The sequence below is a fragment of the Tsuneonella aeria genome (assembly GCF_009827495.1).
In the GTDB taxonomy this organism is placed as follows: domain Bacteria; phylum Pseudomonadota; class Alphaproteobacteria; order Sphingomonadales; family Sphingomonadaceae; genus Tsuneonella; species Tsuneonella aeria.
The window spans coordinates 1-225,027 of record NZ_WTZA01000001.1 but is presented as its reverse complement, the minus strand read 5'-3'; the positions used below and the strand labels follow the sequence as shown (position 1 = coordinate 225,027).

Below are 225,027 nucleotides of genomic sequence, written 5' to 3'. Positions count from 1 at the left end.
CGCATAGCTCAGTTGGTAGAGCAGCTGACTCTTAATCAGCGGGTCCTAGGTTCGAGCCCTAGTGCGTCCACCACTCCCCCACCTTTTCGGACGCTTGGCTAGCGGGGCTCCTTGATCCCCTATGTATCCCGATTGCCGCGCGACATCGTCGGGGACGAGTTCCGGCACGCGGCGTATGTCGACCTCGCGTTCCTTGGACCGACTGGGTGCCGTCTGCCATGACTTCCGCCATCGCCTCGATGCGGCCATAGGACCAATGATAGAGCATGAGGATCCGGACCATGGCGCGTTCTTCCATATTGAAGCGTCAAATCGGCCGTCCACTGGATGAACCAGCGGGACCGGCGATGTTCCCGCGACCGGCGCGAGAGGCGCTTGTCGGAGGATCGGGCGGAACATGACGGGCCAGGCGGGCTTCACCGTGATCGTGCCGGCGCATGACGAGGCGCGAGTCATCGGACGGACCTTGCAGTCGATGCGGCGCGGGGCAGGCGCACGCGATCACTTTCACGTCATCGTAGTGCCGAACGGATGCACCGACGACACCGCGGACGCCGCCCGCCGCGCAGATCCGGCCGCCGAGGTGATCGAGATCGCTCAAGGATCCAAATCGGCCGCCATCAACGAAGGGTTGCGCAGGACCAAGATGTTTCCCGTCCTTGTCGTCGATGCCGATATCGGGATCGAGTATCCGGCGCTCCTGGGTTTGGCCGAAGCATTGCGGGAACCGGGTGTCATGGTCGCTTCGCCCGCACCGCATGTCGTCACCGAGAATTCCGATCGCTGGACGCGGGCCTATTACCGCGTCTGGTCCCGTCACGGATACCGGGCGGAAGGCGTCGGCGGCAGCGGCGTGTACGGCCTTTCTAAGGAAGGCGCGGCCATGCTGGGTTCGCTGCCGCCGGTCATTGCCGACGACACGTATGTGCGCTGGTCGTTCCCGCTCTCACAGCAGCGGCGCGTGTCCGCGTTCGGCGAAATCCCCGTCAAATCCGTCGTCGAGGCACCCCGGACCGTGACCCAGCTCGTTGCGTGCGAGGCGCGCTGGCACGCGGGAAACGTCCAGCTACGCAAGCTGAAAGCCGGCCCCGGCCCTACGCGCGCCCATCTCGGGGGAGGGGTCTCGCCGATCGACCGGATCATCTATCTCTGCATAAAGCTGCTCGGGCGCGTTCGTTATGCGATCAACGTAATGACCGGGCGTGCGGGGGTCTGGCATCGTGACACGTCGACGCGCTGACTGATCCGCTTCCCCGTTCCAACAAACCAGGCCGATGCCCTGTCCCTCAGCAGTCTGCGCGGGAAGGCGTTGATTCTGTGGCTTTCTCGATGAACGCAATGGCCTTACAGACGTTAACTGCCATTAGGCGGATGGCGGAGTGAGTTGGGGCAGCGTGAACCGGAGTTCGAAAGAAACGAGAGTCGTGCTGGCCATTGCCTCGGGCGGGGGGCATTGGGACGAACTCCTGCAGCTTCGCGGGGCGTTCCAGGACACGACGGTCCATTACGCCACGACACTCCCCGGTCTCGCCGACCGTGCCGGCATTCGCGCGCACGTGATCCCCGATTGCAATCGCAAACAGCCGCTGCGAGCGCTGCGCTGTGCGTTCGCGCTGACAGCCCTGCTCGTGATCGTCCAGCCGACCGTGGTGGTGACAACCGGCGCGCTCCCCGGCCTGCTCGCTATCGCCATCGCGCGCAAGATGGGCGTGCGAACGGTCTGGATCGACAGCGTGGCCAATGCCGATGAGATGTCCCTTGCGGGCCAGAAGGCGCGGCGCCACGCGGATCTGTGGTTGACGCAATGGCCCGCGATCGCCCAACAAACGGGCGCGACCTATTCGGGCGCGGTGCTGTGATCCTGGCAACCGTCGGCACGCAGCTGCCCTTCCCGCGCCTGCTTGAATCGCTCGACCGGATCGCGGGGCGGAGCGGGCTCCATATAGTCGCGCAAATATGCCAGGCGCCCGGCCCCTACCCGCATCTCGAACAGCACGCCTTTATCGAACCTGCGCGCTTTGACGCTTTGCTATCTGAAGCGTCGGTCCTGATCGGCCACGCGGGAATCGGCACGATCTTCGCCGCGGCGCGGAGCCGCATACCCCTGATCCTGTTCCCCCGCCAATTCGCCTTGAACGAGCACCGAAACGATCACCAGATGGCCACGGCCCGGGCGTTCGAAGACCGTCCCGGCATTCACGTCGCCTGGACCGATAACGACCTGGAACGGCTGGTTCTGACCCCCGGCCTCGAGCCGATGGGGGAGGACAGTTGGACGCAGCGGGAACCGCTTCTCGCCACGCTTCGCGCGTTTTTCGCCAGCCTCTGACCCGCGAGGGTCAGGAGCATGCTTCCTGTTCTGGAATGTCGATCGCCGTGTCCGCCACGCGCGGCGCGCGGTAGCTCTCCTGCATAGGGTGCGCCGCATCCTTGTCCTGCTCGATGAGCGGCTCGACAGGTTCAAACAAGCGTTCGTCCAGTTCGAATTCCATCGTCGTCGCTCCTCGACACCAAAGCGCTCCGTATGCGCCGGCGTTCCTGGAATTTGCGACGATCTGCCGCGCTATGCGACGAACGGCGGCGGATCAGATATGCAGCGCCCGGCCGTACGCTGCGAGAACGCTTTCGTGCATCATCTCGCTCAGCGTCGGGTGCGGGAAAACGCTCTGCATCAGCTCGCTTTCGGTTGTCTCCAGCGTCTTGCCTACGACGTAGCCCTGGATGAGCTCGGTCACTTCCGCACCGATCATGTGCGCACCCAGAAGTTCGCCGGTCCGGGCGTCGAAGACGGTCTTGATGAAGCCCTCCGCCTCGCCGAGCGCGATGGCCTTGCCGTTGCCGATAAAGGGGAAGGTCCCCGCCTTCACCTCATGGCCGGCCTCCCTGGCCTTGGCCTCCGTCATGCCCACCGATGCCACTTGGGGGTGGCAATAAGTGCAGCCGGGGATGTTGTTGCGGTCCAGCGGGTGCGGGTTGACGTCCTTGTTGCCCAGTTCCTGAGCGATCGCCTCTGCCGCGGTGACGCCTTCGTGGCTGGCCTTGTGTGCTAGCCATGGGCCCGGCGTGCAGTCGCCGATGGCCCACAGACCCTTCGACTTCGTGCGGCCATAGGGATCGATCTGGATGAACCCGCGGTCCATCTCTGCGAGCTTTTCCAGCCCGATGTTCTCGGTGTTCGGCACGATGCCGACCGCGACGATGACGTGGCTGAACTCGCCTTCAGAGACATTGCCGTCCCTCGCCTTGATCTTCGCTTTCACGCCGTCCGCCCCGACCTCGAGCGACTCCACACCGGCGCCGGTCATGATCGTCATGCCCTGCTTGGTCAGGCTCTTCTCGAGAAAGGCCGAGATGTCGGCATCCTCCACCGGCACGATCCGGTCGAGCATCTCGACCACGGTCACGTGGGCACCCATGTCATTGTAGAAGCTGGCGAATTCGATCCCGATCGCGCCGCTGCCGATGACCAGCAGCTTGGTCGGCATCTCGCCTGGGGTCATCGCATGGCGATAGGTCCACACGCGCTTGCCGTCCGCCTTGGCGAAGGGCAATTCGCGCGCGCGGGCCCCGGTGGCGACGATCACGTGCTTGGCCGTGAGTTTCTCCTCGCCCTTCTCGGCTTTCACGGTCAGCGAGGTCGGGCCGGTCAGAGTGCCTTCGCCCATGTGCACTGTGATCTTGTTCTTCTTCATCAGGTGGGTGACGCCGGCATTGAGCTGCTTGGCGACTCCCCGGCTGCGCTTGACGACTGCGCCCAGGTCAGCCTCGATCGCGCCGGCGACCTTGAGGCCGTAATCAGCGGCGTGGTCCATATAGTGCTTGATCTCGGCCGATCGCAGCAGCGCCTTGGTCGGGATGCAGCCCCAGTTGAGGCAGATGCCGCCGAGCAGCTCCCGCTCGACAATGGCGGTTTTCAGACCGAGCTGCGCGCAGCGGATCGCCGCGACATAGCCGCCCGGCCCGCTGCCGAGCACGATGACGTCGTATTGAGTGTCAGCCATGGGTCTTTCCTAAAAGCCTCTCTCCGCTTGCGGGAGAGGGGTTGGGGAGAGGGGGCCGCGTCACAGCGCCACCTCGCGCGGTCGGTCATTCTCATCGAGCAGCACGAACTTGAACGTGCCTTGCGCCACCTTGACCGTCGCCTCGCCGTTGCGCTCGCGCGCGATGCCCTCGGCGGTGATGGTCAGCGAGGTAGTGCCAGTCGCGGCGATCTCGCAATAAACGCTGAGCTCGTCCCCCACCGCCATCGCGCCGGGAAACGCGAAGTCGGTCGCCGAGACGACCACTGCCTTGCCCTTCCCCACCCTGCTCGCCAGCGATCCGGCGCCGAGCGCCATCTGGCTCATCAGCCACCCGCCGAACACCCCACCATAGGGATTGGTATCCGCCGGCATGGCGGTGACGCGGATGAGGGGGTCGCGGTCAGGCATCCTTCTTCATCGCCTCTTGGGTAAGGCGAAACTCCTGCTGGAGAACAGCTTTCGCTCTACCACCCCCAACGATTTCGGGAGCCTCGGTCATCCGAACGATGACTTCGGAATACTCAGGAAACCGGCGTAACTCGTAGAGTGCTGCAACCCTTGAGAGTAAACTCCCTTCGGATTGGGCTATTTTGTCGGTGACCGAGAAAAAATGCTCGCACCGCCGATGCTTGCGCTGCTCTGATCGGTCAGCCGTGAACTTCCAAGCCGTCCAAGCGAGTACAGCAAGCGGAATGACAATGCCCGCCCAAGCGACCCATTCCTGCCAATTGCTCGGCGCCATCAAGCCACCAATCCCAGCGGCGCCTCCACCAGCGCCTTGAACGCGCTCATCAGTTCAGCCCCGTCGGCGCCGTCGATTGCGCGGTGGTCGAAGCTGCCGGTGGCGCTCATCACGGTGGCGATGGCGAGCGCGTCGTCGACTACATAGGGGCGCTTCTCGCCCGCGCCGATCGCCATGATCATGCCTTGCGGCGGGTTGATCACCGCGTCGAACTGCTTGATCCCATACATGCCCAGGTTGGAGAGGCTGGCCGTGCCGCCCTGATATTCGTGCGGCTGCAGCTTGCCCTCGCGCGCCTTGTCCACCAGCCCCTTCATCTCGGCGGCGATGGCGCTGATGGACTTGCTGCCCGCGTCGATCACGATCGGGGTGATGAGGCCGGACGGCGCGGCGACCGCGACCGAGATGTCGGCGCGGGAATATTTGCGCAGTTCATCACCGGCGAAGCTGACGTTGGCCTTGGGCGTCAGCAGTAGCGCCTTGGCAAGCGCCTTGATCAGCATGTCGTTGACCGAGAGCTTGACACCTTGCGGTTCCAGCGCCGCGTTCAGCTCTGCGCGCAGCTTGAGCAAGGCATCGAGCCGCACGTCCATGGTGAGGTAGAAGTGCGGGACGGTTTGCTTGGCTTCCACCAGGCGGCGCGCGATCGTCTTGCGGACGTTGTTGAGCTTCTCCGCCTCGAACGGAATGCCGAAGTCGGGCGCCGGCGTGGCGGCCGGCGCCGGTGTCGAAGCGGCCGAAGCCTGCGCTGCCGGGGCCGGAGCGGTCAGCGCGCCAGCCGGTTTCGCGCCTTCAACGTCGGCTCTTACGATACGGCCGTTAGGGCCGGTGCCCTGCACACTCGCGAGGTCGACGCCATTCTGCTCGGCGATCCGCCTGGCGAGCGGGGATGCGATGATGCGGGCCTTGCCTTCTCCACCGGAAGGGGGGGAGGCGGGAGCCGGCTTGCCGACGGAAGGAGAGGGGGCCGGCGCGGGCGTGGGAGAGCGTGCCGCGTTCCCCTCGTCCAGCTCCTTCTCCTGAGGGGGAGACGGCTTCGCGGCCTCGGGTGCAGGGGCCGACGCATCCTCGCCTTCGCCCGCAAGCATCGCGATGACGGTGCCGACCTTCACGCCCTCGGTGCCTTCGGGCACCTCGATCTTGGCGATGGTCCCTTCGTCCACCGCTTCGAATTCCATCGTCGCCTTGTCTGTCTCGATTTCGGCCATGACATCGCCCGCGCTGACCGTGTCGCCTTCCTTCACCAGCCAGCGGGCAAGCGTGCCTTCTTCCATCGTCGGCGAAAGGGCGGGCATCTTGATCGGGGTGGGCATGGCTGTCCTTCACTCAGGCGGGATCGATGCCCGCTTTGGCAAAGCCGTAGCGTCCGGGCAAGCCGCTTGCCCTGATAACGATTTGCGCCGATATTCCGCCCGCGCCCGCAAGCGCAGGGGGTTGGGATCGATGCGCGTCTATCTGGTGATCATGGACGAAACGGACGAGGCGCGGCGCGCGCTGCGCTTTGCCAGCCGCCGCGCGATGAAGACCGGGGGGACGGTGCACATCCTTGCCCTGGTCCCACGCGAAAACTTCAATGCGTTCGGCGGCGTCCAGGCCACGATAGAGCAGGAGGCATACGACCGGGCCGAGATGGTCGCCAGCAGCGCGGCCGGATCGATCTTCGCCGAAAGCGGCAAGATGCCCGTGATCGCGGTGCGCACGGGCGACGCGCAGGGCGTGATCCGCGATTACCTGGCCGACCACGCGGAGGTGGCCGCGCTTGTCCTTGGCGCCGCTGCCGATGGCGGGCCAGGTCCGCTGGTCAACCACTTTTCCGCCCATGCCGGGCACTTGCCCTGCCCTCTGTTCGTCGTCCCCGGCGGCTTGAGCGACGAGGACATCGACCGGCTGAGCTGACCGGCCGCGGCGCCTAGCGCTTGCGGCCCTGGTGGCGGATGTTGCCCGGCCTGCCGCGCTTGCCCTGCATGGGGCCGCTGGCGGGTTTCGCCCGCACCTTGGGCGCCGGGCGCGCGCCGCGCGGTTCGATCCGGCCTTCGCCGCCCGGCAGCTCGAACTTCAGCGCCCCGGTGAGGGGATTGGCCTCCGCCAGCCGCAGTTCCAGCCGATCGCCCGGCGCATAGGTCGTGCCGCTGTCGCCGCCGACCAGCCGCTGCGCGCCTTCGTCGTAGGAGAAATACTCCTGCCCCAGCGTCGAGACGGGCACCAACCCGTCGCCGCCCAGGCCGACGATGGTGGCGAAGAAGCCGAAGCTCTGCACCCCGGTGATGCGGGTTTCGAACACTTCGCCCACCCGGCTGGCGAGCCATGCCGCGACGTAGCGGTCGATCGTCTCGCGCTCCGCTTCCATCGCCCGGCGCTCCGCCTTGCTGATGGCGTCCGACACCTTGGACAGATCGGCGCGGTCGCGGTCGGCGAGGCCGCTGCTGTCGGGGAGGCCGCCCGTCGGTGCCGGCTGCTCCAGCTTGTAGGCGTCGACCAGCGCGCGGTGGACCAGCAGGTCGGCATAGCGGCGGATCGGCGAGGTGAAATGCGCGTAAGAGCCGAGCGCGAGACCGAAGTGCCCGGCGTTCTCGGGCCCATAATAGGCCTGTGTCTGGCTGCGAAGCACCGCCTCCATCACCTGAGCCTTCTCGCTTTCGTCAGCGATGTCCTTCAGCATTCGGTTGAACAGGCCCGGCGTCACCACCTGACCCAGCGCGAGGCTGTGGCCGAACGTTTTCATGTATTCGCGCAGTGCGACGAGCTTCTCGCGCCCGGGAACTTCGTGCACGCGATAGACGACCGGCGCGGTCTTGGCCTCCAGCGCCTTGGCCGCGGCCACGTTGGCGGCGATCATGAAATCTTCCACGACGCGGTGCGCATCCAGCCGTTCACGCACGCGGATTTCGGAGATCTTCCCCTCCTCGTCCAGCCGGACCTGGCGCTCCGGTAGCTCCAGCTCCAGCGGATCGCGCGCGGCGCGCGCGGCCGCGAGCAGCGCCCATGCCCCCCACAGGTTCGCCAGGTGTTCCGGCGCATCGCCCGCATCGATGGCGGCCTGCGCGTCTTCATACGCGATATTGTGCGCGATGCGTACCAGCGCCCGGGTAAAGCGCCAACTCGTCACCTTGCCTTCGGGCGAAATGCGCAAGTGGCAGGCCATCGCGGCGCGGTCCACGCCTTCCTTCAGGCTGCAGACGTCGGCGCTCAACACTTCGGGAAGCATCGGCACGACCCGGTCGGGGAAGTAGACCGAATTGCCGCGTTTGCGCGCCTCGCGGTCGAGCTGGCCGCCCGGCCGGACGTAGAAGCTGACGTCGGCGATGGCGACGATCGCGCGGTAGCCGCCGTTGCCGTCAGGCTCCGCCCAGATCGCGTCGTCATGGTCACGCGCGTCGGCAGGATCGATGGCGACGATGGGCACGGCGCGCAGGTCCTCGCGGTGATCGGCCGAAAGGGGCAAGGCGGCCGCCCGTTCCGCTTCCTCTATCGCGGCGTCGGGGAACACGTGCGGGATGCCGTGCTTGGCGATGGCGATCAGGCTGAATGCCTTGGGCGCCAGCGGGTCGCCGATCACCTCCACCACGTTCACCCCGGCGCGGGGCGACTTGCCCGCGGGTTCGGCAATCACGAGTTGCCCTTCTGCGGCCCCGCCCATGTCGGCAATGGGCGAGGACGTGCGCACCCGCTTGTCCACGGGGGCGAGCCAGCCCTTGCCCGCGCCGTCGATCTCCACCACCCCCATCAACCCCTCGGTACGGGCGGCCAGCTTCTTCATCGGATGCGCCCGCCATCCGCGCCCGGTTTCCTCCGTCCGGGCCAGGATGCGGTCGCCAACCTTCAGTGCGGGGAGCCGATTGCCGTTCTTCCCCTTCTTGCCTTCAACCACGCGCAGCCGCGGCGGCGGCGTCGCGTCGTCCGGGCTCCAGGCGTCGGGAATGGCATAGGCTTCCCCATCCTCGATCTCCGCGACACGCAGAACTGTGACCTTCGGCACGCCGCCCATGCGGTGATAAGCGGTCTTGCGGCCATCGATCAGACCTTCTTCCGCCATGTCCTTGAGCAGCGCCTTGAGCGCGATCTTCTCGTGCCCCTTCAGGCCGAAGGCCTTGGCGATCTCCCGCTTGCCGGCAGTCGATTCGCTGGTCTGCAAAAATTCGAGGATCTGCGCCCGGCTGGGCATACCGTTCTGGTGACGTGAATTCATGGGAGGAGATATGGGGCGCGCCCAGGGGCTTGTCACCCTTCGCCTTTGGTGAGCGGCGCGAACGCCGATCCCGGCACGGCTCGCGGGGAAACCTCAGCTACCGTTGACGCGCCCAGCCGTCAGTAAGCGCGCGCGACCAGGACCCTTTCCACGGCGGGGTCGCCTGTGAAGATGCACGTACCGTCCGCCGCCGCGCTGCCTTGCGGGACATTGCGCAGCGTCAGCTTCAGCGCCTTCAGACGTTCGACGATCCCATCGAGCGTGGCTCCGGTTGGCTTCGACCATTGAATCTCGATCCAGCCGGGGTTCTTCACGCCGTCGGCAAATGCCGCTTCGACCTGGGACCAGTCGGCAACACCGCGGGTGATCCGGGCATCGCGCTCCGCCGCGGCATGGGCCAGCAGCGAGGACTGCATCGTTTCGAGCATTCCCGGGATCGACGAGACGACCTCGTCCACGGACGGTGCCTCGAATGCCGGCTTGCCGTTATCGGCCCACAGCGCATCGCGGCGCAGCAGGCTGACCTTGCCGTCCGCCATGTCGCGGGGGCCGACCTCCACGATCAGCGGCGCGCCCTTGCGGACCCAGTCCCACCTTTTGGCAGCCGCTTTCCCCGGCTTGTCGTCCAGCAGGGCGCGGACGGGTTCGCCCAGCGCGCGCGAGGCGACGAGCCGGGCGCGCAGATCATCGCAATACGCCAGCAGCGCGGCGTCGCCGTCGTCTTCGCGCAACATGGGCACGATCACGACCTGCCACGGGGCGATGGCGGGCGGCACTTTCAGCCCGTCGTCATCGCCGTGCACCATGATCACGCCGCCGATCATGCGCGTGGAGACGCCCCAGCTGGTGGTGTGCGCCAGCTGCTGCGTACCCTCGCGATTCTGGAAGCGGATTCCGCTGGCCTTTGCGAAATTGGTGCCCAGGTAGTGGCTGGTGCCGGCCTGAAGCGCCTTGCCATCCTGCATCATCGCCTCGATCGACCAGGTCTCGACAGCGCCGGGGAAGCGTTCGTTCTCGGGCTTCTCGCCAGCGATCACAGGCAGCGCAAGATCGTCTTCCGCGCAGGCGCGATAGACTTCCAGCATGCGGAGCGTGTGCTCTCGCGCCTGTTCGGCAGTTTCGTGCGCCGTGTGCCCTTCCTGCCAGAGGAATTCGCTGGTGCGCAGGAACATCCGCGTGCGCATCTCCCAGCGCACGACGTTGGCCCACTGGTTGAGCTTGAGTGGCAGGTCCCGCCAGGACTGCACCCAGCGCGCCATGGCATCGCCGATGATGGTTTCCGATGTCGGGCGCACGACCAGCGGTTCTTCCAGCCTGGCATCGGGATCCGGCACCAGCCCGCCATTGCCATCCGCGATCAGGCGGTGATGGGTGACGACCGCCATCTCCTTGGCGAAGCCTTCGACATGTTCCGCCTCGCGTTCGAAATTCCGCAAGGGGATGAACAGGGGGAAATAGGCGTTGTCGTGTCCCGCCGCCTTGATCCGGTCGTCAAGCAGGCGCTGGATCCGTTCCCAGATGCCGTAACCCCATGGCTTGATGACCATGCATCCGCGCACGCCCGATTCCTCGGCCATGTCCGCGGCGGAGATCACCTCCTGGTACCATTGGGCGAAGTCGTCGGCGCGTTTGACCGACAAGGCATGGCGAATCTGGGACACTGGAATCGGTCTTTCGGTTGTCGTCTATTTTTGTCGCGGCGCGCGCCCTACCGGCCGGGCCGATCATTTGCCAAGCGCGTCGAGCTTTTTCTGCATGGCGGCCATCTGCGCGCGCAGTTCGGCCAGTTCGTCGCGGCCATCGTCTCCAGCGGGCGCTTCGGGCTCAACCGGTTTCGCGGTGGAGGCTGTTCCCGCTGCATCCCCCCGGCGCGGCACGAGCGCTTCGGTGGCCGCGCGCATCATGGCAAGGTTCGTTTCGGCAATGCGGGCCAGCGGATTGGCCCCGCCCCCCCCTTGGAATGCATCCTGCAACTTCGTCTGGTTGTCGCGGAAGTTTGCCATCATCGCGTCGAGGTAGCCCGGCATCATCGCCTGCATCGAATTGCCGTACATCGAAATGAGCTGGCGCAAAAAGCTGACCGGCAGCATCTGCTCCCCGCTCGCTTCTTCTTCCATGATGATCTGGGTAAGGATGGAATGGGTGATTTCCTCGCCCGTCTTGGCGTCGAGGACCCGGAACTCCACCCCGTCGCGCGTCATCTTCGCAAGATCGTCGAGCGTGATGTAGCTGGAAGACGCCGTGTTATAGAGCCGCCGGTTGGCGTACTTCTTGATGATCGTCACGCCGTCGGAGCTTTCCGTCCGCCTTGCCATTCCATGCTTCCCGCTCTGCTGCCTTCGGCCCGGACTTAGCATTCGCAGTTATTGCAGCGCAATAAATGCTGCGGATTTTTGTGCGCAGCAAAATCAGCGGCGAAACCTGCGGCCGAGGCTGGTGAGCAGTTCGTATTGCGAAAGGCCGCTCGCTGCCTCTGCCTCCGGCAGCGCGTAGGGCACGTCCAGCCAGTCGCCTTCGCGCAGTTCGGGAGCGTTCGACAGGTCCACGATGACCATGTCCATCGACACCTTGCCGAGCAGCGGCAGGCGGCGCTCTTCGTTCGCCAGCGCGCCCCTTGCGCCCCAGCACCGCAGGAAGCCGTCTGCATATCCAAGCGAGACGACGCCAGCGCGGATGGGTGCGTCGGCGACGAACGTGGCGTTATAGCCAACGGCGTCGCCCGGCTCCAGGCGGCGGACCTGCAGGATCGACGTGCGCGGATAGGCCACCTGGCGGATGACGGCCGCCATATCGGCGCGCGGGATTCCGCCGTAGAGCGCGAGGCCGGGCCGCGTGAGGTCGAATGCGTAAGCGGCGCCGAGCGCGATACCCGCGCTGTTAGCCAGGCTGCGGCGCCGCGCCGGGATGCGAGCGCAGGCTTCGCGGAAGCGTTCGAGTTGCCGGGTGTTCTGCGCTGAATCCTCGTCGGCCGATGCGAGGTGGGAGAGCAGCGTGTCGATCGCCAGGCCGTCGAGCGCATCCAGGGCCGCGGCGCCATGCGGCAGGCCCAGGCGGTTGATGCCGGTGTCGATCATCACGTCGCACGCACCGCCGCCGGTGTTTCGCCATCGCGCCACCTGTTCCGCGCTGTTCAGCACGGGACGTACGCCGGTCGACCGGGCAAATGCGCAGTCCGCCTCGCTCGCCGGCCCATGCAACACGGATACCTGCGTGGCGGGGACATGCGCGATGACTGCGGGCACTTCGCTCCAGTGCGCGACGAAGAAATCGCGGGCGCCCGCAGCGGCCAGAACGGGCACCGTACGATCCACCCCCAGGCCATATGCGTCTGCCTTCACGGCAGCGCCCGCCGTGGCCGCGCCGGAAAGCCGATCGAGCGCGCGCCAGTTGCCCGCAAGCGCCGCCGTATCGAGATCGAGCCGCAGGGTCGGCGGCGGCAAGTCGGTCACGGGCGCGCCGGCGATACGGGCGGGGCTTCGGCCGACTGGATGATGAAATCGCGCGGGGGACCGCCGTCAAGGCCCCACCATGCCACCGCCAGGCCGAACGCCACGGCCACCCAAGTGTACCACAACCCGGCGTAGGGATCTCCCGTCGTCGCCACGATGTAGGCAGCGATCAGCGGCAGAAAGCCGCCAAGGTATCCGGCGCCGATATGGTACGGGATGGACATCGAGCTGTAGCGGATCTGCGGCGGAAACATCTCGGCCAGCAGCGCCGCGACCGAACCGTAGGTCAAGGCCGAGAGCAGCCCCATCGCGCTCAGCAGTGCGACAATGCCGACGAGGGCACCCAGGGGCGGCGACTGAGGCGTGAAATCATATCCCGCCTGTTCCAGCCAGCCTTGCAGCGCGGCCTTGCGCGCGTCGTCCTCCATCCCGGAATAGACGTGCAGCCGTTCGCCGACGGTGATCGCATTCGCCGCGCACTCCGCCGTCGGCGCGCACGGCCGTGCATCGACCTCGTAATGTATGCCGAGCGCCGTCAGGTCGGCGAGCATTCGCCCGCACGCGGACGCCTGCCTGCTGGCGAAGGGATCGTACGTGCAGTCCGTCCCGTGCACGACTACCGGTGCCGCCTGGGCGCTCGCCCCCAGGCCCGGATTGGCGAGCGCGCCGATGCCCCAGAAGATCGGGAACATCAGGGCCAGAGTCGCGGCCGCGCCGATGATGATCGGGCGCTTGCGGCCCACCCGGTCTGACCACTTGCCCACCACCAGGTAGAGCCCCATCGAGATCACGCCTGCGGCCAGCATGACCCATTCGACAATGCCCGGTTCGACCCGCATCGGCCCGCGCAGGAAGCTCATCCCCGAAAAGAACGCGGTGTACCAGATCGTCGTGAGCACGCCGGTGATGCCGAAAAGGGCGACGAATATGCGCTTCTTGTTGCCGGGGTAGGTAAAGCTTTCGACGAAGGGATTGCGCGCCATTTCCCCCGATTCCTTCATCGCCTTGAACACCGGGCTTTCCGACAGCTTGAGCCGCATCCACAAGCTGATCGCGAGCAGGATCAGGCTGAGGAGAAAGGGAACGCGCCAGCCCCATGCCTCGAACTCGGCGGCGGGAATGACCGCGCGGCAAACGAGTACGACCAGGATCGACAACACGAAGCCGCCGACCACGCTGGCCTGGATGAAGCTGGTATAGAAACCGCGCTTTTCGGGCGGTGCGTGTTCCGCCACGTAGACCGCTGCCCCGCCGTATTCTCCGCCCAGCGCCAGGCCCTGCATGATCCGGAACAGGATCACGATGGCCGGGGCCGCGAGGCCGATGGTCGCGGCACTGGGCACCAGGCCCACGCCCGCGGTCGCCACGCCCATCAGCGTCACGGTGACGAGGAACGTGTACTTGCGGCCCAGCCGGTCACCGAGGTAGCCGAACAGGATCGCCCCCAAAGGCCGGAAGCCGAAGCCGACGGCGAAGCCGGCCCATACCAGCAATATCTGGAGCGTTTCGTTCCCAGCGGGAAAGAACGCCTGGCCGATCAGCGCGGCGAGCGTGCCGTAGATGAAGAAATCATACCATTCGAAGATCGTGCCGGCGGACGATGCGGCGATGACCAGGCGGATGTCGCTCGCGCTAGGGGCGTGCGGCACATCCCCTTCGATCGTGGTGGCGTTCATGACGGCCCGGCTCCCCTGCCCTTGAGCCGCTTCCACTAGCGATCCACCTGGTCCTTTGGAAGCGCGGCGAGAGCGGCATTCCACGCCAGCATTATCGCACCGTGACGGGCGGGATAGGCGCGCGCCCGGTCCAGCGCGTCGATGCCCGGCCACCGCGGCGCGGGTCCGGTCCCGGCCAGCCATGCGGCCAGTTCATCCCGAGCCCCTGCGATCGCCGCACGGTCCAGGCCCATCGCGCCCTGGACGAACAGCGCCGTCGCCGCCTGGCCGACCGCGCAGGAAGCCGCCTGCACGCCGACGTGCTCTATCCGGCCGTCCCCATCCACTGCACAGCCGACCGTGACCGTGCTGCCGCACGTGGCCGAGCGTGCGTCACCGCGCAGCGGCAGGTCGGTGCGCAGCGGCACCTTTCCCAAGGAGACCGCCAGCGCCAGCAATTCAGGGGTATAGAGCGCTCCGCCGGCGCCGGCCGTCATGGGCCGAAGTCACGGATGGCCGCATCCTGCGATTCGGCCGCCGAATTCCGCTCCTCGATCATCTGCACCAGCGCATCGGCGCTGGCGTTGACGAGCGTGTAGGTCCGCGCCTGGGTGATCCAGTCGGGCCGGCCGCCGATACCCCATGCCGCATCGTATCCCAGCACCAGCAGGGCAAAGCCGCATGTCACCACGACGGCGCCCTTGATCGCGCCGAGGCCGAAGCCCAGCACCCGGTCGATCGGGCCGAGCAGCGATGTCCGTGTCGTTTCCCCCAGGCGCCCCGCGATCAGCTTCATGCCGGCATAGGGGATGAGCAAAAGCAGCGCGAACGCGAGGATCGCCGCGCCGGTTGGATTGCCGATCTGCCCGACCAGCCAGTCGTAGAGCGGCGTGTGCAAGTAATGGATGGCAAGGATCGCCAGGGCCCATGCCGCCAGCGACAGCGCTTCCTGCACGAAGCCGCGCATGAAACCGCCGGCCGCCGCTATCCCGACGACAATGAGTACGATGATGTCGAAGCCCGTCATGCGATCTTGCGTGCAATTATGCCTGAGCCACAACCTGGTCAACGAGATTGGAGAGCCGGCCTAGCCCGCGATAGTTAAGTCCGGATGAACCAGTGTCCACCTCGGCGGGGCCGTAGCCCGAAGCAAATCCAAGCTTCGCCGCTTCGCGCAGGCGCAGCCCCGCGTGCGCGACCTGCCGGATTTCGCCTGCCAGCGACACTTCGCCGAACCATACCGCGTGCGTTTCCAGCGGCTTGTCCGCCAGCGCGGAAACCAGCGCCGCCGCAACGGCGACATCGGCAGCCGGGTCGGAAAGACGGTATCCGCCGGCCACGTTGAGATAAACTTCGGCCGAGGAAAAATTCAGCCCGCAGCGCGATTCCAGCACCGCAAGCAGCATCGCGAGGCGGCCCGAATCCCACCCCACCACCGCGCGGCGCGGCGTGGCGCCCGATTGCAGCCGCACGATCAGCGCCTGGATTTCCACCAGCACGGGACGCGTCCCCTCCAGCGCGGGAAACACCGCGCTGCCCGCCAGAGGCTCGGTCCGGCCTGAAAGGAACAGGAGCGAAGGGTTGCCCACTTCGGCCAGCCCGGCGCCCTCCATGGCGAACACGCCGATCTCGTCCACCGCGCCGAAACGGTTCTTGAGCGCGCGCAATATGCGGTACTGGTGGCTGCGCTCCCCTTCGAAGCTCATCACCACATCGACCATGTGTTCCAGCACGCGGGGGCCGGCGATGGTGCCGTCCTTGGTGACGTGCCCCACCAGCACCAGAGCCACGCCGTTTTCCTTGGCGTAACGGATCAGCTCGAACGCGCATCCGCGCACCTGGCTGACGGTTCCCGGCGCGCCTTCGATGGTGTCGGAATGCATGGTCTGGATGGAATCGATGACCAGCAACGCGGGGGGCTGGCCTTGCGACAGCGTGGTGATGATATCGCGCACCCCGGTGGCAGACGCGAGGCGGATGGGCGCGTCGGAAAGGCCCAGCCGTCCGGCGCGCATCCGCACCTGACCGGCCGCTTCCTCGCCACTGACGTACACAACGCCGAGGCCCCGCTTCGCCACAGCGCCGGCGGACTGGAGCAGGAGCGTGGACTTGCCGATGCCAGGGTCGCCGCCCATCAGCACGGCACTGCCCGGGACCAGGCCCCCGCCCAGCGCGCGGTCGAATTCCGCGAGACCGGTCGGCAGGCGCACCAGTGGCTCCGACGGTGCATCCAGCGCTTCGAACGCGATCGCCCGGCCCCCGCTCGACAAGTCGTGCCTCATCGAAAACACGGTCGCCGGCGCGTCCTCGGCCAGCGTGTTCCATTCGGCGCAATCGGCGCACTGTCCCTGCCAGCGGCTCGAGACCGAACCGCAGGCCTGGCAGACGTAGCGGCGCTTGGTCTTCACCATCGATTTCAATCCTTGTGGGGATGGCCCGCGAATTGGCGCGCGTCGTCGCAGATCGGCAGCCATCCCGGTTTCTCGGCCACGAATTCGTGGAACTTGACCGCCAGATCAAGCGGATCGTCGAAGCAGTTCGCCGGTATGGGGAAACTGTCCCCATCGCCGCTGATTTCGCCAAGCGCGGTCCCGCAGCGGCTGCAGAAGTCCCGCGCGTACTTGTACCCGTCTTCCGGCTGGTACGTCGCAAGCGCAGGCTGCCCCGCGACCAGTTCGAACGCGGCCCGATCGACAAACACGAAGGTGCTGGCGCCCACCTTGCGGCAGCGGGTGCAATGGCACGTCCCCATCATGGTGGGAGACTGGGAAACTTCGAAACGAACCGTGCCGCAGCAGCAACTTCCAGCCAGCATACCCACCTCCATGATCGTGACGGAACATTAGTGGAACAATCGCGCGCGGCAAGCCGCAATTCGGCGGGTGGCAATGGAACGATCAAGCTGCCACACACGCAGCCATGCGTCAGAAGGAACTTCGCATCGCCCTGGTCTGCTACGGCGGCGTGAGCCTGGCGGTGTACATGCACGGGGTGACCAAGGAGGTCTGGCACCTCGCCCGCGCCAGCCGCGACTTTCACAGCACCGGCGCGCGAACTGGCGGCGTGCGCGACGTTTATCACGATGTTCTGGCGCATATTCACGCGCATCATGACCTGCGCCTGCGCGTGCTGCCCGATATCGTCACCGGGGCCAGCGCGGGCGGCATCAATGCGGTGTTCCTGGCCCAGGCAATCCATTCCGGGCACAGCCTGGAGCCGCTCACGGAACTGTGGCTGGCCAACGCCGACGTCGACCGGCTGCTCGATCCCCGCGCGCGCCCATGGTCCCGGGCGGCGAAGCTATGGGCCATGCCGCTGGTGTGGTGGCTGCTGCGCCGGCCAGGCAACGTCGTCAGCGAAAGCGTCGCGCCAGAAACCCGCGCCGAAGTCCGCAGCAAGGTGTCCCACCTCGTGCGCGGGCGCTGGTTCGAACCGCCGTTTTCCGGCGTGGGGTTTGCGCGGCTCCTGCTCGACGCGCTGCAAGCGGTGGGCCGGGGATCGGCGGAGGCGCCGCTGTTGCCGGCGGGCCATCCGCTCGACCTGATGGTGACCGCGACGGACTTTCGCGGTTACCTTTCGCTGCTGCGGCTCAACAGCCCGCCGACCGTGGAGGAGAGCGAGCACCGCCTGCCGATCACCTTCCGCAGCAAGGCCCCGCCCCATGGCGGCGAGAGCCTGGCCGAACCGCTGGAGCTGACGCTGGCCGCACGTGCCACCGCCAGCTTCCCGGGTGCATTCCCGCCCCTGCGCCTCGCCGAGATCGACCAGCTGGCGGCGGAAAGCGGCCGGCCATGGAGCGGCCGCACGACGTTCCTGGAACGGATCATGCCGGTGCACATGCGCCAGGGCGGGGCCGAGCATGTCTCGCTGATCGATGGATCGGTTCTCATCAACGCGCCGTTCGCGGCTGCCCGCGCCGCGCTGCCCGCGCGCCCGGCGCAGCGGGAGGTGGACCGGCGGTTCGTCTATATCGACCCCCGGCCTGACCGGTTCGGCAGCGCGGACCATGCGCGCAGCCAGCCCGTCGGCTTCTTCGAGGCGATTGTCGGCTCTCTGTCGAGCATTCCGCGCGAACAGCCCATTCGCGACAACCTCGACGCGCTGGAGCGCCAGTCCCACGACGCAGTGCGTCTGGCGCGCATCGTCGCGGCGTTGCGGCCGGAGGTCGAGGCGACGGTCGAGAAGCTGTTCGGCCTCACCCTGTTCCTCGACAAGCCGACCCCGCGCCGGCTGGCGAACTGGCGGCGCAAGGCGCAAGAAGCCGCGGCCAGCAGCGCCGGTTATGCCTTTCAACCCTACGCACAGGCGAAGGTCGCAGGCATCGTCGACACGCTCGCGCGGATCGTGGCCGATTCCGCGCCGGGGTTGATGGCGCAGGGGCCGGCCCCTGTTGCCCTGCGGCTCCGGCGGGAACTCGACGATCGCGGACTGTTCTCGCTGGCGGGAAGCAATGGTGGCCTGAGCGATGACGCCGTGGCGTTCCTGCGTGCCCACGACCTTGCCTTTCGCGTGCGCCGCCTTCGGCTGATCGCCCGGCGTCTTTCGCGCGAATGGGAGGCCGATCCCGATATCCCCGATCACGCGCTCGACGATGCGCGCGAGGCGATCTACGCGATCCTCGCGCTCTACTTCGACGAGGAAAGCGGTGCCCGGCTGGGTGATGACTTCGCCGTCATGGCCGGCCGCGTAATGGAAGACCCGGGCGCCGTGCTCGATGCGCTGGCCGAGCGGCGCCTGCTTCCCGAAGTCGATGTGGAGGCAGAACGGATGCTGGCCGAGGCGCTGGAGGCGATGCCGCGCGGGCTCCGCCGGCGGGTGCTGCTCGCCTACCTCGGCTTCCCGTTCTACGACGCGGCGACGCTGCCGCTGGTGCAGAACGAAGGGCTGACGGAGTTCGACGCGGTGAAAGTCGACCGGATCAGCCCGGAAGACGCGCGCTCCATCCGCGCGGGCGGGACCAGCGCGACGCTGCGGGGGACCGAATTCTACAACTTCGGCGCCTTCTTCAGCCGCGCCTATCGCGAGAACGACTATCTGTGGGGCCGGCTGCACGGCGCAGAACGGATGATCGACCTGGTAGCCTCCACCGTCGAAGGATTCGACGAAGGCGCCCTTGCCGCCTTCAAGCGCCGCGCCTTCCTCGCGATCCTCGAGGAAGAGGACGGGCGGCTGACGGCGGATGGTTCGCTGGTCGACGGCATCCGGCAGGAGATTCTGGGAAAGTGACGGCCGCGCCAGCCGACGAAACGTTCCCTAACCGCCGAATGCGCTCTTCAACTTGTTGAAGAATCCGCGGCTCTCCGGGCACTCGTCCCCGGTCTCCGTGTCGCGAAATTGCTGCAGCAGGTCGCGCTGCGCGCGGCTGAGCCTGGTCGGCGTTTCCACGACGATCTCGACCACAAGGTCCCCGCGCCCGCGACCCTGAAGCACGGGCATGCCGCCACCGCGCACGCGGAGCTGCTTGCCCGACTGGATGCCGGCCGGGATCGACACCGAATGACTCTCGCCGCCAAGATCGGGGATCTCGATCGTGTCGCCCAGCGCCGCCATCGTGAAGCTGATCGGGACGCGCGTGGCCAGCGTGGTGCCTTCGCGTTCGAACACCGGGTGCGGACGCACGTGGACGAATATGTACAGGTCGCCCGGGGGCGCGCCGCGCGGGCCCGCTTCCCCTTTGCCGGACAGGCGGATGCGGGTGCCGGTATCGACCCCCGGCGGGATTTCGACGTCCAGCACCTGCGGCCGGTCCACGCGGCCTTCGCCGCTGCATGACCGGCACGGCTCCTCGACGACTTCGCCCCGCCCGTGACAGCTCGGGCACGGCCGCTCGACCACGAAGAACCCCTGCTTGGCCCGCACCTTGCCGTGGCCGCCGCACAAGTTGCAGCGTCGCACGTCGGTTCCCGGCGTGGCGCCGGACCCGTGGCAGGTGTCGCACGATTGGCTGACTTCGATGGAGATCTCGCGGTGTTCCCCATGGAATGCCGCGTCGAGCGTGATCTCCATGTCGTAGCGCAAGTCCGCGCCGCGCCGTGCCGGACCGCGTCCGCCGCCGCCGAACGCGCTGCCGAAGATCGTTTCGAATATGTCGCCGATGTCGCCGAAGTCGGCGCCCGGTTGGCCACCGCCCATGCCCTGCTGGAACGCGGCATGGCCGAACCGGTCGTACGCGGCGCGCTTCTGCGGATCCTTCAGGCATTCGTAGGCCGCGGACACGGCCTTGAACTTGTCCTCGTTCTCCTTGCACCCGGCATTGCGGTCCGGATGGTATTGCATGGCAAGCCGGCGATAGGCGGACTTGATCGTCGCGCCATCGGCATCGCGGCTTACGCCGAGCACCTGGTAGAAATCGATTTCGGTGGTGGACATGACGATCCCGGCCGCATGCTCAGCCGCCACCGATGCGCGGGGCACCGGTGGCGGGCTGGCTGTTCATCAGGCTGATCAGCCCTTGTTGTCTTCGTCGACTTCGGAGAACTCGGCATCGACGACGTCGTCGTCAGCCTTTGCCTCGCCGGCCGGAGCCTCGTCCGCGGACGCTGCCGAAGCCTGTTCCTGGCTGTAGATCGCCTGGCCCATCTTCATCGCGACCTCTGTCAGCGCCTGCGACTTGGTGTTGATGGCATCGACATCGTCGCTTTCGAGCGCTGTCTTGGCCTCGGCAATCGCGGCCTCGACTTCACTCTTCAGCCCGGCGTCGATCTTGTCGCCATGCTCTTCGAGCTGCTTTTCGGTCGCGTGCACTAGGCTGTCGGCCTGGTTGCGCGCTTCGGCCGAGGCGCGGCGCTTCTTGTCTTCATCCGCGAACTTCTCGGCATCCTTGACCATCTGGTCGATGTCGCTGTCGCTGAGACCGCCGGAGGCCTGGATGCGGATCTGCTGTTCCTTGCCCGTGCCCTTGTCCTTGGCGCTGACGTTGACGATGCCGTTGGCGTCGATGTCGAACGTGACCTCGATCTGCGGCACCCCGCGCGGCGCGGGGGGAATCCCGACGAGGTCAAACTGGCCGAGCAGCTTGTTGTCGCCCGCCATTTCGCGTTCGCCCTGGAAGACCCGGATCGTCACCGCGTTCTGGTTGTCCTCCGCGGTCGAATAGGTCTGGCTCTTCTTCGTGGGGATCGTCGTGTTGCGGTCGATCATGCGGGTCATGATGCCGCCCAGCGTTTCGATGCCGAGCGAAAGCGGCGTCACGTCGAGCAGCAGCACGTCCTTGACGTCGCCTTGCAGCACGCCGGCCTGGATCGCGGCACCCATGGCCACGACTTCATCCGGGTTCACGCCGGTGTGCGGTTCCTTGCCGAAGAACTCCTTCACCACTTCGCGCACGCGGGGCATGCGGGTCATGCCGCCGACCAGCACAACGTCGTCGATATCGGAAGCCTTGAGGCCGGCATCGGCCAGGGCCTTCTTCATCGGTTCCTTGGTGCGTTCGATCAGGCCGCCTACCAGCTTTTCCAGCTCCGACCGGCTGATGGTTTCCACCAGGTGCAGCGGGGTGGTGCTGCCACCTTCCATGCGGGCGGTGATGAAGGGCAGGTTGATCTCGGTCGTCTGCGCGCTCGACAGCTCGATCTTCGCCTTCTCGGCCGCTTCCTTCAGCCGCTGGAGGGCGAGCTTGTCGGTCTTCAGGTCCATGTTTTCCTTGGACTTGAACTTGGCCGCCAGGTGCTCGACGATCGCGGCGTCGAAATCCTCGCCGCCCAGGAAGGTGTCGCCGTTGGTGCTCTTCACCTCGAACACGCCGTCGCCGATTTCCAGGATCGAGACGTCGAAGGTGCCGCCGCCAAGGTCATAGACGGCGATGGTCTTGCCGTCTTCCTTGTCGAGCCCGTAGGCGAGCGCCGCCGCGGTCGGTTCGTTGATGATGCGCAGCACTTCGAGGCCGGCGATCTGGCCGGCGTCCTTGGTCGCCTGGCGCTGCGCGTCGTTGAAGTATGCCGGCACTGTGATGACCGCCTGGGTCACGTTCTCGCCGAGATAGCTTTCCGCGGTTTCCTTCATCTTCTGCAGGATGAAGGCACTGATCTGGCTGGGCGAATAGTCTTCGCCGCCGGCGCGCACCCAGGCGTCGCCGTTCTTGCCCTTGACGATGTCATAGGGGACGAGTTCGGTGTCCTTCTTCGTCACCGGATCGTCGAAGCGGCGGCCGATGAGGCGCTTGACCGCGAAAATCGTGTTGTCGCCGTTCGTCACCGCCTGGCGCTTGGCCGGCTGCCCGATCAGCCGCTCGCCATCCTTGGTGAATGCGACGATCGAGGGCGTGGTGCGCGCGCCTTCGGAATTCTCTATGACCTTGGGCTTGCCCCCGTCCATGACGGCAACACAGGAATTGGTGGTGCCGAGGTCGATACCGATAACTTTGGCCATGTCTTCCCTATTCACTTGAGCCCGTTGCAGGCCGATTGTTGGACACCGCCTGCCGGCCTCCCGCATTCTGCGGCAAGGCACTTCGGCGGCTCGGTTTGCGAGTGGCGATATAGGTGTGCTTTGGCTTGGCACAAGATATCTGGCGCGCTACGCCCACAGCAGGACAACCAGGGGAAAAATCGCATGAACCGGTCGCTATTCGCATTCGCCCTCGCCGCTGCCGCCCTGCCGCTTTCGGGCTGCGGCGAAACGCCTGCCGAGGCGCCGGCCGCCCCGGAAAATACCATACCCGGCATGACGATCTCCAACGCGCGGATGGTGCTTGCCCCGGTCAGCGGCAATCCGGCGGCGATCTACTTCGATCTCGCCTATGACGGCGACCGGAGCCTGGCCCTCAACCGGGCAGAAGTGAAAGGCGCGAAGAGCGCGATGTTCCACGATTACGGGGAATACGACTTCAAGGTGCAGATGATGGAAATGCTGCCCGTTCCGCTGCAGAAAGGGACCAGGGTCACCTTCGAACCAGGCGGCAAGCACATGATGGCGATGGAGCCGGATGCGTCGCTGAAGCCGGGCGGAACCACCGAAGCGACGGTCATCGTATCGGGCGGCGCGCGTCATACCTTCCCCGTCGAAATCCGTGCCGCCGGGGACGAACGCTGACGGAACGGATCGATACGCTCGGAATCGAGACGCAGGAGGGACAGCTCGCGCCGGCCTGCCCGGTCGGCGGAGAGCGGCGGCTGACCGAAGGCGAAATCGCCCTTGCGCGCGGCGTCTTCGGAACCGCGATCGATTACGACCAGGTGACCATTCGCCGGCGCAAGTTCTTTCCCTTCCAGCCGCGCGCCGTCACGATGGCGCCGCGCGGCCACCTGCATTTCCATCCCCATGGACAGGGATATTGCGACGACTTCGCCCGAGCCGGCCCGATCGCGCAAGGATTGTTCATCCACGAGATGACGCACGTGTGGCAGACACAGGCGCGCGGCGAATGGTACCTGCTGCTCCACCGCCACCCGTTCTGCCGCTACGATTACAGCCTCAAGCCGGGCTGGAGCCTCGAACGATACGGGATCGAGCAACAGGCCCAGATCGTGAAACACGCTTTCTGGCTGCGGAACGGCGTGCAGGTCGCGGGCGTCGCGGATCCGCGCGCATACGATATGCTGGTGCGGTTTGCGGGGGCCTGAGCACGCGGGCAGGCCCAAGGAATAAGTGCCGCGACCCGCCGGACAGAATGCGTTCAAGAGGGTACGCGTCCCATTGGAGCCCCGGCAGTGTGCTTTAGATTACGGCCGGGATTTCGCGCTACCTAAGTTCAATGAGTGCAACCACTCCTGACGTCGTCCTTGAAATGCACGTGGCGCGAAGTCTTCTTATTGACGCCTACAATGCCGCCGATCTTGCGCTGCGGGGACGAATGCGCGCGATGAGGCTCACACAGAATCAATTGATGAGCCAGAATATTGAAGCGATTGCAAAGGTTCCTGCGAGTCCACAGTATTCGAAGATGGCGAAAAAGCGCGTGGACGAGCAACTTCAGACGCTACGGAAGTTCCAGCGAATCCGGTGCGATGTAATCCATAGTCAGATGGAAATCCTGGACGTAGAGAACAGTCCGAAGGCGATGTTCTCTAACGTCCAGAACCAGGCTCGGCTCGGACGGCAGGGATTATTACTTACGCTCGCGGACCTCAGACAATGCGAAGCTGATCTGAAAGCCGTGGCTAAAGAGTTCAGCCCAACGGTCTTCGATTAACAGCCCGCTTCGCCGCCGAAAAGCGCCATCAAGGCAACGGTCAAGGCTTCTTCGCCACCGCCACCATCGCCGGCCGCAGCAGGCGGTCCTTGATCATCCAGCCGCTCTGCATTTCCTGCACCACGGTGCCGGGCTCGTGGCTGTCCGAGGGAACCTCCAGCATCGCCTGATGCTGATTGGGATCGAGCGGCAGGCCGATCGAGGCGACGCGGGTGATGCCGTGCTGGCCGAAGACTTTCTCCAGCTCGCGCTGGGTCGCCGCGATTCCCGCGACGAGCCCCTTCAGGCGTTCATCGTCCTGCAAATCGGCAGGCACAGCCTCGATCGCGCGGGACAGGTTGTCGCTGACCGACAGCACGTCGCGGGCGAAGCCGGTCGCGGCATAGGCGCGCGCGTCGGCCGCGTCCTTTTCCATCCGGCGGCGCACGTTCTCCGTCTCGGCGCGGGCATAAAGCACTTCCTGCTTCGCCGCGTCGAGTTCCGACTTCATCATGGCCAAAGCCTCGGACAGGTTTTCGCCGGATGCGTCCGCCGCGTCGCCAGCCTCGTCGATCATGTCGGCCGGCACACCGTCGAGTTCCTTCGCCACAGCGTCGTCGGCTGCTCGCTTGTCTTCGTCGATCATTGGTTTTTTGTCGCTCATCCGATGCGTTTGCCCAGGGATCGGGCCGTGAAATCCACCATGGGGACCACCCGCGCATAATTCAACCGCGTCGGTCCGATCACGCCCAGCACGCCCACCACCCGGCCCTGCCGATCGCGATAGGGGGAGGCGATCACCGACGATCCGCTGAGCGCGAACAGGCGGTTCTCGCTGCCGATGAAGATGCGGGTCGCGTCCGCGTCGCGCGCCGAATCGAGCAGTTCGGCGACCGTCTGCTTGTTTTCGAGATCGTCGAGCAGCTGGCGCACACGCTCGATATCGCCCAGCGCGGTTTCGTCCAGCAGGTTCGCCGCCCCCCGGACGATCAGGACCGGGCGGCGCGCGGCGTCTTCGCTCCAGACGGCAAGCCCGCGTTCCACCAGGTCGCGGCTGACATCGTCGAGCTGGGTTTTGCCCGCAGCAAGCTCGGCCCGCATGGCCGCCGCGGCTTCACCCAGGGTCCGCCCGGCGAGCCGCGCGGTGACGTAATTGCTCGCCTGTTCCAGCGCGGATGGGCTGGTGTGATGAGCAAGATCGATGACACGGTTTTCTATACCGCCGTCTTCCCCCACCAGCACCGCGAGCGCGCGCGTTGCGGAGAGTGGGACCAGCGAAAGCTGCACCAGCCGCGGTTCCCGGCGCGGCACCATGACCATGCCGGCAGCGCCCGATATGTCTGACAGCAGCGCGCTCGTCGCCTCCAGCGCCGCTTCTATGGGGCCGGGCGCAGCAAGACGGTGTTCGATCGCCCGGCGTTCCTGCCGGGTCGGTTCGGCGACCTGCATCATGCCGTCCACGAACAGGCGCAGGCCACTGGTCGTCGGCATCCGGCCCGCGCTGGTGTGGGGTGCCGCCAGCAGGCCCAGCGCCTCCAGCTCCGCAAGGACGGACCGGATCGACGCTGGCGACAGGTTCAGCCCGGCGTCGCCCGACAGCGTCTTCGATCCCACCGGCTGTCCGCTTTCGAGATAACCTTCCACGACAAGCCGGAAGATATCGCGCGCGCGGCTGCTGAGCTCGGTGACGGGCGGTGTGGGCATACCCGGCCAATCTAGAGCCTGCTCTTGCCGCCACAAGGGCCAAGCGCGTAGGCGCGGCTTTCGATTCATAAAGGACACCTCATGCGACCATCCGGCCGCGCGCCCGACGAGATGCGCGCCATCGCTATCGAAACCGGTTTCACGAAACATGCCGAGGGCAGCTGCCTCGTCAGCTTCGGCGATACCCGCGTCCTCGTGACCGCCAGCGTGGAAGAACGCATTCCGCCATGGCTGCGCGGCAAGGGCGAAGGCTGGGTCACGGCCGAGTATTCGATGCTGCCGCGCGCCACGCACACGCGCGGCCAGCGCGAGGCGGCCAAGGGCAAGCAGAGCGGGCGGACGCAGGAAATCCAGCGGCTGATCGGCCGTTCGCTGCGCGCTGTGGTGGACCTCAAAAAGCTCGGCGAACGGCAGATCGTGCTCGATTGCGACGTGATTCAGGCCGACGGGGGCACCCGGACGGCGGCGATCAGCGGCGCTTGGGTCGCCTTGCGCCTGGCGGTCGACAAGCTGCTGGCATCGGGCGCGATCACCGCCGATCCGATCGAGGCGAAAGTGGCCGCGATCAGCTGCGGCATCTGCAACGGCACGCCCGTGCTCGACCTCGACTACATCGAGGATTCCGCCGCCGACGCCGACGCGAACTTCGTGCTGATCGAAGGCGGCCGGATCGCCGAAGTGCAGGCCACCGCAGAAGGCGCGACATACGACGAGGAAGGCCTGCTGCGCCTTCTGCGCCTCGCCCAGATCGGGTGCGCACAGGTGTTCCGCGCGCAGGAAAGCGCCACGCGGTGAACGGGGGGGCCGCGCGCCGGATCGGTTCGAGCACCCTGGTGATCGCCACGCACAACGCCGGGAAGCTGAAGGAGCTTGGCGCACTGCTCGATCCCTATGGCGTCAAATGCATCAGCGCAGGCTCGCTCGGCCTGCCGGAACCAAAGGAAACCGGCACGACATTCGTGCAGAACGCCATGCTTAAGGCGCGCGCGGCGGCCGAGGGATCGGGCATGGCCGCGCTGGCGGATGACAGCGGCCTTTCGGTGGCGGCGCTGGACGGCCGGCCGGGTGTCTATACCGCGGACTGGGCCGAACGGCAGTGGTTCGAAGGGGCTCCGGGCCGCGACTGGTTCATGGCCATGGGCAAAGTCGAAGGCATGCTGCAACAGCTCGGCCCGGGCACCCCGCGCGATGCGTGGTTCACCTGCGTGCTCGCGATCGCCTGGCCCGACGGGGAAAGCTGCGTGTACGAAGGGCGGGCGGAGGGCACCCTCACCTGGCCCCCGCGCGGCACTCTGGGTTTCGGATACGATCCGGTGTTCGTACCGGCCGGACGCTCCGAAACCTTTGCCGAGCTCGATCCCGACGAAAAGCACCGCATCAGCCACCGCGCCGATGCATTCGCCCGGTTGGTCGCGGACCAGTTCGGGCGCTAGCCGACCGTCTGGCCGATCATGTTTCCGGCCGGGTAGTACCGGCAGACGAGAAAATCGTGCTGCCCGCCCCGCGCGACCGCGCAGCCGATTTCCTGCGTGCTGGGCCAGATCACTTGCGTGTAGTGGCCGACGTCGGCCCAGTTGCCGGTGCGCGAGACCTGGGGGAAGGCGCCGGGGCGGAAGTGCGCCCGTTCCGCCAGGAACCCGCCGATCATGTCTTCGGCGCTGTAGTAACCGGCGGACCCCATCCAGAGGTTTTCCCCCATGGTGCGCCGCTGGTCTGCACGCGCATGTTCCAGCCGTCCCTTGCGGGCGAGCGACTGCGCCCAGGCATCGGCATCCCGTGCAAGTTCGCGCGACCAGCGCAGGCGCGGCACCTGCGCGCGATCCCGTTCGACATTGTGCGCATTGAGCAGCCGTCCGGCGAAGGACGCCGCGCTGTCGACCGAGCCCGACGCGCCCACGGGCACGCCCGACACGGCGATTGCCGCGCCCGCCACGGCAGAAAAGACGAAACCCCGCATTCCCATCCGATCTACGCTATAGCGAAATCGGTTAAGCGATTCTGAAAAAAGGCACCATGGCGCGCGCGCTCTATATCCACTGGCCCTTCTGCGCGCGCAAATGCCCCTATTGCGACTTCAACAGCCATGTGCGCGAAGGCGTGGACCACACACTATGGCGCGGGGCGCTGATCGCCGACATGCGCCACGAGGCCGCGCGCGCCGGGGGCGAGGCGCTGGACAGCGTGTTCTTCGGCGGCGGCACGCCCAGCCTGATGCCGCCGGCGCTGGTCGCCGACCTGCTGGCGGAGGCCGAACGCCTGTGGGGCTTTGCGCCCGGGATCGAGATCACGCTCGAAGCCAACCCCTCTTCGGTGGAAGCGGACAAGTTCGCCGGCATTGCCGCCGCGGGCGTCAACCGGGTGTCGCTGGGCCTCCAGTCGCTCGACGACGCGGCGCTCCGTTTCCTCGGCCGGCTCCACGGCGCGGAGGAAGGCGTGGCCGCGCTCCGGATCGCGCAGCGCGTGTTTGCCCGGGTCAATGCCGATTTCATCTACGCCCGGCCCGAACAGGGTGCCGCGGCCTGGCGGAACGAGCTGGCGCGCGCGATCGACCTCGGCACCGATCACCTGTCGCTTTACCAGCTGACGATAGAGCCCGGCACGCGGTTCGCGACCGACGTGCGCCAGGGCGCCTTTGCGCCGCTTCACGACGACCCGGCCGCCGATCTGTTCGCGATGACGCGGGAAATGACGGCGGCGGCCGGCCTTCCTGCCTACGAGGTGTCGAACCACGCGCGGCCCGGCCATGAGAGCCGGCACAACCTGGCCTATTGGCGTTACCAGGATTACGTCGGCATCGGACCGGGCGCTCACGGGCGGCGCGGCGAGATGGCGACCGTCCGCCACAAGAAGCCTGAAAACTGGCTCGCAGCCATCGCGGACGCCGGGCACGGCATCGCGGAAGAACGGGCGCTGGGCACGCGTGAACAGGCGGCGGAAGCGTTGCTGATGGGCCTTCGCCTGGCGGAGGGCGTCGATCTGGCCGCAATGGCGCGCCGCTTCGTCCTGCCGCTCAACGAGATGGTCGATTTCGACCGGCTGGCCTTCCACGTCTCGCTCGGGCTCGTTCGCCAGGAAGGCTGGCGGGTCAGCGTGACGGAAGCCGGCATGCCGTTGCTCGACGCGCTGCTGGGCGAACTGGTCGCGCCGGGGCTGGTCACCGCATGAACGCTGCGGACATGCTGGAGGCGTGGGGCGCCCACCTCGCGCTCGGGCGGCGGCGCAGTCCGCACACCGTGCGCGCTTATGTGGCGGCGGCCGCGCGGCTTCTGCGCGAAACCGGGATCGGTGACTGGCATGGCGTGGCCGCGCTCGAAGCGCCTGCCCTGCGACGGCAGCTTGCGGCACGGCGGGCGGATGGCATCGGCAACGCTTCCGCCGCGCGGGAGCTTTCCGCGCTAAAGGGGTTCATTGCCTTTGCGCGCAGCCAGTCCGGCGGGGATGCCGTATCTCCTCGACTGCGGGGGCCGCGGATGAAGAAGGGCCTGCCCCGCCCTGTGACCCCGGACGACGCGGTGAACGTGGCCGAACTGGTGGCAGCCGGCGCGGCGGAGGACTGGATCGGATCGCGTGACCGCGCCGTCCTGTTCCTGATGTACGGCGCGGGCCTGCGCATTGCCGAGGCGCTGTCGCTGACCGCGGGGGACGCGCCGCTCGGGCAAACGCTGGTGGTGACCGGCAAGGGCGGCAAGCAGCGCGTGGTGCCGATCATTCCCGCGGTGCGCGACGCGGTGGAACTGTACGTGGCCCGCTGTCCTTATCCGCTGGCAGACCAAGAACCCCTGTTCCGGGGCGCAAAGGGCGGGCCGCTTGGCCAAGGCATGGTGCAGAAAGCCATGGCCCGCGCCCGCGCCGCGCTGGGGCTACCCACCACGGCCACGCCGCACGCGCTCCGCCACAGCTTCGCCACGCATCTGCTGGGGGCGGGGGCCGACTTGCGCAGCCTGCAGGAACTGCTTGGCCACGCCAGTCTCGGCTCCACGCAGATCTACACCCGGGTGGATGCGGCCACGATGCTGGAAACCTATCGCACGGCCCATCCGCGCGGGCGTTAGTCGCCGGTGCGCGGCTTCCATGTGACGACGCGCCAAATGTAGCCGGCGATCGCGAGGCCGATAAGCGCGAGGATGCCCCAGCCCATCACCGCTTCATACTCGCCGAGGAAACGGGCCAGCACCGTCCCGCCCAGGATCAGCAGGGCATTCCAGATCGCCGACCCGGCCGCCGTGAACACCAGGAACCGCCCGACCGGCATGTGGGCAAGCCCGGCGGGGAGCGAGATCATCGTCCGCATGAACGGGCTGAAGCGGAGGAAGAAGACCACCCACTGCCCGTGCCGGCGGAAGAACCGGCTGGCCGATTCCATGTGTTGCCAGTCGATTGTCAGCCAGCGTCCCCAGCGTTCGATGAATGGACGCGTGCGTTCGTATCCCCAGCGGTTGCCGATCCAGAACCAGGCGTAATTGCCGGCAACCGTGCCCAGCGTGCCGACGGTCAGCAAAGGCCAGAACGCCATGTCGCCGCGCGTCACCAGCACGCCGCCCACGCCCATGATGACTTCGCTGGGGACAGGCGGGAAAACGTTCTCCAGCACCATCAGCAGGAAAATGCCGACATATCCCCCGCGGGCGATCGCCTCGATGATGAACCCGTGCATGGAATCCCCAACGGCGCGGCCGGCGATTGGTTCAGCGCGCCAGGCGGCTTTCGATCGCGTCCCAGATGCGACCCGCCGTATCGGTGCCGTTGAAGCGGTCGATGGCCACGATGCCGGTGGGGCTGGTGACGTTGATTTCGGTCAGCCACTGCCCGCCGATCACGTCGATGCCCACGAAGATCAGGCCCAGCGCCTTCAGCCGGGGGCCCATCGCCGCGCAGATTTCCTGTTCCCGGTCGGTGAGGTCGGTCGCCTCGGCGCTACCGCCGACCGCCAGGTTAGAACGAAACTCCCCCTCGCCCGGCTTGCGGTTGATCGCGCCGGCCACTTCGCCATCGACCAGGACGATGCGCTTGTCGCCGTTCGCCACGTCAGGCAGGAACGGCTGTACCATGTGCGGTTCGGGCCAGGTCTGGTTGAACACCTCGAACAAGGCGCCAAGATTGTCGCCATCGGCCGGCACGCGAAAGATCGCCTTGCCGCCATTGCCGTGGATCGGCTTCACCACCACCGCCCCGTGTTCGCGCTGGAACGCGCGGACTTCGTCTGCCGAGCGGGTGACCAGGGTCGGCGGCATGAAGCGTCGGTAATCCAGCACCATCACCTTTTCCGGCGCGTTGCGCACGCTGACCGGGTTGTTGACCACCAGCGTCTCGCTCTCGATCCGCTCCAGCAGGTGCGTCGCCGTGATGTAGCCCATGTGAAACGGCGGGTCCTGCCGCATCAGCACCACGTCGATATCGCGGCCAAGGTCCATCCGCACGGGATCGCCCGCGGTGAAGTGGCTGCCCTGGACGGGCTGCACGCGCACGGGCCGGGCCTGCGCAGTCAGCCGGTCGGCGGCATCCAGGGTCAGGTCGCCCGCGTCGTAGTGGAACAGGGTGTGCCCGCGCGCCTGCGCGCTCATCATCAGGGCGAAGCTGGAATCGCCGGCGATGTTGATCGATTCCAGCGGGTCCATCTGGACTGCGACGCGCAAGGTCATTCGGTATCCTTCAGGGCTGCCAGGCGTTGACGATGTGATGCGGCATCCGGCCCGGCGCAAGCAGGATCACGTCGATCCGCAGATACTCGCCCTCTTTCGCGTATTCGTGCGCGACCGCCTCGGCGGCAGCAGCCACGCGGCGCAGGCGGTAAAGGTCCACCGCGATGCCCAGATCGTCGGCCCGCGCGCGCCACTTCACTTCCACGAAGGCGACCAGCCTGCCGCGCCGGGCGACAAGGTCGATCTCGCCGACGGGCGTCTTGCGCCGCCGGTCTAGGATCGACCAGCCCTTGGCGCGCAGGAACAGCTCCGCCGCAAGCTCGCCCTTGCGGCCGTGCCGTTCGGCCCGCTGGCGCCGCACACCGCCCGTCACCGGTCGCGCAGTTCGAGCGCGCGGGCGTAGAGCGCCTTGCGGTCGAGCCCCGTCGCCTTCGCCACGAGCCCGGCGGCCTGCGAAGGCTTCATCGTCTCGAGCGCCGCCGCCAGCTGCGCCTCCGCATCACCCGCATCGGGGGCTGCCTCGGCAGGCGGGGCGATGAGCAGCACGATCTCCCCCCTCGGCGGGTGCGCCGCATAATGCGCCAGCAGTGCATCCGGGGCGCCCGTGCGGCATTCCTCGTGAAGCTTGGTCAGCTCGCGCGCCACCGCCACCTCGCGGCCCGGCAGGACCGCGGAAATCGCCGCCAGGGACTTCGCCAGCCGCGGTGCGGTTTCGTAGAAGATCAGCGTGGCCGGTATATCCCCCAGCGCGGCCAGCATGTCGGCGCGGGCCTTCTCCTTTGCCGGCAGGAAACCGGCGAACAGGAAACGGTCGTTCGGCAGGCCCGACAGCGTCAGGCCCGCGACGGCCGCACAGGGGCCCGGCAGGGTCACGACCGGCACCCCCGCCGCGCGCGCCTCGCGCACCAGGCGGAAGCCGGGATCGGACACCAGCGGCGTGCCGGCATCGCTGACCAACGCCACCGCCTGCGTCCGCATCGCGCCGATCAGCCGCGCACGGTCCTGCGCGCTCGCATGGTCGTCATAGCGCCAGAGCGGTTTGGACGCGCCAAGGTGCTTCATCAGCTTGCCCGTCACCCGCGTATCCTCGCACGCCACCGCGTCGCAGGCGCGCAGGGTATCGGCGGCGCGCAGCGTGATGTCACCGAGATTGCCAATCGGCGTCGCGACGATGTAGAGGCCGGGTGCCAGGGATTTTGGCGCGGTCGCAGATGTTTGGTGGGACACAGGCGGCCTCATGAACCAGGTACGCGGGGAGCGGCAAGCATGAACATGGGTGGTCTGAACCGGCGCACGCTGATGGTGGCGGGCCTGGGCCTGTTGCTGGCCGGATGCAAGGTGATCCCCGGCGGCGGCGCGCCCGTGCCGGGCCCGGACCCCCTGCCCACCCCCACCCCCGCCCCGGTGGCGACGCCCGGCCTGCCGGTCGACGAGACACGGCACAGGGTCGCGCTGCTGGTCCCCATGTCGGGCGATAACGGCGCGGTGGGGCGGTCCATCGCGAACGCGACGACGATGGCGCTGCTCGATACCAATGCCGACACGATCCGCATCACCACTTACGATACCGCCACCGGCGCGCGCGGCGCGGCGCAGCGGGCGATCGCCGACGGCAACGCCCTGATCCTCGGCCCCCTGCTTTCGGCCGACGTGAGCCAGGCACTCGCCGCTGCGCGCCCGGCCGACGTGCCAATGATCACCTTCTCCAACGACAGCCAGGTCGCCGCGCCCGACGTCTTCGTCATGGGCCAGGCGCCGGAACAGTCGGTGGAGCGCACGATCGCCTACGCCCGGCGCGCGGGCTCGGCCCGGTTCGCGGCCATCGTGCCCGAAGGCGAATACGGCGACCGTGCCGCCGCCGCTTTCCGCACGGCCGTGGCCGGGAACGGCGGCACGGTCAGCGGGATCGAAAGCTATTCGCGCGGGAACACCTCGATCGTCAGCGCGGCCACCCGCCTGTCGCAGAAAGGGGGGTACGACGCGGTGCTGATCGCCGACGGATCGCGGCTGGCGACACAGGCGGCCGGCATCCTGCGCCCGCGGACCACGGGATCGGTCAGGCTGCTGGGCACCGAACTGTGGAGCGGCGAGAGCGACGTGCCGCGCACGCCCGCGCTGCGCGGGGCATGGTTCTCCGCGATGTCCGACGGCCGTTTCCGGCGCTTTTCCGAAAGCTACCGGACCCGCTTCGGCAGCCAGCCCTATCGCGTATCGACGCTGGGGTACGACGCGGTGCTGCTGGCCCTGCGAATCGCGGGCGACGGCTGGCAGCCGGGCCAGCCCTTCCCCGTCGCCCGGCTGCGCGACGAGGACGGGTTCCTGGGCCTCGACGGCGTGTTCCGTTTCGGCAGGAGCGGCGTCGTCGAACGGGCGATGGAGGTGCGCGAGGTGCGCGACGGGCAGGTCGTCATCGTCTCGCCCGCGCCGGCTTCGTTCGCCGACTGACGATAACTTTCGCCAGCCGTTGATGGCCGGCCCCGCGCCGACCTATATCGCGCCGCGATGCCAGACGATCTCTTCGCCGACACCCCGGCCTCCAGTGGGGACTACGACGCTTCGTCGATCGAGGTGCTGGAGGGGCTGGAGCCTGTCCGGCGCCGGCCCGGCATGTATATCGGCGGGACGGACGACCGTGCGCTGCACCACCTGGCCGCCGAAGTCATCGACAACGCGATGGACGAAGCGGTCGCGGGCCATGCCACGCGGATCGAGGTCAGCCTCGACGAAGGCAACCGCCTGACCGTTGCCGACAACGGCCGCGGCATCCCGGTTGCCGAACATCCGAAATTCCCCGGCAAGTCCACGCTGGAGGTGATCCTTTCCACGCTGCATTCCGGCGGCAAGTTCTCCGGCAAGGCCTATGCCACCAGCGGCGGCCTCCACGGGGTCGGCGTGTCGGTGGTCAACGCGCTGTCCAGCCACACGCGGGTGGAGGTGGCGCGGGATCGCCAGCTCTACGCGCAGGACTTCGCCCGCGGCGTCACGCTGGGGCCGATCCAGACCCTCGGCCCCACGCCCAACCGGCGCGGCACCACGGTGAGCTTCACCCCCGACACCGAAATCTTCGGTGACCGGCAGTTCGCGCCAAAGCGGTTGTTCACGCTCGCCCGGTCGAAGGCATACCTTTACGCCGGCGTCGAAATCCGCTGGAAATGCGCGCCGTCGCTCAGCAGCGAAGACGTGCCGGCCGAAGCGGTGTTCAAGTTTCCCGGCGGCCTGGCGGACCATCTGGCGGAACAGGTCGCCGGGCGGGAGTGCGTGACCAGCCAGCCGTTCACCGGCACGCAGGATTTTCCCGACGAACAGGGGCGCGCGGAATGGGCCATCGCCTGGCCGCTGTGGTCCGACGGATCGTTCAGCTGGTACTGCAACACCGTGCCCACGCCCGATGGCGGCACGCACGAACAGGGGCTCCGTTCGGCGCTGACCAGAGGGCTGCGCGCATTCGGGGAGCTGACCGGGCAGAAGAAGGCGCGGGAATTGACCGCCGACGACGTGATGACCGGCGCGGAGGTCATGCTGAGCGTATTCATCCGCGACCCGCAGTTCCAGAGCCAGACGAAGGACCGGCTCACCAGCCCGGAAGCCGCGCGCCTGGTCGAGAACGCGGTGCGCGACCACTTCGATCACTACCTGACCGACAACATGGAGCGTGGCCGCGCCCTGCTCGGCGCCGTCATGGAGCGGATGGACGAGCGGTTGAAGCGCAAGGCCGACCGCGAGATCAAGCGCAAGACCGCCACCAATGCGCGCAAGGTCCGCCTGCCCGGCAAGCTGACCGATTGCTCCGGCGAAGGGAGCGGAGAGACCGAGCTGTTCATCGTGGAAGGGGACAGCGCCGGCGGCAGCGCCAAGCAGGCGCGTGACCGCAAGACGCAGGCGATCCTCCCGATCCGCGGCAAGATCCTGAACGTGGCTAGCGCCAGCAGCGACAAGATCCGCGCCAACACGGAAATCGCCGACCTGATCCTGGCGCTGGGCTGCGGCAGCCGCAAGGACTGCAACGCCGACGCATTGCGGTATGACCGGATCGTCATCATGACCGACGCCGATGTCGACGGCGCGCATATCGCAACCTTGCTGATGACGTTCTTCTTCCAGGAAATGCCCGACATCGTGCGCCGCGGGCACCTGTTCCTGGCCCAGCCGCCGCTCTATCGCCTGACCGCCGGGAAGGAGAGCGCCTATGCCCGCGACGACGCGCACCGGGCGGAACTGGAAGCCACCCAGTTCAAGGGCCGCAAGGTGGAAGTTTCGCGGTTCAAGGGCCTGGGCGAAATGAATCCCCAGCAGCTTCGCGAAACGACGATGTCGCCGCAATCGCGCAGCCTGGTCCGCATCACCCTGCCCCCCGAGCACGAACAGCGCCACGCGATCAAGGAACTGGTGGACCAGTTGATGGGCCGCAACCCGGAACACCGCTTCAACTTCATCCAGAACAACGCAGCCGAATTCGACCGCGAGAAGATCGATGCCTGACCAGAAGCTACGCACGCCGCTCGGTCTGCTGCGGTTTTCCGGCAGCAGACCGGTGGGCATCCTGCTGGCGCTCAGCGCCGTTCTCCTTGCCATTGCCCTGGTTGCGGCGGTGATTTCCGTCAGGCAGGTCAACGACCGGACGCGCGCGGTCGAACACACGCTGCGCGTCGAAGGAACGATCAGCCGGCTGGCGGCGATCAACGAACAGCTCGAAACCGCCCGGCGCGGCCAGATGGTCGTGCCCAGTTCCGACTTCGTGCGGATTCTCCGGGAGACCGAAACCGGGTTCGCCGCGGAACTGGCCAGTCTCGAAGAACTGGTGCAGGACAACGCGGTCCAGCTGGAACGGGTGGAAAGCGTGCGCGCGCTTCATGCGGAACGCGAAGCCGTGGTGCGCGAAGCCATTCTGTCTCCGGCTGGCGCCACTGCGCAGGTCCGGGAGATGGGCATCGAGCGCGAACGCGGGGTCCAGATCGTCCGCGCAATCCGGCAAATCACCAGCGCGATGATGGATACGGAACAGGAACTGCTGTTTTCCCGCAACGTCGCCCAGCAGAGCGCCTCCAACCTGTTCTATCTCATCGGCGGCCTGACGACCGCGCTCCTGGTGGTCTTCCTCGGCTCCGCCGTTTTCCTGGTTCTTCGCTACAATCGCGATCTTACGCGCACGCAGCTGGCTTTGCAGCGCAGCAACGAAGGGCTGGAAGAAGCGGTCGCCGCACGGACGGCCGAACTGACGCGCGCCAATGCGGAAATCCAGCGCTTTGCCTATATCGTCAGCCACGATTTGCGTTCGCCGCTGGTCAACGTGCTCGGCTTCACGTCGGAACTCGATACCGCGCGCAAGACAATCCGGGCCTTCATGGACACCCTGTTTACGGAACACCCCGATCTGCGCGACGAAGCCGCCTGGCTCGCCGCTGACGAGGACTTGCCCGAAGCGCTGGAATTCATCCGCAAGTCCACGGAGAAGATGGACCGGCTGATCAATTCGATCCTGGAACTGTCGCGCCAGGGGCGGCGCCAGCTCGCTCCGGAGACGCTCGACATGAACGCCCTGGTCGACGGGGTGGTCGCGTCGCTGTACCAGCTGGCGGAAGATGCCGGGGCGGGGGTCACCGTGGAGCCTGTTCCGGACGTCCGCAGCGATCGCATCGCGGTCGAGCAGATCGTGTCCAACCTCGTCGAAAATGCGCTGAAGTACCTCGACCCCAAGCGGCCGGGCGAGGTCACCGTCAGCGGCCGGCGGGATGGCCGCATGGTCGAAGTCATCGTACGCGACAACGGGCGCGGGATCGACCCGAACGATCAGGAGCGGATATTCGAACTGTTCCGGCGGGCCGGAACGCAGGACCAGCCGGGCGAAGGGATCGGACTCGCCAACGTGCGCGCACTCGCCTATCGGCTCGGCGGCAACATCACGGTCAAATCGCAGCTTGACGAAGGCGCAACGTTCATTCTTTCGTTGCCAGAGACATTTATCCCAGTGGAATCCGTGACATGAATGCACATCAGCCTGTCGGCATCGTGATGATCGAGGATGATGAGGGCCACGCGCGTCTCATCGAGAAGAACATTCGCCGGGCCGGGATCTCCAACGAAATCCGCCATTTCACCGACGGGACGAGCGCGCTGGACTACTTGTTCAATGCACCCGAGGGCCCCTTGCATAATGGGCCGGCGATGGTGCTGCTGGACCTTAATCTGCCGGACATGAGCGGGACGAGCATCCTGGAACGGATCAAGGGCGACGCCAAGCTGCATCGCACGCCCGTGGTCGTCCTCACCACCACCGACGACAAGATCGAGATCCAGCGCTGCTACGACCTCGGCTGCAACGTCTACATCACGAAGCCGGTGAACTACGAAAGCTTCGCCGACGCCATTCGTCAGCTTGGCCTGTTTCTTTCGGTGATCCAGGTGCCCGAGGTCGACGACCAATAGCCTCGCCGCGCATTCTTTATGTCGATGACGACGACGGCATGTGCCGTCTGACCGAGCGTGCGCTCGGCAGGCGAGGTTTCGTCGTGTCCACCGCGTCCAACGCTGACGCGGGGCTCGCCCTCATCCGCGCCGAAACCTTCGATCTCGTCGCGATCGACAATCACATGCCGGGCAAGAGCGGGCGCCAGATGCTCGACGAGATCGTCGCGCTCGAAGATCATCCCCCGGTCGTGTTCGTGACCGGGAACGACGATACCGCGGTGGCGGTCGACGCATTGCGCGCCGGCGCGCTCGACTTCGTCGTGAAGACCGTGGGCGACAGCTTCTTCGACGTGCTCGACGGACGCTTCCGCCAGGCCTTGTCGCGCGACAGGCTGGAACGGGACAAGCGCCGCGCCGAGGCGGAGCTCCGGATCGCCAACGACCGGCTGGAGATGCTGGTGCGCGAGGTGCACCACCGCGTTTCGAACAGCCTGCAGATGGTGCTCAGCTTCGTGGCGATGCAGGCAAATCAGTCCAGGCAGGAACCGGTGCGCCAGGTGCTGGAGGACATTCAGAACCGCATCCGGGCCATCGCCAAGGTGCACCAGCGGCTCTACACCCGCGACGATCTCACCACCATCGACCTTGACGCGTACCTCGTCACCCTGGCCGACGAACTGCGCCAGATGATCGCCCAGTCCGGCGGCAAGATCGCGCTGGAGGTTGACGCCGACCATGTCGAAGTCCCCCCCGATGCGGCAGTGGCCGTCGGCGTGATCGTCAACGAACTGGTCGGGAACGCGGCCAAGTATGCCTTCCCGGACGGGACCGGCGGCACGATCCGCATTCGCCTGGAACGGCGCGGAGATGGCGACGTCATCGTGTGCGTATCCGACGATGGTCGCGGGATCACCGAAGGACAGGCGCCGTCGGGAACCGGCCTCGGAATGCGCATTGTCGGCGCCGTTGCCCGCGGCCTCGGAACGGCTGTCGATCGCGTGCCGAGCGATCGCGGCGTCACGTATTGCTTCACCGTCCCGCTCAATCGCTCATCGCTGCGAGAGGCCACGCCCGCCTGAACGATCGGAGAGAAGGTTTTCTCCGTGCCCGCGGCGCAAAAGAGAATTCTCTTTGACATGCCGATTGCGCACTCTGCTTGCCCCGCTGCCCGCTTGCCCCTAACGCAAACGTAAAGTCGCAAGGGAAATACGCATGGCCGACCTGTCGCGTTTCGAAGGCACCAGCAGCTACATCGCCACCGAAGACCTGAAGGTCGCGGTCAACGCCGCCGTCACGCTCCGCCGCCCCCTGCTGGTGAAGGGCGAACCCGGCACCGGCAAGACCGTGCTGGCCTACGAGATCGCCAAGGCGGTGGGCGCGCCGCTGATCGAGTGGAACGTGAAGTCCACCACGAAAGCGCACCAGGGTCTTTATGAATACGACGCGGTCGCTCGCCTGCGCGACGGGCAGCTCGGCGACGAACGGGTCCACGACATCCGCAACTACATCAAGCGCGGCAAGCTGTGGGACGCGTTCACCTCGCCCGAACTTCCCGTCCTGCTGATCGACGAGATCGACAAGGCGGACATCGAGTTTCCCAACGACCTGCTCCAGGAACTCGATCGGATGCGGTTCGACGTGTACGAGACGCAGGAAACCATCGCCGCGCGGGAGCGGCCGATCGTGGTGATCACCTCGAACAACGAAAAGGAACTGCCCGACGCATTCCTGCGCCGCTGCTTCTTCCACTACATCCGCTTCCCCGAACGCGAAACGATGCGCGAGATCATCGAGGTCCACTATCCCGGGATCCAGAAGACCCTGGTGAGCAAGGCGATGGACGTCTTCTACGAAATCCGCGAAGTGCCGGGCCTCAAGAAGAAGCCTTCGACCAGCGAACTGCTCGACTGGCTGAAGCTGCTCCTCAACGAAGACATGCCGCTTGACGTGTTGCAGACACGCGATCCGGGCAGGGCGATCCCCCCGCTCCACGGCGCGCTGTTGAAGAACGAACAGGACGTGATGCTGTTCGAACGGCTGGCGTTCATGTCCCGCCGCCAGGGGGCCTGACGCCCCGACTGGGCCGCCTTACAGCACGTAAGCCAGTTCGAAATCGCCCCAGCGGCGGCCGTTGATGACCAGCGGCACATAGACGTTGCGGACGATCTCGTAAGTTTGGCCGTCGCCCTCCTGGCGATAGACCGCCATCATGTAGGGCGCGGTGCTTTCCTTCGCCTTGCGATCGATCGCCCACAGCAGGATGCGCCCATTGCGGCAGTACTTGGTGTCATGCGCCAGGTCTCCGGTCGGCGGTCGCGAGCGGTCGGTGACATGCGTCGGGAGGAAACCGCGCATGTCGGCCTGGCTGCACATCTTGATCGGCCCGCCTTCGGCGATCACGCGGTCGTTGACAGGGCGCCAGTTGGCGTCCGCCCAGTCCGTCAGCGTCGTGCGAAAGCGCGGCGGGTTGCTGCCGGGGATCTCGACATAGGACTGGTCGAACAGGCTGGCGGCGGTCAGCGTGCCCTGCCCCAGCGCCTCTTCCGCGCGCGCCACGATCTCACGCGCGAAGGACTGCGCCTTGTCCACCATGGCGCTGTCGGCGGGCGAGAGGCCGGCTTTCACCATTTCATCGAACATGGCGCTGGCGGTCAGTTCCAGGTCCTCGATGCGGCTCTGCGCGGCGGTCAGCTTGCCTTCGTTGTCTATCGCCGCGCGGTCGAACGATTCGAGCACTGTCTGCACGGCCTGCACGTGGTGGCTGATCGTCGCGGTGGCGCGGGTGATCTGGTCGTTCTGGCCGTCGACCTCGACGATCAGTTCGTTGGCCGATCGCATCGTGTGCTGGATTTGCCCGACCGATACCTTGGCAGCGCCGCTTTCGCGCGCGCCGTGCTCGATCTTGGCGATCACTTCGTCAGCTTCCTTGCCCAGCGTATCGATCGTGCGGCCGATTTCCTCCGTGGCGCGGCGGGTGTCGCTGGCGAGGCTCTTCACCTCGTTTGCGACCACCGCAAAGGTCCGCCCAGCGTCGCCCGCACGCATCGCCTCGATCGTGGCGTTAAGCGCGAGGATGTTGGTCGTCTCGGCAATCTGGTCGATTTCCTGCGCGCTGCGGCGGACCTGGTTCATCGCGGCGGCGAAGCCGGTGACATGGACGCTGAGGGTCTCCACCAGCTCGAGAAGCCCGGTGATCTGGTCGAGGGAGGACTGGATCATGGCGGCGCCGTCGCTCAACCGCTCGATCGCGCGCTCGGACAGGAGCCGGGCCTCGTCGCTCGCCTCGGCAACTTTCATCTGGTCCCGCTCCAGCCCGGAGACGGTCGATTGCAGCGCCGTGTGCTCGGCCCGCAGCTTTTCGGACGACAGGAGCACGGCGTTGATGATCCCGGCAACATCGGTGCAGCCCACCGTCACGTCGCCGCAGCTTGCCGAGATGCGGTCGATGGCGTGTGCCGACGCCTGGTCGATTACGGTGTGTTCCATGGTGCCCCTGCTACCCGTCCGAGTGACTTGGACTGGCTTTACCGGGCCATGGTTAGCGAAGGTTTAAGGGCGCGCGCGGACATCACCGCTGGCGGTCATGCCGCACAGCCGGTATGATCGGCCCATGTTCTTCAACTTCGTCGACGAGCTGCGCGCGGCGGGTATCCCCGCCAGCTTCAAGGAACACCTGACGCTGCTCGAGGCGCTGGACCGGGACGTGATCGACCAGACGCCGGAGGCGTTCTATTACCTGAGCCGGGCGACTTTCGTGAAGGACGAAGGGCTGATCGACCGGTTCGACCAGGTGTTCCAGAAGGTCTTCCGCGGGGTCCTGACCGATTACGGTCAGGCGAAGGTCGACATCCCGGAAGACTGGCTGAAGGCGGTGGCGGAAAAATTCCTCACGCCCGAAGAGATGGAGGCCATCAAGTCCCTGGGGACCTGGGACGAGATCATGGAAACGCTGAAGAAGCGGCTCGAGGAACAGGAGAAGCGCCACCAGGGCGGCAACAAGTGGCTCGGCACTGGCGGCACCAGCCCGTTCGGAAACGGCGGCTACAATCCCGAAGGCGTGCGGATCGGCGGCGAAAGCAAGCACAAGCGCGCACTCAAGGTGTGGGAAAAGCGCGAGTTCCGCAATCTCGATAACACGCGCGAACTGGGCACGCGCAACATCAAGATGGCGCTGCGCCGCCTGCGCCGTTTCGCGCGCGAGGGGGCGGCGGACCAGCTCGACCTCGAGGCCACGATCGAAGGGACTGCGAAGCAGGGATGGCTCGACATCCACATGCAGGCCGAACGGCGCAATGCGGTAAAGCTGCTGCTGTTCCTGGACGTGGGCGGATCGATGGACCCGTTCATCAAGCTGGTGGAAGAGCTGTTCAGCGCCGCCACGGCCGAATTCAAGAACCTGGAGTTCTTCTATTTCCACAACTGCCTGTATGAAGGGGTGTGGAAGGACAACCGCCGCCGCTGGGCCGAACGCACGAAAACCTGGGACGTGCTTCATAAGTACGGCCACGATTACAAGATCGTGTTCGTCGGCGACGCTGCGATGAGCCCTTACGAGATCACGCATCCCGGCGGCAGCGTTGAACACATGAACGAGGAATCAGGCGTTACCTGGATGAACCGGGTCACCAACACTTACCCCGCCACGGTGTGGCTGAACCCGGTGCCTGAACAGCAGTGGGGTTATTCGCAGTCGACCAAGCTGATCAAGCAGCTTGTCAACGACCGGATGTATCCGCTGACCCTGGACGGGCTGGACGATGCCATGCGGGAATTGAGCCGCAAGCAGGGTTGACGTATCATGGCGAGGAAGGAGCCAGCGTCATCCGGGTGATCATCCTGCCTCTTCTTGTAGCCGCCGGCGCTGCCGCCGCAGCCCTGCCCGCCCCTTCGCCCGCGCGGATGCTACCCGGCTATACCGAGCCGCCTGCTCGCTGGACGAGCGTGGACGAAGTGGCGGACCAGGTGCGCTGCGCCGACCGGATCGAGCGGGTGCGGGACGTCGCCGGCCAGCCCAGGCTGGACCGCACGCCTGCCAGCCCCGAACGCCCGCTCATGATCGCGGCGGTGGACAAGCGGATCGACGATTGCGCGGTCCTGCAGATGCACGGGGACATCAACGACGTAAGGCCGATCCCGCCGGCGAACCCTTCCGCCCCGCTGCTCCAACCTGCGCGATGATCCGCTGACGATTGGCATGGCGGAGGGCCGGAAACGCGCCTAGAGCCCGCGCCCGATGGACACCCAGCTCTTCGTCATCTGCGCGCTGACATTCGGCATTCCTCGGACCTTTTCTCGCCAAGCGGATCGAGCGGCGTCTGCTGGAAGGTGGGGGCGAGGCGTTGCTCGGCGATTTCCGCATCGTGCTCGCCAGCGCGGCGGCGGCCGTGCTCGTCGGCATCGTGCTTGTGCCGACCGGCCAGCGCCTGTTCGCGCGCGCCATCGGCCATTTCCAGCGCCACCGCTCCACCGGCAAGCTGATCCTGCGATCGGCCACCCCGGCGGGCCTGCGTACGGTGCGCGAGGAAGTGTCGCTGCCGGCGCGCGGCCATCTCGCCGCGCTTGCCAAGCCGCGCGGCGTATCGTGGGGTGTGCTGCTGGCGAACGTGCTGGCGCAGGGCCTGCTTACCGTGGGCGTGGTCGCCTCCCTCTACGCCGGATATCTGGCGCCGGAGTTCCGCGTGACTGCCAGCCAGCTGTCCGCGGTGATCAACGGGCTTGCCACCATCCTGCTGTTCGCCCTCATCGACCCGCAGCTTTCCGTGATGACGGACGACGTGGTGGAAGGCCGGATCGAGGAATCGCTATTCCGTCGCACCATCGTGTGGATCTCGTTCAGCCGCCTGGCCGGAACGATCCTGGCACAGGCGGTCCTGCTCCCGGCCGCAATCCTGATCGCCTGGATCGCGGTTCACGTCTGACGGTCAAGCTCCGCGTCGAGGCGCAGGCTGCACCGCCAGAAAAACAGCGCCGGGATCAGCCCCAGGAACGCCGCGAAATAGAGCACCCACTGCACGCTGTCCTCGCCGAACGTCGGCTTGATCGCGTCCGACAGCATCCCGAACGCGAGCGGACCGAGGCCGAGGCCGATGAGGTTCTGGAAGAACAGCAGCACCGCCGCCGCCATCGCCCGCGCCTGCGGGGCGACGAGGCCCTGCACCGCCGAATACGTCGGGCCGTAATAGAGCGAATTCAGCAGGGTCGGCACGAACAGGATGAACAGCGCCGCGCGCCAGTCCGCCGCGTTGTAGCCGACCCAGGCGAGCGGCGCGGCTATCAGCATGCCCAGCGCAGGCGCGGTCAGCACGTGGCGCCGGTTCGTCGCGCCCCAGCGGTCGGCGATCTTGCCCCCGAACCATGTGCCGAGGATGCCGGCAATGCCGTTGACGATACCGAAGTAGAGGCCGACCTCCCCCGGCGAAAGGTCGTGGGTGCGTTGGAAGAAGATCGTCGCCCAGGTGGTCTTGCCGTAACTGAGGAACGCCGCGAACGATGCCGCGGCCAGCAGCAGCATGAGCGCCCTCGACCCGAAGATCGCCTTCAAGGTCGTGCCCATTGCCATCCGGGGCGGCGGCGTGGTCCCGTTCTCCTGCACGCGGTGGCGCGGATCCTTCAGCACCATCAACACGATGATCGCGAGGAACACGCCCGGAAGTCCGACCACGATGAACGCCTGCCGCCACCCGATGGTATCGGCCAGCAGCCCGCCGATGATCATTCCAAGCAGGGAGCCGATCGGGATGCCCAGGGCGTAGAACGCGAGGGCAGAGCTCCGCCGTTCCTTAGGCACCAGGTCGCTTATCAGCGAGTGCGCCGCCGGGGTGCAGCCGGCTTCCCCTACCCCGACGCCGATACGGGCAAGCAGAAGCTGGATGAAGTTCTGCGCCAAGCCGCACAGCGCGGTCATGGCGGACCACACGGCGAGCGCGAGGGCAATCAGGCGCGGCCGGCTGGTCCCCGGGCGATCGGCGTAGCGGGCGATCGGCAGGCCGAGGACCGTGTAGAACAGGGCGAAGGCGAGCCCCGTCATCAAGCCGATCTGTGTGTCGCTCAATTGCAGGTCACGCGCGATCGGTTCGGCCAGGATGTTGACGATCTGGCGATCGAGGAAATTGAAGATGTAGACGATCAGCAGGATCCACAGCGTAGCCGTGACCCCGCGCCGCCCGGCTGCTTCTGCCGGCACGCTTGCCATTCGGATTCCTCTCGATCGCAGCGCTCGAAACGCCATCTTGAAGAAAGGGTCGGGCACGCATGGCCGCGCGTCAAGCGTATTTTGAACAATCGGGGTGGCTGCCCGGCAACGGGGTATGGTGCCCCTTGGCCGTCGAGCCGGCATGCTTATCTATGTGGCATGTCCAGACAGCCTGCCATGTTCGTCGGTCACGGTTCGCCGATGACCATGATTACCGACAACCCGGAACGCCGCACGATGGAAGCGATGGGCGCGCGCCTCGCCCGTCCCCGCGCGATCCTGGCCATCACGGCCCATTGGGAAACCCATGGCGAAACCCGGCTGACCGGCGGCGAGCGGCCGGGCACGATCCACGATTTCCGCGGCTTTCCCGAAGCGCTCTACGCCATGCGCTATCCCGCGCCGGGTTCGCCCGAACTCGCGGCGCGCGTGGCAGGGCTCATCGGGGACCGCGCGGTGATCGATCCTGATCACGGGTTCGACCACGGGGTCTGGGGCACGCTGCTGCCGATCTTTCCCGATGCCGACATTCCTGTCGTCGCGATGAGCGTCGACATGTCGCTCACGTTCGCGGAACACCTTGCAGTCGGCCGCCGGCTCGCGCCCCTGCGCGACGAAGGCGTGCTGGTGCTGGGAAGCGGCAACGTGATCCACAATCTGGCGCTCTGGCGTCAGTCGATCGGCACGCTGCCCGAATGGGCGAGCGAGTTTCGTGCGCGCACCAATGCCGCGATCCTGTCTGGCGATGAGGCTGCTCTGACCGACTTCGCGCCCGGCGACAGCCATGCCGCCATGGCGCTCAGTTCGCGCGAGCACTTCATCCCGCTGCTCTACGCCCTCGGCGCGCGGCAGGCGGACGACGAGGTGGCGCTGTTCAACGATAGCATCGACGGCGCCCTGTCGATGACATCTGCCATCTGGGGCGATGCGCGCGCGCTCGCTGCCGTTCAGTAAAGCAGCAGCGGCGCGATTTCGTCGCTCCAGCGCGCTTCGTCCGCCCCGGCCATGGTGTCGAGGTCGAACGGCTCTGCGCAGCGATCGTCGACCCATTCGCGCAAGGATGGGCCGCCGTTGATGACATCGATCGCCAACCGCTTGAATTCGTATTCGTAAGCGAAGTCGCGCCACAGTTCGTAATCGGGGTACAGCCGGCGGATCGCCTTGAACGCAAGGGCCTGCAGCCGCCACGGGCGGAAAGCCTCGTGATCGTAGAAGCCGTGTTCGGCGTGGATCATCAACCCGTTGCACAGCGTCTTTGCGTGCTTGTGGAACGTGGGCTCGAACCAGCACGGCCGCAGCGCGCAACCATCCAGCCAGCCGCGCCCGATCCGGCGCATCTCGGCAAGGACCGCGCTGGTATCCACGTCGGGCGCGCCGAACAGCACCTCGAGCGGGCGGGTGGTGCCGCGCCCTTCTGACAGCGTCGTCCCCTCCAGCATCACCGTGCCGGCATAGGCGCGCGCCATGTTGAGACTGGCGGCATTCGGGCTGGGGTTGATCCACACGCGGTCTTCCGGCCAGCCGAAACCCGGCCCGGTGTCGGGCTGCCAGCCTTCCATCGCGATCACGCGGTAATCGACGTCTAGGTTGAACCGGCGGATGAACCAGTGCCCCATTTCGCCCATGGTCAGCCCGTGCCGCATGGGCATTTCCGCAGCGCCGACGAAGCTTTCCTGTCCCGGCACCAGCAGCGTGCCTTCCACCGGCCGCCCGGCGGGGTTTGGCCGATCGAGCACCCAGACGGTCTTGCCCTGCTTCGACGCCGCCTGCAGCAGGTAGAGCAGCGTGGTGACGAACGTGTAGATACGGCAGCCGAGGTCCTGCAGGTCGAACAGGAACACATCGGCCGTGCTCATCATCTGGCCGGTGGGCCGGCGCACTTCGCCATAGAGGCTGAACACCGGGATGCCGAGGGCGGGATCGACCTCGTCGCCGGTTTCGACCATGTTGTCCTGCTTGTCGCCTTTCAGCCCGTGCTGCGGGCCGAATGCGCTCGTGACATTGACGCCGGCGGCAATCAGGGCGTCGAGGCTGTGGGTCAGGTCGGCCGTCACCGAAGCCGGATGCGCGACGAGCGCTACGCGCCGGCCGGAAAGTTCTCGCAGGAGCTCTGGCTCCGCAAGGAGCCGGTCGATACCGAAGTTCATGCCCCGCGCGGTGGCGCAACCCTCGCCGTGAAGCAAGCCGGGTCATGGAAATCGGCCCTGGCCGCTGGGTGGGCGAGCGCCCAGTAGGACACGACCGCGCCCTGCTCCTCGATCACCGCCGCGAAGTTCGCGTCTGCGGGAAGCTGCGGCAGGGCGTCCGCGGGAATGGCCGCGTCGAAGATGGCGAACGTGCTGCCCTGGCGCATCGTGCAATCCGGTTCCCTGGAGGCCGGGCGATCCGCCATGCCGTCGCGGTAGGAGGAGAAATCGTAAGCCGCCCATCGTTCGGACGGCGACAGGTTGAACTCGACGTAACGGTCCCCGCCATTGGGCCGCAGGAACAGTTCGAAGCAGGTCGTGCGCCACAGCTCGTCCGCCCGGCCGCGCCCGGCAAACGGGGGAATGACCAGAGCCTGCGCCCCCTCGATCCGCCAGCGCACGCGCAGCCAGTCGGCGTCGAATCCGATTACCCGCGCTTCGATCCCAGTGACCCGCGCGGGCGGGTGCGCGGGGTGCGCCAACAACCGATGCGCTTGCATGAAACCGCCCCCGTGCTAACCGGCCGCCCCATATGAGCGCCTACAAATCCGACCTCCTGCGCCTGCTCGACGAGCGCGGCTATGTCCACCAGATGACCGACGCGGCGGGGCTGGACGCCCTTGCCGCGCGGCAGGTCGTGCCGGGTTACATCGGCTTCGACGCCACCGCGCCTTCGCTCCATATCGGCAGCCTGGTCCAGATCATGATGCTCCGCCGGCTGCAACAGACGGGCCACAAGCCGATCGTGCTGATGGGCGGCGGAACCACGCGCATCGGCGATCCCACCGGCCGCGACGAGAGCCGCCGGATGCTGACAGACGCGGCGATCGCCGAGAATATCGCAGGCATCTTCACCGTGTTCGGCAAGCTGCTGACCTTCGGCGACGATCCGACCGACGCGGTCATGGTCGACAACCACGACTGGCTGGGCAAGCTCGGATACATCGAACTGCTGCAGGAAGTCGGCACGCATTTCACCGTCAACCGTATGCTGACGTTCGATTCCGTGCGCTTGCGGCTGGAACGCGAACAGCCGATGACGTTCCTGGAATTCAATTACATGATCCTGCAGGGCTACGACTTCCGCCATCTCAGCCGCACGCTGGGCGCGCGGCTGCAGATGGGCGGCAGCGACCAGTGGGGCAACATCGTCAACGGGGTGGAACTCGGCCGGCGGATGGACGGGGCGGAACTCTACGGCCTCACGACACCGCTGCTGACCACCGCGGACGGTGCCAAGATGGGCAAGACCGCCGCCGGCGCGGTTTGGCTGAACGAGGCACAGCTACCGAGCTACGACTTCTGGCAGTTCTGGCGCAACGTGGATGACCGCGACGTGGGCCGTTTCCTGAAGCTCTTCACCGACCTTCCGCTGGATGAGATCGCTCGACTCGAAGCGCTCGAGGGCGCGGAGATCAACGCGGCCAAGGTCGTGCTCGCGAACGAGGTGACCGCGCTGGTCCGCGGGAAGGATGCCGCCCGCTCCGCGGAGGCGACCGCCGCGCATACTTTTGCCGACGGCGGCACCGGGGAGGACCTGCCGACCCTGGCGCTGGAGCCGGGAATGACCTTCGCTGCCGCTCTTACCGCGCTGGGCTTCACGGCCTCCAATGGCGAGGCGAAACGCAAGGGCAGCGAAGGCGCGGTGAAGCTCGACGGGGAGACGGTGGCCGATGTGCTCGCCCCTGCCCGGCCCGGCCGCATCAGTCTCGGCAAGAAGCGCCACGGCGTGCTCGTTTAACCCAATGTCAGCGATTGCCCGCTAGTCCGGACCCTCACCTGAACGGGAGGGTCGTGTTACAGTGTCTGTCGGTGCTCAGCTTTCGGTAACGGACTTGCGCCGGGCGGCGCGGCATCCGGTCGATTTTCCCGTCATCGCCGAGCATTACCAGCGCGGCGATATCAAGCTGCATATCGCCAACCTCTCGGCCCACGGTTTCATGGTCGATGATGCGCAGGATCTGGAGCGCGGCGACCGCGTGATCGTGCGCCTGCCGGAAATCGGGCGGATCGAAGCCTATGTGATCTGGATTCGCGACGCGCGCGCCGGGTTCCAGTTCGAACGGATCATCCGGCTCGACGATTTCGGCCGCATTATCGAAGCCTTGCAGCCCAACCCGCGCCTGCGCCGCGCGCGCTGATAGACGTCAAGATTTGCTGAACGGCTGACACGCACGGCTTGCTTGGCAATCCGCGTGGCGGCTGTCATGGCCGGGCCGTGAGCGCCACTCCTCACCCACTGCGGATCGCGAACTTTCGGGCCTACTTCGTGTCGCGCCTGTTCGCCACCATCGCGATCAGCGCGCAAGGCATGATCATCGGCTGGCAGGTGTACAACATCGCCCGGCAGACGATGGACATCAACCAGTCGGCATTCCTGCTCGGCATGATCGGCCTTGCCCAGTTCGTGCCCCTGTTCCTGCTGACGCCGGTCGTGGGGCTTGTCGCAGACACGTTCGACCGGCGCTGGATCGTGCGCGGCACCACGGCGCTGCTGATGGTCAATGCCGCGGTGCTCGGCGTCCTTACCTGGAGCGATCAGCTGACGTTGCCGTGGCTGTTCGTCGCGGCGGTGTTCATCGGCCTTGCGCGGGCATTTTCCGGCCCGGCTTTCTCCGCTCTCGCTCCCAATCTGGTGCCGCGTGAAAGCCTGCCGACCGCCATCGCGGTGAGCGCGACGGCCTGGCAGCTCGGAACCATCGCGGGGCCCAGCCTGGGCGGCGTGCTTTACGCAATCCACCCTGACGTGGCCTACGGATCGGTATCGGGAATGCTGGGCTTGGCGCTTGCCGGCCTTTTCCTGGTCTCCAGGGTCCCCCAACCTGCCGCGCAGAAGGACCGCCGGCCCTTACGGCGGATGATCGACGGATTCGCCTACGTCCGCAACAACCGCCTGGTGCTGGCGGCGATCACGCTGGACCTGTTCGTGGTGCTGCTGGCGGGCGCAAGCGCGCTGCTGCCCGTCTTCGCGCGCGACATCCTGCACGTGGGCGCCGATGGGTTCGGCATCCTTGCCGCCGGAATGGGGATCGGCGCCACGGCGGGATCGCTATGGTTCGGGTTCCGCCCGATGAAGACGAACGTCGGCAACAAGATGCTGGGCGCCGTCATGATCTTCGCAGTAGCGATCATCGTGTTCGGTCTGTCCAAGCTGTTCTGGCTCAGCTTCGCCGCCCTGATGGTGGCGGGCGCCGCCGACATGGTGTCCGTTTACGTTCGCCAGTCGTTGATCCAGCTTCATACACCCGACGAAATGCGCGGACGCGTCGGCGCCGTTTCCGCGCTCACCATTTCGGCCTCGAACGAACTGGGCGAAGCGGAATCCGGCCTGCTCGCGGCGATCCTGGGGCCCGTGGGTGCCGTACTGTTCGGCGGGGTGGCGGCAATCGGCATCACGCTCGCGTGGGCCCGCCTCTATCCGGAACTCAGACTTGCAAAGACCTTCGACGCGCCCCCACATATGGCGCCAACCGAGCAGGAGAGATCGACATGAAAGCCGCCAGCGTCCTCGATACCATCGGTAACACGCCGCATATTCGCCTGTCGCGGCTGTTTCCCGATCACGAAGTGTGGGTGAAGAGCGAGCGGAGCAACCCCGCTGGTTCGGTCAAGGATCGCATCGCGCTCGCCATGATCGAGGATGCGGAACGCTCCGGCGCGCTGAAGCCCGGCGGGACCATCATCGAACCGACCAGCGGCAACACCGGTATCGGCCTCGCCATGGTGGCGGCGGTCAAGGGATACAAGCTGGTCCTGGTCATGCCCGAAAGCATGAGCATCGAACGGCGCCGCCTCATGCTCGCCTATGGTGCCAGCTTCGACCTGACGCCGAAGGAAAAGGGGATGAACGGCGCCCTCGCCCGCGCAGCCGAACTGGTCGCGCAGACCGATGGCGCCTGGATGCCCCAGCAGTTCGAAAACCCGGCCAACGTCGCGATTCACGCGCGCACCACCGCGCAGGAAATTCTCGCCGATTTCGCCGACAGCCCGGTGGACGTGCTGATCACCGGGGTTGGTACCGGCGGCCACCTGACCGGTTGTGCAGAAGTGCTGAAGCAAACGTGGAGCAATTTGAAGGCCTTCGCGGTGGAACCCACCCTCTCGCCCGTGATCAGCGGCGGGCAGCCTGGCCCTCACCCGATCCAGGGTATCGGCGCCGGATTTATCCCGGGCAACCTGCACACCCAGTCGATCGACGGCGCCATCCAGGTGGAGCCGGAGGACGCCAAGGAAATGGCGCGCCGCTCCGCGCGTGAGGAAGGCCTGCTCGTCGGCATTTCGAGCGGTGCGACGCTGGCCGCGATCGCCCAGAAGCTGCCTGAACTTGCGCCGGGGTCCCGCATCCTTGGCTTCAACTACGACACGGGCGAACGTTACCTGTCGGTGCCGGACTTCCTGCCCGAAACCTGAGGCTCGTGGGGTTGCTGGCGGATCGCGCAACGCCCCGTCAGGGCGCGTAGTTCTCCAGCAGCCCGCAGCCGGTGCAACGCCACGAGACGATTTCGCGCTTAGCCTTCTTCTCGACCCGCAGGCCGAGCCAGGTTTTCTGCGGGCTGCCCGGATGCCAGTGGCCGACCAGCGGCATGCTGTAATCGCCGGCATCGATGACGAAGCCTTCTTCCATGCGGCGATTGCACTTCGGACAGGACCTGCTCACCCCGCCTCTTCCCCGGCCAGGCGATATTCCCGGAAGCGTTCGCGCAGGTCTTTCTTGCTGATCTTGCCGGTGCCGGTGTGTGGGATTTCGTCCACGAACTCCACCGCGTCGGGCAGCCACCACTTGGCAACCTTGTCGCCCAGGTGGTCGAGCACTTCGCCGGGGGTCACGCTGTGACCTTCCTTGGCGACGCAGACGAGGATCGGCCGTTCATCCCACTTGGGATGGGCGATGCCGATGGCCGCGGCCTCGGCGATGGCCGGGTGGCCGACGGCGGCGTTTTCAAGCTCGACCGAACTGATCCATTCCCCGCCGGACTTGATCACGTCCTTCGTCCGGTCGGTCAGTTGCAGCGTTCCATCGGGATGGAGCACGCCCACGTCGCCGGTATCGAACCACTGGTCGGCATCGACCGCGTCTTCTTCCGCCTTGAAATAGCGCTTGATGACCCACGGACCCCGCACCTGGAGCGCTCCCGACGTCACTCCGTCGCGCGGCAGCACCTCGTTCGGGTCGTCCAGGCTTACGCAGCGCAGCTCCACGCCGAAGGCGGGGCGCCCCTGTTTCTGGACCAGGGCCACCTGTTCGGCGAAGCTCATCTCGTCCCAGTTCCACGGATAGGCGCCCGTGGTGCCGATCGGCGAGGTTTCGGTCATCCCCCAGGCATGCGCCACCCTTACGCCGTTCTTCATGAGCCGCTCGATCATGAAACGCGGGGCAGCCGAGCCGCCGATCACCGCCGTCTGCAGAGCGCCAAGGTCGCGCACGTCACGCCCTTGCGCATCCAGGCACTGGAACATCGCCAACCACACGGTGGGCACCCCGGCGGAATGCGTGACTTTCTCTCGCTCGAACAAGTCGCACAGCACCGTGGGGTCGTTGACCGCCGAATAGACGAATTTGATGCCGGAGATCGCACCCGACCACGGCAAGCCCCAACTCGCCGCGTGGAACATCGGCACGATCGGCAGCATCACCGCCCGGCTGTCGAGGTCGAAGATATTGGGCTGCACCCCGGCCATGGCGTGAAGCATCGTGGAGCGGTGTTCGTAGAGCACGCCCTTTGGATGGCCCGTGGTGCCGCTGGTGTAGCAGAGCATGCACGGGTCGCGCTCGTCGACCTTTTCCCACGTAGTGTTGCCGTCGAAAGCACCGATCCAGTCTTCGAAGGCCAGCGCCTGGCTGCCGGCTGGCGGGTCGAAGCAGACGTAGGTCGTCACGCTCGGCCAGCGGTCGCGCATGCGGTCCACGATCGGCTGGAACGCCGCGTCGTATAGGAGCACGCGGTCCTCCGCGTGGTTGACGATATATTCCAGCTGCTCGTCGAACAGACGCGGGTTGATCGTGTGGAGCACGCCGCCGACGCCAACCGCGCCATACCAGGTGACGAGATGGCGCGCGTGGTTCATCGCCAGCGTGGCGACGCGGTCGCCCTTGCCCACGCCAGCGGCGCGCAGGGCCTGCGTCATCTTCAGCGCGTCACGGCGGACCCCGGCCCAGGTCGTGCGCGTTTCGCTGCCGTCGGCCCAATGCGTCACGTGTTCGCGTGACCCATACCCGCTGGCCGCGTGGTCGATCAGGTGCGTGACCACCAGGTCCCAGTCCTGCATGACTCCCAGCATTCGTAATGTCTCCCTCTCCCGGCCTGTCCGCCGGAAAAGAGCGGGATCAGGCGACCAGTCGCAGGTTCGGCCCGCGCTGGGTTGTAAGCTGCACATTGGCAAGTCCCTCGAGGCTTGCCAAGCGTTCGGCGAGATCGCCGTCGACCTGGAAACTGCGGCCCAGCAACATCAGCGGTTCGCGTGCACCGCCGGTGCGCAGCCGCACGGTCACTTCGCCCCGCCCTTCAGGCCCTGGCGCCAGCGCATCGCGCAACGCCGCCAGAGCCTCTGGCGCGGTGACATCGAGCGAGAGGCGCATCCGGGCCCCTGCCTTGACCTCGTTCAGCGGGCGGGCCCCGCGCACCGTGATCCGGGGCGGTTCGTCCGGACTGGGGCTGTCGAGCTCCACATTGAGGAGCACGCAAGTGCTCTCGTCGGCCCACTTTGCGAAACTGGCTACCAGCGCTTCCTCGAAGCACGCGGCTGAGAACTGGCCGCTGCTGTCCGAAAAGTCGGCGCGGACGAAGTCCTTGCCCTTGCGGGTGCGGCCTCGGTTCACCTTTTCCACCATGGCCGCCATCACCGCCGGCCCGCGCCCGCCAGACGGCGCGCCGCCGCCCATCAAAGAGGCGAAGCTGCGTGCCCCGTTCGCGGAGGCGATGGCGCGATACTGTTCCACCGGGTGGGCTGAGAAATAGAACCCGAAGTTGTCCCGTTCCCGCGCCATGCGCTCGGCGCGGGGCCAGTCCTCGGCATCCTTCAGCCGCAGCGCGGTATCGACTTGCGCCTCGCCGCCGAAGAGCCCCGCCTGGCCGCTTTCCCGCTCGCGATTGGCAGCCTCCGTCACCGCGAGCAGCAGGTCGGCATTGGCGAACAGCTTCGCCCGGTTCGGTTCCAGCCCGTCAAGCGCGCCCGATGCGATCAGCCCCTCAAGCTGGCGGGAATTCATCGAACCCTTGGGCAAGCGGCCGAACAGGTCCTCCAACGTTTCGAACCAGCCGTTCGCCTCGCGCTCGGCGACGAGGGCTTCCATCGCCTTCTCGCCCACGTTGCGGATGCCCGCGAGGGCGTAGCGCACCGCGTAGCCATCGTCGGTCCGCTCCACGGTGAATTCCGCTTCGGAGCGGTTCACGTCAGGCGGCGCGATCTCGATCCCGGCGCGGCGAGCATCATCTACGAACACCGCCAGCTTTTCGGACTGGTGCATGTCGAAGCACATCGATGCAGCATAGAATTCTTCGGGGTAGTGCGCCTTCAGCCAACCTGTCTGGTAAGCCAGCAAAGCGTAAGCCGCGGCGTGGCTCTTGTTAAAACCATACCCGGCGAACTTGTCGATGAGGTCGAACAGCTCGTTGGCGCGGCGGGCCGGGATTTGTGATACTTCGGCGCAGCCATCCACGAAACGCTCGCGCTGCGCGTCCATCTCGGCCTGCACCTTCTTGCCCATGGCGCGGCGCAGAAGGTCGGCATCGCCCAGCGAATAACCGGCCAGGATCTGCGCGGCCTGCATGACCTGTTCCTGATAGACGAAGATGCCGTAGGTTTCGGAGAGAATGCCTTCCAGCTTTTCGTGCGGGTACTCGATCGCAACCTCGCCCGCCTTGCGCTTCCCGAACAAGGGGATGTTATCCATCGGACCGGGCCGATAGAGCGACACGAGCGCGATGATATCACCGAAATTGGTGGGCTTCACTGCCGTCAGCGTGCGGCGCATCCCTTCGGATTCCAGCTGGAACACGCCCACCGTGTTGCCGCTCTTCATCAGGTCGTAAACGGCCGGATCGTCGAGCGGCAACGCGCTCAGATCGATTGCGATGCCGCGCATGGCGAGCAGTTCGATCGCCTTCTGAAGCACGGACAGCGTCTTGAGCCCGAGGAAATCGAACTTCACGAGGCCCGCGCTTTCGACATGCTTCATGTCGAACTGGGTCACTGGCATGTCCGACCGGGGATCGCGGTAGAGGGGCACCAGCTTGGCGAGGGGACGGTCGCCGATCACGACCCCGGCCGCGTGTGTGCTGCTGTTGCGTGGCAGCCCTTCGAGCTGCATCGCGAGGTCGAGCAGGCGCTTCACCTCGTCCTGCGTCTCATACTCGCGCCGAAACTCGCTCACCCCGTTGAGCGCGCGGGACAGTGTCCACGGATCGGTCGGGTGGTTGGGCACCATCTTGCACAACCGGTCGACGTGGCCGTAGCTCATCTGCAGGATGCGGCCACAATCGCGCAGCACGGCGCGGGCCTTCAGCTTGCCGAAGGTGATGATCTGGGCGACGTGGTCGTGCCCGTATTTGGCCTGGACATACCGGATCACTTCGCCCCGGCGCGTTTCGCAGAAGTCGATGTCGAAGTCCGGCATCGACACGCGCTCGGGGTTGAGAAACCGTTCGAACAGCAGGCCGAGCTTGATCGGATCGAGGTCGGTGATGGTGAGGGACCAGGCCACCAGGCTACCCGCGCCCGAGCCGCGCCCCGGGCCCACGGGGATGCCGTTGTCCTTGGCCCACTTGATGAAGTCGGCAACGATCAGGAAATAGCCCGGAAACCCCATCTGGTTGATGACGTCGATTTCGAACTGCAGCCGGTCGGCATAGACGCGGCGTTCCTCTTCGGGGATCTCGCCGTACTTCTCCAGCCGCGCGGCGAGACCCCGGCGGGAATCCTCGGCCAGCATCCGCGCCTCACCCTCAAGGTCGCCCGCAAGACTGGGCAGGATCGGGGCCCGGGTGGGCGGCGCGTAGGCACAGCGCTGCGCGACCACCAGCGTGTTGGCGATCGCTTCGGGAACGTCGGCAAAAAGCTCCGCCATCATCGGTGCTGACTTCACGAACGCTTCCGGATTGGACCGGGGGCGCTCGGCCGCATCGACGTGCGTCGAATGGGCAATGCACAGCATGGCATCGTGGGCGCCATGGAAATGCGGTTCGGCGAATTGCGCCGGGTTCGTCGCGACGAGCGGCAGGTCGCGCGCATACGCGAGCGTGATCAGCCCTTCTTCAGCCGCATCGCTCACGGCGCTGCTGCTTCGCGCAAGCTCGACGTAGAGGCGGTCCGGAAACAGGCCCTCCAACCGCTCGCACAGTGCCTCCGCCTCGTCCGCTCGGCCTTCGGCGAGGAGGCGGGTCACGCCGCCCTCGCCCGCCCCAGTCAGGGCAATCAGGCCTTCCGTGCGGCCTTCGAGATCGGAGAGATGAACATGCGCCGCCATCTCGAGCGGCCGTTCGAGGTGGGCCCTGCTGACGAGGTGACACAGGTTATCGTACCCCGCCTCGTCCTGCGCGAACAACGGGATGTGATCGATGACCTCGCTGCCCGGCGCGCGGCATACCCCGAGAAGCGCCCCGACGATCGGCTGAACGCCCTTGGCGAAACACGCGGCGGCGAAGGGTATCGCGCCATACAGACCGTTCCGGTCACAGATTGCGACCGCGGGGAAACCGCGTTCCGCCGCCATCTCGGCAATGGCTTTCGGGTCGATCGCCCCTTCGAGCATCGAATAGCTCGACATGACACGCAAAGGGACGAAGGGGGCGTAAGGCATCGGCGGCAAGTTAGGGGTGCGGGCGCGATTGGAAAGAGGCTGTTGTGCCGAGCTGTGCACAACCCGTGGGACGACAGTTCAGAGCAACCGCTCAATGTCCTTTTCGACGCGCGCGGGCGTATCGGTCGGGGCGTAGCGGCGCACCACCTTCCCATCCCGGCCGATCAGGAACTTGGTGAAGTTCCATTTGATCGATTTCGATCCCATCAGGCCGGGCGCCTGGCCCTTCATCCAGTCGTACAAAGGACTGGCATTTTCGCCATTGACGTCGATTTTCTGGAGCACGGGAAAAGTCACGTCGTAAGTCAGCTTGCAGAAGCTGGCGATTTCCGCCGCGTCGCCCGGTTCCTGCGCGCCGAACTGGTTGCACGGGAAGCCGAGCACCTCGAATCCCTGGTCAGCGTACTTGCGCTGCAGCGCTTCGAGCCCTTCGTACTGGGGGGTGAAGCCGCACTTGCTGGCCACGTTGACGACCAGCAGCACCTTGCCGAGCTTATCCTGCAGGTCGAGCGGTGAGCCGTCAGGCTTCCGGACCGTGAAGTCGGCAATAGTGGTCATTCGAGCACTCCTTCGTGCAGGCGGACCACACGGTCCATGCGCGCGGCCAACCGCTCGTTATGCGTGGCCACCAGCGCCGCGCTCCCTTCGCCGCGCACCAGGTCGAGGAATTCGGCGAAGACCTTGTCGGCGGTGTGTTCGTCGAGGTTGCCCGTGGGTTCGTCCGCCAGGACCAGCCGCGGCCGGTTTGCCAGGGCGCGGGCGACGGCCACGCGCTGCTGCTCCCCGCCGGAAAGCTGGCTGGGACGATGAGTCAGTCGGTGGCCGAGGCCGAGCGCTGTCAGGATTTCATGCGCACGCGTCTCCGCCTCGGACCGGTGGCGGCCGGAAACGAGCTGGGGCATGACGACGTTCTCGGTCGCGTTGAAGTCCGGCAGCAAATGGTGGAATTGGTACACGAAGCCCAGGTTCTCGCGGCGGACCCTGGTACGGCCGTCGGTGGGCAGCGCGCTGGCGTCGATGCCCGCGATCTCGATCTTGCCGCCGAAGCCGCCTTCCAGCAGCCCCACGGCCTGCAGCATGGTCGACTTGCCGGAACCGGACGGCCCGAGCAGCGCGACGATTTCACCCGGCCGGATGGCAAGGTTCACCCCGCGCAGTACATCAATGCGCACGCCGCCCTGCTCGAACGAGCGGGTGAGGTTGGTCAGGCGGACAACCGCTTCTTCTTCATTCATAGCGCAGCACCTGCACGGGATCGGTGCTCGCCGCCTTGAACGAGGGGTAGAGCGTGGCGAGGAAACTCAAGGTCAGGGCCAGCGCCGCGATGCCGAAGATTTCGACCGGGTCGGAACGCGCCGGCAGGGTCGACAGGAAGCGGACCGACGGGTCCCAGAGATTCTGCCCTGTGACGATCTGGATCGCGTTGACGATGTTCTGGCGGAAAAACAGCACGATGAAGCCCAGCGCCAAACCCGCCAGCGTTCCGACCGCGCCGATCGTGAAGCCGGTGGTGACGAATATCTTCAGCAGGCTGCGCCGTGTCGCCCCCATCGTGCGCATGATCGCTATATCGCGGGTCTTGGCACGGACCAGCATGACCAGGCTGGACAGGATGTTGAAGGCAGCCACCAGCACGATCATCGACAGCGCGAAGAACATCGCCACCCGTTCGACTTCCAGCGCTTCGAACAAGGATGCATTGATCGTCTTCCAGTCGTTGACGACCGCCCTTCCCTGAAGCTTGCGCGCCAGCGGGGCGAGGTATTCGCCCACCTTGTCGGCATCGTCGGTCTTCACCTCGATCATGCCGATCGTGTCGCCGATCAGCATGAGAGTCTGCGCGTCGGCAATTGGCATGACGACGAACTTCTCGTCGTAGTCGTAGACCCCGATCTCGAAGATCGCGGCAACGCGGTAGCCGACCTGGCGCGGCACCGTGCCGAACGGCGTGGACCGGCCCGCGGGATTGATGACCGTGATCGTCTCGCCCACCTGAATGCCGAGATTTTCCGCAAGCCGTGCGCCAATCGCCACTTGCGCGGCATCGGGCGTCAGTGCGGCGAGATTGCCGGCGACGACGTTGGGCTGCAATCGGCGGATATCCTCCCCGGTATTGCCCCGCACCAGCACCCCTTCGACCCGGCCGTTGTATGTGACCAGGAGCGGCTGTTCGATCAGCGGGCTGGCACGGGTGACGCCCGGCGTCTGGCGCACCTCCTGCAGCACATCCTGCCAGTCATCCAGCCGCCCGCCGTACGCCTGGATGATAGCATGGCCGTTGAGGCCCACGATCTTGTCCAGCAGCTCTGCGCGAAAGCCGTTCATCACGCTCATCACCACGACGAGCAGCGCGACCGACAGCATGACCACGCCCACGCTGATCCCTGCGACGAGGGCGATGAACCCTTCGCCCTTGCCGGGCAGCATGTAGCGCTTGGCGACGGTCCATTCGAATGGAGAAAGCAGCAAGGGGGCGGTTTATCCCGAAAAGATGGCGGATGACATTGCGCGGGCGGTTTAGGGAGCGCAGGGCTGGCGCGCAATGGGGGGCCCGGTAACGGATTGTCTCATGCCCGGCCTGTCCCAAATGGCGGGAACCGCCCCTTGTCATCGCGGCGCAAGATCGCCATTGAGCCCCTGCGCGAGCAGCCGCGAGCAGCAAGGCCGGGCCACCCATGACAATATTCCATCCGTTCGAAACTGCGGACGGCGACAAGCTCCGCGAGGAGTGCGGCGTCTTCGGCGCGATCGGTTCGCCCGATGCAGCGGCGTTGACCGCGCTCGGTCTCCATGCGCTTCAGCACCGCGGGCAGGAAGCGGCCGGCATCACCAGCTTCGACGGAAGAGAATTCTATTCGCTGCGCGGAACGGGTCATGTTGCGGAGAATTTCTCCGCGCAGGACGCGATCGCTTCGCTTCCCGGCATCATGGCGTCCGGTCACGTCCGCTATTCGACGACCGGCGGCTCCGGCCTGCGTAACGTGCAGCCGCTTTATGCCGATCTCGCCGCCGGCGGATTCGCGGTGGCGCACAACGGCAATATCTCCAACGCCGGCACGCTGCGCCAGGAACTGGTCGGCAAGGGCGCCATCTTCCAGTCGACTTCCGATACCGAGGTGATCATCCACCTCGTCGCCACCAGCCGCTATCCCACCACGATCGATCGCCTGGTCGATGCGCTGCGACTGGTGGAGGGCGCCTATTCGCTGATCGTGATGACGCCGGAAGGCATGGTGGCGTGCCGCGATCCGCTGGGCATCCGCCCGCTGGTCATGGGCAAGCTGGGCGACGCCACGGTATTCGCCAGCGAAACCGTGGCCTTCGACGTGGTCGGCGCGGAGTTCGTCCGGCAGGTGGAGCCTGGCGAACTGGTCCAGGTCGATTTCGACGGCAACATCCGCTCGCTCCGCCCCTTCGGCACGCATCATGCGCGCCCGTGCATTTTCGAGCACGTCTATTTCAGCCGGCCCGATTCGATCTTCGACGGTCGTTCGGTTTACGAAGCGCGCAAGGCGATCGGCCGCGAGCTGGCGCTGGAGGCGCCGGTGGACGTGGACCTGGTGGTGGCCGTGCCCGACAGCGGCGTTCCCGCGGCGATCGGCTATGCCCAGCAGTCCGGCGTGCCGTTCGAGCTCGGCATCATCCGCTCCCACTATGTCGGCCGCACGTTCATCCAGCCGGGCGACAGCGCGCGCCACTCCAGCGTGAAGCGCAAGCATAATGCCAACCGCGGCCTAGTGGCGGGCAAGCGGATCGTGTTGATCGACGATTCGATCGTACGCGGCACCACCAGCCTGAAGATCGTGGAGATGATGCGCGAAGCCGGCGCGACGGAGGTTCACTTCCGTGTCGCCAGCCCGCCGACCGCGCATTCGTGCTTCTACGGGGTGGACACGCCGGAACGCTCGAAGCTGCTCGCCGCGCGGATGGATGTCGAACCGATGCGCGAATTCATCAAGGCCGACAGCCTGGCCTTCGTGTCGATCGACGGGCTCTATCGTGCCGTCGGGGAGACAAGTCGCAATCCGGCGCGGCCGCAGTTCTGCGATGCCTGCTTCACCGGCGATTACCCCACCGCGCTGACCGATCTCAACGCACGCGAAACGGCCGATGCGCAGCTCAACCTTCCTGTCAACAAGGTCGCTTAAGTGACGGGAGAAACAGCACTTTCCGGGCAAGTTGCGCTCGTTACCGGCGCCAGCAAGGGCATCGGCGCGGCGACCGCCATCGCGCTCGCCGGGGCCGGCGCGCATGTGATCCTGACCGCGCGCGACGTGAAGGGCCTCGAGGCGGTGGAGGACGCCATCCACGCAGGCGGCGGCAGCTCCACGATCGCCCCTCTCGACCTTGTCGAGCCCGACGGCGTGCCGCGCCTCGCCGCCGCGCTGGCGCAGCGCTGGGACAAGCTCGACGTGCTGGTGATCAACGCCGCGCACATGCCCGCCCTCACGCCGGTCACGCAGATCGAGCCGAAGCAATTCGGTCAGGCACTGACCGTCAACGTGCTGGCGACGCAGGCGCTGCTGGCGGCGTTCGATCCGCTGCTTAAGCGCGCGCCTGCCGCGAAAGTCATCGGCCTCACCAGCTCGGTCGGTTCCGCGCCGAGGGCTTACTGGGCGGCGTACGGGGCCAGCAAGGCGGCGTTCGAAGTCCTCCTCGATTGCTATGCCGCCGAGGTGGAGAAGCTTTCAAAGGTGCGCGTTGCCGTGCTCGATCCCGGCGCCACGCGCACGGCGATGCGGGCCAAGGCCTATCCCGGAGAAGACCCGGCGAGCGTGAAACCGCCCCAAGACGTGGCCCGCCGCATCGTCGAACTGGTGCAAGGCGAATTCCCTACACGCCACCGGGAGCGTATCGGTTAGTATCGATTAACCACTTCCGGTGACGAGCCGTAAACCAGCCTGCTGCACTTCTGCCGAAGCCCCCCGTGCACGCGCGCGGCGGGCAAGGCAGACGCAACGGAAGGGGCCGGGCCCACCATGATCAACACGCACGATCGCTATTCCCAGGCGGCGCAGGAAGATCGCTGCTCGCCCCGCACAAAGCTCAGCATTCCGGCCCAGCTTCGCGCTTCGGGCGGGCGGCCGTTCCGCACCGTCGTCCACGACCTGTCGATCTCGGGCTTCTCCGCCGCCGCGATCAACCGGATGCACATGGGCCAGCTGTGCTGGCTCACCCTGCCCGGCCTCGAATCGCTCCAGGCCGAAGTCATCTGGTGGGACAACTGCATCGCGGGCTGCGCGTTCAACGAACTGCTGAGCCCGATCGTCCACGACAACATCCTGGCCCGCTATTCCAGCGGCGGCGTGTTCCGCCCGATCGCCTGACCCCGCCGGCCTAGCGCCCGCTGGCGGCGACCACCCGGTCGACCAGCGCGCGGCGCGCATCGGACAGCGGCTTGCCAGTCGCCTGAGGCCAGCTGGAGACCACGGCGATCACCAGCCGGCGTTCGGGCACGATCGTGATCGACTGGCCGAAGATCCCTTGCGCGCCGTACATCGCGCCCGGATATGTCCACCACTGGTAGCCGTAGCCGAAGCCGGCGCCCAGATCGACCTGGGCCGCCCCGGCGCGGTCGAACCAGCCCGCCGGCACGGACGGCTGCCCGCCTTCCAGCGCGAACTGGCCCATGCGGGCATAATCCGACAGGCGCAGCGAAAGGCAGCAGCCGCCGATGTTGCCGCCGGTGAGGTCCGTCATCCAGAACATCGGCCCGGCAAAGCCCGCCGGATCGACGATCTTCTTCTTCGCGTAAGTCGCAAGGTTCTGCCCGGTGGCCGCGGCCACCAGATCGCCCAGCAGGTTGGTCTCCAATGTCTTGTAGACCCATTTCTGCCCAGCCGGCGCTTCCCGCGTCAGGCCGCGGGCATAAGTGATCGCCTGCGATTCGCCCGCCACCGGCGGCACCAGCAGCATGCGCGCGACGTCGCTCGCGGGATCGGTGTAATCTTCGTTCCACTTCACGCCCGAGGTCATCGTGGCGAGCTGCTCCACGCTGACGCCGTCGTAGGCGGTGCCGGCGAGGCCCGGCAGGTAGCGCGTGACCGGATCGTCGAGGGTGGCGATGAAGCCGTCGTTCACCGCCGCGCCCAGCAGGGTGGAGGTGAAACTCTTGGCGACGGAGAAGCTGGTCCAGCGCCCTTCGGGTGCGAAGCCCAGCCCGTATTTCTCGTAACGGACCCGGCCATCCTGCAAGACCATGATCCCGGCCGCGTTCGACGTGGCGAGATAGCTGTCCAGCGCAGCGATGGTCGCCGCATCGAAGGGCGTGCCAGCCGGCAGGATGCGGGGCCTGGGGGCAGCCGCGATTTCGTGGCCCGCGAACCGGTCCTCCATCCTGCGGAACCGCTCTGCCCGGGCGGCGTCGTCCCAGAACAGAACCTGGTTCTCCGCCACCGGTACCTGGACGGTGGGCTGCGTCAGGCGGACGCCCCGATCCGCCGGCACCGTGGCGCAGGCGCCCAGCATCAGCCCCAGCGCAAGAATGGCAGCCCGCTTCATCGTAGTTCCCCTCATCCCGCCTTGACCAGTGTCACCTGGTGAACGTCGATCCCGCCGCCGCGAAAGCCGCCTTCGCAGTACATCAGGTAATAACGCCACAGCGCCACGAACCGTTCGTCGAAGCCGGCGGGCAAGCGGCCTTCCGCCACGGCACGATCGAAGTTCGCGCGCCACATGCGCAGCGTTTCCGCGTAATCGAGACCGAAGTCGGTCTGGTCGGTCCATTGCAGGCCGCGCTCTTCGGCCAAGCGGCGAAATTCGGACGTGCGGATCAGCAAGCCGCCCGGAAAGACATAGGCCTGGATGAAGTCCGCGCTCGCGGCATAGGCGTCGAACAGTTCCTCGCGCATCGAGATGTACTGGATCGCCGCACGACCGCTGGGCTTCAGGTTGCGGGCGAGGCAGTCCATGAACGCGGGCCAGTATTCGCGGCCCAGCGCCTCCACCATCTCGACGCTGACGATCGCATCGTATTGACCGGCAACGTCGCGGTAATCCTGCTTCATGAAGCGCGGGGGCGTTCCTTTACCGCCCCCCTTCGAACGGCAGTATGCCAGTTGCTGATCCGAAAGGCTGATCGCGTCTACACGCGCGCCTGCCGATGCCGCCACCCATGCCAGCATCCCCCATCCGCAGCCGATGTCCAGCAGGCTTTCCACCTCGTGCGCCCGGACCCGGTTGATGATCGCGGTGACCTTGGCGAGCTGGCCGTAGTCCAGCTGCGACAGCATCTGCTGCGCCATCGACGGCTCGTTCGAACCGACGAACAGCGCGCTGGAATAGCACATGCTGCCGCCCAGCCAGGCGGCGTAGAAATCATTGCCGAGATCATAGTGCGCGTGGATGTTGCGCTGCGCCCCGGCGGGGGTGTTGCGATTGAGCCAGTGGGTGAAGCGCGCCGCCCACTGGAACGGCCCCTTCGCCCGGCCCGTATTGCCCAGCGTTTCGCCATTGGCGATGAACAGCGCGAACACGGCGACCGGATCGGGGCTGTCCCATTCCCCAGCCGCCCATGCCTGGTACCAGCCGATCGAACCGTTGGTGGCCAGCCGCACCAGCGCGCGCCAGTCCTTGAGATCGACTTCCGCCTCGAACCCCGGCGCGCGTCCGCCCAGCAGTCGCGTCGTTCCATCCGGCAGGCGGCCGGTCAGGGTGCCTTTCGCCACGCCGTTGTCGATCCGGTCGAGCAGCTTGTGGAATCCGGGCGCCAGGATGCGCGCCAGCGCCCCCGGACTGCGTTCGAAACGCGCGCCCGCGGAAAGAAGGGATGTACCCCGGTTCAGCCCCTCTGCCCTCATGCGCCGCGCTATGAACCGCAACGTGGCGCCGGGCAACCGTTCGCGCGCCATGCGACGCGAAGGCATATGCCCTGCCTGCGCATCGCTGTGACGCGGGGCCGCCGGAACACAAAGCCGCGCGCGCTGGTTCCTGCTACCATGAACGCTTCCGACATCGTCCAGCCTGAAAGCCCGCCGATCCCGGCAGAGGAAATCCGCCTGCCCCGGCGCGGCTTTACCATCGACCGGCGCAAGGCGCTGGTGGCGGCAGCCGTGCTGTGGGCGGGGTTCGCGCTCATGGTCTGGCTGGTCCTCAGGGGACAGACAGGCGCGTTCGATGAAACGGGCCTGCTCGCCGCCCGCACGGGGGAGGCGCGCGACTTTGCCGGGTCGCACCTCATGCTGGAGATCGTGCGCGACGTGACCGCGATGGGCGGCGTGTTCCTGCGCAACCTGTTCGCGGTCGCCGCCGTCGTCGCGCTGCTGTTCCTCAGGCTGCGGCGCGAGGCGGTGCTGTTCGCCATGACCGTGGCGGGCGGCTGGATCGCCAACACATTGCTGAAGGTTCTCGTCGGGCGGGAGCGGCCGCAGATCGTACCGCACCTGATGGAGGCCGGCGGCGAGAGCTTCCCGAGCGGCCACAGCTTCAACGCGGCGGTGGTCTATATCGCGATGGCGCTGGCCTTCGCCGCGATGAGTTCGCGGCATTCGGTGCGCTATACCCTGATCGCCAGCGCCATGGTCCTGTCCGCGATGATCGCGTGGAGCCGGGTCATGCTGGGTGTGCATTTCCCGAGCGACGTGACCGCCGGCTGGCTCGGCGGAGCGGCCTGGGCGTTTACCGGCGCCGCCCTGCTCTACAAGCCGGCCAAGGCCGCGGCGGAGAGTGCCGGGGGCGACGCCCCGACGGTTCACTGACCGAAGAACTGGGTGCAGGTGCCGGGCGGCAGCTCCACCTGGAAGCGCGAAACGGCGCGCGGGTCCGCAAAGCGTGCGTCGCGCAGGAACAAACTGCCGTCCCCGTCGCGCGCCACGAACGGCACGCGCGACCAGAACAGGAATGCCGCGACCTGGCTATCACGCCGCGCCGCCTCGGCAAGATCGCAGGACGGCAGCCAGGCATCTCCCATGGGCTGCGTGACCAGCCGGTCTTCGGTCGGGCCGGCGAATCCGGGGATCGCGACATGACGCCCTTCGCGCCCCACCCAGATCAGGTCGCGCTTGCGGGGATCGAGCATGGCCGGGTTCGCGATGGTGTGGGTGATATCCATGTCGAGCGAGGCAAGCCGTGCCGCATCGCGCGTGATGGCCCAGTTCATGCAGATGTAGAGCGTGATCGCCACCATCGCGAGCCATGCCGGGTGCCGCCACGCGCCGCCCCGCTTCTCCCGCCGCAGCGAAGCCCACACCCCCGCGCCCAGCATCAGCAGGAGCCACGGATCGATGATGAACAATATGTCGCCATAGAACCATCGGCTGGAAAACGGCTCCAGCAGCCGGATGCCGTAACTGTTGAACCAGTCGAACAGCGGGTGCGAGAGGGTGCCGATCAGGCTCAGCGCATAGAGCCAGCCGAAGCGCACCGGCAGCCGCCCCGCCGGCCGTTTGCCGCGCCGCGCCTGCCAGCGGTCGAACCACCACAGCCCGCCCGCCAGCAGCAGGGGCAGCAGGACCCAGGCGATGGGCCCGTGCGTGATCCCGCGGCGGAACGCGAGGTGCTGCACCCCCTGGAGCCACAGGAAACACGCCGCGTCGATATCCGGAATGTTCGCGCCGATGATCAGCGCCGGCATCGCGAGGCCGGTCCTGCGCTTGAGCCCCGCCTGCCCCATCAGCGCGCCGACGAGGCTGTGCGTCAGATTGTCCATCGTTCAGCTTTCCCCCGTTGCGGCCGGCATGTGTTACAGGCGTGAAAAACCCGCCACCCCGGCCGGCCCGTTTCGGCGCGGTGGGGTAGCGGGTCGTTCCCATGGCCGACGTGGGATCGCACCGTCGCTGGGCAGGAAATCTTACGTCAGCGGCTCGTCCGCATTGGGCGCGCCCTGGCCGGGCGGGCGGGTGCTGACCGGGTCGGCGGCGTTATCGCCAACGGTCCAGGTCTGCCCCTTCGACAGCAGGCGCGCGAGGTCGGGCTCCTTGCCGGCGCTGGACTGCGCGCGTTCCTGCGCCACCGCCGCTTCGAACGTCGGGCGCGGATCGTCGTAGAGGACGCCCAGCGCCATCGGGAACGGGCCGAACGGCATTTCGACAAGCATGTGCGCGACCGTGCGGTTCGACACGTCGTGCACCAGCACGCCGGCCGCTTCCCAGTCGCCGTTTTCCACCGACACGACCATCGGCCGCAGCAGATGGCGGTCGAGCGCGATGCCTTGCGTGCCGCCAGCGAACAGCATCGGCTGCCCGTTCTCGAGCCACAGTTGCCGGTCCTCCGCCCCCTTGGGCTGGGCGAAATCGTCGAACACGTCCTTGTTGTAGACGACGCAGTTCTGGAAAATCTCCACGAAGGCCGCGCCCTGGTGGGCATGCGCCGCCATCAGGACTTCGGGCAGCTTCTTCGACACGTCGAACCCGCGCGCCACGAACCGCGCGCCCGCGCCCAGCGCGAACGCCGCCGGCCGCGCGGGGTGGTCGTATGAACCGAGCGGCGTGGTCGGGCTCTTCGTCCCTTCGCGACTGGTGGGTGAGTACTGCCCTTTGGTGAGGCCGTAGATCTCGTTGTTGAACAGCATGATCTGCATGTTCACGTTCCTGCGAAGAACGTGCATCAAGTGATTGCCGCCAATGGACAATCCGTCGCCGTCACCCGTCACCAGCCAGATGTCGAGATCGGGATTGGCGAGCTTCACCCCGGTGGCGATCGCCGGCGCGCGGCCGTGGATCGTGTGGAAGCCGTAGCTTTCCATGTAGTACGGGAACCGGCTGGAACAGCCGATGCCGCTGATGAACACCGTGTTCGCGGGGTTGGCGCCCAACTGCGGCAGCGTGCGCTGCACCGCCTTCAGGATCGCGTAGTCGCCGCAGCCGGGGCACCAGCGCACCTCCTGGTCGGTTTCCCAGTCCTTGAGCGTGGTAGCGAAGGGGGTCATGTCGTTCATGCGTCGTACTCGCTCTGCGGCGACTTGAATTGCGGGCGCAGCGAACCATCGTCGTGGCCGCTTTCTGGCGTGGGCAGCTGCTGGAGGTTGGCGTCGACCTCCCCGCCCTCGTTGCCCGCGATGCCGTCGAAATACTTCGCGATCGCCGCCTCCAGCTCCGCGATCTGGAACGGCTGGCCGCTGGTCTTGGTCAGCGGGCGGGCATCGACGAGGTACTGGTCGCGCAGCACGGTCTTGAACTGGCCGGTGTTCATTTCCGGCACCAGCACGTTGTCGAACCCGCGGAGCAGGTCGCCGAGGTTGGCGGGGAGCGGCCAGATGTGGCGGACGTGGACGTGGCTCACGTCCATCCCCCGGGCGCGGGCGCGGCGCACCGCCTGGTGGATCGGGCCGAACGTGCTGCCCCAGCCGACCACGGCGAGCGTGCCGCGGGTTTCGCCGAGACATACGTCCTGATCGGGCACCGCGATGCCGTCGATCTTCGCCTTGCGGGCGTCGGTCATCGCCTGGTGATTGCTGGGCGAATAGTCGATGTGGCCGGTATCGACCGCTTTCTCGATGCCGCCGATGCGGTGCATCAGGCCGGGCGTGCCGGGCCGGATCCACGGCCGCGCGCCCTTGCCATCGCGCTTGTAGGGCAGCAGGTTGTCGCCATCGTTCTTCTGTTCGAGGAACGTGGCGGGGAACGCGGTGTAACTCGCCGGATCGGGCACTTGCCACGGCTCCGCAGCATTGGCGATATAGCCGTCGGTCAGCAGCATGACCGGGGTCATGTATTCCACCGCGATGCGGCACGCCTCTATCGCGCAATCGAACGCGTCGCCGGGGCTGCGCGCGGCGATAACCGGCAGGGGCGCGTCGCCGTTACGGCCATAGACCGCCTGGTAGAGATCGCTCTGTTCCGTCTTGGTCGGCAGGCCGGTCGAAGGGCCGCCGCGCTGCGAGTTGACGATGACCAGCGGAAGTTCGGTCATGATGGCAAGGCCCATGGCCTCGGTCTTCAAGGCGATGCCGGGCCCGCTGGATGACGTGACGCCGAGGCTGCCGGCATAGCTCGCCCCGATGGAGGCGCAGATCGCGGCGATCTCGTCCTCCGCCTGGAAGGTCGTCACGCCGAATTCCTTGAGTCGCGCCAGGTGGTGCAAGATCGAGCTTGCCGGCGTGATCGGATAACCGCCGAAGAACATCGGCAGATGCGCCAGCTGCGCGCCCGCGACGAGGCCGAGGCTCACCGCTTCGGCCCCGGTGATCGTGCGGTAGAGGCCGGGCGCGCTCGCCACCGCATCCACGTGCACCTGCCTGAGCGGCCCGGCGAGTTCCGCCGTCTCGCCATAGGCATGTCCCGCGTCGAGCGCGGCGATGTTGGCGGCGGCCAGTTCCGGCCGGGTCTTGAACTTGGCATTGAGCCAGTCGTGGATGGGCCCGCGCGGACGGTCGAACATCCACAGCGCCAGGCCCAGCGTCCACATGTTCTTGCAGCGGAGCGCGTCCTTGTTGCCCAGGCCGAACGGCTTTACCGCCTCCACCGTCTGGGCGCTGATGTCGAAGGCCAGCACCTGCCACTTGTCGAGGCCGCCATCCTCCAGCGGATTGACCGTGTACTTCGCCTTTTCGAGATTGCGCTTCGTGAATTCGCCGGTGTCGGCGATGATCAGCCCGCCCGGCTTCAGCGCGGCGAGGTTCGTCTTCAGCGCGGCGGGGTTCATCGCCACCAGCACGTCAGGCGCGTCGCCAGCGGTTTCGATCGCGGTGGAGCCGAAGTTGATCTGGAACGCGCTGACGCCGAACAGCGTGCCCTGCGGCGCGCGGATTTCCGCCGGAAAATCGGGGAACGTCGCCAGGTCGTTGCCGGCCAGCGCGGTCGACAGGGTGAACTGCCCGCCGGTCAGCTGCATGCCATCGCCCGAATCGCCGGCGAAGCGGACCACGACGGCCTCGGGGTTGCTGGCCGGGTTGCTCGCCCGGTCGCTGGAACGGGCCGCATCGCGCGGCGTGTCGGCGTCCTCTAGCGTGAGGGGATCGGTCGCCATCGGGTATCCTTGTCGCGCGCCGGGGCGGCGCAGTGTCAAGGGGCAGCTATGGCGCTGCCGCCTGTCCCACAACCAAGTTTTTCTCCCCGGCGGCGAAAATGTCGAGTGGAAAAGCACCCGGCGCGCCACTATTCGTTCGGATACACAACCGAAACGGGAGATCGAGGATGGCCGACACCGAACTGTACGTGCGCGACGACGTGAAGGGCTTCCTCGACATGCTGGCGGCCATGAACGGCCCGCAGATGGACGAAGTGCCGCTGGCCGAAGCGCGCGCCGCGTTCGCCACGATGGGCCAGCTTGCCGAAGCGGACGCGCACGATCTGGCCGTCGTGCGCGATCTCACCTGCCCGGGCCCGGCGGGGGAAATCCCCTTGCGCCTCTACGACCCGCGCACCAGCCGCGAAGCCGGCCCGGCGGTGATGTTCTTCCACGGCGGCGGCTTCGTGATCGGCGACCTGGAAACGCACAACGCGTTCTGCACCGAGCTGGCGCACCAGCTCGACCTGCCGGTTATCGCCGTCCACTATCGCCTGGCGCCCGAAGCGCCGTTCCCGGCCGCGCCCGACGATTGCGAAGCGGCGAGCCGCTGGGTCGCCGAAAGCCCCGCGGCGCTGGGCTTCCAGGTCACCGGCATCATCACCACGGGTGACAGCGCGGGCGGCAACCTCGCCATCGTGACCGCGCAGGCATTGAGCGACGAACCGGCCGCTGTGCCGGTGGTGCTGCAGGCCCCGATATACCCCGTCGCCGGGCCGGTGGAGGAGACGTTCAGCTTCAAGACCTTCAGCGAAGGGTTCCTGCTGACCGCGCGGACGATGGGCTTCTTCAGCAGCAACTATGCCGCTGATCCGGCGGACAAACGCAACTACCCCATCCTGCACGACGATCACGCCGCCGCGCCACCCACGGTGCTGCTGACCGCCGGCCTCGATCCGTTGCGCGATTCCGGGCGCGACTATGCCGCGCACCTCGTCCAAGCGGGGGTCGACGTGATTTACCTGGAGGCGCGCGGAAACATCCACGGCTTCGTGAATATACGCAAGGCGGTGCCCAGCGCGCAGCGGGATGTGACCGCGCTGACCGACGCCATAAAACTGATGCTCGCGCGTCACGGATAGGGAATTTCTCGCTTGAGCGAACTCGCATACCGGCCCTGCGTGGGGCTCATGCTCGTCAATGCCGACGGCAAGGTCTTCGTCGGCCGGCGGATCGACAACCGCGAAGGCGACTGGTGGCAGATGCCCCAGGGCGGCATCGATCCGGGAGAGGACCCGGACGTTGCGGTGCTGCGCGAACTCTACGAGGAAACCGGCATCGCGTCCGACAAGGTGGCGGTGATCGGACGGCTGGACGAAACCGTGCGGTACGACCTGCCGAGCGAACTCGTCGGCAAATTGTGGGAAGGCCGGTATCGCGGACAGGAGCAGACCTGGTTCCTGCTGCGCTTCTCTGGGACCGATGCGGACGTGCGGCTAGACGCGCATGAACCGCCCGAATTCTGCGAATGGCGGTGGGTCGATCCGGACGAGTTGCCGAACCTGATCGTGCCGTTCAAGAAACGGGTTTACAGCGTCGTCGTGGAAGGTTTCCGCGCGCTGGTCTGAACGCGCTTCCGAGACCTCCGCCTCAGTTCTTCTGGGTCACCACGGCATCGGGCATCACGGCCTCCGCAGTAAGGACACGGGGCTGCGGACCGCGCGCGATCGCGGCGGCAAGCGCCTGCGTTTCGGCGCAGTTCGCGCCGCACACCGATTGCAGCCGGGCGAGATTGCGGCGCGCCTTTTCCACCGCGCCCTTTTCCAGCAGGGCCTGCCCTTCGCCGGTCAGCGCGGCGAGATTGCCCGGCTCCCGCTCCAGCGCCGCGCGGTAGTAACGGATCGCCTTGCCTTGCAAGCCATTGGCGCGCGCCGCCTGCCCCAGTTCGACGTAGATCGCGGTCGCCGCCGGATCGACCGTCAGCGCGGCTTCGAATGCGTCGACCGCGCGTTCCACATCGCCGGTCGCCAGCGCCGTGCGCCCTTCGGCCACCAGGGCGGCGGCGCGCGGGTCGGTCACATGGTCGGCGCCCTGCCCCACGCTGGCGGTGATCGCCAGGACGGCGGCAAGTGCAGCGGCAGGGGCGGCGAAGCGCATCAGCAGTTCCTTCCATCGGGGCGTCGGTGCGTGGGCAGGCTTCGCCATGGCCGCACCCGATATCACGCGCGAGATAGACGGGCGATGAAAAACCCGTCCGTGCCGTCATGAAACGGTGAAAGCCGCCAACCTTTCCCGCGCGGCTTCCCGAGCGGGAGGTCGAGCCTGTCCGACGTCCAGCCGGCGTTCTCGGCCAGGAAGCGATCGACTTGCCCCGCCCCTTCGGCATCGAGGACGGAGCAGGTGACGAAGATCAACCGCCCGCCCGGCTTCACCAGCGGCGCGGCGATGCCCAGCAGGCGCGCCTGCGTGTCGGCATAGGCGGCAAGCTGTGCGGGCGTCAGCCGCCAGCGCGCTTCCGGATTGCGGCGCCACGTACCGGTGCCCGAACAGGGCGCGTCGACCAGCACCGCGTCGGCCGCGCCGGCAAAGTCGGTGAGCATCTCGGGCTCCCGGCCCGGGTCGATCAGGCGACTTTCGATAATGCCGGCCCCGGCGCGCGCCGCACGCGGCGGCAGGCGCGACAGGCGGCCCCGGTCGGTATCGCAGGCCAGCAGGACGCCGCGATTCTCCATCGCCGCCGCGAGCGCCAGCGTCTTGCCGCCGGCGCCCGCGCAGAGATCGATGACCGTCTCGCCCGGCCGTGCACCGACGGCGAGGCAGGCCAGCTGGGAACCGGTGTCCTGCACCTCGACCAGACCTTCGCGATAGGCATGCCACTGCTCGACCGCGGTGCCGGGGGGGAGGCGCAGACCCTGCGGCGCGGCGGTCGGCTGCGGTTCGGCGGGCAGCGAGATCGTGGCGCGGTCCGCCTTCAGCGTGTTGACCCTGAGGTCGAGCGGCGCCCGGTCGAGCAGCGCGGTAGCCTCCGCACCTTCGATGTCCGAGCGCGCCAGTTCCGCCACCAGCCATTCCGGCGCGAGGCCCACCGGTGCTGGCCCCTCACCATCTCCGACAGGCGCGGGCCCGTGCACCGACCCGTCGAACAGCCCCCGGACAGCGGGATCGCGCTCCGCCACCGCCAGCATCGCCGCCCGTCCGCTCGGGGGGACCGGGCCGCACAGGCGCACGGCGTCATAGACCAGTTCCCGCACCGCGCGTCGGTCCTTCGAACCGGCGTAGCGGCGCTGGCGGAAGTAGTCGGAAATCAGTCGATCGGCGGGCGCGCCGCGGTCGCGCGCCGCGGCGATCACCGCATCGAGAAGCTCGATAGCCGCCTGGACCCGCGCGGCGGGGGTCATGTCAGCACCCTCCCGTGCGCGTGCGAACGGCGATCATCGGGTGGGGTAATTCGGCGCCTCGCGCGTGATGGCGACGTCGTGAACGTGGCTTTCCGCAAGACCGGCACCGGTGATCCGGACGAAGCGAGCCCGTTCGCGCAAGTCCGCCAGGGTCGCGCTGCCGGTATAGCCCATCGCGGCCTTGATCCCGCCGACGAGCTGGTGGACCACGTCCTTCGCAGGGCCCTTGTAAGGCACCTGGCCTTCGATCCCTTCGGGCACGAGCTTGAGCGCGGAGACATCCTGCTGGAAGTAGCGGTCCGCGCTGCCCCGCGCCATCGCGCCCACACTGCCCATGCCCCGGTACGCCTTGTAGCTGCGGCCCTGGTAGAGGAACGTCTCACCCGGGCTTTCCGCAGTGCCTGCCAGCATGGATCCGATCATCACGGTCGCGGCCCCGGCGGCGAGCGCCTTGGCCGCATCGCCGCTGGTGCGCAGGCCGCCATCGGCGATGATCGGCACGCCCGCCCTCGCCGCTTCCGCCGCGCATTCAAGCACCGCGGTGAGCTGCGGCACGCCGACGCCGGCGACCACGCGGGTGGTGCAGATCGATCCCGGTCCGATGCCGACCTTCACGGCATCCGCGCCCGCATCGACGAGCGCACGGGTCGCCTCCGCCGTCGCGACGTTGCCGGCGATCACCTGCACGGAATTGGACAGCGTCTTCGCCCGTTCGACCGCGCGGGCGACCTCCACGTTGTGGCCGTGGGCGGTATCGATGATGATCACGTCGCACTCGGCCGCGATCAGCGCTTCCGTCCGCGCGAAGCCCTTGTCGCCCACCGTGGTCGCCGCCGCCACGCGCAGGCGGCCGCCTTCGTCCTTGGTGGCGTCGGGATAGCTGACGGACTTTTCGATGTCCTTGACGGTGATGAGGCCGACGCAGCGGTAATCGCCGTCCACCACCAGCAGCTTTTCGATCCGTCGCTGGTGGAGCAGGCGCCGCGCCTCGTCCTGGCCCGTCCCCAGCGGCACGGTCGCCAGGTTCTCGCTGGTCATCAGCTCGCGCACCGGCTGGCCGGGATTTTCGGCGAAGCGCACGTCCCGGTTGGTGAGGATGCCGCACAGCCGCCCACTCGCGTCCGTGACCGGGATGCCGCTGATGCGGTTGTCGGCCATCAGGGCCTGCGCTTCGCCCAGGGTGGCATCCGGGCCGATGGTGATCGGGTTCACCACCATTCCGCTTTCGAACCGCTTCACCGCCCGCACGGCGGCGACCTGCTGCTCGATCTCGAGGTTGCGGTGGAGGACGCCGATGCCGCCCAGCTGCGCCATGACGATCGCCATGTCCGCTTCGGTCACGGTGTCCATCGCGGCGGAGATCACCGGGATGTTGAGCGCGATCGACCGGGTCAACCGGGTGCGCGTGTCCGCCATGCCGGGCAGTATGTCGCTTTCCCCCGGACGCAGCAGCACGTCGTCGAATGTCAGGGCGAGAGGGATATCGAGATGGGCCACAGGTGCGCTTTCACCGGAAGATTCGTGGCGGCCCATCTAACGAGAGTGCGGCCCGGCGGCTAGGGGGCGGGCGGGCTTTTTCCCGCAGACGCCGGCCAGCGCGCCGGATCGGAGAAATGGCGCACCAGCGCAATGTGCAGGACCATGTCCTCCGCCGCGCCGCCCAGCTCGATCCCGGCGGCCTCGTCACTCGCCTGGTGGTAATGTTCGGTCATGTAGCGATCGAGCGGCCCCGCCTGGGCGAAGGCGCTGGAGATGGCCACCGCCGGCACGTCCCGCTGGATGAGGGCCCAGCCGTCCTGCCGCCGCACGTACCCTTGCGCCATGCGTTCATCCCCTTCGCGCCGGCCGGCCTGCTTCAGCACTTGCGCGATGCCGGGATCGAGCGGCGTCAGCCCCTTGCCCACGATGGCCACCGGGCTGCCCGCGGGCGCAACGGCGACGGTATCGAGGTTGAACGCGGCGACGATCGTGTTCAGCGGAACCGGGGGATTTTCCGCAAAGGCCTGCGCCCCCAGCAGGCCCCATTCCTCCGCCGTGGTGGCGAGGAAATAGACATCGCGCTCCAGCCGCGGGCCGGCGGCAATGCGCCGGGCCAGCTCGGTGAGCACGGCAAGCCCGCTCGCATTGTCCACCGCGCCGTTGCAGACGAGGTCGGGCGCGGGTTCCTCGGCGCAGGTTCCGAAATGGTCCCAATGCGCCAGCAGCAGCACTGCCCCTGCCGCCGGGCGCCGGCCGGGCAGGCGCGCGATGAGATTATACGTCCGCACCGTGCTGGCGGAGGCGGTCGCTTCCAGCGATGCGGCAAGATCGAGCCGGGTCACGGCAGGGCTATCCGCTGCCAGCAGTTCGCGCGCACGGTCGCCGCCGATCAGCGCGGCGAACCCGGCGGGCGAGAGATAACCGTCGAGCGCGCCCGGGTTCTCGCTGCCCGCAAGGCGGTAGCCGCCCCGCCGGCGCTGCGCCGTCAATCCGGCGCGCTCCCTATCGCCTTCCACCACCGTGAGCACCGCCGCGGCACCGGCGCGAACCAGCGCTTCGCGTTGTTCGGCCACGCGCGCGTGGTCCATCGGGGTGATGACGACCCGCCCGGCAAGCTCGGCCCGTTCGGGCTGCGTGGCCGCACCGCTCACGAACACCACCGGTGCTCGTTCCACCAGGCCGCGGGAGCTGCTCGTGAACACGGTCGCCGCGCCATCCGGCAATGCGACCGGCCGTCCCCCGCGATAGAAACGGGCTTCGCTGCGGTCGGGCACGGTCAGCGACAGTTCGACCGGCGCGAACCATGGGTTGGCCGGATCGTTGGTGCCCGATTCGAGGCCCGCCGCCTGCCATTCCCGCGCCAGGTAGCGCAGCGTCTTCGCCTCGCCCGCCGTCCCGGGCTGGCGTCCGCCGAATTCGTCGCTGGCGAGAATCTCGATATGGCGCATCAGCGCCGCTTCCACCGCCGCCCGGTCGCGCGGCACGGGCGCGGAGCGGGGACCGGGCGCCGCGCACCCGGCGAGCAGCGCCGTCGCCATCAGGAATGCGCCCCGCATCGAATGCCCCCGGGTGGAATCGTACCGGGGACGTTACTCGGCGGTCCAGCCGCCGTCCACGCTCCAGTTCGCGCCGGTCACATTCTGCGCTTCGTCCCGGCACAGGAACACCGCCACCGCGCCGATCTCCTCCGGCTGGACGAACTTCTTCGTGGCCTGCTTGGCCAGCAGGACATCGTTTATCACCTGGTCGCGCGAAAGGCCGCGCGCCTCCATCGTGTCGGGGATCTGGTTCTCGACCAGCGGTGTCCAGACATACCCCGGGCTCACGCAGTTGGCGGTGATCCCGTACGGCGCCAGTTCCAGGGCCACCGTCTTGGTCAGCCCGTCGAGCCCGTGCTTGGCCGCGTTGTAGGCCGCCTTGAAGGGGGAGGCGACCTTGGAATGGGCGCTGGCGGTGTTGATGATGCGGCCCCAGCCCGCCTGCTTCATGTGCGGCACGGCGAGGCGGATGGTGTGGAACGCGGCCGTGAGGTTGAGCGCCATGATCCCGTCCCACCGATCGACCGGGAACTCCTCGACCGGGGCGACGAATTGCATCCCGGCGTTATTGACCAGGATATCGACCGGTCCGGCCCCGTCCATCAGCGCCTGACAGCCGGCGGCCGTGGTAAGGTCCGCATCGACGTGTTGTGCGCCAAGCTCGTCCTTCAGTGCGGCGATCGCGCCTTCATCGCCGAACCCGTTCAGCACGACTTCGGCCCCTTCCGCCCGCAGCGCCCGCGCGATCGCGAGGCCTATGCCCGAAGTGGAGCCCGTTACGAGTGCGCGCTTGCCGTTCAGGAACATTTCCACTCCTTCGATGATTGGCCGGGTAACAGTCGATCGCCGCCTTTGCGAAGCGGGCCGCGGCTGTCTAGAACATTCGCGGCCGGAGTGCCGGCAATATCGGGGGGAAGTTCGCAATGCGGCTCAACAGGTTCGATCCTTCCAGCATCAATGTCCGCGGCGGGGGCGGCGGCTTCCCCGGCGGGGCCGGCGGCGGCATCGGCTGCGGAAGCCTGGTGATCGCGCTGGTGGCGGCGCTGGTCTTCGGGGTCGATCCGGCGTCGATGCTGGGCGGTATGCAAGGCGGCACCGGGCAGAGCCCCGTCACCCAGGGCGACGGTTCGCAGCAATCGGTGGAACAACTCTGCACCTCCAACGCCTACGCCACCGAATCCTGCAACGCCTTGCAGTCGCTCGATCAGACATGGGCGCCCGCGTTCCGCCAGGCTGGCATCGAGTTTCGCCAGCCCACGCTGGTATTCTACACCGGCGGCGCGAATTCCGGCTGCGGCGGCGCGTCGGCATCGATGGGGCCGTTTTACTGCCCGGCGGACGAGGGGATTTACATCGACACCAGCTTCTACGACCAGATGGCCCGGCAGCTGGGCGCGGGCGGTGACTTTGCCCGCTATTACGTGATGGCGCACGAATACGGGCACCACATCCAGCACCTCACCGGCGTCGCCAACCAGATTCGCAGCATCCAGAGCCAGAATCCCCGTGCAGCCAACCAGTTGCAGGTGCGCATGGAATTGCAGGCCGATTGCTACGCCGGGGTGTGGGCAGGCAAGAACCGCAACCTGATCGAGCCCGGCGACTTCGAGGAAGGCATGACCGCCGCCAGCGCCATCGGGGACGATGCCCTGACGGGGGGCCGGGTGAGCGCGGAAAACTTCACCCACGGCACCAGCGCCCAGCGGGCCGAGGCGCTTCGGGCTGGGATGCAATCAGCAGACGACAGCGTGTGCGATCGGTACATGCAGGGCTGAGAACGCGAAACGGAGGCGGTTGCCCGCCTCCGTCAGCAATAACCGCCGGGTCGGGGACTGGCCCGGGCGGTCAGTCGTGCTTTTCGAGCCGGGCGATCTCGCGGTCGAGCGAGTTCAGGACTTCGGCCCGGGTCGCCTCGCTCATTCCGTGATTCTCGGCGATTTGTGCCCGGGCGCGCCGCAGTCCGGCCAGCGGCGCGGTCGTGGCCGCGCGATTGCAGACCCTGATCACGCGCTTGCCATCGGCCGCCTTGGATTCGTGCCAGCCCTCGCCCGCTGCGCAGGAGAACTCGATACGCGGCGCGATGGCGAGCGCACGGGCTGCGCCGGCGTGCGCCCGGGCTTCCGCCACCCTGGCGTCGGCCATGGCGCGGCGTTCGATCGCGACACCCTGGCGGCCCATTTCCTCGCCGAACTTCTCCATGTCCTTGCCGAACCGGGCCATTTCTTCCTCGAAGGCCTTTTCATCGAACTTCTCGCCGTGACGGAGTTGGACCACGCGCGGAGCGGTTTCGGTGACTTCGGTCCGGGTCTCGCCATCCTTGTCGCGGACCACGACCACGCGGCGGACCTTGCGCACGCCTTCCGCCGGGCTATCGGGCGCGGCTTGCGGGGCGGCAGGCGCGGCCGGGGCGACGGGCGCGGCCGGCGCGGGAATCGCAGCGGGTGATTCCGGCGCGGCAGGCGCGGCGGGCGGCGGCAGGGGCGCTTCGGGGGCGGGAGGCGCCTCGTCCTGGGCGTAAGTGATTGAAGCGGTCAGCGGCAGCAACAGCGCCGCGGCGCCCACCATCATCGCGCCTGCCCGGCGGCGGCGCGTGGAAATGTCTTGCATGGTCAGGTTCCTCAAACGGTGAACGATCGATTTGTCGCCCAGGACCGGGCAGGCCATCGGCGCCGCCAGCGCGCCACGTGGCCCGGCAACGGCATGGGCGATGAGCGCGGCATAGGCTGCCCGGGCCGACCGGTCGCAGCCATCCACCACGCGGGAATCGCAGGCAGCCTCCTGGTCGCGGCGCATCGCCTGCCATCCCAGTTGCGCCAGCGGATTGAACCAGTGCAGCGCGAATAGCGGCAGGGCGATGAAATTCGCCGCAAGGTCGTGCGCCCGGTGGTGCGCCAGCTCGTGCGCCAGCGCCAGATTGCGCGCCTGCCGGTCGGGCAGCGCCATGAATTCCGGCGGCAAGGCCACCACCTTGTCGATGACCCCGAAGGCCAGCGGGGACGCGGTCGCCGGCGTTTCCACGAGGCGAATCCGCCCCGCCCATCCAACGGTGCGAGCCTCCGCCAGCAGCTCGCGGCGCAGGGACGCGTAGGAGTGGAGGCGGCTGACGACATAGATCGCCGCGCCCGCAAGCCACACCGTGATGCCCAGCGCCATCCAGTCGATCGGCGCGGCGGTCTCCATCGCAATGGCGGGCTGGCCTGACGGTATCGGCGCAAGCAACATCGCGCTGTTATCGGGCGCCGCGGCCACCGGCGCCGGCGCGGGGGCAGCCCCTCGAGTCGCGAGCCAGGCAGGCAGCTCGATGGGCGGCATCGCGAGCCGCAGGACAGGCAGCAGCCACAGCCCATACGCGGCGCGCGCGCCGAAATGGCGGGCGACCGGGCGGCGGACCAGCAGGACGAACGCGATCAGCGCCCCCGTCCAGACGAGCGTTTCGAGAAGCCAGGTCATCGGCGCAGCTCCTTCAGCAACGCCTCGATCTCGGCGAGATCCTCGTCACTCAGGGCTTCGCTTTCCGCAAGGTGCGCGATCAGCGGCGCGGCCCGGCCGCCGAACAGCCGGTCCACCAGGCGGCGCGATTCCCTGTCGACGAATTCGGCCCGTTCGATGGTCGGACTATAGAGGAACCGGCGGCCATCGGGCTCCGTCTCCACCGCGCCCTTGCCCACCAGCCGGCCGAGCAAGGTCTTGACGGTGGGCATCGACCAGTCGCGCGCGGCGCTGACGCGGTCGCAGACTTCGGCGGCGGTCAGCGGGCTTTCTTCCCACAACGCCTCCATCACTGCCTGTTCGGCATCGCTGATGCGTTCTGCCTTGCCGTCGGTTTCCTCGGTCATGGTCAACCTCCCCGGGTTGTTTATGCCGGCAGTGATTACAGTTGTAAACCTGAAGCGTGGATGAACATCGCAGCGTTGGCCGCGCACGTTGGTCGGCCGGAATGTGCCGTCGGTCGAACGGCGGGCAGCGCGAGATCGCTCTGGCGAGCGGCACCAAAAGCCGCCATCACGCGGGCGATGCCGCACACCGCCTACGCTTTCGGGCCGTTTCATCTCGATCCCGCCGACCGCCGCCTGCTGAGGGATGGCGCGCCGGTGGAGGTTTCGGCGCGCTATCTCGACGCGCTGATCCTGCTGGCGTCGGAAAACGGCCGGCTGGTCAGCAAGGACCGTTTCCACGCGGAGGTCTGGCGCGGCATCCCCGTGACGGACGAGGCGCTGACCCAGTGCATCCGTTCGCTGCGCAAGGCGCTCGACGATGATGCGGCGAACCCGGCCTACATCGAGACGGTTCCGCGGCATGGCTACCGCTTCATCGCGCCGGTGACGGAGGCCCAGTCCGGTGCGATTCCGGCGGCGAACGGGCCGGTGCCCGTGGTCCAGCTGCCAGCCGCCTGGCCCGGCGCCGCGCGGGAAGTATTGGCGGCGGCGTTCGGCGGGGCGATCGCTGGTATCGTCGGCGCGATAGGATACGTCATGGCGGGCCTGGTCGCCCCGGGGGTCGGCGCGGCATCGACTATGCTGACGCTGGTGACGGTCAACCTCGTCCTCGGCTTCGCGGCGGGCGCGTTCGTCGGCGGCGGAATTGCGGCGGGCGCGGCATGGGGCGGGCGCTCCGTTGCCTGGCTTGCCGCTGGGGGAGCGGCCGGCGGGCTGCTGGTGGGGGCGATTGCGCGGATGATCGGCACCGACCTCCTCACCCTGTTCTTCGGCCAGGCGCCTGTCGCCATGACGGGGGCAGCCGAAGGGGCAATCATCGGCGCCGCATCGGGCATCGCGGCGTGGATTGCGGCCCGGGGCGAAAGCGGCACCGTGTTCGCCCGGATCGCCCCTGCGCCGGTCCTCGGCGCGGCGGCGGGGGCCATCATCGCTCTCGCCGGGGGAAGGCTGATGATCGGCAGCCTGGCCGCGCTCGCTGACCGGTTTGCGCAGTCCCGCTTGCGGATCGATGGCGTCGCGACCCAATGGCTGGCGCTGGTGACGGCGGCCGAATGCGCGCTGTTCGTGACCGGCGTTGTCGCCGCGCTGGTTGTCGCGCGGCGCCTGGGCCCCGCACGCTGACTGGCGATTTCACGGCGATCTCACCGGGCGATCATGACGCTCATGGAACAGGTGGCGCACGTTGGCGGCATCCAGACCATCGAGGAGATACGCCGATGACGACCACTGACATGAGCCCCCGGACAACGCGCCACTTGCGCATGCTCGGCTGGTCGGCGGCCGCGCTGCTGCTGGCCACGCCGGCCATCGCCATGCTGGCCGGCGCCGATGGCGTGAACTGGAGCGCGGGCGATTTCATTTTCGCAGGTGTGATGTTCGGCGTGGTGGGCGGGCTGTTCGAACTTGCCGCCCGGGCAAGCGCGAACCTGGCCTACCGCGCCGCGGTGGTGCTGGCGGTCGCGTGCGCGTTCCTGCAGATCTGGATCAACCTGGCCGTCGGGATCATCGGCAGCGAGGACAACCCGGCGAACGCCACCTACTTCGTCGTCGTGTTGGTGGCGATCGCCGCCGCCTCCGTCGCGGCGGGCAAGGCGCGCGGCATGGCCCGGGCGATGATCGTGGTGCTGGCGGTGCAGCTGCTGTTCACGGCGGCGCACCTTGTGCAGGGGCACTTCACCGCCGTGATAGACCTGTTCTTCGCTTCGCTGTGGTTGCTGTCGTCGCGCCTGTTCGCCCGCGCGGCGGACGAGATCGCCGCCAAGGCGCAGGCCTGACAGCGATGTGAGCGGACGGCGGGCGCGCGGTGCGCCCGCCTGCCGATCAGTACACCCGCTTCTTGGGCTGGATGTACTGCACGTCGTCGGTGAGGGTGTATTCGTGCACCGGGCGATAATCGATGCGCATCGTGCCGCCCTGCCCGCCCCAGCCGTCGAACCATGTCGCGGTATGCTTCATCCAGTTCGCATCGTCGCGCTCGGGGAAATCCTCGTGCGCGTGGGCACCGCGGCTTTCCTTGCGGTTGAAGGCGCTGGTCATCGTGACGCTGGCCTGCGCGATGAGGTTGTCGAGCTCAAGCGTCTCGATCAGATCGCTGTTCCAGATGAGCGATCGGTCGGCGACCGAGATATCGGTCATCGACTGGTACACCGTCGCCAGCTTGTCCACGCCTTCGCGCATCAGCTCGTCGTTGCGGAACACCGCGGCGTGCTGCGTCATCGCCTGCTGCATCGACTTGCGGATGACGGCGGTGGGCGTGCCGCCCTTCGCGTTGCGGAAGTGATCGAGCCGCCCGAGCGCAAGGTCGGCGCTGCCGCTCGGCAATTCCTCGTGCGCGGTGCCCGGCGTGATCAGTTCCTTCAGCCGGTGCCCGGTCGCGCGGCCGAACACCACGAGGTCGATCAGAGAGTTCGAGCCCAGGCGATTGGCGCCGTGGACGGAAACGCACGCGGCCTCGCCCACAGCGAACAGGCCCGGAACCACGGTTTCGGGATTGCCGTCCGCACCGATGGTGACGACTTCGCCGTGGTAGTTACAGGGAATGCCGCCCATGTTGTAATGGACCGTGGGCGAGACCGGCAGCGGCTGGCGCGTCAGGTCCACGTTGGCGAAGATCTTGCCGCTTTCGGTGATGCCCGGCAGCCGTTCGGCCAGCACCTTGGGATCGATGTGATCGAGGTGCAGGTAAATATGGTCCTTGTTCGGGCCGACACCGCGCCCTTCGCGGATTTCCAGCGCCATCGACCGGCTGACGACGTCGCGGCTGGCGAGGTCCTTGGCCGAAGGGGCGTAGCGTTCCATGAACCGCTCGCCTTCGGAATTGGTCAGGTATCCGCCTTCGCCCCGCGCGCCTTCGGTTATCAGCACGCCCGCGCCGTAGATGCCGGTGGGGTGGAACTGGACGAACTCCATGTCCTGCAGCGGCAATCCCGCGCGCAGGACCATGCCGCCGCCGTCACCCGTGCAGGTGTGCGCGCTGGTCGCGGTGAAGTAGCATCGGCCGTACCCGCCGGTCGCCAGCACCACCGCCTTGGCGCGGAACCGGTGGATCGATCCGTCATCGAGGCACATGGCGATCACGCCGCGGCAGGCGCCGTTTTCCATGATGAGGTCGATGGCGAAGTATTCGATGAAGAAGTCCGCGTCGTACTTCAGGCTCTGCTGGTAGAGCGCGTGGAGCATCGCGTGGCCGGTGCGGTCGGCCGCTGCGGCGGTGCGCTGCACCGGCGGGCCTTCGCCCATGTTCTGCATGTGCCCGCCGAACGGGCGCTGGTAGATCGTGCCGTTTTCGTTACGACTGAACGGCACGCCGGCGTGCTCCAGCTCGTAAACCGCGGCCGGTGCCTCGCGCACCATGTATTCGATCGCGTCCTGGTCGCCCAGCCAGTCCGATCCCTTGACGGTGTCGTACATGTGCCAGGTCCAGTGATCCGGGCTGTTGTTGCCCAGGCTCGCCGCGATGCCGCCCTGTGCCGCCACGGTGTGGCTGCGGGTGGGGAACACCTTGGTGATGCACGCTGTGCGCAGGCCCGATTCCGCGGCGCCCATCGTGGCGCGCAGGCCGGAGCCGCCCGCCCCTACGACGACGACATCGTACGTGTGGTCGATAATCTTGTAGGCGTCGGCGGCCATCAGGCGGCTCCCGTGGAAAGGACGAGGCGGACGAGGCAGTAGATCGTAAAGAATGCCGCCGCGTAGGTCACGATGTCGAGCAGCAGCATGATCGCGATCCTGTTCGACGGCACGTGCGCGTAGTCTTCGATGAAGACGCGCAGGCCCAGCCGGTTGTGCCACAGCGTGCCGAGCAGGAACGCGGCCAGGGCGATCGCCGGCAGCGGCCCCGCGATCCATTCGCGCACCGTGGCGTATTGCAGGTCCGGCAGCAGCAGGATCGACACCAGCAGGAACACGGTGGGGATCAGCACGAATGCGCCGCTGATCCGTTCGAGCCACCAGTGATGCGCGCCGCTGTGCGCGGAGCCGAGCCCGCGTACGCGTCCGATTGGAGTTCCGTTACCCATCGCGTTCAATCCTCAACGAAGCAGCAGCGCGGCCCAGAACGCCGCCGTCAGCACCGGCGCACCGATCAGCACCGCGCGCGACCAGAACTTGTTGGTGTCAAGTTCGTACCCCGCGCCGGCATCCAGCACGAAGTGGCGCAGGCCGGACAGGGTGTGTTCGAACAGGGCCCAGGTGGTCACCACCAGCGCGATCCGCGCCAGGATGCTGACGATGCCCTGCAACCCATCGCCCTCGCCGGTCCAGATCCAGCTGGCGAAACTGGCGTAGGCTTCCGGCCCCGCGGCCAGCGCGCCGATCCACCACAGCATCAGCGGCAGGCCCACAAACGCGAGGATCGATCCCGAGGCGCGGTGGAGGATGGAAACCGCCATGTGCGGGCCCCATTTCCAGATTTGCAGGTGCGGAGAGAGGGGGCGATTGGCCATCGAGTGATCCCGGTTGCGATTGCGCCATCCCCTTAACGCCTTGCCGCGCCCGTGCAAGCGGGCCGCTCGACTTGCGCGCGCTTGTGCCCGATAGGGCGTGGATGAAGACGATCCTCCTCACCGGTGCCTCGCGCGGAATCGGCGCCGCGACGCGCACCGCGCTCGAGGCGCGCGGGGTCCGGGTGGTCGGCCAGGCCACGCGCGCCGGGCCCGGCCTCATCGCCGCCGATTTCGCCGATCCCCAGGCGCCGCACGGCCTGTGGGAACAGGCGCTGGACGAAGCGGGCGGCACGATCGACGTGCTGGTCAACAACGCCGGCCTGTTCGCGGCGAACGCGCTCGATGCCTCCGACATCGGCTGGCTCGACGCGTGGGAAGATACGCTGCGGATCAACCTCACCAGCGCGGCCCAGCTCAGCCGGTTCGCCGTGCGGCACTGGCAGGAACGGGGCGTGGGCGGGCGCATCGTCCACGTCGCCAGCCGCGCCGGGCACCGCGGCGATTCGCCTGCGCACTGGCACTACGCGGCGGCCAAGGGCGGCATGCTGGCGCTGCACAAGACGATCGCGCGGCAATACGCGCGCGACGGCGTGCTGAGCTTCGCCATCGCGCCAGGGTTCACCGACACCGACATGGCGGGCGATTACCTCGCCAGCCGCGGCGGTCCGGGCCTGCTCGCCGACATTCCCCTGGGCCGGGTCGCGACCCCGGGCGAGATCGCCGCGATGATCGTGTTCTGCGCGCTCGACGCCCCGCCCAGCATGACCGGCGCGACGCTCGACGCCAACGGAGCAAGCTATGTCCGCTAGGATCCTGTTGGCTGGCCTTGCCGCGGCGGCAACCGCCGCGTGCGCGCCCCTCGTTGGTCTGCCAAATTCAGCAGGCCCGACACCGGACCCGCGAGCGTGGGCGGCGGCCTGCACAGAGATGGACGATTGGGACAAGCCCGGCCCGCCGTTCCGTGTCTACGGGAACACATATTACGTCGGCACATGCGGGATCACCGCGCTGCTCGTCACGGGGCCACAGGGCCACGTCCTGATCGACAGCGGGACCGACAAGGGCGCGGACGTCGTGCTGGCCAACATCCGCGCGCTGGGCTTCGATCCGCGCGACGTGAAGGCCGTGCTGATCAGTCACGAACATTTCGATCACGTCGGCGGCATGGCGCGCATCCAGGCGGCGACCGGCGCGACCGTAGTGGCCACGCCGGACGCCGCGAAAGTCCTGCGCACCGGCAAGACGGCGGCGGCCGACCCGCAGGCGGGATCCGGCCACCCGCCATTCGCTCCCGTGTCAGGCCCCATCTCGGAGGTGCGCGACGAACGTCCGCGGACCTTCGCCGGCATGGCCTTCACCCCGATGATGACGCCCGGCCATACGCTCGGCGCGACGAGCTGGTCGTGGCAATCGTGCGCTGACGGCGTCTGCCAGACGATCGTCTACGTCGACAGCCTCAATCCCATCAGCGATGAAACCTATCGCTTCAGCGATCATCCCGCGCTGGTTTCCGCATTTCGCGCCGGCATCGCCAGCGTCGCCGCCGCGCCGTGCGACGTGGTGCTGGCCCCGCACCCTTCGGCCGCCGCGATGCGCGATCGGCTGCTCGGCGCGAAGCCGCTGGTCGATCCCGCCGGGTGCCGCGCCTACGCCGCGACCGCAGCTGCCCGGCTCGACGCGCGACTGGCGAAGGAAGGTGCCGGTGGCTGATTGCTGGACCGTGCGCGCCGAAGTCCCGCGCGAGATCGCGCGCGCGGCCTTGCTGGCGCACGAGGATGACGCGAGCTGGCCCTTGGACTGGGGGCTGGTCGGCATGGAGATCGCCGACGACCGGCCGGAGGACTGGTTCATCGAGGCGTACCTCCCCCGCCCTCCTTCCAAAGCGGACATGGAGCGTATCGCCGCACTGTTCAGCCGGAAACCGCCGAAATTCGCCGTGACCAAGCTGGAACAGCAGGACTGGCTGACCCTGAGCCAGGCCGGGCTGGAGCCGATCGTCGCCGGGCCGTTCCGCGTCCGCACGCCGGACTTCGCGGCCGAGGCCGGGACGATCGACTTCGCGATCCCGGCAAGCCAGGCGTTCGGCACCGGCCATCACGCCACCACCGCCGGCTGCCTCACCATGCTGGCGGCGATGAAGCGGCGCGGGGTGCATGCCCGCAACCTCGCGGACATTGGCACGGGCACTGGCCTGCTCGCTTTCGCCGCCCTCGCCCTGTGGCCCCGCGCCATCGCGACCGCGAGCGATATCGATCCGATCTGCACCAGCGTGGTGGAAGCGAACGCGGCCGCCAACGGGGTGACGCTGGGCGCCGGGCCGGGCGCGGTGACGATGGTGGTGGCCGACGGCATGGCGGACCCGCTGCTCCGGGCGCGCGGGCCTTACGATCTCCTCATCGCCAACATCCTCGCGGGGCCGCTCGAGGCGCTTTCGCGCGACTTCGCGAAATCTGTGGTGCCGGGCGGACACGTGCTCCTCGCCGGGCTGCTGACGACTCAGGAGGCCGGCGTGCGCGCCGCATACCGCCGTGCCGGCTTCCGCCTCGCCGCGCGCATCGTCAAAGGCGACTGGTCGATCCTGTGGCTGCGGCGGCGAAGCGCGCGCTGATCCTGCTGGGCGGCGGACTGGCGGCCGCCGTGCTGCTGTTCCTGCTCACCGCGTGGATCGGCAGCAGCCTGCCGCGGAACGCCGATTGGACCGAGCCGGCCGGCGGCATCCGGATCATGGTGGAAACGAACGGCATCCACACCGCGATCGTCATGCCGCTGGTGACGCCGCAGAAGGACTGGCGCGGCGACTTTCCGGCAAGCGACCTCGCCGGACCGGATCCCGACTACACCCATGTATCGGTCAGCTGGGGGGAGCGCGCCGTGTTCCTCGACACCCCGACCTGGGCCGACCTTTCTCCGGCCTCCACGCTGCGCGCCGCCACGGGGAGCGAGGGATTGCTGCACGTGGCCCACTACGTCCGCCCCGCCCCCGGCGATGCCACGCGCACGCTGACCCTGCGCCCGGCCGAATATGCCCGGCTGGTCGCGCATATCGAACGCCAGATGGTCCCGCCCGAAGCGCGGCGACACTATCCCGGATACGCGGACTGGGACGTGTTCTACACCGCGCGGGGCCGGTACGACTGGCGCAACACCTGCAACCAGTGGACCGCGGACGCCCTCGCCGCCGCGGGGGTCCGCGTCGGCCGCTGGTCGCCCTTCGCGGGCGGGGTGATGAAATGGGTGCCTAGCCCGCAGTCCTGACGATTTCGGCCCAGGCCGCCTCGTCGATCACTTCGATGCCCAGCTCGGCCGCCTTCTTGAGCTTGCTGCCCGCGCCCGGGCCGGCGACGATGAGGTCCGTCTTCGGGCTCACGGTTCCGGCGGCGCGGGCACCCAGGCGCTCGGCCTGCGCCTTCGCCTCGTCACGGCTCATGGTCTCCAGCTTGCCGGTGAACACCACGGTCTTGCCGCTGACCGCGCTCGCCCGGGTCTCGATCTCGTAACGCGGCGGAGCGACTTCGCCGAGAAGATCGTCCCAGACCGTGCGGTTGTGCGGTTCGTGGAAGAAGTCGCCCAGCGCCTCGACCACGACAGGCCCCACGCCCTCCACCGCGGTGAGTTCCGCCGCGGCTTCGGCGTCGCCGGCGTGCGCCCGTTCCGCGGCGGCGCGCAGGGCGGGCAGTTCGTAAAAGCGCTTCATCAGGTCGCGCGCGGTCACCGCGCCGACGTGACGGATGCCGAGGGCGAACAGCAGCCGCGCGGCATCGGGGTTCCGCTTCGCCTCGATCGCCGCGAGCAAGCTCGCGACCGATTTTTCCTGCCAGCCTTCGCGTCCGACAAGATCGGCCCGATGCCGGTGGAGGCGGAAGATGTCGCCCGGGCCGGCCGCCAGCCAGCCGAGGTCGAGGAATTCCGCGATCGTCTTTTCGCCCAGCCCTTCGATATCCAGCGCCGCGCGGCTGACGAAGTGGCGCAACCGTTCGAACTGCTGCGCGCGGCACACCAGCCCCCCGGTGCAGCGGACGTCGACCTCGCCTTCTTCCGCCACCGCTTCGCTGCCGCACACCGGGCAGTGATCGGGAAAGGGGTAAGCCGGGCGCTCTTCCGCGCGCGTGAGGTTTTCCACCACCTGCGGAATCACGTCCCCGGCGCGCTGGATGACCACGCGGTCGCCGGGCCGCGCGCCCAGCCGCACGATCTCGTCCCGGTTGTGGAGCGTGACGTTGGTAACGGTGACGCCGCCCACCAGCACGGGCGCCAGCCGGCCGACCGGCGTCAGCTTGCCGGTGCGGCCGACCTGGATGTCGATCGCCTCCAGCGTGGTTTCCGCCCGCTCGGCGGGAAACTTGTGCGCCAGCGCCCAGCGCGGTGCCTTGGCGACGAAGCCGAGCCGCTGCTGGAGGGCGAGATCGTTCACTTTATAGACCACGCCGTCGATATCGTACGGCAAGGCCTCGCGCCGTTCCCCGATGCCGCGGTAGTGCGCCAGCATGGCCCCGGGCGTATCGCAGATCGTGAGGTCGGGGCTGACCGGCACGCCCCAGGCGGCGATCCGCTGCATCATGGCCAGCTGGCTCGTCTCCGGCACCGCGCTCGCCGCGCCCCAGCCATGCGCCAGGAAGCGCAACTTGCGCTGCGCGGTGACGCCCGCGTCCTTCTGGCGCAGCGAGCCAGCGGCGGCGTTGCGGGGCGTGGCGAAGATCTTTCCGCCCGCTTCGGCCTGCGCGGCGTTGAGCGCGGCGAAATCCGCCTTGGACATGTACACCTCGCCGCGAATTTCGAACACGTCTGGAAGAATCTCGCCCTCGCTGCCGGTCAGCACCTGCGGGATGTCGGCGATGTGTGCGACGTTGGGCGTGACATCCTCGCCCACCGTCCCGTCGCCGCGCGTCGCCGCGCGCACCAGGCGCCCCTTTTCGTAGCGCAGCGAACAGGACAGCCCGTCGATCTTGTCCTCGGCCGTAAAGGCAAGCGGGGCGTCCGGCGCCAGCGCCAGGAACCGCCGCACGCGGGCTACGAAATCGGCGACTTCCTCGTCCGAAAAGGCATTGTCGAGGCTCATCATGCGGACTTCGTGCGGCACTTTCGACAGCGGCGAGGCGGCGATCTCGTGCCCGACGGCCTGCGACGGCGAATCCGCGCGAACGAGATGGGGGTAAGCCGCCTCCAGCTCCGCATTGCGGCGGACCAGCGCGTCGTATTCGGCGTCGGTGATCTCGGGCGTGTCCTCGGCATGATAGAGCCGGTTGTGGCGGGCGATCGCCCTGGCCAGCCGCATCAGTTCGTTGGCGGCATCCGCTTCGCTGGTTGTGGTCATCGTCCCTGCAGTACCGCAATGATGGCCGCTTCGTTGGCGGCGTAGGCCGGGTCGCCCGGCGTGATGATCGCAAAGTGGCTCACGCCCGGATTCGTCCGCACGACGACGCGCGCGCCGCCGGCGCCCGCTTCGGCCAGCGAAGCAGCGGGCGGCGCGGGGAGCCTGGCCTGGACGAAGAGTATCTCGCGCAGCATCGGGCGCGGCGCGATCGCGTTCCCGCGACCGTCATCGCCGAGGAACGGCCCGACCGAAGAGAATTCGCACAAGGCATCGAACGCCGGCTGTTCACGGCCGACGCTGGCCGGTCCGTCCAGCACGATCGCCGCCCGCGCGGTGAGGGCGTTCCGCCCCGGCAGCGGCCCGCCTTCGCCTTCCGGGCCCGGCAGCCATAGCGCCGGCAGCGCACCGGCCGAATGGCCGACCAGCGTCACCCGTGCACGGTCGATCGGGTGGCGCCTTGCCACCTGGTCGATCAGGCCCGCCGCGTCGCGCCAGTCGGCGAACGAGCCCGGCCATCCGCCCCCGTCCCCCACTTCGCGGTAATCGACGTTGAGCGTGGCGATCCCCTGCTGCTGCCAGCGTGTGGCCAGCGGCGCCATGTAGTTCTGATCCGCGATGCCGGTCTTCCAGCAGCCGCCGTGGAATATCACCGCCATCGGAAAGGGGCCCTCTCCGGCCGGAACGCGCAGTTCGGCGATCCCGCGCGGATGGCTGGCATAGCGCAGCACGGCATCTGGCGGCGAAGGCGCAAGGTTGGCGTCCGTGCCGTACATGCCCAGCGGCGCGGGGCGCGGGGCGTCCGGTCTTTCGTTCATCGCGCAACCCGCCAGGCAAAGCGCCGCGCCCGCCGCCACCATTCCCCTGAGAACCGACCGCACGCCATCACCCATTACACGCCTTCCAGCAGCCGGTCGGCCTGGGCGCGTGCCTCGGGCGTCACTTCCGCGCCGGACAGCATGCGGGCGATCTCCTCCTGCCGGGCCGCCGCGTCGAGCAGGGCCACCGAGGTGCGCGTGACGGTGCCGTCGCTCGACTTGTGAATGACGTAGTGCGCGCGCCCGCGTGCCGCGACCTGGGGGCTGTGGGTTACGACCAGCACCTGCCCGCCCCCGCCCGCTTCATGGCCCGATTCTTGGCCGGCCAGGCGCGCCAGCCGCTCGCCGATCGCGCTTGCCACCGCGCCGCCGACGCCGCGGTCGATCTCGTCGAAGATCATCGTCGCCGCCCCGCCGCTTTCCGCCAGCGCCACCTTCAGCGCCAGGATGAACCGGCTGAGCTCGCCGCCGCTGGCGATCTTGTTGAGCGGCGCGAAATCGGCGCCGGGATTGGTGGCGATCAGGAATTCGACCGAATCGATACCGTGCGGGCCCCAGCGTTCTTCGGAAAGTTCGGTGACCGCGGTGCGGAAACGGGCGGCGTCCAGCTTGAGCGGCGCCAGTTCCCCCTTCACTGCCGCATCAAGGCGCGCCGCGGCCTCAGCGCGCAGGCCATGCAGTGCACGCGCGCGTTCGCGATACCGGTCGCCGGCGGTGCGGGCGGCGGCCTGCAACGAATCGAGCTCAGCCTCGCCGCCCTCGATCGCGTCGAGCTGGCTGCGGAACGCGCGCATCCGGTCGGGCAGTTCGTCCACTTCGCAGCGGTGCTTGCGGGCGATGGCGCGCAGGTCGAACAGTCGTGTCTCCGCGCGTTCCAGCGCCAGCGGATCGTGGACCAGCGCCTCGCCCGCGGCGGCCAGCTTGTCCTCCGCCTCCCCCGCTTCGATCACGGCGCGGTCGAGGGCGGCGAGGGCCTCTGCCAGCAACGGATGTTCCGGCGCGATCCGGTCGAGCCGGCGGGCCGCGACGCGCAGGGCGGCAAGGGGTGAGTCCGAACCTTCCCAGATGTGGCGCAGTTCCGCGAGATCGCCCGACAGGCGTTCCCCCTTCTGCATCCCGGCCCGCGCCTCAGCCAGGCGCGCTTCTTCCCCCGCTTGCGGCTCAAGCGCGGTCAGTTCGGCGAGGTGGGCGATCAGCAGGTCCTGGTCGGCCTGGGCCGCCGCGACGCTCGCCCGCGCCTCCGCGAGCCGATCCTCCGCCGCGCGCCAGGCGGTCCAGGCATCGGCGACCCCGGCGGCATCCCCTCCGGCAAAGCGGTCGAGCAAGGCCCGGTGCCCGCGCGGATTGGCAAGTCCGCGATCGTCATGCTGGCCGTGCAGTTCCACCAGCGCCGGTGCCAACTCGCGCAGCAGGGCCACCCCGACGGGCTGGTCGTTGACGAACGCCTTGCTGCCGCCGTCCGCCTTCAGCGCGCGGCGCAGGATCAGCGGTTCGCCCGTCTCGATCTCGATATCGGCATCCGACAGCGCCTCGGTCACGGCCCGCGGAAGGACGGGGAAATCGAACGTGGCGGAAACGCTCGCCTTTTCCTCGCCCGCCCGGACCAGGCCGGCGTCGGCACGGTTGCCCAGCACGAGACCGAGCGCGTCCAGCAGGATCGACTTGCCCGCGCCCGTCTCCCCCGTGAGCACGCCCAGGCCGTTCGAGAAATCGAGGTCGAGTGCCTCGATCAGCACGATATTGCGGATGGACAGGCGCGCGAGCATGCCCCCGTGCTCTAGCCCACTCGGATGCCGCCGTCACGGGGTGCGCGCATCACCGCGCGAATGCGAGGAAATCGCCCGGGGACAGGGGCCTAGCTGCAAGGAAGCCCTGGAACGCGGTGCAACCTTCGTCCGCCACGGCCCGCCGCTGCGCCTCCGTTTCGATCCCCTCGGCAACCACTTCCAGCCCCAGCGTGGTTGCCAGCGCGACAATGGCGCGCAGCACCGCCCGGTCGCGCTGGTCGACTTCGATCCCGTCGATCATCGACCGGTCGAGCTTGATCCGGTCGAGCGGAAGCAGCTTGAGGTAGCGAAAATTGCAGAAGCCGCCGCCGAAGTCGTCGAGCGCGATCTGCATCCCGGCGCCCTTCAGCGCGCCCAGCGTGGCGCCGACATCCTCCAGGTTGCCGAGCAGCACCTGTTCGGTGATCTCGAGCGTCAGCCGTGCCGGATCGAAGCCGCTACGGCTCACGATCGCGGCGAACTGCGCGGCGAACCCGTTCGCGGCCAGATCGTCCGGCGTGATGTTGAGCGACAGGCGCAAGCCCCCGGGCCAGGCGGCCGCCGCGGACAGCGCGCGTTCGGCGATGTGGCGCGACAGGGCCGCGACATGATCCGCCCGCCGCGCGATGGAAAACAGCGCGCTTGCCCCCATCGTACCAAGGGTGGGATGCCGCCAGCGCGCCAGTGCCTCGGCCCCGATCAGCCCGCCGCCGGGCAGCGCGAACTGGGGCTGGAACACGATCTCGATCTCGTCGCGGTCGATCGCCGCGAGGAGATCCGCGTCGAGCTGCGCGGCGCGCACACCAGGCGGGCACGGGGCGCGATCCGCCCAGGCCAGGCGCGCACCCGCGCGGTCCTGCGCCCGCTCCAACGTCGCGGCGAGGCTGTCGAGCACGTGGCCGGCCCGCTCACCCGGAAGGACCCGCACCAGCGCCACGCGCGGCCACAGCCGCACCGTCCCGGCGCCATCCACCGCCGGGATCGGCGCCGCGACCGCCTCGGCCAGTGCCTCGCCAAGCCAGTGCCACCGCTCCCGGCTCATCGACTGGCGCGCGACAAGCGCAAAGGTGCCACCGCCGATCCGTGCGGCGACCCAGTCGCGCCGCTCCAGCTCGTCGGTGGCGAGATGCAGCAGGCGCCGGGCAACCTCGACCAGCGCGCCATCGCCCGCCGCCTCGCCATAAGCGAGATTGACGCTGTCGAACCGGCTGAGCCCGATCAGCATGGCGTGCACCCCGGACGATCGTTCGCCCGGCGCGACGCTCCATCCATCGAGCGTGTCGGTCAGCGTCGCCCCATCGGCAAGTCCCGTCAGCGCGTCGCGGCGTATCTCGATCGTCTGGGGGAAGCTCGGCATAACCCGCGCGCTAGCCGCGATCCGCGCCCGGCACACCCGGGACGAACGCCCGCGTTGCCAAATGGGACACGCGCCTCTAGCCAGTGCGCGACCGTCGCAATGTGGGAAGGACGCGCGTGAGCGGCATCGATGTCACACGCCTCGCCATGCTCGTCTCGCCGACGGACCGGGCGCAGGAAGCGGCGGCCGACCTGCGCGCCCATTTCGATTTCGTATCGTTCGACCATGCCGAAGCGGCCATCGTCCTGGGCGGCGACGGGTTCATGCTGCAGACGCTGCACCATATGCTCGATGCCGGGCGGGTCATCCCGACATACGGCATGAACTGCGGCACCGTGGGCTTCCTGATGAACCGCCACCGCCCCGCGGCAAAAGTGGCCGAACGGCTGCTCAAGGCCAGGCCGTTCGCCATCGCGCCCCTGCGGATGGAAGCGATCGCGCAGGACGGCACGCGCCACGTGGCCTGCGCCATCAACGAAGTGTCGCTGCTGCGCGAAACCCGCCAGACGGCCAAGATCGAGATCGCCCTCGACGGCAAGGTGCGCCTGAAAGAGCTGGTGTGCGACGGCGTGCTGCTGGCGACACCGGCCGGCTCCACCGCCTACAACCTCTCGGCCAACGGCCCGATCCTGCCGCTCGATTCGCAGCTCCTAGCGCTGACGCCGATCAGCCCCTTCCGCCCGCGCCGCTGGTCGGGCGCGGTTCTGCCCGAACGCAGCCGGGTGACATTCAGGGTGAAGGAGCCTGCAAAGCGCCCCGTTTCAGTCGTCGCCGACCAGCGCGAATTCCGCGACGTGGCCGAAGTCCACATCGAAATCGCCCGCGAAGACCAGCTCATGCTGCTGTTCGATCCCGGTCACGCGCTGGACGACCGGATCGTCGCTGAACAGTTCGCGGTATAGGCTTGCCAAGGCCCATGCGCCCCCATATAGGCGCGCTCCTGCCGATCCGGCTGCTCCCCGATAGCTCAGCGGTAGAGTAGGTGACTGTTAATCACTTGGTCGTTGGTTCGAATCCAACTCGGGGAGCCATTTAAAACCAGCGACTTAGCGCGGGATAGGGACAGGGCGTTGGCCGCTGCCCCCGTTCACTGGCCCCTCAACCCGCTGGTCTGAGTTTCGGCTTGCGCCCCGCCGCGCTGGATGGTGCGGCGGGGAGTAGCGCAGCCCACCCCGTTCCTGTTACCGTGACGCGATTGTCAGGGGGGAACCGATGAACCGAAACAAGTTGCTGGCCGCCGTGGCCGTGGTGGCCATCGTGCTTGCCGGCGTCGCGTGGTATTTCGCCTCGCCCGCCTATGCGATGAGCCAGCTCAAATCCGCCGCGGAAAGCGGGGACGCCGCCGCGCTGGAGGATCGGATCGATTTTCCCAAGGTTCGCGAATCGCTGAAGACGCAGCTCCGCGCAGCGATGGCCACCGAACTCGCCAGGCCCGAGATGAAGGACAACCCCTTCGGTGCATTGGGGGCGATGCTGGCCATGGGCATGGTCTACGGGATGGTGGAAGGCTTCGTAACCCCCGAAGGCATGTCGGCGATGATCGCGGAAGGCCGGATGCAGCGTCCCGGCCAGTCACCGGCACCGGCACCGGCGGATGGCGCGGCGGACCGCCAGCCCGTCGACTGGACGGTCGATCGCGACGGCTTCGATCGCTTTACCGCGACGCCTGTCACACCGGACGGGGGGCCTGCCCCCAGCCTCGTGTTCGAGCGCGATGGTCTCGGCTGGAAGCTGTCCGGCCTTGAACTGCCGGCCGAAGGGCTGGGCCAGTAAACGGCGCGCGCCGCGCTGCCTGACCGTCAGTCGAAGTAACGCCGGCGCGGCGGGTCGGTGCGGCTGGCGAAGCGACCCCTGACCGCGTCGTTCACGAACCGGCCGGCCGATCGCGCCGCGCACAGCGCGTCGTACAATTCCGGGGGGACGTCGGAATAGATATAGCGCCGCCCGCCGGTGAACCAGATGCTCAGCTCCCGCTTCGCCGGGCTGTAGGCCGCGCGGTCGATTGCCGATGAAGAACGTAATTCCTGGACGGGCATGCCCGGTCAAAGCCCGCGGCGAATCGGCCGTTCCACGTTCAGCGGCGAACCGAATCGGTTTCGCGCCAGGGCGAATCCCGCGGGTCCCGGAACCGTCCACAAGCGTTCCGGTTGATTCGGCCATGGTGCCGATCCCGCCCCGCGAGCGCGAAACCGCCAACCGCGCCAGGGTCCTGGAGCCGGCGCCCGGGCAACCAGGACAATTTCACATATGCCCCGTCTGCGGCCAGCGTGTTGACCGGCGCCGGCTGGGCGATGTCATCCATCACGAAGCACCGGTCCACGATCCTTTGCCCGATGCCGATCACCGTGCGACGGACCTTTTGCCGCGCCGCCCCGTTTAACGGGTTCTGATACACAGGGATTATGCGATGTTTCTCAGGCTGGCAGCTCTCGGCGCGCTCGGTTACGCCGGATACAAGTATCTCCAGGGGTCCGGGGCTTTCGACGCGCCGCCGGCCCAGGAGGATGACGATATCGAAGGGCTCGCGGGCGGCCCCCTCAGCGACCGGGCAAAAGTCGTCCATGCGGATGAAGCGCCCTTCGACTGAGCCGGCGCCGGTCAGCTTGCCATCAAGCGGGCCCCGACCCGGATTGTCAGCGCCGATGTGAGCCGACGAATCACGTAGCGGACGGCGGGCAGACCGCCCCGAAACCCCGATTAAGCGCGCACTGCGGTCAAGCCCAGTGCGCCGCGCGGCGGCGTCAGCCTGCCTATCCAAGGCGAAGTGCCTGTAACCACCGGCGCAGCAGGCTATTCGCACCAAAGCGCGCAGCAGCGCGGTCAGCGCGTAAGCGGCGGCAGGAAGCGTCGACGCGCCTGTCTCCGCCGGAGGGAGCGGATCAGCCCGCCGCCGCGGCGTTCGCGCCTGCGCCCACCGCGCCGTGGCAGTGTTTGTACTTGTTGCCCGACCCGCACGGGCACGGCGCATTGCGGCTGATGTCCTGTCCTGCCCACGGATTATCGGCAACGCCGCCCGGCCCGGCGGCCGCCATCGGCGATCCGGCGAGCGACCCGAACATCGCGCCCATCGCGCGCGAACCGTCGCCGTCGTCAGAATTCTCGAACCCTGTCAGCGGATCGATATGGCCGGTCAGGAAATCCGGAAGCTCCGGCAGCGAAAGGGGCGCCTGCGGTGCGTTGAAGCGGAATTCGCTGCGCATGAGGATCGAGGTCACGTCTTCGCGCAGGGTTTCGAGCATCCGCTCGAACAGCATGAACGCCTCGCGCTTGTATTCGTTGATCGGCTGCTTCTGCGCATAGGCGCGCAGGAAGATCACCTGGCGCAGCGCGTCGAGCGTGGCGAGGTGTTCCTTCCAGTGGTGGTCCAGCCGTTCCAGCAGTATCTGCTTTTCCAGCCGTCTCCACATGTCGGGCTCGACCTCGGCGATCTTGCGCTCCATCAGGTCGTCGGTCAGCTTCTGGAGGCGCTCTTCGAAAAGCTCGGGCTCGACGTGATCTTCGTTGACCCATTCATCGAACGGGGCGTCGATGCCCAGCACGTCCTGCACGCGCTGCTTCAGCCCGGCGATGTCCCACTGTTCCGGATAGGACTCGGGCGGGCACGCGTCGCCGATCAGGGTGTTCACGGTGTCCCGGCGCATGTCGAACACCACGTCGTCCACCGTATCGGCATCCATGATGTCGGCGCGCTGTTCGTAGATGACCTTGCGCTGGTCGTTCATCACGTCGTCGTATTCGACCACCTGCTTGCGAACGTCGTAGTTGCGCGCTTCCACCTTCTTCTGGGCGGTCTCGATCGCCTTCGACAGCCACTTGCTGCCGATCGCCTCGCCATCTTCGAGGTTGGAATTCATCATCCGGGCGAACAGCGTGTCCGGCCCGAAGATGCGCAGAAGGTCATCCTCCAGGCACAAGTAGAACCGGCTGAGGCCGGGATCGCCCTGGCGGCCCGAACGGCCGCGAAGCTGGTTGTCGATGCGCCGCGATTCGTGCCGTTCCGTGCCCAGCACGAACAGGCCGCCGGCCGCCAGCACCTGCTCGCGCTCGGCGGCGACTTCCTGCTTGATGCGCGCGACGGCGGCGTCCCGCTCCGGCCCTTCGGGCATGTCGCGCAGCTCGTCCTCCACCCGGAACTCGACGTTGCCGCCCAGCTGGATGTCGGTGCCGCGGCCGGCCATGTTGGTGGCGATCGTGACCGCGCCCAGGCGTCCGGCCTGCGCCACGATGTGCGCTTCCATTTCGTGGAAGCGCGCGTTGAGGACGGAGTGCTTGACGCCCTCCTCCTCCAGGAACTTGCTGAGGAGCTCGCTTTTCTCGATGGAGACGGTGCCGACCAGGGTGGGCTGGCCGATCTTGGATTTCTCGGCGATGGCCTTGGCGATCGCCTTGAACTTGTCCTGCGTGTTCTTGTAGAATTCGTCTTCCTCGTCGATCCGCGCGACCGGCTTGTTGGTCGGGATCTCGACGACGTTCATCTTGTAGATGTCCCAGAACTCGGCCGCCTCGGTCGCGGCGGTGCCGGTCATGCCGGACAGCTTGGGATACATGCGGAAGTAGTTCTGGAAGGTGATCGAGGCCATCGTCTGGTTCTCGGGCTCGATCCGCACGCCTTCCTTCGCCTCGACCGCCTGGTGCAGGCCGTTCGACCAGCGCCGGCCATCCATCATGCGGCCGGTGAATTCATCGATGATGACGATCTTTTCGTCCTTCACGATGTAGTCGATGTCGCGCTTGAACATCACGTTCGCGCGCAGCGCCTGGTCGAGGTGGTGGACGACCTGCGTGTTTTCCACGTCGTAGAGGTTCGGCGTCGCCATCAGGCCGCTGTCGGCCAGCAGCGCTTCGATCTTCTCGGCGCCGTCCTCGGTCCAGGAAATGTTCTTCGACTTCTCGTCGGCTTCGTAGAAGCTGGGATCGATGCCCTTCACGATGGCGTCGATCGCGATGTAGAGATCCTGCTTGTCCTCGGTCGGGCCGGAGATGATCAGCGGGGTGCGCGCCTCGTCGATCAGGATCGAATCCACCTCGTCGACGATGGCGTAGTTGAAGGGGCGCTGCACCATCTGGGCGCGTTCGTGCTTCATGTTGTCGCGCAGGTAGTCGAAGCCGAATTCGTTGTTCGTGCCATACGTGATGTCGCTGGCATAGGCCTCGCGCCGCTCGTGCTCGCTGAGGTTGGGAACGATGACCCCGACCGTGAGGCCGAGGAACTGGTGGATGCGCCCCATCCAGTCCGCGTCGCGCCGGGCGAGGTAGTCGTTCACCGTGACGACGTGGACGCCCTTGCCCTCGATCGCGTTGAGATAGGTCGCCAGCGTGGCGACCAGCGTCTTGCCCTCGCCCGTCCGCATTTCCGCGATCTCGCCCCGGTGAAGGACGATGCCGCCCACCATCTGCACGTCGAAGTGGCGCATGCCCAGCACGCGCACGCCCGCTTCGCGCACGGTGGCGAAAGCTTCGGGCAGGATATCGTCGAGCGTGCTGCCCCCGGCGATCTGGTCGCGGAACTTCTGCGTCTGCCCGGCAAGCTCCGCGTCGCTGAGCGCCTGGATCTGCGGCTCGAGCGCGGCGATCTGGCGGACGACCTTGTCGATCGACCGCACGTAACGGTCGTTGGACGACCCGAAGAGAGCCTTGGCGAAATTCTGGATCATGGGAAAAGCCCTGCGGCTGGAACTGTAAACAGGAAGCCGCGGCGCATGCTGGCGCCCGCGACTGCAATCGGTGGGATGCGAAAAAGGGGCGCGCTATTCCAGCGCGCGGTCGGGCCCGAACTGCACGGTCGGGATGAAGATCACGACCGGCTTGCGCCGCTTGCAGTCGCCGCTCGGCCGGCTCTTGAGCTGGCTGCTCGCCTTCTGCGAGGCGGGAACGCACGACGCCGTCGGCGCGCCTTGTGCCCCGGCCATCGTGTTTTCGACCTGCTGCCCGCTGTCGAGCATCATGCGCGCTTCCGCCGGGGTGCCGAAGGCGGCGAGCCCGGTGATGAGCGCGAGGCAGGTGAGAATACGGCGCAACATTGCCGCCCACAGATAGGGCGCATCGCGCCGCGCGTCTAGCTTTTCGCGCGTTCGCGCGGCACGCTTGCCCACCGAAACGATTGTCGCCGGCGGATCGGCTACCTAAGGCGGCGCGCATGACACCCGCCCCATCGCCACTGGCCGTCCCCTTCCCCCCCATGCCGCCCATCGCGGGCGCGGTGCCGCGGATCGCGCGCGCGGGCTACAAGGACTGGGGGCGCTGCGACCTCACCTATGTCGAGCTTGCGCCGGGCACGGCGGTCGCGGGCGTGTTCACCCGCAACGTCTGCTGTTCGAGCGAAGTGGAACTGGGGCGGGAGCAGGCCCGCCTGGGCCAGGCGCGCGCACTGGTGGTGAACGCGGGCAATTCCAACGCCTTTACCGGATACCGCGGGCGCGAGGCGGTGGAGGCGATCATGGCCCAGGTCGCCCAGCACCTCGGCTGCCCGCCCAGCGAGGTGTTCGTTTCCTCCACCGGCGTGATCGGCGTGCCCCTGCCGCAGGACAAGGCGCGCGCCGGGCTGGAGGCGGTCTTCGCCGCCCAGCCATGCGCGTGGGAGGACGCGGCGGCCACGATCGGCACGACGGACACGTTCGCCAAGGGCGCGGTCGCCTCCGCAGTGGTGGGCGGCACGGCGGTGAGCGTGATCGGGATCGTCAAGGGCAGCGGCATGATCGCGCCCGACATGGCGACCATGCTCGGCTACATCTTCACCGACGCGGCGGTGGAGCCTGCCTTCCTGCAAGCGATCCTGTCGGCCGCCAGCGACACGACGTTCAACTGCATCACGGTGGACAGCGACACCTCCACGAGCGACACGGTGCTGGCATTCGCCACCGGCGCGGCGGGCAATGCCCCGCTGGCGGGGTTCGACGATGCGGGGGCCGACGCATTTGCCGCCGCGCTCCACGACGTCTGCCGGCAACTGGCGCACCTGGTCGTCCGCGACGGGGAAGGCGCGCAGAAATTCATCACTGTGACGGTCACCGGCGCCCAGAGCGACGAAAGCGCGCGCCGCATCGGGATGGCCGTCGCCAATTCTCCGCTGGTGAAGACCGCCGTCGCCGGCGGTGACGCCAACTGGGGGCGCGTGGTCATGGCGGTGGGCAAGGCCGGGGAACCCGCCGACCGCGACCGCCTGTCGATCGGTTTCGGCGGGACCTGGGCCGCGCGGGACGGCCAGCCCCTGCCCGATTACGACGAAACGCCGGTCGCCGCACACCTGCAAGGGCGCGAAGTCGATATCGAGGTGGACCTGGGCATCGGAGATGGCCGCGCCACGGTGTGGACCTGCGATCTCACCAGCGGATACATCGCGATCAACGCCGATTACCGGAGCTGACATGAACGCGCTCGATGCCGAACTGCGCGCGCTGTTCCGCTTCGTTTCCGAACGGACGATCCTGCCCCGCTGGAAACGCCTGGCGGCCAGCGAGATCGAGGAAAAGGCGCAGGACGATCTCGTCACCATCGCCGACCGCGAGACGGAGGCGTTCCTCACGGAAGCCCTGACCAGGCTCGCCCCCGATGTGCCGGTGGTGGGTGAGGAGGCCGCCCATGCCGACCCGGCCGTCCTCGCCGCGCTGTCCGGCGCGTGCTGGATCGTCGACCCGATCGACGGCACGCACAATTATGCCCATGGCCGCGCGCCGTTCGGCATCATGGTCGCGCTGGCCGATGGGGGCGAGGCGGTGGCGGGCTGGATATACGATCCACTGAACAACCGGCTGTGCAGCGCGCGCCGCGGCGAAGGCGCGTTCGTCGATGGGGAACGAATCGCCGCCCGCGCCACCGGCGAAGATCCGCCGGTCGCGGCCATCTCGACCATTTTCCTCGACGCCGCCCGGCGCGAAGCGGTGAACGCGCACGTCGCGCCGCACTTCCGCGTGGTGGAAACGCCCCGATGCGCGGCCGAACAGTATCCGCGCCTGGCGCTGGGCCAGAACGACGTGTCGTTCTTCGAACGCACTCTGGCGTGGGATCATGCCGCGGGCGCGCTGTGGCTCAACGAAGCGGGCGGGCGCGTGGCCCGGCCCGATGGCTCCGCATACCGGGTGGACGAACCCGACCGCACCGGCATGATCGGCGCCGCGAGCCCGGCCCTGTGGGACAGGCTCGCAGGGCTTTACGCCAGGCTCTAGGCGAGTTCGCTTTCCAGCCAGCCCTTCAGCTGGCTCTTGGGCGCGGCGCCCAGCTTCTGCGCCACCGGCTTGCCGTCCTTGAACAGGACCATCAGCGGGATCGATTGCACGCCGATCTGGCCGGGCACGCCGGTATTTTCCATGATGTCCATCTTGGCGATGGTCACCTTGTCGCCCAGTTCGTCCGCGATTTCCTCCAGCGCCGGGCCGATCATCTTGCACGGCCCGCACCATTCGGCCCAGAAATCGACCAGCACAGGCTTGTCGCTGTCGAGCACGTCGGACTGGAAGCTGGCATCGGTCACGGCAATCGTCGGCATTGTCTTGTCTCCTGAAGTGAACGCCAATCTAGGCGCTGGGCACGCTCACTCAACCGGTGAGGGCGGAAAGCTTTCCGACGCGGCCCCCAACGCGCCCTTGCGCGCGGCAAGGACGTGGCCCGGCACGGCAATCAGCCGCGGCGCCTTCGTGTACAGCACCGCCGCGCAGATCTCCCGCCCGGGGTAGATGGCCGAAAGCGCTGCGGCATAGGCGGCCATCTGCGCGATCGTGCTGCCCGGCATGTCCTCCAGCGAAGCGGGCGGACGGCGCGCGGTCTTGAAGTCGACCACGGTGACACGCTCCGGCTCGATCAGCAGGCGGTCGGCCGTGCCTGCGATGACCTGCCCGTCGACCGTCGCGGCCAGCGGCACTTCCGCAAGGGCGCCGGGTGCGAATACGTGCGCGAACGACGGATCGGCCAGCACCGCGATGGCGGAGGCGACGATCTCCGCGCGCTCCGCTTCGGAAAGGTCGCCCGCCTGCCGCGCGATCCAGCGCCGGGCCGCCGCGTCCCGTTCCCCCGCCGCGATATCGGGCAGTCGTTCGAGCAGGCGGTGGATCAGGACCCCGCGCCGCGCCGCGACGCGCGCCACATCGGGCGGCAGGGGCGGATCGGGCGCGCGTTCGGCCCCGGCGGACGAGGGCGCCAGCGGGCGCGGCGGGCGCGGTTCGGGGCCGACCGGGGTGGTGGCCCAATCCGGCAGAACCGGGCGTTCAATCGCGCCAACCCCCTCGGACCGTTCGATGGGCGCGGCCAGCGCGCCCCATTCGTAACGCGCGCCCCACAGGGGATCGTCGAGCGGATCGGCCTCGAACAGCGGCTTCAGCCGGGCGTGCCAGGAATCGGGCGCGGGCTCCTTCTCGCGCTTGGCCAGCGCGCCGCCGATGAACAACGCTTCCTCCGCCCGCGTCATCGCCACGTAGAGCAGCCGCCAGTGCTCCTCCCGCTCTGCCTTCTTCGCCGCGGCTTCGGCAATCGCGATGGGCCCCGCCTTCTCGGCGGTGCGCAGCGGCGGGATCGGCACGACCTTGCCCGGCTCGCCCCCGATGCGGTCCTCCTGCAACGACAGGTCGCGCACTGGGCTGGCGTCGGGATTGCCGGCAGCGTCGGCCAGGATGACGATCGGGGCCTGAAGCCCCTTGGCGCCGTGGACGGTCATCACCCGCACCAGGCCGCCGCCGCCGTCGGCTTCGCGCTTCAGCTCGCCCTCGCCCGCGTCGAACCAGGCGATGAAACCCGCCAGGCTCGGCGTGGCGGTGCCGGCATAGGCGTTGGCGGCGTTCAGCAGTTCGTCGATCGGATCGTTCACCTCCCGCCCCAGCCGCGCGACGAGCGCCTTGCGCCCCTGCCACGGGCCGACCAGCATCCAGTGGAGCAGCGCCTGCGGCGGATCGAAGTCCGCGATCCGAAGCAGATCGCGCAGGCGCGCAACCGTCTCACGCTGCAGCGGGTCCGCGCCATCGCGCAAGTGATGCCACAGCCGGGTGCCGCGCGGGCGGTATCCGCATCGCAGCAGATCGTCCTGGCTCCAGCCGATCAGCGGGCTGACGAGCAGGTTGGCGAGGCTGAGGTCGTCGAGCGGCTGGGCCGCGAACCGCAGGGCGGCCATCAGGTCCTTCACGCCCAGCGGCGCGCCCAGGCGCAGCCGGTCGACCCCCGCAACGGGCACGCCCGCCGCGTGCAGGCGCGCGACGATCAACCCGGCCAGCTCGCGGCGCTTGCGCACCAGCACCATGATATCGCCCGGCCCGGCGTTGCGCGGGGTGCCCTTCACCAGCGGGAAGCCGTCCCGCAGCCAGGCCCTGATCTGGCCGGCGATGCGGCTGGCCATCGCGCGCTCGGGCTCGGAGAGCCACTCCTCCGGCCCCTCGTCGCCCCCGTCGGCGCCCCCGTCGCCCCCCGCATCCTCATCGCGCGCCGCGACCGGTTGCCACAGGGTGACGAGGCCTGGGCGGTTATCGCCGATGTGCGGTTCGGCCGGCTGGTCCAGGCCGAAGCTCGCGGGTGCGATCGCCTCTATCGCCCGGTCCACGAACGCGAGCACGGGCTGCGCGGTGCGATAGCTTCGTCCCAGGCCGAGCCTGAGCAGCCCTTGCGCGCGCCGGTCATCGTCCGCCAGCGCGCCGATGACCTGTTCGTAATAGCGCCGCGCGGCGGCGAAGTTTTCGGGGCTGGTCCCCTGGAAACGGAAGATCGCCTGCTTGTAATCCCCCACCACGAACAGGGTGCGCATCACCTGGTCGCGCTGCCCCGCCCCGGCGAAGAAATCGCCGGTCAGCGCGCGGATGATATCCCACTGCGCGGCGTTCGTATCCTGCGCCTCGTCCACCAGGATATGATCGAAGCGCCGGTCGAGCTTGTAGCGTATCCAGTCGGCAATATCGGACCGCGTCAGCAAGGCGGCGGCGCGGCGGATCTGGTCGTCGAAGTCGATCAGGCCCTCGCGCGCCTTGGCCTCTTCCCACGCGATCGCGAAGCGGCGCCCGATCTCCAGCGCTGGGGTGAGGAAATCCGCCAGCGCCAGCAGCGCCCGGTGTTCGCGCAGCGCCAGAAGCGACGCTGCCACGGCGGCGGCGGCATCGGCATAGCCCGGGTCGCATTTCTCGAGGCTCTTGAGAGAGCGAACCTCGCCTTTCTGGGTGAACAGCGCCGTCTCCAGCGCTTCGGCCGCGCTGACCCGGCCGAGCCCGCTGGCGCCCAGGAAGTCGCCGATCGCGGCGATCGACTTGTCCGCGGTCGCCGTGCCCCATGCCTGGTTTGCGGCGAGCACCTCGCCCAGCGCGGCGCAGTCGAACACGCCATCGGCGCACAGCTGCGCCAGCGACGCCTCGCCTGCATCGGCTTCCAGGCCCAGGAGCGGCAGCACGCGTTCGCGCATCGGCGGCTGCCAGTCGCCGGGGGCCTGCCACACCTCGCGCGCGGCGGCGCAGCGCAGCAGCCACGATCGCGCGCCGTCGGGGCCCATGCGCTCGCTCAGCATGGCCAGCGGACCCAGCACGCCCTGATCCCCGGCCTCTTCCGCGGCGCTCACCATGGAGGCGAGGACACCATGCGCCAGGACCTCGCGGTCGCGGTCCTCCATCGGGCGGGTGCCGGGGACCAGCCCCGCCTCGTCCGGGAACGCGGCGAGCAGCCACTGCGAAAACGCGTGGATCGTGTCGATCCGGAGGCCGCCGCCCGGACAATCGAGCACGGCGGCAAAGCGCGTCCGCGCCCGGGCGAGCGTGTCCGGATCGGGGGAAGCGCCGATCGCGATGAGGTCCTTTGCCAGCGCGGTGTCGGGCATCCGCACCCATCCGGCCAGCACGGCGTTGACCCGCTCCGCCATTTCCGCGGCGCCGGCCTTGGTGAACGTCAGGCACAGGATCTGGGACGGCTTCACCCCCGGCCGCAGCAACAGGCGCAGGACCCGCGCCGAAAGCACCTGGGTCTTGCCGGTGCCGGCCGACGCGCTCAGCCACACGCTGCGATCGGGCGCGACCGCGTCCTCCTGTTGGCCCTGCAAGGGATGGACCTTGCCGCTCATTCCGTCTGCCCCGCCCATTCGTCGAGCCGCATCAGCTGGTCATACGTCGCGTAACCCGGCGCATCGGGGTTCAGCCGCGCGGTGAACGGGGCCTCGCCGAGAATCCACGCATCGAGCGCCGCATCGAGAAACACTTTCGCCTGCGGTAAGAATTCTCTTTGCGCGATTCCGCTACGCTTGTTCCCCTCCTTGATGGGAGTCGTGATGTACCCGAAGCCCGTCACGCTCTTGTCGTTGCGCCCCAGGGACCAGTATTCGAAGCGTGTCGCCCGGGCGTCCGCCAGCTTGTCGAACGCGCCGCCTTCCACCATCAGCCCCAGCGTGCCGAGCTGCAGCGCGTACCCCGCCTCCACCTGCGCGCCCGAGGGCGGCCGCCCGGTCTTGTAGTCGACGACGGCGAAACTGCCATCCGCCAGCCGATCGAGCCGGTCGATCCGCCCGTGCAGGGTCACGCCGCGATAATCCATCCGGCCGCGCTCTTCCCACAGGGCGGGCGTTCGCTGGGGATCGGCGGCAACCTCCATCTCCACCCATTCCAGCGCCTTCATCAGCCGCGGCCGCCACAGCGCGCGGGTCAGCGGATGCGCGTGCATCGCCTCCAGCCGCGCGTCGGCCAGCGCCTGCATCGGCTGGCCCGTGCGGTGCCAGTCTTCGAGGATGAGGTGCGCCAGTTCCCCTTGCCACGCCGGCCCCGGATCGGCGTCGAGCGCGTCCAGCTCCGACAAGGAGAGGATCGAGGAGGCATAGAACTGGTAGGGATCGGCCCGCAGGCGGTCGAGCCCGGTGACGCTCAGCGCGACCTTGCGCTGCGCCGCATCGGGCATGGGCTGCGGGCGCGGATAGGGCGCCGCCGCCGGCGCATCGTCGATCGCCGCGGCGAGTGCCGGCGCCCGATCCTCCCGGTGCGCCGGCCGGAGCTCGCCAAGCAGCGCCTGCACCCGCAGCAGGAAGCGCGACGCGATTGCCGGCCCGCTTTCGTCCCGACGCGCGCGGCTCAGCACGACCTCCGGCGCGCCCATCGCTGCGGCCAGGTCGTGGGCCGACAGTCCGATGCGGAAATCGGCGCCCGGCACGCCCAGCCCGCGCAGCACGGCCGGTGCCAGCAGCGGATCGGTGGCGGAACGCGCGGGCCATGTCCCCTCGTTCAGACCGGCAGCGATTACCAGGTCCGCGCGCGCCATGCGCGATTCGATGAGGCCGTAGATGCTCACCCGCGGATGGCCACCGAACGGCGGCCGGACCGCCTCCGCCTCCATCGCATCCCGCAGCGCGACGTGCAGGTCTTCGGCTGCAATCACGGTCCCGATCTCGCGCGCGTGCAGGCGCAAGTCCTCAACGAGGGAAGCAAGCGCACGGCCGTCCTCGCGCGCCCACAACGCGTCGCCCGCCAGCAATTCACCGGCGGCGGCAAGGCGGTCGAGCCAGTCGGCCAGCAATAGTTCCCCGCCTTCCAGCAACGGTGCAAGGATCGCCGCGGTCGGTGCCCACCATTCGGCAACACCCGCCTGGGCCGCCATCGGCCCGAGCGGTTCGAGTCCTCCTTCGGGGCGTGGCCCCCGTAGCTGGAGCTCAAACTTGCGGAGTGCGGCCAGCCAGTCCCGCCGCGCGTCGCCGAAGCGAACGAGCGGATTGGCGAGCGCGGCGATCAGCGGCACCGGCGCCGCCTGCTCCGCCGCCACTTGCGCCAATTGCAGCATCAGCCGGCCCGCCGCCGTGATCGACAGCGGGCGGCCTGCGGAATCGTCCGCTTCGATGTGCCAGCGGCGCAAGTGCTGCACCACCCGCCGGGCGAGCGCGCGGTCGGGCGTCACCAGCGCCACCCGCTTTTCAGGCGCGGCGACGGCCTGGCGGATCAGCAGGGCGATGGCCTGGGCCTCCGCCTCCGGGTTGTCGCTCTCCATCAGCCGGACGCCCGCAAGCCGGCGCTTGTCGGCGGAAAGGCCCACCCATGCCGTGCTCGCTTCCGGCGGGAGGAAAAGGTTCGAAATGGCGTGGCTGCGCTCCGGCGGAGCGGCTCCGATCCCGCGGCGGTGCCACGGCTGAACCTCTTCCCGGTTTACGCCCATCCGGTTCAGCAGCAGCTTTAGGTGGTACTGTGGATGCGTGACGGCGTCGGATTCCGCGAAGGGCGGGTCGCCGGGGTTCACCCCTTTGCCCGCCGCGCCAAGCTCATCCCACACCGCGGCCGGCATCGCGAGATCGAGGTCCGGCAGGATCACCGCGCCGGCCGGGAGCGTGCTGACGACCCGCAACAGGTTCGCCAACGCCGGGGAAGCGCTCGTGACACCGGCAGCGACCACCGGCGTCACGGGCGGCACCGCGCGCCACCGCCGCGCCGCATGGTCGAACAGCCGATTGCGCCGGGCGGCCGAATCGAGGGCACCGATCGTCCCGAGTTCCGCCAGCCACCGCGCCTGCACGCGGGCGAACAGCCGGACCGAACGCTGCCAATGGACCGCCAGGTCACCAACGATCTCGATGACGTGGTCGCCCTGGAGCTCTTCGGGGCCGATATCCTCGATCAGCAGCCGGTCCATGGTGCGGGCGACATCTTGCGCCAGGCGCAGCAGTGCGGCGCCGCGCGGCGCGTCGGGGCCCATCTCCTCGCGCAGCAACTCCGCGATGCGCAGCCAGCGGCGCGTGGGCGACATCGCCGGCGGAATGTCAGCAGCACCCAGCGGATCGAGCAGCGCACCCAGCGTCTCGTCGAGATCGAGATCGCCCACTGCCGCCATGCGCGGCATCAGGAGGCCGCCTCCGCTCGCCCGGACGAATGCTTCCTGCACGGTGCGCATCGCGCGGCTGGACGGGAGCAGCAAGGTCAGGCGGGCAAGGCCGACGTCCGGCTCGGAATAGCGCGGGATAAGCCCTGCGACGAGCGCATCTGCAAAGCCGCGGTGCGCGGCAATCGAATAGATCTGCGGCCCCCGCCCCTCAGACACTCGCCAGCGCATCCTCGGTCGGGCGAATGGCTTGCGGCGTGCCCACTTCGAACCACTGGCCGGTGAACAGCGCGCCGTACAGCCGCCCTTCCCCGATCGCCCGTTCCCACAAGGTCATCGTGCCGAACGCGCCCTGCGGCGCATCGCGAAGCAGCCGGTGGCTGACGATCTGGATGCCGGTATAGATATAGGGCGCGATCCGCCCAGGCCTGCGACGCGATAGCCGGCCGAGCGGGTCCATATGAAAATCGCCGGGCCCGCGGAAGTTCATCGCGCGTGCGTGCGGGACAACCAGCAGCAGCGCATCCATTGTAGCCGGATTCCAGTGGTGGGAAAGGTCCGTGAACGCATCGCGCGGTCCGTCCAGCCAGATGTTGTCGGCGTTGAGGCAGAAGAAGGGATCGGGCAGCAGGCCTTCCCGGAACGCCTTCACCATTCCCCCGCCAGTCTCGAGCAATCCGTCGCGTTCGTCCGAGATTGTCACGCGGGGCGCCTCGCGTGACCCGAGATGGCTCTCCAGCGCGTCGGGCAGGTAATGGACATTCACGACCGCGCGCGCGACGCCGCATTCCGCCAGCCGGTCAAGCGCGTGATCGATGAGCGGCTTGCCCGCGACGCGCACCATGGGTTTGGGCTGCGTGGCGGTGAGCGGCCGCATCCGCTTGCCGAGCCCGGCCGCCATGACCATCGCCGTATCGCTGGCGAGCTTCGTCATGCGATCGCACCGCCGAATTTGTCGCGCAGACGGCGCGGGATGTTGCGATCGAACCACGCCGCGACCGGGCCCAGCGCAGGGTGCGCCAGATCGCGTTCCATCGCTGCCCAGACACGCGGGATCATCGAAAGATAACGCGGTTTGCCGTCGCGCTTGTGGAGGCGCGCAAAGATCCCGACGATCTTTGCGTTACGGTGCGCGCCGAGGCGGGCGTAGTCCGCCATGAATTTGTCGCCCGCGTCCACCTGCGAGAGGTACCGGTCGAGCATGGACTGCTCCAGCTCGGGCGAAACATCGCGCCGGGCATCCTGCAACAGGCTGACGAGATCGTATGCCGGGTGACCGACCAGCGCGTCCTGGAAATCGATGAGGCCCTGCCCGCCGCCGCCCCGTGCGCCGGGCTCCAGCAGCATGATATTTTCCGCGTGATAATCCCGCAGCACCGTCACGCCCGGAGACTGGCGCGCCAGGAGCGGGGAAAGCACCTGCTCCCATGCCCCGGCATAACCGGGCACATCCACCTCGATCCCCACTGCCGGGCAATACCATTCGACCAGCAACGCCGCTTCCCGCTGGTAGGTCGCCATGTCGTACGCCGGGAAGGGCCCGGGCGGACACGCGTGCAGCGCGACCAGCGCGTCGATTGCCGCGCCATACGCCGCGCCCTCGCCCTGCGGGTGAAGGTCGAGCCAGTCACGCATGCGATCGTCGCCGAAATCTTCCAGCAGCACCCAGCCCTGCTGCGGATCGGCCGCGTGGATCGCGGGCGCGCGCAGCCCGTTGTCGGTTAGCCATGCGGCGACGTCGAGGAACGGCTGTGGGTCCTCGTGCGGCGGAGGCGCATGCATCAGCATCGCGTGGCGCGCGCCGTGGCGAATGCGGAAATACCGGCGGAAGGAGGCATCGCCCGGGATCGGGTCGATCACCGCCCCGGACCAGCCTGCCGAATCAAGGAATCGGCCGAGGCCGTCTGGCAACGCGTTCATGGCATGCGCCCTAGCCAATCAGCACCCGGATCGACAACGGCCACGCGGCCGTTTCCCGCGATTTCGAGCGTGACGGAAAGGCAGCCCGCCTCATGCGCGAAGCCGCCGGCGCGGTCCGGCCATTCCGCCAGCAACGCGGATCCGTGCCGATAATCATCGAGTCCGATCTCTTCCGCTTCGCCGGGTGTCTCCAGGCGATAGAAGTCGGCGTGCACAAGCGGCGGATCGAGCGCGTCGTACGTCTCGATGATCGTGAAAGTCGGGGACGGTACCTCGCCGCGGTGGCCCAGGGCGGCGACGACGGCGCGCGCAAGGGTTGTCTTGCCAGCGCCCAGTCCCCCGGTAAGCGCCACCACGTCGCCCGGCCTCAGCTTGCGGGCAATGCGCGCGCCGAACGCGTCCATGGCGGCAAGGTCGGGCAGATCGACCGTCACGGCAGCGTGATCGTGGCGAAAGTTCCCTCGTGGGGCCGCGAGACGATCTCAAGCGTGCCGCCGTGCGCCTCCACCAGTTGCCGCGCGAGCGGAATGCCGAGGCCCTGCCGGCGCTCAGGCTTGCCATCGGGCCCGGTCCGCAGGCCCTCCAGCGCGCGGCGCAGTTCGGCCGCGGTCATACCCTTGCCGTTGTCGGATACCACGATCCGCAACCCGTCGGCCTTGCGCGAAAGATCGACGAGTATCTTGCCCCCTCTCGGGGTCGCGGCGATCGCGTTGTCGAGCAGCTGGCCGATCGCCCGGCCCAGTTGCCGCTCGTCCGCATCGACCTTCAGCGCCTTGCTGCCGCGCAGGTCGAGCGAAAGGCCGCCGCTCACGATCGCCGTTTCGCGTTCGCGCACGACCCGCGTGACGAATGGCATGACATCGAAGCGCGTGCGCGACAGGGGAAGAAGTCCTGCCTCGCTCTGCGACAGATCGAGCACGTTCTCCACCTGGTCGGTGAGTTTCTGGACGGACTCGAGAATGGCAGCAACGTACTCGCGCGCCTGCTCGCTCAGCTCGCCGGCGACCCCGGCCTTGAGCAGTTCGGCGAACCCGCCGATCGAGGTGAGCGGGACCCGCAGTTCGTAACTCATGTTGGCGAGGAACCGGGTCTTGACCTCGTCGGCCGCCTCCAGCGCCTGGTTGCGTTCGCGCAGCGCGTCTTCCGCAAGCTGCGAGGCCGTGATGTCGAGAACGGTAAGCAGACCATTGCCGTCGGGGAGCGGGACCCCTGCAATCTCGAGCGTTCGTCCATCTGCCAGGGAGACACGCCCGGCGGTCTGCTTGCGATCGAGCGTCGCGCCGCGGACGATCTCGCCGATCCCCTTCGCCTGCTGGGGCCGGTCGAGCAGGGGCGCGATCTGCCGGACAAGCTCGTCCGCACTCGGATGCCCGCCCAGCGCCTCGTCATCGAGGCCCCACGCCCCCGCAAACCGGCGGTTCCACAGCTGCATGTGGCCGTCAGGCGCGAATACGGCCAGAGCTTCGAACAGGCTGTCGAACGTCGCGGTGCGGGTGCGCAGCAGGGTGTCGCGCGTGGCCGACAGGGCCAGGCTCTCTGTCCGGTCCTCAGCGATCAGAACCAGCCCGCCATCGGGCATCGGCTGCGCCACGATCCTGAGGTGCGTCCCATCGCTGAGCGGCCAGTTCTCCTCCACCGGTTCGTCGGCCAGGAACCATTCGAGCCGCTCCGCACGCCATGCCGGGAAGTCGCGCACTTCGGGGGTGCGGCCCGCTTCACGCGCTTCCCGCAGGAAGCGTTCGAACTCCAGCCCCTGGCTCGCACCGGGGCGCATCGCGAACGCGCGCCGGAACGGCTGATTGGCGGAGGACAGCCTGCGGTCCGCGCCGAACTGCGCGACGCCGACCGGCAACTGGTCCAGCATGTCGCGCTGCGCATCGCGCCATGCACGGAACACGCGGGAAAGCTCCTCCATCTCCTCAATGTCGATGGCGTACCCGGCGACCCCGTCGTCCCCCAGTGGCAGGTCGCTGACACGCAAGCTGCGGCGCTGGCCGCCAATCGTGGCGGCGACGATCCGTTCGATCGGCGCCTTCCGCTGCGACGCCTGTGCGGCGATCTGCGCGGCGGACAGACCGTCGACGGCCTCGATCAATTCCGCCTGCGCGGCCACGGCGGCGTCGGCCGATTCCGCGCCGACGGCAGCGACGTAGGCCCGATTGACCAGCTTCAGCCGCGCGTCGGTCCCGCGGAACCACATCGGCATGGGCGCCGCTTCGATGAGGCCGACGAGCGCGGCAAAATCAGCGCGGGCGCGCGAAGCCTCGGCCCGGAGATTGGCAAGCTCGTTCTCGCTTTCGGAGAAATCGAAGATCCACAGCAAGGCCGCCCCGCCAGGTGCCACTTGCGGATCGGCCAGCGTGCCCCGAACGGCAAGGCTGCGCTGCGAGCCCGCGGGGGTGATCGCCATGCGGAACGGCGCCGCGGTCTTCTGCGTGCGCGACACCAGGGCGGCCAGCTGCGCCAATTGTTCGGCGCCGATGCCCCTGCCGCCTTCGCTGCCGGCCAGATCGCCGAGATACTGCGGGAGCCGCGACAGGCCCAGCCAGCCGGCGAGGCGCTCGCTAGCCTCGATCCGCCCGTCAGTCCGCACAAGCAGCGGGATCGCCGGCGCTTCCTCGATCATCCGCGCCATGCGCCGCGACGCCTTGCGCGCGTTCTCTGCCGCCTTCGTTTTAGCACCGGCAGCGATCATCAGCCCGGCTGCGACCGCCACCCAGGCGGCCATCAGCAGGCCGAGCAGGACCAGCGCGGTGGGGGACAATTGCATGGGCGGTCAGCTATGCGCGCCGACCGCCCAAAGCAACTCCGTAAGGGGCGCGATCAGTAACGGTAGTGATCGGGCTTGAACGGGCCCTCCACCGGCACGCCGATGTAATCGGCCTGCCGCTGCGTCAGGCGGGTCAGCTGAACGCCCAGCTTTTCGAGGTGCAGTGCGGCGACCTTCTCGTCGAGGTGCTTGGGAAGCACATAAACCTCGTTCTCGTACTCGTCCGACTTCGTGAACAGTTCGATCTGCGCCAGCGTCTGGTTGGTGAACGAGCAGCTCATGACGAAGCTCGGGTGACCCGTGGCGCAGCCCAGGTTCACCAGGCGCCCCTTGGCGAGGACGATGATCTGCTTGCCATCGGGGAAGGTGACGAGATCGGTGCCGGGCTTGATCTCCTTCCATTCGTAATTGTCGAGCGCGCTTATCTGGATCTCGCTGTCGAAGTGGCCGATGTTGCAGACGATCGCCATCGGCTTCATCGCCTTCATGTGTTCGGCGGTGATTACGTCTTCATTGCCCGTGGTGGTGACGAAGATGTCGCAGCGCTTGGTCGCTTCTTCCATGGTCACGACCTCGAACCCTTCCATCGCCGCCTGAAGGGCGCAGATGGGGTCGATTTCGGTCACCATGACGCGCGCGCCGCCGTTGCGCAGCGAATCCGCGCTGCCCTTGCCCACGTCGCCGAAGCCGGCCACGCAGGCGACCTTGCCTGCCAGCATCACGTCGGTCGCGCGGCGGATCGCGTCCACCAGCGATTCCTTGCAGCCATAGAGGTTGTCGAACTTCGACTTGGTCACGCTGTCGTTCACGTTGATCGCGGGGAACGGCAGCTTGCCCTGCTTGGCAATGTGATAAAGCCGGTGAACGCCGGTGGTGGTTTCTTCCGACACGCCCTTGATCGCCTTGACCGTGGCGGTGAGATAGCCCGGCTTCGCCTTCAGGAATGCCTTCAGCGCGCGCTGCATCTCGACCTCTTCCGCGTTCGTCGGCTCGGGCATCGTCTCGCCCGCTTCGATCCGCGCGCCCCAGAGTGCGAACATCGTCGCGTCCCCGCCATCGTCGAGGATCATGTTGCAGGTCGTGTCGTCGCCGTCCTTCGACCAGTCGAAGATGCGGCCGACATAATCCCAGTAATCGGCCAGGCTCTCGCCCTTGACCGCGAAGACCGGCACGCCGCTGGCGGCGATGGCGGCGGCGGCGTGGTCCTGCGTGGAATAGATGTTGCAGGTCGCCCAGCGCACTTCGGCGCCAAGGGCTGTCAGCGTTTCGATCAGCACCGCCGTCTGGATCGTCATGTGCAGCGAACCGGTGATCCGCGCGCCTTTCAGCGGCTGTGAGGCGCCGTATTCCTCCCGCAAGGCCATGAGACCCGGCATCTCGGTTTCCGCGATCGCGATCTCGTCGCGCCCATATGCGGCGAGGTTGATATCCTGGATGACATAGTCGCGTACGGCGGTCGGGGCGGAAGTGGCCACTTAGAAATCTCCAATTCGCAGAATCGGCGCGCCCTAGCGGGGCGCGCGTTTCATGGCAAATATAAAGCTTCCTTTATATGTCGAATCCACCGCCCCGGCTTGCGCGCGGGTTGGGCATCGCTATTTCGGTGTGCCGACGGACATGGACACTGCAAAAAGGAAAATAGCGATGACGATCAAGGTGGGTGACAAGCTGCCCGACGTGAAGCTGGTCAGGGCGACCGACAATGGCCCCGAAGCGGTTCAGAGCGCCGACTATTTCGCCGGTCGCAAGGTTGCGCTGTTCTCCGTTCCGGGTGCCTTCACCCCGACCTGTTCCGCCCGTCACCTTCCCGGTTACGTGGAAAAGGCCGCGGAACTGAAGGCCAAAGGCATCGACGAGATCGCCGCGACAGCCGTGAACGATGCCTTCGTCATGGGCGCCTGGAACAAGTCTGCCGGCAGCGAGGACATCACGATGCTGGCGGACGGCAACGGCGAATTCGCCGAGGCGCTGGGCTTGACGATGGACGGCTCGGGCTTCGGACTGGGCAAGCGCGGCCAGCGTTTCTCGATGATCGTGGACGACGGAACCGTGACCCAGCTCAACGTCGAACAGCCCGGCGATTTTTCGGTTTCCAGTGCGGAGCATATGCTCGGCCAGCTCTGACAACGCGAAATAAACCATTCGCATTCTAGGGCGGGGGCGTGAACGCGCTTCCCGCCCTTCCCCTGTCCGCGAACGAGGCCGCCGATGGTGCTGCCGGCCTTCGCCTGTTCCCCGCGCCAGCGCGATTCCGGCCCGTCGTCCTTTTACTGTCGGTTGTCCTGGGAATTGCGGCGCTGGCCGCCGGTGCGGTTGTCGCCTCCGCCGGGATGACGGTCCAGGCAGGGCCGTTCGTCCGTTTCCTTTTCCTGGCGGCGGCAATGTTTGCCCTGTCGGCCTGGTGTCGCGTGCGCCATCTCGACCCGCGCCTCGGCGATGCCGCCGCGATCGTCGGAGTGGGCATCCTCGCGCTGATGGCCTGCGGGGTGGTCTCGAACGCCGGCCTGCGCCTGGGCGCGTCGCCCGTCGATGGCCTGCTGGCAGGGATCGACGGCCTGGTGGGCATCGACGTCGCGCAAGTCGTCCGTGCCTTTGCGGCGCAGCCAGCGACGATCGATGCGCTGGCAGTGATCTACAACGCGTCCGGCGCCATCGCGGTCGCTCTCATCGGGTTGCGGCTCCTCGCCAATCGGCGCGCGGAAGCCTGGGAACTTGTCATGACGATCGTCCTGGCCATGCAGGTCGTGGCGCTGGTCTCGATCGTCGCGCCGGCGGTTGGGGCGATGGCGCACCTCGCGATGCTCGACCTTCAAGGGGCAGGCCTGCCCGCCGGGGCCGGCATCTATCACCTGGAAGCGTTCCATCATTTCCGCGCGGGCACCGACACGGTGCTGCGGCTGGACGACATGAGCGGGCTGGTCACGTTCCCTTCGTTCCACACCGTCCTCGCCCTCGTCGCGCTACAGGCGGTCGCCAGGACGCGCCTGCGGTGGCTGGGGGTCGCATGGGCCGCCGCGGTCATCGTCTCGACGATTCCGATTGGCGGTCATTATGTCATCGACCTTGTCGCGGGATTCGCGATCTGGGCTGGGGCCGTAACGGTCGCCCGGCGCGTCAGTACCCCATCAGCCTGAGCACTTCCTCGCGGCTGCGCGGGTCGTCGAGGAAGGTCCCCATCATGCGGCTGGTGATCATGCCGACGCCGGGTGTCCGCACGCCGCGCGCGGTCATGCAGCTGTGCGCAGCTTCGATCACCACGGCGACGCCCTGCGGCCTGAGATGGCTCCAGATGCAATCGGCGACTTCCGCCGTCAGCCGTTCCTGCACCTGCAGGCGCCGCGCGAAGCCGTGGAGCACACGGGCGAGCTTGCTGATCCCGACCACGCGGTCGGTCGGTAAATAGGCGATCGCCGCCTTGCCGATGATCGGGGCCATGTGGTGTTCGCAGTGGCTCTGGAACGGAATGTCCTTGAGCAGGACGATCTCGTTGTATCCGCCCACTTCCTCGAACACACGCGACAGGTGCACGGACGGGTCTTCGCCATAGCCGAGGCAGTATTCCTTCCACGCCCGGGCGACGCGGCTCGGCGTATCGAGAAGTCCTTCGCGCGCCGGATCGTCTCCCGCCCAGCGGATCAGCGTTCGGATTGCATCCTGCACGTCATCGGGCACTAGCGGCTTGCCGCGCGGATCGTCTTCATCGGGCCCTACCAGGCTGCTCATTTCCCGAATCCTCGTTTTGCGCGGTCGTAGGCGCGCCGGACCAGGCTGCCCTGCTTCATCAGTCCTCCCTTGGCAAACGGTTCCAGCATCAGGTCGGGGTGTTCGGGATCAAGGATCTGCGATTCGGCCAGCGCCCCTTCGATCTCGCCGACCGGCGGAGGCTCGAACCGGCGGAGTTGGCGGGAATTGAGCTGCCCATGCGTGTTGATGAGGTTCAGCATCGATGGATCGGCCTCGAGCAGTCGGGCGACATCCGCCTCCTCCAGTCCGCAATGCTCCGCCAGCAAGGAGCAACGCAGAGCGGTGATCGCGTCGCAGGCGTGATCGTTACCGGGACGGTCGCAATCGATGAACACATCGCATTCGCTATCGAGGCCCATGGACCGGTTGTTCCAGTTGGCCGAGCCGATCCGGAGGATGCGGTCGTCGATGATCGTCAGCTTGGCGTGGACGTAGATCTTCGTCTCGCCCGTGTAAGGCACGAACATGGCGAAGCGGCCCTTGCTGTCGACTTCGTGGATGGCATGGAGCAGGCAGTTGCGCGCGTGGTCCATGGCCTGCTGCTCCAGCCACCCATCGGCGGCATCGGGCTGCACCATGACGATCTCGGGCGGGTTTTCCTCCTTCAGCCGCGCGGTGATCGCTTCGGCGACCCGGGGGGAGGTGAAATACTGGTTCTCCGAATAGATGAATCGTTTCGCCTGCCCGATCTGGGCGACCAGCAGATCCTCGATCTCGCGGATTTCGGGGCACCCATCGTATTCGGCGCGTGTGCGTGCGATGCCGATTTCGACGTTCTCGAACTGGACAGGCAGTTTCTCGGGCCACAGGCTTTCGCCGCTTGCTTCCGCCGCTTCCAATTGGGACCCGCCTGCCGTTGCCCACCGTTCGCGGCTCAACACACCAAGCTGATGGGCGATATCGCCTTCCATCATCATCGTCGCATCGTGCCACGGCCCATACCTGCGGCCGTGCGGCCGGCGGCGCCGACGATCCTTTTCGCGATGATCCCGGGTGTCCCAGCGATCCTGGGTCATGTCGATTCCGCCGCAGACCGCCAGTTGATCATCGATCACGACGATCTTCTGATGATGTGAACATCCCACCGGGTGATGGCTGTCGAAGTTGAACGTGATGCCGTCGACGCGCGCCATCCGAAGCACATCCACGATCATGTATCCGCGGGTGAGGAACTGGAAAACACCCAGCCCCCACTTGAGAATGCAAATCTCCAGCCCGCGATGATGCCGCGCCAGCCAGACGAGAAAGCTACCCAGGCGGCGGGGGTATTCACGGCGGAACGGGCGGCTGAACCAGCGGCGGCCTACAGCGAGGTGAATCCGCGTATCGAAGTCCCAGCCGACCAGCATGATCCTGCGGCGGGCCTGGAGCATCGCGGTCTGCATGAAGCCGAAATAGTTTTCGGCATCGACGATCACGCTCGCCCGCGCGGCCTTCGCATAGCGCCATACGCCCGGTTCGGCGGATTTGTCGTTGAACGTACACTCTGCGGCGGGTTGTCCAGTTTCGTCCAAAACCTGCTTGCCCCCTTCTGTCAGGCGATGACGCGGGGAGTGGCTAGCGCGTGGAGCGCCCGGGTGGAAGGGCCCGGGTGGACGGGGCTGCCCTTGGGGCGCGCCGGCCCGCGGGCGGGCGAGCAAAACAATTCAGGCCGCCTCCCCAATCGGGAAGACGGCCTGGAATGAATGGCGCGCCCGGAACGATTCGAACGTCCGACCCTCAGATTCGTAGTCTGATGCTCTATCCAGCTGAGCTACGGGCGCGCATTGGAGGGCGCCACATAGGCAGGCTGCCCAGGGTTGGCAATCCCTTATCCGGCGCCTTTTCCCGTTCAACCGGGCAAGTGGGTTCGCAGCACGACATCGAGCGGCGGCATCGGTAGTTCCACCATTGCCGCAGGTCCGAACCAGGCGATTTCCGCCCCGTCATGCGCCGTGGGGACGCCTCCCCAGCGGGCGACGGTGTAAAGCGTGATGACAACCGCGGGATGATCGCCGTCCGCGGCTGCCTCCGCGACGGCCAGATGGGAAATTGCCGCAGAATCGACCCGGATTCCCAGCTCCTCCGCGAGCTCCCGTATCAGGGCGTGTTCCGGCGATTCCCCCGCTTCGACCTTCCCGCCGGGAAATTCCCACAGGCCCGCGTGATGCTTGCCCGCGGGCCGCTTCCCCAGGAGCCAGCGGCCGTCCGGTCGCCTGAGCGCGCCCGCAACCACCGCCATGCGTGTCGGAGAATTTTCCAGTTCGGACACGCAAGGAAACCCTTTCTTAACTCGCCAGCGCGCAGAAGCGACGGCGATCAGGCCGCAGGCCATGGAGCAGAAGAACGCCGATGCGCATACTTCTAAGACAGATTGCCAGCGATACGTCGGGGGCAACAGCCGTCGAATATGGCCTGATCCTCGCTTTGATTTTCATTGCCATGCTGACCGCAGTTCAGAACTTCGGGACCGCCACGATCACGATGTGGAACAGTGTCAGCAGCAAGATGGCCGAAGCGAGCAAGTAAACAGGGTGGATCGGTTAGTAATTTATCAACTTCAAATCCGTATCTTCCCGAAATGTCCAGGCCGTTAATTGGGTGCGGCATGGGCCGGGTAGCGAAGACTGAACCAGGAGACGTCAAATGCAGTTCATCAAGAATCTCGTTCGCGACGAAGAAGGCGCGACCGCAATCGAATACGGCCTCATTGCTGCTCTGATCGCCATCGCCGCGATCGTCGCGATGCAGGGCCTGGGCAACCAGCTCAGCACGACCTTCAAGAAGGTCAGCACCGAGATGGCGAAGGGCAACTAAGCCTTTCCTCCGACCGGAGATACGAGGTGCGGCGGGAGCGATCCCGCCGCACTTTTCGTTTGTGTCGGATAGCTGGCAGGGACCCTAGCGCCCCCGCACCACCAGCTTCACCTTCTGCCCTGGGACGACGGTCGCACTGGATGAAAGACCGTTCAGCACCCGGAAGCGCTGCTCCTGCGCACTGGTATAGGCCATCCGGCCAGCGAGCGTTTGCACGGTGTCGCGGGGCCCCACGGTTACAACATCGATGACCCGGGGCACCACCCCCGCCGCCTCGTTCGCGTTGATACGCCGCATTGAATTGAACATCGGCGTGAACACGCCCGATCGCCCAGCCTGCGTGATCCCTACGAAATGGTACGCCTGGTTGGGCGCGAATTCATAGGCGAACACGGTAACATCCACCTGTCCGTTGCCGGAATTGACCCGGGTCAGGCCATACATGGCCGGCAGCCCGTTAACGGTCGTGCGCTGCAAGGTCTGCGGCGCAATCTGCTGGTTCTGGCTCAGGCCGGCAAAGGCCTGCCGGACGTATGTTTCCAGATTGCCGTTGTAGGCGGCGGTGGTGAGCTGCGCCTGGCCGCTCTGCCCGTTGATCGAAACCGCCCGAGTCCCGTTCACCATGTAGAACCCGTTCGGCGCGGCGAAGGCGAAGCGAAGCTGGGGATGGATGAACTGATTGCCTTCGATCACGCCCTGGGCCGGATCGTCGCCGTAAGTCAGCCCGTCGATACGGGCCAGGAAAGTGTCGCGATTGGTAATGCCCGTCGCATTACCGGCAAGTTGCAGCGCGGAACGCACGCGGCTTGCCGGATCCGGGTGAGTCGAGGCCCATTGGGGGATAGTCGCGTCTCGGCGCCCCTGGAGCGAGGCATCCAGCGCGTTCTGTGCAGCCAGGCTCTGCAACACGGTGCCCATCGCGCGCGGATCGTAACCGGCGGCGCGGAGGTACTGGATACCGAGCCGGTCCGCCTCAATTTCCTGGTTGCGGGAGAAGCTCAGCGTGAGCATTTGCGTACCCTGCTGGATTCCCTGCGTCAGCAGCTGGCCGGCCTGGCTATTACCCAGCACCGCACCGGCGAGGACCGACCCGAGCACGCCAAGGATCGAGTTGCGCGTCGACGTCTGCTGGCGGCGCTGCGAATGCCGTGCGGCCACGTGGCCGACTTCGTGCCCGAGGACGCCGGCAAGCTCCGCCTCGTTGTTCATAAGCGCGACAAGCTGGCGCGTCGTGTAGATGTAGCCACCCGGGATGGCGAACGCGTTGTTCACCGAGCTGTTCAGGAGGGAAACCGTGAACGCGTCGCGCGCGTTCGAAAGGCTGGATCGCACCGCGATGTTCTTCCCGACCTGCTCGACATACTGGGCCTGGGGCCCGGTCATCGCGCCGCCGAATTCCTGCAGGAGCTGCGGATGCGCCTGTGCGCCTTGGCGTGCCTCTGCCTGAGTGATCGTCGTTGCCCCGCCGCTCTGCGCTTCAGCCGTGGTGGCGCAACCACTCAATGCGAGACCCGCGACACTCACGTATAGGGCCGCGTGCCGCCACGGCAGTCGGGAATGGAACATCGGTAATCTCCAAGGTGTGCGGCGATCCACCCCCGCCGCGGTTTGCGATACGCACCTTGGAACACGCACGGCCGGGGCTTGGTTCCCCTGCTCGCCGGCGGTCAGTTACTGCCGATGGCTAGAAAACGATCTTCCCGTTTGCGGCGCAGGGTCGCCGGGTCGAGCGCGGAAAGCGCGTCGAGCTCTTCCCCGATGGCGGCGCCCAGGGCCTGTGCCGCGCCCGCCGGATCGCGCTGCGCACCGCCGAAAGGCTCGGGGACGATACGATCGATCACGCCCAGCTTTTCCAGGTGCTGCGCCGTCACCTTCATGGCCTCGGCCGCATCGGGCGCCTTTTCAGCCGTGCGCCACAGGATCGAAGCGCAGCCTTCCGGGCTGATCACCGAATAGACCGCGTGTTCCATCATCAATACGCGTTCGGCACTCGCCAGGGCCACCGCGCCGCCCGATCCGCCTTCGCCCACGATGGCGGCGACCATCGGCACTGGCAGCGCCAGGCACGCCTCGGTCGAGCGTGCGATCGCTTCGGCCTGGCCGCGCTCCTCCGCCTCGATCCCCGGGAACGCGCCGGACGTGTCGACCAGGGTAACCACGGGCAGCCCGAAGCGGCCCGCCAGTTCCATCAGCCGGATCGCCTTGCGATATCCTTCCGGCTTGCCCATCCCGAAGTTGTGCCGGATGCGGCTTTCGGTGTCGTTGCCCTTTTCATGGCCGATCAGCACCACCTTGCGCCCACCCAGCGAGGCCAGCCCGCCCATGATCGCTTGGTCGTCACCGTAGAGCCGGTCCCCGCCGAGCGGAATGAATTCGTCGAAAGCGTGGGCCACGTAATCGCGAAAGTGCGGGCGCTGCGGATGGCGCGCTACCTGCGTCTTCTGCCACGGCGTCAGCGCGCCATACGTGGTTCCGAGCAATTCGCGGCTCTTCGCCTCGAGCCGCGCGAGCTCCGCCGAGATGTCGACATCATCGCCCGCGGCAGCCGCCCGCAGTTCGGCGATGCGCTTGTCGAGCTCGGCGACAGGCTTCTCGAATTCGAGATAGGATTGCATCGTGCGCAGCTAGTCGCCCCGGCCCGCCCGCGCAAGCGGGTGGCGTTCGTTGACCAGCGCAACCAATCGCGCCGAGTCGACGTGGGTATAGATTTGCGTCGTGGCTATGTCCGCGTGGCCGAGCAGGGTCTGCAAGACGCGCAAGTCCGCCCCGCCTTCCAGCAGGTGCGTCGCGAAGGCATGACGCAGCACATGGGGGCTGACCTTTTCCGGTGCGATTCCCGCACGCGTTGCCAGGCCTTTCAACAACTGGAACAGGCGTATGCGGGTGAGGTGCCCCCCGCGCGAGGGAAACAGGAACTTGCCCTGGGGCCGCACCGCCAGCCAGCGGGACAATGCCGCCTTCGCTCGCCCACCCACGGGCACCATCCGCGCCTGGCCCCCCTTCCCCATGACGGTCAGGAAGGGGGCGTCCCTGGGCACGGACGCCAGCGGCAGCGAAACCAGCTCGGTCGCGCGCAATCCCGAACCATAAAGCATCTCCACCAGCGTCAGCATGCGAACGGGTGCGGGCTGTTCCGCTTCCGCCTCGCGTTCGGCCTGCACGAAAAGCAGTTCGATTTCACGGTGATCCAGGATTCGCGGCAGCGGACGCCGGGTCGCCGGACGAGGCAAGGCTACGCTCGGATCGTCAGGTCGGCGGCCTTCGTCCACCATGAAACCGAAGAACTGCCGCAAGGCCGATGCCTTGCGTGCGACCGATGCCGGGGCGAGCGCGGACCAGTGCCGGGCGAGCGATTCGATCCCGGCCTTGTCCGCCGCCGCGAGCTCGCCGATCACCGCTTCGCTCGCGACCAGATCCCGGCGATATGCAGCGATCGTGTTGGCCGCAGCGCCGCGTTCGGCCGCGAGCATCGCCAGGAAATCGTCGATCGCCGCGCTCACCCGCGGGCCACGGCCTCCGCCGCGATCATCCGGGCTTCCGCTTCGAGACCGACTCGGTTGAGCGCGGCCACGATGTGATAGAGATGCCGGGCCGTCATCCGGTCCCACCCGGAACCCTGCATGCCCAGGCCCGCCAGCAAGACCACGAGTGCCTGGTTGTCCACCGCCGCTGCCGCGTCGATCGCACGGGTCCAGCGTGTCGCGCTGCCGAGGTTCATTTTGAGGTCGCTCGAATAGCCGCCCACATCGTCGGCGTCCATCCGGCCGAGGCCGGCGAGTCCAGCAACCAGGAACTGGGATTTGCGTTGGTCCTGGCTGTCGTCATCGTCGATGAAATCGTCGATCGCGCCGGACGACACCGGATCGCGTCGCCCGGGTGCCGCGAACGTGAGTTGCGCCCACGCTGCGCTGCCGTCGGGGACGAGCGCCGCCCACCGCAGCGCGTCACGCTCGAAACCGGCTGAGAGCATGGCCGCGATCAGGTTGCCGGCATCGTCCAGGAATTCCTCGTCAGGCTCGACCCGCGCGGCGGCGTTGGCGGTAAGGATCAGCCGCGCATAGTCGATCGTGCCGGGCGCGGCGGCGTCTTCCCCGTCCGATCGGGGACCGGCCCAGATCTCGCGTATCGCCGCCAGACGCGCCGCCGCATCCGCGCCGACGTAGGCCTGACGCAGGCGCGCGGCGAGAGTCGCGATCGGGCCGTCGAGGTCTTCCTCGACGAATGCCTGCGCGTACAGATCGACCAGGGCGGTAGACGAAAGAATCCCTTCGCGCGCGGCGAGATTGGCGGCGTCTATCCGTTGGGACAGCGTCAGCATGGGCGCCGTCGCGGCGGCCCGGCTGTAATAGGGGCCCGCATCGTCCAGCAGGTTATCGGGCACCGGCTCGCCCACCGCATTGGCCAGCGCGAAACGCATCGGGGTGAGTTCATCCACCCCGTTCCATTCGATGGTCACCGCGCCCCGGCCCTGCCCCGCCGCGCCGGCGAAGCGCTGGGCCAGCAGCGCGTCGATCGCCGCCGCCTGGCCCCGGCTGCGTACGCGGTTGAGGTCGGCCTTCGCGCGAGCGCCCTCCCCGGCGAACGCGTTGCAGATGCCCTGGAACAGGCGCCAGTTGGCGTCTTCGCGCACATTGCCCTGGAGCCGCACCACCGGGCAGGCGCCCACGAGGTCCGCTGTGCCGATATAAGCGTCGAGTGCGGCGGCCGTCAGCGCGGGGTTCCAGTTGGCCGTGTCCACGTCCTGAGCCACGGCGCGGGCGGCGGCGAATTCGCCCATCGCGTTGAGAGTACGGGTGCGCAACGCGGCAAATTCGATCGGATCCATGCCCGAAGGCGCCGCAAGCCGGCTCGCAAGGCCGCGCCGCAGCAGGATATGGCCCCAGCGCGAGACGACCGGGCCATCGGACGCGCTGAGCGCGGCGCGCACCAGGGACGCGGGCTGGTTGGCAAGCGACAGCACCGGAAGCCCGCCTTCCGACGGCGCGAGCACCCCCACCCGCGTGGTCGCCCTGCGTGCGGCGGGCGGAATGTCCACTTTGGGCTTCAGGCCGAGCAGCTCGTCGAGCTCGTCCGTCGACATACGCTCCAGCTCCGCCAGAGACGGCAGGGTGCCGGCGAAATCGGGCAGGGGCGCGGGCGCGGGCGCGCTGCTGCTACCGCTGTTTGCTCCCTTTGGAATCGGCTGGATGACTGGGACAGACGTCGTCGTCGCCGCCGGCGCATCGGTCTGGGCGGGAGCAGGCGGCCGCGCGGTGGGGCTCGGCGTTGGCGCCGGATCCCGGAAATCGGGCGGCAGGATCGATTGCGGCGCGCCTTGCGCCATCGCCAGCCCGGACCCGAGAACGAGTGCCGACGCGCCCAGCGCCAACAGGATACCCCGCTTCATCGCGCCTTTTCCGGCACTGCGATCGGTTCGACAATCGGCCGGATCGGCTCTTCCCCGCCGTCGATCCAGGCATAGGTCAGCAGCGCCAGGCACAGCGCCGCAGCGATCCAACCGACCCGCTTGTCCATCATCGGCAAAAGGCGAACCCCAAAAAAGCAAACCCGAAAAGAGCGGGCTCATGTGTCCCGGCGTGCATGGTTGCACGCGCCCTAGCGCATCTATAGTCGCAGCGGCAATGCGCGTTACAACCCGGAACCTTTCCGCCGCCGAAATTGGCGTGATCGGCCGTCGGCTCGATCGTCCGATCGTGCTGGTGGGCTTGATGGGGGTGGGCAAATCCACGGTCGGCCGCAAGCTTGCCGAACTTCTCGATACCAGTTTCGTCGATGCGGACGAGGAGATCGAACGGGCCGCTGCGATGAGCGTTTCCGAAATCTTCGAACGGTTCGGCGAGGATCACTTTCGCGACGGGGAACGCCGCGTCATCGGCCGGTTGATGCACGAAGGCTACGGCGTGATCGCCACCGGCGGGGGCGCTTACGTCAATCCCGAAACCCGCGCGCTGGTGAACGCGGCCGGCATCGCGGTGTGGATCGACTGCGCCATCGACACGCTGGTGGCGCGGACCGGACGGCGCGACAGCCGGCCCCTGCTGCGCGGCGGCGATCCTGCCGAAATTCTCGCACGCCTGCACCGCGAGCGGGCGCCGGTCTATGCCGAAGCGCCGGTTCATGTGACCAGCGACCAGATGCCCCACCGCGACACGGCAGTTGCCATAATCGAGGCGATCGACCGATGGCTGTGATCCCCGTCGCCCTTGCCGGGCGCAGCTACGACGTGATCGTCGATGCCAACTTGCTGGAGCAGGCAGACACGATTGTGGGGCCGTTTCTGCGTCAAAGAGAATTCTCTTTGGTCGCCGATCGCAACGCATGGGCGCTGCATGGCGCGCGTCTGGAGGCCGGTCTCGCGGCAAGCGGCCGCAGCGCGGCGGTTTACCTGGTGGAGCCGGGTGAATCGTCGAAAAGCTGGGACAGCCTCGCCCGCCTCACCGACTGGTTACTCGCCCAGGGGGTCGAGCGCGGCGACCATGTCGTGGCATTCGGCGGCGGCGTGGTCGGCGATCTCACCGGGTTCGCCTGCGCGATCCTCAAGCGGGGCTGCGGTTTCGTGCAGGTGCCAACCACGCTGCTCGCGCAAGTCGACAGCTCGGTCGGCGGCAAGACCGCGATCAACACTGCCGCGGGCAAGAATCTTGTCGGCGCGTTCCACCAGCCTTCGCTCGTTCTGGCGGACCTCGACACCTTGCGCACGCTGCCGCCCCGGGAACTGCGCGCCGGCTATGCCGAGGTGCTGAAGTACGGCGTGCTGGGGGATGCCGCGTTCTTCGAGTGGCTGGCGGATAACGGCGGGGCGGTGACGGGCGGCGATCCGTCCGCGACCGCCCATGCCGTCGCCACCAGCGTTGCCGCCAAGGCCTGGATCGTCGCGCAGGACGAACGCGAAACCACCGGCGCACGGGCCCTGCTGAACCTCGGACACACGTTCGGCCACGCGCTGGAGGCGGAGGCCGGGTTCTCCGATCGCCTGCTGCACGGAGAGGCGGTCGCACTCGGCATGGTGCTGGCGGCGCGCTACTCGGCGCGGCTCGGCTTGATGGGCGACGATGAAGCGGAGGCGGTGACGGCCGCGGTCGATGCGGCCGGTCTCCCGGCGGAAATCGCGGCGCTTGGCCTCAGCGCAGACGGCCAGCGCCTGGTCGATCACATGCGCCACGACAAGAAGATGGAGGGCGGCACGCTCCCGTTCGTCCTGCTGCGGGGGATAGGACAGGCGTTCCTCGCCCGCGACGTCGCGCTGGCCGATGTCGCCGCGTTCCTCGACGAGGAGTTACGCGCGCACTAGTTCCGGCTCGAGATCGACCCGATCGAACCCCGCGAACAATGCATCGTAGAGCAGGCTGCGGTGGCATTCGGCAGAGTCACGTTCGTAGCGCGTTTTTCCTCCGCCAGGGCGTGAAGCTCCGCCATCTGGGCGAGCGCCTCGGGCAAGGTCAACTGCCCGGCATAGACGCGTTCCAGTTCCGCATGATCGCCGCGCCGCGCCGCCGCGCGTCCTTCCGGCGGAGTGCCGAGCTGGCGGAAATGCCGGTAGGCAATGCCCGCTTCCTCGACCCCGGCCTTGAGACCGTTCTTCGAGAAACCCGGGCGCCGCGACAGCGGCAGATAGCGGATATCGGCCAGGAGTTCGACCCCGGCCGCCGTCAGCGCCGCAACCACCGCCGCCTGCGTCGCCTGTTCATATCCGATCGTCCAGATCGTGGGCATCAGAACAGGCGCGAACCGTTGGGCACCGGTGTGTCGGGCGCGAACAGCACGACATTCCCGAGCTTGCCGGCGAAACCAAGCGTCAGCGAACGGGACACGACCCTGCCGATCTGGCGCGGGGGAACGTTGACCGCGCCGGCGACCTGGCGCATGGAAATGCGCCGTTTATGCATTGCGAACAAGGGGATCGCTTCCATGTTCAGATTGCAATGCTGGTGGTGATGCTCATAATTGTCGGGCATCTGACGGCGACGCCCGCGGACAAGGAATGGGCTCGCACCAGAGTCACGCCTACCGCTAATCTGGTAAGTACGATTGGACTTTTCATCATCATGCTCTGGTTCGCAGGATCGATGTTAGCCTAGCCTGGCGATCGCTTTTCTCTAACATGTGCGCCCCTTTCTTGCCTGGCGTCGGCGGAACGCTGTAGGCGGAAACCTTCGCCGCAACGATCGTGCCGATCGCACATGCGCGCTCGGGTGCCAGCGGGGCCGAGGGATCGCGATCGAGGTGCATCACTCGAGCTCGAGGATGATCTCGTCCACGGCAAGGCTGTCGCCTTGCTTTGCGTTGATCCTGGCCACCGTCGCCGCCTTCTCCGCCCGGAGGATGTTCTCCATCTTCATCGCTTCGACCGTCGCAAGCGGCTGGCCGGGCTGCACCGCGTCGCCTTCAGCCACGTGCAGCGACACGAGCAGTCCCGGCATCGGGCAGATGAGGAACTTCGAAAGATCCGGCGGTATCTTCTCGATCATGTGGGCCGCCAGCGGCGCGATATGCGCCGGGAGGACCCGCACATCGTGCTTCGCGCCGCGCGTGGTCATGCGGAAGCCCATCCGGGCCGGCTCCACCAGGACGCCGTAGGAGGCGACGGGTTCGGCCTCGTCATCGTCGGCGTCCTCGCCGTAGAGGTCGACCGCCACCAGGCGGTCCCCGGGCGTGTATTCCAGCGCAATCGCGACCGGCTGGCCATCGACCGTGATCGCGTCCTCCTCCAGGCTGACATCGTAGTCGGTGCCCCCGATGCGGACCTGCCAGTCGCCGGTCGCGGGTTCCGCCTCGGCGAGCTGGCCATCGATCCGGCGCGCGCGGTCGGCATCGGCCGTGGCGAGCGCCGCCGCGAGCGCGGCCAGCGTGCGCTTCAGACCTTCGTCAGCCTCCGCGCCATGGAAGCCGTCGGGATATTCCCCGGCGATGAACCCGGTGGTCAGCTCGCCCGAGCGGAAGCGCGGGTGCTGCATGATCGCGGACAGGAAATCGACGTTGTGGCCGAGCCCTTCGATCTGGAAGGAATCGAGCGCCTGCACCTGCAGGTCCGCCGCCTCGTCGCGAGTCGGCGCCCAGGTGATCAGCTTGGCGATCATCGGGTCGTAGAACATTGACACTTCGCCGCCTTCGTAGACGCCGTCGTCCACCCGCACGCCGTCCACACCGCGGCGGCCGTTGGCATCGCCGTCGTCAGTCCAGCCCTTGACCGGCGGCGCATAGCGCACGAGCCGCCCGGTGCTGGGCAGGAACCCGCGATATGGGTCTTCGGCATAGACGCGGTTCTCGATCGACCAGCCATCGATGCCGATATCGCTTTGCTGGAACGGCAGCGCCTCGCCCGCCGCCACGCGGATCATCTGCTCGACAAGGTCGATCCCGGTGATCGCCTCGGTCACCGGGTGTTCAACCTGGAGGCGGGTGTTCATTTCGAGGAAGTAGAAGCTCTCGCCACTGGGGTCCGCGCCGCTGACGATCAGTTCGACCGTCCCCGCGCTGTAATAGCCCACTGCCTTCGCCAGCGCGACGCACTGTTCGCCCATCGCCTGCCGCATCTTCGGCGTGACGAACGGCGACGGCGCTTCCTCGACCACCTTCTGATGCCGGCGCTGGATGGAGCACTCGCGCTCGTTCAGGTAAACCACGTTGCCGTGTTTGTCGCCGAGCACCTGGATCTCGATGTGGCGCGGGTTGAGGATGAACTTCTCGATGAACACGCGGTCGTCGCCGAAGGAGTTGAGCCCTTCGCGCTTCACGCTCTCGAAGCCTTCGCGCACGTCGGTTTCGTTGTAGGCAAGGCGCATTCCCTTGCCCCCGCCGCCGGCGCTGGCCTTCATCATCACCGGATAGCCGATCTCGCCCGCGATCCGCACCGCGTGCTCGGTATCCTCGATCTCACCGACGAAACCGGGAACCACGTTGACCCCCGCTTCCTTCGCGAGCTTCTTCGATTCGATCTTGTCGCCCATCGCCGCGATCGCATTGACCGGCGGGCCGACGAATTCGATCCCTTCCGCCGCGAGCGCTTCGGCGAAGCTGGTTCGCTCCGACAGGAAGCCGTAACCGGGATGCACGGCGTCCGCCCCGGTCTGCTTGCAGGCGGCGATGATCTTGTTAGCGATCAGGTAGGACTCAGCGGCAGGCGAAGGCCCGATATGCACCGCCTCGTCCGCCATCCGCACGAACGGCGCGCGTGCGTCGGCGTCCGAGTAAACCGCGACCGTCGCGATACCCATGCGCCGCGCTGTCTTGATGACGCGGCAGGCGATTTCGCCGCGATTGGCAATCAGGATTTTCTTGAACATGGAACCTCGAAACCGAATTGCGGGTCCGGCGCTTGGGCCGGAGGAAACAGGAACTGGATCGCGACCGGCGCCATCGTGTGGTAGATCGTGGCGTGGGTCACGTTTGCCGGCTTCGCGTAGCACCAGCCGGCAGCCTTGCCCAATGCCGCGACGAAGCGATTGATCGGGGCTTGGTACTGCGCCCCTTCATCCTCCGACGCCAGATAGAGGCGCTTGCCCTGCTGGGCCGGGCCGACGAGTGTTGCAGCGGCGTTGGAAAGTGCGCCGTTGTCCCACCACAGGCTCGGGCTGATGGCGGCGTAGGTGTCGAACAGCGAAGGTTCGCGCAGCCACGTTTCGGCGATGAACAATCCCGCCAGAGACTCGCCGATCACCCCGCTGTAACCGTCAGTGCGGAAATGAGCGGCGACGAACGGCTTCACCTGATCGCGCACGAACTCCCGGAACTTCGCCGAGTCCCCGGCGGTGGGATAGCGGGCGACCAGCTTGGGATCGGCAGTCCGGCCTACCAGCTCGCGCCGCCGGTCCTTCGATGCGATGCCGACCACGATCGGTTCCGCATTACGCCCCCAGATCGCGCCAAGTTTCACGGTGCCGACGATGTGCACGAAGTCCTGATCGACCCCGCCGTCGATCAGGTAGAGCACCGGATAGCGGCGCTCGGGATGCTGGTCGTAACCGGCCGGCAGGGCGACATTGATCGTGCGCTGGTCGCCGAGCGATGGCGCGGGCAACGTATAGCTCCGTCCGAGGACGATGGACATCGAAGATGGATCGCTGGTGGCGGTCGGTCCGGCCGCGGCGGGCGCCGCTGCTCCGAATGCAAGGGCCAGGGCAAGCGATGCGGCGCGCACCCTCACACCTTTTCCAACGCCTGTTCGATATCGGCGATGATATCGTCGATATGTTCGATGCCCACGGCCACGCGGACCACGTCGGGGCCGGCGCCGGCTTCCACCTGGGCGGCTTCGTCAAGCTGGCGGTGCGTCGTGGAGCTGGGGTGAATGATCAGCGAGCGCGTGTCGCCGAGGTTGGCGAGATGGCTGAACAGCTCGACAGACTGGACCAGCCGGACGCCGGCCTCGTATCCGCCCGACAGGCCGAAGGTGAACACCGCCCCGCCCTTGCCGTCGAGGTACTTGCCGGCCAGCGCGTGATACGGGCTGTCGGGCAGGCCGGCGTAGCTGACCCACGTGACCTTCGGATGTTTCTGCAGCCACTTGGCGAGCGCCAGCGCGTTCGCGCAGTGCCGCTCCATCCGCAGCGCCAGCGTCTCCATGCCGGTCAGCGTGTAGAACGCGTTCTGCGGCGATAGCGCCATGCCGAGATCGCGCAGGCCCAGCGCGCGGCAGGCGAGGATGAAGGCGACGTTGCCGAACGCCTCGGTGAAGACCTTGCCGTGGTAGCTCGCATTCGGCTGCGACAGGTACGGGTACTTGCCGCCGGCAGCCCAGTCGAACGTTCCGGAATCGACGATCACGCCGGCGAGCGAATTGCCGTGGCCGTTGAGGAACTTGGTCGCCGAGTGAATGACGATGTCCGCGCCGTGCTCGATCGGGCGGCACAGCATCGGCGTCGCCATCGTGTTATCGACGATCAGCGGCACGCCCGCCTTGTGCGCCACGTCCGCGATCGCCGCGATATTCTGGACCACGCCGCCAGGGTTGGCGAGGCTTTCGATGAACACGGCCCGGGTCCGGTCGGTGATCGCCGCGGCGACATTTGCCGGGTCGTCGGCATCGACGAAGCGCGACTGCCAGTCCATCTTGCGGAACGAATGGCCGATCTGGTTGAGCGACCCGCCGTAGAGCTTGTTCGCGGCGACTATCTCGCACCCCGGTTCCATCAGCGTGTGGAACGCCAGGAACTGCGCCGCGTGGCCCGACGACACCGCCAGCGCCGCCGCGCCACCCTCCAGCGCGGCCACCTTGCCTTCCAGCGCGCCGGTCGTGGGGTTCATCAGGCGAGTGTAGATGTTGCCGAACTGTTCGAGGTTGAACAGCGCCGCGGCGTGCTCGACATCGTCGAAGACATAGGACGACGTCTGGTAGATCGGGGTGATCCGCGCCTTCGTGGTCGGATCGGGCTGGGTCCCGGCGTGAATGGTCAGGGTTTCGCGGCGTTGGCTCATGTCCGGTTCCTCATTCCGCGGGCTCGGGCTGGCGGCAAGCGGCGGCGTGCAACGGCTCCTCGCCTTGCAGCGCGGTGAGGCCCAGCTTGGCGAACAACGCGGCGTCGCTGTCGTCGCCGGCATTCGGCGCGGTGAGCAGCTTGTCGCCGGTGAAGATCGAATTCGCGCCGGCGAGGAAGCACAGCGCCTGGGTCGCCTCGCTCATCGACTCGCGGCCGGCGGAGAGGCGCACCATGCTCATCGGCATCGTGATCCGCGCCGCCGCCACCGTGCGGACGAACTCGATATCGTCGATCTTGGCGAGCGGGGTGTCGGCCAGCATGTCGCCCAGCACCGTGCCCTTGACCGGCACCAGCGCGTTGACCGGCACGCTTTCCGGATGCTGCGGCAGGGTGGCGAGCGTGTGGATGAAGCCAACCCGGTCGGCGCGCGTCTCGCCCATGCCGACGATCCCGCCGCTGCACACGTTGATGCCCGCCGCGCGGACGTTTGCCAGCGTGTCGAGCCGCTCGCCCATCGTGCGGGTGGTGATGACCCGCTCATAGTATTCCGGGCTGCTGTCGATGTTGTGGTTGTAGTAGTCGAGCCCCGCTTCCGCGAGCATCCCGGCCTGCCCCGGCGTCAGCATGCCCAGCGTCATGCAGGTTTCCAGCCCCATCGCCCGCACGCCTTTCACGATCTCGACGATCGCGGGCATGTCGCGGTCCTTGGGATTGCGCCACGCGGCGCCCATGCAGAACCGCTGGCTGCCGTGGTCCTTCGCCTGCGCGGCGGACTGGAGCACCGCCTGCACGTCCATCAGCTTGCTGGCCGGAACGCCGCTATCGGCCTTCACCGACTGCGAGCAATAGCCGCAATCCTCCGGGCAGCCGCCCGTCTTGATGGAGAGCAGCGTGCAAAGCTGAACCTCCGCAGGCGGGTGGTTCTCGCGGTGCACGCTCGCCGCCTGGAACAGCAGTTCGGTGAACGGCAGGTCGAACAGCGCGGCGATTTCCTCGCGCGTCCAGTCGGTGCGAACGGTCAAGCGGGTCTCCTTGCGAGGTAGAGGCCAAGGGCCATCACCGCGATGCCCACCAGGCGCCTTGGCGTAAGCGCGCTCTGGATCGCGCCAAGCCAGCCGAAGTGGTCTATGGCGGCGGCTGCCACGATCTGGCCCAGCAGCACGAAGAAGATCGCGTTGCCCAGCCCGATGCGGGGCGCGGCGTAGGCGACCGATGTGGCATAGAACAGCATGAAGACCGCGCCGATCCACAGCCATGGCCGCTCGAAGGTGAAGGCCGCGCGGTCCGGCACGCCGGTCAACGCCAGCACCGCCAGCGCGATGGCCAACCCCACCCCGAATGTGACCGCCGTGGCCGCCACCGGCCCGCCCAGCTGCTGGCCGAGCCCCGCGTTGAGCGAGGCGAAGATGGGAATGCCCAGCCCCGCGGCGAACATCATCGCGGCGATGGGCAGGAAGGCGGCCTGGGAGGAATTCATCCGCGGGCGTCCATCATCCGGGCGAGAACGAGGGTCATTCGGCCGCCTCCAGCGTCTCGCCCAGCGGCGGCATGTTGTGGCCGAGCAGGCGCAGCATATCGGCCGCGCATTCGACCACGTTCGATCCGGGGCCGTAGATGCCCTGCACCCCGGCTTCGCGCAGGAAGTCATAATCCTGCGGCGGGATCACCCCGCCCGCGACGACCTTGATGTCTGCCCGCCCTGCCTCGCGCAGGAGCTGGATCAGTTCGGGGATCAGCGTCTTGTGCCCGGCGGCAAGGCTGGATGCCCCGATCGCATCGACATCGCGCTCCAGCGCCATGTCGCGCGTCTCCGCAGGGGTCTGGAACAGCGGCCCGCTGGTCACGTCGAAGCCCATGTCGGCGAACGCCGATGCGATCACGTTGGCGCCGCGGTCGTGCCCGTCCTGCCCCATCTTTGCGACCATGACCCTGGGCGCGCGTCCCAACCGCCGAGCTACGGCCTGCACCCCTTCCACGACCTGCGCGTAGCGACTGTCGCCTTCGTAGGCGGCGGAGTAGATACCCGTAACAGGCGCCGGGCTGGTGCCGTAGCGACCGAACGCCTGTTCCATCGCGGCAGAGATTTCACCCAGCGTCGCATCGTGGCGCGCCGCTTCAACTGCCAGCGCCAGGAGATTGCCGCCAGCCGAGCATCCCGCGGTCAGCGCCTCGAGCGCGGCCTGGCACGCCGCTTCGTCCCGCCCGGTCCGCACGGCCTTCAGCCGCGCGATCTGGCCTTCGCGCACCACGTGATTGTCCACCTCGAGCGTTTCGAGATGATCCTCCTGCGCCTTGCGATACTTGTTAACGCCGACGATCACGGTATCGCCCTTGTCGATGCCCGCCTGCTTGGCGGCAGCCGCTTCCTCGATCGCGGCCTTGGGGCGGCCGGTCGCGACATAGGCGGTCATGCCGCCCGCCGCATCGGCTTCAGCGATCAATTTTTCGGCTTCTTCCACCAACTTGGCGGTCAATGCTTCGATGTAATATGAACCACCCAGCGGATCGACCACCTGGGTGATCCCGCTTTCTTCCTGCAGCACGAGCTGCGTGTTGCGGGCGATGCGGGCGGAGAAATCAGTCGGCAGCGCGATTGCTTCGTCGAGCGCGTTGGTGTGCAGCGACTGCGTACCGCCGAGCACCGCCGCCATTGCCTCCACCGTGGTGCGGATGACGTTGTTGTAGGGATCCTGCTCCTGCAGCGAGACGCCGCTGGTCTGGCAATGGGTGCGCAGCATCTTGCTGCGTTCGCTCTTCGCGCCGAGCCCGTCCATCGTGCGCCACCACAGCGTGCGGGCGGCGCGCAGCTTGGCGATCTCCATGAAGAAGTTCATGCCGATGCCGAAGAAGAAGCTCAATCGTCCGGCGAAGGCATCGATATCCAGCCCGCTGGCGACGGCGCGTCGGACATATTCCTTGCCGTCAGCGATGGTGAACGCCAGTTCCTGCACCGCCGTCGCCCCGGCTTCGTGCATGTGATAGCCGGAAATCGAAATGCTGTTGAATTTCGGCATGTTGGCGGACGTATATGCGATGATGTCCGAAACGATCCGCATGCTCGGTTCGGGCGGATAGATATAGGTATTGCGGACCATGAACTCCTTCAGGATGTCGTTCTGGATGGTCCCGTCGAGCTTGTCCTGGCTCACCCCCTGCCGCTCCGCCGCGACGATGAAGAACGCCAGCACCGGGATCACCGCGCCGTTCATCGTCATGGAAACGCTCATCTGGTCGAGCGGGATGCCCTCGAACAGGATCTCCATGTCGCGCACGGTGTCGATCGCCACGCCCGCCTTGCCGACATCGCCGACCACGCGAGGATGGTCGCTGTCGTAGCCGCGGTGGGTGGCAAGATCGAACGCGACCGATAGACCCTTCTGCCCCATCGCCAGGTTGCGGCGGTAGAACGCGTTCGATTCCTCGGCGGTCGAAAAGCCGGCATACTGGCGGATCGTCCACGGGCGACCGGCGTACATGCTCGCCTTCACGCCGCGCGTGAACGGCGCGAAGCCGGGCAGGCCCTCGTCGCCGGACGCATCCTCGGCGGTGTAGAGCGGCTGGATCGCGAAACCTTCGGGCGTGTGCCAGGCGAGATCGCGCCCCTTCACTTCCTTGTCGGCGAGGGCCTGCCAGTCCGTCCTGCTCTTACCCGTCATTCTCAAATCCCTAACCGTTCGCGGCGAGCGATGTGCAAGACACGCCCGCGCAGGCCCCCCCCGCGCCCGTGATGAAGGCCGGGCGCGCGCGATGCCGATTTTTGCGCTTCCGCACTGACGATTTCGCGCGGCGGGGTCAACGAAAGCAAATCTTGCCCCCGTGCCATCCGCGCGCGGCTGCGCGGCGGGTTAGCGCCCCTGGAAGCGGGGCTTGCGCTTTTCCAGGAAGGCCATGGCGCCTTCCATGGCATCGGCGCTGGCGCCGGCGGTGCGCTGGCCTTCCGCCTCTGCCAGGAAAACCTGCGGCAGCGTGCCGTCGAGCGCGGTCAGGATGTTCGCCTTCATCGTGGAGTAGGACAGGGTCGGGCCATCGGCCAGGCGCGCGGCCAGCCCCGCGGCCTCGTCCATCAGCGCGGCATCGTCTACGGCCCTGTAGATCAGGCCCCATTCCTCGGCCTGGTCCGCGCCTATCTTCTCGCCCAGCATCATCATGCGGGTGGCGCGCGCGCGGCCGATCGCGCGGGCCAGCAGCCAGGTCGAGCCGCCGTCGGGGACAAGCCCGATGTTGACGAACGCCTGGAGAAAATAGGCGCTACGCCCGGCGAGCACAAAGTCTCCGGCAAGCGCGATCGAGCAGCCTACGCCGGCCGCCGCGCCGTTCACCGCGGTCACCACCGGAACAGGGCAGCGCATGATCTGGGTGATGAGCGGGTTGTAGTGGTTCTGCAGCGCACGGTGGCTGCCGCCCGTGCCGGTGATTGCGCTCGACTCGCCCCGCGCCGCCAGATCGGCGCCCGAGCAGAAGCCCTTTCCCGCGCCGGTGATCAGCACGCTGCGCGCATCGCCCAGATCGTAAAGGGCAGCGGTGAATTCGTCGGCCAGTTCGATCGATGCGGCGTTGAGGCGGTCCGGCCGGTTGAGCGTGATCTTGAGCACGCCGCCCGTGCGCTCGGTCAGGATCGTTTCGTATTCGGCCACGTCGGCGCCCTCCCCCAAATGCCTTCCAATGCGGTTCGTTTCGCAATCGGTGTGGCGCGGGATTTCGCGCTGCACAACCCACCATCGTCGGCCCGCACTTGATCCGGGCCAAGGCTTTTCCTTTTCCACCCGATCGCCGGAAGAACAGCCTCGATAGAGGTCACGGAGAGGGAGGCTGATGCCGTCCGTCGCGGTTCAGTTCGACCAATGCTGGTCGCTCTTGGGCGTCTCCATGATCTCGGTCAGCTGACCCATCATGTCCTTGGGGTGGAGGAAGAAGATCGGCGTCCCGTGCGCGCCGATGCGGGTGGGGCCGAGCACGCGCTTGCCCAGCCCTTCAAACCACGCGCGGGCCTCTTCGATATCGGGTACCTCGTAGCAAAGGTGATGCTGCCCCCCGAGCGGGTTCTTTTCCAGGAACCCACGGATGGCCGAGCCCTCGCCCAGCGGCTCGATCAGCTCGATCTGCGTGCCGTTCAGGCCGGTATCCGTCGGCGTGTCGACGAAGCAGACCTTCACCCCCTGCTGGGGCATATCGAACGGTTCGGTGATCCGCGTCGCACCCATCACCTCGCGGTAATAGACCACGCTATCCGCGATCGAGGGCGTCGCGACGCCGATGTGATTGAGACGGCCGAGTTTCATGGTTTCATCCCCAAATCGAGTGCCCATACAATTGCACCTGCAACGGCAACAGCACCGAGGAACGCTGTCAGGCCAACTTGGAAGGCGAACATGTGGGGCTCTTCCGAACGCACTGTTCGGTGTCGAAAATCATGAATACCGGTTTTCATCGCGCGGTAGAATACCCAGAACGCATAAACACCGCAGAGTGCGACGCACGCAATTCCTGCGAAGTGCGGAATTGAGAACTCAAGGCCGAAAAACGTGCCGTCGATCGGTTCGCGAGCGCTACTCACAACGGAATATTATCATGCTTTTTCCAGGGGTTCTCGAGCACCTTCCCGCGTAGCTTGCGCAAGCCCAGCGCGATCCGTCGCCTCGTCGAGTGCGGGTAGATCACCTCGTCGATGTACCCCCTTTGCGCCGCGACGAACGGGTTGGCGAAGCGTTCCTCGTACTCGCGAGTCTTCTCCGCCTGTTGCTCCGCCGGCAGGCCGCGGAAGATGATTTCGACCGCGCCCTTGGCGCCCATCACGGCGATCTCGGCGGTGGGCCAGGCGTAGTTGAGGTCGCCGCGCAGGTGTTTCGACGCCATGACGTCGTAGGCGCCGCCGTAGGCCTTGCGGGTGATCACGGTGATCTTGGGCACGGTCGCCTCGGCATAGGCGAACAGCAGCTTGGCGCCGTGCTTGATGATGCCGTTGTGCTCCTGCGCGGTGCCGGGGAGGAAGCCGGGCACGTCGACGAAAGTCAGGATCGGGATCTCGAACGCGTCGCAGAAGCGCACGAAGCGCGCGGCCTTCTTGCTCGAGTTGATGTCGAGCACGCCGGCGAGCACCATCGGCTGGTTGGCGACCACGCCTACGGTGCGCCCTTCCACCCGGCCGAAGCCGGTGAGCACATTGCCCGCGTGCGCCGGCTGCACCTCAAAGAAGTCGCCTTCGTCGAGCACTTTGCGGACCACTTCGTGCATGTCGTAAGGTTGGCTGGCGTTTGCCGGGATCAGCGTGTCGAGGCTGTCCTCGACGCGGTCCCACGCATCGGCGGTCGGCCGCTCGGGCACGCTTTCGCGGTTCGACAACGGGAGGAAGTCGAATAACCGGCGGGTCTGCAGCAGCGTCTCGATATCGTTCTCGAACGCGAGATCGGCGACGCTGGTCTTGGTGGTGTGGGTGATCGCGCCGCCGAGTTCCTCCTGCGTGACGACCTCGTTGGTGACGGTCTTCACCACGTCAGGACCAGTGACGAACATGTAACTCGAATCCTTCACCATGAAGATGAAGTCGGTCATCGCCGGGCTGTAAACCGCCCCGCCCGCGCACGGGCCCATGATGAGGCTGATCTGCGGCACCACCCCGCTGGCCAGCACGTTGCGCTGGAACACCTCGGCATATCCGCCGAGGCTGGCGACGCCTTCCTGGATGCGCGCGCCGCCGCTGTCGTTGAGGCCGATGACCGGCGCGCCGACCTTCAGCGCCATGTCCATCACCTTGCAGATCTTCTCCGCGTGGCGCTTGCTCAATGAGCCGCCGAACACGGTGAAGTCCTGGCTGAACACGAACACCAGCCGGCCATTGATCGTGCCGCTGCCGGTGACGACGCCGTCGCCCGGAATGCGCTGGTTTTCCATGCCGAAGTCGCTGCAATCATGCTCGACGTACATGTCGAGCTCTTCGAAGCTGCCTTCGTCGAGCAGCACGTCGAGCCGCTCGCGCGCGGTCAGCTTGCCCTTGGCGTGCTGCGCGGCGATGCGTTTCTCGCCTCCGCCCCTGCGCGCGGCGGCGCGGCGACGTTCGAGTTCGGCGATATTGGCGGACATCCCGGCCCCTTCCTGCATTTACGCCGTCGCCTTGCCGCGCCGGGGCGGAGGCGTCAACGCAGCAGGACGAGTTCCTCCGCCATCGTCGGGTGGATCGCGGTAGTCGCGTCGAACTGCGCCTTGGTGAGGCCCGCCTTCACCGCGACCGCTGCCGCCTGCATGATTTCAGGCGCATCCGGCCCGATCATGTGGATGCCCAGTATGCGGTCCGTCCCCTCGTCGCAGACCATCTTGTAGAGACAGCGTTCGTTGCGCCCGGCCAATACATTCTTCATCGGGCGGAAATCGCTTTCGTACACCTTGACCGCGCCATGCGTGTTGCGCGCCTGCCCTTCGGTCAGACCCACAGCCGCGATCGGCGGGTGGCTGAATACGGCGCTGGGAATGCATTCGTGATCGATCGCGCGCGGGTTGTTGCCGAACACGGTGTCCGCAAAGGCGTGCCCTTCGCGGATGGCCACCGGCGTCAACTGCACGCGGCCCGTCACGTCGCCCACGGCGTAGATGTGATCGACGTTCGTCTTGCTAAAACGGTCGACCACGATCTCGCCATGGTCGCCCAGCACCACGCCTGCGGCCTCCAGGCCGAGGCCCTCCGTGTTCGGCAGGCGTCCGGTCGCGAACATGACGCAATCGACGATGATATCGTCGTGACCGGTCATCGAGACCTTCAGCGCATCGCCGTCCTTCTCGATACCGCGGAACTTCGCGTTGAAGCGGAAATCGATGCCCTTCATGACGCTGATCTGCAGCAGCCGGTCGCGCAACGACTCGTCATAGCCGCGCAGCAGCTGGTCCGATCGGTTCATGATCGTGACCTTGCTGCCGAACTGGTGGAAGATGCCCGCAAATTCGTTGGCGATGTAGCCGCCGCCCGCGATCAGGATGCGCCCCGGAATCGCATCGAGGTGGAATGCCTCGTTGCTGGTGATGCCAAGCTCGCTGCCGGGACAATCGGGCACGTGCGGCCGGGCGCCGGTGGCGATGAGGATATATTTCGCGGTGACGACCCTGCCGCTGGCGAGCGCGATTTCATGATTCCCCACCAGGGTCGCGCGTTCGGCAAGGATGGTGACGTTGTTGTTGTCGAGCGTCTGGGTATAGAGCCCTTCGAGCCGCGTGACATCGTTCAGAACGTTATCGCGCAGGACGGTCCAGTCGAACTTCGGCGCCTCGATCGACCAGCCGAACGCCTTCGCGTCTTCCAGGTCCTCGGCAAAGTGCGCGCCGTAAACGAGCATCTTCTTGGGCACGCACCCGCGGATCACGCAGGTGCCGCCGACGCGGTGTTCCTCCGCCACGGCCACTTTCGCGCCGTAGCCCGCCGCGATCCGGCTGGCGCGCACGCCGCCGGACCCTGCGCCGATCACGAAAAGGTCGTAGTCGTAACTCTGCTCGGCCATGCGCGTCTCCTGTCAGGGGCGCGCATATGCCGGGCGGAGCATGGGGTTGCAACGAAACCCTCCCCCCGCCCAACAAGAGTGGGCGACGGGAGGGCTTCGAAATCACCCGCGCGAGCGGCGCTGAACGGTGCCCCCGCCGCCACCGCCCGGTCCCTTGCCGAACCGGCGGCGGCGCTGCTGGCCCTGGGCGGGCTTGCCGCCGCGTTCCTGCTGACGCTCGCCCTGCTGCCGTTCGCCCTGGCGGCTTTCCTGCCAGGGCCCGCCATCGCCCCGCCGTTCGCCGCCGACGGGCTTGGCCTGCACCTTTTTCGCGCGCGGCTGCTGCACCTGGCCCGGGTTGCCCTTGGGCCGGACGATCGGCGCGTCTTCGATGAAGGCGCGGAAATTGTCAGGCAGCGGCAGGCGGGTGCAGGTCACGCCCGTCAGCTTCTGGATATCGCGCAGGTAGGCGCGTTCATCCTCGGCACACAGGGTCAGCGCGATGCCGTCCGCCCCGGCGCGCGCGGTGCGGCCGATGCGGTGGACATATTGCTCGGCCACATTGGGCAGCTCGAAGTTGATGACGTGGCTCACGCCCGACACGTCGATCCCGCGCGCCGCGATATCGGTCGCCACCAGGATCGGCACGCGGCCGGACTTGAAGTTCGCCAAGGCGCGTTCGCGCTGCGGCTGGCTCTTGTTGCCGTGGATCGCGTCCGCGGTGATGCCGGCCTGTGCCAGCTTCTTCACCACGCGGTCCGCGCCATGCTTGGTGCGCGTGAAGATGAGCACGCGGTCCATGCCCTGCGTCTGCGGATACTGCCGCCGGAGGATCAGTTCCAGGAGCGCTTGCTTCTCGCTCTGGCTGACCAGGGTGACGAACTGTTCGACACGTTCCGCCGTCGTGGCCGCCGGGGCGACCGAGACATGGGCCGGATTGGTCAGGTACTGCTTGCTCAGTTCCTTGATCGAACCCGGCATCGTGGCGCTGAACAGCAGCGTCTGGCGCTTGGCCGGCATCAGCGCGACCAGCTTGCGCAGCGCGTGGATGAAGCCGAGGTCGAGCATCTGGTCCGCTTCGTCGAGCACGAGGATTTCGACGCCGTCGAGGCGGAAAGCCTTCTGGTCCACCAGATCGAGCAGGCGGCCAGGGGTGGCCACCAGCACATCGGTGCCGCGATGCAGCTTGTTGCGGTCCTTGCCGACGGACGTGCCGCCGACGACGACCGAGACCTTGAGGCCGGTGAAACCGCCGTAATCCTCGGCGCTCTTGGCGATCTGGCCGGCGAGTTCACGCGTGGGCGCGAGGACAAGCATGCGGGCGGACTTGAACGGCGTCTGCCGGCCAGCCTCGCGCAGCCGGTCGATGCTCGGCAGCATGAATGCCGCGGTCTTGCCGGTGCCGGTCTGGGCGATGCCCAACAGGTCGCGCCCTTCCAGCACGAGCGGGATCGCCTGCTGCTGGATCGGGGTGGCGACGGTATAGTTCTTCTGCTCCAGAGCCTGGAGCACGGGCTGCGACAGCCCGAGGTTTTCGAAAGACATGGATAAACTCATAGCCTGTGCGGCAGCGCGCGGGCCCATGGCGGGCGCGCGGATGCAGCGGGTTATGGGGCCTGCCGTGAAGCCCCGTTAACGACCCGCGTGAATTGGGAAGTCTGGGAATGGAACCGAGATGCGGCCGGGGCGGTTGCCCGCCTGTTCACGCTGCCGAGGCGTCTCGATGCCCGCGCATATGGGCGCTTCGCCCAATCAAGTCAATCGATCGCTGCAATGCAGCAATCAGTCAAAGCCTGCGACTTCCAGCAAGGCCTGGGTGCTGGCATCGAACGTCGCGCCGCCGGCATCGATCTTGTTGGCGATGGACTTGCCCAGCTCCACGCCGAACTGGTCGAACGGATTGATGCCCATCAGCACCGCGTTGGCGAACGTGCGATGTTCGTGGAACGCGATGAGCGCCCCCAGGGTGGCGGGATCGATGTCGTCGCACAGGATCGTCGCGCTCGGCCGGTCGCCGGGGTATTCCCGCGCAGGGTCCTTGCCGTCGGCGCCGGCCATCAGCGCGGCACCCTGGGCAAAGCAGTTCATCAGCAGGATGCGGTGATGCGCGGGGTCGAGCATGTCGCCGGGCAGCACGCTGGCGATGAAATCGACGGGAACCTCCACGGTGCCCTGGTGCAGCAACTGGAACACCGCGTGCTGCGCGTCCGTCCCCACCCCGCCCCATGTCACCGGCGCTGTCGGCCCCGATACGGGTGCGCCGACGGCATCCACGCGCTTGCCATTCGATTCCATCTCCAGTTGCTGGAGGTAGTCGGGAAACAGCGCGAGGCGTTCGTCATAGGCGAAAACCCCGCGGGTCTGGCAGCCGCGGACGCGCGTGTAATACTGGTCGGCGAAGGCGGCGCGCAGCGGCAGGTTCGCCCGGCCCTCCGTATCGCGAAAGTGTTCGTCCAACATGCGCGCGCCCGCGAGCATGGCATCGAAGTCCGCCCAGCCCAGCGCCAGCGCGATGGGGAAGCCGATGCTGGACCAAAGGGAATAGCGGCCCCCGACGCTTTCCGAAAACGGCAGCACGCGGGTTTCGTCAACACCCCATTCCACGGCCTTTTCAGGCGCGGCGGTCAGCGCGATGACCCGGCCATAAGGATCGGCGACGCCGTTCTCGCGCAGCCAGGCGAGTGCGCTCACCGCGTTGGTCATCGTCTCGGCGGTCGTGAAGGTCTTGCTAGCGACGGCGATCAGCGTCGTGGCCGGATCGCACCGCGCGAACGCCGCTTCCAGCGCCAGCCCGTCGATATTGGAGACGACGTGGACCTGAACCTCCGCGCCGTCGCGGGCCAGCGCGTCGATCGCCAGCCGGGGGCCCAGCGCCGAACCGCCGATGCCGATATGGATCAGGTGGCGCATGTCGCCGAACGCGCCGCCGTGGATCGCCTCCACCAGCATGTTCATGCGCTGGTGCAGGGCCTCGGCCTCCTCCACTGCCGCCTCGGAGCCGATGCCGCGCTGGGCGGTGTGTTCGGCCGCACGGTCTTCGCTGGTGTTCACCCGCTCCCCGGAGAGCAGCGCGGCGCGCCGACCGGTAAAGTCGCGCGCCTTCGCCAGCGCCTCGAACGCGCAAAGCAGGTCGTCGTCCAGGTGAGTCTTCGACCAGTCGAACAGGATGCCGCCGGTATCGTCACCCTCGCCCCACCCGATCCGCCCGGACAGCTTGGCAACCCGCTCCGCATCGCCGGCGAACAGCTGGTCCAGCGTGCGTCGCTCGCACCGTTCGATCGCCTGCCATGCGGCCTCGACTGCCTGGGTCACGCGAAAATCCTTTCCTAGAGCGCGGCTGTCCGCCTAGGGGAAGCGGCAATGTTTGCAAGCGTTCCCACAGCACCGGCCGGCAGCCTTGGCGGACATACTGTCCATGACTGAATCGATCGACCGAACGACATCCACTGGCAAGGACGAGGAAACGCTCGGAAGCTTCGCCTGGTTTGTGGTGAAACTGGCGCTGGCGGTGTTCATATTCCGCAGCTTCTTCTTCTCGTTCTATTCGATCCCGAGTGAATCGATGATGCCGCGCCTGTGGAACGGCGATTACTTCGTCGCGGCGAAGTGGCCATATGGCTATTCCCGCTGGTCGCTGCCGTTCAACCTGCCGCTGATCCCCGGACAGATCTTCAGCGATGCGCCCGAACGGGGCGATGTCGCGGTGTTCAAGCACCCGGTGGACAAGGTCGACTACATCAAGCGGGTGATCGGCCTGCCGGGCGACAGCGTGGCGATGCGCGCCGGGCAGGTGATCCTCAACGGCACGCCCGTTCCACGCCGGCAGGCCGCCGATTTCGTGGTCCCCATATCGCCCAATACGAGCTGCGCGTGGGGCGGCCGCGCGGGCGCGGGAACGTGCAGCTACACCCGGTTCCGCGAAACGCTGCCCAACGGCGTCAGCTACGATACCCTCGATTTCGGGCGGACGCCGCAGGACGATTTCGGCCCCGTGATCGTGCCCGAAGGCGCGGTGTTCGCGATGGGCGACAACCGCGACAATTCGCAGGACAGCCGCTTTCCCGCCACCCCCGGCGGCGGTGTCGGCATGGTGCCGCAGGAACTGCTAGTCGCCCGCGCCAGCGGCATGGTCTGGTCGACCGACGGATCGGCCGAGTGGACGAAACCGTGGACATGGTTCGGCGCCACGCGCGGCGACCGGATGGGCCAGGGGATATGACCGCGCTGCCGGACAAAACCCGCGCCTGGCTGGAAGGGGTCGGTTTCACCGTGGGCGATGCCGAACGCTATCGCGCCGCACTCACCCACGGCAGCACGGGCGACGAAGACAATTACGAACGGCTCGAATGGCTGGGCGACCGTGTCCTCGGCCTCTCGATCTCGCAATGGCTCTACGCCGATTCCGACGCAGCGGAGGGGGAACTGGCGCAGCGCCTCAACGCGCTGGTCAGCCGCGACACATGCGCCTGCATCGCGCGCGAGATCGGGGTGCCCGATCACGTCCGCCTGGGCAAGCAGGCGCGCGATGACGGGGCGCACGACAGCGACAACGTTCTGGGCGACGTGATGGAAGCACTGATCGGCGCGAACTTCCTCCAGGCCGGGTTCGATGCCACGCGCGACCTGGTGCAGCAGTTGTGGAAGGGCGCGATCGAAGGGCGGCGCGGCCGGTCCAAGCATCCCAAGTCTGCGTTGCAGGAATGGGCCGCGGGCAATCGCCGCAAGCCGCCCGAATACACCCTTGTCGAACGCAGCGGGCCCGACCACCAGGCGCGCTTCACGGTGCGGGTGAAAGTGCACAACGTGGGCGAGGTCGAGGCCACCGCCGGCAGCAAGCAGCAGGCCGAAACCGCCGCCGCGGCTGCATTCATGGAGAGATTCGGATGACGATCCAGCCCAACGCCCGATGCGGTTTCGTGGCGGTGATCGGGGCGCCCAACGCCGGCAAGTCCACCCTGGTCAATGCGCTCGTCGGCCAGAAGGTCGCCATCGTTTCGGCCAAGGCGCAGACCACGCGGGCGCGGCTGCTCGGCATTGCACTGGAAGAAGAAACGCAGATGGTGCTGGTCGACACGCCCGGCATCTTCGCGCCGCGGCGACGGCTCGACCGCGCGATGGTCAGCGCCGCGTGGGAAGGCACGCAGGCGGCCGATGCGATCCTGCTGGTGGTCGATCCGGTCAAGCAGCGCCGTCACGAACTGGACCCGCTGATCGAGGCCCTGCGCCTGCGCCCGGAACGCAAGATCCTGGTGCTCAACAAAGTCGATATCGCGAAGAAGGAACCCCTGCTGGTCCTTGCACAGGAATTCGCTGCGAAGGCCGATTTCGCCGAGATATTTTTCGTCTCGGCCCAGACCGGTGACGGGGTGCCCGAACTCAAGGCCGCGCTGGCCGGGATGATGCCCCAGGGCGAATGGATCTATCCCGAAGATCAGGTGTCGGACGCCAGCGAACGCCTGATGGCGGCCGAGATCACGCGCGAGCAGCTCTACAAGCAGCTCCACGAGGAACTTCCTTACGACAGCGCCGTGCGGCCCGAACAGTATATCGAGCGCAAGGATGGCAGCGTTGAGATCCACCAGCAGATCATCGTCGGCCGCGACACCCAGCGCGCGATCGTGCTGGGCAAGGGCGGAGCGCGCATCAAGGCCATCGGCGAGGCGGCGCGCAAGGAGCTGAGCGAGCTGCTGGGCGTGAAGGTCCACCTGTTCCTGCACGTGAAAGTGGAAGAGAACTGGGACGAAAGCCGCGAGATCTTCGAAGAGATCGGCCTCGACTGGGTGCGCTGACGGCTGCGGGAAGGATGGGGCGCGCACTGATCGAGAGCGGCAGTCACGTACACGGCGTCGACCCGGCGCTGTTCGGCCTGCCGCCGGGAACGTCCATGCGTTTCGAACTCCCCGCCGGCGCCCTGGCGCCGTGTGTCAGCGACTATCACGTGTTCGATTCCGACCAGGCGGCGTGCACTTTTTCGACGGAAACCATTCTGCCGAGAGTGCCGGCGATCCGGTTCATCATCGCACCGCACGCGATGAACCTGACCATCGGTGACGGGACGGCGCAAACCATTCCGCCGGCGGCGCTCTACGGCAGCACCAGCCATGCGGCGGAGATGGCCGTGGGGCGCGGCGGGGTCACGATCGGCGTGACGATGACCGCGGTCGGCATGGCGCGCCTCACCGCGATCCCGGCGGACAGCCTGCGCGACCGGGTGGTCCCGCTCTCCGCAGTGCTGCCGGCCGAACCGGTCCGCGACCTGGTGGACGAGCTGCGCGCCAGCGATCAGGGACCGTCGGTCAAGGCGATACTCGACCGCGCGCTCCCGCCGCTGCTGGCCCAGCCTCACCCGATGGAGGCCGATATCCAGCGCATCGCGAACCTGCTCGCCGCGCCCGGCCGCCATACCGTGCAGGACGCGTGCGACCATCTGGGCATGAACCAGCGGCGGCTGGAACGGCTGGCGAAGCGCTTCTTCGGGTTTACGCCCAAACTGCTGCTGCGCAGGACGCGCCTGTTACGATCGATCGTGGCGCTGAAGCTCGCCGGGCCGCCCTTCGACCTCTCGTTGATCGATTCCAACTACCACGATCATTCCCACTTCACGAAAGATGCCAAGCGCTTCCTGGGCAAGGCGCCCATGCGTTTCCTGCGCAAGCCGACGCCCTATCTCGACGCCGCGCTGCGCGCGCGCGCCATCGTGCAGGGCACGGCCTGGGCCGCATTGCAGCACCAGTGAAATTGAGGAAGCGCGCGGTCAGCGCTTCTTCACAATCTCTATGCCGTTCTTCTTGGCGAAGTCTTTCGTGGATTCCTCGCTGCGATTGATCGCCTTGGCGATCTCTTTCAGCCCCTTGCCCTTGCCGGCCAGCATGCGGAGCTGGCCGGCCTCGTCGGCCTTCCACGGCTGCTTGTGGCGCTCGAAATGCTCCTTCGCCATCAGCCTGCCTCTGCCTTCTTCGCGGCTTTGGGGGCGGAGTTCTTGTTCGGCCCGGCCTTCTTCGCTGCTGGCTTCTTGGCAGCCGTTTTTTTCGCAGGCGCCTTTTTGGCGGGCGCCTTGCGGCCCTTCTTCTTCGGGGGGCCCTTGGCGGCGCGGGCATCGATGAGTTCGATGGCCTGCGCTTCGGTCAGGTCTTCGGGTTTGGCATCGCGGGGGAGGGTCGCGTTGGTGGCGCCATCCGTGACGTAGGGACCATACCGCCCTGCCATCACCTTCATCTCCCCGCCGCTGGTCGGGTGCGCGCCGAACGTCTTGAGCGGCGCCGCCGCCACGCGTCCGCCGCCACGCTGGCCGGCCTGTGCCAGGATATCGACCGCCCGGTTCATGCCGACCTCGAACACCTCGCGCGTGTTGGCCAGCTTTCCATACTTGCCGTCATGGCGGAGATACGGGCCATAACGTCCGATATTCGCTTCGATCTCGTTTCCGGTTTCCGGATGGGTGCCGACGATGCGCGGCAGGGCCAGCAGTTTCAGCGCCCATTCCAGGTCGAAATCGGGCAAGTCCTTGGGGATCGAGGCGCGCCTGGCATCCTTGCCTTCGCCCAATTCCACGTAAGGCCCGAAGCGCCCCGTCTTGCGCATGACCTCAAGGCCGGTTTCCGGATCCTTGCCCATTGCTCCATCGGCACCGTCGCCCTCGCCCTCCCCGCCGGGTTGGGCGAAGCGGCGCGTGTACTTGCATTCGGGATAGTTGGAACAGGCAACGAATGCGCCGAACTTCCCGCCGCGCAGCGCGAGCCGGCCGCCTTCGCGCCCTTCCGCGATGCAGACCTGGCACTGCCGCGGATCGCCGCCGTCGGCGCGCGGGGGGAACAGGAAGTCGGACAGGTAACCGTCGAGCTCCTCCGTCACTTCGGACGGTTTCTTGTCCATGACCTCGTCGGTCTTGGGCTTGAAATCGACCCAGAAGGCGCGGAGCAGCGCCTTCCATTCTTCCTTGCCGGCGGACACCTCGTCGAGTTCGTCCTCCATGCCGGCGGTAAAATCGTAGCCGACATAGCGTTCGAAGAACCGTTCCAGGAACGCCGTCAGCAGCCGCCCGCTTTCTTCGGCGAAGAAACGGTTCTTTTCCATCCGCACGTAGGCGCGGTCGCGGATCGTCTGGATGGTGGAGGCGTAGGTCGATGGCCGCCCGATGCCGAGCTCCTCCAGCCGCTTCACCAGGCTGGCCTCCGAAAACCGCGGTGGCGGCTGGGTGAAATGCTGCGCGGCATCGACCCCCTGCTTGTGCGGGCTGTCGCCCTTGCGCATCAGCGGCAGCAGACCTTCCTCGTCATCCTCGCCGCGCTGGTCCAGGCCTTCCTCGTACACGGCAAGAAAGCCGGGGAACTTCACCACCTGGCCCGTGGCGCGCAGTTCGTGGCGGCCCGTGGGATCGCGCAGGGTGACGGTCGTCCGCTCCAGGCTGGCGGCCGCCATCTGGCTGGCCATCGCCCGCTTGAAGATGAGGTCGTAAAGCCGCGCCTCGTCGCCCTGCCCGGCCTTGTCGCGCGCGAAATCGGTCGGCCGGATCGCTTCGTGGGCTTCTTGCGCGTTCTTGGCCTTGGTCTGGTAGATGCGCGGCTTTTCGGGGAGATAGTGCCCGCTGAACCGGTCGCTGATCGCCTTCCGCGCCGCGCTGATCGCGCTGGAGTCCATCTGCACGCCGTCGGTGCGCATGTAGGTGATCGCGCCGGCTTCGTAGAGGTTCTGCGCCAGCCGCATGGTGTGGCTCGCCGAAAAGCCGAGCTTGCGCGCGGCCTCCTGCTGCAGGGTGGAGGTGGTGAACGGCGGCGCCGGATTGCGCTTCAGGGGCCGGGTCTCGACCTCCTCGACCGTGAAGGGCGCATCCTCGACCGCCTTCCTGGCGGCAAGCGCGGTCCCTTCCTCGCCGATCGACAGGCGCTCCAGCTTCTGCCCGTCGTAGGTGACCAGGCGCGCATCGAAGGCCGTGCCGTCGTGTTGCAGGTGGGCGACGACCGACCAGTATTCCTGCGCGACGAACGCCTCGATCTCGCGTTCGCGCTCGACGATAAGGCGCAGGGCGACCGACTGCACCCGGCCCGCGCTCTTGGCACCCGGCAGGCGGCGCCACAGCACCGGCGACAGGGTGAAACCATAGAGGTAATCGAGCGCGCGGCGCGCCAGGTAAGCGTCGATCAGGTCCTGGTCGAGCGCGCGCGGGCGGGCCATCGCCTCGGTCACGGCGTTCCTGGTGATGGCGTTGAAGGTGACCCGCTCCACCTCCGCCGGCAGCGCCTTCTTCTTCGCCAGAAGATCGCGCACGTGCCAGGAAATCGCCTCCCCCTCGCGGTCGGGGTCGGTCGCCAGGATCAGGCGATCGGCTTTCTTGGCCAGGTCCGCGATGTCCTTCACCCGGCCGGTCTTGTCGCGGTAGACCTCCCAATCCATCGCGAAATCGTCATCCGGGCGTACGCTTCCATCCTTGGGCGGCAGGTCGCGCACATGACCGTAGGAGGCCAGGACCTTGTAGTCCTTGCCGAGATATTTCTCAATGGTCTTCGCCTTGGCGGGCGATTCTACGATGACGAGTTGCATGAGAGTGTGTCGGTGTCCCTACGCGTATACGTACGCGCGAGGGTGCAGCGACCGGCGGAGCGAGGTCAAGCGGGCAATCGCGAACGCTGTCCGGTGAGATCAGGCGCCGAGGCTCACCCGCCCGCCTGCGTGGCGGACGAGGCGGCCGGCGATCTCCAGCTCCAGCAGGGAGAGCTGGACGGCCGCGGCCGGTTCCCCCGACTGGCGGATCAGTTCGTCCACCGCCACGGGCGCGGTGGTGAGCAGCGCGGCAACGTCGGCGGGCTCGGCATCGGCCAGTTCGTCGTCGGCATAGACATACGCCGGCGCGGCCTCGCGAAAGGTGGAGCGCGCATGCCCGTCGAAGCCGTTCATCAGTTCGATGACATCCTCCGGCGTCTGGACGAGGACGGCGCCGTCGCGGATGAGCTGGTTGCACCCCGTTGCCCGCGCATCCAGCGGGCTGCCGGGGATCGCCATGACCTCGCGCCCCGCCTCCGCCGCCAGCCGCGCGGTGATCAGGCTGCCGGACTTGGGCGCCGCCTCCACCACCAGCGTACCCATGGCGAGTCCCGCGATGATCCGGTTTCGGCTGGGAAAGTGGCTGCCCCGCGGTTCCGTGCCGGGCGGCTGTTCGGCGATCAGCAGGCCTTCGTCGGCAATCTGTTCCTGCAACGCGGCGTGCTGGGGCGGATAGGGCACGTCGATGCCGCTGGCGATCACGCCGATGGTCGCGGGCAGCGCCCCTTCGTGCGCCGCGCCGTCAATCCCGCGCGCCAGGCCGGAGACCACGGTGAACCCTGCGTCCGCAAGCGCCGCCGCGAATTCGCGCGCGATCTTCACCGCCGCGGCCGACGCGTTGCGGGCGCCCACCATCGCCAGGCACGACCGCGCCGCCAGCGACTGATCCCCGCGCACGACCAGGATCGGCGGGGCGGCCGCGATCTCTTTCAAGAGGGGCGGATAGCCGGGCTGATCGTGGAACAGATAGCGCGCCCTGGCCCGGCGGACTTGCGAGATTTCCTCTGCAATCGTCTCCGGCGCCGCGGCACGGTAGGCACGCCCGCCGCGCTGGGCCAGGTCCGGCAGCGCGGCGATCGCCGCCTCCGCCGTGGCGAAGCGCGCCAGCAACTGGCGGTAGCTGACCGGGCCGATATTGGGCGAGCGCAGGAGGCGGATGCGCGCGAAAGCCTCTTCCTGCGAAAGCATCACCTGGCGCGGCCGACCCGGGGTTCCTCGCCGCGCCGGATGCGGCCGATGTTTTCGCGGTGCAGCCAGATGACGATCACGGCAATCACCGCGAGCGGGACGGCATATTCGCCATATCCCAGAACCGCAGCGACAATGGCCGCGGCGACGACCGCGGTCATGCCCGCCAGCGAGCTGACCCGCAGCACCGCCAGCATGCCGATCCACACCAGCGCATAGGCCAGGCCGATCGGCCAGGCGAGGCCGAAGCAGACGCCCGCGTTCGTGGCCACTCCCTTGCCGCCCTTGAAGCCGAGCCAGACGGGGAAGCAGTGACCGAGGACCGCCGCCACCGCCGCCACGCCTTCCGTGCCGGGCCACAGCGCCTTTGCCAGCAAGACCGCGCCAAGGCCCTTGGCGAGGTCGAGGAGCAAGGTGGCGGCGGCCACCCCCTTGTTGCCGGTGCGCAGCACGTTGGTGGCGCCGATGTTGCCGCTGCCGATCTTGCGCACGTCGCCAAGGCCAGCCGCGCGCGCGAGCAGCAGCCCGAACGGGATCGAACCGAGCAGGTATCCGGCGATCGCGGCGAATACGTAAGCGGTTTCCATGGTTCCCGTTCGGCCTGATCTTGTCGGGGGGCCGTTGTTGCCCCTAAGCGACGCTAGAAGAAAAGGCGGGCGTTCGACAAGCGCTCCGGCCACCCTTTTCGCACGGGTCTGGAGTTATCGCGTGAATCCCGCCGCCCCCATCCTGTTGTTTGATTCGGGCGTGGGCGGGCTCACCGTGCTCGCTGAAGTGCGCAAGCTGCTGCCGCAGGCGCCGGTGATCTACGCCGCCGATACGGCCGGCCTCCCCTATGGCACGAAAACGGAAGCGGAGATCGCGGCGCGCGTCGCCGGGTTGCTCGGCGTGCTGAGCGAACGCTATCGCCCACGCCTAGCGACGATCGCGTGCAACACGGCCAGCACGATCGCGCTCGGCATGGTGCGCGACGTGCTGCGGATCCCGATCGTCGGCACCGTGCCCGCGATCAAGCCGGCCGCCGCCCTCACCCGCACGGGCACGATCGGGCTCCTGGGCACCGAGGCGACGATCCGCCAGGGTTATGTCGACCGGCTGGAGGCGGAACACGCCGGCGGCACGCGCCTGATCCGGCACGCCGCGCCGGCCCTTGTGGCCGCGGCCGAGGCGCGCCTTCGCGGTGCGCCCGCCGATCCGGCCGTTTTCGCCGAAGCGGCGCGCGGACTTCGCGCCCAGCCCGGCGGCGCGGATATCGACACCGTCGTGCTCGCCTGCACGCATTTCCCGCTGGTCGCGGATGACCTCGCCGCCGCGATGGGGCCCGGCGTGCGGTTCGTGGACGGGGCAGCGGGGATCGCCCGCCGGATCGCCAGCCTTACCGCGGGACAGGACTTCGCGCGCGGGGGGCCGGACTTGGCGCTGACCACGGGGGACTTGGCCGAATTCGCCCTCCTCCAGCCCGTGCTCGGCGCCCATGGCCTTGACCGGATCGAGGCGATCTGACGCGGGGCTTGCCGGGCGGGGCCATGCCGTTTTTGATATGGCTCAACGGGCCCCGGGGCCGCCGCCCAATCGCGAACGATTCGCAAAGATCGCGGTGGCAAAGTTGCGTGCCGAGGCGTATGCGCGGCCCGTCTGGCCGGCGCATTTCCGGCGGAGGCGATGGACAGTGGCAGTGGACGGATCAGGCCAGTGAACTACGACCATATCTTCGACCAGGCGATCGACCGCCTGCACGCCGAAGGTCGCTACCGCGTGTTCATCGACATCCTCCGCAACAAGGGCGCTTTCCCCAACGCGCGCTGCTTCCACGGCCACAATGGCCCCAAGCCGATTACCGTGTGGTGCTCCAACGATTATCTCGCGATGGGCCAGCACCCCAAGGTGATCGCCGCGATGGAAGAGGCGCTGCACGATGTGGGCGCAGGCAGCGGCGGCACGCGCAACATCGGCGGCAACACGCACTATCACATTCAGCTGGAAGAGGAATTGGCGGACCTCCACGGCAAGGAAGCGGCGCTGATCTTCACCAGCGGCTATGTCTCCAACGATGCGACGCTGTCGACGCTTGCCAAGCTGCTTCCGGGATGCGTGATCTTCTCCGACGAGCTCAATCACGCAAGCATGATCGCCGGCATCCGAAATTCCGGCGCCGAAAAGCGCGTATTCCGCCACAACGACGTGGCGCACCTGGAAGAACTGCTCGCGGCCGAAGACCCTGACGCGCCCAAGCTGATCGCGTTCGAGAGCGTCTATTCGATGGACGGCGACATCGCCCCGATCCACGCGATCTGCGACCTTGCCGAACGCTATAACGCGCTGACCTATATCGACGAGGTGCACGCAGTCGGCATGTACGGCAAGCACGGCGGCGGCATTTCCGAACGTGACGAAGCGGCGCACCGGATCGACATCATCGAGGGGACGCTGGGCAAGGCGTTCGGCGTGATGGGTGGCTACATCGCCGCGGACCGCAAGGTGGTGGACTGCATCCGCTCCTACGCGCCGGGCTTCATCTTCACGACCTCGCTTTCGCCCGTGCTTGTCGCCGGGGTCCTCGCATCCGTCCGCCATCTCAAGGCTTCCAGCGAGGAACGTGACGGCCAGCAGGCGGCCGCCGCGCGCCTCAAGGGCATGATGCGCGACGCGGGCCTGCCGGTGATGGACAGCACCACGCACATCGTGCCGCTGATGGTCGGCGATCCGGTGCGCGCCAAGAAGATCAGCGACATCCTGCTCGCCGAATACGGCATGTATGTGCAACCGATCAATTTCCCCACCGTCCCTCGGGGGACGGAGCGGCTGCGCTTCACCCCGGGACCGTCGCACAGCGAAGCAATGATGATGGAACTCACCGCCGCGCTGGTCGAGGTGTGGGACCGGCTGGAACTGGATCTCGCCAGGGCTGCCTGACAGCCGCCACCCAAGAGTCTTAGGGCAGTGGTAACCATTGCCCCGCTACACATTCCGCAAGCAACCGGCGCGTCCGGCAATCGGGATTTGATGGGGCCATGGCAGTCAGCAATCTCTGGAGAGGGTTTTCCGGCGCCCCCGCTCAGGTCGATCTGACCAGCGATGGATTGCGCCACGCCGTGCTCGAGGATTTCGAACAGACCGGCCTTGCGTGGATCTGGTCGTCCGATGCCGAAGGTATCCTGAACTACCTCTCCCCGGCGGCTGCCGATGCGCTCGGGATCCCGCTTCATGCCCTGCTGGGCCACCCGCTGACGGGCCTGTTCGAAACCGATCCCGACGATCCGGACAACCGGTCGGGCCGCCCGCTCGGCTTCCAGATCAAGGCCCGCAACCGCATTTCCGACGTGACCGTCCGCTGCGCCCTGCCCGAAGCGCGCACCGGCAAACCGGTATGGCTGCTGCTGTCGGGCCAGCCCAAGATCGATTCCACGGGACGGTTCCACGGCTATCGCGGCTGGGCCAAGGACATATCGGTCGAATACCAGCGCAAGATCGAAGATTCGCGCCTGGCGGAATTCGATTCCCTGACCGGGCTCTACAACCGCCATCGCATGAACCGCCGGCTCGACGGGCTGCTGGCGGCCTATCGCGCGGCCAAGCGCACCTGCGCGCTGATGATGCTGGACCTCGACCGGTTCAAGCAGGTCAACGACACCATGGGCCACCCGGCGGGCGACAACCTGCTTCAGCAGGTGGCGGAACGACTGCGCAACATCATCGGCGACCGCGGCGAAATCGGACGCCTGGGCGGCGACGAGTTCCAGGTCATCATCCCCGACGTCGACGATCGCGGCAAGCTGGGCGACCTGGCGGAAAAGGTCATCCAGATCATCTCGCAGCCTTATCCCATCGATGACAAGCGGGCCATCATCGGCACGTCGGTGGGGATCGCCATCGCCCCCTACGACGGGCTGGAAACCGAAGAGCTGATCCGGGCATCCGACCTGGCGCTCTATGCCGCGAAGAACGGCGGGCGCGGCCAGTTCCGCTTCTATTCGGCCGACCTCAAGGACGAGGAGGAGGAGCGCCAGCTCCTGCTCGACGATCTGCGCCAGGCCCTGGAGAGCGACCAGCTCGAACTGCATTACCAGCCGGTGGTGCGGGTGGCGGACAACCGCGTGGTCGGGATGGAAGCGCTCATGCGCTGGGAGCACGAGGAACGCGGCTGGGTCAGCCCCGGCCTGTTCATCCCAGTGGCGGAGGATTCCAGCCTCATCGCCCCGCTCGGCGACTGGGCGCTCCATCGGGCCTGCCAGGACGCCGCGCAGTGGCCGGCGACGGTGCGGGTGGCCGTGAACGTGTCCGCCCGCCAGTTCACCGCGGCAGGCTTTGTCGATGTCGTGGCGGATGCGCTGCAGGCGAGCGGCCTTGCGCCCGACCGGCTGGAGCTCGAGCTGACCGAAAGCGTCTTCATGGGCGACAGCGACGCCACCGACGCCACGTTCCACGCGCTCAAGCAACTCGGCGTCCGGCTCGCGCTCGACGATTTCGGGACCGGCTATTCGTCGCTCAGCTACTTGCGCTCCGCGCCGTTCGACAAGCTGAAGGTGGACAAGAGCTTCGTCGATACCTGCACCCAGAAAGACCAGAACAGCGCCAAGATCATCACCGCGATCATCGGCCTGTCGAAGGCGCTGGGGATGGAAACCACCGTCGAGGGCGTGGAGGCCTTCGACCAGCTCGAGGTCGTGAAGGCGCGCGGGGGCGAACTCGTCCAGGGATGGATCTTCGCAAAGGCCATGCCCCAGGCGATGGTCCTCCAGAACATCCACGACGGCGCGTTCCTGATCGAGCCGAGCGGACCCGACAAGCACCGGCCCGATCGCCGGTCGATGTTCCGGCGCGTGGGCGTAATCCACGGCGACCACCGCTATGACGCGGTGATCCGCGATCTCAGCAAGACCGGCGCCTTCATCGAAGGCCTGGTGGGCGTGCCGCTGAATACCGTGTTCGTGCTCGATCTCGGCAACGGACAACTGGTCGTGAGCCAGGTCATGCGGTCCGAAGGGGCGCAGCTCGGCGTGGAATTCGAAACACCGCTGGTGAGCGACGGCGCCGGCGGCCTGTGCACCCGGCACCGCGTCAGTCCATATGCCCTCGCCGCGGCAGGGATGCCGTTGTCCAGCCTGCAGCAGGGCCAGTCGCAACTCGGCCACGCGCCGGGCCCGGGCAGCGCGCCGCAGTTCCTCCAGGTCCAGGTCGGCAGCGGCGGATAGGGCGACAGGACCGGGGGTGCGCGAACACGCGCGAATCCCTGGCGAAAGTGTTCGTCTCCAACCGAATGCCGCTGGCCGGAAGACCCGCTTCGTCGGTTTTCCGGACTGACTGGACCGTCAACGGTTGCGCCCGTGCGACCGCCTGAAGGGCCGTTCATCCGGGCGAAAGACGGCCGGCCCGAACCGCTTCGTCCCCAGCGCGGAACAGGCCCGGACAGGCCACCGCGCGGCATTGGAGACGAGATATGAAAGCAGCCTTCATCGGCGCCGGCGCGGCGCTCCTGACGATCGCCGGCACGGCGTCCGCCCAGGAACTCCCCACCGCCCCCGTAACTGAAACCCCCGTAACCCAAACCACGGTGACGACCGCCACGCCCACGGCCAACGGGAACGGCGCGGCGGTCACGAACACGGAAACCACCAGCACGACGACGATGCCGAACGCGGACGGCACGAACAGCACCGTGACCGCGACCGCCCATCAGCACGCCGTTACCACACCCAGCGGCAACACGACAACCGTGACACGCGAGATCGACGCCATGGGCGCCAGGACCACGACGGTGGACCGCACGAAGGCGACCACCGGCGACAAGAAGAAGCCACGCTAAGCTGTACTCGCCTGCCTCGCCCCGCCCGGTCCCCCTTATCACAGCGAGCGCGCCGGGGCAGTCGAGACGCCGGGTGCGTGCCCGGCCGGCCCCCGCAGCGAAACGGACGCTGCGGGGGCCGATCACGTCAGGTCAGCGGAGGCTCACCACGTTGTCGGTGGCGCGCGGGTCCACCCGGTCGCCGCGATAGAGGCTGGCCATCGGCTCGTCCTCCACGACGATCTGTTCCGCATTGCCGAAGCCGTTGAAGCCGGTCTTCATCGCCGCGCCGTATGCGCCCAGCATGCCGATCTCGATATAGTCGCCCGCCTGGATATCAGCCGGCAACAGGAACGGACCCTTCATGTAATCGGCATCGTCGCAGGTCGGACCGTAGAACGCGAATTCCGCGAGCGGCTGGGTAAGATCGTCCTCCAGCGCCTTGACCGGAAAACGCCAGGCCACGTGCGCGGCATCGAACAGCGCGCCGTATGCACCGTCGTTGATGTAGAGTTCATCCCCGCGGCGCTTTTCCACCCGCACGATCAGGCTCGAATATTCGGCGCACAGCGCGCGGCCGGGTTCGCACCACAGTTCGGCGTTGTAGGCGATCGGCAAGGCTTCGAAGTGGCGGTGGATGATCGCGAAGTAATCTTCCAGCGGCGGCGGCTCCATCCCCGGGTAGTCGCTGGGGAAGCCCCCGCCCACATCGACCACGTCGATCACCACCGACGCTTCGGCCACCGCGGCGCGCACGCGCTCCAGCGCCTGGACATAGGCGAACGGCGTCATCGCCTGGCTGCCGACGTGGAAGCACACGCCCAGCCAGTCGCAGTGCTGGCGGGTCGTCCGCAGCAGGTCCGCCGCATCGGCAAGATCGACCCCGAACTTGGCGGCGAGGCTGAGCTCCGAATATTCCGAGCTGACGCGCATCCGCACCAGCAGGCGCAGATCGGACGCGGCGGTGCCATCTTCGGCCGACGTGTTCTCCACGATCTTCTCCAGCTCCTCGATCGTGTCGAGGCTGAAGGTTTTCACGCCGTGTTCGAAATAGGCCTCGCGGATCGCGCGCGCCGTCTTCACCGGGTGCATGAAGCACAGCTCGGCTTCCGGCAACGTCTCGCGCACCAGGCGGACTTCCGCGATCGAGGCGACATCGTAATGGGTGATGCCGCTGTCCCACAGAATCTGCAGGAGGGCTGGCGAGGGATTGGCCTTTACGGCGTAGAGCGACTTGCCCGGAAACTTCTCGGTAAAGAATCGGGCAGCGCGCGCAGCAGCGTGCGGGCGATTGAGAATAACCGGTTCGTCAGGCGCGAGGGCGCGAACTACAGACCGGGCGTCAGGATGGATGTGCAACTCAAGGGACCCCCAAACGGTTCGTTTGAACGAGGCAGCCTTGCGGTTAAGGAAGTCCCCTTGGGGCTGCGGGGTGCGCGTATATCGCGCGTTCGGTGAACCGCAAGTGAAAATCGAGCCCCGCCGCCGCAACCCCCGGCGCGGCGTGCCGTGCCCTGCCCCGGCCTAGCTGAGCCGATCGCGGAAATCGGTGTAATCGAACGATTTTATCTGATCGAGCGCATCGGTATCGCTGTCCCACAGCCAGATCGACGGGAGCTGGACGCCGTTGAAGGTGTTCGTCTTCACCATCGAATAATGCGCCTGGTCGAGGAAGGCGAATCGCTGCCCCGGCTCGTTCGGCACGGGAAGGTGATAGTCGCCGATCACATCCCCTGCGAGACACGACGGGCCGCCCAGCCGGATCGGCTCGTCCCCGCCTTCGCCTCCGTTTACCTCGTGCAGCATCGCCGGGCGATAGGGCGCCTCGATCACGTCGGGCATATGGCAGGTCGCGGAAATGTCGGTGATCGCCACGGGCTGACCGTTCCAGTGGGAATCGAGGATCGTGCCGACGAGGATACCGGCGTCGAGTGCCACGGCCTCCCCCGGCTCCAGGTAGATCTCCGCGCCGGTATCGTCCTTCGCATCGCGCAAGAATTCGACCAGTTCCTCGCGCTGGTAATCCGCGCGGGTGATATGGTGACCGCCGCCCATGTTGATCCACTTGAGCTGGCCGAACCACGGCTCGATCGTGTCGAACACCGTGTCCCAGGTCCGCCGCAGCGGTTCGAAATCCTGTTCGCACAAGTTGTGGAAGTGGATGCCGTCCACCTGCTCCATGATTTCCGGCGTCAGCTGGTCGATCGGGAAGCCGAGCCGGCTGCCGGGGCTGGATGGATCGTAGCGCGGCACTTCGCCGCATGGGCACAGGGGATTGATCCGGAGGCCCACGTCGAAATCCTGCCCTGCCGCCCGCGCGGCGTCGAGGATGGGGCGATAGCGTTCGAGCTGGCCGGGGGAGTTGAAGATCACGTGGTCGGACAGGCGGCACACCTCGGCCAGCTCATCCGGCTTGTAGGCGGCGCAGTACGTCGCGATCTCGCCGTCATAGAACTCGCTCGCCAGCCGTGCTTCCCACAGGCCACTGGTGCAAACCCCGTCGAGATACTCACCGATGATCGGCGCGACCGACCACATGCTGAACGCCTTGAGCGCGGCGAGCACCTTGACGTCCGCCGCATCGCGAATGTCGGCGAGCACTTGCAGGTTCGCCCGCAATTTCGCCGCATCGACGACGAACGCCGGGGAATCGACACGCCCCAGGTCGAAGCGGGCAAAGGCGCCGGGATCGCCAGCTCTGGTTTCCATGACTTTGTCGAGCCTCTGATTTTGTCACACGAAGACACTAAGACATGAAGGGGTCAGCTGGTGGGGATCACTCCGTAGTAATCGTTGGCCACTCGCTTGAGGCCCTCCTTGAACGTCGCTTGGCCGAAATTCATGAGAAACCCAAGCGGGAGCCCCATTAACCTCAGGTAGGTCAGGACCTGCTTCGCGTGTACAGCAGCGACGCGCTCGGTCGATTTCAATTCGATCAGCAGGACATCTTCAACGAGGATGTCCACCTTGAATGCATTGTCTATGACAATGCCGTCCCAGCTGATCGGAACAGGCACCTGACGTCGCACCGGGACCCCGCGCTGCCGCGGCGACTCAAAAAGGATTAACTCGTACGCGCTTTCGAGCAGGCCAGGACCCAAGTTTCGATGAAGTCGGTAGCCGCAGTCGATCACGATGCGCCCGAGCTCCTCGATCCGGTCCAGGTTCCGCATCCTTTAACTTTGTGTCTTCGTGCCTTCGTGTGAGCCCGGTTTGCCTCAGAACTGCACCGGTCCCGGCAATTCCTCGACCGTCCATGGCAGGCCGTCGGAATTGAGCATGTCCATGAACGGGTCGGGGTCCATCTGTTCCATGTTGAACACGCCCTCCCCGCGCCATTTGCCGGTCAGCATCATCGCGCTGCCGATCATGGCCGGCACGCCGGTGGTATAGCTCACGGCCTGGTTGCCGGTTTCCTCGTAGGCCGCCTCGTGGCTGCAGATGTTCTTGATGTAGAACGTCTTTTCGCCGCTGCCGTCGAGCGCCTCGCCGGTAGCGATGACGCCGATGTTGGTGTTGCCCTTGGTCTTTTCCCCCAGCGTTTCCGGCTTGGGCAGGACGGCGGCGAGGAACTGCAGGGGGATGATTTCCTTGCCCTGGTACCGGATGGGCTCGATGCTCGTCATGCCGACATTCTGCAGCACGGTGAGGTGGTTGATGTAGGCATCGCCGAACGTCATCCAGAACCGCGCCCGCTCCATTTCGGGCACGAAACGCGCCAGGCTTTCCAGCTCTTCGTGATACATCAGGTACATGTTCTTCGGGCCCACCGCCTCGAAGTCGAAGTTGACCCTGTTCGACATCGCCGGCGTTTCAACCCATTCGCCGTTTTCCCAATGGCGCGCCGGCGCGGTGACTTCGCGAATGTTGATCTCCGGATTGAAGTTCGTCGCAAAGTGCTGGCCGTGATCGCCCCCGTTGCAGTCGAGAATGTCCAGCTGGCGGATCGTCTTCAGCTTGTGTTTCTTGAGCCACATCGTGAACACGCTGGTCACGCCCGGATCGAAGCCCGAGCCGAGCAGCGCCATCAGCCCGGCTTCCTTGAAGCGGTCGTGATAGGCCCACTGCCACTTGTATTCGAACTTCGCCTCGTCCTTCGGTTCGTAGTTGGCGGTGTCGAGGTAATCGACGCCGGCTTCCAGGCAGGCGTCCATGATCGGCAGATCCTGGTACGGCAGCGCCAGGTTCACCACGAGGCTGGGCTTCACCTGGCGGATCAGGTTGACCATCGCCGGCACTTCTTCCGCGTCGATGGAATAGGTCGCCACGTCCTGCCCGGTGCGCGCCTTCACCGATGCGGCGATCGCATCGCATTTCGACTTCGTGCGGCTGGCGAGGTGGATGTCGGAAAAGATATCCGCGTTCATCGCCATCTTGTGGACGCAGACCGAGCTGACCCCGCCCGCACCGATAACCAGGACTGTCGACATGATAACTCCGAAAAAGATGCTGATCGCCGATTGGCGCTTAACGGCGAACGCACTAGTCCGGCAGGATGTTTCGCGAAAGCCCCCGCACACCCACCCGCCAGGGCGTCCTTGCAGCCGCCGGGAAGATCGCCGCGATCCTTCCGCCCACCCCGCTGCTGCCGGTAGAGATCGGCGGCGTGCGGGTGCACGTGAAGTGCGACAGCCTGCAGCCGATCGGCGCGTTCAAGATACGCGGCGCGTGGCACCGGCTGACGGACCTTACGGATGCGGAACGGGCCGCGGGGGTGATCGCCGTATCGAGCGGCAACCATGCGCAGGGCGTCGCCTGGGCGGCACGCGCGCTGGGGATCGAGGCGGCCATCGTCATGCCGGTGGACGCACCCCGAGTGAAGATCGCGGCGACCCGCGCCCTTGGGGCCGAAGTGATCCTCTATGACCGGCCCGGCGGCGAGGATCGCGACGCCATCGCCAATGCCTTGTGCGACGAACGGGGCCGCGTCCTCGTCCATGCCTATGCCGATCCCTGGGTGATCGAGGGACAGGGCAGCATGGGCATTGAGATCGCCGCGCAGCTAGGCCGCGCGCCGAGCCGTATCGTGGTCTGCTGCGGTGGCGGCGGGCTGGCGGCGGGGCTCGCGCTCGCCTGCCCGGACAGCGCCGTCCACCCGGTGGAGCCCGCCGGCTGGGACGATCTGGCCCGGAGCCTGGAACTGGGACGCATCGTCCGCGTCGGCCCCGATGCTCCGCCCACCATCTGCGATGCGATCCAGACGCCTTCAACGGCGCCCGTCAACTTCGCGGTCCTTCACGGCCGGGCCGAGCCGGGCATTGCCGTGACCGACGATGAAGTGCGCGCGGCGCAGCGTTTCGCCTTTGCGCAGTTGCGGCTGGTGGCGGAACCCGGCGGGGCGGCTGCGCTGGCCGCGGCCCTGGCCGGCAAGGTGCCGCTCGACGAAGGAACGGTGATCACCCTGACGGGCGGCAACACCGATCCCGAAGCGTTCGCCGCCACGCTCAGCGCCGGCGAATAGCGCTATTGCCCCGCGTGCGGGTCTTGCGCCACGACAGTGTCACGGCCTTGCACGCGGGCAGATTTGAAGGGGGAGATTGGAAATGCAGGCTCAGATGCTCGCGCCGGCGGCCGTGCTGGTCGCATGGACGCTGGTGATGCTGGTGTGGTTGGGCGCCGTCCGGCTGCCCGCCCTGAGCAAGGTGACCGGCGGCCTCAAGAACGCGAAGCCCGGCGGCCGGGGGCAGAACCTGGAAGGGGTGCTGGACGACCGCATCAACTGGAAGGCGCATAACTACGCCCACCTCGTCGAGCAGCCGACCCTGTTCTACGCGGTCTCGGTGATCGTGGCCCTGCTTGGCGCGGGGCCCACCGACGTGCTGCTCGCCTGGGTCTACGTCGCGATCCGCATCGTGCATTCGATCTGGCAGGCGACGGTCAACGTGGTTTCCGTGCGGTTCACGCTGTTCCTGCTGTCGACCATCGCTCTGGTGGTGCTGGCCATCCGCGCCCTCGCGCTCACGCTGTTCGCCAACCCGGGCGTGGTGTCATGATCGGCATGGGCATCCTGCAGCCGGTCGTCGCCCTGCTCGCGTGGACAATGGTCATGTGGGTGTGGATGTATGCGACCCGTATCCCGGCCATGCGGCGATCCGCCGACGTGGACCCGATGACGAAAGTGGGCGGCACCGGCCGGCAGCTCGACGATATCCTGCCCGAACGGGTCCAGTGGGTCGCGCACAACTACAACCACCTGCACGAAGCGCCGACGGTGTTCTACGCGGCTGCGCTGGTGCTGGCGATCACCGGCCAGGGCGACGGGATGAATGCGGCGCTGGCGTGGATTTACGTCGCGCTGCGCGTGGCCCATTCGCTGTGGCAGGCGACGGTGAACCGGGTGCTGGTGCGGTTCGCCCTGTTCGCGCTGTCAGCGATCGTGCTGGTCATGCTGGTTGTGCACGCCGCGATCGCGGTGTTCTGACGGGGCTCGCCGAGAGGGGTCGGCGCTACTCCGCCGCAACCGCCTCCGCGTGGCCATCGAGGGCGATCGACAGGCCCGAGACGAACCGTTCGGCATCGAGCGCGGCCATGCACCCGGTGCCGGCCGCGGTTACCGCCTGGCGATAGGTGTGGTCCATCACGTCGCCGCAGGCGAACACGCCGGGAATCGCCGTCTTGGGCGTGCCGGGCTCCACGATCAGGTAGCCGCCGTCGTCAGTCGGCAGCTTGCCCTTGAACAGCTCGGTCGCTGGGGCATGGCCGATGGCGACGAAAGCCCCGTCGCAGTTGAGGTCGCTCGCTTCACCCGTCACGGTGTCGCGCAGTTCCAGATGGGTCAGCCCGCCCGCCAGCGGATCGCCGGCGAAGCGTTCGACCGCCTTGTTCCAGAGAACAGTGATCTTCGGATGCGCGAACAGCCGGTCCTGCAGGATTCGTTCCGCCCGCAAGCTGTCGCGGCGATGGATCAGGGTCACGTCATCGGAATGGTTGGTGAGGTAGAGCGCCTCCTCCACCGCGGTGTTGCCGCCGCCGATCACCGCCACTTTCTTGCCGCGGTAGAAGAACCCGTCGCACGTCGCGCAGGCCGAAACGCCCTTGCCGCCAAGCTCCATTTCACCGGGGACGCCGAGCCACTTGGCCTGCGCACCGGTCGCGATCACCAGCGTGTCGCCTTCGTACACATCCCCGCTGTCGCCGATGGCGCGGAACGGAGGGCCCGAAAGGTCGACCTCGACGATCGTGTCCCACATCATCCGCGTGCCGACGTGCTCGGCCTGGGCCTGCATCTCCTGCATCAGCCACGGGCCCTGGATCACGTCCTTGAAGCCGGGATAGTTCTCGACATCGGTGGTGATGGTAAGCTGCCCGCCGGGCTGCAATCCCTGCACCACGATCGGCTTCATCATCGCCCGCGCGCCATAGATCGCGGCGCTGAGGCCGGCGGGGCCGGAACCGATGATGAGCATGCGGGTGGTGTGAGTGGCCATGCGTGTTTCTCCGTCTGGCGCGCGAGATAGGGCCGCGGGGCGCATAAATCGAGTCGCCGGGCCGAGGCTATCCCCGTCAGTCGACCAGTTGCCTGCGCAGCCGATCCCGCAGGTCGTCGGTCACGCCGACGGACCGGTCGAGCCATCCATCGATCGAACCTTCCAGCGATTCGGCAGTCTCCAGGAAGCGCGCCAGGTAGTCTTCGTGCACTTCCAGCAGTGCGCGGATCGCATCCTCGTCAAGCGTCCGGCCCAGCCGCGCCTCGATCCCGGGAACGGACTGCGCGCGCAGCACGCCCAGCGTCGGCGCCTTGTTCGTCAGCAGGAATTCGGCAAACTGGTCCTCACGCGACACACCCAGGATGTGGAGCAGCAGCATGGCGGCGACGCCGGTGCGGTCCTTGCCTGCGAAGCAATGCACCAGGCTGGCGCCCGGGCGATCCGCCAGCGCGTTGAGATAGCGCCCGAACATCGCCTGCATCGCGGGATTTTGCGGCATCCGGGTATAGACGGCCAGCATCCGGTCCCTGGCATAGCGCGCCGTGGTGACATCCGGCCCGATATCCATGTGCGGCGGGCTGGAGCTTGTTTCCCCGGCGTGTGCGATAACCTCGCCCGCCCACCCTTCGTGCCGGCGGCAGGGGTTGATTTCCCGCTCCCTGATACCGCGCAGGTCGATGACCGTCCGAATTCCAAGACGGGCCAGGCCCGCAAGATCCGCGTCGGTTGCCGCGACGTGTTGGCCCGATCGGTACAATAGCCCGCGCCGCACATGGCCGCCTTCGGCACGATAGCCGCCGTAATCGCGGAAATTGTGGATGCCTTCGAAGGTAGGTGGGCCTGTTTCGATCATCGCGCGGCCCTGCCAGCGGCGGGTGGCCGCGGCAAGTTATCGCGCGCCGCCCTCGCCCGCACCGGACGGGCGCGGAGAGAGGACCAGCGTGTTGTCTTCCACCCGCCAGCCGCCGAGGCGGGAGAGCAGGTTCATCCCGATCACGTTGGTGCGCCCGATATTCGGCGCGATCACCGCGTCGAGCCCGGTCGCCGAGATGTTGCCGAAGGCGAGCGTGTCGATCGTCGTGAGCTCCGCCGAAACCGTGCCGTTCGCGGTCGAGATTCGCACCGGCACCCCGCCCTGCCGGGGTTCGAGGCCCGCCTCCGCCGCAAGGGGCGCCGACACCGCGGTCAACGTGGCGCCGGTATCGACAAGAAACGCCGCGCGGTGACCGTTCACGGTGGCGTCGATCCAGAAGTGGCCGTCCGCGGCCAAGGGCACGCGCGTCTCGCCCCCTTCGACCGTCTGGCGCGGCAGGCCCAGTTCGGGAACGGCGATATCGAGGCGCGGGTCGAAGCGTGAAACCTGCAACATGACCACCACGAGGATCGCCGCCAGTGCGATCGTGCTGGTGGTGGCGATGAAGCGGCCGATGCCATGCCGCCGGGCAATCGCGCTGCCGATAACGCTGCCAAGGACAGCCGCGACCGTCGCGATCAGCAGTCCGGATCGCGGCACGTCCCGGATAATGTCGGTTGCGGTTTGCCAGATCGACTGCAAGTCCATCGGGCTACCTTAAACCATTCCAGCTTGCGCCGCCATGACCGGCTAGGGCGCGCTGCGGGGGCGGGTTGCGTCGGCGAGGACGAGCGAGAACCGGCCCTCGGAATCGTGCCACCAGTGGCGCGTGCTCCAGCCACCCGCGAACAGCAGCAGGTGCGCGCTGCGGCGGGAAAACTTGTGGCTGTTTTCGGTGTGGATCGTTTCGCCCGCGCGCATCGTGAACGCCTGGCCGGATACCGTAAACTCTATCGGCCGCGTCGCCTCCAGGTGCATTTCGATGCGCGCGTGGTCGTCATTCCAGCAGGCGACGTGACGCAGGGCGTCCACGGGAATCGTGCCGTCCAGTTCGCGGTTGATGCGTTCCGCCAGGTTGCGGTTGAACGCGGCCGTGACGCCGGCGGAATCATCGTAGGCGGCCGTCATCGTGGCGACGTCCTTGATCATGTCCATCCCGATCAGCAGCTGGCTCCCCTCCCCCAAGGTGGAGCGCATGGATCGCAGCAGGTCCACCGCGGTCGGAGCGATCATGTTGCCGATGGTGGAGCCGGGAAAGAAGCCGAGCTTGGGCAGGTCAGTCACAGCTTCGGGCAGCTCGACCGCCCGCATGAAATCCGCTTCCACCGGATAGACCGGCAGGCCGGGAAACCGCGCGGCAAGGTCGTCCGCCGCAGCCCGCAGGAAGTCCCCGGAAATGTCCAGCGGGACATAGGCCGCCGGCGCTATGCTTTCGAGCAGGAGCGGCGTCTTCGTCGAGCTGCCGGAGCCGAACTCCACCACGGCACGGCCGGCACCGATGAGATCGCGGAACTCCGCCTGCCGCCCGCGCAGGATTTCGGTTTCGGCCCGCGTGGGATAATATTCGGGCAGGCCGGTGATGTCCTCGAACAGCTCCGAACCGCGATCGTCGTAGAGCCAGCGGGCCGGAACGGCTTTCTGCGCCTCGCCCAGCCCGCGCAGCACATCACGGCGGAACTGCACGTCGACACCTTCGGCGTCGAGGTTGACGAGGGTGATCCCTTCCCTTGCGACCATCAGATGTCCTTCGCCAGGCGGAGGCCGGTGAATTGCCAGCGCTGGTGCGGGTAGAAGAAATTGCGATAGCTTGCCCTGACATGGCCCCGCGGGGTCGCGCAGCTACCCCCACGCAGGACCACCTGCCCGCTCATGAACTTGCCGTTGTATTCGCCCACCGCACCCGGCGCCGCGCGGAAGCGGGGATAGGGAAGATAAGCGGACCGCGTGAATTGCCAGCAATCGCCGAACAGGTCCGTCCCACCCTTCGGCAATGGCGGCGCCGCGGCATCGAGCTGATTGCCGGCCAGGGCGTCGTGCCCTTGCGCAATCGCTTCCCATTCGAACTCTGTCGGCAGCCGGGCGCCGGCCCAGGTGGCGAAAGCGTCGGCTTCGAAGCTCGATATATGCGTGACCGGCGCGTGTGGATCGCGGTCCCGCCAGCCGGAGTGGGTGAAATGCTTTTCGTCCCGCCAGTAAAGCGGCGCGCTCACGCCTTCGGCATTGACCCAGGCCCAGCCGTCCGAAAGCCACAGCGCAGCGGTTCGGTATCCGCCGTCGTCGATGAAGTCCTGCCATTCGCCATTCGTCACCAGGCGGTCGGCAAGGGCGAACGGTTCGAGGAGGACACGGTGGCGCGGGCCTTCGTTGTCGAACGCGAACCCGGCGCCATCCTCCGCCCCGATCAGCGCAATGCCGCCCGGGTGCCTATGCCAGGCGACCGCGCCCGGACGCGTCGCGGCGGGCGTCTGCAAGTCCCACATCGGTGGGCCTGCCGGGTTCTGGAACAGCGCGTGCTTGATATCGGTGAGCAGCAGTTCCTGGTGCTGCTGTTCGTGCGCGCAGCCGAGCGTGATCAGCGGCGCGAGGTCGCCGCGTGCGAGCAAGGGCGAGATCGCCTCGTCCACCACCGCGCGCCACGCCAGGATTTCGCCAACCGAAGGGCGCGACAGCATCCCGCGTCGTCCACGCGCCAGGCGGGCGCCTTCCGCCTCGTAATAGGAATTGAAAAGATAGGGCCAGTCCTCGCGGTACAGCCGATAACCCGGCAGGTGATCGCGCAGGAGGAACGTCTCCCAAAACCAGGTCGTATGCGCCAGATGCCACTTTGCCGGGCTTGCATCGTCCATCGACTGGATCGTCGCGTCGGCATCGGAAAGCGGCGCCGCGAGGGCTTCCGTCAGCGCGCGCGTGCGCTGATACTCGGCGGCGATGGCCGGCGACGGCGTGACGGCAAGTCCACTGGCGCCGGACACGGCAACCCCTCCCGTTCGAGTAGCCCCTGCCCCGGCGGCAGGGGTCCACTAATGTGGAAAGTTTGCTTGCCCGTTCGGTTCCATCGCCGCGGGCGTTCCCCGTCAGGCGGCGTCCGCCGTCCGCTCGTTCTTTTCCAGGTTCAGCATCTCGGCGAGCAGGAAGGCAAGCTCCAGCGACTGGGCGGCGTTGAGCCGCGGATCGCAGTGCGTGTGGTAACGGTCGCCCAGCGCCTCGTCCCGAATGGCCACGGCGCCGCCGACACATTCGGTCACGTCCTGCCCGGTCATCTCGATATGGATGCCGCCGGCGTGGCTGCCTTCGGCACGGTGCACGGCGAAGAAGCCCTTCACTTCGCGCAGGATGCGGTCGAAGGGCCGGGTCTTGAACCCGCTTTCCGCCTTGATGACGTTGCCGTGCATGGGATCGCAGCTCCACACGACGGGGTGGCCTTCGCGCGCGACGGCGCGGACCAGCGGCGGCAGGCCGGCTTCCACCTTGTCGTCGCCGAAGCGGCTGATGAGCGTGATCCGGCCGGGCTCGCGCGCCGGGTTCAGCGTGTCGAGCAGGCGGCTGAGGTCGTCCGGCGCCAGGCTCGGCCCGCACTTGATGCCAATGGGGTTGCCGATGCCGCGGCAGAATTCCACGTGCGCGCTGCCGGGGAAACGGGTGCGATCGCCGATCCAGACCATGTGCGCCGAACAATCGTACCATTCGCCCGTCAGCGAATCCTGCCGGGTCAGCGCCTGTTCGTACGGCAGCAGCAGGGCTTCGTGGCTGGTGTAGAAGCTGGTCCGCTGGAGCTGCGGCATGGTTTCGGCATCGATGCCGCAGGCCTGCATGAAATCGAGCGATTCCCCGATCCGGTCGGCGATGTCGCGGAACTTGTCGGCCCACGGGCTGCGGCCCATGAAGTCAAGCGTCCAGCGGTGCACCTGGCGCAAGTTGGCATATCCGCCGCCGGCGAAAGCGCGCAACAGGTTGAGCGTGGCGGCCGCCTGCGAATAGGCGCGCACCATGCGCTGCGGATCGTTGGCGCGGGTGGCGGCGTCGAACTCGATGCCGTTGACGTTGTCGCCAAGGTAGCTGGGCAGCGTGACCGCGCCCTGCGTTTCGGTGGGGGAACTGCGCGGCTTGGCGAACTGGCCCGCCATGCGCCCCACCTTCACCACAGGCTGCTTGCTGGCGAACGTGAGCACGACCGCCATCTGCAACAGCACGCGGAACGTGTCGCGGATGGTGTTGGGGTGAAACTCGGCGAAACTTTCGGCGCAGTCGCCGCCCTGCAACAGGAACCCGCGCCCGCTTGCCACTTCGGCCAGATCGGCCTTCAGCGCGCGTGCCTCCCCCGCGAAGACGAGCGGGGGGTAGTTCGACAGGGTCGCTTCCGCCTCCGCCAGGGCGGCACTGTCGCCATAGACCGGCAGGTGCCGCGCCTCGTGCGACTGCCAGCTTGCGGGATTCCAGTTGTTCGCCACTTTGAAACGCTCGTCCGTTGCTTGCCGGGCGCAATCTACGCCCGTGTCATCCGAAGCGCAAAGCGCCGGCCCGGCCAAGGGGGATAATCTTGGCGGCGGCCAAGCCGGCGTTAGCGGGAAGCCGCAGACCCGGCCGCGGATCGCTGCGCCAGAGCCTGGCCCTGCGGAATGACCGCGAGCCGCATCGGCGCATTTCCGGCAAGGTATTTCGCCGCCAGGGCCTGCATCGCCTGGGGCGTCGTCTCGCTGTAATCGGCCAGCAAGGTGCGCAGGTGGCGGATGCGCTGCGGGTCGGTAGTGGCCCCTTCGAGCTGCCAGAGCCAGAACGCGTTGCCGGTGGATGCCCGGCTGATCGACTGCTTCAGGGGCTCGGTCACCCGCGCAAGCTCGTCCACGGAAGGCGGGCTGGCGACAAGATCGCGCGCGATCTCGTCCGCCGCGGCGAAGAACGCCGGCACGTCGGCGGGGCGCATCATCGCCATCGCCGATATCGCGCCGCCCGTGGGCACATCGACGGGCCATTCGTTGCCCACTTGCGGGGCATAACTCGCCCCCGTCCGTTCGCGCATTTCCTCCAGCAGGCGATTGTTGAACAGTTCGCTCAGGATCTGGAGCTGGCGCGATTCCGGCAGGGCGGCAGCGCCCCCACCCGTGGCCCAGGTCACCACGGCGGCGGCCTGGTTGGCGTCGCCCCGGTGGAACAGCACGCGCGGTTCGCCCCCGCTGGCCACCGTCACGCGGCGATTGGCGGCATCAGCGGGAATGGGGACGCGGGCCGGCAAGGCGCCGAACGTGCGGCCGAGCGCGTCGATCGCTTGCTGCCGGTCGAAATCACCGAAGATGAGCACTTCGATCGGGCCCTGCTTCAACAGGGGTTCCCACACCGCGCGGAAACCCGCAGGGGTCGCCGCTTCCAGCGCGGCGCGGTCAGGCGTGGCGAAGCGCGGGTCGCGCGAATACTTCTCGTAACGCAAGTCGCGCTCAAGCACGCCCGCCGGGCTCGTCGCGAAACTTTCGTAGGCGAGGCGCGATGCCGCCTTGGCGCGCAGGACCGGGTTCTCGTCCCAGCGCGGCATGCCCAGCTTTGCGGCGAACAGGTAAAGCTGGTCGGCAAGGTCGGCCGAACGCGTCTGGCCGGTGAAGGTGAACACCCCTTCCTCGATCTTGAAATCGAAGCCCATGCGCCGCCCGGTGGTGATCCGGTCCAGTTCCTCCTGGCCGAGTTCGCCCAGGCCCGATCCGACCAGGGCGCTTTCGCCCAGCTTGGCATAGACCGCGTCTTCAGGCCGGAACGCGCGCCAGCCCGACCCGAAGCGGACCTTGACCGTCACCCGGCCCGGCTCCGCGTCGTTGGACCACAGCAGCGCGTTGGTGCCGTTGGGAAACTGCACGCGTCCGATGTCGAGCACCCCGATGGGCGCCACCACGCTCGGCACGCTGGACATGCCGATGGCGGGCAGGTCGGCGAACGACAGCGTGCTCGCCGACAATCGAGAGCTGCCGTCCGGCTCCACCGGGGCGAGCAGCGCGGCGCGCAGCGATGCGGCATCCGCCTCCTTCGCGTCGGGCGTGACATAGACCGAACGGATCACATCACCCGTGAACAGCGACCGGGTGTGCGCCTGGACGTTCGCAGGCGTGAACTTGTCCTTCATGCCGCGGAACACGGTCAGGACCGTTTCAGGGGCGGCGACCGTTTCGCGAATATCGACCGCCTGGACGACATCGTCCGCGAGCTTCGAACCGGCAAGCACCGCCCGCTGTTCGACGGAGCTTGCGAAGGCGACGTCGAATTCCGCCAGCTCTCGGTCGATCTCCTCCTGGCTGGGCGGGCTGGCGAGCGCGTCGGCGATGACGGCGCGAACATCGTCGAGCGCCGAACGCCAGTCTTCCGTCAGCGGCGCAAACGTGACGAATGTGGCATCCGCCGTGCGGCTTACGTCCTCCTGGTTGACCTGGGCGTAGAGATAGGACCCGCCCGCCCGCGCGCGCGCTTCCAGCCGGCGGTTGATGATCGACTGTGCCAGGGTGTCGAGCAGCAACCCTTCGTTATAGACAATCGTATCGTTCACCGGGCGCCATGGCCGCATCACGGCGTAGGTCAGGCTGCGGGGCAGGTCCGGTTCCACCAGGACGGCCGTTTCCCCCACGGGGTTTGCCTTGTCCGCTCCGGGGGGCGCCTTGGGATCGCCGAAATCGGGGGCAGGCGTGTGCTTGCCGATGCCTTTCCAGTCGGCGAAATAATTTTCGACCAGAACAGCCAGTGCACGCGGATCGGCATCACCGGCGACCACGATCACCGCGTTTTCCGGCCGGTACCACCGCTGGTGGAAGGCGCGCACGCTGGCCGGCGTGGCCGCACGAAGCGCGGCATCGGTGCCGATGGGAAGCCGGTTGGCGAGGCGCTGCCCGGCGAACAGCGTGCGGCGGCTTTCTTCCGCCACGCGCTGCGCGGCTGCGGCGCGTTCGCGCTTTTCCGCCAAGACGATGGGCAGGTCTCCCGCCAGGCCCTTGGCCGAAAGCGCCGGTTCGCGGATCATGCCGGAAAGCAGCTTGAAAACTTCGTCCAGTTTGGCCGGGTCCGCTTCCGGCACGTCCAGCTTGTACACCGTGTGCGTGGGGGAGGTTTCGGCATTCGTGTCGCTGCCGAATGTCGCGCCGAGCCGCTGGAACGTAGCGATGGCCGCGCCGTCCGCCAGGTGCTTGCTTTCCCGGAACGTCATGTGTTCGAGCAGGTGCGCGAAACCCTGTTCGTTGTCGTTTTCGTGAATCGATCCGGCATCGATGCGGACGCGGATCGAAACCTGATCGGGCGGCACACCGTTCCTGCGCACCGCATAACGCAGCCCGTTGGGCATTTCTCCGAACAGCCATTCGGTATCGCGCGGCACGTCGCTCCCGCGGTAGATCCACGGTGTCGTGTTGCCGGTTTGCAGATACTTCGGCGCAGGCGCTGGAAGCGGCGCGGCGGCCGGTGCCTGGGGGCGCACCTGGGCCGGCAGGGGCGATGCCAGCATGGCCAGGGGAAGCAGGGGTGCAAGATGCCGCAGGGCACGCCGGGAAAGGATCATCACCCGGCTATAAGCGCGCGTCGCGTGAAGGGATAGTGAATGGCGGCAATGAATTACCGGTAGGGGCCCGCGGTGCGCTTGCGACCCCAGCGCCGACATCCTACATCGCCGGCATGTTCATCGAAACCGAAACGACGCCCAACCCGGCGAGCATGAAGTTCCTGCCGGGACGCCAGGTGATGCCCGCCGGAACGCGCGAATTCGCCGACCCCGAAGCTGCGGAGGCAAGCCCCTTGGCGCAGGCCCTGTTCGACACGGGGGAAGTGACCGGCGTGTTCTTCGGGGGTGATTTCATCTCGGTGACGGCGGGGCCCGGGGCGGACTGGACGATGCTGAAACCGCAGGTCGTCTCGGTCCTTCTCGATCACTTCATCTCGGGCGCTCCGCTGTTCGCGGGCGGCGGGGCCAGCGGCATCGCTGTCCCGCCCGAAAGCGAACTTGTCGTCGAAAGCGATCCGGAAGACGCGGACATCGTCGACCAGATCAACGAACTGCTCGAAACCCGCATCCGCCCGGCGGTGGCCAATGACGGCGGCGACATCGTCTATCGCGGATATCGGGACGGGATCGTGCACTTGCAGATGCAGGGCGCATGCGCCGGCTGCCCGAGCTCCACCGCCACGCTGAAGCATGGCATCGAAGGGCTGCTGAAGCACTACATTCCCGAAATCACCGAGGTGCGCGCTGCATGACCGGCCGGCAGGACAACATGGCGCTCCCCGACGCTTCGCTCGACCAGATTTTCCGCAAGGCGCGCAGCTACAACGGATGGCTCGACCGGCCGGTCAGCGACGATCAGCTGCGCGCGATCTGGGACCTTGTCAGGATGGGCCCGACATCGGCCAACATGCTGCCGGCCCGCATCGTGTGGGTGAAGTCCGAGCAGGCGAAGGAACGACTCGCCAGCCTGTCCTCGGGCACGAACGGTGACAAGATACGCCAGGCGCCGGTGACCGCGATCATCGGCTACGACATCGACTTTCACGAACAGCTTCCCTGGCTCTTCCCCCATACCGACGCCCGAAGCTGGTTCGAAGGGGACGAGGAAGGCCGCAAGGTCGCCGCGATGCGCAATTCGTCGCTCCAGGGTGGGTATTTCATCCTGGCGGCCCGTGCGCTCGGTCTCGACACGGGGCCGATGTCGGGGTTCGACAATGCCGCGGTGGACGCGGCGTTCTTTGCCGATCAGCCGCGGGTGCGGTCCAACTTCATCTGCTCCGTCGGATACGGCGATCCCTCGACGATCTTCGAACGCAGCCCCCGCCCCGACTTCGAAACCTTCAACGCGATCGTCTGAACGTCTGACGGCCGCGGCTTGCCAGCCACTGCGCGGGCATGGCATCGGCCACGAGATGGAACACGATGACTGATATGCGCACGCTGGCGATCGACTGCGCCACCGAGGCATGTTCCGTCGCCCTGTTCGAAGGCGGCGCGGTCATCGCCTCCGACCACCGGGTGCTGGGCCGCGGTCATGCCGAAATGCTGGTTCCGATGATCGCCGCACTGCCCGATCGTGGCAAGGCGGCGCAAATACGTGTCTCGGTCGGCCCCGGCAGCTTCACCGGCGTGCGCATCGGCCTCGCCACCGCCCGCGCGCTCGGCATCGCGTGGCAGGCGCAAGTGGTGGGATACCCCGCCCTCGCGCTGGTCGCCGCGATGGCCCGGGAGGACAACCAGTGGGGCGCCGTCCGGGTTTGCATGAGTGGCGGGCATGGGGAATGGTTCGTCCAGGAATTCGACCTTTCGGGTCAGCCGTCCGCACCCCCATTGTCTCTCGCTCCCGATCAAGCCGCGTCGTTGCCGGCGGACCGCCCGGTCGCCGGGTCGCAGGCAACGGCGCTGAAAGGGCTGTCGCGCTCGCCATTCGATGCAGTCGACATGTTACCAGACGCTTCTCGCGCCCAATTGCTCGAAAAGAGAATTCTCTTTGACACCCCCCGGGCGGTCTATGGCCGCAAGCCCGACGCAAAAATCCCGGCATGATGGACGATATCGACCGGATCATGGAGGTCATGGACGCGGCGTTCGACCCCCGCTGGGGCGAAGCGTGGACCCACCGCCAGGTCAGCGATTCGCTCGCCTTTCCCCACACGCATTACCGGCTGATCGGCCCCGATGGAGAGCCGGCGACGGGCCGCGCCGCCGGGTTCACGCTGGTGCGCGCCATGGCGGATGAGGAAGAATTGTTGCTCGTCGCCGTTGCCCCCGCCCACCGTGGTGCCGGCCTGGGACGGCGCCTGCTTGGCCGGGTGCTTGCGGATGCCCGGGGCCGCGAGGCATCGCGCGTGTTCCTGGAAATGAGGGCCAACAATCCAGCCGAACGATTCTATCGCCTGTCCGGTTTTGAACCAATCGGGCGGCGCCCGGCCTATTATCACACCCCGGGCGGCGAAACTATCGATGCAATTACATTTGCTTGCGATCTGAAACAGGCACTTCCAGCGGCCACCGGCATTTCGCGGTGAAGTGCAAGCGCTCCGGCTTGAATTCGCCCTGCGTCAGGATTACTGTTCCAGGACAGGAAGTGAATTAATGGGCCATTCGCCCAAGTATCGATTCTGCGAGGCATTTCATGGACACAATCGAAAACGATATGTCGGAGACGTTGATCACGTTGACATCCGACATCGTGGCAGCGCACGTCAGCAACAATACGCTGTCGATAGAAGACGTGCCGACCCTGATCGGCGCAGTTTACAGCGCGCTGTCAAATCTAGGGCAGCCGACCGAGGTCGCCGAAACTCGGCCTGAACCCGCCGTCTCCGTGCGCAGTTCGGTGAAGAGGGATCATCTCGTTTGCCTTGAAGACGGCAAGAAGATGAAGATGCTGAAGCGTCACCTGATGACCGAACACGGCATGACGCCTGACGAATACCGCCAGCGCTGGGGCCTTGGCGCGGACTATCCGATGGTTGCGCCCGAATACGCGGAGACACGGCGCGACCTGGCGCACAAGATCGGCCTCGGTCGCAAGCCGGGCCAGACGCGCGGACGCCGCAAGAAAACGGCCTGACCCTTGAGAATGGTGCCCCGGGGCGGTAGGCTTCGGGGAGACCGTCAACCGATTGAGCGACAGGCAAGGGTTTGCACCAGACGATCGACATCGAGCAGCTCTGCGCCGAACGCGGGCTGCGCATCACGGACCAGCGCCGCGTGATAGCGCGCGTCCTGTCCGAAAGTGACGATCACCCGGATGTCGAACAGGTGCACAAGCGCGCATCGGCAATCGATCCCCGCATCTCGATCGCCACGGTCTATCGGACGGTGCGCTTGTTCGAAGAAGCCGGCATCCTCGACCGGCACGATTTCGGCGATGGCCGCGCCCGCTACGAAGCGGCGCCGGAGGCCCACCACGACCACCTGATCGACGTGGAAACGGGCAAGGTGGTCGAATTCGTCGATCCGGAGCTCGAAGCCCTGCAGCGACAGATCGCCGCCAAATTGGGCTACCGACTGGTCGATCACCGCATGGAATTATTCGGGGTCCGGCAAGACCGCGAGGGCTGATGCCGCAGACCCTGTCAGTACAGCGCATCCATCCACTTGGCTGGGCGCTTGTCGGCATTCGGCTGTTCCTGATGCTGCTTTCGCTTGTCATTTGCGCGCCCCTCCACATCCTGTGGCGGCTTGTCGGCGCCGGGCGCTGGTGGCCGCGGGTTTTTCTCTCGTCGATCGGTGCGATTGCTGGCTTGCGCGTGCATGTCGAAGGGCGACCCGCACGAGGCGCGCTGCTGCTCGCCAATCACGTCAGCTGGCTCGACATTCCGGCCCTGGCGAACGCGACCGGAACCGCGTTCGTGGCGCACGACGGACTTGCCCAGTTCCCGTTCCTGAAATGGCTTTGCGAAATGAACGACACGGTCTTCATCGCGCGTCATGATCGCGCCAGCATCGCCGCGCAGGTGGAACAGGTGCGGCAAGCCATGGCCGCACGTGGCAGCCTGACACTCTTTCCCGAAGGGACGACAAGCGACGGCTCCGGCCTGCTGCCGTTCAAGTCCTCGCTGCTGTCCGCCACCGAGCCCCTGCCCGCGGGGGCGAGTGTACAGCCCGTCCTGCTCCATTACAGCGAATCCGCGCGCATCGCGTGGGTCGGCGACGAACCCGGGATGGACAATTTCCTGCGCATTCTTGCACGCACGCGGCCGATACACCTGTCGCTACGCTTCCTGCCGACGCTGGAGGGAGCCGACCTTGCCGGGCGGAAGGCCATCTCCGCTGCGGCGCAGTCGGCATTGCTTCGGGCGTTCGTCACCTAGGTCGCTGGGTGGCACTCGCCGCCCGGATCGGCTAGGGCGCCGCCGCCATGACCGTGATCGCGCGCCCATCTACCTTCCGCATCAAGAGCTTCGGCTGCCAGATGAACGTCTATGACGGCGAGCGCATGGCCGACTTGCTGAGGGAACAGGGCATCACGCGCGCGGCGGACGGTGAAGAGGCCGATCTGGTCGTCCTCAACACCTGCCATATTCGCGAAAAGGCCGCGGAAAAGGTCTATTCGGACATTGGCCGGCTCTCCAAGGCCGGGCGGAAGTCCGGCCGCACCCCGCTCATCGCCGTCGCAGGGTGCGTCGCGCAGGCGGAGGGCGAGGAGATCATGGCACGCGCGCCCGCGGTCAGCATGGTCGTCGGCCCGCAGGCCTATCACCGGCTGCCGGCGATGCTCGACAGCGCGCTGCAGGGAGAGCGATCCACCGATACCGATATGCCGCCGATTGCGAAGTTCGATGCCCTGCCCGCGCGTCGTCGCTCCGCACCCGGCGCGTTCCTGACCGTGCAGGAGGGTTGCGACAAGTTCTGCACGTACTGCGTGGTGCCCTACACGCGCGGTGCGGAGATTTCGCGGCCGTACCGCGATCTTGTCACCGAAGCACAGGCGCTCGTTGAGGCTGGCGCCCGCGAAATCACGCTTCTCGGCCAGAACGTGAACGCCTGGTCGGGAACCGATGACGGCGGACGCCCGGTCGGTCTCGACGGCCTGATCCGCGTGATCGCCCGCCTGCCCGACTTGAAGCGGATCCGCTACACGACCAGCCACCCTGCCGATGTGACGGACGGCCTGATCGCCGCGCATGGTGAGATCGACAAGCTGATGCCGTTCCTGCACCTTCCGGTTCAGGCTGGATCGGACCGCATCCTACGCGCCATGAATCGCAGCCATACCGCGGACGGGTATTTGCGCCTGCTCGAGCGATTTCGCGAAGCGCGCCCCGATATCGCGCTTTCGGGCGATTTCATTGTCGGCTTCCCGAGCGAGACCGAAGCGGACTTCGCCGAGACACTGAATTTGGTGGACGCGGTTGGTTATGCGCAGTGCTTCAGCTTCAAGTACTCCCCCCGGCCCGGCACTCCGGCGGCATCGATGGATGGGCAGGTTCCGGCCGAAGTGATGGACGATCGCCTGCAGAGGCTCCAGTCCGCGCTCAATCGGCACCAACGCGCATTCAATCGGGCGAGTGTCGGGAAAACCTGCGACGTCATGGTCGAGCGGCGCGGCAAACGGCCAGGCCAGTGGCTGGGCAAGTCGCCCTGGCTGCAATCGGTCCATTTCGATGGCGATTACGCGGTTGGCGACTTCGTGGAAGTCGAACTGGTCGAGGCTGGCGACAACTCGCTCGCAGGCCGTGTTCTTCGAACCGTCGGGCGCTGACAGGCCGGCGGCGAGTGCCGCCTGATCCCATTTATCCACCATCGCGCCTTTACGCCTGGCTTGTCTAAGGCCCGCGTGCGCTTACCTTTCCGACTCGAACACGAAAGGAGCGCATGGCCCGCAAACCTGTCCGCGCCGACACGGCGCTATCGTCCCAGAACGCGCCCGCTCACGCCCCGCGGCGTGCGCGCAGCGAGATCGCCTTTGCGGAACAGCGCCTGCTCGGCCCCCTGTTCGGGCAATTCGACGCGAACCTGGTGCAGGTGGAAAATCGGCTCGGCGTGTTCATCTCTGCCCGTGGAGACCGGGTGCAGATCGAAGGAGCGGAGGACGCGGTCGCCCGCGCACGCGATACCCTGAAGGCCATGTACGAACGCCTGGCCATGGGCCAGGAACTCGATTCCGGTGCAATCGAAGCGCTGATCGCAATGTCGGTCGAGCCCACGCTCGAAGGCATCGTGCGCGGCGGTGACGATGCGCCGCCGATCATGATTCGCACCCGCCGCAAGACCATCGTGCCGCGCAGCGCGGGACAAATCCCGTACATGCAGCAACTGGCATGCCAGGATATCGTCTTCGCGCTCGGTCCGGCCGGCACCGGGAAGACGTACCTGGCGGTTGCCCAGGCGGTCAGCCAACTCATAACCGGCAGCGTGCAGCGGCTGATCCTCAGCCGCCCTGCGGTCGAAGCCGGCGAAAAGCTCGGCTTCCTCCCCGGGGACATGAAGGAGAAGGTCGATCCCTACCTTCGCCCGCTGTACGACGCCCTGTATGACTGCCTCCCGCCGGAACAGGTGGAACGGCACATCGCGAGCGGCGTGATCGAGGTCGCTCCGATCGCCTTCATGCGCGGCCGTACGCTGGCTGATGCGTTCGTCATCCTGGACGAAGCGCAGAACACCACCCGCGAACAGATGAAGATGTTCCTCACCCGGTTCGGTCAGAACAGCCGCATGGTCGTGTGCGGGGATCCGCGGCAGATCGACATTCCGGGCGGTGAACGCATGAGCGGCCTCGCCGACGCGGTGGAGAAGCTGGAAGGTGTCGAGGGGATCGCCGTCAGCCGCTTTACCGCGGCCGATGTCGTGCGCCATCCCATCGTGGGACGGATCGTCGAAGCATACGAGGGTCCGTCAGCGTAGTCCCATGATCCTCGATATCGATATCGATGGCTGGCCCGACGGGGTCGATTGGGCCGACCTTGCAGAACGGGCGCTGGACGCGGCGACGGCGATCGCAGCCGAGCTCGCAAACCCGCGTCTCTCCGCCAGCGTCCTTTTTACCGTTGATGCCGAGGTCCGCGCCCTCAACCGGGAATGGCGTGCGAAGGACGTGCCCACCAACGTCCTGTCCTTTCCGATGATCGGGCGCACGCAGCTTCTCGCTCTCCCCACGGAAGGTGGCCCGGAGATGCTGGGGGATATCGCGCTGGCATGGGGTGTCTGCGCGCGCGAGGCCGAGGAAAAAGGCATCACCGTGCCCGATCACACCGCTCATCTGCTGATCCACGGACTGTTGCACCTGGCCGGCCACGACCACGGGGAGGATGCGGACGCCGAAAGGATGGAAGGTCTGGAGCGAAGGGCTCTTGCGCTCATGGGCATCGCCGACCCATACGGGACCGGTTGATCCATAACGGGGAATGCATTGGGCGATGCCCGACAACGATTCGCAGTCCGGAGAGCCGGACAGTAACCGCAGCCTGTGGCATGCGATCCGCAGGTTCTTCGACACCGACGACGGCTCACGCTCGCTCCGCGCACAGCTCGAAGACGCGATCGACGAACATACCGCCGCACATGACGCCCCGGACGGGCCGACCGGCGTCACCGGGGATTTGTCCCCGGTTGAGCGTCAGATGCTCAAGAACCTGCTCCATTTCAGCGAGCACGATGCCGACGACGTCGCAATCCCGCGCGGGCAGATCATCGCGCTGAAGGCGGACGCGCCGTGGGACGAAGTTGTCAGGGCCTTTGCCGAAAACGGCCATTCGCGCCTGCCCGTATATCGCGAGACCCTCGACGAGGTTATCGGGATGATCCACATCAAGGATGTGTTCCCGATCATCGCGACCGGGGCGGCTCCGCCGAGCGACTGGACCAGCCTGATGCGCCAGCCCCTCTACGTGCCCCAGGCCAGAAACGCCCTCGACGTACTGGCGGACATGCGCCAGCATCGCACCCATCTCGCCGTGGTGCTCGACGAATACTCAGGCACCGACGGCATCATCACGATCGAGGATCTCGTCGAGGAAATCGTTGGTAATATCGAGGATGAGCACGACGAAGAGGCCGAGGAGATGATCGTCCCCCTCGGCGCGAACATGTGGGATTGCGACGCGCGCGCGGAGCTCGACGACGTAGCGGAGCGGATCGACCCCCGCCTTGCCGAAGTGGAGGAAGCCATCGATACGCTCGGCGGACTGGCCTTCATCCTCGCGGAATCCGTGCCCGAGGTGGGCGCGGTCGTGACCCATCCCAGCGGTTGGCAGATGGAAGTGACCGACGCGGATGACACCCATGTGAAGCGGCTTCGCCTCCACCCGCCGCGGCCGAAGGTGGAACCGGAAGAATAATCGCTGCGCCCGCGGCGCGCCCGCGAATATTGCCTCTCGACAACCCCGCCCGGCCCCATCATTCCCTCGCTCGCATGAGCCGCCGTCTCCCGCCTCTTCGCGCCCTTGAAGCGTTCCTGCGCGTGGTTCGGCTGGGTTCCGCGCGCGCGGCCGCGGCCGAACTCGGGCTCAGCCCGTCGGCGCTTTCGAGGCGCATCGGCACACTGGAAGAATTCGTCGGGCGCAAGCTGTTCACTCGCGCGCACCAGACCATGCAGATGACCGACGAGGGCCGGTCCTTCTACGACGCGGTCGCCCCACTGATCGAAGCGCTGGCCGCCGCAGTCGAGTCCCAATCGGACAATGTCGGGGTCATGCGCCTGCATCTCGGGGTGCTGCCCTTGTTCGGGAGCCAGCGCCTGTTCCCGCGGCTCGGCGAACTGCGCCGCCTGCACCCGCGCCTCCACATCGACATCGACACCGGCCCCCACCTGCTCGATCGGGTGGGCGATACCCTGGATGCCGCGATCGTCCTGGCGCAGCAGCCCGATGCGAACCTGCATTCCGTGCGCCTCGATCACAACCAGGTATACGCGATCGCCTCGCGCGAGCTTGCCGCCGAACTTGGCGATATGCCGGATCCCAAACTGCTGTCGAAGCAGACGTTCCTGGTCCATAATGAACTGCCGGACAGCTTCATTGCCTGGCGCGAAGCGATGGGTCTGTTGCGGTTCGAGCCGGCGGCCATCGATCACTACGATTCGGGGCAATTGCTCCTCGAAGCGGCGGCGCAGGGCCTCGGCATCGCGATCATGCATGACGAGCACTTCAATCGCGCCGGGGACAAGCGGCTGGCGCGGCTGTTCAACATCGACGTGCCCAGCCCCTATTCCTACTGGTTCGTGTGCCGCCCGCGCGACCTCGAACAGCGGCAGGTGCGGCTGTTCCACGACTGGCTCGTCGCCGCCGGGCTCTGACGGAACGTTTGCCTGCCTTCGCGTGTTCGCGGTTGGCAATCAGGGAGCAAGAACACAGTGGACATTCGCAAGGAACAGGACGCGTACCGCAATGCCAAGCCGTCGCGGCTTGGTCGAGGCATCGAGCGGCTGACGAACCCGTTCGGCAAGGCTTTGGCGAGCGTGGTGCCCAACGCCATCGTCGAACAGGCCGTGAAGGCGATCGACAGCGCTGCCGGTGCCCGGTCGCTGGGCCCAATTCGTCACGATCCTGCTGACCTGGAGGCGAGCCGCGCGGCGGCTCTGAAGATCGAGCGGCTGGCAAAGAACGTCAACGGCGCCACGGGCGCCGCGGCGGGCTTCGGCGGCGCGATATCGGCCGGTATGGATATCCCGGCCACAATCGCCATCGCGATGCGCAATATTCGCGATACCGGCCGGGCCTATGGCTACGACGGCGCGGGTGAAGCGGAGAAGCTCTTCCGCCTGCAGATCCTCGAGTTGGCGTCACTCAATGAGCCGGAGGAGCGGCGCCAGCGGATCGAGGGGATCGAACGCGCCATTGGCGATGGCGGCGTGCTGAAGCCTGTCGAGGGCGACGCGTCCACGCCGATGGTGGATGCCGCGGTGGAACGGATTTCGCGCGCCCTCGCCCTCGCCTCATTCCGGCGGAGGATGGGCATGCTGGTGCCCGTCGCCGGGTCTGCCGTGGGTCTGATGGTCAACCGGTCCTTCCAGGAAGACGTCTCGAAGGCCGCACGGTTCGCATTCCAGGCCCGGCGACTGAAGGCAGCCGCCGGGTAGGAAGGCCATCGTCAGGCGACGGTTGCCTTGACGATCTTGCCGGGGGCGCGCGGCGGCTCGCCCTTCGGCAGGGCGTCGACATGCTCCATGCCGCTCTCCACCTGGCCCCACACGGTGTACTGCTTGTCGAGGAACCGGGCGTCGTCGAAGCAGATGAAGAACTGGCTGTTGGCGCTGTTGGGATCGTTCGTGCGCGCCATCGAGCAGGTGCCTCGCACGTGCGGTTCTGCGCTGAATTCCTGCGCGAGGTTGGGCTTGCTGCTGCCGCTCATGCCGGTACCGGTCGGATCGCCGCCCTGGGCCATGAAGCCGGGAATGACCCGGTGGAACACCACCCCGTCATAGAAGCCTTCCTGGGCGAGTTCGGTGATCCGTTCGACGTGGCCAGGCGCCAGGTCGGAGCGAAGACGGATGACGACGTCGCCGCCCTCCCCGTTCCCGGTGTCGAGGGTGAAAGTCAGCGTTTCGGCGGCCATCTTCAAGTCTCCTGCTTGGCTGTCGCGCGCCGATATAGGGCCGGAGCGGCCAAAGTCACCCGTCGCTTGCGTTTCCCTCTCGCCTCCCTAATGCCGCGACCATGGCGGACGATGAGGCCCTGATCGACGATCCGCGCGACGGCCCGCGCGCCGACGACGACGCCGGGCGGCCCGACGACCGCGTGGATGACGAACGCCACGATGCCGACAACCGCCTGAAGCCCGCCTACGTCCGCGCGGTCGTGGAGGCGATCGAGGGCGGCGAAAGGGCCCGGGCCTACGCGCTGGTCGAACCGCTGCACCCGGCGGACGTCGCCGACCTGTTCGAACTGCTCGACGCCGAGCAGCGCCCTCTGCTTGCTGCCGCCATCACCGACCTCATGAGCGGCGATGTGATCGCCGAATTGAACGATCACGTTCGCGATGACATGATCGAGGCGCTCGCGCCCGAGGCCGTGGCCGAGATCGTTGAACAGCTCGAAACCGACGACGCGGTCCAGCTGATCGAGGACCTCGAACCCGCTGAACAGGCGGCCATCCTGGCCGAGATGGAGCCCGAGGACCGGGCCGCTATCGAAAGCGCGCTCGCCTATCCTGAAGAGACCGCCGGCCGCCTGATGAGCCGCGAATTCGTTGCTGTCCCCGAACACCTGACCGTCGGGGACCTCATCGATTACCTGCGCGATGCGAACGCCGTCCACCTTCCGACCGAGTTCTGGGAGGTGTTCGTGGTCGACCCGGCCCACCATCCGGTCGGCACTTGTCAGCTCAGCTGGATCCTTCGCACCCCGCGCAACATCGCGCTGTCGGACGTGATGAAGCGCGATCAGACCCTGATCCCTGTGACGATGGACCAGGAAGAGGTCGGCAACATGTTCCAGAAATATGCGCTGATCTCCGCCGCGGTCGTCGACGAGAGCGGCCGGCTGGTCGGCCAGATGACGGTGGACGACGTGGTCCACATCATCTCCGAAGAAGCCGGGGAGGACGTGCTGTTGCTTTCGGGCGCAGGCGACGGCGACATCAACGAACCGATCCGCGACGCCTATACCGCGCGCGTGCGCTGGCTGATCGCCAACCTTGGCACCGCGGTCGTGGCCAGCGCGATCATCGCGATGTTTGGCGCGGCGATCGAGGAACTGGTGGCGCTGGCCGTGCTGATGCCGATCGTGGCGAGCATCGGCGGAAACGCCGGCACCCAGACGATGGCGGTGACCGTGCGCGCCATTGCGATGAACCAGCTGACCCGTGCCAACACCCGGCGGATGTTGTGGCGCGAGATGCGGGTGGCGCTGCTGAACGGGGCCACGGTGGCCGTGCTGATCGGGCTCGCGGTCGCGGTGCTGTTTACGACACAGCTCGGCGGGGTGATCGCGGCGGCGATGATGATCAACATCGTCGTTGCCGGACTTGCGGGTGTGGTGGTGCCGGTGCTCTTCGAACGGCTCGACCAGGATCCAGCCGTGGCGTCGAGCGTGTTCGTGACCATGATCACGGATTCGATGGGATTTCTTGCCTTTCTGGGGCTGGCGGTGGCGGCCGGCCTGGGAGGTTGAAGACAGGGGTTGAGCCTCTGAGGCGCGTTCCACGGCCACCACGGCGCGGCAGGTTTCTTCCGGAGAACCGCGCATGAATCGATCGAGCTAGCCCGGCGCCCGCCTTGCAGGAGAGCCCGGCCGCGCGGGGCAGGAAGGGGCGCGGGTAGGATGCGCCGCGGCGAGCCCCTATGTTACGGCGATGCCGCTCAGCATGACCAAGATCGCCTATACCTCTCGAACCATCGAGGACCTGCGCCAGTGGGTAGAAGCGGACGAAGAGGCGCATATGCGCACCCGGTACCGACCCACGCGCCACGCCGAGATGATTGGCGGATCGCTGTACTGGATCATGGATCATGCACTCGTCGCCCGGTGCGAGATACTCGGCTTTGACGAGCGGCCGGACGGACATTGGACCATTCGCTTGGCCGGCCGCCTGGTCCTGGTCGATCCGATCCCCCGGCGCGCGCACCAAGGCTGGCGGTACCTGGAAGAAACGAAGGCTCCGCGCGACCTTGCCCCCGGCGAAGTGGCCGGCGACGCGATCCCCGTGCGGCTGGCCGGGCGTCTGGCGAAGCTGGGCCTCATCTAGCCGCGCGCCGCGGAACATTCGCGCGGCGGGGCCCGTTTCCTTCGCACAGGAGAGAGATCATGACCAAACGCGACCCCCACCCCGATAACGACCTGATCGACGCGCTTCAGGAAGAGGCGACCGGCGGGTCGACCGCCCAGGGCTCCGCCGGCGGCGGCAACCTTGCCCGCGATGTCGGAAGCCGCGCCGAGCAGATGTCGGTCGAAGGCACGCTGGAAGGCGACGAGGTCGACCGTGCAACCGGCTCCGACAACCCGACTCAAAACGAGTTAAAGGGTGACAAGACGATCGACGCGATGCCGACCTCGCCCGATTGATCTTAAGTCCGGCGCGCAACCACCTTGCGCAGCACGTTCACGTAGGTGTTCGGCTCCTGCGCGCCGGGGACCAGGAACTGACTGTCGATCTCGACCGCCGGCACTGCGGTGATGCCCTGCTCGAATGCGCGCTGCTGTTCCGCGCGCACTTTGTCGCCGAGCGAAGAAACGTTCAGCGCAGCCTTTGCTGCGCCGGGATCGAATCCCACGGACCGCGCGATCTCCACCAAAATGCGGTGATCGGATACGTTCTGGCGCCGCTGGAAATGCGCCGCAAACAACGCAAGTTGGAGCCGCGTCTGCGCCTCGGCCCCATATTTCTCCAGCGCCCAGTACATCAGTTTGTGCGCCCCGAAAGTGTTCCACATCATCAACGGCGGCGGATCGCCTTCGTCGGTGTAATCGAACGGGAAGCCGGCCGCGCGCGCCCGGTCCGCCAGCATCGTCCGGCTGGCCTCTGCCTGTTCGGGCGTGCGGCCGTACTTGCGGGCAATATGGGCGCGGCTCTCCTCACCTTCGGCCGGCATGTCCGGATTCAGCTCGAAGGGCAGCCAGCACACCTCGGCCACGATTTCACCGTCCGGCATGGCGAGCGCACGCTCGAGGTTTTTGTAGCCGACCACGCACCATGGACACATCACGTCCGACCAGATGGCGATATCGACCCGCGCGATCATCGGTCCAACCACCATGTGACGAGATGGTGCGCGATGGCGAAGGAACGCGGGAAGATGAGATCGCCCGTTCCCTCCGGTCCGGCCGCTCGCGCCTCCAGCAACTCGGCGCGGGTGAACCAGCGCGCTTCTTCCAGTTCGGTGGTATCGATTGTCAGCGCATCGTCTTGCGCGATGGCGTGGCAACCGATCATCAACTGGCTGGGAAAGGGCCATGGTTGACTGGATAGGTATCTGACCCTGCGCACCCGTACGCCGGCCTCCTCCAGCACCTCGCGCGCGACGGCCTCCTCGATCGTCTCCCCCGGTTCCACGAAGCCCGCGAGCGCGGAGAACATGCGCGGCGGAAAACGCGGCTGGCGGCCGAGCAGCAGCCGGTCTGCGTGCTCCACCAGCATGATCGTGACGGGATCGGTCCGCGGGAAATGCTGCGCCCCGCATCCGTCGCAGTCCCGCTGCCAGCCCCCTTTGACAAGCGACGTGCCCCCGCCACAACGCGCGCAGAAACGGTGGCGCGCGTGCCAGTCAACCAGGCTCCGCGCGCCGCCATAGATCGCAAGATCGGCCGGGGAGAGCGTCTGCATCGCCTGCCACACCTGCGGCTGGGCATAAGCCGGACCGTCCGCCCCGTGCATGGGCACCGGCGCGAAGCAGGGGCGGCCATCGAGAAGGCCCAGGAACACGAGTTCCGCCTCCGGAGGGCAGTCGGCCAGCGTTCCCCACAGCAGGCCGCCGTGTTCGTCCAGGGCCGGCATCAGTCCGTCCAGCCGCAGCAGCCGGGCGCGCCAGTCCATGAGGCCGGCGAGCGCCGCCGGATCGCAGCGGAGGTTGTCCGCCCGGTCGATCGGCGAACCGCTGAAGGCGATCACGCCGCGGCCTGCTGCCCCGCCATCGCGGCGACATCGGCCAGCACGGCGCGCGAGAACTCCTGCGTCAGCGGATAGACTTCGGCCGGCATGTACTGGGTCATCAGGGTGGCGCGCAGGCCGCGCTTCATGTCCACAAAGCCGACCGTCCCGGCCGCGCCGGCCCAGCCATAAATGCCGGCCTGCTCGCCCCGGCCCACGCGGCCCCCCGCGCCGAAGCCCGAACCGTCGGCGAACGTGCCCCTGGTGTCCGCGCCGGCGGGCAGCAGGTCGGACGTTCCGAGCCGCACCGCCGCCTCACTCATGACACGCTTGCCGTCGATCGCGCCGTATCCCGCCAGCATGCGCAGGAACCGGTCGTAATCGCGCGCGCTCGAGACCAGGCCCGCGCCCCCGAAGGGAAACGCCGGCGGATCGGCATAAACCGACTGGCGCGCAGGATCGATCGGCAGGAGCGTTCCGCCCAGAACGCCATAGTTCGTCGTCAGCCGCGCCAGGTCGCTGGCGGGGACCTGGAAGAACGTGCTGCCCATCCCCGCCGGATCGAATATGCGTTCCTTCAGGAACGTGTCGAACGGCAGCCCGGATACGACCTCGATCACGCGGCCAAGAAGATCGAGCGACACCGAATAGACCCAGCGCGTGCCCGGCTGCGCGACCAGCGGCATCTTCGCCAGCCCGTCCGCGAACGCCTCCAGGCTGCGGACCGAAGTGCCTCGGCCGAAAGCGGCGGGGAGCGGCAGCTTCGAAACCTGGCCAGGAACGAGGCCCGCCGCGATATATGCCGCGGCGATCGGCCCCTTCTGGACAACCGAATAGCCGAGGCCGGCCGTGTGCGTCAGCAAGTGGCGGATCGTGATCGGGCGTGCAGACGGCTCCAGATCGGTGATCGAACCGTCGTAAGTCTTCTGAACCTTCATGTCGGCGAACTTAGGGAGCACTTCGGCGAGCGGCTGGTCCAGCCCGAGCTTGCCTTCGTCGATCAGCATCATCGTCGCCATGCCGGTGATCGGCTTGGTCATGGAATAGATGCGGAACAGGCTGTCGATCGTGGCGGGCGCATCCTGCCCCAGCGTGAGGCTGCCGAAGGCGACGGTATCGGGTGCCATTTGCCACCAGCCGAGTGTAGCGACAACGCTGGCGAGCTTGCGCGCATCGACATACTGCCGGGCGAGCCGGGCGACGTGCGCCCACCTGGCGGGATCCTGGGCGAACGCGGCTCGCGTGAACGATGCACCGCCCAGTGCCGCGCCCGCACCCAGCAGCGCGCCCGAACGCAGCAGCCCGCGCCGCGACATTTGCGGCGAGCCGGAATCCCTGAATGCCATCGTCGTCTCCGAATTCGGTTTCATTTCAGGATGTGCGGCATGGCGGCGGCGCGGTCAATCGGCCTTGCAATGGCGGGGTGTGCTAGCCATGTAGGACACATGCTGAACGTGCTTTCGATCGTTATCGGCCTGGTGGCGCTGCTGCTGGCGATCCCATCGGCCATACCCTTCCTCGGATGGGGCAACTGGGTGGTGCTGCCCATCGCGATCATCGGCGCGGGCGTCGGTGCACTGTCGCGGTCCAACCACGGCCGCAATTTCTGCCTGGTGGTGCTGGTCATCGCCGCGCTGCGACTGATGTTGGGCGGCGGAATCATCTAGGTAAGCGCCCGGCGCGCCGCCTTTGCAAAGACGGTAGGCAGGCCTGCCTCGCCCAGCCGGTCGATCGGCCACCACTCGCCCGCGCCCTCAGGCGTAGCGTCCTCCGGCGCGACGAGGACGGTCAGCTCCAGATCAAAATGTGTGAACCCATGGCGCACCGTGCCGCCATCTCTCCAGTCACCTGGCGGTGTGCCCTCTCCGTCCGCCTGTGCCGACCAGCCGTCCCCCGGCAGGGCGCGCATGCCGCCAAGCAGCGTTTCGCCATCGCGGCGGACGAGCCAGACGGCACCGTTTCGCGCAATCCACAACGCCCTTCCGCGCCGCAACGGTTTCGTCTTCTTCGCGGCCTTTACCGGATATCGCGCCGGATCCCCCTCGGCCCGCGCCGCGCAATCGGGGGCAAGCGGACACAGCAGGCAGCGCGGGGCACGCGGCGTGCAGATCGTCGCGCCCAAATCCATCATCGCCTGGGCGAAATCGCCGGAACTCTCGGCCGGCGTTATGCTGTCGGTCGCCGTTCGGATCGCCTTGCGCGCAGCGGGAAGCGGTTCGGCAATCGCGAACAGGCGGCTGACGACCCGCTCCACGTTGGCGTCGACCACGACAGCGCGGCGCCCGAACGCGATGGCCGCCACCGCCGCGGCGATGTAGGCGCCCACTCCCGGCAATTCGCGCAGGCCTGCCTCGCTGTTCGGGAAACCGCCCCGCCGGGCTACGAACCGCGCCGCCGCCACCAGGTTGCGCGCCCGCGAGTAATAGCCCAGCCCCGCCCAGGCAGCCATCACGTCGGCCTCGTCCGCCGCGGCCAGCTCCCCTATCGTCGGCCAGCGGTCGATGAAGCGGGCGAAATAGGGCGCGACCGCTGCGGTGGTCGTCTGCTGCAGCATCACTTCGGACAGCCAGACGCGGTAGGGCTCCGGCGGCGGCGTGCCCGGCGGGCTGCGCCACGGTAGCCTGCGCGCGTTGAGATCGTACCATGCCAGCAAGCGGCGTGCCTCCCTCTCTTCAGGGTGGCATGGGCTGTCCACGAGAAGGTCGGCGGGGGAGGCGCGCGGGCTGGCGGTCACCGGCGCCCTATGGCATGGCGTCGCCGACGATGGAACGGGACACACCTTCCAAGCGCAAGACCATGGAGCCGCGCCGTTACGAACGGCCGCGGGGCGGTCCAGCACGCGCTATCGCGGACCTCACGCCGCAGGTCGGACGCACTGCCTTCCGCCGCTTCGGTTTCGTCCAGTCGAGCGTCGTCACGCGCTGGCCCGAGATCGTCGGCGCGCATCACGCGAAAGTCTGCACGCCGGAAGCGATCCGCTTCGCGCCCGGGGAAAAGGCGGACGGCATCCTGCAACTGGTGGTGCTGCCGGCCCACGCGCCGCTGATCCAGCACGTGATTCCCGAGATCATCGAGCGGGTGAACCGTTTCTTCGGTTACAAGGCTGTGGCCCGGGTCAAGCTCCGGCAAGGCACGGTTAACCCGCTGCCGGCCAGGGAACGCGGCGCCGGGCCCCCATCGCTGAAGCCGGTGCCGTTCGATCTGGGGGAAGGCCTTCGCGATGTGGGCGATCCCGAATTGCGGGCGGTGCTGGAATCGCTCGCCCGCACGCTCGGCGAACAGGAGGACAAGACGTGAAATCCGCAACGATCGCGGTGGCATTCGCCGCGGCTCTTGCCGCCACCTCGGCCGTCTCCGCCAATACCAACTGGGTGACGACGGTCGAGACCGCAGGCGGCGGACACAACATCGGCAACCCTGCCGCCAAGGTAAAGCTGACCGAATTCGTCAGCTATACGTGCCCCCACTGCGGCACTTTCGCCCGCGAATCCTCCAATCCTATGGAGGTCTATGTCGCCACTGGAAAAGTGCGGGTCGATATTCGCCACGTGGTGCGGGATCCGGTGGACCTGACCGCAGCCATGCTCGCCAACTGCGGGCCGGCCATCAAGTTCTACCGCAACCACACCGCCCTGATGAACAGCCAGCCGCGCTGGCTCGCGGCCGCCCGCAGCGCCACGTCGGCCCAAAAATCGCGTTGGTCGAACGGGCCCGGCTCTGCCCGCCGACGTGCGATTGCCTCGGACTTGAAACTGTATGACGTGATGGCCACCCGCGGATATGAGCGGATTGCGATCGACCGCTGCCTGTCGGACGAAGCGCTCGCCCGGCGCCTGGCTGAGCAGACCGCGAGCGACGATGCGAAGTGGAACATTACGTCCACCCCCAGCTTCGCGCTCGACGGCTTGCTTCTCGCTGGAACGAGCGACTGGCAGACCCTTCGCGCACAGATCGATGCGCGGATGTGAACAATCGCGGCCGCCCGCTTCACCGACCGGTCATGGTGGGCTAGCATACCGCCACAATTCGAAAGGCCCTTCATGATCGAGCTTCGCACCGCGACCCTTGCACTCACCGCTTCGCTGGCGCTCGCCGCCTGCAATTCGGAAGAGGCCGCGCCCGACGGTACCGTGGCCGAAAGCGCCGCCGTCGCGGTCGTTCCGCCGCCCGCCGGGCAAAGCTGGTCGGAAGTCGCGTCCGTCACTCCCGAAGGCGGCGTGGTCGAAGGCAACCCCAACGCGCCCATCAAGCTGATCGAGTACGCCAGTCATACCTGCAACCCCTGCGCCGAATTCTCGAAGGCCGCGGCGGAGCCCTTGCGGTCGAAATATATCGAATCCGGCCGCGTCAGCTTTGAGCTTCGCAACCAGATCCACGATCCGATCGACCTGACCTTCGCCGTGTTGGCGCGGTGTGCGGGCCCGCAGGCATTCCACGCGTTCGCCGAACAGGGATGGGCCAACATGGAGGGCATGTTCGCGCAGATTCAGACGAACCAGGCGGCGCTGGAAGCTGCCACCCAGGCGCAGGGCGCCGCGCGTTTCGATGGCGTGGCCAATGCCGCTGGCCTTTACGACTTCTTCGCCCAGCGGGGCGTTTCGCGCGATCAGGCGCGCGCCTGCCTGGCCAAAGAGGAAACCGCCACGCAAATTGCCAAGAATTCGGAAACCCAGTCCACCGAACTCAACGTGACGGGCACGCCCACCTTCTTCATCAACGGCACCAATGTCGGCACGCAGACCTGGGCCACGCTGGAGCCAATGCTGCAACGCGCCGGCGCCCGGTAAGGCCCGGGCGGGGGGCGACAGGCGGTAAGCGGATGCTGCTGCGGCGTCTCAAGCTCAGCGGGTTCAAGAGCTTCGTCGAACCCAGCGAACTGCGTATCGAACCTGGGCTGACGGGGATCGTCGGGCCGAACGGCTGCGGCAAGTCCAACCTCCTGGAAGCGATCCGCTGGGTGATGGGCGAAAATTCGCCCAAGTCCATGCGGTCGGGTGGGATGGACGATGTCATCTTCGCCGGGACCGCCAGCCGCCCGCCGCGCAACTTCGCCGAAGTGGTGCTGGCCGGTCTCGACAGCGAGGGCCGCGAACTTGAGGTTGTTCGCCGAATCGAGCGGGGATCGGGCAGCGCCTATCGCGTGAACGGGCGGGACGTGCGCGCGAAGGATGTGGCACTGACCTTTGCCGATGCGGCGACCGGCGCCCACTCGCCCGCGCTCGTCAGCCAGGGCAAGATCGCGCAGGTCATCGCGGCCAAGCCGGCCGAACGCCGCATGATGCTTGAAGAAGCGGCCGGCATTGCGGGCCTTCACGTTCGCCGCCGCGATGCGGAAGGCAAGCTCCGCCAGACCGAAGCCAACCTGGCGCGGCTCGAAGACCTCATGGCAGGCCTCGACAGCCAGATTGCCACGCTGCGGCGGCAGGCGCGCCAGGCCGAACGATACACCGCGCTGTCGGACCAGATTCGCAACGCGGAAGGGCGCGTGGTCTTTGCACGGTGGCGGGATGCTGCTGCCGCCGCCGATGCGGCGCAGGAAGACGCGCGTCAGGCAGCCGACCGCGTGACCGCCGCGACCGAGGCTGCCAGCGCGGCGCAGAAAGCCCAGGCGCTCGCCGCACAAGCGCTGGCGACGGCGCGCGAGGAACGCGCCGACCGGCGCGACGACGCGACCGCACACGGCCACCGAATGGCAGCGCTTACCACGCAACTGGAGGCGGCCGAGCAGCGCCTTGCCGATCTTGACCGTCAGCGCACCCGGCTCGAAGAGGATCGCGGCGAGGCTGATCGGCTTACCCGCGATGCCGCCGAAGCGCTCGTCCGGCTGGAGAAGGACCTCGCCGCAGGGTCCGCCGCACTGCAAGCCGACGAAACACGCCGGCCCGCACTCGCCGCACGGCTCGAGGATGCGGACCGCGCATCGCGCACGGCGGAACTGGGTCTCGCCAAGGCCACTGCCGACCAGGCGGGGGTGGAGGCTGAATGGCGGGTCGCCGAGGCGGAAGTCACTCAGGCCGAAGCGCGCTTGGCGCGTATAGCGGTCGAGATAAAGCGCCAGGCCGACGCGAAAGCGGCTCTCATGCAGTCGGACGATCCGAAGATCGCTGTGAAGGCGGCGAAGGACCGCGCAGCGTCAGCCTCAGCCCGGCTAGTCGACGCGCAGGCGCAGCTGGAATCGATGCGCAGCCGCAAGGAGTCGCTGCAGTCGGCGCGCGACGAGGCTGCCACAGCGCTCGCCGCCACCCGCGCCGATCTTGCGGGGTTGGAACGCGAGCATTCCGCTCTCGACCGAGACCGGCAGGCCCGCGCCCGGCAGGCGGCTGGGCGGAAGGGGATGCCGGCGGCGCTCGATGCGGTCCGCGTGGCACCTGGTTACGAACGCGCGCTCGCTGCGGTGCTGGGACGCGACGCGAAAGCACCGCTGGGCGCGCCGACGGATGGTGGTGAAGGACGCTTCTGGACAGGCTCCGATGCCCCCGTCGCCGTGCCGGACGCGCTCGCACGCCATGTTACCAGGTGCCCGCCGCAGCTCGCGGCGCGCCTGGCGCTCGTCCATGTCGCGGATCGCGACGATGGCCGCAAGCTGGGCCCGGGCGAATGGCTGGTCACGACCGCCGGCGCGCTGCGCAGGTGGGACGGTTTCGTCGCACGCGGCGAAGGCGCGGCCGAGGCGGCCCGCTTGGAGGCGGAAAATCGCCTGGTCGAACTGGAATCCCTGATTGCGCCCCGCCGCGCCGCACTGGCGGAGGCTGAGTCAGCGGCGGCGGCAACGCAGGGTGAACTCGCCACGCTCCAGCGCGCGCTGGTTGCAGCCGAGCGCGCAGTGCAGGCTGCGTCCGAAGACGAGCGCGATGCCTTGCGGGCCCTCGACCAGGCGGAGGGGGCTATGGAGCGCCATGCCGCCCGTCTTGCCGAGCTCGCGACGGCCGCTGACGAGCTCGAAAAGCAGCGCGCCGCGGCCGACAGGGACCTGGACGCCGCGACCGGGCTGCGCGGGAAGCTCCCCTCGCCTGACAGCGGCCGCGCCGCGCTCGCTGCGGCACAGACGCGCCACGAAACAGCGCGCACGGCGATGCAGGCGGCCACCGCAGCGCTTGCGGCCCACGATCAGGCGCTCGCCGTCGCGCGCGAGCGCACTGCGTCGCAGCGGGCCGACATTGCCGGATGGCAGGCGCGCTCGGGCGAGGCGGCGCGCCGGCTCGCAAGCATGGGCGCGCGGTTCGACGAGATCGAGGAGGAGCGGGCGATCGTGGCCGCCAAGCCCGCCGGCCTGATGCGCGAAATCGAACGAGGCGATACCGTCCGCACCCGGATCGGCGAAGAGCTCGCGCAGGCGGAAGCGGCGGTCACGGAGAGCCAATCGAATGCCGACGCTGCCGACCGTGCGCTTGCCAAGGCGACCGAGGACCTAGCGCAGGCCCGCGAAGCACGCGCGGGCCTTGCGGCGCGGGCAGAGAGCGAGGCGCAGCGGCGCGAGGAGACGGCGCGCGTATCGGGCGAGCGGTTCCAGTGCCCGCCCCCGCTCCTGCCCGGGCGGCTGGGCTTTGCAGCCGAAGCGGTGGGCGCCGCCGATGCGGAAAGCGAGGAGATGGACCGCCTGGTCGCCAACCGCGAACGGATCGGACCGGTCAACCTCGTCGCCTCGGAGGAACTGTCACGGATTGAGGCCGAACACGGGAGCAATGCAGCCGAGCAGGCGGAGCTTTCCGAGGCGGTCAACCGACTGCGCGGCTCGATCGGCAATCTCAATCGCGAGGGGCGGGAACGGCTCCGCGCGGCGTTCGAGCAGGTGGACACGCACTTCCGCCGCCTGTTCACGCGGCTGTTCGAAGGCGGACAGGCACACCTGGCGCTTGTCGACAGCGACGATCCGCTAGAGGCCGGACTGGAGATTTTCGTCCAGCCGCCGGGAAAGCGCCTGCAATCGCTGACCTTGCTGTCCGGGGGCGAGCAGGCTCTCACCGCCATCGCCCTTATCTTCGCGCTGTTCCTCACAAATCCTGCGCCGATTTGCGTGCTGGACGAAGTCGATGCGCCGCTCGACGATGCCAATATCGACCGTTTCTGCGACCTGCTCGATTCGATGGTCGCCGAAACCGACACCCGTTACCTCATCGTAACGCACAATGCGGTAACGATGAGCCGGATGCACCGATTGTTCGGGGTGACGATGGTGGAACGCGGGGTCAGCCGATTGGTCAGTGTGGACCTTGGCGAAGCGGCCCTCATGGCCGCGGAATAGCGCGCGTCGAGATCGATCGCGCGCGGCGGCTACTGTGCCATCGCGTCGGACAATTTCTGGCGAATGGCGCGCAGCCTGGTCTCGATATCGCTTGGCACCCCGGATGGGGGCGATGGCGCACGCGGCGTATCGAACAGGGAGGCGTGTTCCAAGGGTTCGGCAGACGTGGCCCCGCTCGGGGCCGCCCCGGCCCGGAAGTCCTTCAAAGCCGTCCGCGCGCCCCGCAGCGTGTAGCCTTCACGGTTCACGAGCCGGTCGATTTCCTGCACCAGGGCAACGTCCGCGGCCCGGTAGTAACGGCGGGCACCGCTACGCTTCAGCGGCTTGAGCATGGGGAACTGGTCTTCCCAATAGCGCAGCACGTGCGGCTTGATGCCGAGCGCAGCGCTCAGTTCCCCGATCGTGCGGAGCGCGCCGCTGTCCTTGCCGTCGTCGAATGCCGCCACAGCCCCGTTCCTACCCGTTGGCCACCCGCTCTTTCAGCAGTTGGCTGGCGCGGAAGGTCATCACCCGCCGCGGCGTGATCGGCACTTCCACCCCGGTCTTGGGATTGCGTCCGACCCGTTCCTTCTTGTCGCGCAGCACGAAGGTGCCGAACCCGGAAATCTTCACGTTCTCGCCGTTCGCCATTGCCTGGCACATGTGGCGCAGGATGGCTTCGACCAGATCGAGCGCCTCTGCGCGCGAATATCCCAACTTGCGGTTGATCGTGTCCGCAAGGTCAGCGCGTGTCAGCGTACCCACCGAACGCATCATGGCGCCTTACTCCTGTGTTCTGGCGCGACCCGAATGCGTATCGCACACTATGCATTTTGCGCGTAGCCGCAACGCTTTATCGGCGCAACTTGTCGCAAAGTCACATGCGGACGAGGCTTGCCCCCCAGGTGAAGCCGCCGCCCATAGCCTCGAACACCACGAGGTCGCCCGGCTTGATCCGGCCGTCGCGCACGGCGACGTCGAACGCCAGAGGCACCGACGCGGCCGAAGTGTTCGCGTGCCGGTCAACCGTGACCACGACCTTCTCCGGCGGGAGCCCAAGCTTGCGCGCCGTGGCATCGAGTATGCGGGCGTTGGCCTGATGGGGCACAACCCAGTCCACGTCGGTCGGCGTGAAGGCGGTTTCGCGCAGCACGGCTTCGAGCACTGTGGCAAGGTTCACGACCGCGTGGCGGAACACCTCGCGCCCTTTCATGCGCAGCTTGCCCACCGTGCCCGTGGTCGAGGGGCCGCCGTCGACGTAAAGCAGTTCGTTGTGCGCACCATCGGCGTGAAGCTGGGTGAAGAGGATGCCGGGGCCGTCTTCGGGTACGTCCCGTGCCTCCAGCACGATCGCCCCCGCGCCGTCGCCGAACAACACGCAGGTCGTCCGGTCTTCCCAGTCGAGAATCCGGCTGAACGTTTCGGACCCGATCACCAGCGCCCGCTTCGCCATGCCGGCGCGCAGCATCGAATCAGCGGTGGCGAGCGCGTAGAGGAAGCCGGAGCAAACCGCCGCCACATCGAACGCAATGCCGCCGTGGCAGCCCAGGAGATCCTGCACCTTGGTGGCGGTGGCGGGAAATGTCTGGTCCGGGGTCGCGGTGGCGAGGACGATCAGGCCGATATCGCCAGGTTCGAGGCCCGCTGCCTCCAGCGCGCGGCGGCTGGCATCCGCGGCGAGTGAGGCGGTCGTTTCCCCCTCCCCCGCGATATGGCGATTGCGGATTCCCGTTCGTTCCACGATCCATTCGTCGGTCGTGTCGACCTGCTCCGCAAGCTCGGCGTTGCTCACCGCACGGTGTGGCAGGGCAGAGCCCGATCCCAGCACGACGGATCGGATCACGCCGACTCGCCTTCCGCCCGCGCGCGAGCCCGGCCGCGCACGCGGATTTCGCCAAGTTCCGACAAGTCGGCGGCGATCCGCTTGGTCAGGTCATCTTCCAGCAGTCGGGCGGCCACGTCCACCGCATTGGCCACCCCGGCGGCGTTCGCGCTGCCGTGGCTTTTCACGATCACGCCGTTGAGGCCGAGAAAGACGGCGCCATTGTGGTTGTTGGGGTCGAGATGATGCTTGAGCAGTTCAGTGGCCGGGCGCGAAACCAGGAACCCCACTTTCGACCGGAGTGAACTGGTGAACGCCGTGCGCAGAAGATCCGTGACAAAGCGGGCCGCGCCTTCGATCGCCTTCAGCGCGATGTTGCCGGAAAAGCCATCGGTCACCACGACGTCGCACGTTCCGCGGTTGATCTTGTCCGCTTCGATGTACCCGTCAAAACTCATCGCCAGCCCGGTCGCTGCGCGCAGCCGCTGGGCAGCTTGCTGAAGCTCGTCAGTGCCCTTGGTTTCCTCGGTCCCGATGTTCAGCAGGCGCACCCGCGGCGCGTCGCGCCCGGTGACGATGCGGGAATATGCCGCGCCCATGATCGCGAACTGAATAAGGTTGCGCGCGTCGCATTCGGTGTTCGCGCCCAGGTCGAGCATGATGACATCGTTGTCGCCCAGGCTCGGCAGCAAGGCGGCGAGCGCCGGCCGATCGATTCCGGGCATCGTGCGAAGCGCCAGCTTGCTCATCGCCATGAGCGCGCCGGTGTTTCCGGCGCTGACCGCGGCACCCGCCTGGCCGCGCTTTACGGCGTCGACCGCCAGCCCCATGCTGGTCTTGCGAGCGCGGCGAAGGGCGGCGGTCGGCTTCTCGTCCCCTGACACCACATCTTCGGCGTGGAGAATCTCGGACGCGCCGCGCAGGTTCGGGTGGGCATCGAGCGCGGCCTTGATCCGCGTCTCGTCACCAACCAGAAGGAACTTGAACTTGTCGTGCCGCCGGCGGGCAAGTGCCGCACCGGAGATCATCGTCTGCACGCCTTCGTCGCCGCCCATCGCATCGACGGCGATACGCGGCAAACTCATGGCGATACGACCCGTAATCCGGCCGTCAGCGGCCGACGGCGATGATTTCGCGGCCGTTATAGTGCCCGCACGGAATGCACAGGTTATGCGGGCGCTTCAGTTCGCCGCAGTTCGAGCATTCGACGAACGCCTCGACCTTGAGCGCGTCGTGCGAGCGGCGCATGCCCCGGCGGGAGGGCGAAGTCTTTCTTTTTGGGACAGCCATGTCGGCACCTGTTCCGTATCAAAAACGTCATGTTGCGGGTTCGCCCTAGGGGAAGGCCCCGTTGCGCACAACCCGTTGGAACCGGTTGCGCGGCAGCGTGGAACCCAGCCTTGGCGGGAAGGCGCCGCCTATAGCGGAATTCTCTCCCGTTGCAAGCCGGGCCGGGCGTGCTAGCGCTGGCGCCCGTGTACGGCCGGTCGGCCGGATGGCAAGTGGGGAGTGGGGCACATGATTCTGACCGTTACGCTCACGTCGGCCGCGGCCGCCGCGATCATCAACATCTGGCTGTCGATTCGTATCGGCCAGCTTCGCATGGCGCACAAGATATCGATCGGCGACGATGCTGGCGGCCCGCTGACGGCGCGGATGCGTGCGCAGCTCAATTTCGTGGAAAATACCGCGTTCGTCCTGGTCCTGATCGCGGCAATCGAACTGTCCGGTCGGGCCGGCCCGTGGCTCGCCTGGGTTGCGGCTATCTACATGCTCGGTAGGCTGGCGCATGGCCTGGGGATGGATGGCGGCGCGCTGGGCAAGGGACGGATGATCGGAACGCTCATCACGATGGTGACGCTGCTCGGCCTGGCGATCGCCGCCGTGCTGATCGTGCTGGGCGTGATCTGATCCAGCACACGGCGGAGCGCAAGCGGCGCGGGGGCGTTTAGCGGGCAGAACCCAATCTTCCCGGGAGTGTGCCGTGACCGCCGACAGCGAACCCAATCGCATCCTCGAAAATCTTGACGAGTGGCTGCGCATGCCGATGCTGGCGCTCAGCATCGCCTGGCTGGCAATCGTGCTGATCGAGCTGGCCAGCGGCGGGAGCGCGCTGCTCGAAACGATCGGCGTTGCGATCTGGATCGTATTCCTGATCGAGTTTGCGGTGCGCTTCGCCCTCGCCGACGGGAAACTCGCGTTTCTTCGAAGCAACTGGCTCACGGTGCTCGCGCTGATCGTGCCTGCGCTACGGATGGTGCGCGCGCTCGCGGTGCTACGGGCTGCGCGGGCTCTTCGCGGACTTCGGCTCGTGCGGATCGTCGGCACCGCCAATCGCAGCATGAACGCCCTGCGCGTGTCGCTGCGGCGTCGCCGGGTGGGCTATGTGCTTGCGCTGACGATGACCGTGGCGCTGCTGGGCGCCGGCGGGATGCTGAGCTTCGAACCGGCGGGCGAAGTGTCCGGCGGTTTCGAATCCTATCCGCATGCGCTTTGGTGGACCGGCATGCTGCTTGCGAGCATCGGGAGCGATTATTGGCCTGTCACGCTGGAAGGCAGAATCCTCACCATGCTGCTGTCGCTCTACGGATTGGCGGTGTTCGGCTACGTGACCGCGATCTTCGCCAGTTTCTTCGTCGGCCGCGATGCCCAGGCGCCCGCCGGGCCGATCGTGGGAAGCATGGACCTTTCCGCGCTGCGCACCGAGATCGAGGCGCTGCGACGCGATCTTGCCGATCGTCGCGGGCCTCAGCCCAGTGCGTAATCGCTGACGAAGGCGTTCGTCTGGCGCTCACGGCCGAAAGTGCTGGTCGGGCCGTGGCCGGGGATGAAGGTCACGTCGTTGCCCAGCGGCCATAGCTTCTGGGTGATCGCGTCGATCAGGTCCTGGTGATTGCCCATCGGGAAATCGGTCCGCCCGATGGAGCCCTGGAACAGGACATCGCCGACTATCGCGAACCGGGACGGCGGGTGGAAGAAGACCACGTGGCCGGGGGTATGGCCGGGACAGTGGATGACCTCGAGGGTGAGATCGCCAATCGTCACGGTGTCGCCGCCCTCCAGCCAGCGGTCCGGTTCGAAGACTTCGGCCTGCATGCCGTAGCGGCCGCCATCTTCGTCCAGGCGGCTGATCCAGAAGCGGTCGGCTTCGTGCGGGCCTTCGATCGGCAGGCCGAGCTCCCGCGCGAGTATGCCGGCCTGGCCGCAGTGATCGAGGTGGCCGTGCGTGATGAGCAGTTTCTCCAGCGTGACGCCGGCCTTGGCGACGCCGGCTTTGAGCCGGTCGAGGTCGCCGCCCGGATCGACCAGCGCGCCGCGCATCGTGCGGGTGCACCAGATCAGCGAGCAGTTCTGCTGCAGCGGCGTCACCGGGATGATCGCGGCGCGCATGGGGGACGATGTTCCGGTCATGGCGCGGAAAATGGAGGAGGCGCGGGCCGATTACAATCGCCCGCTCTTCCACACCACGCGGCCGATGATGTCGAGTTCGCCCAGCGCGACGGCGATGGGAGGGTAGGCGGCGTTTTCGCTCAGCAGAGTCGCCTGCCCGCGGCCCGAGGCGGCGAGGCGCTTGACCATCAGGGCGTCGCCGATCCGCACGACGTGGATGCCGTCGCGCAAGGTGCGCTGGGCGCGGTCGACGAGGATTTCGTCGCCATCGTGGAGCAGCGGCACCATCGAATCCCCCTGCACCCGGATCGCCGAAAGCTGCGCGTTGACGAGGCCCTGTTCGCGGAGCCAGGCCTGGGAGAACCGGAAAGAATCGACCGGCCGTTCGTCCCCCACCATCGCACCGGCGCCTGCCGCCGCGCCGATCGCCAGCCGCGGCACCTCGATCCATTTCCCGCGCGAAGGCTGCGAAAGAGAATTCTCTTTCGCCCCGCCAAGCTCTCTCTCGCTTATCGCAAAGAACTGCGCGAGCTTGCGCCTGTCTCCCTCCTCCAGTTTGCGCGGGCTTCCCTTGCGGATAAACTGTTGGAGATAGCTGGCATTCCGCCCGATCATCTCCGACAGCCCGGCGAGGCTGACGCCCCGCTCTTGCGCCAGTTCCAGCAAGCGAGCGCGGGCGTCCGCCGGCTGAGGCGAGTTGGACGAAGACGTCATTTTTCCTTCCTACACGTAGGAATTTTCCTAGACAAGTAGGATTTCGCGTGGTGGCTAGGGGTCATTGAACACCCGCCGAGTCGCTCAAGGTCCATCCATGCTCATTCGCTCCATCGAGAAATTCCTGCGGACGCACAAAATGGCGCCCACCCGCTTCGGCCGCCTTGCCGCGCGCGATCCCCGCTTCGTGCTCGACCTGCGGATGGGCCGCGAACCCCGGCCGACGGTAACGCGGCGTGTGGAACATTTCATGAACACCTACCAGGGGAACATCGATGCTGGCTGAACTGGCCCCCGCCCGAATCCGCCGGAGGTGCGCCGGCCCGACCACGCACCTGCGCCATGCACTGGTCGCGCTGGCGGACGGGCTGGGAGAGGTGACGCGGCACGGCGAAACCCCCTGGGCCAGCATCACGTTCGAAGGCGCGCGGCACACCGTCGCGATGCGGTTCGCAGGCGCGGCCGCGGTCGAGGCCGGCGAGCGGCTGATCGCCGCCCTGCCCGATCACGAATTCGCCATACCCGGCCATATCGTGGCCGAAGCGACCGTGTCGGCAGCCGATCACCGCCTTATCCCCGAACCCGTGCTGGATGCGACCTGCGAGCTGCTGCTGCTGAAAGACGCCTGAGGTCAGTACCCGCGCGCCGGGTCGAACACCGGCGCCAGCGGTTCCCCCGCCACGAACCGCCGGCAGTTCTCCAGGAACCGCTCCGCCGAACGCACGAACATCTTCGTCTGCGCCCGGCCGGACAAGTGCATGGTGACGTGCGCGTTGTCGAGCGACCACAGGGGGTCTTCGGCCGGCAGCGGTTCAGGCGTCGTGACATCGAGCAGCGCGCCGCCGATCGTGCGCTGCTGCAATGCGCTGACGAGTGCCGGCTGATCCACCACCGCGCCCCGCGCAATGTTCACCAGCACGGCGCTGTCCTTCATCGCGGCAAGTTCCGCCGCGCCGATCATCCCGTCCGTCTCGGCAGTGGCGGGCACGGCCAGGATCACCCAGTCGAACTGTCCCAGGCGGCCCCGCCACTCTTCCGGCCCCAGCGCGCCGCCGCCGCCCGAACGGCGCACCGGCACCACCTCCACCTCGAACGCCTCCAGCCGGGTCTTCACCAGGCTGCCGATCGCGCCGACGCCCAGCAGCAGCGCGCGGCTGCCCGCCAGTTCCTGCTTTCCCGGGGAATCCATCAGCCATTCCCGCCGATCCTGCGCGCGGACCACCTCGCGATAGCCCTTGGCGTGAACCAGCATGAGCATGACGACATATTCGGCGATCGTCAGCGCGTTGATGCCGGCGCCGTTGGTGATAGTGACGCGGCGCTGCGCCAGCAGGTCGAGAGGCAGGAAGTCGAGCCCGGCGTAGATCGAATTGAGCCACTGCATCCGCTCCGCACGCCGCACCGCCTCGATCATCGGTTCCTTCCTGTCGAGATCGAACCACCCGATGTCCGCCTCGGCCGCAAGCGCGTGCAGTTCGTCCACCGAAGCGAAGAAACGCGGTTCGATCTCCGTTGGCAGGCGGCCTTCCACCAGCGGGCGGATCAGCGAGGACAGGACGGCGACAGGCATGGACGATCCCTTTTTCAGTCGGCCCGTCCACGCAAGCCGACACGGGCCGGCCCGTCAACCGCGCCCGGCGCCAGCCAACGCCTTTGCGGGCTCGATTGCATGGTCAGGCGGTTCCGCCGCCGGCCCGGCGCCCCCGCCGCGCGGTCGCCGCGCCATCACCCGTGGGAAAGCAGGGCGATTTCGCGCCGGTAGTGCGGCAGGGCCGTCACCAGCATCACCACGATCAGCGGCAGCGTGACCGCGCCGGTTATCGCGATCGAATACCGCAGCGCGCCCTGATCCCCGAACCCGAAATCGGTGATCGCCGCGATCACGGCCGCGCCCAGCCCCATCCCCAGCAGGTTCACCGCCAGCAACGCGATCGCCGTCACCTGGCCGCGCAGCTGATTGGGCGTCACGTCCTGGATGGCGGCGAGCATGACGCCCTGCGACGCCTGCCCGATCAGGGTGCCGATCGCCATCATCGTCAACGCCAGGGTCGCCGTGGGCATCAGCGGAGCGATGATGAGCGGCACGCCCTTGAGCACCGTGGAGACCAGCACGATACGCATGTTCGCGTCGCTCCGCCCGGTGCGCATCAGGCGTCCCGAAAGCCATCCGCCGAACAGCGTGCCGACGGTTCCGCAGATGAGCATGACCATGCCGTAATACAGCCCGACTTCACCCGGAGTCATGCCGTACGTGCGCATCAGGAAAGTCGGGAACCACAATGTGGTCCCGATCGCGAGCAGCGCGATGAGGCCCAGCGATCCGATGAGCGAGCCGAACACGACCTTGCGTTCCATCACGTACGCGAACGCTTCGCGCAGGGAGCTGCGCTGCGCGATGGTGGTCGCCACCTCGCGCCGCGGCGGCTCCTTGATCAGCATCATCAGACCCGCGACCAGAATTCCCGGCGCGGCCACGCACAGGAATACCGCTTGCCACGGCGCAAAATCGCCCAGCACCGGCAAGGTCAGCCCACCTTCCCGCGTGAAATGGGTGAGCAGCCATCCGCCGATGAGCAACGCCAGCCCTCCGCCGATCGGATAGCCGATCGCATAGAAGCTGATGGCGAGTGCCCGGCGCCGTCGTTCGAAATAGTCGCTGATCAGCGAATATGCGGTCGGGCTCAGGGTCGCCTCGCCCACGCCAACGCCCACGCGGGCGAGAAACAGCCCGATGAATGTCGCGGAAAACCCGCAGGCGGCCGTCATCAGGGACCAGAACAGCACACCCCACACAATCAGCGTGGATCGCCGGCGGGTGCGATCGACGAAGCGGCCGATCGGCAGCGCGGCGATCGAATAGAGGATCGAGAAGGCAAAGCCCTGCAGCAGCCCCATCTGGAAATCGCTGAGGTCGAGGTCGGCCTGGATCGGCGCGACCATCAGCGTCAGGACGCGGGCATCGATCGCGCTGAAGCAGTAGCCGACGAACAGGATCGCGACGACGAACCACGGGTAGGCGCCGCGGGATGCGCGCGTGTCGCCCTGGTCGATGGGCGCCGTGGCGCCTGCGGCCCCGGCTACCATGCGGATGGCGGATCCTGGCGGGCGAGAATCTGGTCGGTGCGGGCAGCGATCAGCCGGTCGTTGTCCTCGCTTGGCGGGATAAGCCAGAATCGTCCCGAACGGACCCCGTCGAGAGCGAAATCGGCGACTTCCTCTGGCTCGGTAAGTTTCATCTTGAGCCCGGTGGTCTTCAGCAGATCTTCCATCGAGCGGTAGGCCACCTTTTTCTGGTCTTCGTGCTCCACATACTGGGCCGGCCGCACTTCGCCAGAGGCAAGGATGCCGGTGTTGACGGTATGCGGGCCCGGAAACAGCACCGCCGCGCGCAGCTTGCCGCCTTCGCGCTGCAACTGCTGGTGCAGCACTTCCGAAATGCTGGTCACCGCCGCCTTCGTGGCTGCGTAGATGGGCGTGTTGGGAAGCGAACGAAGGCCGCCGTTGGTGGACGAAGTGTTGATGACGACGCCTTCCTCGCCGCTCGCCAGCATGCGCGGCACGAATGCCGCGATGCCGTGCACGACACCCAGGACATTGACGTCGAGTCCCCAGCGCCAGTCGCTCAGGGGAATGTCCCACATTTTCTTCGCCGCTTCGCCCAGGCCGACACCCGCGTTGTTGAACAACAGGTGGACCGCGGGGAACCGCGCGAAGACCGCGTCCGCCAGGCGCCGGACGTCGGCCTCCTGCGTGACATCGCACGCGATGCCGACGATCTCGCCCGCTGCTGACGGTGCGATCGCCGCGCACGTGGCATCGATGCGAGACTGGTCGATATCGACGACCACGACGTGGGCGCCCTGCTCTGCAAGGCGGGTGCACAGGCACCGCCCCACCCCGCTCGCGCCGCCGGTCACGACGGCGACGCGCCCTTCGAAGACCTGCATCAGGCGGCGATGCGCTGCTTGAGGTCCACGCCCACGTTGCGCGGATCGTCCATCCGGCCGACCCAATGCGCGGCGATCCATTCGCCGGGCACGGTGCGCAGGATCTGTCCGCCGGTGGCCGTGCCGCCTTCGACATATTCCATGCCGGTCAGCCGGCGCACGGGGATGTCGGCGAGCGGATCCCATGCCGATTCGCGTAGCGTGATCTGTCCGGTCATGTCGCGCCGATCGGTGTATTTGCGCTGCCAGTTGAGCCGGGTGAGAAACACGTCGCCGTCGAATTCGCCGGGCGTTTCGATGGACGGCATCCCCTTGTAGCAGAAAAGGTGCTCTTCGAATTCGAGCGGGCGGTCGTTCTTCTCGCCGACAGTGCCCTCGATCTCGAAATAGGCGATGCCGTGGCGGGTGCAGGTCGCCCGGATGGTATCGCCTTCGCGCTCGAAACGGGTCTCGGCGATCTTCTTGGGCTCGCCGTACCGTTCGCGACCCGAGGTCACGACGCTTTCGCCCTCCATCGCCATGTGGAAGCAATATGCGCCCGGCGCGCCTTCGTGCGTGCACGGAACGGTCACTGTCAGTGCGCCGATCTCGATCGTTTCATCTTCCGACCGGTGCATCGCGACATGGACCATCTGCAGCCAGATTTCAGGCCGCTCGATCGCCTCGAGCGGGCGCGGGAGAAGCGCGTCGATCACCTCGCGATCGGTCTCATAGGTCGCGCGCACGCCATAGACGGTATTGCGCAGCATGCCGGGGGCACGGGTTTCCGGCCCTTCGAGGTAACGAAGCCTGGACATAGCAATTCTCCCTTGTCTTCGACCGGGCCCCGCGCCCGGCGCTGGCGATCTTTCGCCGATATTCTGTCGGGCGGCTTATTCGGCGGCGATGGAGATCCGGCCGCCTTCCGGCCCTTCGGCATAGAACTGTTCGAAATAGCGCCGGAAGCGCAGGATCGGGCCGTCGCCGTCGCACAGGAACGGGCGGGTGCGATGGATCTTGTTCTCCCAGATCGGGATGTCGCCTTCGACGCCCTTTTGGCCGCAGGTGCTGGCGATCGCTTCCTGGATCGCCTTTTCCTCGGGCGATCCCGGCGCCACCCGCGGGTGTGTGAAGCAGAACCGCAGCTCCACATCGTCCGCCTCGACCGGCGTCGCGATGACCAGCAGGCTCAGCTCGACCAGGCCCTTGAGGCGGGTGAATTTCTGCCCCGCCCCGTTCTGCACGGTATCGACGGAATAGGGCATCTGCCTGGTCTCGCCCGAAGGCAGCGCGATCGTGCGGTGCCCGCGCGCGGCCGACCGGCGGATAACGCCTTCGTAGCTGGTTTCCCCTTCAGGCACCGCGTCCATCGAGTGGACATAGGCGAAATGCGCGACATCGACGCCGTTCTCCGCGATTTCCTGCGGGTTGCTGGCAAAGCGCCATTCGCGCTTCACCGGCTCGGCCCATTGCGGATCGGTGAACTCGGGGTAATCGATCACGTCGAACTGGGGCGCGATCCCGTCCGGGTGGTACCAGGCCCAGATCACGCCCGCCTTTTCCGTCAGCGGATAGGGGCGCGCCAGCGGCTCGCGCCTGGCGCGCGGCGGAAACGCCTTGGCGTAAGGGATGCTGGAACAGAACCCGTCGGGGCGGAAGGCCCAGGCATGGAACGGGCAGCGAATGGAATCCCCTTCCACCGTTCCGCCGATGCCCAGGTGCGCGCCGAGATGCGGGCAATACGCGTCGAGCAGCCCGGCCTCGCCCTGTTCGTTGCGGAACAGCACCAGATCGCGGCCGAAGTAATGCAGCGGGCGCACGTCGCCGGGCGCCAGATCGGTGGAGTAGCCGATCCCGAACCAGCCGAACGGGATAGGCATGGGAAAGCGCGCGATCTCGGGCACGGGTCGGGTTCCTCTCTCCATTGCGACGACAATGCGCGAATTCCATTCCGCACGTGTCGCAGCACGCACGATAGACGCTCGGTCGGGCGCGGAAAGGCCTCTCCCGCGCATAGTTCGTGCACGGTGGCGAACAATCGACCGCTCAGTAGCGGCTGGCGAGAACCTTCGCGCGCGCAGGCCGGACTTTCTCGCGGTTCACATAGCGTACGAGGAAATCGATGAACGCCCGGGTCGAGGCCGCCATGATCCCGGGTGAATAGACCACCCAGCACTCCCGGTCGTAGAACGACCATTCCTCCTCGAGCGCGATGACAGAGCCGTCGGCCAACCCGTGCCGGACGACGGTGAGCGGGAGGCTGGCGATGCCGAGGCCCTGGCGCACGGCCCCGCGCAGCGAAGTTCCGCTGTTGCTGCGCCAGCGGGGAGAGACCTTGACCTCCGCGCCGCCGTTGAAGCGGATGATACCGGACAAGTCGGTCAGGCAGTCGTGTTCGCGCAAATCGTCCGGCCCGGCGGGCCATCCCTTGCGCGCGACGTAATCGGGCGAGGCGCACAGGCCGTGCGACAGATAGCCGAACAACCGCGCCCGCAGGCTGGAACTCGGAAGCTCGCCGTAACGGATCACGACGTCGTATCGCTCCTGCGCGATTTCCCCTTCGTCGAGATATGCGACGACCTCGATCACCACGGCCGGATTCTCGCGGCTGAACTCGGCGAGCATCATCGACATGAAGTCGGACCCGAAAATGTCGCTGAGGCCCACCTTGAGCCGCCCGATCGGTTCCGAACTGTATCGCCCGATGCTGCGTTCGAGCTGGGCCAGCTGCTCCTGGATTTCGGAGCACTGGGCATGAAAGCACTTTCCCGCGCCGGTCAGCGAAAGCCGGCGTGTCGTGCGCACGAGAAGCTGCACACCGAGCCTGTGCTCCAGTTCCTGGACGGTCTTGCTGACGAACGACTTCGACACACCGAGCTTCTCGCCCGCTGCAGTGAAGCTGCCGTGCCGCACGACAGCCAGAAACTCTTCTATTCCCCGCCAGCTGGGCATTCGTCCTCCCGAGCGGCCGGGATAGTCACCGCAGCCCGGTAAGACAATCCGCACCCTTCCGCACCGATCCGTCGCCGGCAGGGGCGGCCGGGTTACTCCGCCGCCTGTTTCACAAGGCTTTCACGCTTGGGTCCGATGCGGGCAGCGATGTCCCACAGGGCTTTCTCGTCCAGGTCGTAAACCTCGAGCGCGTTGGTGCCGAGCATCCGCTGGATATCGTCTTCCGGCAGGCCGCCGAGGCTGTCGAACATCTTTTCGGCAGTGTTCGGCCAGGTCCCCTCGGGATGCGGATAGTCCGTGCCCCAGAGGATGCGGTCGATGCCGATATCGTAATAGGACTGCGTGGTTTCCTCGTCCGGCAGGGCCGAACAGCCGATCCACACGTTGCGCGCGAAGTACTCGCTCGGCTTCATGCTCATGTTGGCATAATAGTCGCCCAGCTTGCCGCTGGTGTGCTTGGCCGAAGCGCGGATATCCATCAGCTGCTTGATCCACGGGAACCAGAATTCCCCACCCGCTTCGGTGAAGCACACCTTGAGCCTCGGAAATTCCTCGAACACGCCGCCGAACGTCAGGCCCCACAGCGGCCGTGTCATCCAGAAGGCGAATTCGCACAAATAGGTGCCGATCCAGCCCGGCTGCGTCGTGTCGTAGGCGGGCGCCGCGCCCGAATGGAAATGCAGCGGCAGGTTCGCTTCCTGCAGCATGGCCCACACCTTGTGATACTTGGTGTGGTTATACATGTCATAACCGTCGGTAAGCGCGGGAAAGAAGACGCCTTTCAGCCCGTTGTCCGCCGCCCAGCGGATTTCCTTCATCGTCTCGTCGAGATCGTACAGCGCCGGGATCACGGCCAGGCCGATGCGGCGGTGCGGATCGTCGCGGCAGAATTCGGCAAGCCACCGGTTGTGTGCCCGTGCGCCCGCCCACTGGAGCTCGGCGCGCTCGGCATTGGGGCGCAGTCCGATGTCGGCGCCGAAGGGCGGCGCGTTGCGTTCGGTAATCCCGTCGGGAAACAGGACTTCGGCCGCCACCCCGTCACCGTCCATCACGCGGTTGCGGATCGTGCCGTCCCACGCGCCTTCCAGGCCGTCGCCGACCCTGGCGCGCCACTTGGTGTTGAAGTCGTCGATCAGGAAGCGCTTCTCGTGTTCCTCGCGCGCCTTGATCTCCTTCTGCACCGTCTCGTCGAACAGCGCGTGGTGGCGCGCCTCGAGATAGTCGCGGTACCGCTCGGGCGGCAGGCCGGCGTGGCCGTCCGACGAAATGACAAGGTAGCGGTCCATCTGCATGTCTCCAGGGTTCGCACATGCGGCGCGTGCCGGCTGGTGCTGACGATCGTGGATTACCCGTGTTCGATACGGGCGAAAAAGCGCCCGCGCGCAAACGCATTATCGCTTGCCAAAGACAATGGCGCGGCAGCCCCGGGCCCGGCCGGATCGATCGGCCGGGCCCGGGAACAGATCAGAACTTGATCCGCGCTTCCGCCCCGAAGGTGCGCGGGTCGCCGTACTGGCCGACCGTCAGCACCGCCAGGTTGATCGCGCTCACCATATATTCCTTGTCGGTCAGGTTCTTGCCCCACAACGCCAGTTCGAGGTTCGACCCGTTGCCAAGCGCGATATCGGTCAGCGCCAGGCGCGCGCTGAGAAGGCCATACGAAGGCAATTGGGCAAGCGGATCGGCCACGATGTTGGTGTATTGGGACGACCGCCAGCTATAGTTCGCGCTCGTCTCCAATGTGGCGAACCCGATGTCTGCCCGGTGCACCGCACCCAGCTGCCAGTTCCATTCCGGTACGCGGGAAAGAACATAGGTGTCGGTCACGTCGGTGCCGTCGGGCAGGACGAAGTCGGTATAGTGGGCGTCGATATAGCCGCCGCCGAAGTTGATCGTCAGCGCGTCGGTGGGGCGGACCGATCCGTCCACTTCGACGCCTGTGAACTTCGCCTCGCCCGCGTTGATGATGTTCGTCGTCACCAGTGCCGGCACGAAGACCCCGGCCTGGAAATCCTTGTAGATCGAATGGAACACGGCGCCGTTCAGGGACACCCTGTTGTTGAAGCCCGCATATTTCATGCCCACTTCGAACGAGGTGAGCTTTTCAGGATCGTAAGGCGTCAGGAATGCCGAATTCGTGGCCGCAGTGTCGTTGATGCCGCCACTCTTGAAGCCCGTGGCATAGCGCGCGTAAACCGAAAAGTCCGGCTGAATCTTGTACAAGATGTTGAATTCGGGCGTGAAACGCTTCCACACGCCGCTGTTGGTAAGGGGTATGAGGTCGGTATAGCCGATGCCGCCGGCACCCGGCCTCGCACCTGCCGCGGGGCCGCCGCTCCGGGTGATCGGTGCGCCCGTCGCATCGCGCTGGAAGACACCGGAAGTCGGGCTCGACGGATTGAGGCGATAGTTGGTGTTCGCCAGCAGCAGCTCGTACGCGGATTTGCGTTCGTGGCTGTAGCGCGCGCCGACGGATACGGTCAGGCGATCCTGGAGCGATGCCGGCGTCCAAGCGATCTGGCCGTAGCCCGCCCATGAACGCGACTCGCCGCCACGCTGGGACACGTCGAACACGGCATTGTTGCCGAACTGGAAGTTCCAGCGCGGGTTCCACACATCGTACTTGTCGTCGAGGAAGAACCCGCCGACGGTGTAACGGAAATCCCCGGCCGATCCGATCGCCTGCAGTTCCTGCGTGAACTGTTCGTAATCGTTATCCAGCGTGAAGCGCAGGATATCGAGCGGCGATCCGTCGAAATCGCTCATGGAACGGGTCCGCGCGGTGCGCCGTGCGGTGATGGACTTGAGCACGAGGTCGCCCAGCCCCGGCTCCCATTCCAGGGTCAGTGCGTGGCCCGTCGTCCGGAAATCGCTGCGCAGCGCGGCTTGCGATCCCGTGGTGCGCGTGCGGCCGGAAATGACATAGGGGGCCAGCATCGGGTTGAGGAACGCCGTCGCGCCCGATCCCGTCACCGCGAGCAGCGCAAGCTGGCTGGGCGTGCCAACGCTGTCGGTGATATCGTAACTGTACAGCGCGGAGAAGCTGGGCGCGGCCTGCCACTTCAGGTCGACGCGGCCCGCCCACAAGTCCTGCTCCCCGAAATTCCTGCCGGTCGCCGAATTGCGGAAATATCCGCCGTTCTGTTTGGTGACCCCGCTCAGCTTGAGGCTGAACCCGGCTATTTCGGGCAGGTCCACCACGGCCTTGCCGACGAACTGATCGTAGCTGCCGTATCCGACCAGCACCTGCCCTCCGAATTCGCCGCTGGGTTTGCGCGTGATCAGATTGACCGCGCCGCCGATCGTGTTCTTGCCGTACAGCGTCCCTTGCGGGCCCCGCAGCACTTCGACCCGCTCCAGGTCGACCGTGTCGAACGCGGCGCCGGTGGATTTCCCGATGGGAACGCCATCCAGGTAGAGGCCAACCGGCTGGTCCCGCGCAAGGCTCGTATCCGCCGACGGCGAAAGGCCGCGGATGGTGATCAGCGGGCCATAGGTGTTCCCGACGGTTTCGTTGATCTGGATGTTGGGGACCACGACGTTGATGTCGGCGACCGTGCGCACCTGCGCGCGCTCAAGCGTCGCCTCGCTCACCGCGGAGACGGAGATCGGCACGTCCACCAGCCGCTCCTCGCGCCGCTGCGCCGTCACCACGATGGCGCCGTCCGACGGGTACTCGTCCGCGGCGGCGGTTGTCGGGGCGGTGTCCTGCCCGAATGCGGCAGCAGGAATAAGCGCCAGCAATGAAGCGCTGCCGACAAGTATCGTCCTCAGGTGAACGGTCATGCATTTCCCTCCCGGTATCTCCCTCGTCGAGCGAGGTTTCGGGCTGCACGATACCGTCGCTGACGATGCCGATAAGCAACAGTGCGTGGCTACACTGTCCATGTCGGTGGCGAATTGTTCGATTTTAGTGACGGACGAAGGGATTGCGCCGCGTGGCGACGAAGCGAGCGGCCGCCGGTGAGGCACGCAACATTACGCGCGCGCCATGACCCGCCGGCGCAGCGTCCGCGACGGGGTCCCTGGCGGGGTTACAGGCCGCCGGCCGGATCGGCGAAGTGTGTCGGCAGGTGCGCGTTGACGATGCCGCCGTCTACGGTCAGCGTCTCGCCGACGGTATAGTCCCCGGCGCGGCTGGCGAGATAGACGGCCGAACCGCCCATGTCCCACTTGTCGCCAACGCGCTTGCTGGGAATGCCCTGTGCGCTCCGCTCGGCCTGGTCGCGCGCCACCTTGTTCATGTTCGACGGGAACGCGCCCGGCGCAAGGCTGGTCATGTAGATGTGATCCTTAACCAGGCGCGCGGCCATGCGGCGGGTCAGGTGGATCAGCGCGGCCTTGCTGGCCTGGTAGCTGTAGGTTTCCCAGGGGTTGATCCGCTGCCCGTCCACCGATGTGATGTTGATCACCTTGGCGGGACGGTCCGCACTGGCCGCGGCCTTGAGCAGGCCGTGGAGCTTCTGCGTGAGGAAGAACGGCGTCTTGACGTTGAGGTCCATGACCTTGTTCCAACCGTCTTCCGGAAACTCCGCGAATTCCGCGCCCCATGCGGCGCCTGCATTGTTCACCAGGATGTCCAGCTTGCCCTCGCGCGCGGCGATTTCGCCGGCCAGTTCCTCGATCCCCGCCATGGTGGAGATATCGCCCTGGATCGGCACGACCTTATCCCCCAGCTGCGCGGCGGCATCGGACAGTTCGCCGCCCTTGCGCGCGGTGATGTAGACGCGCTCGATTCCCGCGCCCAGGAAGCCTTCCACGATCATCCGGCCGATGCCCCGGCTGCCCCCGGTGACCAGCGCGACACGGCCCTTGAGACCGAACATTTCCTCCAGCGTCATGCGTGTTTCTCCCGGGTCAGTAGCCGCTCAACCGCGCAACGCGATCGGCATGGTAGAAGGCATCGCCCATGAATTCGGCGAGCGCGCGGTCGCGCTTCATGTAGAGGCCGATGTCGTATTCGTCCGTCATGCCGATGCCGCCGTGCATCTGCACGCCTTCGCGCACGGCGAGGCCGGCGGTGCGGCTGGCCTTGGCCTTGGCCACGGACGCCATCAGCGACGCGCTCGGCGCATCGGCATCGAGCAGCTGCTGCGCCTTGGTGGTGGCCGCGCGGGCGATCTCGATTTCGGAATAGAGGTGCGCGGCCCGGTGCTGCAGCGCCTGGAATTCGCCGATGAGCCTGCCGAACTGCTTGCGCTGCTTGAGGTAGTCGACGGTCAGGTCCATCGCGCCGCGCGCGACGCCGACCCCCTCCGCCGCCGCGCCGACGCGCCCGGCATCGAGCACGCGGTTCAGCACGTCGCGTCCGCCGTCGACCTCGCCGATCACGGCGTCGCCATCGAGCTCCACCCCGTCGAGCGTCAGGTGGCTGGCCATCGAACTGTCCACCAGCCGCACCGAATTGTGGCCGAGACCGGCGGCATCCTTCGGCACGGCGAAGAGGGTCACCCCATCCGCATCGTCGTCTGCCCCGGAGGTGCGCGCGGCGACGACGATCATGTCGGCGCTGGCACCATAGACGACGAAGTCCTTCGTGCCCGACAGCCTGAAGCCGTTGCCGGAACGCTCCGCCCGGGTCGCGATCGTTTCGGGCCGGTGCTTGGGTCCTTCGTCGATCGCGACGGCAAACACGCTCTCGCCCGCGACGAGCCCGGGCAACCAGCGCCCGCGCGCCTCGTCACTGGCGACAGCAAGCGCGGTCGCCGCCATCACCGAGCTGGTCAGGAACGGCGACGGGGTGAGGTTGCGGCCGATCTCCTCAAGCACGATGCCGGCTTCGACATGGCCCATGCCCAGGCCGCCGTCGGTTTCAGGCACCAGCAGGCCGGTGAAGCCCATTTCGGCCATCTGCTTCCACAGGCCGTGGCCGAAACCATCCTTGCAATCGCGGTCGCGCCAGTGGCGCAGCTGCTTCGCGATCGCGCCTTCCTCGGCCATGAACTGCTGGGCGGTCTCGGCGAGCATCGCCTGGTCGTCGGTGTGATAGAGCGGCATGTCTTCGTTTCCCGTCATCCCAGAGAACGCTGGGATCTCGTTGATCCAGATCGGGCTTCGCGCCCGGCGGTCCCGGCGTCGCGGTCCGCACGCCTGCGGCTCCGCCGGGAAAGGATGGGGATCACGCCCCCGGCAGCTCCAGGATACGCTTGGCGATCACGCCCAGCATGACTTCGCTGGTGCCGCCTTCGATGGAGTTGGCCTTCGTCCGCAACCAGTTGCGCGGCGCGGCGCCGCCGCGGGTTTCCGCGCTGTCCCATTCGAGCGCGGTCGAACCACCGGCCGCCATCATCAATTCGTGGCGGCGCTTGTTGAGCTCTGTCCCGGCGTATTTCATCATGTTGGGCTGCGCGGGGTGTGCCTTGCCCACCTTGACCTCGTCGAGGAACTTCTCGCCCATCGCGCTGAAGGCGAGCGCATCGACATCGAACATGGCAAGTTCCGCGCGCAGCACCGGGTCCACCCCGCCTGCCTGCCGGCTCAGCGTCGCGCCGATGCCGGCGCCGCGTTCCGAACTGTCCGCGCCCGAGATCATCTCGCGCTCGTGCCCCAGCAGGTACTTCGCGACATCCCACCCACGATTGATCTCGCCGACATAGGCGGGGATGTCCTCGCCATAGGACTTCGGCACCTTCACGTCGTCGAAGAAGGTTTCGCAGAACGGGCTGTTTCCGCTGATGAGCTTGATGGGCTTCGTGGAGACACCGGCGGTGTCCATGTCATAGAGCATGAAGGTGATGCCCTGGTACTTGTTCGCCTTGTCCGTGCGGACCAGGCAGAAGATCCAGTCCGCCTTGTCGGCATAGCTGGTCCAGATCTTCTGGCCGTTCACGATCCAGTGATCGCCCTTGTCTTCGCCGAATGTCTGAAGCGACACGAGATCGCTGCCGGAGCCCGGTTCCGAATAACCCTGGCACCAGCGGATTTCGCCGCGGGCGATCTGGTTGAGGAAATGCCTCTTCTGCCCCTCGGTGCCAAAATGCAGCAGCGCCGGGCCGAGCATCCAGATGCCGAAGCTGGAGAGTGGGGGGCGAGCGCCGATGCGGGCCATTTCCTCGCGCAGGACTTTCGCTTCCGCAGGCGACAGGCCCGCGCCGCCGTATTCCCTGGGCCAAGCGGGGACGGTGTAGCCCTTGTCGCGGCACGCCTCGAACCAGGCGCGCTGCGCATCGTTCTTGAAGGTGGCATTGCGCCCGCCCCAGTAGACATCGTCTTCGCCTTCCGCCGGCTTGCGCATCTCGGGCGGGCAGTTCGCCTCCAGCCAGGCGCGCGTTTCGCTGCGGAATTGGTCCAGATCGGCCATCACGGATCTCCTCTCGTTGACGGCAACGTAGGGCCCAATCGGCGCGCACCGCAAGGTCCGTGTGAATGGGGCCCGCATGCCGTAGCGTCACGTCCCCGGCGTTGACGGACCGGCGCAGTCCATTACCATACCGCCGATACGATAAGGTGCGGGCAGAGGAATGCGAATCAGCAATACCCACATTCCTAAACGGGCCGGGGCGTGACGCCCGTCACGGGCCGCGTTCCCGCGCGGCTGGCGATCGGCAACGGGCTTGGCAGCGCCGCTTACGGAATCAAGGACAACGGCTTTTCCACCTTCCTGCTGCTGTTCTACAACCAGGTGCTGGGCATGGATGCGCGGCTGGTCAGCCTGGCGCTGCTGATCGCCCTGGTGTTCGACGGGCTGATCGACCCGGTGGTGGGCCACATCAGCGACCGGACTTCGACGCGCTGGGGACGGCGACTGCCCTATCTTTACTTCGCGCCCATCCCGCTCGGCATGGCGTGGATCCTGTTATGGTCGCCGGTCGGCGCGGCCAGCTTTCCGGTGCTGCTGCTGTCCGCCATGGCGGTGCGCGCCGCAGTGGCGTTCTGCGAAGTCCCGTCTGCCGCCCTGGTGGCGGAGATCACGCGCGATTACGACGAACGCACCCGCCTCACCCGCCTGCGTTACCTGTTCGCCTGGGGTGGCGGTCTGCTCATGCTCCTGCTCGCGTACGGGGTGTTCCTGCCCAACGCCATGCTGGCGCGCGAAGGGTACCGCACGTACGGATATGTCGGGGCGGGCCTGATGGTGGCGGCGGTGCTGGCGTCAGCCTTCCTGCAACACCGCTGGATCGCCCACCCTTCCGTTGTGCGCGCTCCTGCAGAACGGGCCGGAATCGGCGGCGCCTTCCGGGAAATCCGCGAATGCCTGGGGCACCCGGCGTTCGTCGTGCTGATGATGGGCATCGCCGCTGCGATCGTAAGCCAGGGGATCACGTTCTCCATCTCCAACTACCTCTATCTGTTCGTCTGGCGCTTCACGCCGCTGGCGCTCCAGCTCTATCCCCTCCTGTTGTTCGCAAGCGTGATCGGCAGCTTCGTCCTGGTCGCCCCGCTCCAGCGCCGGTTCGGCAAGCGCGAGACGGCGATCTACGCCGCGCTGCTGGGGATGGTGTTCTGGGTTATTCCCCTGACGCTGCGCCATTTCGGGCTGTGGTGGCCTGACGGGTCCACCCCGTCTCTGGCGGGCATGTTCGTCTCCACGTTCCTTTCCAACATGTTCAGCGTGATCACCGGAATCTCGCTGTCTTCGATGGTGGCCGACGTGGTCGAGGCGTCGGAAGTGGAGACCGGCCGCCGGTCGGAAGGGACTTTCGCGGCGGGCGCATTCTTCGCGTCGAAGTGCTCCACCGGGGTCGGCATCTTCATCACGGGCCTGCTGCTCAGCTTTGCCGGCGTGCCGGCCAACGCCCGCCCCGGCCAGGTTGCGCCCGACGTGATAGACACCCTGGCGATGACGTATGTCGGTTGCGTCGCTCTGCTGGCCATCGCGCTGGCGGTGATCGTGCGCCGTTTCCCGATCAGCCGGGCAGACCACGAAGCGCGGGTCGAACTGCTCTCCGCCGCCGCGCGCGGCGACCCCCAGGCGCGAACCGTACACCCCTGAACCCGGCAGGGCTTGGCGGCGGACGCCGGCTCTGCCACCAATCGAACGATTGCATGAGAGGACTGGACTGATGGATTTCGAACCGACCGAACGGCAAAGGCATTGGCGCGACCGGGTTCGCCATTTCATCGACAACCATGTCCGCCCGCGCGCCGACGAGTTCCGCGAAGCGCACCAGAAGGATCGTTGGGGCGTGAACCCGGTGATCGAGGAAGAAAAGGCGCGCGCCAAGGCGCAGGGTATCTGGAACCTGTTCATGCCGCCGCAGAGCGGGCGGGCGCACGTCGACGATACGTTCGAATTCGACGGCCCCGGCCTCACGAACCTCGAATACGCGCTCTGCGCCGAGGAAATGGGCCGTGTCGGCTGGGCGAGCGAGGTGTTCAACTGCTCCGCGCCGGACACCGGAAACATGGAGGTGTTCCATCGCTACGGAACGCGCGAACAGAAGGAAGAATGGCTGAAGCCGTTGATGGACGGCGAAATCCGCAGCGCCTTCCTGATGACGGAGCCGCAGGTCGCGTCGTCTGATGCCACCAACATCGAAACCCGCATCGTGCGCGACGGCGATCACTACGTCATCAACGGCACTAAGTGGTGGTCGAGCGGCGCGGGCGATCCGCGGTGCAAGATCGCCATCTGCATGGGCAAGACCGATTTCGAAGCGAAGCGCCACCAGCAGCAGTCGCAGGTCCTTGTGCCGCTCGATGCCGAAGGCGTGCATATCAAGCGCTTTCTCCCGGTGTTCGGCTATGACGATTCCCCGCACGGCCACATGGAGATCGTGCTGAAGGACGTGCGCGTGCCGGCCACCAACATGATCCTGGGCGAAGGGCGCGGGTTCGAAATCGCGCAGGGACGCCTGGGGCCCGGCCGTATCCATCACTGCATGCGGACAATCGGCGTGGCGGAAGAAGCGCTGGCGAAGATGTGCCGCCGGCTCCAGGTGCGCGAAGCGTTCGGCAAGCCGATCTACAAGCATTCGGTGTGGGAAGAACGGGTCGCCCGCGCGCGCATCGATATCGAGATGACCCGCCTCCTCTGCCTGAAGGCGGCGGACATGATGGACAAGGTCGGCAACAAGGCCGCGGCCCAGGAGATCGCGATGATCAAGGTGCAGGCCCCCACCATGGCCCTGCGGATCATCGACGATGCCATCCAGGCACACGGTGCGGCCGGCGTCAGCGACGATTTCGGGCTCGCCAATGCCTATGCCCACCAGCGCACGCTGCGGCTGGCGGACGGCCCGGACGAAGTGCACCAGCGCGCCATCGCCCGGATCGAATTCGCGCGCCACGCGCCCAACGCGGGCACCGACGATCCGGGGTTCAGTTCCGGCGACGTGGGGGTCGCCCGCTGACAACGCCAGCCAGGAATAACCCTTTGTCAGGCGTGACGGCAGAGCAGGTGCCTGCCGCTGCGCACGAATCGAACGGGACGTGGAGGATAATACCGTGAAAGCAGCCGTACTCGTCCAGCCGAACCAACCGCTCGAGATCGAGGAACTGTCGATCGCCAAGCCCGGACCGCACGAAGTGCTGATCCGCACCGCGGCCTGCGGGCTGTGCCATTCGGACCTGCACTTCATCGAAGGCAGCTATCCCCACGCACTGCCCGCCGTGCCGGGGCACGAGGCGGCGGGCGTGGTCGAGGCGGTCGGCAGCGAAGTCCGCACGGTCAAGCCGGGCGATCACGTCGTGTCGTGCCTCAGCGCCTTTTGCGGTCACTGCGAATTCTGCGTGACCGGCCGCATGTCGCTGTGCCTGGGCGCCGATACCCGCCGCGGTGCGGGCGAAGCGCCGCGCATCACCCGGCCCGACGGCAGCATGGTCAACCAGATGCTCAACCTGTCGGCCTTCGCCGAACAGATGTTGATCCACGAACACGCCTGCGTGGCCATCGACCGCGACATGCCGCTCGACCGGGCAGCCGTCATCGGGTGCGCGGTGACGACCGGTGCAGGCGCTGTGTTCAACGCCGCCAAGCTGGTGCCGGGCGAAACGGTGGCGGTGATCGGATGCGGCGGGGTCGGCCTTGCCGCGGTCAACGCCGCCAGGATCGCCGGCGCGGGGCGCGTCATCGCCTGCGACCCCGTGCCCGCCAAGCGCGAACTCGCCAGGGTCCTCGGCGCGACCGATGTCGTCGATGCTCTGGCCGAAGACGCGGCCGAGCAGGTCATCGCCCTGACCAGGGGCGGTGTCGATCACGCGATCGAGGCGGTCGGCCGCCCGGCTTCGGCAGAGCTTGCCTGCAAGGTGCTGCGCCGCGGCGGAACGGCGACGATTCTCGGCATGATGCCGCTGGACTGCAAGGTCGGCCTCAGCGCGATGGACCTGCTCTCCGGCAAGAAATTGCAAGGATCGATCATGGGCGGCAACCGGTTCCCCGTGGACCTGCCGCGCCTCGTGGATTTCTACATGCGCGGGCTGCTCGATCTCGACACGATCATCGCCGAACGCATCCCGCTCGCCGCGGTGAACCAGGGGTTCGAGAAGATGAAGGGAGCAGACAGCGCCCGCAGCGTGATCGTGTTCGATCAATGAGCCTGGCCGTCCCCGGCATCGACGCGCAGACGGCCTTCACCGGCACGGTGACGCCCGACGCGGCCGATCGTCTCGACGAAACCCGCCTGGCCGCCTGGATGGAAGCGCACATCGAAGGCTTTCGCGGGCCGCTGACGCAGGGCAAGTTCAAGGGCGGGCAATCGAACCCAACGTACAAGCTGACATCCCCCAGCGGCACCTACGTGCTCCGCCGCAAGCCCTTCGGCAAGCTGCTGCCGAGCGCGCACGCGGTGGACCGTGAATTCAAGGTGCAGTCCGGCCTGCATTCCGTGGGTTTCCCGGTGGCGCGCCAGTACGGCCTGTGCACCGACGACAGCGTGATCGGCGCCTGGTTCTACGTGATGGACCTGGTGGACGGGCGCACGATCTGGGACGGCGCGATCCCCGGTGCCGCGCCCGCGGAACGCCGCGCGGTCTATCTCGAGATGGTCGACACCCTGGCCGCGCTCCATTCGGTCGATCTCGCCGCGGCGGGGCTGGCGGATTACGGCCGGCCCGGCAACTACTTCGGCCGGCAGGTCGATCGCTGGACCAAGCAATATCGCCTGTCCGAAACCGAGCGCCTGTCCTCGATGGAAAAGCTCATCGCATTCCTCCCGGCAAGTCTCCCCGAACAGACCCGCACCAGCGTGGTCCATGGCGATTACCGGATCGACAACATGATCTTCGCCCACGACCGGGCAGACGTGCGCGCCGTGCTCGACTGGGAACTGTCGACGCTGGGCGATCCGCTGGCGGACTTTACCTATTTCTGCATGGCATACGTGACGGAAAACGGCGGCCGGTCGGGCGTGATGGATAGCGACCGGGCGGCACTGGGCATTCCGGAACTGGAGGAACTGGTCGAACGCTATTGCGCGGCAACCGGCCGGGCGGACGTTCCCGACATGAACTGGTTCTTCGCCTACAACTTTTTCCGCCTGGCCGGCATTCTCCAGGGCATCAAGAAACGGGTGATCGACGGGACGGCCAGCTCCGCCCACGCCAAGGCACAGTCGGACCGGGTCGCCCCGCTCGCCGACAAGGCCTGGGAGTTCGCGCTGAAGGCCGGGGCGCGCTAGCTCAGAAGCGCCGCGACCACTTGACCGCCACGCCCCTGTCGTCAGGCAGGCCGCCGATGTGCCCGGGATCGGCGCGATAAAACAGGCTCGCCGCCGCGTCTCCGCCCAGCAACGGCCCACGCCAGGCAAGCTCGCCGTCGATCTCGCGCCCGCTGGGGGTCAGCGCCATTGTCCGCGTCGCATAAAGCGGGCGCAGGGTCGCGTAATCGTATCCGACCGGCAGCGTCAGGTTCAACCCGCCGCCCGCCACGCGCAGCGGCTGCGAAACGCGCAGGCCGAGCGAATCGGATGGGCCGAACACCCCGTGCCGGGCAAGGTCGGCCGACCAGGCGCGGCTGACGAAGCGGGATCCCGCGCCGATGGCACCGGCCTGGTCCGCCCGGGTCCAGCCTTGCCGAAGGCCAGCCCCCAGCCGCCAGCCCGGCACCGGCGACCATCCCGCGTTCGCATCGAGGAACAGGGTTCGCGCGCCCGCCGCCCCCAAGGCGTCAGCGAAGTGGGCGCCCAGCACCGTCTCGCGTTCGTGCATCCAGGTGACGCCCAGCGCCGTGTCGAGCGCGCCGAACGTGCGGTCCGCGGCTATCGAGAACGAATGCAGGCCGCGGCGTTCCCGGACCCGTTCGTGGCGACCGTCCTCGATCCGCAGGTTTCCGAGCCATGCCTTGCCCTGCTCCGCACTCGCGGTGATCCCCCAGCGCCCGAACTGCTGGCGATAGGTCAGCGACACGTCCGACGTGCGGGCAAAGCCGCCATCGCCGCGCGCATCGGTCGCGATCAGGAAGGCCGGGCGCGCCTGGCCCTGTAGCTGCGCGACGAGCCCGTCCGCGCCCTCCCGGAAACCGAACGCGGCCTTGCGCTGCGGGTCGATGGCCAGCGCGACACGCGCCGCCAGCACCCGCGCGCCCTCCGCCTCCTCCCGGCTCAGCCGAAGCGGGGCGATCCATTCGCTGTGGCCGGCGGGGCGCTGGTTCAGGGTGAATGCCATCGCCACGCCGCCGGTATCGCCGCCAACCTGGTGCGATCCACTGGCGAGCGCGCCGTGCAGGCGCGGCCGCACGCTCGCCGCGCGCATCCCCTGGCCGATATCGTATCCGTAGGCGCGGCCGTAACTGTCGAGCACGACCGCGTTGAGCCCGCCCTGCATCCCGTCGCCCATGGCCGACGACCCGACCGCGACGTCGTCACCAAGTTTGACGACGGCGGTGGACCCGGCCAGCGTCGTCGCACCCTGCGGCGCGAACGCGGCCGCGATGTCCAGGATTCCGCGCCCGTACGTCGCGTCCGTTCCCGCAGCACCGGCATCGCGCGCGCTAGACAGCAGGATATCGACCATCTGGGCGCCGGTCAGGTTCGGGAACGCCTGCTTCAACAGCGCCACCGCACCGGAAACCTGCGGCGCGGAAAAGCTCGTTCCCGAAATCAGCGTGACGAAAGTGCCGCTGGCGTCGGTCGTCGTCTTCAGCACGCCGTTTTCGTAAACGCAGCAGATCCGCTCACCCAGCGCCGACAGGAAGTATTGCGCCTGGCCGCCCGCGCGGTTGCTGAAGGCGGAGAACTGATTCTGCTCGTTGACCGACCCCACGATGATCACGTTGGCGCCGCCCGCGCTGCGCACCCCGGCGGCGAACGGGTTGGGCTGGTTCGGATCGATGGCCGGATCGCTGCCGTCGCCTTCGTTGCCGGCAGACACCACGATCACCGTCCCCGCGGCCGACGCGCGGCGCACGGCATCGAGCAGAACCGTGGAGGCAGAGTCGCCGCCCAGGCTGAGATTGACGACCGTGGCGCCCGCCGCCACCGCCCGGTCGATACCCGCGGCAATGTCGCGGTCCGAAAATGCGCAGTCGTCTTCGGACGCACAGCTGCCCGGACGATCCGCGCGCAAGGCGACGATCGTGGCGCTGTAGGCGATGCCGACGATCCCGGCATTGTTGCGTGCCGCCGCCGCGATCATGGCGACGTTCGTGCCGTGGTCGTCGACCGCCTCCACGCTGCCGTTGCCGGCGACATCGGCGCTGGCGCTGTCGATCCGGCCGGCGAATTCCGGGCTGTCGGTATCGATCCCGGTATCGACGATGCCGATCTTGACCCCGGCCCCGCTCGCTCCCTGCGCCCAGGCAGTGGGCGCATTGTGGTACGAGGGCCCGTCCGAGCGGCGAAGCTCCGCCGTGTCGAAGGTGGATACCGGCGTTGCGATAGGCGTGGGCGTCGGGCTTGGCGACGGCGTGGGGCTTGGCGCCGGTGCAGGGGGCGGCCCGCTGATCGGGCCGCCACCCCCGCCTCCGCCGCAAGCCGACAGCAGCGCCATCGCCGCCACCGCGCAACCCGATCGATACCGCGACAGACGGCGCAACCCCATCATCATGTCCATGTGCGTCCCCGAAACAGCCGCCCGGCATAAGGCCAAAAGAATAACGGCTCGCTGAACGCGCACATGGCCGGGTCGCCGCGGCCTTGCCGCTAGGCCATGGCACAGCTAGCGCCGTCGCGCACGCCTACAGGGAGCCTACCATGTCCGCAGACCTTGCCGCCGCCATCGACCAGGCCTGGGAGGACCGCGCGTCGGTCACGCCGGGCAGCCACGACGTCGGCCGCAGCGTAGCGGCCGCGCTGGAGCTGCTGGATTCCGGCGCGGCGCGCGTGGCGGAGCCCGACGGAAACGGCGGCTGGCGGGTGAACCAGTGGCTCAAGAAAGCCGTGCTTCTCAGCTTCCGGCTCAACGATAACGCGGTGATGGACGGCGGCAGCGCCGGGGCCCCCGCGTTTGACAAGGTGCCCAGCAAGTTCGCCGGTTGGGGCGAAAACCGCTTCCGTGACGCCGGTTTCCGGGTGGTGCCCGGCGCGGTGGTCCGCCGCGGCGCGCATATCGGCAAGGGCGCGGTGCTCATGCCCAGCTTCGTCAACATCGGCGCCTACGTCGGCGAAGGCACGATGATCGACACCTGGGCCACCGTCGGAAGCTGCGCGCAGATCGGCGCCAATGTGCATATCTCGGGCGGCGCGGGCATCGGCGGGGTGCTGGAACCTATCCAGGCCGATCCGGTCATCATCGGCGACGGTGCGTTCATCGGCGCGCGCAGCGAAGTGGCCGAAGGGGTGCGGGTTGGCGAAGGGGCGGTGCTGTCGATGGGCGTTTACCTTGGCGCCTCCACCAGGATCGTCGACCGGGCGACGGGCGAAATCCACATGGGCGCCGTCCCGCCTTACGCCGTGGTCGTTCCGGGCGCGCTGCCAGGCAAGGCCTTACCCGACGGCAGCCCGGGGCCCAGCCTCTATTGCGCGGTTATCGTGAAGACGGTCGACGCGCAGACCCGGTCGAAGACGGGGATCAACGAGTTGCTGCGCGATTAGGAACCGCCTGCACAGCCATTCGTAGTTCGGGCACGACAACGGGCCGCAAATTGAGGGAGGCTATCGAGATGGAACGCCGGGGCGACGAAGTTCACAGGAGCGAGACCGAGGCGAGCGCCGGTTCGAAGGAAGGCGTCGTCCGCTGGGTTCTGATCATCGGGCTACTGCTGGCGGTGATCGCTCTGACCGTGATCTGGACGACCGGCGCACTGGTCCAGGACGATGGCGCCGACAGCGAAACCAGCGTCAGCACCCGCACCCAGGTCGAACAGGCCGACATGGAAGCGCGCGGCGAACCCATTGCGCCGAGTTTTGATGAGGCGGCAGGGGCACCGACGACCGCGGCTTCCACTTCGACGTCGACTGCCGCGACTGATGCCAGCCCGCCTGCCGCCGCCGCGACGCCCGGCGATGCACCTGCGGGCGATCCGCGAAACGACGCGATGTGACAGGGCAAGCTCCGCGATGTGTGGGAAATCTTCCGGCTGGTCGGGACGGATGATGACCTCGATCGCGCAGTCCTTCAGC

At 67.2% G+C, this 225,027-nt stretch carries 215 protein-coding genes, 3 tRNA genes and 3 pseudogenes (1 of these 221 only partly in view); 95 read left to right on the top strand and 126 right to left on the bottom strand.

All coding sequences use genetic code 11. The annotated features are described in order from the left end of the window. The 4 genes from GRI40_RS01095 to GRI40_RS01080 all read left to right on the top strand — a co-directional run. Positions 1 to 73 (top strand) — tRNA-Lys (locus GRI40_RS01095); it begins 3 nt to the left of the window's first position. A 324-nt stretch (positions 74 to 397) separates the two neighbouring features. Further along, positions 398 to 1,240, top strand: coding sequence for a glycosyltransferase (locus GRI40_RS01090; RefSeq protein WP_160609635.1), 843 nt, complete (start codon positions 398 to 400; stop codon positions 1,238 to 1,240). 184 nt (positions 1,241 to 1,424) lie between these two features. Beyond that, positions 1,425 to 1,859 (top strand): glycosyltransferase family protein, encoded by a 435-nt coding sequence (locus GRI40_RS01085; protein WP_202390110.1) that lies wholly within the window; start codon positions 1,425 to 1,427, stop codon positions 1,857 to 1,859. Further along, positions 1,856 to 2,329: a glycosyltransferase gene (locus GRI40_RS01080; protein WP_160609634.1), complete on the top strand. Its 474-nt coding sequence runs from the start codon at positions 1,856 to 1,858 to the stop codon at positions 2,327 to 2,329. The genes GRI40_RS01085 and GRI40_RS01080 overlap by 4 nt, the downstream gene beginning before the upstream one ends. 10 nt (positions 2,330 to 2,339) lie before the next feature. Here GRI40_RS01080 and GRI40_RS01075 read toward each other — a convergent pair whose 3' ends face one another. From GRI40_RS01075 to GRI40_RS01055, 5 genes are all read right to left on the bottom strand, one after another. After that, positions 2,340 to 2,492: a hypothetical protein gene (locus GRI40_RS01075; RefSeq protein ID WP_160609633.1), complete on the bottom strand. Its 153-nt coding sequence runs from the start codon at positions 2,490 to 2,492 to the stop codon at positions 2,340 to 2,342. A 93-nt stretch (positions 2,493 to 2,585) separates the two neighbouring features. Beyond that, positions 2,586 to 4,001, bottom strand: a complete 1,416-nt coding sequence (gene lpdA, locus GRI40_RS01070) for a dihydrolipoyl dehydrogenase (protein WP_160609632.1) — start codon at positions 3,999 to 4,001, stop codon at positions 2,586 to 2,588. Positions 4,002 to 4,061: 60 nt separating this feature from the next. Next, positions 4,062 to 4,430 (bottom strand): acyl-CoA thioesterase, encoded by a 369-nt coding sequence (locus GRI40_RS01065; RefSeq protein ID WP_160609631.1) that lies wholly within the window; start codon positions 4,428 to 4,430, stop codon positions 4,062 to 4,064. After that, a complete protein-coding gene (locus GRI40_RS01060) occupies positions 4,423 to 4,767 on the bottom strand; it encodes a hypothetical protein (protein ID WP_160609630.1) in 345 nt (114 codons plus the stop codon). The genes GRI40_RS01065 and GRI40_RS01060 overlap by 8 nt, the downstream gene beginning before the upstream one ends. Then, positions 4,764 to 6,077 carry a pyruvate dehydrogenase complex dihydrolipoamide acetyltransferase gene (locus GRI40_RS01055; RefSeq protein WP_160609629.1) on the bottom strand — a complete coding sequence of 438 codons (1,314 nt, stop codon included), beginning with the start codon at positions 6,075 to 6,077 and terminating at the stop codon, positions 4,764 to 4,766. The genes GRI40_RS01060 and GRI40_RS01055 overlap by 4 nt, the downstream gene beginning before the upstream one ends. 130 nt (positions 6,078 to 6,207) lie before the next feature. Between GRI40_RS01055 and GRI40_RS01050 the strand changes: the two genes are divergently transcribed. Continuing rightward, positions 6,208 to 6,660, top strand: coding sequence for a universal stress protein (locus GRI40_RS01050; protein WP_160609628.1), 453 nt, complete (start codon positions 6,208 to 6,210; stop codon positions 6,658 to 6,660). Between the two features lie 13 nt (positions 6,661 to 6,673). Here GRI40_RS01050 and GRI40_RS01045 read toward each other — a convergent pair whose 3' ends face one another. From GRI40_RS01045 to GRI40_RS01005, 9 genes are all read right to left on the bottom strand, one after another. Continuing rightward, positions 6,674 to 8,950 carry a ribonuclease R family protein gene (locus GRI40_RS01045; RefSeq protein WP_237488968.1) on the bottom strand — a complete coding sequence of 759 codons (2,277 nt, stop codon included), beginning with the start codon at positions 8,948 to 8,950 and terminating at the stop codon, positions 6,674 to 6,676. A gap of 119 nt (positions 8,951 to 9,069) precedes the next feature. Further along, positions 9,070 to 10,611, bottom strand: coding sequence for a proline--tRNA ligase (gene proS / locus GRI40_RS01040; RefSeq protein ID WP_160609627.1), 1,542 nt, complete (start codon positions 10,609 to 10,611; stop codon positions 9,070 to 9,072). A gap of 63 nt (positions 10,612 to 10,674) precedes the next feature. Further along, positions 10,675 to 11,265 carry a polyhydroxyalkanoate synthesis repressor PhaR gene (phaR, locus tag GRI40_RS01035; RefSeq protein ID WP_160609626.1) on the bottom strand — a complete coding sequence of 197 codons (591 nt, stop codon included), beginning with the start codon at positions 11,263 to 11,265 and terminating at the stop codon, positions 10,675 to 10,677. 93 nt (positions 11,266 to 11,358) lie between these two features. Then, the gene (gene alr / locus GRI40_RS01030) at positions 11,359 to 12,399 is read right to left on the bottom strand and encodes an alanine racemase (RefSeq protein ID WP_160609625.1); all 1,041 of its coding nucleotides are present in this window, start codon (positions 12,397 to 12,399) and stop codon (positions 11,359 to 11,361) included. Further along, the gene (locus GRI40_RS01025) at positions 12,396 to 14,075 is read right to left on the bottom strand and encodes an MFS transporter (protein ID WP_160609624.1); all 1,680 of its coding nucleotides are present in this window, start codon (positions 14,073 to 14,075) and stop codon (positions 12,396 to 12,398) included. The genes alr and GRI40_RS01025 overlap by 4 nt, the downstream gene beginning before the upstream one ends. Positions 14,076 to 14,110: 35 nt before the next feature. Next, complete coding sequence (locus GRI40_RS01020; protein WP_202390109.1) at positions 14,111 to 14,551, bottom strand: iron-sulfur cluster assembly scaffold protein; 441 nt, start codon at positions 14,549 to 14,551, stop codon at positions 14,111 to 14,113. After that, on the bottom strand, positions 14,548 to 15,081 hold the full coding sequence (locus GRI40_RS01015) for a CvpA family protein (RefSeq protein ID WP_160609623.1): 534 nt from the start codon (positions 15,079 to 15,081) through the stop codon (positions 14,548 to 14,550). Before GRI40_RS01015 ends, GRI40_RS01020 begins: the two co-directional genes overlap by 4 nt. A gap of 16 nt (positions 15,082 to 15,097) precedes the next feature. Next, on the bottom strand, positions 15,098 to 16,465 hold the full coding sequence (gene radA, locus GRI40_RS01010) for a DNA repair protein RadA (RefSeq protein WP_160609622.1): 1,368 nt from the start codon (positions 16,463 to 16,465) through the stop codon (positions 15,098 to 15,100). 5 nt (positions 16,466 to 16,470) lie between these two features. After that, positions 16,471 to 16,869: a GFA family protein gene (locus GRI40_RS01005; protein ID WP_160609621.1), complete on the bottom strand. Its 399-nt coding sequence runs from the start codon at positions 16,867 to 16,869 to the stop codon at positions 16,471 to 16,473. Between the two features lie 104 nt (positions 16,870 to 16,973). Here GRI40_RS01005 and GRI40_RS01000 point away from each other — a divergent pair, with 104 nt between their 5' ends. Beyond that, positions 16,974 to 19,280 (top strand): patatin-like protein, encoded by a 2,307-nt coding sequence (locus tag GRI40_RS01000; protein ID WP_160609620.1) that lies wholly within the window; start codon positions 16,974 to 16,976, stop codon positions 19,278 to 19,280. Between the two features lie 27 nt (positions 19,281 to 19,307). On the opposite strand, the gene dnaJ is transcribed toward GRI40_RS01000, so the two are convergent. Together dnaJ and dnaK are read right to left on the bottom strand one after the other, a co-directional pair. Further along, entirely contained in the window at positions 19,308 to 20,423 is a 1,116-nt protein-coding gene (dnaJ, locus tag GRI40_RS00995; RefSeq protein ID WP_160609619.1) for a molecular chaperone DnaJ, read from the bottom strand. A 75-nt stretch (positions 20,424 to 20,498) separates the two neighbouring features. Continuing rightward, entirely contained in the window at positions 20,499 to 22,421 is a 1,923-nt protein-coding gene (dnaK, locus tag GRI40_RS00990; protein ID WP_160609618.1) for a molecular chaperone DnaK, read from the bottom strand. Between the two features lie 183 nt (positions 22,422 to 22,604). Here dnaK and GRI40_RS00985 point away from each other — a divergent pair, with 183 nt between their 5' ends. The 3 genes from GRI40_RS00985 to GRI40_RS00975 all read left to right on the top strand — a co-directional run bounded on the left by GRI40_RS00985 (position 22,605) and on the right by GRI40_RS00975 (position 24,183). Then, a complete protein-coding gene (locus GRI40_RS00985; protein ID WP_160609617.1) occupies positions 22,605 to 23,084 on the top strand; it encodes a copper chaperone PCu(A)C in 480 nt (159 codons plus the stop codon). Positions 23,085 to 23,107: 23 nt separating this feature from the next. Further along, positions 23,108 to 23,614, top strand: coding sequence for a vgr related protein (locus tag GRI40_RS00980; RefSeq protein ID WP_160611296.1), 507 nt, complete (start codon positions 23,108 to 23,110; stop codon positions 23,612 to 23,614). A 131-nt stretch (positions 23,615 to 23,745) separates the two neighbouring features. After that, positions 23,746 to 24,183 carry a hypothetical protein gene (locus GRI40_RS00975; RefSeq protein ID WP_160609616.1) on the top strand — a complete coding sequence of 146 codons (438 nt, stop codon included), beginning with the start codon at positions 23,746 to 23,748 and terminating at the stop codon, positions 24,181 to 24,183. Positions 24,184 to 24,223: 40 nt separating this feature from the next. On the opposite strand, the gene GRI40_RS00970 is transcribed toward GRI40_RS00975, so the two are convergent. Further along, positions 24,224 to 24,826 carry a nucleotide exchange factor GrpE gene (locus GRI40_RS00970; protein ID WP_160609615.1) on the bottom strand — a complete coding sequence of 201 codons (603 nt, stop codon included), beginning with the start codon at positions 24,824 to 24,826 and terminating at the stop codon, positions 24,224 to 24,226. Further along, entirely contained in the window at positions 24,823 to 25,866 is a 1,044-nt protein-coding gene (gene hrcA / locus GRI40_RS00965; RefSeq protein WP_160609614.1) for a heat-inducible transcriptional repressor HrcA, read from the bottom strand. Before hrcA ends, GRI40_RS00970 begins: the two co-directional genes overlap by 4 nt. Before the next feature lie 81 nt (positions 25,867 to 25,947). Here hrcA and rph point away from each other — a divergent pair, with 81 nt between their 5' ends. Together rph and rdgB are read left to right on the top strand one after the other, a co-directional pair. Continuing rightward, complete coding sequence (gene rph / locus GRI40_RS00960) at positions 25,948 to 26,661, top strand: ribonuclease PH (protein ID WP_160609613.1); 714 nt, start codon at positions 25,948 to 25,950, stop codon at positions 26,659 to 26,661. Continuing rightward, positions 26,658 to 27,299 (top strand): RdgB/HAM1 family non-canonical purine NTP pyrophosphatase, encoded by a 642-nt coding sequence (rdgB, locus tag GRI40_RS00955; RefSeq protein WP_160609612.1) that lies wholly within the window; start codon positions 26,658 to 26,660, stop codon positions 27,297 to 27,299. Before rph ends, rdgB begins: the two co-directional genes overlap by 4 nt. Here the strand turns inward: rdgB and GRI40_RS00950 are convergent. Continuing rightward, on the bottom strand, positions 27,296 to 27,823 hold the full coding sequence (locus tag GRI40_RS00950) for a CAP domain-containing protein (RefSeq protein WP_160609611.1): 528 nt from the start codon (positions 27,821 to 27,823) through the stop codon (positions 27,296 to 27,298). The two genes, rdgB and GRI40_RS00950, sit on opposite strands and share 4 nt — an antisense overlap. 56 nt (positions 27,824 to 27,879) lie before the next feature. On the opposite strand from GRI40_RS00950, the gene hemW reads away from it, so the two are divergent. Together hemW and GRI40_RS00940 are read left to right on the top strand one after the other, a co-directional pair. Beyond that, positions 27,880 to 29,031 carry a radical SAM family heme chaperone HemW gene (hemW, locus tag GRI40_RS00945; protein WP_160609610.1) on the top strand — a complete coding sequence of 384 codons (1,152 nt, stop codon included), beginning with the start codon at positions 27,880 to 27,882 and terminating at the stop codon, positions 29,029 to 29,031. Continuing rightward, positions 29,028 to 29,918, top strand: a complete 891-nt coding sequence (locus GRI40_RS00940) for a tyrosine recombinase XerC (protein ID WP_160609609.1) — start codon at positions 29,028 to 29,030, stop codon at positions 29,916 to 29,918. Before hemW ends, GRI40_RS00940 begins: the two co-directional genes overlap by 4 nt. Here the strand turns inward: GRI40_RS00940 and GRI40_RS00935 are convergent. Genes GRI40_RS00935 through rsmI form a run of 4 tightly spaced genes read right to left on the bottom strand, consistent with a single transcriptional unit; the run spans position 29,915 to position 32,732 of the window. Then, positions 29,915 to 30,520: a DedA family protein gene (locus GRI40_RS00935; RefSeq protein WP_160609608.1), complete on the bottom strand. Its 606-nt coding sequence runs from the start codon at positions 30,518 to 30,520 to the stop codon at positions 29,915 to 29,917. The genes GRI40_RS00940 and GRI40_RS00935 overlap by 4 nt on opposite strands. 31 nt (positions 30,521 to 30,551) lie before the next feature. After that, positions 30,552 to 31,505 (bottom strand): glutathione synthase, encoded by a 954-nt coding sequence (gshB, locus tag GRI40_RS00930; RefSeq protein ID WP_160609607.1) that lies wholly within the window; start codon positions 31,503 to 31,505, stop codon positions 30,552 to 30,554. Between the two features lie 10 nt (positions 31,506 to 31,515). Next, complete coding sequence (locus tag GRI40_RS00925; protein ID WP_160611295.1) at positions 31,516 to 31,866, bottom strand: YraN family protein; 351 nt, start codon at positions 31,864 to 31,866, stop codon at positions 31,516 to 31,518. 8 nt (positions 31,867 to 31,874) lie between these two features. Further along, positions 31,875 to 32,732 (bottom strand): 16S rRNA (cytidine(1402)-2'-O)-methyltransferase, encoded by an 858-nt coding sequence (gene rsmI / locus GRI40_RS00920; protein ID WP_337190461.1) that lies wholly within the window; start codon positions 32,730 to 32,732, stop codon positions 31,875 to 31,877. Positions 32,733 to 32,771: 39 nt separating this feature from the next. Here rsmI and GRI40_RS00915 point away from each other — a divergent pair, with 39 nt between their 5' ends. From GRI40_RS00915 to GRI40_RS00890, 6 genes are all read left to right on the top strand, one after another. Further along, complete coding sequence (locus GRI40_RS00915) at positions 32,772 to 33,950, top strand: penicillin-binding protein activator (RefSeq protein ID WP_202390108.1); 1,179 nt, start codon at positions 32,772 to 32,774, stop codon at positions 33,948 to 33,950. 57 nt (positions 33,951 to 34,007) lie between these two features. Continuing rightward, entirely contained in the window at positions 34,008 to 35,984 is a 1,977-nt protein-coding gene (gene parE / locus GRI40_RS00910; protein ID WP_160609605.1) for a DNA topoisomerase IV subunit B, read from the top strand. Further along, the gene (locus GRI40_RS00905) at positions 35,977 to 37,488 is read left to right on the top strand and encodes a sensor histidine kinase (protein ID WP_160609604.1); all 1,512 of its coding nucleotides are present in this window, start codon (positions 35,977 to 35,979) and stop codon (positions 37,486 to 37,488) included. Before parE ends, GRI40_RS00905 begins: the two co-directional genes overlap by 8 nt. Next, positions 37,485 to 37,928 (top strand): response regulator, encoded by a 444-nt coding sequence (locus tag GRI40_RS00900; RefSeq protein ID WP_160609603.1) that lies wholly within the window; start codon positions 37,485 to 37,487, stop codon positions 37,926 to 37,928. Before GRI40_RS00905 ends, GRI40_RS00900 begins: the two co-directional genes overlap by 4 nt. Continuing rightward, entirely contained in the window at positions 37,817 to 38,989 is a 1,173-nt protein-coding gene (locus GRI40_RS00895) for a sensor histidine kinase (RefSeq protein WP_272916557.1), read from the top strand. The genes GRI40_RS00900 and GRI40_RS00895 overlap by 112 nt, the downstream gene beginning before the upstream one ends. 133 nt (positions 38,990 to 39,122) lie before the next feature. Then, a complete protein-coding gene (locus GRI40_RS00890) occupies positions 39,123 to 39,980 on the top strand; it encodes an AAA family ATPase (RefSeq protein WP_160609601.1) in 858 nt (285 codons plus the stop codon). 18 nt (positions 39,981 to 39,998) lie between these two features. Here GRI40_RS00890 and GRI40_RS00885 read toward each other — a convergent pair whose 3' ends face one another. Continuing rightward, positions 39,999 to 41,396 carry a methyl-accepting chemotaxis protein gene (locus GRI40_RS00885; protein WP_160609600.1) on the bottom strand — a complete coding sequence of 466 codons (1,398 nt, stop codon included), beginning with the start codon at positions 41,394 to 41,396 and terminating at the stop codon, positions 39,999 to 40,001. A gap of 124 nt (positions 41,397 to 41,520) precedes the next feature. On the opposite strand from GRI40_RS00885, the gene GRI40_RS00880 reads away from it, so the two are divergent. The 3 genes and pseudogenes from GRI40_RS00880 to GRI40_RS00870 form a co-directional block, all read left to right on the top strand. Beyond that, a complete protein-coding gene (locus GRI40_RS00880) occupies positions 41,521 to 42,702 on the top strand; it encodes a vWA domain-containing protein (RefSeq protein ID WP_160609599.1) in 1,182 nt (393 codons plus the stop codon). 35 nt (positions 42,703 to 42,737) lie between these two features. Then, positions 42,738 to 43,088, top strand: coding sequence for a hypothetical protein (locus GRI40_RS00875; protein ID WP_160609598.1), 351 nt, complete (start codon positions 42,738 to 42,740; stop codon positions 43,086 to 43,088). Between the two features lie 110 nt (positions 43,089 to 43,198). After that, a pseudogene (locus GRI40_RS00870) lies at positions 43,199 to 43,828 on the top strand (lipid II flippase family protein); the annotation flags it as partial. On the opposite strand, the gene GRI40_RS00865 reads toward GRI40_RS00870, so the two are convergent. Continuing rightward, the gene (locus tag GRI40_RS00865) at positions 43,819 to 45,102 is read right to left on the bottom strand and encodes a spinster family MFS transporter (protein WP_160609597.1); all 1,284 of its coding nucleotides are present in this window, start codon (positions 45,100 to 45,102) and stop codon (positions 43,819 to 43,821) included. The pseudogene GRI40_RS00870 and the gene GRI40_RS00865 sit on opposite strands and share 10 nt — an antisense overlap. 159 nt (positions 45,103 to 45,261) lie before the next feature. Here GRI40_RS00865 and ygiD point away from each other — a divergent pair, with 159 nt between their 5' ends. Beyond that, entirely contained in the window at positions 45,262 to 46,056 is a 795-nt protein-coding gene (gene ygiD / locus GRI40_RS00860) for a 4,5-DOPA-extradiol-dioxygenase (RefSeq protein ID WP_160609596.1), read from the top strand. Here ygiD and GRI40_RS00855 read toward each other — a convergent pair. Further along, positions 46,050 to 47,249, bottom strand: a complete 1,200-nt coding sequence (locus GRI40_RS00855) for an exo-beta-N-acetylmuramidase NamZ family protein (protein WP_160609595.1) — start codon at positions 47,247 to 47,249, stop codon at positions 46,050 to 46,052. The two genes, ygiD and GRI40_RS00855, sit on opposite strands and share 7 nt — an antisense overlap. Next, a complete protein-coding gene (locus GRI40_RS00850; protein WP_337190460.1) occupies positions 47,246 to 47,770 on the bottom strand; it encodes a DOMON-like domain-containing protein in 525 nt (174 codons plus the stop codon). Before GRI40_RS00850 ends, GRI40_RS00855 begins: the two co-directional genes overlap by 4 nt. 50 nt (positions 47,771 to 47,820) lie before the next feature. Between GRI40_RS00850 and tyrS the strand changes: the two genes are divergently transcribed. The 4 genes from tyrS to cysK all read left to right on the top strand — a co-directional run bounded on the left by tyrS (position 47,821) and on the right by cysK (position 51,698). Further along, positions 47,821 to 49,029, top strand: coding sequence for a tyrosine--tRNA ligase (tyrS, locus tag GRI40_RS00845; protein ID WP_160609593.1), 1,209 nt, complete (start codon positions 47,821 to 47,823; stop codon positions 49,027 to 49,029). Positions 49,030 to 49,090: 61 nt separating this feature from the next. Beyond that, positions 49,091 to 49,429: a PilZ domain-containing protein gene (locus GRI40_RS00840; RefSeq protein ID WP_160609592.1), complete on the top strand. Its 339-nt coding sequence runs from the start codon at positions 49,091 to 49,093 to the stop codon at positions 49,427 to 49,429. A gap of 77 nt (positions 49,430 to 49,506) precedes the next feature. After that, complete coding sequence (locus GRI40_RS00835; protein ID WP_160609591.1) at positions 49,507 to 50,781, top strand: MFS transporter; 1,275 nt, start codon at positions 49,507 to 49,509, stop codon at positions 50,779 to 50,781. After that, complete coding sequence (cysK, locus tag GRI40_RS00830) at positions 50,778 to 51,698, top strand: cysteine synthase A (RefSeq protein WP_160609590.1); 921 nt, start codon at positions 50,778 to 50,780, stop codon at positions 51,696 to 51,698. Before GRI40_RS00835 ends, cysK begins: the two co-directional genes overlap by 4 nt. 37 nt (positions 51,699 to 51,735) lie before the next feature. On the opposite strand, the gene GRI40_RS00825 is transcribed toward cysK, so the two are convergent. The 6 genes from GRI40_RS00825 to GRI40_RS00800 form a co-directional block, all read right to left on the bottom strand. Next, the gene (locus GRI40_RS00825; protein ID WP_160609589.1) at positions 51,736 to 51,912 is read right to left on the bottom strand and encodes a hypothetical protein; all 177 of its coding nucleotides are present in this window, start codon (positions 51,910 to 51,912) and stop codon (positions 51,736 to 51,738) included. Between the two features lie 29 nt (positions 51,913 to 51,941). Beyond that, positions 51,942 to 53,567, bottom strand: coding sequence for a long-chain fatty acid--CoA ligase (locus GRI40_RS00820; protein ID WP_160609588.1), 1,626 nt, complete (start codon positions 53,565 to 53,567; stop codon positions 51,942 to 51,944). Between the two features lie 46 nt (positions 53,568 to 53,613). Beyond that, the gene (dnaE, locus tag GRI40_RS00815; protein ID WP_160609587.1) at positions 53,614 to 57,084 is read right to left on the bottom strand and encodes a DNA polymerase III subunit alpha; all 3,471 of its coding nucleotides are present in this window, start codon (positions 57,082 to 57,084) and stop codon (positions 53,614 to 53,616) included. Between the two features lie 78 nt (positions 57,085 to 57,162). Next, entirely contained in the window at positions 57,163 to 57,642 is a 480-nt protein-coding gene (locus GRI40_RS00810) for a glutathione peroxidase (protein WP_160609586.1), read from the bottom strand. After that, on the bottom strand, positions 57,639 to 58,319 hold the full coding sequence (locus GRI40_RS00805) for an ABC transporter ATP-binding protein (protein WP_160609585.1): 681 nt from the start codon (positions 58,317 to 58,319) through the stop codon (positions 57,639 to 57,641). The genes GRI40_RS00810 and GRI40_RS00805 overlap by 4 nt, the downstream gene beginning before the upstream one ends. Beyond that, positions 58,312 to 59,553, bottom strand: a complete 1,242-nt coding sequence (locus tag GRI40_RS00800; RefSeq protein WP_160609584.1) for a lipoprotein-releasing ABC transporter permease subunit — start codon at positions 59,551 to 59,553, stop codon at positions 58,312 to 58,314. Before GRI40_RS00800 ends, GRI40_RS00805 begins: the two co-directional genes overlap by 8 nt. A gap of 206 nt (positions 59,554 to 59,759) precedes the next feature. Between GRI40_RS00800 and purF the strand changes: the two genes are divergently transcribed. The 3 genes from purF (at position 59,760) to GRI40_RS00785 (ending at position 62,411) form a co-directional block, all read left to right on the top strand. Further along, positions 59,760 to 61,232, top strand: coding sequence for an amidophosphoribosyltransferase (gene purF, locus GRI40_RS00795; protein ID WP_160609583.1), 1,473 nt, complete (start codon positions 59,760 to 59,762; stop codon positions 61,230 to 61,232). Next, the gene (locus GRI40_RS00790) at positions 61,233 to 61,946 is read left to right on the top strand and encodes an SDR family NAD(P)-dependent oxidoreductase (protein ID WP_160609582.1); all 714 of its coding nucleotides are present in this window, start codon (positions 61,233 to 61,235) and stop codon (positions 61,944 to 61,946) included. A 117-nt stretch (positions 61,947 to 62,063) separates the two neighbouring features. After that, a complete protein-coding gene (locus GRI40_RS00785) occupies positions 62,064 to 62,411 on the top strand; it encodes a PilZ domain-containing protein (RefSeq protein ID WP_160609581.1) in 348 nt (115 codons plus the stop codon). Between the two features lie 10 nt (positions 62,412 to 62,421). Here the strand turns inward: GRI40_RS00785 and GRI40_RS00780 are convergent, their stop codons facing one another. Both GRI40_RS00780 and GRI40_RS00775 read right to left on the bottom strand, forming a co-directional pair. After that, positions 62,422 to 63,585, bottom strand: a complete 1,164-nt coding sequence (locus tag GRI40_RS00780; RefSeq protein ID WP_160609580.1) for a serine hydrolase domain-containing protein — start codon at positions 63,583 to 63,585, stop codon at positions 62,422 to 62,424. Positions 63,586 to 63,596: 11 nt separating this feature from the next. Continuing rightward, positions 63,597 to 64,883, bottom strand: a complete 1,287-nt coding sequence (locus GRI40_RS00775) for an SAM-dependent methyltransferase (RefSeq protein WP_160611292.1) — start codon at positions 64,881 to 64,883, stop codon at positions 63,597 to 63,599. Positions 64,884 to 65,021: 138 nt separating this feature from the next. Here GRI40_RS00775 and GRI40_RS00770 point away from each other — a divergent pair, with 138 nt between their 5' ends. Further along, a complete protein-coding gene (locus tag GRI40_RS00770) occupies positions 65,022 to 65,780 on the top strand; it encodes a phosphatase PAP2 family protein (RefSeq protein WP_160609579.1) in 759 nt (252 codons plus the stop codon). On the opposite strand, the gene GRI40_RS00765 is transcribed toward GRI40_RS00770, so the two are convergent. From GRI40_RS00765 to GRI40_RS00755, 3 genes are all read right to left on the bottom strand, one after another. Further along, complete coding sequence (locus GRI40_RS00765; RefSeq protein WP_160609578.1) at positions 65,774 to 66,730, bottom strand: metal-dependent hydrolase; 957 nt, start codon at positions 66,728 to 66,730, stop codon at positions 65,774 to 65,776. The two genes, GRI40_RS00770 and GRI40_RS00765, sit on opposite strands and share 7 nt — an antisense overlap. A gap of 141 nt (positions 66,731 to 66,871) precedes the next feature. Then, positions 66,872 to 67,957, bottom strand: coding sequence for a 2-oxoacid:ferredoxin oxidoreductase subunit beta (locus GRI40_RS00760; RefSeq protein ID WP_160609577.1), 1,086 nt, complete (start codon positions 67,955 to 67,957; stop codon positions 66,872 to 66,874). Beyond that, positions 67,954 to 69,987 (bottom strand): 2-oxoacid:acceptor oxidoreductase subunit alpha, encoded by a 2,034-nt coding sequence (locus GRI40_RS00755; protein WP_160609576.1) that lies wholly within the window; start codon positions 69,985 to 69,987, stop codon positions 67,954 to 67,956. The genes GRI40_RS00760 and GRI40_RS00755 overlap by 4 nt, the downstream gene beginning before the upstream one ends. A 167-nt stretch (positions 69,988 to 70,154) precedes the next feature. On the opposite strand from GRI40_RS00755, the gene GRI40_RS00750 reads away from it, so the two are divergent. Both GRI40_RS00750 and GRI40_RS00745 read left to right on the top strand, forming a co-directional pair. Further along, the gene (locus GRI40_RS00750; protein WP_160609575.1) at positions 70,155 to 71,108 is read left to right on the top strand and encodes an alpha/beta hydrolase; all 954 of its coding nucleotides are present in this window, start codon (positions 70,155 to 70,157) and stop codon (positions 71,106 to 71,108) included. Positions 71,109 to 71,111: 3 nt separating this feature from the next. After that, positions 71,112 to 71,594, top strand: coding sequence for an RNA pyrophosphohydrolase (locus GRI40_RS00745; RefSeq protein WP_160611291.1), 483 nt, complete (start codon positions 71,112 to 71,114; stop codon positions 71,592 to 71,594). Between the two features lie 22 nt (positions 71,595 to 71,616). Here the strand turns inward: GRI40_RS00745 and GRI40_RS00740 are convergent, their stop codons facing one another. Genes GRI40_RS00740 through GRI40_RS00720 form a run of 5 tightly spaced genes read right to left on the bottom strand, consistent with a single transcriptional unit; the run spans position 71,617 to position 77,188 of the window. Then, the gene (locus tag GRI40_RS00740; RefSeq protein WP_237488967.1) at positions 71,617 to 72,171 is read right to left on the bottom strand and encodes a tetratricopeptide repeat protein; all 555 of its coding nucleotides are present in this window, start codon (positions 72,169 to 72,171) and stop codon (positions 71,617 to 71,619) included. Between the two features lie 14 nt (positions 72,172 to 72,185). After that, positions 72,186 to 73,364 (bottom strand): RsmB/NOP family class I SAM-dependent RNA methyltransferase, encoded by a 1,179-nt coding sequence (locus GRI40_RS00735; protein ID WP_160609574.1) that lies wholly within the window; start codon positions 73,362 to 73,364, stop codon positions 72,186 to 72,188. A 33-nt stretch (positions 73,365 to 73,397) separates the two neighbouring features. Continuing rightward, a complete protein-coding gene (gene guaB / locus GRI40_RS00730; protein WP_160609573.1) occupies positions 73,398 to 74,897 on the bottom strand; it encodes an IMP dehydrogenase in 1,500 nt (499 codons plus the stop codon). A gap of 23 nt (positions 74,898 to 74,920) precedes the next feature. Then, positions 74,921 to 76,399, bottom strand: coding sequence for a M28 family metallopeptidase (locus GRI40_RS00725; protein ID WP_160609572.1), 1,479 nt, complete (start codon positions 76,397 to 76,399; stop codon positions 74,921 to 74,923). A gap of 33 nt (positions 76,400 to 76,432) precedes the next feature. After that, positions 76,433 to 77,188: a 3-hydroxybutyrate dehydrogenase gene (locus tag GRI40_RS00720; protein ID WP_160609571.1), complete on the bottom strand. Its 756-nt coding sequence runs from the start codon at positions 77,186 to 77,188 to the stop codon at positions 76,433 to 76,435. A gap of 116 nt (positions 77,189 to 77,304) precedes the next feature. Here GRI40_RS00720 and ypfJ point away from each other — a divergent pair, with 116 nt between their 5' ends. Further along, on the top strand, positions 77,305 to 78,156 hold the full coding sequence (gene ypfJ, locus GRI40_RS00715; protein WP_160609570.1) for a KPN_02809 family neutral zinc metallopeptidase: 852 nt from the start codon (positions 77,305 to 77,307) through the stop codon (positions 78,154 to 78,156). Positions 78,157 to 78,226: 70 nt separating this feature from the next. Here ypfJ and GRI40_RS00710 read toward each other — a convergent pair whose 3' ends face one another. Next, positions 78,227 to 79,831, bottom strand: coding sequence for a M56 family metallopeptidase (locus GRI40_RS00710; RefSeq protein WP_160609569.1), 1,605 nt, complete (start codon positions 79,829 to 79,831; stop codon positions 78,227 to 78,229). Continuing rightward, a complete protein-coding gene (locus tag GRI40_RS00705) occupies positions 79,828 to 80,217 on the bottom strand; it encodes a BlaI/MecI/CopY family transcriptional regulator (RefSeq protein WP_160609568.1) in 390 nt (129 codons plus the stop codon). Before GRI40_RS00705 ends, GRI40_RS00710 begins: the two co-directional genes overlap by 4 nt. A 177-nt stretch (positions 80,218 to 80,394) precedes the next feature. Between GRI40_RS00705 and GRI40_RS00700 the strand changes: the two genes are divergently transcribed. Then, complete coding sequence (locus GRI40_RS00700; RefSeq protein WP_160609567.1) at positions 80,395 to 81,438, top strand: winged helix-turn-helix domain-containing protein; 1,044 nt, start codon at positions 80,395 to 80,397, stop codon at positions 81,436 to 81,438. 95 nt (positions 81,439 to 81,533) lie between these two features. Then, a complete protein-coding gene (locus GRI40_RS00695; RefSeq protein WP_160609566.1) occupies positions 81,534 to 82,091 on the top strand; it encodes a hypothetical protein in 558 nt (185 codons plus the stop codon). A 46-nt stretch (positions 82,092 to 82,137) separates the two neighbouring features. Here GRI40_RS00695 and sdhA read toward each other — a convergent pair whose 3' ends face one another. Genes sdhA through sdhC form a run of 3 tightly spaced genes read right to left on the bottom strand, consistent with a single transcriptional unit; the run spans position 82,138 to position 84,761 of the window. After that, a complete protein-coding gene (gene sdhA, locus GRI40_RS00690; protein WP_160609565.1) occupies positions 82,138 to 83,946 on the bottom strand; it encodes a succinate dehydrogenase flavoprotein subunit in 1,809 nt (602 codons plus the stop codon). Beyond that, positions 83,946 to 84,335 (bottom strand): succinate dehydrogenase, hydrophobic membrane anchor protein, encoded by a 390-nt coding sequence (sdhD, locus tag GRI40_RS00685; protein ID WP_160609564.1) that lies wholly within the window; start codon positions 84,333 to 84,335, stop codon positions 83,946 to 83,948. Before sdhD ends, sdhA begins: the two co-directional genes overlap by 1 nt. Before the next feature lie 12 nt (positions 84,336 to 84,347). Further along, entirely contained in the window at positions 84,348 to 84,761 is a 414-nt protein-coding gene (gene sdhC, locus GRI40_RS00680) for a succinate dehydrogenase, cytochrome b556 subunit (protein WP_160609563.1), read from the bottom strand. Between the two features lie 101 nt (positions 84,762 to 84,862). Here sdhC and GRI40_RS00675 point away from each other — a divergent pair, with 101 nt between their 5' ends. From GRI40_RS00675 to GRI40_RS00660, 4 genes are all read left to right on the top strand, one after another. Then, positions 84,863 to 85,570: an SDR family NAD(P)-dependent oxidoreductase gene (locus GRI40_RS00675; RefSeq protein WP_160611289.1), complete on the top strand. Its 708-nt coding sequence runs from the start codon at positions 84,863 to 84,865 to the stop codon at positions 85,568 to 85,570. Between the two features lie 118 nt (positions 85,571 to 85,688). Then, positions 85,689 to 86,471 (top strand): subclass B3 metallo-beta-lactamase, encoded by a 783-nt coding sequence (gene bla, locus GRI40_RS00670; protein WP_237488966.1) that lies wholly within the window; start codon positions 85,689 to 85,691, stop codon positions 86,469 to 86,471. Further along, positions 86,464 to 87,369 carry a 50S ribosomal protein L11 methyltransferase gene (locus GRI40_RS00665; RefSeq protein WP_337190459.1) on the top strand — a complete coding sequence of 302 codons (906 nt, stop codon included), beginning with the start codon at positions 86,464 to 86,466 and terminating at the stop codon, positions 87,367 to 87,369. Before bla ends, GRI40_RS00665 begins: the two co-directional genes overlap by 8 nt. Further along, positions 87,342 to 88,016, top strand: coding sequence for a TIGR02117 family protein (locus GRI40_RS00660; RefSeq protein ID WP_337190458.1), 675 nt, complete (start codon positions 87,342 to 87,344; stop codon positions 88,014 to 88,016). The genes GRI40_RS00665 and GRI40_RS00660 overlap by 28 nt, the downstream gene beginning before the upstream one ends. Here the strand turns inward: GRI40_RS00660 and ligA are convergent. From ligA to GRI40_RS00640, 4 genes are all read right to left on the bottom strand, one after another. Beyond that, positions 88,000 to 90,072, bottom strand: a complete 2,073-nt coding sequence (gene ligA / locus GRI40_RS00655; protein ID WP_160609561.1) for an NAD-dependent DNA ligase LigA — start codon at positions 90,070 to 90,072, stop codon at positions 88,000 to 88,002. The genes GRI40_RS00660 and ligA overlap by 17 nt on opposite strands. Then, positions 90,069 to 90,887 carry an alpha/beta hydrolase family protein gene (locus GRI40_RS00650; protein ID WP_160609560.1) on the bottom strand — a complete coding sequence of 273 codons (819 nt, stop codon included), beginning with the start codon at positions 90,885 to 90,887 and terminating at the stop codon, positions 90,069 to 90,071. Before GRI40_RS00650 ends, ligA begins: the two co-directional genes overlap by 4 nt. 74 nt (positions 90,888 to 90,961) lie before the next feature. Continuing rightward, positions 90,962 to 92,653, bottom strand: a complete 1,692-nt coding sequence (recN, locus tag GRI40_RS00645) for a DNA repair protein RecN (protein WP_160609559.1) — start codon at positions 92,651 to 92,653, stop codon at positions 90,962 to 90,964. 49 nt (positions 92,654 to 92,702) lie between these two features. Then, entirely contained in the window at positions 92,703 to 94,010 is a 1,308-nt protein-coding gene (locus GRI40_RS00640) for a bifunctional diguanylate cyclase/phosphodiesterase (protein ID WP_160609558.1), read from the bottom strand. Between the two features lie 116 nt (positions 94,011 to 94,126). Between GRI40_RS00640 and GRI40_RS00635 the strand changes: the two genes are divergently transcribed. From GRI40_RS00635 to GRI40_RS00625, 3 genes are all read left to right on the top strand, one after another. Beyond that, positions 94,127 to 94,912, top strand: coding sequence for an NAD kinase (locus GRI40_RS00635; RefSeq protein WP_337190457.1), 786 nt, complete (start codon positions 94,127 to 94,129; stop codon positions 94,910 to 94,912). A 54-nt stretch (positions 94,913 to 94,966) separates the two neighbouring features. Then, positions 94,967 to 95,041: transfer RNA gene (locus GRI40_RS00630), tRNA-Asn, on the top strand. A gap of 181 nt (positions 95,042 to 95,222) precedes the next feature. Then, positions 95,223 to 95,783 (top strand): DUF2939 domain-containing protein, encoded by a 561-nt coding sequence (locus GRI40_RS00625; RefSeq protein ID WP_160609557.1) that lies wholly within the window; start codon positions 95,223 to 95,225, stop codon positions 95,781 to 95,783. A 26-nt stretch (positions 95,784 to 95,809) separates the two neighbouring features. Here the strand turns inward: GRI40_RS00625 and GRI40_RS00620 are convergent, their stop codons facing one another. Continuing rightward, positions 95,810 to 96,046: a KTSC domain-containing protein gene (locus GRI40_RS00620; RefSeq protein ID WP_160609556.1), complete on the bottom strand. Its 237-nt coding sequence runs from the start codon at positions 96,044 to 96,046 to the stop codon at positions 95,810 to 95,812. Between the two features lie 371 nt (positions 96,047 to 96,417). Between GRI40_RS00620 and GRI40_RS00615 the strand changes: the two genes are divergently transcribed. After that, positions 96,418 to 96,597 (top strand): hypothetical protein, encoded by a 180-nt coding sequence (locus GRI40_RS00615; RefSeq protein WP_160609555.1) that lies wholly within the window; start codon positions 96,418 to 96,420, stop codon positions 96,595 to 96,597. Positions 96,598 to 96,889: 292 nt separating this feature from the next. Here the strand turns inward: GRI40_RS00615 and secA are convergent, their stop codons facing one another. Both secA and GRI40_RS00605 read right to left on the bottom strand, forming a co-directional pair. Next, the gene (secA, locus tag GRI40_RS00610; protein ID WP_160609554.1) at positions 96,890 to 99,664 is read right to left on the bottom strand and encodes a preprotein translocase subunit SecA; all 2,775 of its coding nucleotides are present in this window, start codon (positions 99,662 to 99,664) and stop codon (positions 96,890 to 96,892) included. A 93-nt stretch (positions 99,665 to 99,757) separates the two neighbouring features. Then, positions 99,758 to 100,102 (bottom strand): hypothetical protein, encoded by a 345-nt coding sequence (locus GRI40_RS00605; RefSeq protein WP_160609553.1) that lies wholly within the window; start codon positions 100,100 to 100,102, stop codon positions 99,758 to 99,760. Between the two features lie 44 nt (positions 100,103 to 100,146). Here GRI40_RS00605 and argJ point away from each other — a divergent pair, with 44 nt between their 5' ends. Together argJ and GRI40_RS00595 are read left to right on the top strand one after the other, a co-directional pair. After that, complete coding sequence (argJ, locus tag GRI40_RS00600; RefSeq protein WP_160609552.1) at positions 100,147 to 101,373, top strand: bifunctional glutamate N-acetyltransferase/amino-acid acetyltransferase ArgJ; 1,227 nt, start codon at positions 100,147 to 100,149, stop codon at positions 101,371 to 101,373. A gap of 1 nt (position 101,374) precedes the next feature. Further along, positions 101,375 to 102,172 carry an inositol monophosphatase family protein gene (locus GRI40_RS00595; RefSeq protein WP_160609551.1) on the top strand — a complete coding sequence of 266 codons (798 nt, stop codon included), beginning with the start codon at positions 101,375 to 101,377 and terminating at the stop codon, positions 102,170 to 102,172. Here GRI40_RS00595 and trxA read toward each other — a convergent pair. The 8 genes from trxA to ahcY are packed head-to-tail and all read right to left on the bottom strand — an operon-like array spanning position 102,169 to position 114,908. Next, a complete protein-coding gene (trxA, locus tag GRI40_RS00590) occupies positions 102,169 to 102,492 on the bottom strand; it encodes a thioredoxin (protein ID WP_160609550.1) in 324 nt (107 codons plus the stop codon). The genes GRI40_RS00595 and trxA overlap by 4 nt on opposite strands. 45 nt (positions 102,493 to 102,537) lie before the next feature. Beyond that, complete coding sequence (gene addA, locus GRI40_RS00585; protein WP_160609549.1) at positions 102,538 to 106,020, bottom strand: double-strand break repair helicase AddA; 3,483 nt, start codon at positions 106,018 to 106,020, stop codon at positions 102,538 to 102,540. Beyond that, positions 106,017 to 108,962 carry a PD-(D/E)XK nuclease family protein gene (locus GRI40_RS00580; protein WP_337190456.1) on the bottom strand — a complete coding sequence of 982 codons (2,946 nt, stop codon included), beginning with the start codon at positions 108,960 to 108,962 and terminating at the stop codon, positions 106,017 to 106,019. The genes addA and GRI40_RS00580 overlap by 4 nt, the downstream gene beginning before the upstream one ends. Next, positions 108,955 to 109,677: a nucleotidyltransferase family protein gene (locus tag GRI40_RS00575; RefSeq protein WP_160609547.1), complete on the bottom strand. Its 723-nt coding sequence runs from the start codon at positions 109,675 to 109,677 to the stop codon at positions 108,955 to 108,957. The genes GRI40_RS00580 and GRI40_RS00575 overlap by 8 nt, the downstream gene beginning before the upstream one ends. After that, positions 109,674 to 110,663 (bottom strand): aminoglycoside phosphotransferase family protein, encoded by a 990-nt coding sequence (locus GRI40_RS00570; protein ID WP_160609546.1) that lies wholly within the window; start codon positions 110,661 to 110,663, stop codon positions 109,674 to 109,676. Before GRI40_RS00570 ends, GRI40_RS00575 begins: the two co-directional genes overlap by 4 nt. Further along, positions 110,660 to 111,097 (bottom strand): tRNA (adenosine(37)-N6)-threonylcarbamoyltransferase complex ATPase subunit type 1 TsaE, encoded by a 438-nt coding sequence (tsaE, locus tag GRI40_RS00565; protein ID WP_160609545.1) that lies wholly within the window; start codon positions 111,095 to 111,097, stop codon positions 110,660 to 110,662. Before tsaE ends, GRI40_RS00570 begins: the two co-directional genes overlap by 4 nt. After that, a complete protein-coding gene (locus GRI40_RS00560) occupies positions 111,094 to 113,433 on the bottom strand; it encodes a sensor histidine kinase (RefSeq protein WP_160609544.1) in 2,340 nt (779 codons plus the stop codon). Before GRI40_RS00560 ends, tsaE begins: the two co-directional genes overlap by 4 nt. A 53-nt stretch (positions 113,434 to 113,486) precedes the next feature. After that, complete coding sequence (gene ahcY / locus GRI40_RS00555; RefSeq protein WP_160609543.1) at positions 113,487 to 114,908, bottom strand: adenosylhomocysteinase; 1,422 nt, start codon at positions 114,906 to 114,908, stop codon at positions 113,487 to 113,489. A 169-nt stretch (positions 114,909 to 115,077) separates the two neighbouring features. On the opposite strand from ahcY, the gene GRI40_RS00550 reads away from it, so the two are divergent. Both GRI40_RS00550 and GRI40_RS00545 read left to right on the top strand, forming a co-directional pair. Next, the gene (locus tag GRI40_RS00550) at positions 115,078 to 115,557 is read left to right on the top strand and encodes a peroxiredoxin (protein WP_160609542.1); all 480 of its coding nucleotides are present in this window, start codon (positions 115,078 to 115,080) and stop codon (positions 115,555 to 115,557) included. Between the two features lie 38 nt (positions 115,558 to 115,595). Next, positions 115,596 to 116,567 (top strand): phosphatase PAP2 family protein, encoded by a 972-nt coding sequence (locus tag GRI40_RS00545; RefSeq protein ID WP_160609541.1) that lies wholly within the window; start codon positions 115,596 to 115,598, stop codon positions 116,565 to 116,567. Here the strand turns inward: GRI40_RS00545 and folE are convergent. The 4 genes from folE to GRI40_RS00525 form a co-directional block, all read right to left on the bottom strand. Further along, positions 116,548 to 117,156 carry a GTP cyclohydrolase I FolE gene (folE, locus tag GRI40_RS00540; protein WP_160609540.1) on the bottom strand — a complete coding sequence of 203 codons (609 nt, stop codon included), beginning with the start codon at positions 117,154 to 117,156 and terminating at the stop codon, positions 116,548 to 116,550. The two genes, GRI40_RS00545 and folE, sit on opposite strands and share 20 nt — an antisense overlap. Next, positions 117,153 to 118,691 (bottom strand): phospholipase D-like domain-containing protein, encoded by a 1,539-nt coding sequence (locus GRI40_RS00535; RefSeq protein WP_337190455.1) that lies wholly within the window; start codon positions 118,689 to 118,691, stop codon positions 117,153 to 117,155. Before GRI40_RS00535 ends, folE begins: the two co-directional genes overlap by 4 nt. 172 nt (positions 118,692 to 118,863) lie before the next feature. Next, a tRNA-Arg gene (locus GRI40_RS00530) sits at positions 118,864 to 118,940 on the bottom strand. A gap of 68 nt (positions 118,941 to 119,008) precedes the next feature. Further along, positions 119,009 to 119,428, bottom strand: coding sequence for a (deoxy)nucleoside triphosphate pyrophosphohydrolase (locus GRI40_RS00525; protein WP_337190454.1), 420 nt, complete (start codon positions 119,426 to 119,428; stop codon positions 119,009 to 119,011). 80 nt (positions 119,429 to 119,508) lie between these two features. Between GRI40_RS00525 and GRI40_RS00520 the strand changes: the two genes are divergently transcribed. Next, positions 119,509 to 119,685, top strand: a complete 177-nt coding sequence (locus tag GRI40_RS00520) for a Flp family type IVb pilin (RefSeq protein WP_160609539.1) — start codon at positions 119,509 to 119,511, stop codon at positions 119,683 to 119,685. Positions 119,686 to 119,802: 117 nt separating this feature from the next. Continuing rightward, positions 119,803 to 119,973, top strand: coding sequence for a Flp family type IVb pilin (locus GRI40_RS00515; protein WP_160609538.1), 171 nt, complete (start codon positions 119,803 to 119,805; stop codon positions 119,971 to 119,973). Positions 119,974 to 120,057: 84 nt separating this feature from the next. Here the strand turns inward: GRI40_RS00515 and GRI40_RS00510 are convergent, their stop codons facing one another. From GRI40_RS00510 to GRI40_RS13975, 5 genes are all read right to left on the bottom strand, one after another. Then, positions 120,058 to 121,539: a M48 family metalloprotease gene (locus tag GRI40_RS00510; protein ID WP_160609537.1), complete on the bottom strand. Its 1,482-nt coding sequence runs from the start codon at positions 121,537 to 121,539 to the stop codon at positions 120,058 to 120,060. A gap of 101 nt (positions 121,540 to 121,640) precedes the next feature. Next, positions 121,641 to 122,588, bottom strand: coding sequence for an acetyl-CoA carboxylase carboxyltransferase subunit alpha (locus GRI40_RS00505; RefSeq protein ID WP_160609536.1), 948 nt, complete (start codon positions 122,586 to 122,588; stop codon positions 121,641 to 121,643). 9 nt (positions 122,589 to 122,597) lie between these two features. Next, positions 122,598 to 123,443, bottom strand: a complete 846-nt coding sequence (locus tag GRI40_RS00500) for a tyrosine recombinase (protein ID WP_202390190.1) — start codon at positions 123,441 to 123,443, stop codon at positions 122,598 to 122,600. 26 nt (positions 123,444 to 123,469) lie between these two features. Then, a complete protein-coding gene (locus GRI40_RS00495; RefSeq protein ID WP_160609534.1) occupies positions 123,470 to 125,359 on the bottom strand; it encodes a hypothetical protein in 1,890 nt (629 codons plus the stop codon). Beyond that, positions 125,356 to 125,490: a hypothetical protein gene (locus GRI40_RS13975; RefSeq protein ID WP_272916539.1), complete on the bottom strand. Its 135-nt coding sequence runs from the start codon at positions 125,488 to 125,490 to the stop codon at positions 125,356 to 125,358. The genes GRI40_RS00495 and GRI40_RS13975 overlap by 4 nt, the downstream gene beginning before the upstream one ends. 104 nt (positions 125,491 to 125,594) lie before the next feature. Between GRI40_RS13975 and GRI40_RS00490 the strand changes: the two genes are divergently transcribed. Next, positions 125,595 to 126,164, top strand: a complete 570-nt coding sequence (locus GRI40_RS00490) for a shikimate kinase (RefSeq protein WP_160609533.1) — start codon at positions 125,595 to 125,597, stop codon at positions 126,162 to 126,164. Continuing rightward, a complete protein-coding gene (gene aroB / locus GRI40_RS00485) occupies positions 126,155 to 127,264 on the top strand; it encodes a 3-dehydroquinate synthase (RefSeq protein WP_160609532.1) in 1,110 nt (369 codons plus the stop codon). Before GRI40_RS00490 ends, aroB begins: the two co-directional genes overlap by 10 nt. On the opposite strand, the pseudogene GRI40_RS00480 reads toward aroB, so the two are convergent. The 15 genes and pseudogenes from GRI40_RS00480 to pgi form a co-directional block, all read right to left on the bottom strand. Next, positions 127,250 to 127,686 (bottom strand): annotated as a pseudogene (locus tag GRI40_RS00480) (DUF488 domain-containing protein). The gene aroB and the pseudogene GRI40_RS00480 overlap by 15 nt on opposite strands. Beyond that, positions 127,686 to 127,835 (bottom strand): annotated as a pseudogene (locus tag GRI40_RS00475) (tRNA-binding protein); the annotation flags it as partial. The pseudogenes GRI40_RS00480 and GRI40_RS00475, both read right to left, overlap by 1 nt. Positions 127,836 to 128,201: 366 nt before the next feature. Beyond that, positions 128,202 to 130,256 (bottom strand): acetyl-CoA carboxylase biotin carboxylase subunit, encoded by a 2,055-nt coding sequence (locus GRI40_RS00470; RefSeq protein WP_160609531.1) that lies wholly within the window; start codon positions 130,254 to 130,256, stop codon positions 128,202 to 128,204. Beyond that, entirely contained in the window at positions 130,238 to 131,110 is an 873-nt protein-coding gene (locus GRI40_RS00465) for an alpha/beta hydrolase (RefSeq protein WP_337190453.1), read from the bottom strand. The genes GRI40_RS00470 and GRI40_RS00465 overlap by 19 nt, the downstream gene beginning before the upstream one ends. A gap of 2 nt (positions 131,111 to 131,112) precedes the next feature. Next, positions 131,113 to 132,387 (bottom strand): O-acetylhomoserine aminocarboxypropyltransferase, encoded by a 1,275-nt coding sequence (locus GRI40_RS00460; protein ID WP_160609530.1) that lies wholly within the window; start codon positions 132,385 to 132,387, stop codon positions 131,113 to 131,115. A 10-nt stretch (positions 132,388 to 132,397) separates the two neighbouring features. Continuing rightward, positions 132,398 to 133,411: a biotin synthase BioB gene (bioB, locus tag GRI40_RS00455; RefSeq protein ID WP_202390106.1), complete on the bottom strand. Its 1,014-nt coding sequence runs from the start codon at positions 133,409 to 133,411 to the stop codon at positions 132,398 to 132,400. Next, positions 133,408 to 133,866, bottom strand: coding sequence for a DMT family transporter (locus GRI40_RS00450; RefSeq protein ID WP_237488965.1), 459 nt, complete (start codon positions 133,864 to 133,866; stop codon positions 133,408 to 133,410). Before GRI40_RS00450 ends, bioB begins: the two co-directional genes overlap by 4 nt. Before the next feature lie 34 nt (positions 133,867 to 133,900). Next, positions 133,901 to 136,045 (bottom strand): methylmalonyl-CoA mutase, encoded by a 2,145-nt coding sequence (scpA, locus tag GRI40_RS00445; RefSeq protein ID WP_160609529.1) that lies wholly within the window; start codon positions 136,043 to 136,045, stop codon positions 133,901 to 133,903. A gap of 189 nt (positions 136,046 to 136,234) precedes the next feature. Continuing rightward, positions 136,235 to 137,023 carry an enoyl-CoA hydratase-related protein gene (locus tag GRI40_RS00440; protein WP_160609528.1) on the bottom strand — a complete coding sequence of 263 codons (789 nt, stop codon included), beginning with the start codon at positions 137,021 to 137,023 and terminating at the stop codon, positions 136,235 to 136,237. Positions 137,024 to 137,218: 195 nt separating this feature from the next. Beyond that, positions 137,219 to 137,668, bottom strand: a complete 450-nt coding sequence (mce, locus tag GRI40_RS00435; protein ID WP_160609527.1) for a methylmalonyl-CoA epimerase — start codon at positions 137,666 to 137,668, stop codon at positions 137,219 to 137,221. Continuing rightward, positions 137,665 to 137,943 carry a hypothetical protein gene (locus tag GRI40_RS13765; RefSeq protein ID WP_237488964.1) on the bottom strand — a complete coding sequence of 93 codons (279 nt, stop codon included), beginning with the start codon at positions 137,941 to 137,943 and terminating at the stop codon, positions 137,665 to 137,667. The genes mce and GRI40_RS13765 overlap by 4 nt, the downstream gene beginning before the upstream one ends. Then, the gene (locus GRI40_RS00430; protein WP_160609526.1) at positions 137,940 to 139,466 is read right to left on the bottom strand and encodes an acyl-CoA carboxylase subunit beta; all 1,527 of its coding nucleotides are present in this window, start codon (positions 139,464 to 139,466) and stop codon (positions 137,940 to 137,942) included. Before GRI40_RS00430 ends, GRI40_RS13765 begins: the two co-directional genes overlap by 4 nt. 53 nt (positions 139,467 to 139,519) lie before the next feature. Further along, a complete protein-coding gene (gene gor / locus GRI40_RS00425) occupies positions 139,520 to 140,869 on the bottom strand; it encodes a glutathione-disulfide reductase (RefSeq protein WP_160609525.1) in 1,350 nt (449 codons plus the stop codon). 102 nt (positions 140,870 to 140,971) lie between these two features. Then, on the bottom strand, positions 140,972 to 142,393 hold the full coding sequence (locus tag GRI40_RS00420) for a DEAD/DEAH box helicase (protein ID WP_160609524.1): 1,422 nt from the start codon (positions 142,391 to 142,393) through the stop codon (positions 140,972 to 140,974). Between the two features lie 237 nt (positions 142,394 to 142,630). After that, a complete protein-coding gene (gene pgi, locus GRI40_RS00415) occupies positions 142,631 to 144,160 on the bottom strand; it encodes a glucose-6-phosphate isomerase (protein ID WP_160609523.1) in 1,530 nt (509 codons plus the stop codon). 103 nt (positions 144,161 to 144,263) lie between these two features. On the opposite strand from pgi, the gene lepB reads away from it, so the two are divergent. From lepB to GRI40_RS00390, 4 genes are read left to right on the top strand one after another with little or no spacing between them, the layout of a single operon-like run. Next, a complete protein-coding gene (gene lepB / locus GRI40_RS00405; protein ID WP_160609521.1) occupies positions 144,264 to 145,067 on the top strand; it encodes a signal peptidase I in 804 nt (267 codons plus the stop codon). Next, complete coding sequence (rnc, locus tag GRI40_RS00400; RefSeq protein WP_160609520.1) at positions 145,064 to 145,735, top strand: ribonuclease III; 672 nt, start codon at positions 145,064 to 145,066, stop codon at positions 145,733 to 145,735. The genes lepB and rnc overlap by 4 nt, the downstream gene beginning before the upstream one ends. Continuing rightward, on the top strand, positions 145,732 to 146,637 hold the full coding sequence (gene era, locus GRI40_RS00395; RefSeq protein WP_160609519.1) for a GTPase Era: 906 nt from the start codon (positions 145,732 to 145,734) through the stop codon (positions 146,635 to 146,637). Before rnc ends, era begins: the two co-directional genes overlap by 4 nt. Before the next feature lie 14 nt (positions 146,638 to 146,651). Then, positions 146,652 to 147,584: a helix-turn-helix domain-containing protein gene (locus GRI40_RS00390; RefSeq protein WP_160609518.1), complete on the top strand. Its 933-nt coding sequence runs from the start codon at positions 146,652 to 146,654 to the stop codon at positions 147,582 to 147,584. A gap of 18 nt (positions 147,585 to 147,602) precedes the next feature. Here the strand turns inward: GRI40_RS00390 and GRI40_RS00385 are convergent, their stop codons facing one another. The 4 genes from GRI40_RS00385 to plsY all read right to left on the bottom strand — a co-directional run bounded on the left by GRI40_RS00385 (position 147,603) and on the right by plsY (position 152,160). After that, positions 147,603 to 147,785, bottom strand: a complete 183-nt coding sequence (locus tag GRI40_RS00385; RefSeq protein ID WP_160609517.1) for a hypothetical protein — start codon at positions 147,783 to 147,785, stop codon at positions 147,603 to 147,605. Then, complete coding sequence (gene topA, locus GRI40_RS00380) at positions 147,785 to 150,385, bottom strand: type I DNA topoisomerase (RefSeq protein WP_160609516.1); 2,601 nt, start codon at positions 150,383 to 150,385, stop codon at positions 147,785 to 147,787. Before topA ends, GRI40_RS00385 begins: the two co-directional genes overlap by 1 nt. A 99-nt stretch (positions 150,386 to 150,484) precedes the next feature. Further along, positions 150,485 to 151,573: a DNA-processing protein DprA gene (dprA, locus tag GRI40_RS00375; protein WP_160611280.1), complete on the bottom strand. Its 1,089-nt coding sequence runs from the start codon at positions 151,571 to 151,573 to the stop codon at positions 150,485 to 150,487. After that, positions 151,573 to 152,160: a glycerol-3-phosphate 1-O-acyltransferase PlsY gene (gene plsY, locus GRI40_RS00370; protein ID WP_160609515.1), complete on the bottom strand. Its 588-nt coding sequence runs from the start codon at positions 152,158 to 152,160 to the stop codon at positions 151,573 to 151,575. The genes dprA and plsY overlap by 1 nt, the downstream gene beginning before the upstream one ends. Positions 152,161 to 152,281: 121 nt before the next feature. On the opposite strand from plsY, the gene murI reads away from it, so the two are divergent. The 4 genes from murI (at position 152,282) to GRI40_RS00350 (ending at position 157,376) form a co-directional block, all read left to right on the top strand. Continuing rightward, complete coding sequence (gene murI / locus GRI40_RS00365) at positions 152,282 to 153,076, top strand: glutamate racemase (protein WP_337190452.1); 795 nt, start codon at positions 152,282 to 152,284, stop codon at positions 153,074 to 153,076. A 189-nt stretch (positions 153,077 to 153,265) separates the two neighbouring features. Beyond that, entirely contained in the window at positions 153,266 to 154,486 is a 1,221-nt protein-coding gene (gene hemA / locus GRI40_RS00360) for a 5-aminolevulinate synthase (protein ID WP_160609513.1), read from the top strand. A gap of 98 nt (positions 154,487 to 154,584) precedes the next feature. Continuing rightward, positions 154,585 to 156,765: an EAL domain-containing protein gene (locus tag GRI40_RS00355; RefSeq protein WP_160609512.1), complete on the top strand. Its 2,181-nt coding sequence runs from the start codon at positions 154,585 to 154,587 to the stop codon at positions 156,763 to 156,765. Positions 156,766 to 157,010: 245 nt separating this feature from the next. Then, positions 157,011 to 157,376, top strand: coding sequence for a hypothetical protein (locus GRI40_RS00350; RefSeq protein WP_160609511.1), 366 nt, complete (start codon positions 157,011 to 157,013; stop codon positions 157,374 to 157,376). Between the two features lie 132 nt (positions 157,377 to 157,508). Here the strand turns inward: GRI40_RS00350 and GRI40_RS00345 are convergent, their stop codons facing one another. The 4 genes from GRI40_RS00345 to GRI40_RS00330 all read right to left on the bottom strand — a co-directional run bounded on the left by GRI40_RS00345 (position 157,509) and on the right by GRI40_RS00330 (position 161,785). Next, a complete protein-coding gene (locus GRI40_RS00345; protein ID WP_160609510.1) occupies positions 157,509 to 158,714 on the bottom strand; it encodes a type III PLP-dependent enzyme domain-containing protein in 1,206 nt (401 codons plus the stop codon). Positions 158,715 to 158,879: 165 nt separating this feature from the next. After that, positions 158,880 to 160,064, bottom strand: a complete 1,185-nt coding sequence (locus GRI40_RS00340; protein ID WP_160609509.1) for a carboxynorspermidine decarboxylase — start codon at positions 160,062 to 160,064, stop codon at positions 158,880 to 158,882. A 53-nt stretch (positions 160,065 to 160,117) separates the two neighbouring features. Further along, positions 160,118 to 160,528, bottom strand: a complete 411-nt coding sequence (locus GRI40_RS00335; RefSeq protein ID WP_160609508.1) for a GxxExxY protein — start codon at positions 160,526 to 160,528, stop codon at positions 160,118 to 160,120. Between the two features lie 45 nt (positions 160,529 to 160,573). After that, positions 160,574 to 161,785: a saccharopine dehydrogenase family protein gene (locus tag GRI40_RS00330; RefSeq protein ID WP_160609507.1), complete on the bottom strand. Its 1,212-nt coding sequence runs from the start codon at positions 161,783 to 161,785 to the stop codon at positions 160,574 to 160,576. Positions 161,786 to 161,850: 65 nt separating this feature from the next. Between GRI40_RS00330 and GRI40_RS00325 the strand changes: the two genes are divergently transcribed. The 3 genes from GRI40_RS00325 to GRI40_RS00315 all read left to right on the top strand — a co-directional run bounded on the left by GRI40_RS00325 (position 161,851) and on the right by GRI40_RS00315 (position 163,776). Continuing rightward, a complete protein-coding gene (locus tag GRI40_RS00325; protein ID WP_160609506.1) occupies positions 161,851 to 162,816 on the top strand; it encodes a threonine ammonia-lyase in 966 nt (321 codons plus the stop codon). Between the two features lie 82 nt (positions 162,817 to 162,898). Further along, entirely contained in the window at positions 162,899 to 163,348 is a 450-nt protein-coding gene (locus GRI40_RS00320) for an MAPEG family protein (protein WP_160609505.1), read from the top strand. Next, the gene (locus GRI40_RS00315; RefSeq protein WP_160609504.1) at positions 163,345 to 163,776 is read left to right on the top strand and encodes an MAPEG family protein; all 432 of its coding nucleotides are present in this window, start codon (positions 163,345 to 163,347) and stop codon (positions 163,774 to 163,776) included. Before GRI40_RS00320 ends, GRI40_RS00315 begins: the two co-directional genes overlap by 4 nt. A 25-nt stretch (positions 163,777 to 163,801) precedes the next feature. Here the strand turns inward: GRI40_RS00315 and trxB are convergent, their stop codons facing one another. The 7 genes from trxB to GRI40_RS00280 form a co-directional block, all read right to left on the bottom strand. Then, positions 163,802 to 164,782, bottom strand: a complete 981-nt coding sequence (trxB, locus tag GRI40_RS00310) for a thioredoxin-disulfide reductase (protein ID WP_160609503.1) — start codon at positions 164,780 to 164,782, stop codon at positions 163,802 to 163,804. Positions 164,783 to 164,858: 76 nt separating this feature from the next. Further along, positions 164,859 to 165,635 (bottom strand): tyrosine-protein phosphatase, encoded by a 777-nt coding sequence (locus tag GRI40_RS00305; protein WP_160609502.1) that lies wholly within the window; start codon positions 165,633 to 165,635, stop codon positions 164,859 to 164,861. 36 nt (positions 165,636 to 165,671) lie between these two features. Continuing rightward, positions 165,672 to 166,343 carry a retropepsin-like aspartic protease family protein gene (locus tag GRI40_RS00300; RefSeq protein WP_160609501.1) on the bottom strand — a complete coding sequence of 224 codons (672 nt, stop codon included), beginning with the start codon at positions 166,341 to 166,343 and terminating at the stop codon, positions 165,672 to 165,674. Between the two features lie 42 nt (positions 166,344 to 166,385). Continuing rightward, the gene (gene egtD, locus GRI40_RS00295) at positions 166,386 to 167,372 is read right to left on the bottom strand and encodes an L-histidine N(alpha)-methyltransferase (RefSeq protein WP_160609500.1); all 987 of its coding nucleotides are present in this window, start codon (positions 167,370 to 167,372) and stop codon (positions 166,386 to 166,388) included. Beyond that, on the bottom strand, positions 167,372 to 168,565 hold the full coding sequence (egtB, locus tag GRI40_RS00290; protein WP_337190539.1) for an ergothioneine biosynthesis protein EgtB: 1,194 nt from the start codon (positions 168,563 to 168,565) through the stop codon (positions 167,372 to 167,374). Before egtB ends, egtD begins: the two co-directional genes overlap by 1 nt. Before the next feature lie 144 nt (positions 168,566 to 168,709). Next, a complete protein-coding gene (locus GRI40_RS00285; RefSeq protein ID WP_160609498.1) occupies positions 168,710 to 170,083 on the bottom strand; it encodes a class II 3-deoxy-7-phosphoheptulonate synthase in 1,374 nt (457 codons plus the stop codon). 110 nt (positions 170,084 to 170,193) lie between these two features. Next, complete coding sequence (locus GRI40_RS00280; RefSeq protein WP_160609497.1) at positions 170,194 to 173,154, bottom strand: M16 family metallopeptidase; 2,961 nt, start codon at positions 173,152 to 173,154, stop codon at positions 170,194 to 170,196. 113 nt (positions 173,155 to 173,267) lie between these two features. Between GRI40_RS00280 and GRI40_RS00275 the strand changes: the two genes are divergently transcribed. The 13 genes from GRI40_RS00275 to GRI40_RS00215 all read left to right on the top strand — a co-directional run bounded on the left by GRI40_RS00275 (position 173,268) and on the right by GRI40_RS00215 (position 183,121). Further along, the gene (locus GRI40_RS00275) at positions 173,268 to 173,846 is read left to right on the top strand and encodes a NifU family protein (protein WP_160609496.1); all 579 of its coding nucleotides are present in this window, start codon (positions 173,268 to 173,270) and stop codon (positions 173,844 to 173,846) included. After that, positions 173,843 to 174,451 (top strand): malonic semialdehyde reductase, encoded by a 609-nt coding sequence (locus GRI40_RS00270; protein WP_237488963.1) that lies wholly within the window; start codon positions 173,843 to 173,845, stop codon positions 174,449 to 174,451. Before GRI40_RS00275 ends, GRI40_RS00270 begins: the two co-directional genes overlap by 4 nt. A 65-nt stretch (positions 174,452 to 174,516) precedes the next feature. Next, positions 174,517 to 175,140 carry a tRNA (adenosine(37)-N6)-threonylcarbamoyltransferase complex dimerization subunit type 1 TsaB gene (tsaB, locus tag GRI40_RS00265; protein ID WP_337190451.1) on the top strand — a complete coding sequence of 208 codons (624 nt, stop codon included), beginning with the start codon at positions 174,517 to 174,519 and terminating at the stop codon, positions 175,138 to 175,140. Next, positions 175,137 to 175,622, top strand: a complete 486-nt coding sequence (locus tag GRI40_RS00260; protein ID WP_160609495.1) for a GNAT family N-acetyltransferase — start codon at positions 175,137 to 175,139, stop codon at positions 175,620 to 175,622. Before tsaB ends, GRI40_RS00260 begins: the two co-directional genes overlap by 4 nt. A 107-nt stretch (positions 175,623 to 175,729) precedes the next feature. Next, a complete protein-coding gene (locus tag GRI40_RS00255) occupies positions 175,730 to 176,170 on the top strand; it encodes a Ros/MucR family transcriptional regulator (RefSeq protein WP_160609494.1) in 441 nt (146 codons plus the stop codon). 71 nt (positions 176,171 to 176,241) lie between these two features. Then, entirely contained in the window at positions 176,242 to 176,664 is a 423-nt protein-coding gene (locus GRI40_RS00250) for a Fur family transcriptional regulator (protein WP_160609493.1), read from the top strand. Continuing rightward, positions 176,664 to 177,416 carry a lysophospholipid acyltransferase family protein gene (locus GRI40_RS00245; protein WP_160609492.1) on the top strand — a complete coding sequence of 251 codons (753 nt, stop codon included), beginning with the start codon at positions 176,664 to 176,666 and terminating at the stop codon, positions 177,414 to 177,416. Before GRI40_RS00250 ends, GRI40_RS00245 begins: the two co-directional genes overlap by 1 nt. Positions 177,417 to 177,463: 47 nt before the next feature. Beyond that, positions 177,464 to 178,807 (top strand): tRNA (N6-isopentenyl adenosine(37)-C2)-methylthiotransferase MiaB, encoded by a 1,344-nt coding sequence (miaB, locus tag GRI40_RS00240; RefSeq protein WP_160609491.1) that lies wholly within the window; start codon positions 177,464 to 177,466, stop codon positions 178,805 to 178,807. Positions 178,808 to 178,920: 113 nt separating this feature from the next. Beyond that, a complete protein-coding gene (locus GRI40_RS00235) occupies positions 178,921 to 179,949 on the top strand; it encodes a PhoH family protein (RefSeq protein ID WP_160609490.1) in 1,029 nt (342 codons plus the stop codon). A 4-nt stretch (positions 179,950 to 179,953) separates the two neighbouring features. Further along, positions 179,954 to 180,436, top strand: coding sequence for an rRNA maturation RNase YbeY (gene ybeY, locus GRI40_RS00230; protein WP_160609489.1), 483 nt, complete (start codon positions 179,954 to 179,956; stop codon positions 180,434 to 180,436). A gap of 25 nt (positions 180,437 to 180,461) precedes the next feature. Beyond that, a complete protein-coding gene (locus tag GRI40_RS00225; RefSeq protein WP_160609488.1) occupies positions 180,462 to 181,382 on the top strand; it encodes a hemolysin family protein in 921 nt (306 codons plus the stop codon). Between the two features lie 74 nt (positions 181,383 to 181,456). Then, on the top strand, positions 181,457 to 182,338 hold the full coding sequence (locus GRI40_RS00220; RefSeq protein ID WP_160609487.1) for a LysR substrate-binding domain-containing protein: 882 nt from the start codon (positions 181,457 to 181,459) through the stop codon (positions 182,336 to 182,338). Positions 182,339 to 182,395: 57 nt separating this feature from the next. Beyond that, a complete protein-coding gene (locus GRI40_RS00215; protein ID WP_160609486.1) occupies positions 182,396 to 183,121 on the top strand; it encodes an EcsC family protein in 726 nt (241 codons plus the stop codon). Between the two features lie 11 nt (positions 183,122 to 183,132). Here the strand turns inward: GRI40_RS00215 and GRI40_RS00210 are convergent, their stop codons facing one another. Further along, the gene (locus tag GRI40_RS00210) at positions 183,133 to 183,597 is read right to left on the bottom strand and encodes a peptidylprolyl isomerase (RefSeq protein ID WP_160609485.1); all 465 of its coding nucleotides are present in this window, start codon (positions 183,595 to 183,597) and stop codon (positions 183,133 to 183,135) included. A 101-nt stretch (positions 183,598 to 183,698) separates the two neighbouring features. Here GRI40_RS00210 and mgtE point away from each other — a divergent pair, with 101 nt between their 5' ends. From mgtE to GRI40_RS00195, 3 genes are all read left to right on the top strand, one after another. After that, positions 183,699 to 185,153 (top strand): magnesium transporter, encoded by a 1,455-nt coding sequence (gene mgtE / locus GRI40_RS00205; protein WP_160609484.1) that lies wholly within the window; start codon positions 183,699 to 183,701, stop codon positions 185,151 to 185,153. Between the two features lie 181 nt (positions 185,154 to 185,334). Then, on the top strand, positions 185,335 to 185,727 hold the full coding sequence (locus GRI40_RS00200; protein ID WP_160609483.1) for a DUF1489 family protein: 393 nt from the start codon (positions 185,335 to 185,337) through the stop codon (positions 185,725 to 185,727). 59 nt (positions 185,728 to 185,786) lie between these two features. Next, positions 185,787 to 186,044: a hypothetical protein gene (locus GRI40_RS00195; protein WP_160609482.1), complete on the top strand. Its 258-nt coding sequence runs from the start codon at positions 185,787 to 185,789 to the stop codon at positions 186,042 to 186,044. Positions 186,045 to 186,046: 2 nt separating this feature from the next. Here the strand turns inward: GRI40_RS00195 and GRI40_RS00190 are convergent, their stop codons facing one another. The 3 genes from GRI40_RS00190 to GRI40_RS00180 are packed head-to-tail and all read right to left on the bottom strand — an operon-like array spanning position 186,047 to position 188,936. Further along, entirely contained in the window at positions 186,047 to 186,721 is a 675-nt protein-coding gene (locus GRI40_RS00190) for a DsbA family oxidoreductase (RefSeq protein ID WP_160609481.1), read from the bottom strand. Then, complete coding sequence (gene nudC, locus GRI40_RS00185) at positions 186,718 to 187,587, bottom strand: NAD(+) diphosphatase (protein ID WP_337190450.1); 870 nt, start codon at positions 187,585 to 187,587, stop codon at positions 186,718 to 186,720. Before nudC ends, GRI40_RS00190 begins: the two co-directional genes overlap by 4 nt. After that, positions 187,584 to 188,936: a serine hydrolase domain-containing protein gene (locus GRI40_RS00180; RefSeq protein WP_237488962.1), complete on the bottom strand. Its 1,353-nt coding sequence runs from the start codon at positions 188,934 to 188,936 to the stop codon at positions 187,584 to 187,586. The genes nudC and GRI40_RS00180 overlap by 4 nt, the downstream gene beginning before the upstream one ends. A 75-nt stretch (positions 188,937 to 189,011) precedes the next feature. Here GRI40_RS00180 and GRI40_RS00175 point away from each other — a divergent pair, with 75 nt between their 5' ends. Beyond that, positions 189,012 to 189,233, top strand: a complete 222-nt coding sequence (locus GRI40_RS00175; RefSeq protein WP_160609480.1) for a hypothetical protein — start codon at positions 189,012 to 189,014, stop codon at positions 189,231 to 189,233. Here the strand turns inward: GRI40_RS00175 and GRI40_RS00170 are convergent. After that, complete coding sequence (locus GRI40_RS00170; protein WP_160611275.1) at positions 189,230 to 190,261, bottom strand: NUDIX domain-containing protein; 1,032 nt, start codon at positions 190,259 to 190,261, stop codon at positions 189,230 to 189,232. The two genes, GRI40_RS00175 and GRI40_RS00170, sit on opposite strands and share 4 nt — an antisense overlap. 68 nt (positions 190,262 to 190,329) lie before the next feature. On the opposite strand from GRI40_RS00170, the gene GRI40_RS00165 reads away from it, so the two are divergent. The 4 genes from GRI40_RS00165 to GRI40_RS00150 all read left to right on the top strand — a co-directional run bounded on the left by GRI40_RS00165 (position 190,330) and on the right by GRI40_RS00150 (position 195,808). Beyond that, positions 190,330 to 190,863, top strand: coding sequence for a DUF721 domain-containing protein (locus tag GRI40_RS00165; RefSeq protein WP_237488961.1), 534 nt, complete (start codon positions 190,330 to 190,332; stop codon positions 190,861 to 190,863). Beyond that, complete coding sequence (locus GRI40_RS00160) at positions 190,860 to 191,534, top strand: thioredoxin domain-containing protein (protein WP_160609478.1); 675 nt, start codon at positions 190,860 to 190,862, stop codon at positions 191,532 to 191,534. The genes GRI40_RS00165 and GRI40_RS00160 overlap by 4 nt, the downstream gene beginning before the upstream one ends. 72 nt (positions 191,535 to 191,606) lie before the next feature. Next, positions 191,607 to 192,353, top strand: coding sequence for a thioredoxin domain-containing protein (locus tag GRI40_RS00155; protein ID WP_160609477.1), 747 nt, complete (start codon positions 191,607 to 191,609; stop codon positions 192,351 to 192,353). A gap of 32 nt (positions 192,354 to 192,385) precedes the next feature. After that, on the top strand, positions 192,386 to 195,808 hold the full coding sequence (locus tag GRI40_RS00150) for a chromosome segregation SMC family protein (RefSeq protein ID WP_160609476.1): 3,423 nt from the start codon (positions 192,386 to 192,388) through the stop codon (positions 195,806 to 195,808). A gap of 29 nt (positions 195,809 to 195,837) precedes the next feature. Here GRI40_RS00150 and GRI40_RS00145 read toward each other — a convergent pair whose 3' ends face one another. The 5 genes from GRI40_RS00145 to rpmF form a co-directional block, all read right to left on the bottom strand. Continuing rightward, positions 195,838 to 196,254 (bottom strand): MerR family transcriptional regulator, encoded by a 417-nt coding sequence (locus GRI40_RS00145; protein WP_160609475.1) that lies wholly within the window; start codon positions 196,252 to 196,254, stop codon positions 195,838 to 195,840. Between the two features lie 10 nt (positions 196,255 to 196,264). Next, positions 196,265 to 196,564, bottom strand: a complete 300-nt coding sequence (locus GRI40_RS00140) for an integration host factor subunit alpha (RefSeq protein WP_202390102.1) — start codon at positions 196,562 to 196,564, stop codon at positions 196,265 to 196,267. Positions 196,565 to 196,664: 100 nt separating this feature from the next. After that, complete coding sequence (locus GRI40_RS00135) at positions 196,665 to 197,630, bottom strand: beta-ketoacyl-ACP synthase 3 (protein ID WP_160609474.1); 966 nt, start codon at positions 197,628 to 197,630, stop codon at positions 196,665 to 196,667. Continuing rightward, positions 197,627 to 198,694 carry a phosphate acyltransferase PlsX gene (plsX, locus tag GRI40_RS00130; RefSeq protein WP_160609473.1) on the bottom strand — a complete coding sequence of 356 codons (1,068 nt, stop codon included), beginning with the start codon at positions 198,692 to 198,694 and terminating at the stop codon, positions 197,627 to 197,629. Before plsX ends, GRI40_RS00135 begins: the two co-directional genes overlap by 4 nt. 25 nt (positions 198,695 to 198,719) lie before the next feature. Then, entirely contained in the window at positions 198,720 to 198,899 is a 180-nt protein-coding gene (gene rpmF, locus GRI40_RS00125) for a 50S ribosomal protein L32 (RefSeq protein ID WP_160609472.1), read from the bottom strand. Between the two features lie 228 nt (positions 198,900 to 199,127). On the opposite strand from rpmF, the gene GRI40_RS00120 reads away from it, so the two are divergent. Beyond that, complete coding sequence (locus GRI40_RS00120; protein WP_160609471.1) at positions 199,128 to 199,520, top strand: MAPEG family protein; 393 nt, start codon at positions 199,128 to 199,130, stop codon at positions 199,518 to 199,520. Between the two features lie 73 nt (positions 199,521 to 199,593). Continuing rightward, entirely contained in the window at positions 199,594 to 200,373 is a 780-nt protein-coding gene (locus GRI40_RS00115; protein WP_202390101.1) for an ion transporter, read from the top strand. On the opposite strand, the gene GRI40_RS00110 is transcribed toward GRI40_RS00115, so the two are convergent. After that, entirely contained in the window at positions 200,358 to 201,020 is a 663-nt protein-coding gene (locus tag GRI40_RS00110; RefSeq protein ID WP_420006856.1) for an MBL fold metallo-hydrolase, read from the bottom strand. The two genes, GRI40_RS00115 and GRI40_RS00110, sit on opposite strands and share 16 nt — an antisense overlap. 30 nt (positions 201,021 to 201,050) lie before the next feature. Then, complete coding sequence (locus GRI40_RS00105; protein ID WP_160609470.1) at positions 201,051 to 201,713, bottom strand: S24 family peptidase; 663 nt, start codon at positions 201,711 to 201,713, stop codon at positions 201,051 to 201,053. 97 nt (positions 201,714 to 201,810) lie between these two features. On the opposite strand from GRI40_RS00105, the gene GRI40_RS00100 reads away from it, so the two are divergent. Further along, a complete protein-coding gene (locus tag GRI40_RS00100; protein WP_160609469.1) occupies positions 201,811 to 201,999 on the top strand; it encodes a hypothetical protein in 189 nt (62 codons plus the stop codon). Then, complete coding sequence (locus tag GRI40_RS00095; protein ID WP_160609468.1) at positions 201,989 to 202,342, top strand: hypothetical protein; 354 nt, start codon at positions 201,989 to 201,991, stop codon at positions 202,340 to 202,342. The genes GRI40_RS00100 and GRI40_RS00095 overlap by 11 nt, the downstream gene beginning before the upstream one ends. 2 nt (positions 202,343 to 202,344) lie before the next feature. Here the strand turns inward: GRI40_RS00095 and GRI40_RS00090 are convergent, their stop codons facing one another. The 8 genes from GRI40_RS00090 to GRI40_RS00055 all read right to left on the bottom strand — a co-directional run bounded on the left by GRI40_RS00090 (position 202,345) and on the right by GRI40_RS00055 (position 212,377). Continuing rightward, entirely contained in the window at positions 202,345 to 203,283 is a 939-nt protein-coding gene (locus GRI40_RS00090; protein ID WP_160609467.1) for a D-2-hydroxyacid dehydrogenase, read from the bottom strand. 155 nt (positions 203,284 to 203,438) lie between these two features. Next, positions 203,439 to 204,797, bottom strand: coding sequence for an MFS transporter (locus GRI40_RS00085; protein WP_160609466.1), 1,359 nt, complete (start codon positions 204,795 to 204,797; stop codon positions 203,439 to 203,441). Next, entirely contained in the window at positions 204,791 to 205,660 is an 870-nt protein-coding gene (locus GRI40_RS00080) for an SDR family NAD(P)-dependent oxidoreductase (protein ID WP_160609465.1), read from the bottom strand. The genes GRI40_RS00085 and GRI40_RS00080 overlap by 7 nt, the downstream gene beginning before the upstream one ends. Continuing rightward, positions 205,660 to 206,457, bottom strand: a complete 798-nt coding sequence (locus tag GRI40_RS00075; RefSeq protein WP_160609464.1) for an acetoacetate decarboxylase family protein — start codon at positions 206,455 to 206,457, stop codon at positions 205,660 to 205,662. The genes GRI40_RS00080 and GRI40_RS00075 overlap by 1 nt, the downstream gene beginning before the upstream one ends. A gap of 75 nt (positions 206,458 to 206,532) precedes the next feature. After that, a complete protein-coding gene (locus GRI40_RS00070; RefSeq protein WP_337190449.1) occupies positions 206,533 to 207,543 on the bottom strand; it encodes a Rieske 2Fe-2S domain-containing protein in 1,011 nt (336 codons plus the stop codon). A gap of 142 nt (positions 207,544 to 207,685) precedes the next feature. Beyond that, on the bottom strand, positions 207,686 to 208,591 hold the full coding sequence (locus tag GRI40_RS00065) for a LysR family transcriptional regulator (protein WP_160609463.1): 906 nt from the start codon (positions 208,589 to 208,591) through the stop codon (positions 207,686 to 207,688). A gap of 92 nt (positions 208,592 to 208,683) precedes the next feature. Then, entirely contained in the window at positions 208,684 to 209,877 is a 1,194-nt protein-coding gene (locus tag GRI40_RS00060) for an amidohydrolase family protein (protein ID WP_160609462.1), read from the bottom strand. Between the two features lie 178 nt (positions 209,878 to 210,055). Next, positions 210,056 to 212,377, bottom strand: a complete 2,322-nt coding sequence (locus GRI40_RS00055) for a TonB-dependent receptor (protein WP_160609461.1) — start codon at positions 212,375 to 212,377, stop codon at positions 210,056 to 210,058. Here GRI40_RS00055 and GRI40_RS00050 point away from each other — a divergent pair. Continuing rightward, on the top strand, positions 212,376 to 212,558 hold the full coding sequence (locus GRI40_RS00050) for a hypothetical protein (RefSeq protein WP_160609460.1): 183 nt from the start codon (positions 212,376 to 212,378) through the stop codon (positions 212,556 to 212,558). The genes GRI40_RS00055 and GRI40_RS00050 overlap by 2 nt on opposite strands. A 67-nt stretch (positions 212,559 to 212,625) precedes the next feature. On the opposite strand, the gene GRI40_RS00045 is transcribed toward GRI40_RS00050, so the two are convergent. The 3 genes from GRI40_RS00045 to GRI40_RS00035 all read right to left on the bottom strand — a co-directional run bounded on the left by GRI40_RS00045 (position 212,626) and on the right by GRI40_RS00035 (position 215,891). Further along, positions 212,626 to 213,432 carry an SDR family NAD(P)-dependent oxidoreductase gene (locus tag GRI40_RS00045; protein WP_160609459.1) on the bottom strand — a complete coding sequence of 269 codons (807 nt, stop codon included), beginning with the start codon at positions 213,430 to 213,432 and terminating at the stop codon, positions 212,626 to 212,628. Positions 213,433 to 213,448: 16 nt separating this feature from the next. After that, positions 213,449 to 214,588 carry an acyl-CoA dehydrogenase family protein gene (locus GRI40_RS00040; protein WP_160609458.1) on the bottom strand — a complete coding sequence of 380 codons (1,140 nt, stop codon included), beginning with the start codon at positions 214,586 to 214,588 and terminating at the stop codon, positions 213,449 to 213,451. A gap of 121 nt (positions 214,589 to 214,709) precedes the next feature. Beyond that, entirely contained in the window at positions 214,710 to 215,891 is a 1,182-nt protein-coding gene (locus GRI40_RS00035) for an acyl-CoA dehydrogenase family protein (RefSeq protein ID WP_160609457.1), read from the bottom strand. Between the two features lie 201 nt (positions 215,892 to 216,092). Here GRI40_RS00035 and GRI40_RS00030 point away from each other — a divergent pair, with 201 nt between their 5' ends. The 4 genes from GRI40_RS00030 (at position 216,093) to GRI40_RS00015 (ending at position 221,148) form a co-directional block, all read left to right on the top strand. Further along, positions 216,093 to 217,523 carry an MFS transporter gene (locus GRI40_RS00030; RefSeq protein WP_160609456.1) on the top strand — a complete coding sequence of 477 codons (1,431 nt, stop codon included), beginning with the start codon at positions 216,093 to 216,095 and terminating at the stop codon, positions 217,521 to 217,523. A 70-nt stretch (positions 217,524 to 217,593) separates the two neighbouring features. Next, on the top strand, positions 217,594 to 218,883 hold the full coding sequence (locus GRI40_RS00025) for an acyl-CoA dehydrogenase family protein (RefSeq protein WP_160609455.1): 1,290 nt from the start codon (positions 217,594 to 217,596) through the stop codon (positions 218,881 to 218,883). Between the two features lie 94 nt (positions 218,884 to 218,977). After that, complete coding sequence (locus tag GRI40_RS00020; protein ID WP_160609454.1) at positions 218,978 to 220,066, top strand: zinc-binding dehydrogenase; 1,089 nt, start codon at positions 218,978 to 218,980, stop codon at positions 220,064 to 220,066. Then, positions 220,063 to 221,148: a phosphotransferase family protein gene (locus GRI40_RS00015; protein WP_160609453.1), complete on the top strand. Its 1,086-nt coding sequence runs from the start codon at positions 220,063 to 220,065 to the stop codon at positions 221,146 to 221,148. The genes GRI40_RS00020 and GRI40_RS00015 overlap by 4 nt, the downstream gene beginning before the upstream one ends. A 1-nt stretch (position 221,149) precedes the next feature. Here GRI40_RS00015 and GRI40_RS00010 read toward each other — a convergent pair whose 3' ends face one another. Next, positions 221,150 to 223,519, bottom strand: coding sequence for a S8 family peptidase (locus tag GRI40_RS00010; protein ID WP_237488960.1), 2,370 nt, complete (start codon positions 223,517 to 223,519; stop codon positions 221,150 to 221,152). A gap of 140 nt (positions 223,520 to 223,659) precedes the next feature. On the opposite strand from GRI40_RS00010, the gene dapD reads away from it, so the two are divergent. Both dapD and GRI40_RS13615 read left to right on the top strand, forming a co-directional pair. Further along, entirely contained in the window at positions 223,660 to 224,499 is an 840-nt protein-coding gene (gene dapD, locus GRI40_RS00005) for a 2,3,4,5-tetrahydropyridine-2,6-dicarboxylate N-succinyltransferase (protein ID WP_160609452.1), read from the top strand. 68 nt (positions 224,500 to 224,567) lie between these two features. Next, positions 224,568 to 224,948: a hypothetical protein gene (locus tag GRI40_RS13615; protein WP_202390099.1), complete on the top strand. Its 381-nt coding sequence runs from the start codon at positions 224,568 to 224,570 to the stop codon at positions 224,946 to 224,948. Positions 224,949 to 225,027 lie beyond the last annotated feature (79 nt).

Coding starts and splice junctions, on each gene's coding strand:
- GRI40_RS01090 (WP_160609635.1), top strand. CDS start 398: ATGACGGGCCAGGCGGGCTTCACCGTGATCGTGCCGGCGCATGACGAG.
- GRI40_RS01075 (WP_160609633.1), bottom strand. CDS start 2,492: ATGGAATTCGAACTGGACGAACGCTTGTTTGAACCTGTCGAGCCGCTC.
- lpdA (WP_160609632.1), bottom strand. CDS start 4,001: ATGGCTGACACTCAATACGACGTCATCGTGCTCGGCAGCGGGCCGGGC.
- GRI40_RS01065 (WP_160609631.1), bottom strand. CDS start 4,430: ATGCCTGACCGCGACCCCCTCATCCGCGTCACCGCCATGCCGGCGGAT.
- GRI40_RS01055 (WP_160609629.1), bottom strand. CDS start 6,077: ATGCCCACCCCGATCAAGATGCCCGCCCTTTCGCCGACGATGGAAGAA.
- GRI40_RS01050 (WP_160609628.1), top strand. CDS start 6,208: ATGCGCGTCTATCTGGTGATCATGGACGAAACGGACGAGGCGCGGCGC.
- GRI40_RS01045 (WP_237488968.1), bottom strand. CDS start 8,950: ATGAATTCACGTCACCAGAACGGTATGCCCAGCCGGGCGCAGATCCTC.
- phaR (WP_160609626.1), bottom strand. CDS start 11,265: ATGGCAAGGCGGACGGAAAGCTCCGACGGCGTGACGATCATCAAGAAG.
- GRI40_RS01025 (WP_160609624.1), bottom strand. CDS start 14,075: ATGAACGCCACCACGATCGAAGGGGATGTGCCGCACGCCCCTAGCGCG.
- GRI40_RS01020 (WP_202390109.1), bottom strand. CDS start 14,551: ATGACGGCCGGCGCCGGCGGAGCGCTCTATACCCCTGAATTGCTGGCG.
- GRI40_RS01015 (WP_160609623.1), bottom strand. CDS start 15,081: ATGACGGGCTTCGACATCATCGTACTCATTGTCGTCGGGATAGCGGCG.
- radA (WP_160609622.1), bottom strand. CDS start 16,465: ATGGTGAAGACCAAGCGCCGCTACGTCTGCCAGGCCTGCGGTTCGGTC.
- GRI40_RS01005 (WP_160609621.1), bottom strand. CDS start 16,869: ATGCTGGCTGGAAGTTGCTGCTGCGGCACGGTTCGTTTCGAAGTTTCC.
- GRI40_RS01000 (WP_160609620.1), top strand. CDS start 16,974: ATGCGTCAGAAGGAACTTCGCATCGCCCTGGTCTGCTACGGCGGCGTG.
- dnaJ (WP_160609619.1), bottom strand. CDS start 20,423: ATGTCCACCACCGAAATCGATTTCTACCAGGTGCTCGGCGTAAGCCGC.
- dnaK (WP_160609618.1), bottom strand. CDS start 22,421: ATGGCCAAAGTTATCGGTATCGACCTCGGCACCACCAATTCCTGTGTT.
- GRI40_RS00985 (WP_160609617.1), top strand. CDS start 22,605: ATGAACCGGTCGCTATTCGCATTCGCCCTCGCCGCTGCCGCCCTGCCG.
- GRI40_RS00975 (WP_160609616.1), top strand. CDS start 23,746: ATGAGTGCAACCACTCCTGACGTCGTCCTTGAAATGCACGTGGCGCGA.
- GRI40_RS00970 (WP_160609615.1), bottom strand. CDS start 24,826: ATGAGCGACAAAAAACCAATGATCGACGAAGACAAGCGAGCAGCCGAC.
- hrcA (WP_160609614.1), bottom strand. CDS start 25,866: ATGCCCACACCGCCCGTCACCGAGCTCAGCAGCCGCGCGCGCGATATC.
- rph (WP_160609613.1), top strand. CDS start 25,948: ATGCGACCATCCGGCCGCGCGCCCGACGAGATGCGCGCCATCGCTATC.
- GRI40_RS00950 (WP_160609611.1), bottom strand. CDS start 27,823: ATGCGGGGTTTCGTCTTTTCTGCCGTGGCGGGCGCGGCAATCGCCGTG.
- hemW (WP_160609610.1), top strand. CDS start 27,880: ATGGCGCGCGCGCTCTATATCCACTGGCCCTTCTGCGCGCGCAAATGC.
- GRI40_RS00940 (WP_160609609.1), top strand. CDS start 29,028: ATGAACGCTGCGGACATGCTGGAGGCGTGGGGCGCCCACCTCGCGCTC.
- GRI40_RS00935 (WP_160609608.1), bottom strand. CDS start 30,520: ATGCACGGGTTCATCATCGAGGCGATCGCCCGCGGGGGATATGTCGGC.
- gshB (WP_160609607.1), bottom strand. CDS start 31,505: ATGACCTTGCGCGTCGCAGTCCAGATGGACCCGCTGGAATCGATCAAC.
- GRI40_RS00915 (WP_202390108.1), top strand. CDS start 32,772: ATGAACATGGGTGGTCTGAACCGGCGCACGCTGATGGTGGCGGGCCTG.
- parE (WP_160609605.1), top strand. CDS start 34,008: ATGCCAGACGATCTCTTCGCCGACACCCCGGCCTCCAGTGGGGACTAC.
- GRI40_RS00905 (WP_160609604.1), top strand. CDS start 35,977: ATGCCTGACCAGAAGCTACGCACGCCGCTCGGTCTGCTGCGGTTTTCC.
- GRI40_RS00900 (WP_160609603.1), top strand. CDS start 37,485: ATGAATGCACATCAGCCTGTCGGCATCGTGATGATCGAGGATGATGAG.
- GRI40_RS00890 (WP_160609601.1), top strand. CDS start 39,123: ATGGCCGACCTGTCGCGTTTCGAAGGCACCAGCAGCTACATCGCCACC.
- GRI40_RS00885 (WP_160609600.1), bottom strand. CDS start 41,396: ATGGAACACACCGTAATCGACCAGGCGTCGGCACACGCCATCGACCGC.
- GRI40_RS00880 (WP_160609599.1), top strand. CDS start 41,521: ATGTTCTTCAACTTCGTCGACGAGCTGCGCGCGGCGGGTATCCCCGCC.
- GRI40_RS00865 (WP_160609597.1), bottom strand. CDS start 45,102: ATGGCAAGCGTGCCGGCAGAAGCAGCCGGGCGGCGCGGGGTCACGGCT.
- ygiD (WP_160609596.1), top strand. CDS start 45,262: ATGTCCAGACAGCCTGCCATGTTCGTCGGTCACGGTTCGCCGATGACC.
- GRI40_RS00855 (WP_160609595.1), bottom strand. CDS start 47,249: ATGAACTTCGGTATCGACCGGCTCCTTGCGGAGCCAGAGCTCCTGCGA.
- tyrS (WP_160609593.1), top strand. CDS start 47,821: ATGAGCGCCTACAAATCCGACCTCCTGCGCCTGCTCGACGAGCGCGGC.
- cysK (WP_160609590.1), top strand. CDS start 50,778: ATGAAAGCCGCCAGCGTCCTCGATACCATCGGTAACACGCCGCATATT.
- GRI40_RS00825 (WP_160609589.1), bottom strand. CDS start 51,912: ATGGAAGAAGGCTTCGTCATCGATGCCGGCGATTACAGCATGCCGCTG.
- GRI40_RS00820 (WP_160609588.1), bottom strand. CDS start 53,567: ATGCTGGGAGTCATGCAGGACTGGGACCTGGTGGTCACGCACCTGATC.
- dnaE (WP_160609587.1), bottom strand. CDS start 57,084: ATGCCTTACGCCCCCTTCGTCCCTTTGCGTGTCATGTCGAGCTATTCG.
- GRI40_RS00810 (WP_160609586.1), bottom strand. CDS start 57,642: ATGACCACTATTGCCGACTTCACGGTCCGGAAGCCTGACGGCTCACCG.
- GRI40_RS00805 (WP_160609585.1), bottom strand. CDS start 58,319: ATGAATGAAGAAGAAGCGGTTGTCCGCCTGACCAACCTCACCCGCTCG.
- purF (WP_160609583.1), top strand. CDS start 59,760: ATGACAATATTCCATCCGTTCGAAACTGCGGACGGCGACAAGCTCCGC.
- GRI40_RS00785 (WP_160609581.1), top strand. CDS start 62,064: ATGATCAACACGCACGATCGCTATTCCCAGGCGGCGCAGGAAGATCGC.
- GRI40_RS00780 (WP_160609580.1), bottom strand. CDS start 63,585: ATGAAGCGGGCTGCCATTCTTGCGCTGGGGCTGATGCTGGGCGCCTGC.
- GRI40_RS00775 (WP_160611292.1), bottom strand. CDS start 64,883: ATGAGGGCAGAGGGGCTGAACCGGGGTACATCCCTTCTTTCCGCGGGC.
- GRI40_RS00770 (WP_160609579.1), top strand. CDS start 65,022: ATGAACGCTTCCGACATCGTCCAGCCTGAAAGCCCGCCGATCCCGGCA.
- GRI40_RS00765 (WP_160609578.1), bottom strand. CDS start 66,730: ATGGACAATCTGACGCACAGCCTCGTCGGCGCGCTGATGGGGCAGGCG.
- GRI40_RS00760 (WP_160609577.1), bottom strand. CDS start 67,957: ATGAACGACATGACCCCCTTCGCTACCACGCTCAAGGACTGGGAAACC.
- GRI40_RS00755 (WP_160609576.1), bottom strand. CDS start 69,987: ATGGCGACCGATCCCCTCACGCTAGAGGACGCCGACACGCCGCGCGAT.
- GRI40_RS00750 (WP_160609575.1), top strand. CDS start 70,155: ATGGCCGACACCGAACTGTACGTGCGCGACGACGTGAAGGGCTTCCTC.
- GRI40_RS00740 (WP_237488967.1), bottom strand. CDS start 72,171: ATGGCGAAGCCTGCCCACGCACCGACGCCCCGATGGAAGGAACTGCTG.
- GRI40_RS00735 (WP_160609574.1), bottom strand. CDS start 73,364: ATGACCCCCGCCGCGCGGGTCCAGGCGGCTATCGAGCTTCTCGATGCG.
- guaB (WP_160609573.1), bottom strand. CDS start 74,897: ATGGGCCGCCACGAATCTTCCGGTGAAAGCGCACCTGTGGCCCATCTC.
- GRI40_RS00725 (WP_160609572.1), bottom strand. CDS start 76,399: ATGCGGGGCGCATTCCTGATGGCGACGGCGCTGCTCGCCGGGTGCGCG.
- GRI40_RS00720 (WP_160609571.1), bottom strand. CDS start 77,188: ATGTTCCTGAACGGCAAGCGCGCACTCGTAACGGGCTCCACTTCGGGC.
- ypfJ (WP_160609570.1), top strand. CDS start 77,305: ATGCGGCTCAACAGGTTCGATCCTTCCAGCATCAATGTCCGCGGCGGG.
- GRI40_RS00710 (WP_160609569.1), bottom strand. CDS start 79,831: ATGACCTGGCTTCTCGAAACGCTCGTCTGGACGGGGGCGCTGATCGCG.
- GRI40_RS00705 (WP_160609568.1), bottom strand. CDS start 80,217: ATGACCGAGGAAACCGACGGCAAGGCAGAACGCATCAGCGATGCCGAA.
- GRI40_RS00700 (WP_160609567.1), top strand. CDS start 80,395: ATGCCGCACACCGCCTACGCTTTCGGGCCGTTTCATCTCGATCCCGCC.
- GRI40_RS00695 (WP_160609566.1), top strand. CDS start 81,534: ATGACGACCACTGACATGAGCCCCCGGACAACGCGCCACTTGCGCATG.
- sdhA (WP_160609565.1), bottom strand. CDS start 83,946: ATGGCCGCCGACGCCTACAAGATTATCGACCACACGTACGATGTCGTC.
- sdhD (WP_160609564.1), bottom strand. CDS start 84,335: ATGGGTAACGGAACTCCAATCGGACGCGTACGCGGGCTCGGCTCCGCG.
- sdhC (WP_160609563.1), bottom strand. CDS start 84,761: ATGGCCAATCGCCCCCTCTCTCCGCACCTGCAAATCTGGAAATGGGGC.
- GRI40_RS00675 (WP_160611289.1), top strand. CDS start 84,863: ATGAAGACGATCCTCCTCACCGGTGCCTCGCGCGGAATCGGCGCCGCG.
- bla (WP_237488966.1), top strand. CDS start 85,689: ATGGACGATTGGGACAAGCCCGGCCCGCCGTTCCGTGTCTACGGGAAC.
- ligA (WP_160609561.1), bottom strand. CDS start 90,072: ATGACCACAACCAGCGAAGCGGATGCCGCCAACGAACTGATGCGGCTG.
- GRI40_RS00650 (WP_160609560.1), bottom strand. CDS start 90,887: ATGAACGAAAGACCGGACGCCCCGCGCCCCGCGCCGCTGGGCATGTAC.
- recN (WP_160609559.1), bottom strand. CDS start 92,653: ATGCTCGCGCGCCTGTCCATCCGCAATATCGTGCTGATCGAGGCACTC.
- GRI40_RS00640 (WP_160609558.1), bottom strand. CDS start 94,010: ATGCCGAGCTTCCCCCAGACGATCGAGATACGCCGCGACGCGCTGACG.
- GRI40_RS00625 (WP_160609557.1), top strand. CDS start 95,223: ATGAACCGAAACAAGTTGCTGGCCGCCGTGGCCGTGGTGGCCATCGTG.
- GRI40_RS00620 (WP_160609556.1), bottom strand. CDS start 96,046: ATGCCCGTCCAGGAATTACGTTCTTCATCGGCAATCGACCGCGCGGCC.
- GRI40_RS00615 (WP_160609555.1), top strand. CDS start 96,418: ATGTTTCTCAGGCTGGCAGCTCTCGGCGCGCTCGGTTACGCCGGATAC.
- secA (WP_160609554.1), bottom strand. CDS start 99,664: ATGATCCAGAATTTCGCCAAGGCTCTCTTCGGGTCGTCCAACGACCGT.
- argJ (WP_160609552.1), top strand. CDS start 100,147: ATGACACCCGCCCCATCGCCACTGGCCGTCCCCTTCCCCCCCATGCCG.
- GRI40_RS00595 (WP_160609551.1), top strand. CDS start 101,375: ATGAACGCGCTCGATGCCGAACTGCGCGCGCTGTTCCGCTTCGTTTCC.
- trxA (WP_160609550.1), bottom strand. CDS start 102,492: ATGCCGACGATTGCCGTGACCGATGCCAGCTTCCAGTCCGACGTGCTC.
- addA (WP_160609549.1), bottom strand. CDS start 106,020: ATGAGCGGCAAGGTCCATCCCTTGCAGGGCCAACAGGAGGACGCGGTC.
- GRI40_RS00575 (WP_160609547.1), bottom strand. CDS start 109,677: ATGACGAAGCTCGCCAGCGATACGGCGATGGTCATGGCGGCCGGGCTC.
- GRI40_RS00570 (WP_160609546.1), bottom strand. CDS start 110,663: ATGAACGCGTTGCCAGACGGCCTCGGCCGATTCCTTGATTCGGCAGGC.
- GRI40_RS00560 (WP_160609544.1), bottom strand. CDS start 113,433: ATGCAATTGTCCCCCACCGCGCTGGTCCTGCTCGGCCTGCTGATGGCC.
- GRI40_RS00550 (WP_160609542.1), top strand. CDS start 115,078: ATGACGATCAAGGTGGGTGACAAGCTGCCCGACGTGAAGCTGGTCAGG.
- folE (WP_160609540.1), bottom strand. CDS start 117,156: ATGAGCAGCCTGGTAGGGCCCGATGAAGACGATCCGCGCGGCAAGCCG.
- GRI40_RS00520 (WP_160609539.1), top strand. CDS start 119,509: ATGCGCATACTTCTAAGACAGATTGCCAGCGATACGTCGGGGGCAACA.
- GRI40_RS00515 (WP_160609538.1), top strand. CDS start 119,803: ATGCAGTTCATCAAGAATCTCGTTCGCGACGAAGAAGGCGCGACCGCA.
- GRI40_RS00510 (WP_160609537.1), bottom strand. CDS start 121,539: ATGTTCCATTCCCGACTGCCGTGGCGGCACGCGGCCCTATACGTGAGT.
- GRI40_RS00505 (WP_160609536.1), bottom strand. CDS start 122,588: ATGCAATCCTATCTCGAATTCGAGAAGCCTGTCGCCGAGCTCGACAAG.
- GRI40_RS00500 (WP_202390190.1), bottom strand. CDS start 123,443: ATGCTCGCGGCCGAACGCGGCGCTGCGGCCAACACGATCGCTGCATAT.
- GRI40_RS00495 (WP_160609534.1), bottom strand. CDS start 125,359: ATGAAGCGGGGTATCCTGTTGGCGCTGGGCGCGTCGGCACTCGTTCTC.
- GRI40_RS13975 (WP_272916539.1), bottom strand. CDS start 125,490: ATGATGGACAAGCGGGTCGGTTGGATCGCTGCGGCGCTGTGCCTGGCG.
- GRI40_RS00490 (WP_160609533.1), top strand. CDS start 125,595: ATGCGCGTTACAACCCGGAACCTTTCCGCCGCCGAAATTGGCGTGATC.
- aroB (WP_160609532.1), top strand. CDS start 126,155: ATGGCTGTGATCCCCGTCGCCCTTGCCGGGCGCAGCTACGACGTGATC.
- GRI40_RS00470 (WP_160609531.1), bottom strand. CDS start 130,256: ATGTTCAAGAAAATCCTGATTGCCAATCGCGGCGAAATCGCCTGCCGC.
- GRI40_RS00460 (WP_160609530.1), bottom strand. CDS start 132,387: ATGAGCCAACGCCGCGAAACCCTGACCATTCACGCCGGGACCCAGCCC.
- GRI40_RS00450 (WP_237488965.1), bottom strand. CDS start 133,866: ATGAATTCCTCCCAGGCCGCCTTCCTGCCCATCGCCGCGATGATGTTC.
- scpA (WP_160609529.1), bottom strand. CDS start 136,045: ATGACGGGTAAGAGCAGGACGGACTGGCAGGCCCTCGCCGACAAGGAA.
- mce (WP_160609527.1), bottom strand. CDS start 137,668: ATGAAACTCGGCCGTCTCAATCACATCGGCGTCGCGACGCCCTCGATC.
- GRI40_RS00430 (WP_160609526.1), bottom strand. CDS start 139,466: ATGTCCGCCAATATCGCCGAACTCGAACGTCGCCGCGCCGCCGCGCGC.
- gor (WP_160609525.1), bottom strand. CDS start 140,869: ATGGCCGAGCAGAGTTACGACTACGACCTTTTCGTGATCGGCGCAGGG.
- GRI40_RS00420 (WP_160609524.1), bottom strand. CDS start 142,393: ATGTCTTTCGAAAACCTCGGGCTGTCGCAGCCCGTGCTCCAGGCTCTG.
- lepB (WP_160609521.1), top strand. CDS start 144,264: ATGACTGAATCGATCGACCGAACGACATCCACTGGCAAGGACGAGGAA.
- rnc (WP_160609520.1), top strand. CDS start 145,064: ATGACCGCGCTGCCGGACAAAACCCGCGCCTGGCTGGAAGGGGTCGGT.
- era (WP_160609519.1), top strand. CDS start 145,732: ATGACGATCCAGCCCAACGCCCGATGCGGTTTCGTGGCGGTGATCGGG.
- GRI40_RS00390 (WP_160609518.1), top strand. CDS start 146,652: ATGGGGCGCGCACTGATCGAGAGCGGCAGTCACGTACACGGCGTCGAC.
- GRI40_RS00385 (WP_160609517.1), bottom strand. CDS start 147,785: ATGGCGAAGGAGCATTTCGAGCGCCACAAGCAGCCGTGGAAGGCCGAC.
- topA (WP_160609516.1), bottom strand. CDS start 150,385: ATGCAACTCGTCATCGTAGAATCGCCCGCCAAGGCGAAGACCATTGAG.
- dprA (WP_160611280.1), bottom strand. CDS start 151,573: ATGCTTTCGCAGGAAGAGGCTTTCGCGCGCATCCGCCTCCTGCGCTCG.
- plsY (WP_160609515.1), bottom strand. CDS start 152,160: ATGGAAACCGCTTACGTATTCGCCGCGATCGCCGGATACCTGCTCGGT.
- GRI40_RS00355 (WP_160609512.1), top strand. CDS start 154,585: ATGGCAGTCAGCAATCTCTGGAGAGGGTTTTCCGGCGCCCCCGCTCAG.
- GRI40_RS00350 (WP_160609511.1), top strand. CDS start 157,011: ATGAAAGCAGCCTTCATCGGCGCCGGCGCGGCGCTCCTGACGATCGCC.
- GRI40_RS00340 (WP_160609509.1), bottom strand. CDS start 160,064: ATGGAAACCAGAGCTGGCGATCCCGGCGCCTTTGCCCGCTTCGACCTG.
- GRI40_RS00335 (WP_160609508.1), bottom strand. CDS start 160,528: ATGCGGAACCTGGACCGGATCGAGGAGCTCGGGCGCATCGTGATCGAC.
- GRI40_RS00330 (WP_160609507.1), bottom strand. CDS start 161,785: ATGTCGACAGTCCTGGTTATCGGTGCGGGCGGGGTCAGCTCGGTCTGC.
- GRI40_RS00325 (WP_160609506.1), top strand. CDS start 161,851: ATGTTTCGCGAAAGCCCCCGCACACCCACCCGCCAGGGCGTCCTTGCA.
- GRI40_RS00320 (WP_160609505.1), top strand. CDS start 162,899: ATGCAGGCTCAGATGCTCGCGCCGGCGGCCGTGCTGGTCGCATGGACG.
- GRI40_RS00315 (WP_160609504.1), top strand. CDS start 163,345: ATGATCGGCATGGGCATCCTGCAGCCGGTCGTCGCCCTGCTCGCGTGG.
- trxB (WP_160609503.1), bottom strand. CDS start 164,782: ATGGCCACTCACACCACCCGCATGCTCATCATCGGTTCCGGCCCCGCC.
- GRI40_RS00305 (WP_160609502.1), bottom strand. CDS start 165,635: ATGATCGAAACAGGCCCACCTACCTTCGAAGGCATCCACAATTTCCGC.
- GRI40_RS00300 (WP_160609501.1), bottom strand. CDS start 166,343: ATGGACTTGCAGTCGATCTGGCAAACCGCAACCGACATTATCCGGGAC.
- egtD (WP_160609500.1), bottom strand. CDS start 167,372: ATGGTCGCAAGGGAAGGGATCACCCTCGTCAACCTCGACGCCGAAGGT.
- GRI40_RS00280 (WP_160609497.1), bottom strand. CDS start 173,154: ATGATCCTTTCCCGGCGTGCCCTGCGGCATCTTGCACCCCTGCTTCCC.
- GRI40_RS00275 (WP_160609496.1), top strand. CDS start 173,268: ATGTTCATCGAAACCGAAACGACGCCCAACCCGGCGAGCATGAAGTTC.
- GRI40_RS00270 (WP_237488963.1), top strand. CDS start 173,843: ATGACCGGCCGGCAGGACAACATGGCGCTCCCCGACGCTTCGCTCGAC.
- tsaB (WP_337190451.1), top strand. CDS start 174,517: ATGACTGATATGCGCACGCTGGCGATCGACTGCGCCACCGAGGCATGT.
- GRI40_RS00260 (WP_160609495.1), top strand. CDS start 175,137: ATGATGGACGATATCGACCGGATCATGGAGGTCATGGACGCGGCGTTC.
- GRI40_RS00255 (WP_160609494.1), top strand. CDS start 175,730: ATGGACACAATCGAAAACGATATGTCGGAGACGTTGATCACGTTGACA.
- GRI40_RS00245 (WP_160609492.1), top strand. CDS start 176,664: ATGCCGCAGACCCTGTCAGTACAGCGCATCCATCCACTTGGCTGGGCG.
- miaB (WP_160609491.1), top strand. CDS start 177,464: ATGACCGTGATCGCGCGCCCATCTACCTTCCGCATCAAGAGCTTCGGC.
- GRI40_RS00235 (WP_160609490.1), top strand. CDS start 178,921: ATGGCCCGCAAACCTGTCCGCGCCGACACGGCGCTATCGTCCCAGAAC.
- ybeY (WP_160609489.1), top strand. CDS start 179,954: ATGATCCTCGATATCGATATCGATGGCTGGCCCGACGGGGTCGATTGG.
- GRI40_RS00225 (WP_160609488.1), top strand. CDS start 180,462: ATGCCCGACAACGATTCGCAGTCCGGAGAGCCGGACAGTAACCGCAGC.
- GRI40_RS00220 (WP_160609487.1), top strand. CDS start 181,457: ATGAGCCGCCGTCTCCCGCCTCTTCGCGCCCTTGAAGCGTTCCTGCGC.
- GRI40_RS00210 (WP_160609485.1), bottom strand. CDS start 183,597: ATGGCCGCCGAAACGCTGACTTTCACCCTCGACACCGGGAACGGGGAG.
- mgtE (WP_160609484.1), top strand. CDS start 183,699: ATGGCGGACGATGAGGCCCTGATCGACGATCCGCGCGACGGCCCGCGC.
- GRI40_RS00200 (WP_160609483.1), top strand. CDS start 185,335: ATGCCGCTCAGCATGACCAAGATCGCCTATACCTCTCGAACCATCGAG.
- GRI40_RS00195 (WP_160609482.1), top strand. CDS start 185,787: ATGACCAAACGCGACCCCCACCCCGATAACGACCTGATCGACGCGCTT.
- GRI40_RS00190 (WP_160609481.1), bottom strand. CDS start 186,721: ATGATCGCGCGGGTCGATATCGCCATCTGGTCGGACGTGATGTGTCCA.
- GRI40_RS00180 (WP_237488962.1), bottom strand. CDS start 188,936: ATGAAACCGAATTCGGAGACGACGATGGCATTCAGGGATTCCGGCTCG.
- GRI40_RS00175 (WP_160609480.1), top strand. CDS start 189,012: ATGCTGAACGTGCTTTCGATCGTTATCGGCCTGGTGGCGCTGCTGCTG.
- GRI40_RS00165 (WP_237488961.1), top strand. CDS start 190,330: ATGGAACGGGACACACCTTCCAAGCGCAAGACCATGGAGCCGCGCCGT.
- GRI40_RS00155 (WP_160609477.1), top strand. CDS start 191,607: ATGATCGAGCTTCGCACCGCGACCCTTGCACTCACCGCTTCGCTGGCG.
- GRI40_RS00150 (WP_160609476.1), top strand. CDS start 192,386: ATGCTGCTGCGGCGTCTCAAGCTCAGCGGGTTCAAGAGCTTCGTCGAA.
- GRI40_RS00140 (WP_202390102.1), bottom strand. CDS start 196,564: ATGATGCGTTCGGTGGGTACGCTGACACGCGCTGACCTTGCGGACACG.
- plsX (WP_160609473.1), bottom strand. CDS start 198,694: ATGAGTTTGCCGCGTATCGCCGTCGATGCGATGGGCGGCGACGAAGGC.
- rpmF (WP_160609472.1), bottom strand. CDS start 198,899: ATGGCTGTCCCAAAAAGAAAGACTTCGCCCTCCCGCCGGGGCATGCGC.
- GRI40_RS00120 (WP_160609471.1), top strand. CDS start 199,128: ATGATTCTGACCGTTACGCTCACGTCGGCCGCGGCCGCCGCGATCATC.
- GRI40_RS00110 (WP_420006856.1), bottom strand. CDS start 201,020: ATGACCGGAACATCGTCCCCCATGCGCGCCGCGATCATCCCGGTGACG.
- GRI40_RS00105 (WP_160609470.1), bottom strand. CDS start 201,713: ATGACGTCTTCGTCCAACTCGCCTCAGCCGGCGGACGCCCGCGCTCGC.
- GRI40_RS00100 (WP_160609469.1), top strand. CDS start 201,811: ATGCTCATTCGCTCCATCGAGAAATTCCTGCGGACGCACAAAATGGCG.
- GRI40_RS00095 (WP_160609468.1), top strand. CDS start 201,989: ATGCTGGCTGAACTGGCCCCCGCCCGAATCCGCCGGAGGTGCGCCGGC.
- GRI40_RS00090 (WP_160609467.1), bottom strand. CDS start 203,283: ATGCCTGTCGCCGTCCTGTCCTCGCTGATCCGCCCGCTGGTGGAAGGC.
- GRI40_RS00085 (WP_160609466.1), bottom strand. CDS start 204,797: ATGGTAGCCGGGGCCGCAGGCGCCACGGCGCCCATCGACCAGGGCGAC.
- GRI40_RS00080 (WP_160609465.1), bottom strand. CDS start 205,660: ATGCAGGTCTTCGAAGGGCGCGTCGCCGTCGTGACCGGCGGCGCGAGC.
- GRI40_RS00075 (WP_160609464.1), bottom strand. CDS start 206,457: ATGTCCAGGCTTCGTTACCTCGAAGGGCCGGAAACCCGTGCCCCCGGC.
- GRI40_RS00065 (WP_160609463.1), bottom strand. CDS start 208,591: ATGCCCAGCTGGCGGGGAATAGAAGAGTTTCTGGCTGTCGTGCGGCAC.
- GRI40_RS00060 (WP_160609462.1), bottom strand. CDS start 209,877: ATGGACCGCTACCTTGTCATTTCGTCGGACGGCCACGCCGGCCTGCCG.
- GRI40_RS00050 (WP_160609460.1), top strand. CDS start 212,376: ATGCATTTCCCTCCCGGTATCTCCCTCGTCGAGCGAGGTTTCGGGCTG.
- GRI40_RS00055 (WP_160609461.1), bottom strand. CDS start 212,377: ATGACCGTTCACCTGAGGACGATACTTGTCGGCAGCGCTTCATTGCTG.
- GRI40_RS00045 (WP_160609459.1), bottom strand. CDS start 213,432: ATGACGCTGGAGGAAATGTTCGGTCTCAAGGGCCGTGTCGCGCTGGTC.
- GRI40_RS00040 (WP_160609458.1), bottom strand. CDS start 214,588: ATGCCGCTCTATCACACCGACGACCAGGCGATGCTCGCCGAGACCGCC.
- GRI40_RS00035 (WP_160609457.1), bottom strand. CDS start 215,891: ATGGCCGATCTGGACCAATTCCGCAGCGAAACGCGCGCCTGGCTGGAG.
- GRI40_RS00025 (WP_160609455.1), top strand. CDS start 217,594: ATGGATTTCGAACCGACCGAACGGCAAAGGCATTGGCGCGACCGGGTT.
- GRI40_RS00015 (WP_160609453.1), top strand. CDS start 220,063: ATGAGCCTGGCCGTCCCCGGCATCGACGCGCAGACGGCCTTCACCGGC.
- GRI40_RS00010 (WP_237488960.1), bottom strand. CDS start 223,519: ATGGACATGATGATGGGGTTGCGCCGTCTGTCGCGGTATCGATCGGGT.
- dapD (WP_160609452.1), top strand. CDS start 223,660: ATGTCCGCAGACCTTGCCGCCGCCATCGACCAGGCCTGGGAGGACCGC.
- GRI40_RS13615 (WP_202390099.1), top strand. CDS start 224,568: ATGGAACGCCGGGGCGACGAAGTTCACAGGAGCGAGACCGAGGCGAGC.